Source organism: Bacillus sp. RHFS10 (assembly GCF_016757475.1).
GTDB lineage: Bacteria > Bacillota > Bacilli > Bacillales > Bacillaceae > Bacillus > Bacillus subtilis_G.
In genome coordinates this window covers 688,505-919,190 of sequence record NZ_JAESPO010000001.1, presented here as the reverse complement: position 1 = coordinate 919,190, position 230,686 = coordinate 688,505, and the positions used below count along the sequence as shown (strand labels likewise).

216 protein-coding genes, 1 tRNA gene, 2 other RNA genes, 21 pseudogenes and 2 riboswitches (2 of these 242 cut by a window edge) are annotated in these 230,686 nt (G+C 42.4%); of the genes and pseudogenes, 74 read left to right on the top strand and 166 right to left on the bottom strand.

Going from position 1 to position 230,686, the window contains the following annotated elements; translation table 11 throughout:
- The 7 genes from JMN17_RS04790 to JMN17_RS04760 form a co-directional block, all read right to left on the bottom strand.
- Positions 1-5,491: the 5' portion of a non-ribosomal peptide synthetase gene (locus tag JMN17_RS04790; RefSeq protein ID WP_202327577.1), read on the bottom strand. Its footprint begins 5,336 nt before the window's first position; only the first 5,491 of its 10,827 coding nucleotides appear in the window; it begins with the start codon at positions 5,489-5,491; its stop codon lies beyond the left edge, outside the window.
- Between the two features lie 25 nt (positions 5,492-5,516).
- On the bottom strand, positions 5,517-13,184 hold the full coding sequence (locus JMN17_RS04785; RefSeq protein ID WP_202327570.1) for a non-ribosomal peptide synthetase: 7,668 nt from the start codon (positions 13,182-13,184) through the stop codon (positions 5,517-5,519).
- A gap of 19 nt (positions 13,185-13,203) precedes the next feature.
- The gene (locus JMN17_RS04780) at positions 13,204-20,886 is read right to left on the bottom strand and encodes a non-ribosomal peptide synthetase (RefSeq protein ID WP_202327561.1); all 7,683 of its coding nucleotides are present in this window, start codon (positions 20,884-20,886) and stop codon (positions 13,204-13,206) included.
- A 24-nt stretch (positions 20,887-20,910) separates the two neighbouring features.
- Positions 20,911-28,599 (bottom strand): non-ribosomal peptide synthetase, encoded by a 7,689-nt coding sequence (locus JMN17_RS04775; protein ID WP_202327559.1) that lies wholly within the window; start codon positions 28,597-28,599, stop codon positions 20,911-20,913.
- A 317-nt stretch (positions 28,600-28,916) separates the two neighbouring features.
- On the bottom strand, positions 28,917-30,392 hold the full coding sequence (dacB, locus tag JMN17_RS04770) for a D-alanyl-D-alanine carboxypeptidase/D-alanyl-D-alanine endopeptidase (RefSeq protein WP_087991915.1): 1,476 nt from the start codon (positions 30,390-30,392) through the stop codon (positions 28,917-28,919).
- A gap of 33 nt (positions 30,393-30,425) precedes the next feature.
- Positions 30,426-31,403 (bottom strand): aldose 1-epimerase, encoded by a 978-nt coding sequence (gene galM / locus JMN17_RS04765; RefSeq protein WP_087991914.1) that lies wholly within the window; start codon positions 31,401-31,403, stop codon positions 30,426-30,428.
- A 131-nt stretch (positions 31,404-31,534) separates the two neighbouring features.
- Complete coding sequence (locus JMN17_RS04760) at positions 31,535-32,926, bottom strand: MATE family efflux transporter (RefSeq protein WP_087991913.1); 1,392 nt, start codon at positions 32,924-32,926, stop codon at positions 31,535-31,537.
- A 287-nt stretch (positions 32,927-33,213) separates the two neighbouring features.
- Here JMN17_RS04760 and iseA point away from each other — a divergent pair, with 287 nt between their 5' ends.
- Positions 33,214-33,759: a DL-endopeptidase inhibitor IseA gene (iseA, locus tag JMN17_RS04755; RefSeq protein ID WP_202327551.1), complete on the top strand. Its 546-nt coding sequence runs from the start codon at positions 33,214-33,216 to the stop codon at positions 33,757-33,759.
- A gap of 86 nt (positions 33,760-33,845) precedes the next feature.
- Here the strand turns inward: iseA and JMN17_RS04750 are convergent.
- From JMN17_RS04750 to JMN17_RS04725, 6 genes and pseudogenes are all read right to left on the bottom strand, one after another.
- Positions 33,846-33,918, bottom strand: a tRNA-Arg gene (locus tag JMN17_RS04750).
- 51 nt (positions 33,919-33,969) lie between these two features.
- The gene (locus tag JMN17_RS04745; protein ID WP_087991911.1) at positions 33,970-34,515 is read right to left on the bottom strand and encodes a site-specific integrase; all 546 of its coding nucleotides are present in this window, start codon (positions 34,513-34,515) and stop codon (positions 33,970-33,972) included.
- Between the two features lie 316 nt (positions 34,516-34,831).
- A complete protein-coding gene (locus JMN17_RS04740; protein ID WP_087991910.1) occupies positions 34,832-35,062 on the bottom strand; it encodes an excisionase family DNA-binding protein in 231 nt (76 codons plus the stop codon).
- A 132-nt stretch (positions 35,063-35,194) separates the two neighbouring features.
- A pseudogene (locus tag JMN17_RS04735) lies at positions 35,195-35,436 on the bottom strand (IS6 family transposase); the annotation flags it as partial.
- A gap of 161 nt (positions 35,437-35,597) precedes the next feature.
- A complete protein-coding gene (locus JMN17_RS04730) occupies positions 35,598-36,134 on the bottom strand; it encodes a methylated-DNA--[protein]-cysteine S-methyltransferase (protein WP_087991909.1) in 537 nt (178 codons plus the stop codon).
- A gap of 15 nt (positions 36,135-36,149) precedes the next feature.
- Entirely contained in the window at positions 36,150-36,773 is a 624-nt protein-coding gene (locus JMN17_RS04725) for a bifunctional transcriptional activator/DNA repair enzyme AdaA (RefSeq protein ID WP_087991908.1), read from the bottom strand.
- A 203-nt stretch (positions 36,774-36,976) separates the two neighbouring features.
- Between JMN17_RS04725 and JMN17_RS22095 the strand changes: the two are divergent.
- Both JMN17_RS22095 and ggt read left to right on the top strand, forming a co-directional pair.
- Positions 36,977-37,242 (top strand): annotated as a pseudogene (locus JMN17_RS22095) (Tn3 family transposase); the annotation flags it as partial.
- 185 nt (positions 37,243-37,427) lie between these two features.
- Positions 37,428-39,191, top strand: a complete 1,764-nt coding sequence (gene ggt / locus JMN17_RS04720) for a gamma-glutamyltransferase (protein ID WP_087991907.1) — start codon at positions 37,428-37,430, stop codon at positions 39,189-39,191.
- A gap of 164 nt (positions 39,192-39,355) precedes the next feature.
- Here ggt and JMN17_RS04715 read toward each other — a convergent pair whose 3' ends face one another.
- Complete coding sequence (locus JMN17_RS04715; RefSeq protein ID WP_202327543.1) at positions 39,356-40,201, bottom strand: LysR family transcriptional regulator; 846 nt, start codon at positions 40,199-40,201, stop codon at positions 39,356-39,358.
- A gap of 128 nt (positions 40,202-40,329) precedes the next feature.
- Between JMN17_RS04715 and JMN17_RS04710 the strand changes: the two genes are divergently transcribed.
- Positions 40,330-41,319: a zinc-binding dehydrogenase gene (locus JMN17_RS04710; protein WP_202327541.1), complete on the top strand. Its 990-nt coding sequence runs from the start codon at positions 40,330-40,332 to the stop codon at positions 41,317-41,319.
- Between the two features lie 56 nt (positions 41,320-41,375).
- Here JMN17_RS04710 and gltD read toward each other — a convergent pair whose 3' ends face one another.
- Together gltD and gltB are read right to left on the bottom strand one after the other, a co-directional pair.
- Positions 41,376-42,857, bottom strand: a complete 1,482-nt coding sequence (gene gltD, locus JMN17_RS04705; RefSeq protein ID WP_087991904.1) for a glutamate synthase small subunit — start codon at positions 42,855-42,857, stop codon at positions 41,376-41,378.
- A gap of 16 nt (positions 42,858-42,873) precedes the next feature.
- The gene (gltB, locus tag JMN17_RS04700) at positions 42,874-47,436 is read right to left on the bottom strand and encodes a glutamate synthase large subunit (RefSeq protein ID WP_087991903.1); all 4,563 of its coding nucleotides are present in this window, start codon (positions 47,434-47,436) and stop codon (positions 42,874-42,876) included.
- 145 nt (positions 47,437-47,581) lie between these two features.
- On the opposite strand from gltB, the gene gltC reads away from it, so the two are divergent.
- On the top strand, positions 47,582-48,484 hold the full coding sequence (gene gltC, locus JMN17_RS04695) for a glutamate biosynthesis transcriptional regulator GltC (RefSeq protein ID WP_087991902.1): 903 nt from the start codon (positions 47,582-47,584) through the stop codon (positions 48,482-48,484).
- Positions 48,485-48,546: 62 nt separating this feature from the next.
- Here the strand turns inward: gltC and proB are convergent, their stop codons facing one another.
- The 4 genes from proB to JMN17_RS04675 form a co-directional block, all read right to left on the bottom strand.
- Positions 48,547-49,662, bottom strand: coding sequence for a glutamate 5-kinase (gene proB / locus JMN17_RS04690; RefSeq protein WP_148961669.1), 1,116 nt, complete (start codon positions 49,660-49,662; stop codon positions 48,547-48,549).
- Positions 49,659-50,552 (bottom strand): pyrroline-5-carboxylate reductase, encoded by an 894-nt coding sequence (gene proC, locus JMN17_RS04685; RefSeq protein WP_202327539.1) that lies wholly within the window; start codon positions 50,550-50,552, stop codon positions 49,659-49,661. Before proC ends, proB begins: the two co-directional genes overlap by 4 nt.
- 146 nt (positions 50,553-50,698) lie before the next feature.
- Positions 50,699-51,067 (bottom strand): replication termination protein, encoded by a 369-nt coding sequence (gene rtp, locus JMN17_RS04680; RefSeq protein WP_003220337.1) that lies wholly within the window; start codon positions 51,065-51,067, stop codon positions 50,699-50,701.
- A 300-nt stretch (positions 51,068-51,367) separates the two neighbouring features.
- Positions 51,368-52,084, bottom strand: a complete 717-nt coding sequence (locus JMN17_RS04675; protein WP_202327537.1) for a 3-ketoacyl-ACP reductase — start codon at positions 52,082-52,084, stop codon at positions 51,368-51,370.
- Positions 52,085-52,234: 150 nt separating this feature from the next.
- Here JMN17_RS04675 and JMN17_RS04670 point away from each other — a divergent pair, with 150 nt between their 5' ends.
- From JMN17_RS04670 to JMN17_RS04665, 3 genes and pseudogenes are all read left to right on the top strand, one after another.
- Positions 52,235-52,540 carry a DUF948 domain-containing protein gene (locus JMN17_RS04670; protein WP_087991898.1) on the top strand — a complete coding sequence of 102 codons (306 nt, stop codon included), beginning with the start codon at positions 52,235-52,237 and terminating at the stop codon, positions 52,538-52,540.
- 149 nt (positions 52,541-52,689) lie between these two features.
- Positions 52,690-52,873: pseudogene (locus JMN17_RS21660) on the top strand (hypothetical protein); the annotation flags it as partial.
- A gap of 85 nt (positions 52,874-52,958) precedes the next feature.
- Positions 52,959-53,450 (top strand): GNAT family N-acetyltransferase, encoded by a 492-nt coding sequence (locus JMN17_RS04665; protein ID WP_250621891.1) that lies wholly within the window; start codon positions 52,959-52,961, stop codon positions 53,448-53,450.
- Positions 53,451-53,612: 162 nt separating this feature from the next.
- On the opposite strand, the gene JMN17_RS04660 is transcribed toward JMN17_RS04665, so the two are convergent.
- The 5 genes and pseudogenes from JMN17_RS04660 to JMN17_RS21655 form a co-directional block, all read right to left on the bottom strand.
- Entirely contained in the window at positions 53,613-54,605 is a 993-nt protein-coding gene (locus JMN17_RS04660) for an ABC transporter permease (RefSeq protein ID WP_087991897.1), read from the bottom strand.
- The gene (locus tag JMN17_RS04655) at positions 54,599-55,345 is read right to left on the bottom strand and encodes an ABC transporter permease (protein ID WP_087991896.1); all 747 of its coding nucleotides are present in this window, start codon (positions 55,343-55,345) and stop codon (positions 54,599-54,601) included. The genes JMN17_RS04660 and JMN17_RS04655 overlap by 7 nt, the downstream gene beginning before the upstream one ends.
- Positions 55,346-55,354: 9 nt before the next feature.
- A pseudogene (locus JMN17_RS04650) lies at positions 55,355-56,292 on the bottom strand (ATP-binding cassette domain-containing protein).
- A 13-nt stretch (positions 56,293-56,305) separates the two neighbouring features.
- Positions 56,306-56,857 (bottom strand): MarR family winged helix-turn-helix transcriptional regulator, encoded by a 552-nt coding sequence (locus JMN17_RS04645; RefSeq protein ID WP_087991894.1) that lies wholly within the window; start codon positions 56,855-56,857, stop codon positions 56,306-56,308.
- A gap of 192 nt (positions 56,858-57,049) precedes the next feature.
- Positions 57,050-57,118 (bottom strand): annotated as a pseudogene (locus tag JMN17_RS21655) (hypothetical protein); the annotation flags it as partial.
- A 152-nt stretch (positions 57,119-57,270) separates the two neighbouring features.
- Positions 57,271-57,362, bottom strand: a riboswitch (SAM riboswitch).
- Positions 57,363-57,505: 143 nt separating this feature from the next.
- On the opposite strand from JMN17_RS21655, the gene JMN17_RS04640 reads away from it, so the two are divergent.
- Together JMN17_RS04640 and JMN17_RS04635 are read left to right on the top strand one after the other, a co-directional pair.
- Positions 57,506-59,548: a molybdopterin oxidoreductase family protein gene (locus tag JMN17_RS04640; protein ID WP_087991893.1), complete on the top strand. Its 2,043-nt coding sequence runs from the start codon at positions 57,506-57,508 to the stop codon at positions 59,546-59,548.
- Between the two features lie 103 nt (positions 59,549-59,651).
- Complete coding sequence (locus tag JMN17_RS04635) at positions 59,652-59,945, top strand: hypothetical protein (protein ID WP_087991892.1); 294 nt, start codon at positions 59,652-59,654, stop codon at positions 59,943-59,945.
- 240 nt (positions 59,946-60,185) lie between these two features.
- Here JMN17_RS04635 and JMN17_RS22090 read toward each other — a convergent pair whose 3' ends face one another.
- Positions 60,186-60,386, bottom strand: a complete 201-nt coding sequence (locus JMN17_RS22090) for a UPF0715 family protein (RefSeq protein ID WP_445291674.1) — start codon at positions 60,384-60,386, stop codon at positions 60,186-60,188.
- A 261-nt stretch (positions 60,387-60,647) separates the two neighbouring features.
- Here JMN17_RS22090 and JMN17_RS04630 point away from each other — a divergent pair, with 261 nt between their 5' ends.
- Both JMN17_RS04630 and JMN17_RS04625 read left to right on the top strand, forming a co-directional pair.
- Entirely contained in the window at positions 60,648-60,770 is a 123-nt protein-coding gene (locus JMN17_RS04630; RefSeq protein ID WP_087991891.1) for a biofilm-forming protein, read from the top strand.
- 57 nt (positions 60,771-60,827) lie between these two features.
- Positions 60,828-61,121: a YozQ family protein gene (locus JMN17_RS04625; protein WP_087991890.1), complete on the top strand. Its 294-nt coding sequence runs from the start codon at positions 60,828-60,830 to the stop codon at positions 61,119-61,121.
- A 143-nt stretch (positions 61,122-61,264) separates the two neighbouring features.
- On the opposite strand, the gene JMN17_RS04620 is transcribed toward JMN17_RS04625, so the two are convergent.
- Positions 61,265-62,950: a methyl-accepting chemotaxis protein gene (locus JMN17_RS04620; protein ID WP_087991889.1), complete on the bottom strand. Its 1,686-nt coding sequence runs from the start codon at positions 62,948-62,950 to the stop codon at positions 61,265-61,267.
- A 325-nt stretch (positions 62,951-63,275) separates the two neighbouring features.
- On the opposite strand from JMN17_RS04620, the gene hpaB reads away from it, so the two are divergent.
- Positions 63,276-64,727, top strand: coding sequence for a 4-hydroxyphenylacetate 3-monooxygenase, oxygenase component (gene hpaB, locus JMN17_RS04615; RefSeq protein WP_087991888.1), 1,452 nt, complete (start codon positions 63,276-63,278; stop codon positions 64,725-64,727).
- Positions 64,728-64,785: 58 nt separating this feature from the next.
- Here hpaB and exlX read toward each other — a convergent pair whose 3' ends face one another.
- A complete protein-coding gene (gene exlX, locus JMN17_RS04610; protein ID WP_087991887.1) occupies positions 64,786-65,484 on the bottom strand; it encodes an expansin ExlX in 699 nt (232 codons plus the stop codon).
- 270 nt (positions 65,485-65,754) lie between these two features.
- Positions 65,755-66,432, bottom strand: coding sequence for a YoaK family protein (locus tag JMN17_RS04605; RefSeq protein ID WP_087991886.1), 678 nt, complete (start codon positions 66,430-66,432; stop codon positions 65,755-65,757).
- A 171-nt stretch (positions 66,433-66,603) separates the two neighbouring features.
- Between JMN17_RS04605 and JMN17_RS04600 the strand changes: the two genes are divergently transcribed.
- A complete protein-coding gene (locus JMN17_RS04600) occupies positions 66,604-67,641 on the top strand; it encodes a polysaccharide lyase family 1 protein (protein ID WP_087991916.1) in 1,038 nt (345 codons plus the stop codon).
- Between the two features lie 245 nt (positions 67,642-67,886).
- Here JMN17_RS04600 and JMN17_RS04595 read toward each other — a convergent pair whose 3' ends face one another.
- From JMN17_RS04595 to JMN17_RS04585, 4 genes are all read right to left on the bottom strand, one after another.
- Positions 67,887-68,660 carry an acetoin reductase gene (locus JMN17_RS04595; RefSeq protein ID WP_087991885.1) on the bottom strand — a complete coding sequence of 258 codons (774 nt, stop codon included), beginning with the start codon at positions 68,658-68,660 and terminating at the stop codon, positions 67,887-67,889.
- A gap of 553 nt (positions 68,661-69,213) precedes the next feature.
- Positions 69,214-69,933: an NPP1 family protein gene (locus JMN17_RS04590; protein ID WP_202327535.1), complete on the bottom strand. Its 720-nt coding sequence runs from the start codon at positions 69,931-69,933 to the stop codon at positions 69,214-69,216.
- A gap of 721 nt (positions 69,934-70,654) precedes the next feature.
- A complete protein-coding gene (locus tag JMN17_RS21990; protein ID WP_313886378.1) occupies positions 70,655-70,927 on the bottom strand; it encodes a hypothetical protein in 273 nt (90 codons plus the stop codon).
- A 193-nt stretch (positions 70,928-71,120) separates the two neighbouring features.
- Entirely contained in the window at positions 71,121-71,594 is a 474-nt protein-coding gene (locus JMN17_RS04585; RefSeq protein WP_202327533.1) for a DUF4944 domain-containing protein, read from the bottom strand.
- A gap of 242 nt (positions 71,595-71,836) precedes the next feature.
- On the opposite strand from JMN17_RS04585, the pseudogene JMN17_RS04580 reads away from it, so the two are divergent.
- From JMN17_RS04580 to JMN17_RS04570, 3 genes and pseudogenes are all read left to right on the top strand, one after another.
- Positions 71,837-71,977: pseudogene (locus JMN17_RS04580) on the top strand (aspartate phosphatase); the annotation flags it as partial.
- On the top strand, positions 71,974-72,096 hold the full coding sequence (locus JMN17_RS04575) for a PhrK family phosphatase-inhibitory pheromone (RefSeq protein ID WP_202327531.1): 123 nt from the start codon (positions 71,974-71,976) through the stop codon (positions 72,094-72,096). The pseudogene JMN17_RS04580 and the gene JMN17_RS04575, both read left to right, overlap by 4 nt.
- 248 nt (positions 72,097-72,344) lie before the next feature.
- Positions 72,345-72,707, top strand: a complete 363-nt coding sequence (locus tag JMN17_RS04570; protein ID WP_087993938.1) for a hypothetical protein — start codon at positions 72,345-72,347, stop codon at positions 72,705-72,707.
- A 106-nt stretch (positions 72,708-72,813) separates the two neighbouring features.
- On the opposite strand, the pseudogene JMN17_RS22085 reads toward JMN17_RS04570, so the two are convergent.
- The 3 genes and pseudogenes from JMN17_RS22085 to JMN17_RS04555 all read right to left on the bottom strand — a co-directional run.
- Positions 72,814-73,009 (bottom strand): annotated as a pseudogene (locus tag JMN17_RS22085) (hypothetical protein); the annotation flags it as partial.
- A 158-nt stretch (positions 73,010-73,167) separates the two neighbouring features.
- Positions 73,168-73,662 carry a hypothetical protein gene (locus tag JMN17_RS04560; RefSeq protein WP_202327529.1) on the bottom strand — a complete coding sequence of 165 codons (495 nt, stop codon included), beginning with the start codon at positions 73,660-73,662 and terminating at the stop codon, positions 73,168-73,170.
- Positions 73,663-73,701: 39 nt separating this feature from the next.
- A complete protein-coding gene (locus JMN17_RS04555) occupies positions 73,702-74,616 on the bottom strand; it encodes a VanW family protein (RefSeq protein ID WP_202327527.1) in 915 nt (304 codons plus the stop codon).
- Positions 74,617-74,915: 299 nt separating this feature from the next.
- On the opposite strand from JMN17_RS04555, the gene JMN17_RS04550 reads away from it, so the two are divergent.
- The 3 genes from JMN17_RS04550 to JMN17_RS04540 all read left to right on the top strand — a co-directional run bounded on the left by JMN17_RS04550 (position 74,916) and on the right by JMN17_RS04540 (position 76,520).
- Positions 74,916-75,398 carry a DUF2975 domain-containing protein gene (locus JMN17_RS04550; protein WP_087993941.1) on the top strand — a complete coding sequence of 161 codons (483 nt, stop codon included), beginning with the start codon at positions 74,916-74,918 and terminating at the stop codon, positions 75,396-75,398.
- Positions 75,399-75,408: 10 nt separating this feature from the next.
- Positions 75,409-75,633, top strand: a complete 225-nt coding sequence (locus JMN17_RS04545; RefSeq protein ID WP_003220412.1) for a helix-turn-helix domain-containing protein — start codon at positions 75,409-75,411, stop codon at positions 75,631-75,633.
- 89 nt (positions 75,634-75,722) lie between these two features.
- Positions 75,723-76,520 (top strand): DUF817 domain-containing protein, encoded by a 798-nt coding sequence (locus tag JMN17_RS04540; RefSeq protein WP_087993942.1) that lies wholly within the window; start codon positions 75,723-75,725, stop codon positions 76,518-76,520.
- 255 nt (positions 76,521-76,775) lie between these two features.
- Here JMN17_RS04540 and JMN17_RS04535 read toward each other — a convergent pair whose 3' ends face one another.
- A complete protein-coding gene (locus JMN17_RS04535) occupies positions 76,776-77,648 on the bottom strand; it encodes a LysR family transcriptional regulator (RefSeq protein WP_087993945.1) in 873 nt (290 codons plus the stop codon).
- A 100-nt stretch (positions 77,649-77,748) separates the two neighbouring features.
- On the opposite strand from JMN17_RS04535, the gene JMN17_RS04530 reads away from it, so the two are divergent.
- Positions 77,749-78,627: a DMT family transporter gene (locus JMN17_RS04530; protein ID WP_087993943.1), complete on the top strand. Its 879-nt coding sequence runs from the start codon at positions 77,749-77,751 to the stop codon at positions 78,625-78,627.
- A 300-nt stretch (positions 78,628-78,927) separates the two neighbouring features.
- Here JMN17_RS04530 and JMN17_RS04525 read toward each other — a convergent pair whose 3' ends face one another.
- From JMN17_RS04525 to JMN17_RS04515, 3 genes are all read right to left on the bottom strand, one after another.
- Positions 78,928-79,092 (bottom strand): hypothetical protein, encoded by a 165-nt coding sequence (locus JMN17_RS04525; protein ID WP_087993944.1) that lies wholly within the window; start codon positions 79,090-79,092, stop codon positions 78,928-78,930.
- 71 nt (positions 79,093-79,163) lie between these two features.
- The gene (locus JMN17_RS04520; protein WP_202327518.1) at positions 79,164-79,631 is read right to left on the bottom strand and encodes a hypothetical protein; all 468 of its coding nucleotides are present in this window, start codon (positions 79,629-79,631) and stop codon (positions 79,164-79,166) included.
- A 40-nt stretch (positions 79,632-79,671) separates the two neighbouring features.
- Entirely contained in the window at positions 79,672-79,851 is a 180-nt protein-coding gene (locus JMN17_RS04515; RefSeq protein ID WP_242519854.1) for a permease, read from the bottom strand.
- A gap of 524 nt (positions 79,852-80,375) precedes the next feature.
- Between JMN17_RS04515 and JMN17_RS21645 the strand changes: the two genes are divergently transcribed.
- On the top strand, positions 80,376-80,606 hold the full coding sequence (locus JMN17_RS21645) for a hypothetical protein (protein ID WP_087993962.1): 231 nt from the start codon (positions 80,376-80,378) through the stop codon (positions 80,604-80,606).
- A 682-nt stretch (positions 80,607-81,288) separates the two neighbouring features.
- Here the strand turns inward: JMN17_RS21645 and JMN17_RS04510 are convergent.
- Positions 81,289-82,179, bottom strand: a complete 891-nt coding sequence (locus tag JMN17_RS04510) for a CPBP family intramembrane glutamic endopeptidase (protein ID WP_087993964.1) — start codon at positions 82,177-82,179, stop codon at positions 81,289-81,291.
- 196 nt (positions 82,180-82,375) lie between these two features.
- Positions 82,376-83,005 (bottom strand): type 1 glutamine amidotransferase family protein, encoded by a 630-nt coding sequence (locus JMN17_RS04505; protein ID WP_202327516.1) that lies wholly within the window; start codon positions 83,003-83,005, stop codon positions 82,376-82,378.
- A gap of 265 nt (positions 83,006-83,270) precedes the next feature.
- On the opposite strand from JMN17_RS04505, the pseudogene JMN17_RS04500 reads away from it, so the two are divergent.
- Positions 83,271-83,910 (top strand): annotated as a pseudogene (locus tag JMN17_RS04500) (serine hydrolase); the annotation flags it as partial.
- Here JMN17_RS04500 and JMN17_RS04495 read toward each other — a convergent pair.
- Together JMN17_RS04495 and JMN17_RS04490 are read right to left on the bottom strand one after the other, a co-directional pair.
- A pseudogene (locus tag JMN17_RS04495) lies at positions 83,896-84,228 on the bottom strand (SMI1/KNR4 family protein); the annotation flags it as partial. The pseudogenes JMN17_RS04500 and JMN17_RS04495 sit on opposite strands and share 15 nt — an antisense overlap.
- A 433-nt stretch (positions 84,229-84,661) precedes the next feature.
- Positions 84,662-85,282, bottom strand: coding sequence for a lytic polysaccharide monooxygenase auxiliary activity family 9 protein (locus JMN17_RS04490; RefSeq protein WP_087993967.1), 621 nt, complete (start codon positions 85,280-85,282; stop codon positions 84,662-84,664).
- Between the two features lie 718 nt (positions 85,283-86,000).
- Here JMN17_RS04490 and JMN17_RS04485 point away from each other — a divergent pair.
- Positions 86,001-86,504, top strand: coding sequence for a DinB family protein (locus JMN17_RS04485; protein ID WP_202327514.1), 504 nt, complete (start codon positions 86,001-86,003; stop codon positions 86,502-86,504).
- A 695-nt stretch (positions 86,505-87,199) separates the two neighbouring features.
- Here JMN17_RS04485 and JMN17_RS04480 read toward each other — a convergent pair.
- Both JMN17_RS04480 and JMN17_RS21640 read right to left on the bottom strand, forming a co-directional pair.
- Positions 87,200-87,712, bottom strand: a complete 513-nt coding sequence (locus JMN17_RS04480) for a GNAT family N-acetyltransferase (RefSeq protein WP_202327513.1) — start codon at positions 87,710-87,712, stop codon at positions 87,200-87,202.
- A gap of 226 nt (positions 87,713-87,938) precedes the next feature.
- Positions 87,939-88,152 (bottom strand): annotated as a pseudogene (locus JMN17_RS21640) (UV damage repair protein UvrX); the annotation flags it as partial.
- A 582-nt stretch (positions 88,153-88,734) separates the two neighbouring features.
- Between JMN17_RS21640 and JMN17_RS04475 the strand changes: the two are divergent.
- A pseudogene (locus JMN17_RS04475) lies at positions 88,735-90,170 on the top strand (flavin monoamine oxidase family protein).
- Positions 90,171-90,619: 449 nt separating this feature from the next.
- Here JMN17_RS04475 and xynA read toward each other — a convergent pair.
- Both xynA and JMN17_RS22080 read right to left on the bottom strand, forming a co-directional pair.
- Positions 90,620-91,261 (bottom strand): endo-1,4-beta-xylanase XynA, encoded by a 642-nt coding sequence (xynA, locus tag JMN17_RS04470; protein ID WP_087993973.1) that lies wholly within the window; start codon positions 91,259-91,261, stop codon positions 90,620-90,622.
- A 208-nt stretch (positions 91,262-91,469) separates the two neighbouring features.
- Positions 91,470-91,541 (bottom strand): annotated as a pseudogene (locus JMN17_RS22080) (hypothetical protein); the annotation flags it as partial.
- Between the two features lie 24 nt (positions 91,542-91,565).
- On the opposite strand from JMN17_RS22080, the pseudogene JMN17_RS22075 reads away from it, so the two are divergent.
- Positions 91,566-91,718 (top strand): annotated as a pseudogene (locus tag JMN17_RS22075) (ATP-dependent DNA ligase); the annotation flags it as partial.
- An 18-nt stretch (positions 91,719-91,736) separates the two neighbouring features.
- Positions 91,737-91,886: pseudogene (locus tag JMN17_RS22070) on the top strand (ATP-dependent DNA ligase); the annotation flags it as partial.
- 243 nt (positions 91,887-92,129) lie between these two features.
- On the opposite strand, the gene JMN17_RS04460 reads toward JMN17_RS22070, so the two are convergent.
- Complete coding sequence (locus tag JMN17_RS04460; RefSeq protein ID WP_087993972.1) at positions 92,130-92,492, bottom strand: hypothetical protein; 363 nt, start codon at positions 92,490-92,492, stop codon at positions 92,130-92,132.
- Positions 92,493-92,641: 149 nt separating this feature from the next.
- Between JMN17_RS04460 and JMN17_RS04455 the strand changes: the two genes are divergently transcribed.
- On the top strand, positions 92,642-92,725 hold the full coding sequence (locus JMN17_RS04455) for a putative holin-like toxin (RefSeq protein ID WP_082786706.1): 84 nt from the start codon (positions 92,642-92,644) through the stop codon (positions 92,723-92,725).
- A gap of 629 nt (positions 92,726-93,354) precedes the next feature.
- Here the strand turns inward: JMN17_RS04455 and JMN17_RS04450 are convergent.
- A complete protein-coding gene (locus JMN17_RS04450) occupies positions 93,355-93,813 on the bottom strand; it encodes an SMI1/KNR4 family protein (RefSeq protein WP_087993970.1) in 459 nt (152 codons plus the stop codon).
- A gap of 9 nt (positions 93,814-93,822) precedes the next feature.
- On the bottom strand, positions 93,823-95,625 hold the full coding sequence (gene yobL, locus JMN17_RS04445; protein ID WP_202327511.1) for an LXG family T7SS effector ribonuclease toxin YobL: 1,803 nt from the start codon (positions 95,623-95,625) through the stop codon (positions 93,823-93,825).
- Between the two features lie 251 nt (positions 95,626-95,876).
- On the opposite strand from yobL, the gene JMN17_RS04440 reads away from it, so the two are divergent.
- Positions 95,877-96,650, top strand: a complete 774-nt coding sequence (locus tag JMN17_RS04440; RefSeq protein ID WP_242519853.1) for a hypothetical protein — start codon at positions 95,877-95,879, stop codon at positions 96,648-96,650.
- A 228-nt stretch (positions 96,651-96,878) separates the two neighbouring features.
- Here the strand turns inward: JMN17_RS04440 and JMN17_RS04435 are convergent, their stop codons facing one another.
- Positions 96,879-97,430, bottom strand: a complete 552-nt coding sequence (locus JMN17_RS04435; RefSeq protein ID WP_202327509.1) for an SMI1/KNR4 family protein — start codon at positions 97,428-97,430, stop codon at positions 96,879-96,881.
- Positions 97,431-97,515: 85 nt separating this feature from the next.
- Positions 97,516-97,767, bottom strand: coding sequence for a SunI/YnzG family protein (locus JMN17_RS04430; RefSeq protein ID WP_202327508.1), 252 nt, complete (start codon positions 97,765-97,767; stop codon positions 97,516-97,518).
- 88 nt (positions 97,768-97,855) lie between these two features.
- On the opposite strand from JMN17_RS04430, the pseudogene JMN17_RS21635 reads away from it, so the two are divergent.
- A pseudogene (locus JMN17_RS21635) lies at positions 97,856-97,954 on the top strand (hypothetical protein); the annotation flags it as partial.
- Between the two features lie 448 nt (positions 97,955-98,402).
- On the opposite strand, the gene csaA reads toward JMN17_RS21635, so the two are convergent.
- The 7 genes and pseudogenes from csaA to JMN17_RS04395 form a co-directional block, all read right to left on the bottom strand.
- Entirely contained in the window at positions 98,403-98,735 is a 333-nt protein-coding gene (gene csaA, locus JMN17_RS04425) for a chaperone CsaA (protein ID WP_087993868.1), read from the bottom strand.
- Positions 98,736-98,799: 64 nt separating this feature from the next.
- Positions 98,800-99,525, bottom strand: a complete 726-nt coding sequence (locus tag JMN17_RS04420; protein ID WP_202327726.1) for an AraC family transcriptional regulator — start codon at positions 99,523-99,525, stop codon at positions 98,800-98,802.
- Between the two features lie 13 nt (positions 99,526-99,538).
- Positions 99,539-100,154 (bottom strand): annotated as a pseudogene (locus tag JMN17_RS04415) (GNAT family N-acetyltransferase).
- A 119-nt stretch (positions 100,155-100,273) separates the two neighbouring features.
- A complete protein-coding gene (locus tag JMN17_RS04410; RefSeq protein ID WP_202327506.1) occupies positions 100,274-100,849 on the bottom strand; it encodes a TetR/AcrR family transcriptional regulator in 576 nt (191 codons plus the stop codon).
- Positions 100,850-100,854: 5 nt separating this feature from the next.
- Positions 100,855-101,556 carry an MBL fold metallo-hydrolase gene (locus tag JMN17_RS04405; protein WP_202327504.1) on the bottom strand — a complete coding sequence of 234 codons (702 nt, stop codon included), beginning with the start codon at positions 101,554-101,556 and terminating at the stop codon, positions 100,855-100,857.
- 74 nt (positions 101,557-101,630) lie between these two features.
- On the bottom strand, positions 101,631-102,113 hold the full coding sequence (locus tag JMN17_RS04400) for a GyrI-like domain-containing protein (RefSeq protein WP_202327502.1): 483 nt from the start codon (positions 102,111-102,113) through the stop codon (positions 101,631-101,633).
- 53 nt (positions 102,114-102,166) lie between these two features.
- The gene (locus tag JMN17_RS04395; protein WP_202327500.1) at positions 102,167-103,105 is read right to left on the bottom strand and encodes a helix-turn-helix transcriptional regulator; all 939 of its coding nucleotides are present in this window, start codon (positions 103,103-103,105) and stop codon (positions 102,167-102,169) included.
- A gap of 207 nt (positions 103,106-103,312) precedes the next feature.
- Between JMN17_RS04395 and csk22 the strand changes: the two genes are divergently transcribed.
- Positions 103,313-103,858: a mother cell-specific sporulation protein Csk22 gene (gene csk22, locus JMN17_RS04390; RefSeq protein ID WP_087993874.1), complete on the top strand. Its 546-nt coding sequence runs from the start codon at positions 103,313-103,315 to the stop codon at positions 103,856-103,858.
- A gap of 25 nt (positions 103,859-103,883) precedes the next feature.
- On the opposite strand, the gene czrA is transcribed toward csk22, so the two are convergent.
- Positions 103,884-104,207: a Zn(II)-responsive metalloregulatory transcriptional repressor CzrA gene (czrA, locus tag JMN17_RS04385; protein WP_014114065.1), complete on the bottom strand. Its 324-nt coding sequence runs from the start codon at positions 104,205-104,207 to the stop codon at positions 103,884-103,886.
- 192 nt (positions 104,208-104,399) lie between these two features.
- On the opposite strand from czrA, the gene JMN17_RS04380 reads away from it, so the two are divergent.
- On the top strand, positions 104,400-105,077 hold the full coding sequence (locus JMN17_RS04380; RefSeq protein ID WP_087993875.1) for a lysozyme family protein: 678 nt from the start codon (positions 104,400-104,402) through the stop codon (positions 105,075-105,077).
- Positions 105,078-105,165: 88 nt separating this feature from the next.
- Here the strand turns inward: JMN17_RS04380 and JMN17_RS04375 are convergent, their stop codons facing one another.
- Both JMN17_RS04375 and JMN17_RS04370 read right to left on the bottom strand, forming a co-directional pair.
- Positions 105,166-105,702, bottom strand: coding sequence for a DUF420 domain-containing protein (locus JMN17_RS04375; protein WP_087993876.1), 537 nt, complete (start codon positions 105,700-105,702; stop codon positions 105,166-105,168).
- Positions 105,703-105,838: 136 nt separating this feature from the next.
- Positions 105,839-106,621 carry a VLRF1 family aeRF1-type release factor gene (locus JMN17_RS04370; RefSeq protein ID WP_087993877.1) on the bottom strand — a complete coding sequence of 261 codons (783 nt, stop codon included), beginning with the start codon at positions 106,619-106,621 and terminating at the stop codon, positions 105,839-105,841.
- Positions 106,622-106,791: 170 nt separating this feature from the next.
- Here JMN17_RS04370 and JMN17_RS04365 point away from each other — a divergent pair, with 170 nt between their 5' ends.
- The 5 genes from JMN17_RS04365 (at position 106,792) to desR (ending at position 111,403) form a co-directional block, all read left to right on the top strand.
- Entirely contained in the window at positions 106,792-107,289 is a 498-nt protein-coding gene (locus tag JMN17_RS04365; RefSeq protein WP_087993878.1) for a hypothetical protein, read from the top strand.
- A gap of 63 nt (positions 107,290-107,352) precedes the next feature.
- A complete protein-coding gene (locus JMN17_RS04360) occupies positions 107,353-108,330 on the top strand; it encodes a S66 family peptidase (protein ID WP_202327498.1) in 978 nt (325 codons plus the stop codon).
- Positions 108,331-108,494: 164 nt separating this feature from the next.
- A complete protein-coding gene (gene desE / locus JMN17_RS04355) occupies positions 108,495-109,550 on the top strand; it encodes a fatty acid desaturase DesE (RefSeq protein ID WP_202327496.1) in 1,056 nt (351 codons plus the stop codon).
- Positions 109,551-109,671: 121 nt separating this feature from the next.
- Complete coding sequence (locus JMN17_RS04350) at positions 109,672-110,784, top strand: sensor histidine kinase (protein ID WP_087993834.1); 1,113 nt, start codon at positions 109,672-109,674, stop codon at positions 110,782-110,784.
- Positions 110,785-110,803: 19 nt separating this feature from the next.
- On the top strand, positions 110,804-111,403 hold the full coding sequence (gene desR, locus JMN17_RS04345) for a two-component system response regulator DesR (protein WP_087993835.1): 600 nt from the start codon (positions 110,804-110,806) through the stop codon (positions 111,401-111,403).
- Between the two features lie 33 nt (positions 111,404-111,436).
- On the opposite strand, the gene JMN17_RS04340 is transcribed toward desR, so the two are convergent.
- From JMN17_RS04340 to JMN17_RS04305, 8 genes are all read right to left on the bottom strand, one after another.
- The gene (locus tag JMN17_RS04340) at positions 111,437-113,026 is read right to left on the bottom strand and encodes a solute:sodium symporter family transporter (RefSeq protein WP_087993836.1); all 1,590 of its coding nucleotides are present in this window, start codon (positions 113,024-113,026) and stop codon (positions 111,437-111,439) included.
- A gap of 182 nt (positions 113,027-113,208) precedes the next feature.
- Entirely contained in the window at positions 113,209-114,072 is an 864-nt protein-coding gene (locus JMN17_RS04335) for a LysM peptidoglycan-binding and 3D domain-containing protein (protein WP_087993837.1), read from the bottom strand.
- A gap of 247 nt (positions 114,073-114,319) precedes the next feature.
- The gene (gene recQ, locus JMN17_RS04330; protein WP_087993838.1) at positions 114,320-116,095 is read right to left on the bottom strand and encodes a DNA helicase RecQ; all 1,776 of its coding nucleotides are present in this window, start codon (positions 116,093-116,095) and stop codon (positions 114,320-114,322) included.
- A 141-nt stretch (positions 116,096-116,236) separates the two neighbouring features.
- Positions 116,237-116,422, bottom strand: a non-coding RNA gene (ssrS, locus tag JMN17_RS04325) — 6S RNA.
- 229 nt (positions 116,423-116,651) lie between these two features.
- Entirely contained in the window at positions 116,652-117,278 is a 627-nt protein-coding gene (gene azoJ / locus JMN17_RS04320; protein ID WP_087993839.1) for an FMN-dependent NADH-azoreductase AzoJ, read from the bottom strand.
- A 150-nt stretch (positions 117,279-117,428) separates the two neighbouring features.
- Complete coding sequence (locus tag JMN17_RS04315; RefSeq protein ID WP_087993840.1) at positions 117,429-117,920, bottom strand: TraR/DksA family transcriptional regulator; 492 nt, start codon at positions 117,918-117,920, stop codon at positions 117,429-117,431.
- 218 nt (positions 117,921-118,138) lie between these two features.
- The gene (locus JMN17_RS04310; protein ID WP_003220141.1) at positions 118,139-118,483 is read right to left on the bottom strand and encodes a PH domain-containing protein; all 345 of its coding nucleotides are present in this window, start codon (positions 118,481-118,483) and stop codon (positions 118,139-118,141) included.
- A 351-nt stretch (positions 118,484-118,834) separates the two neighbouring features.
- On the bottom strand, positions 118,835-119,038 hold the full coding sequence (locus tag JMN17_RS04305) for a DUF6501 family protein (RefSeq protein ID WP_003241656.1): 204 nt from the start codon (positions 119,036-119,038) through the stop codon (positions 118,835-118,837).
- 230 nt (positions 119,039-119,268) lie between these two features.
- Between JMN17_RS04305 and dhaS the strand changes: the two genes are divergently transcribed.
- The 3 genes from dhaS to JMN17_RS04290 all read left to right on the top strand — a co-directional run bounded on the left by dhaS (position 119,269) and on the right by JMN17_RS04290 (position 123,591).
- A complete protein-coding gene (dhaS, locus tag JMN17_RS04300; RefSeq protein ID WP_087993842.1) occupies positions 119,269-120,756 on the top strand; it encodes an aldehyde dehydrogenase DhaS in 1,488 nt (495 codons plus the stop codon).
- 101 nt (positions 120,757-120,857) lie between these two features.
- Positions 120,858-122,756: a terpene cyclase/mutase family protein gene (locus tag JMN17_RS04295; protein ID WP_202327490.1), complete on the top strand. Its 1,899-nt coding sequence runs from the start codon at positions 120,858-120,860 to the stop codon at positions 122,754-122,756.
- Positions 122,746-123,591: a superoxide dismutase gene (locus tag JMN17_RS04290; RefSeq protein WP_087993844.1), complete on the top strand. Its 846-nt coding sequence runs from the start codon at positions 122,746-122,748 to the stop codon at positions 123,589-123,591. Before JMN17_RS04295 ends, JMN17_RS04290 begins: the two co-directional genes overlap by 11 nt.
- A gap of 32 nt (positions 123,592-123,623) precedes the next feature.
- Here JMN17_RS04290 and JMN17_RS04285 read toward each other — a convergent pair whose 3' ends face one another.
- A complete protein-coding gene (locus JMN17_RS04285; protein WP_202327489.1) occupies positions 123,624-124,961 on the bottom strand; it encodes a sodium-dependent transporter in 1,338 nt (445 codons plus the stop codon).
- Positions 124,962-125,193: 232 nt separating this feature from the next.
- Between JMN17_RS04285 and JMN17_RS04280 the strand changes: the two genes are divergently transcribed.
- Positions 125,194-126,156, top strand: coding sequence for a bile acid:sodium symporter family transporter (locus JMN17_RS04280; RefSeq protein WP_202327487.1), 963 nt, complete (start codon positions 125,194-125,196; stop codon positions 126,154-126,156).
- Positions 126,157-126,205: 49 nt separating this feature from the next.
- On the opposite strand, the gene odhB is transcribed toward JMN17_RS04280, so the two are convergent.
- From odhB to cdaS, 8 genes are all read right to left on the bottom strand, one after another.
- On the bottom strand, positions 126,206-127,450 hold the full coding sequence (gene odhB, locus JMN17_RS04275) for a 2-oxoglutarate dehydrogenase complex dihydrolipoyllysine-residue succinyltransferase (RefSeq protein WP_087993847.1): 1,245 nt from the start codon (positions 127,448-127,450) through the stop codon (positions 126,206-126,208).
- A 15-nt stretch (positions 127,451-127,465) separates the two neighbouring features.
- Entirely contained in the window at positions 127,466-130,300 is a 2,835-nt protein-coding gene (gene sucA / locus JMN17_RS04270) for a 2-oxoglutarate dehydrogenase E1 component (RefSeq protein ID WP_087993848.1), read from the bottom strand.
- Between the two features lie 228 nt (positions 130,301-130,528).
- Positions 130,529-132,445: a vWA domain-containing protein gene (locus JMN17_RS04265; RefSeq protein ID WP_202327486.1), complete on the bottom strand. Its 1,917-nt coding sequence runs from the start codon at positions 132,443-132,445 to the stop codon at positions 130,529-130,531.
- A 10-nt stretch (positions 132,446-132,455) separates the two neighbouring features.
- Positions 132,456-133,370, bottom strand: a complete 915-nt coding sequence (locus JMN17_RS04260) for an AAA family ATPase (protein ID WP_087993850.1) — start codon at positions 133,368-133,370, stop codon at positions 132,456-132,458.
- Between the two features lie 63 nt (positions 133,371-133,433).
- Positions 133,434-134,024, bottom strand: coding sequence for a superoxide dismutase family protein (locus tag JMN17_RS04255; RefSeq protein WP_087993851.1), 591 nt, complete (start codon positions 134,022-134,024; stop codon positions 133,434-133,436).
- Between the two features lie 93 nt (positions 134,025-134,117).
- Positions 134,118-135,353 (bottom strand): C40 family peptidase, encoded by a 1,236-nt coding sequence (locus JMN17_RS04250; RefSeq protein ID WP_087993852.1) that lies wholly within the window; start codon positions 135,351-135,353, stop codon positions 134,118-134,120.
- A 382-nt stretch (positions 135,354-135,735) separates the two neighbouring features.
- Positions 135,736-136,953 carry a macrolide family glycosyltransferase gene (locus tag JMN17_RS04245; protein ID WP_087990417.1) on the bottom strand — a complete coding sequence of 406 codons (1,218 nt, stop codon included), beginning with the start codon at positions 136,951-136,953 and terminating at the stop codon, positions 135,736-135,738.
- Positions 136,954-137,187: 234 nt separating this feature from the next.
- Positions 137,188-137,802, bottom strand: coding sequence for a sporulation-specific diadenylate cyclase CdaS (gene cdaS / locus JMN17_RS04240; protein ID WP_087990418.1), 615 nt, complete (start codon positions 137,800-137,802; stop codon positions 137,188-137,190).
- Between the two features lie 275 nt (positions 137,803-138,077).
- On the opposite strand from cdaS, the gene JMN17_RS04235 reads away from it, so the two are divergent.
- Both JMN17_RS04235 and JMN17_RS04230 read left to right on the top strand, forming a co-directional pair.
- A complete protein-coding gene (locus JMN17_RS04235; protein ID WP_202327484.1) occupies positions 138,078-139,436 on the top strand; it encodes an MATE family efflux transporter in 1,359 nt (452 codons plus the stop codon).
- A gap of 15 nt (positions 139,437-139,451) precedes the next feature.
- The gene (locus JMN17_RS04230) at positions 139,452-140,300 is read left to right on the top strand and encodes an STAS domain-containing protein (RefSeq protein WP_202327482.1); all 849 of its coding nucleotides are present in this window, start codon (positions 139,452-139,454) and stop codon (positions 140,298-140,300) included.
- Positions 140,301-140,325: 25 nt separating this feature from the next.
- Here the strand turns inward: JMN17_RS04230 and bshB2 are convergent, their stop codons facing one another.
- The 4 genes from bshB2 to rarD form a co-directional block, all read right to left on the bottom strand.
- Entirely contained in the window at positions 140,326-140,991 is a 666-nt protein-coding gene (gene bshB2, locus JMN17_RS04225; RefSeq protein WP_087990421.1) for a bacillithiol biosynthesis deacetylase BshB2, read from the bottom strand.
- A gap of 18 nt (positions 140,992-141,009) precedes the next feature.
- Positions 141,010-141,360, bottom strand: a complete 351-nt coding sequence (locus JMN17_RS04220) for a YojF family protein (protein ID WP_148961582.1) — start codon at positions 141,358-141,360, stop codon at positions 141,010-141,012.
- Positions 141,357-141,635: a hypothetical protein gene (locus JMN17_RS04215; RefSeq protein WP_202327480.1), complete on the bottom strand. Its 279-nt coding sequence runs from the start codon at positions 141,633-141,635 to the stop codon at positions 141,357-141,359. Before JMN17_RS04215 ends, JMN17_RS04220 begins: the two co-directional genes overlap by 4 nt.
- A 75-nt stretch (positions 141,636-141,710) precedes the next feature.
- Positions 141,711-142,607 (bottom strand): EamA family transporter RarD, encoded by an 897-nt coding sequence (gene rarD / locus JMN17_RS04210; RefSeq protein WP_087990424.1) that lies wholly within the window; start codon positions 142,605-142,607, stop codon positions 141,711-141,713.
- Positions 142,608-142,705: 98 nt separating this feature from the next.
- On the opposite strand from rarD, the gene JMN17_RS04205 reads away from it, so the two are divergent.
- Positions 142,706-143,167: an Hsp20/alpha crystallin family protein gene (locus tag JMN17_RS04205; RefSeq protein ID WP_202327479.1), complete on the top strand. Its 462-nt coding sequence runs from the start codon at positions 142,706-142,708 to the stop codon at positions 143,165-143,167.
- Positions 143,168-143,199: 32 nt separating this feature from the next.
- Here the strand turns inward: JMN17_RS04205 and JMN17_RS04200 are convergent, their stop codons facing one another.
- Together JMN17_RS04200 and JMN17_RS21985 are read right to left on the bottom strand one after the other, a co-directional pair.
- A complete protein-coding gene (locus tag JMN17_RS04200) occupies positions 143,200-143,433 on the bottom strand; it encodes a hypothetical protein (protein WP_087990426.1) in 234 nt (77 codons plus the stop codon).
- Between the two features lie 86 nt (positions 143,434-143,519).
- Positions 143,520-143,730: pseudogene (locus tag JMN17_RS21985) on the bottom strand (GntT/GntP/DsdX family permease); the annotation flags it as partial.
- Between the two features lie 434 nt (positions 143,731-144,164).
- Here JMN17_RS21985 and JMN17_RS04195 point away from each other — a divergent pair.
- Positions 144,165-144,554, top strand: a complete 390-nt coding sequence (locus JMN17_RS04195; RefSeq protein WP_087990427.1) for a tautomerase family protein — start codon at positions 144,165-144,167, stop codon at positions 144,552-144,554.
- Positions 144,555-145,058: 504 nt separating this feature from the next.
- On the opposite strand, the gene yodB is transcribed toward JMN17_RS04195, so the two are convergent.
- Complete coding sequence (yodB, locus tag JMN17_RS04190) at positions 145,059-145,397, bottom strand: transcriptional regulator YodB (protein WP_003220087.1); 339 nt, start codon at positions 145,395-145,397, stop codon at positions 145,059-145,061.
- A 129-nt stretch (positions 145,398-145,526) separates the two neighbouring features.
- Here yodB and JMN17_RS04185 point away from each other — a divergent pair, with 129 nt between their 5' ends.
- Entirely contained in the window at positions 145,527-146,135 is a 609-nt protein-coding gene (locus JMN17_RS04185; protein ID WP_087990428.1) for a nitroreductase family protein, read from the top strand.
- Between the two features lie 42 nt (positions 146,136-146,177).
- On the opposite strand, the gene JMN17_RS04180 is transcribed toward JMN17_RS04185, so the two are convergent.
- Complete coding sequence (locus tag JMN17_RS04180) at positions 146,178-146,780, bottom strand: alpha/beta hydrolase (protein WP_202327477.1); 603 nt, start codon at positions 146,778-146,780, stop codon at positions 146,178-146,180.
- Positions 146,781-146,795: 15 nt separating this feature from the next.
- Positions 146,796-146,993: pseudogene (locus JMN17_RS04175) on the bottom strand (ring-cleaving dioxygenase); the annotation flags it as partial.
- 216 nt (positions 146,994-147,209) lie between these two features.
- Between JMN17_RS04175 and JMN17_RS04170 the strand changes: the two are divergent.
- Positions 147,210-147,410, top strand: coding sequence for a DUF3311 domain-containing protein (locus tag JMN17_RS04170; protein ID WP_087990430.1), 201 nt, complete (start codon positions 147,210-147,212; stop codon positions 147,408-147,410).
- Entirely contained in the window at positions 147,410-148,900 is a 1,491-nt protein-coding gene (locus tag JMN17_RS04165) for a sodium:solute symporter family protein (protein WP_087990431.1), read from the top strand. The genes JMN17_RS04170 and JMN17_RS04165 overlap by 1 nt, the downstream gene beginning before the upstream one ends.
- A 35-nt stretch (positions 148,901-148,935) precedes the next feature.
- Here JMN17_RS04165 and ctpA read toward each other — a convergent pair whose 3' ends face one another.
- Positions 148,936-150,336: a carboxy-terminal processing protease CtpA gene (ctpA, locus tag JMN17_RS04160; RefSeq protein ID WP_087990432.1), complete on the bottom strand. Its 1,401-nt coding sequence runs from the start codon at positions 150,334-150,336 to the stop codon at positions 148,936-148,938.
- A 152-nt stretch (positions 150,337-150,488) separates the two neighbouring features.
- On the opposite strand from ctpA, the gene JMN17_RS04155 reads away from it, so the two are divergent.
- Entirely contained in the window at positions 150,489-151,190 is a 702-nt protein-coding gene (locus JMN17_RS04155; protein WP_087990433.1) for a class I SAM-dependent methyltransferase, read from the top strand.
- Positions 151,191-151,277: 87 nt separating this feature from the next.
- The gene (locus tag JMN17_RS04150; protein ID WP_087990434.1) at positions 151,278-151,532 is read left to right on the top strand and encodes a hypothetical protein; all 255 of its coding nucleotides are present in this window, start codon (positions 151,278-151,280) and stop codon (positions 151,530-151,532) included.
- Positions 151,533-151,614: 82 nt separating this feature from the next.
- Here the strand turns inward: JMN17_RS04150 and ldcB are convergent, their stop codons facing one another.
- The gene (ldcB, locus tag JMN17_RS04145) at positions 151,615-152,436 is read right to left on the bottom strand and encodes an LD-carboxypeptidase LdcB (RefSeq protein WP_087990435.1); all 822 of its coding nucleotides are present in this window, start codon (positions 152,434-152,436) and stop codon (positions 151,615-151,617) included.
- 81 nt (positions 152,437-152,517) lie between these two features.
- Positions 152,518-153,219, bottom strand: coding sequence for a purine-nucleoside phosphorylase (gene deoD, locus JMN17_RS04140; RefSeq protein ID WP_087990436.1), 702 nt, complete (start codon positions 153,217-153,219; stop codon positions 152,518-152,520).
- A gap of 200 nt (positions 153,220-153,419) precedes the next feature.
- Between deoD and JMN17_RS04135 the strand changes: the two genes are divergently transcribed.
- On the top strand, positions 153,420-153,545 hold the full coding sequence (locus tag JMN17_RS04135) for a hypothetical protein (RefSeq protein ID WP_003241588.1): 126 nt from the start codon (positions 153,420-153,422) through the stop codon (positions 153,543-153,545).
- Between the two features lie 38 nt (positions 153,546-153,583).
- Here the strand turns inward: JMN17_RS04135 and yodL are convergent, their stop codons facing one another.
- The 3 genes from yodL to JMN17_RS04120 form a co-directional block, all read right to left on the bottom strand.
- Positions 153,584-153,898: a shape determination protein YodL gene (yodL, locus tag JMN17_RS04130; protein WP_087990437.1), complete on the bottom strand. Its 315-nt coding sequence runs from the start codon at positions 153,896-153,898 to the stop codon at positions 153,584-153,586.
- Between the two features lie 60 nt (positions 153,899-153,958).
- The gene (locus JMN17_RS04125; protein WP_202327475.1) at positions 153,959-154,570 is read right to left on the bottom strand and encodes a phosphatase PAP2 family protein; all 612 of its coding nucleotides are present in this window, start codon (positions 154,568-154,570) and stop codon (positions 153,959-153,961) included.
- Between the two features lie 79 nt (positions 154,571-154,649).
- A complete protein-coding gene (locus JMN17_RS04120) occupies positions 154,650-154,826 on the bottom strand; it encodes a YozD family protein (protein ID WP_003241581.1) in 177 nt (58 codons plus the stop codon).
- A 121-nt stretch (positions 154,827-154,947) separates the two neighbouring features.
- Between JMN17_RS04120 and JMN17_RS04115 the strand changes: the two genes are divergently transcribed.
- A complete protein-coding gene (locus JMN17_RS04115; protein WP_202327473.1) occupies positions 154,948-155,091 on the top strand; it encodes a hypothetical protein in 144 nt (47 codons plus the stop codon).
- Here the strand turns inward: JMN17_RS04115 and JMN17_RS04110 are convergent.
- The 13 genes and pseudogenes from JMN17_RS04110 to cgeC all read right to left on the bottom strand — a co-directional run bounded on the left by JMN17_RS04110 (position 155,088) and on the right by cgeC (position 165,484).
- Positions 155,088-155,768, bottom strand: a complete 681-nt coding sequence (locus JMN17_RS04110) for a hypothetical protein (protein WP_087990439.1) — start codon at positions 155,766-155,768, stop codon at positions 155,088-155,090. The two genes, JMN17_RS04115 and JMN17_RS04110, sit on opposite strands and share 4 nt — an antisense overlap.
- Positions 155,769-155,918: 150 nt before the next feature.
- Positions 155,919-156,143, bottom strand: coding sequence for a YozE family protein (locus tag JMN17_RS04105; RefSeq protein ID WP_087990440.1), 225 nt, complete (start codon positions 156,141-156,143; stop codon positions 155,919-155,921).
- A gap of 86 nt (positions 156,144-156,229) precedes the next feature.
- Complete coding sequence (locus JMN17_RS04100) at positions 156,230-156,508, bottom strand: YokU family protein (RefSeq protein WP_087990441.1); 279 nt, start codon at positions 156,506-156,508, stop codon at positions 156,230-156,232.
- On the bottom strand, positions 156,505-157,920 hold the full coding sequence (gene ablA / locus JMN17_RS04095) for a lysine 2,3-aminomutase (RefSeq protein WP_087990442.1): 1,416 nt from the start codon (positions 157,918-157,920) through the stop codon (positions 156,505-156,507). Before ablA ends, JMN17_RS04100 begins: the two co-directional genes overlap by 4 nt.
- A 28-nt stretch (positions 157,921-157,948) precedes the next feature.
- On the bottom strand, positions 157,949-158,776 hold the full coding sequence (ablB, locus tag JMN17_RS04090; protein ID WP_087990443.1) for a putative beta-lysine N-acetyltransferase: 828 nt from the start codon (positions 158,774-158,776) through the stop codon (positions 157,949-157,951).
- Entirely contained in the window at positions 158,754-160,070 is a 1,317-nt protein-coding gene (locus JMN17_RS04085) for a peptidase (RefSeq protein WP_087990444.1), read from the bottom strand. The genes ablB and JMN17_RS04085 overlap by 23 nt, the downstream gene beginning before the upstream one ends.
- A 7-nt stretch (positions 160,071-160,077) precedes the next feature.
- Entirely contained in the window at positions 160,078-160,731 is a 654-nt protein-coding gene (locus JMN17_RS04080) for a 3-oxoacid CoA-transferase subunit B (RefSeq protein WP_087990445.1), read from the bottom strand.
- Complete coding sequence (locus tag JMN17_RS04075; protein ID WP_087990446.1) at positions 160,716-161,405, bottom strand: CoA transferase subunit A; 690 nt, start codon at positions 161,403-161,405, stop codon at positions 160,716-160,718. Before JMN17_RS04075 ends, JMN17_RS04080 begins: the two co-directional genes overlap by 16 nt.
- 6 nt (positions 161,406-161,411) lie before the next feature.
- Positions 161,412-162,746: an aspartate aminotransferase family protein gene (locus JMN17_RS04070; RefSeq protein WP_202327472.1), complete on the bottom strand. Its 1,335-nt coding sequence runs from the start codon at positions 162,744-162,746 to the stop codon at positions 161,412-161,414.
- A gap of 130 nt (positions 162,747-162,876) precedes the next feature.
- Positions 162,877-163,110, bottom strand: coding sequence for a YjcZ family sporulation protein (locus JMN17_RS22065; RefSeq protein ID WP_141113370.1), 234 nt, complete (start codon positions 163,108-163,110; stop codon positions 162,877-162,879).
- The gene (cgeE, locus tag JMN17_RS04060) at positions 163,070-163,852 is read right to left on the bottom strand and encodes a spore maturation N-acetyltransferase CgeE (RefSeq protein WP_087990448.1); all 783 of its coding nucleotides are present in this window, start codon (positions 163,850-163,852) and stop codon (positions 163,070-163,072) included. Before cgeE ends, JMN17_RS22065 begins: the two co-directional genes overlap by 41 nt.
- A gap of 28 nt (positions 163,853-163,880) precedes the next feature.
- Entirely contained in the window at positions 163,881-165,161 is a 1,281-nt protein-coding gene (locus JMN17_RS04055) for a glycosyltransferase family 2 protein (RefSeq protein ID WP_202327470.1), read from the bottom strand.
- Positions 165,162-165,223: 62 nt separating this feature from the next.
- A pseudogene (gene cgeC, locus JMN17_RS04050) lies at positions 165,224-165,484 on the bottom strand (spore maturation protein CgeC).
- A 235-nt stretch (positions 165,485-165,719) separates the two neighbouring features.
- On the opposite strand from cgeC, the gene cgeA reads away from it, so the two are divergent.
- Together cgeA and JMN17_RS04040 are read left to right on the top strand one after the other, a co-directional pair.
- Positions 165,720-166,106: a spore crust protein CgeA gene (gene cgeA, locus JMN17_RS04045; RefSeq protein WP_087990450.1), complete on the top strand. Its 387-nt coding sequence runs from the start codon at positions 165,720-165,722 to the stop codon at positions 166,104-166,106.
- Between the two features lie 6 nt (positions 166,107-166,112).
- Positions 166,113-167,066 (top strand): CgeB family protein, encoded by a 954-nt coding sequence (locus JMN17_RS04040; RefSeq protein ID WP_087990451.1) that lies wholly within the window; start codon positions 166,113-166,115, stop codon positions 167,064-167,066.
- Positions 167,067-167,133: 67 nt separating this feature from the next.
- On the opposite strand, the gene JMN17_RS04035 is transcribed toward JMN17_RS04040, so the two are convergent.
- Positions 167,134-168,282: a phytase gene (locus tag JMN17_RS04035; protein WP_087990452.1), complete on the bottom strand. Its 1,149-nt coding sequence runs from the start codon at positions 168,280-168,282 to the stop codon at positions 167,134-167,136.
- Between the two features lie 370 nt (positions 168,283-168,652).
- On the opposite strand from JMN17_RS04035, the gene JMN17_RS04030 reads away from it, so the two are divergent.
- Positions 168,653-169,678 carry an SDR family NAD(P)-dependent oxidoreductase gene (locus tag JMN17_RS04030; protein ID WP_202327468.1) on the top strand — a complete coding sequence of 342 codons (1,026 nt, stop codon included), beginning with the start codon at positions 168,653-168,655 and terminating at the stop codon, positions 169,676-169,678.
- 42 nt (positions 169,679-169,720) lie between these two features.
- On the opposite strand, the gene msrB is transcribed toward JMN17_RS04030, so the two are convergent.
- On the bottom strand, positions 169,721-170,155 hold the full coding sequence (gene msrB, locus JMN17_RS04025) for a peptide-methionine (R)-S-oxide reductase MsrB (protein ID WP_087990454.1): 435 nt from the start codon (positions 170,153-170,155) through the stop codon (positions 169,721-169,723).
- Complete coding sequence (msrA, locus tag JMN17_RS04020) at positions 170,155-170,688, bottom strand: peptide-methionine (S)-S-oxide reductase MsrA (protein WP_087990455.1); 534 nt, start codon at positions 170,686-170,688, stop codon at positions 170,155-170,157. The genes msrB and msrA overlap by 1 nt, the downstream gene beginning before the upstream one ends.
- A 130-nt stretch (positions 170,689-170,818) precedes the next feature.
- Here msrA and JMN17_RS04015 point away from each other — a divergent pair, with 130 nt between their 5' ends.
- Complete coding sequence (locus JMN17_RS04015) at positions 170,819-171,244, top strand: MarR family transcriptional regulator (RefSeq protein WP_039074221.1); 426 nt, start codon at positions 170,819-170,821, stop codon at positions 171,242-171,244.
- Between the two features lie 51 nt (positions 171,245-171,295).
- Here JMN17_RS04015 and JMN17_RS04010 read toward each other — a convergent pair whose 3' ends face one another.
- The 7 genes from JMN17_RS04010 to ilvA form a co-directional block, all read right to left on the bottom strand.
- Positions 171,296-172,633, bottom strand: coding sequence for an MATE family efflux transporter (locus JMN17_RS04010; protein WP_202327465.1), 1,338 nt, complete (start codon positions 172,631-172,633; stop codon positions 171,296-171,298).
- A 71-nt stretch (positions 172,634-172,704) separates the two neighbouring features.
- On the bottom strand, positions 172,705-172,899 hold the full coding sequence (ypmT, locus tag JMN17_RS04005) for a protein YpmT (RefSeq protein WP_087990457.1): 195 nt from the start codon (positions 172,897-172,899) through the stop codon (positions 172,705-172,707).
- 12 nt (positions 172,900-172,911) lie between these two features.
- A complete protein-coding gene (locus tag JMN17_RS04000) occupies positions 172,912-173,475 on the bottom strand; it encodes a YpmS family protein (protein ID WP_087990458.1) in 564 nt (187 codons plus the stop codon).
- 9 nt (positions 173,476-173,484) lie between these two features.
- On the bottom strand, positions 173,485-174,252 hold the full coding sequence (locus JMN17_RS03995; protein WP_202327464.1) for an SGNH/GDSL hydrolase family protein: 768 nt from the start codon (positions 174,250-174,252) through the stop codon (positions 173,485-173,487).
- A gap of 77 nt (positions 174,253-174,329) precedes the next feature.
- On the bottom strand, positions 174,330-174,911 hold the full coding sequence (gene scuA, locus JMN17_RS03990) for a cytochrome c oxidase assembly accessory protein ScuA (RefSeq protein ID WP_087990799.1): 582 nt from the start codon (positions 174,909-174,911) through the stop codon (positions 174,330-174,332).
- A gap of 156 nt (positions 174,912-175,067) precedes the next feature.
- Positions 175,068-175,319 (bottom strand): DUF2535 family protein, encoded by a 252-nt coding sequence (locus tag JMN17_RS03985; protein WP_087990460.1) that lies wholly within the window; start codon positions 175,317-175,319, stop codon positions 175,068-175,070.
- Between the two features lie 86 nt (positions 175,320-175,405).
- Positions 175,406-176,674, bottom strand: a complete 1,269-nt coding sequence (ilvA, locus tag JMN17_RS03980) for a threonine ammonia-lyase IlvA (RefSeq protein ID WP_202327463.1) — start codon at positions 176,672-176,674, stop codon at positions 175,406-175,408.
- A 246-nt stretch (positions 176,675-176,920) separates the two neighbouring features.
- On the opposite strand from ilvA, the gene JMN17_RS03975 reads away from it, so the two are divergent.
- Both JMN17_RS03975 and trhA read left to right on the top strand, forming a co-directional pair.
- Positions 176,921-177,916: a sigma 54-interacting transcriptional regulator gene (locus JMN17_RS03975; RefSeq protein WP_087990462.1), complete on the top strand. Its 996-nt coding sequence runs from the start codon at positions 176,921-176,923 to the stop codon at positions 177,914-177,916.
- Between the two features lie 20 nt (positions 177,917-177,936).
- The gene (gene trhA, locus JMN17_RS03970) at positions 177,937-178,578 is read left to right on the top strand and encodes a PAQR family membrane homeostasis protein TrhA (protein WP_087990463.1); all 642 of its coding nucleotides are present in this window, start codon (positions 177,937-177,939) and stop codon (positions 178,576-178,578) included.
- A 32-nt stretch (positions 178,579-178,610) separates the two neighbouring features.
- On the opposite strand, the gene JMN17_RS03965 is transcribed toward trhA, so the two are convergent.
- From JMN17_RS03965 to JMN17_RS03915, 11 genes and pseudogenes are all read right to left on the bottom strand, one after another.
- The gene (locus JMN17_RS03965) at positions 178,611-179,231 is read right to left on the bottom strand and encodes a hypothetical protein (protein ID WP_087990464.1); all 621 of its coding nucleotides are present in this window, start codon (positions 179,229-179,231) and stop codon (positions 178,611-178,613) included.
- Positions 179,232-179,738 carry a dihydrofolate reductase DfrA gene (gene dfrA / locus JMN17_RS03960; protein ID WP_087990465.1) on the bottom strand — a complete coding sequence of 169 codons (507 nt, stop codon included), beginning with the start codon at positions 179,736-179,738 and terminating at the stop codon, positions 179,232-179,234.
- Complete coding sequence (locus tag JMN17_RS03955) at positions 179,735-180,529, bottom strand: thymidylate synthase (protein WP_087990466.1); 795 nt, start codon at positions 180,527-180,529, stop codon at positions 179,735-179,737. The genes dfrA and JMN17_RS03955 overlap by 4 nt, the downstream gene beginning before the upstream one ends.
- Before the next feature lie 84 nt (positions 180,530-180,613).
- On the bottom strand, positions 180,614-181,147 hold the full coding sequence (locus JMN17_RS03950; RefSeq protein ID WP_087990467.1) for a phosphatidylglycerophosphatase A family protein: 534 nt from the start codon (positions 181,145-181,147) through the stop codon (positions 180,614-180,616).
- Positions 181,148-181,164: 17 nt separating this feature from the next.
- Entirely contained in the window at positions 181,165-181,776 is a 612-nt protein-coding gene (locus JMN17_RS03945) for a YpjP family protein (protein ID WP_087990468.1), read from the bottom strand.
- 258 nt (positions 181,777-182,034) lie between these two features.
- The gene (locus JMN17_RS03940) at positions 182,035-182,820 is read right to left on the bottom strand and encodes a class I SAM-dependent methyltransferase (protein WP_202327461.1); all 786 of its coding nucleotides are present in this window, start codon (positions 182,818-182,820) and stop codon (positions 182,035-182,037) included.
- Between the two features lie 41 nt (positions 182,821-182,861).
- On the bottom strand, positions 182,862-183,296 hold the full coding sequence (gene brxA / locus JMN17_RS03935; RefSeq protein WP_148961540.1) for a bacilliredoxin BrxA: 435 nt from the start codon (positions 183,294-183,296) through the stop codon (positions 182,862-182,864).
- Between the two features lie 106 nt (positions 183,297-183,402).
- Positions 183,403-185,079, bottom strand: a complete 1,677-nt coding sequence (gene ilvD, locus JMN17_RS03930) for a dihydroxy-acid dehydratase (RefSeq protein WP_087990471.1) — start codon at positions 185,077-185,079, stop codon at positions 183,403-183,405.
- A gap of 289 nt (positions 185,080-185,368) precedes the next feature.
- Complete coding sequence (locus JMN17_RS03925; protein ID WP_202327459.1) at positions 185,369-186,502, bottom strand: conserved virulence factor C family protein; 1,134 nt, start codon at positions 186,500-186,502, stop codon at positions 185,369-185,371.
- A 59-nt stretch (positions 186,503-186,561) separates the two neighbouring features.
- A pseudogene (locus JMN17_RS03920) lies at positions 186,562-187,178 on the bottom strand (HD domain-containing protein).
- 13 nt (positions 187,179-187,191) lie between these two features.
- Positions 187,192-187,674, bottom strand: coding sequence for a glutathione peroxidase (locus JMN17_RS03915; protein ID WP_148961536.1), 483 nt, complete (start codon positions 187,672-187,674; stop codon positions 187,192-187,194).
- A 394-nt stretch (positions 187,675-188,068) separates the two neighbouring features.
- Here JMN17_RS03915 and metA point away from each other — a divergent pair, with 394 nt between their 5' ends.
- The 4 genes and pseudogenes from metA to cspD all read left to right on the top strand — a co-directional run bounded on the left by metA (position 188,069) and on the right by cspD (position 190,799).
- On the top strand, positions 188,069-188,974 hold the full coding sequence (gene metA / locus JMN17_RS03910; protein ID WP_202327457.1) for a homoserine O-acetyltransferase MetA: 906 nt from the start codon (positions 188,069-188,071) through the stop codon (positions 188,972-188,974).
- Between the two features lie 229 nt (positions 188,975-189,203).
- Positions 189,204-190,355, top strand: coding sequence for a diglucosyl diacylglycerol synthase (locus JMN17_RS03905; protein WP_087990476.1), 1,152 nt, complete (start codon positions 189,204-189,206; stop codon positions 190,353-190,355).
- An 80-nt stretch (positions 190,356-190,435) separates the two neighbouring features.
- Positions 190,436-190,583 (top strand): annotated as a pseudogene (locus JMN17_RS03900) (hypothetical protein).
- A 15-nt stretch (positions 190,584-190,598) separates the two neighbouring features.
- Positions 190,599-190,799, top strand: a complete 201-nt coding sequence (gene cspD / locus JMN17_RS03895; RefSeq protein ID WP_003230776.1) for a cold-shock protein CspD — start codon at positions 190,599-190,601, stop codon at positions 190,797-190,799.
- 43 nt (positions 190,800-190,842) lie between these two features.
- Here the strand turns inward: cspD and degR are convergent, their stop codons facing one another.
- Positions 190,843-191,025 (bottom strand): transcriptional regulator DegR, encoded by a 183-nt coding sequence (gene degR / locus JMN17_RS03890; RefSeq protein WP_010327956.1) that lies wholly within the window; start codon positions 191,023-191,025, stop codon positions 190,843-190,845.
- Between the two features lie 156 nt (positions 191,026-191,181).
- On the opposite strand from degR, the gene JMN17_RS03885 reads away from it, so the two are divergent.
- Entirely contained in the window at positions 191,182-191,451 is a 270-nt protein-coding gene (locus JMN17_RS03885; protein ID WP_087990477.1) for a DUF2564 family protein, read from the top strand.
- Between the two features lie 28 nt (positions 191,452-191,479).
- On the opposite strand, the gene JMN17_RS03880 is transcribed toward JMN17_RS03885, so the two are convergent.
- Both JMN17_RS03880 and JMN17_RS03875 read right to left on the bottom strand, forming a co-directional pair.
- Complete coding sequence (locus JMN17_RS03880; protein WP_087990478.1) at positions 191,480-191,662, bottom strand: zinc-finger domain-containing protein; 183 nt, start codon at positions 191,660-191,662, stop codon at positions 191,480-191,482.
- Positions 191,655-192,335 (bottom strand): ribonuclease H family protein, encoded by a 681-nt coding sequence (locus JMN17_RS03875; RefSeq protein ID WP_087990479.1) that lies wholly within the window; start codon positions 192,333-192,335, stop codon positions 191,655-191,657. The genes JMN17_RS03880 and JMN17_RS03875 overlap by 8 nt, the downstream gene beginning before the upstream one ends.
- Before the next feature lie 82 nt (positions 192,336-192,417).
- On the opposite strand from JMN17_RS03875, the gene JMN17_RS03870 reads away from it, so the two are divergent.
- Genes JMN17_RS03870 through sspL form a run of 3 tightly spaced genes read left to right on the top strand, consistent with a single transcriptional unit; the run spans position 192,418 to position 193,675 of the window.
- Positions 192,418-193,107: a queuosine precursor transporter gene (locus JMN17_RS03870; protein ID WP_087990480.1), complete on the top strand. Its 690-nt coding sequence runs from the start codon at positions 192,418-192,420 to the stop codon at positions 193,105-193,107.
- On the top strand, positions 193,107-193,505 hold the full coding sequence (locus JMN17_RS03865; RefSeq protein ID WP_202327455.1) for a reverse transcriptase-like protein: 399 nt from the start codon (positions 193,107-193,109) through the stop codon (positions 193,503-193,505). The genes JMN17_RS03870 and JMN17_RS03865 overlap by 1 nt, the downstream gene beginning before the upstream one ends.
- Positions 193,506-193,546: 41 nt before the next feature.
- Complete coding sequence (sspL, locus tag JMN17_RS03860) at positions 193,547-193,675, top strand: small, acid-soluble spore protein L (RefSeq protein WP_010327950.1); 129 nt, start codon at positions 193,547-193,549, stop codon at positions 193,673-193,675.
- 7 nt (positions 193,676-193,682) lie between these two features.
- Here the strand turns inward: sspL and exnP are convergent, their stop codons facing one another.
- The 14 genes from exnP to kdgR all read right to left on the bottom strand — a co-directional run bounded on the left by exnP (position 193,683) and on the right by kdgR (position 208,308).
- Positions 193,683-194,573: a 5'-3' exonuclease ExnP gene (exnP, locus tag JMN17_RS03855; protein WP_202327453.1), complete on the bottom strand. Its 891-nt coding sequence runs from the start codon at positions 194,571-194,573 to the stop codon at positions 193,683-193,685.
- A gap of 98 nt (positions 194,574-194,671) precedes the next feature.
- Positions 194,672-194,818: a hypothetical protein gene (locus JMN17_RS03850; protein WP_003230761.1), complete on the bottom strand. Its 147-nt coding sequence runs from the start codon at positions 194,816-194,818 to the stop codon at positions 194,672-194,674.
- Between the two features lie 73 nt (positions 194,819-194,891).
- A complete protein-coding gene (locus JMN17_RS03845; protein ID WP_087990483.1) occupies positions 194,892-195,149 on the bottom strand; it encodes a YpbS family protein in 258 nt (85 codons plus the stop codon).
- 64 nt (positions 195,150-195,213) lie between these two features.
- The gene (locus tag JMN17_RS03840; RefSeq protein ID WP_202327445.1) at positions 195,214-198,792 is read right to left on the bottom strand and encodes a dynamin family protein; all 3,579 of its coding nucleotides are present in this window, start codon (positions 198,790-198,792) and stop codon (positions 195,214-195,216) included.
- A gap of 172 nt (positions 198,793-198,964) precedes the next feature.
- Complete coding sequence (gene fbpC / locus JMN17_RS03835; protein WP_141113371.1) at positions 198,965-199,054, bottom strand: Fur-regulated basic protein FbpC; 90 nt, start codon at positions 199,052-199,054, stop codon at positions 198,965-198,967.
- 70 nt (positions 199,055-199,124) lie between these two features.
- Complete coding sequence (locus JMN17_RS03830) at positions 199,125-199,631, bottom strand: isoprenylcysteine carboxyl methyltransferase family protein (protein WP_202327436.1); 507 nt, start codon at positions 199,629-199,631, stop codon at positions 199,125-199,127.
- 3 nt (positions 199,632-199,634) lie between these two features.
- Positions 199,635-200,732, bottom strand: coding sequence for a type III polyketide synthase (locus JMN17_RS03825; RefSeq protein WP_242519852.1), 1,098 nt, complete (start codon positions 200,730-200,732; stop codon positions 199,635-199,637).
- A gap of 72 nt (positions 200,733-200,804) precedes the next feature.
- Entirely contained in the window at positions 200,805-202,121 is a 1,317-nt protein-coding gene (gene pbuX / locus JMN17_RS03820; protein WP_087990486.1) for a xanthine permease PbuX, read from the bottom strand.
- Positions 202,118-202,702: a xanthine phosphoribosyltransferase gene (gene xpt, locus JMN17_RS03815; protein WP_087990487.1), complete on the bottom strand. Its 585-nt coding sequence runs from the start codon at positions 202,700-202,702 to the stop codon at positions 202,118-202,120. The genes pbuX and xpt overlap by 4 nt, the downstream gene beginning before the upstream one ends.
- 90 nt (positions 202,703-202,792) lie before the next feature.
- Positions 202,793-202,892, bottom strand: a riboswitch (purine riboswitch).
- A 140-nt stretch (positions 202,893-203,032) separates the two neighbouring features.
- A complete protein-coding gene (gene ypwA / locus JMN17_RS03810) occupies positions 203,033-204,538 on the bottom strand; it encodes a carboxypeptidase (protein WP_087990488.1) in 1,506 nt (501 codons plus the stop codon).
- Positions 204,539-204,650: 112 nt separating this feature from the next.
- Positions 204,651-205,643 (bottom strand): 2-keto-3-deoxygluconate transporter, encoded by a 993-nt coding sequence (kdgT, locus tag JMN17_RS03805; protein WP_202327435.1) that lies wholly within the window; start codon positions 205,641-205,643, stop codon positions 204,651-204,653.
- Between the two features lie 41 nt (positions 205,644-205,684).
- The gene (gene eda, locus JMN17_RS03800; RefSeq protein ID WP_202327433.1) at positions 205,685-206,275 is read right to left on the bottom strand and encodes a bifunctional 4-hydroxy-2-oxoglutarate aldolase/2-dehydro-3-deoxy-phosphogluconate aldolase; all 591 of its coding nucleotides are present in this window, start codon (positions 206,273-206,275) and stop codon (positions 205,685-205,687) included.
- A 1-nt stretch (position 206,276) separates the two neighbouring features.
- Entirely contained in the window at positions 206,277-207,251 is a 975-nt protein-coding gene (kdgK, locus tag JMN17_RS03795) for a 2-dehydro-3-deoxygluconokinase (RefSeq protein ID WP_087990491.1), read from the bottom strand.
- A 37-nt stretch (positions 207,252-207,288) separates the two neighbouring features.
- Entirely contained in the window at positions 207,289-208,308 is a 1,020-nt protein-coding gene (gene kdgR, locus JMN17_RS03790; protein ID WP_087990492.1) for a pectin utilization transcriptional regulator KdgR, read from the bottom strand.
- Positions 208,309-208,530: 222 nt separating this feature from the next.
- On the opposite strand from kdgR, the gene kduI reads away from it, so the two are divergent.
- Both kduI and kduD read left to right on the top strand, forming a co-directional pair.
- Entirely contained in the window at positions 208,531-209,358 is an 828-nt protein-coding gene (gene kduI / locus JMN17_RS03785; RefSeq protein ID WP_087990493.1) for a 5-dehydro-4-deoxy-D-glucuronate isomerase, read from the top strand.
- 1 nt (position 209,359) lies between these two features.
- Positions 209,360-210,124, top strand: a complete 765-nt coding sequence (kduD, locus tag JMN17_RS03780; RefSeq protein WP_087990494.1) for a 2-dehydro-3-deoxy-D-gluconate 5-dehydrogenase KduD — start codon at positions 209,360-209,362, stop codon at positions 210,122-210,124.
- A gap of 43 nt (positions 210,125-210,167) precedes the next feature.
- On the opposite strand, the gene JMN17_RS03775 is transcribed toward kduD, so the two are convergent.
- Positions 210,168-212,093, bottom strand: a complete 1,926-nt coding sequence (locus JMN17_RS03775) for an ATP-dependent DNA helicase (protein WP_087990495.1) — start codon at positions 212,091-212,093, stop codon at positions 210,168-210,170.
- Between the two features lie 103 nt (positions 212,094-212,196).
- On the bottom strand, positions 212,197-212,388 hold the full coding sequence (locus JMN17_RS03770) for a hypothetical protein (protein WP_087990800.1): 192 nt from the start codon (positions 212,386-212,388) through the stop codon (positions 212,197-212,199).
- A 163-nt stretch (positions 212,389-212,551) separates the two neighbouring features.
- On the opposite strand from JMN17_RS03770, the gene JMN17_RS03765 reads away from it, so the two are divergent.
- On the top strand, positions 212,552-212,704 hold the full coding sequence (locus JMN17_RS03765) for a YpzG family protein (protein WP_010327933.1): 153 nt from the start codon (positions 212,552-212,554) through the stop codon (positions 212,702-212,704).
- A 52-nt stretch (positions 212,705-212,756) separates the two neighbouring features.
- Here JMN17_RS03765 and JMN17_RS03760 read toward each other — a convergent pair whose 3' ends face one another.
- The 9 genes from JMN17_RS03760 to JMN17_RS03720 form a co-directional block, all read right to left on the bottom strand.
- On the bottom strand, positions 212,757-213,914 hold the full coding sequence (locus tag JMN17_RS03760; protein ID WP_087990496.1) for a THUMP domain-containing class I SAM-dependent RNA methyltransferase: 1,158 nt from the start codon (positions 213,912-213,914) through the stop codon (positions 212,757-212,759).
- A 100-nt stretch (positions 213,915-214,014) separates the two neighbouring features.
- An RNA gene (rnpB, locus tag JMN17_RS03755) (RNase P RNA component class B) lies at positions 214,015-214,397 on the bottom strand.
- Between the two features lie 65 nt (positions 214,398-214,462).
- Positions 214,463-214,759, bottom strand: coding sequence for a cell division regulator GpsB (gpsB, locus tag JMN17_RS03750; RefSeq protein WP_003225629.1), 297 nt, complete (start codon positions 214,757-214,759; stop codon positions 214,463-214,465).
- A gap of 77 nt (positions 214,760-214,836) precedes the next feature.
- Positions 214,837-215,382, bottom strand: a complete 546-nt coding sequence (locus tag JMN17_RS03745) for a DUF1273 domain-containing protein (protein WP_087990801.1) — start codon at positions 215,380-215,382, stop codon at positions 214,837-214,839.
- An 88-nt stretch (positions 215,383-215,470) separates the two neighbouring features.
- Entirely contained in the window at positions 215,471-215,695 is a 225-nt protein-coding gene (cotD, locus tag JMN17_RS03740) for a spore coat protein CotD (protein ID WP_087990497.1), read from the bottom strand.
- An 83-nt stretch (positions 215,696-215,778) separates the two neighbouring features.
- Positions 215,779-215,907, bottom strand: coding sequence for a hypothetical protein (locus JMN17_RS03735; RefSeq protein ID WP_003230707.1), 129 nt, complete (start codon positions 215,905-215,907; stop codon positions 215,779-215,781).
- A 100-nt stretch (positions 215,908-216,007) separates the two neighbouring features.
- Complete coding sequence (locus tag JMN17_RS03730) at positions 216,008-217,261, bottom strand: ribonuclease H-like domain-containing protein (protein WP_087990498.1); 1,254 nt, start codon at positions 217,259-217,261, stop codon at positions 216,008-216,010.
- A gap of 15 nt (positions 217,262-217,276) precedes the next feature.
- Positions 217,277-219,526 carry an ATP-dependent helicase MrfA gene (mrfA, locus tag JMN17_RS03725; RefSeq protein WP_202327431.1) on the bottom strand — a complete coding sequence of 750 codons (2,250 nt, stop codon included), beginning with the start codon at positions 219,524-219,526 and terminating at the stop codon, positions 217,277-217,279.
- 102 nt (positions 219,527-219,628) lie between these two features.
- On the bottom strand, positions 219,629-220,135 hold the full coding sequence (locus JMN17_RS03720; protein ID WP_087990802.1) for a PTS sugar transporter subunit IIA: 507 nt from the start codon (positions 220,133-220,135) through the stop codon (positions 219,629-219,631).
- 137 nt (positions 220,136-220,272) lie between these two features.
- Between JMN17_RS03720 and JMN17_RS03715 the strand changes: the two genes are divergently transcribed.
- Positions 220,273-220,692 (top strand): Hsp20/alpha crystallin family protein, encoded by a 420-nt coding sequence (locus tag JMN17_RS03715; protein WP_087990500.1) that lies wholly within the window; start codon positions 220,273-220,275, stop codon positions 220,690-220,692.
- Between the two features lie 20 nt (positions 220,693-220,712).
- On the opposite strand, the gene JMN17_RS03710 is transcribed toward JMN17_RS03715, so the two are convergent.
- Positions 220,713-221,081 carry a YppG family protein gene (locus tag JMN17_RS03710; protein ID WP_087990501.1) on the bottom strand — a complete coding sequence of 123 codons (369 nt, stop codon included), beginning with the start codon at positions 221,079-221,081 and terminating at the stop codon, positions 220,713-220,715.
- Between the two features lie 186 nt (positions 221,082-221,267).
- On the opposite strand from JMN17_RS03710, the gene JMN17_RS03705 reads away from it, so the two are divergent.
- A complete protein-coding gene (locus JMN17_RS03705; RefSeq protein WP_003225611.1) occupies positions 221,268-221,456 on the top strand; it encodes a YppF family protein in 189 nt (62 codons plus the stop codon).
- A gap of 39 nt (positions 221,457-221,495) precedes the next feature.
- On the opposite strand, the gene JMN17_RS03700 is transcribed toward JMN17_RS03705, so the two are convergent.
- Together JMN17_RS03700 and JMN17_RS03695 are read right to left on the bottom strand one after the other, a co-directional pair.
- Positions 221,496-221,867: a YppE family protein gene (locus JMN17_RS03700; RefSeq protein WP_087990803.1), complete on the bottom strand. Its 372-nt coding sequence runs from the start codon at positions 221,865-221,867 to the stop codon at positions 221,496-221,498.
- A 45-nt stretch (positions 221,868-221,912) separates the two neighbouring features.
- Positions 221,913-222,158, bottom strand: a complete 246-nt coding sequence (locus JMN17_RS03695) for a DUF5446 family protein (RefSeq protein ID WP_087990502.1) — start codon at positions 222,156-222,158, stop codon at positions 221,913-221,915.
- A 198-nt stretch (positions 222,159-222,356) separates the two neighbouring features.
- Between JMN17_RS03695 and sspM the strand changes: the two genes are divergently transcribed.
- Positions 222,357-222,461: an acid-soluble spore protein SspM gene (gene sspM, locus JMN17_RS03690; RefSeq protein WP_003225606.1), complete on the top strand. Its 105-nt coding sequence runs from the start codon at positions 222,357-222,359 to the stop codon at positions 222,459-222,461.
- 24 nt (positions 222,462-222,485) lie between these two features.
- On the opposite strand, the gene JMN17_RS03685 is transcribed toward sspM, so the two are convergent.
- Complete coding sequence (locus JMN17_RS03685; protein ID WP_087990503.1) at positions 222,486-223,448, bottom strand: DUF2515 domain-containing protein; 963 nt, start codon at positions 223,446-223,448, stop codon at positions 222,486-222,488.
- Positions 223,449-223,488: 40 nt separating this feature from the next.
- On the opposite strand from JMN17_RS03685, the gene recU reads away from it, so the two are divergent.
- Both recU and JMN17_RS03675 read left to right on the top strand, forming a co-directional pair.
- The gene (recU, locus tag JMN17_RS03680; RefSeq protein ID WP_087990504.1) at positions 223,489-224,109 is read left to right on the top strand and encodes a Holliday junction resolvase RecU; all 621 of its coding nucleotides are present in this window, start codon (positions 223,489-223,491) and stop codon (positions 224,107-224,109) included.
- 21 nt (positions 224,110-224,130) lie between these two features.
- Complete coding sequence (locus JMN17_RS03675; protein WP_202327425.1) at positions 224,131-226,872, top strand: PBP1A family penicillin-binding protein; 2,742 nt, start codon at positions 224,131-224,133, stop codon at positions 226,870-226,872.
- Between the two features lie 73 nt (positions 226,873-226,945).
- On the opposite strand, the gene JMN17_RS03670 is transcribed toward JMN17_RS03675, so the two are convergent.
- The 5 genes from JMN17_RS03670 to aspB form a co-directional block, all read right to left on the bottom strand.
- Positions 226,946-227,440, bottom strand: coding sequence for a YpoC family protein (locus tag JMN17_RS03670; RefSeq protein ID WP_087990506.1), 495 nt, complete (start codon positions 227,438-227,440; stop codon positions 226,946-226,948).
- Positions 227,437-228,096 (bottom strand): endonuclease III, encoded by a 660-nt coding sequence (nth, locus tag JMN17_RS03665; protein WP_087990507.1) that lies wholly within the window; start codon positions 228,094-228,096, stop codon positions 227,437-227,439. The genes JMN17_RS03670 and nth overlap by 4 nt, the downstream gene beginning before the upstream one ends.
- 18 nt (positions 228,097-228,114) lie before the next feature.
- On the bottom strand, positions 228,115-228,813 hold the full coding sequence (gene dnaD / locus JMN17_RS03660; RefSeq protein ID WP_087990508.1) for a DNA replication protein DnaD: 699 nt from the start codon (positions 228,811-228,813) through the stop codon (positions 228,115-228,117).
- Between the two features lie 94 nt (positions 228,814-228,907).
- A complete protein-coding gene (gene asnS, locus JMN17_RS03655) occupies positions 228,908-230,200 on the bottom strand; it encodes an asparagine--tRNA ligase (RefSeq protein ID WP_148961503.1) in 1,293 nt (430 codons plus the stop codon).
- A 143-nt stretch (positions 230,201-230,343) separates the two neighbouring features.
- On the bottom strand, positions 230,344-230,686 hold the final stretch of the coding sequence (gene aspB, locus JMN17_RS03650; RefSeq protein ID WP_202327423.1) for an aspartate transaminase AspB. It continues 839 nt past the right edge of the window; the window shows 343 of its 1,182 coding nt (coding positions 840-1,182); its start codon lies beyond the right edge, outside the window — the gene reads right to left on this strand; its stop codon occupies positions 230,344-230,346.

Sequence of the window (230,686 nt, the reverse complement as noted above, 5' to 3'; positions counted from 1 at the left end):
GCATCCGCTGCTTTTGATTGAGGATATACAATCTGACATGATGAACAGGTTTTCCAATTGGAATCCGTTCAAGTTTTTCATACAGCGGACAATCAAAGAATGAAGCTTCTACAGTTGCCTCCGTTGGTCCGTAGGAATTGGTTAATGCAACATTTGGAAGCAACTCGCAAAATCGGGAGACGAGATGGGTTCCCAGCTGCTCTCCCCCGGAAAACACCCGATTGAGTTCCTTTGTCTTAATTGGTACAGGGCGATATTTGATATGTTCTAAAAATGCATGAAGCATTGAAGGCACAAAATGCATAGCTGTGATCTTTTGTTCTTCTATAGCCTGCGCGATCACTTCAGGTTCTTTTTCGCCTCCCTGAGGAAGCAGATAAACAGAAGCACCGGCATAAGGCCACCAAAACAGTTCCCATATTGAAGCGTCAAATGAATAAGATGTTTTATGCATAATCACATCTGATTGGTTCAGTTGATAACGGGACTGAAGGGAATTCAAAAAATTCACCGCTGATCGATGTTCAACTTCAACACCCTTAGGCCTCCCGGTAGAGCCGGATGTATAGATGACATATGCTAAAGATTGCGGGAGAACGTCCGCATTCGGATTGGACAAACGATGTTTCAGCCCGCTATTTGTCTGATTGAGATAGACAATCTCCCCTGCAAATGCTGGAACACGCAGGCCGGCAGACTGAAGCAGGAGAATGTTTGTACCACTGTCCTCCAGCAGAAAGCTGATTCGTTCTTCCGGATAATCCGGGTCAATGGGCAGATAAGCGCCGCCAGCTTTAAGAATGCCATAAATGCCAATCAGCATTTCAGGCGAACGCCTTCCCATAATGGCAACTATTGTTTCAGATTTCACTCCTCGTTCGATCAGCTCCCAGGCGATACGGTTAGCCTGTTCATTCAATTCTTTGTAGGTCATCGCTCCATCTTCAAAAACAACAGCCGTCTGATCAGGCGTTTTTGCTGCCTGCATTTCGAGTGCATAGTGGAGCGTTTGATTCATCGGATAGCCCGTCCCCTGAACCGGATGGCACGCTTCAATGAACTCTCTCTCTTCTTCTATTGTTAAGATTGGAATGTTGTCCAATTCTATTTCAGGACTGACAGCTGTTTGTTCCACAAGGGTGGTGAAAAGGCCGGCCCACCTTTGGATGGTCGCTTTTTCAAACAAAGCTGTACTGTATTCAAACTGACACAAAAGTTCGGCATCGTGTTCTGTTACATACAGGGAAATATCAAATTTCGATATTGGATGATGCAAGTCGCTCCATTGAAGCTCTACATCTTTCATTTTCAGCTTTTGCTGTTCCATATTTTGAAGGACCAGCGTTGTGTCAAACAATGGATTCCGGCTCATTTCCCGCTGTACGCCGAGTTTATCCACAAGCTCTTCAAACGGATAATCCTGATGCTCATACGCTTCCAGTGCCGTCTGTCTGACTTCTTTCAGAAATTCTTCAAATGTCTTATTGCCGTCCGGGCGTGTCCGGAGAGCCAATGTATTAACGAACATCCCAAGAACAGCTTCAAGGTCGGCGTGGGGCCGTCCGGCGATAGGTGAACCAATCACGATATCATCCTGACCGCTTAACCTTGATAAAAAAGCTGAATACAAAGCGAGCAGTGTCATGTAAAGTGTGCTGCTGTTTTTATGGGCGAGCCGTTTTATCCGGGACGTGAGCTCTTTATCCATTTGAAAGGTTACTTTTCCGCCTGCGAATTGCCGTTCTGCCGGTCGGCGTTTATCTGTCGGAAGCTCTAGTACAGGAAGGTCCCCGCTAAACTGCTGTCGCCAGTAAATCTCCTGCTTTTGATACGAGTCCCCCTTTTTAAATTGCTGCTGCCAAACGGCGTAATCTTTATACTGGATCCGCAACGGCTTAAGCTGGCGATTTGCATAAAGATCGGTGAACTCTCGGATTAGGAGCTGAACGGATACGCCATCTGAAATGATATGGTGCATATCCACCAGCAATACATGCTTCTCGTTCGCCACCTTTATAAGGCCCGCTCTAAATAATGGCGCCTGGCTGAGATCAAAGGGACGGACAAATTCCTCGATAGCTGTCTCTGTACTTAATGTAAACGGCACTTCGGTATGGATACGCTGAACCGGCTCGCCCTCTGCCCCGGATACAAAGGAAGTTCGAAGAGGCTCATGCCGTCTGATTAGTTCTTTACATACAGCCGACATTTTAGCGACATCCAATGCCCCTTCCAGTTCTAAGACCGCAGGCATATTGTAGGCGACACCCTCATCAAGCTGCTGAAGCACATATATCCGTTTTTGAGCTGAAGACACAGGATATGTCTCTCTTTCTTCTGCTGGTTCAATTGCTGCATACTGATTTTCCTCTGCACCTCGAATGATTGAAGCCAATTCTTCTACAGTCGGATGGGCAAAGATGTCCTTAAGCGGAACTTGCACATGAAACTCCTTAGCAATCCTCGACATAAGCACTGTTGCTTTTAACGAATGGCCGCCATGGTCAAAAAAGTTGTCTTGGACGCCTATATGACCATTTTTCAGCACATCTTCAAATATTTGCGAAAGCTTTGCCTCTAACAGATTACGAGGGGCAGTATATGGAATCCCGCTGATTGAATCATCTGATTCAGGAAGTGCTGATTGATCTACTTTTCCGTTTGGGGTAAGAGGTATGTTGTCAACCCATACCCATTTCACCGGGATCATGTATTCTGGGAGCTCACTAGCCATATAGCGGCGTAAATCTATTGCATCCAGCTTTTGTACACTGCAATAGTAAGCGCATAATTCATGTTCACCGCTTCGGTCTTGCCTGATGAGAATGGCGGCTTCCTTAATGTCCGGGTGGTTCATCAATGTGACTTCGATTTCTTGCGGCTCGATTCGATAGCCTCTGATTTTCACTTGATTGTCTGCCCGTCCGATATATTCGATGTTGCCGTCTTCAAGCCGTCTGGCCAAATCACCTGTACGGTACATGATCGCACCAGGCCTGAATGGGTCAGATGAAAATTTGTCGCGTGTCAGTTTCTCGTGATTGACATAACCTCTGGCAACACTTGCACCGGAAATATAGAGTTCACCAGGTACGCCGCAGGGCTGCAGCTGTTTTTGATGATTCAAAATATATAGATCAGTACAGCCTATCGGTTTACCGACTGGCGGAAACTCAGGAATACGGTCCCCCGGATGAATGGTATACGTAGATACCACATGAGTTTCTGAAGGTCCGTAATGATTGTGCAGATGCAGGCCGCGCTCACGCAATACGTCCTGAAAAAGCTCTGAAATGATTAATTGTTCTCCGGCTGCAATCAGATGTTTCACGCCATAAGGAAACGAGTTCGCAAATTGCGGTTCGCTGAAGATCATTTTGATAAAAGCAGTTGGGAGAAACACAATATTTGTCTGGTGCTTGTTTATAAATGCAAACAGCTGCGGCACATCTCTTTTTATGGCTTCTGGCACGATGTGCAGTGTGCCGCCTTTCAGAAGCGCAGAAAATATTTCTTGATAGCAGACGTCGAAGGAAGGTGTCGCAAATTGCAGAACATCTGCTTCAAAGTCAATGCCGGAGTGAGTATATTCGAACTTCAGCAAGTTAGCCATGTTTCGATGTTCAAATTGAACACCCTTTGGTTTACCTGTTGTGCCTGATGTGTAAATCATATACAGAAGATCGTCCGCATTGTTGACTGACTGTAGGTTACTGCCGTCTTCTTGGCTTTCGATATCTTCTGCATGAGTGATAAAGTAATTGTTTTCAAGCGATGAGGAAAGATGCGCTTGTGAAACAACATGCGAACAGCCGCAGTCATTTAGAATATAATGGATTCTGTCAGCCGGATAATACGGATCAATCGGAACAATGGCACCGCCTGCCTTTAAGATTCCAAGAACACCGGTGATAATCGCCGCAGAGCGTTCCATCATGATCGCAACAGGCTCCTGTCTCGCAACACCTTTCATTCGCAATTGCCGTGCTAATCTGTTAGCCGATTTGTTCAGTTCTCTGTATGTTAACGAGCAGGCTTGATCAATTACAGCATAAGCGTCCGGTGTCTTTTCCGCTTGTGCTTCAAACATAGCATGGATGGTTTCGTAAACTGGTGCATGATCTGCGATTTTTCCAATCATCTGCTGCTTTTCATGGTCTGTTGTAATATCAATTTCTGAGGGTGGAAGATTCGGATTATTTAAGATTTGTGATACGGCATTCAGAAGATGCCCCTTGACAGAAAGCACAAAAGACCGATCATACTGCTCAGCATCATAGCTCATTTTGATATGGATTTCTTCACCTGGCGCCACCATAAGATAAAAGCTGTAGTTGGTTTCATCTGCCACAGTGAAGTTATGAATCTGAAAAAGATCAGAAGCATGTTCCTGTTTATTCAGCATCTGAATCTCTTGCTGAACCGGATAGTTTTCAAATACGAGAATATGATCAATTAACCCTTGCTTAACCGCTGAACGGGCTTGAATTTCATATAAAGGGTGGTAGCTGTATGCTTCAGCGGCAAGACGGTCTTTTTGCATATCTTTTATGAGCTGTAGAAATGGCGTTTTTTCTCCCTGCACCCGAACCGGTATCGTGTTAATGAAAAGGCCTACCATCTGTTCAATGCCTTCGATTTCGGCGGGCCTTCCTGACATGACAGAACCGAATACGGCGTCATCGTTATTATTATATTTTTGAAGCAGAATGCCCCAAATGGTATGGAAAATTGTACTAAGTGTTACTTCTTCTCTTGCGGCAAGCTCCGAAAGCCTGCTGCTTTCTCCCTTAGAGAATGAAAACGCAACGTGTTCCTGCCTGCTTCTCCCCTTTGTTTTTTTCTGCTTCGGGAGCATGGTTTGCTGTTCATGGCCGGAAAGATAATGTTCCCAATATGAAACTGCCTGTTCTTTGTCTTGCTCCATCAGCCATTTAATATACGTTCCGTATGGCTGGACCGGCTCCAATGAGATAGGGGAGCCATATACATAAGATGCGTAAATATGGAGAAATTCTTTTAGCACAATGCTAAGACACCAGCCATCCATCATGATGTGATGAAAGGTCCAAATACAAGTGTATTGGCCCTCTCCTGTTTGAATCAGAGTAATGCGCATGAGCATATCTTTTTGCAACTGAAACCCTTGAGCCCGGTCCTCTTCTTTCAATTGCTTGATAAACTGTGACTGCTTCTCTTCATTTAAATGCGTAATGTCTTTTTCCTGTACGATGACATTCCGTTCTCTCAGGACAACCTGCTGGGGAGATGAAACATTTTGACTGATAAAAATCGTTCTGAAAATATCGTGTCTGGCTACAAGAGCATTGATGCTGTTTTGAAAACACTGCGGGTTGACTGCCCCTTCTATTGTAAAAGAAGCTTGCTCGACATATGCTTGTGAATCTTTTTGCAGGAGGGAATGGAAAAGCATCCCTTCCTGCATGTAAGACAGCGGATAAATATCCTGAATTGAATTCGCTTTTGTCATGTTCATGTCTCCCTGTCATAATTTTCTACAATTCTTCCACCAAGCTGGATATACTGTCCAAATCCTCTGTCGTTAATGATTGACTGCTAAAATCGCTCAGTGTCTTTTCTGCTTTCTGTTTACCGGCGCAGTGTTTCATAATGTCCAGCAAAAAGTGTTCGATCCTGTTGATAAGCTGCTCCATTGTGTTTCGATGAAAGCGGGCTGGCGGATAACTAAGATTGAAATGAAGCTTTTTGTCTGCTGCCATAGCACTTATCTCAATGATTTGCTCACGCTTCCATGTAAGAGTGATATCCGTTCCGCTTCCAAGACTTGATGGGCGGAAACTGCCCTGTCTTTCTATGTCATTGAACTGACCCAAATAGTTAAAGCTGATTTCAGGTATTTTTGAAAACGTAATGCTTTTGTTTTTAGGGTGTGTGAGGTATTTCAGCATACCGTAACCCACCCCTTTGTTTGGTATCCGGCCCAGTGTATCTTTTACGGTTTTTACTGCCGTCCCGAGCTCATTCCTATGATTTTCAAAGCTTATGAGGGCCGGGTACATGGATGTAAACCAGCCGACCGTCCGGCTGATATCTAACTCCGGCATAATGTGTTCTCTTCCGTGTCCTTCCATAGCGATTCGGAGCTTGCTTGCGCCTGCCCATTCACAAATCGCCAAGGAAGCCGCGGTTAACAGAATATCTTGTGTATCTGTACCATAGGCGTGATTGACGTTTTGCAGCAAAACGTCAGTGTCTGCTTCAGAGAGTGAAAAGCTTACCGAGTCCCTCTTGCAGTAACCGATGTTCTCTTGAAGCGGCATTTCATATGGCAGTTCCGCAGCTTGCTGTTCTTCTGCACTTCGCCAATACGCCTCTTCGCGAATCAGCTTGCTGCTTTGGGCATATTCCTGAATCCGTCTGGCGTATTCTTGATAGGAATCAGTTTTAGGCGGAAGCTGAATCGCCTGGCCAGAAGCCGCTTGTTGGTACCCTGCTGACAAATCCTCCAGCAAAATCCGCCATGCCACACCATCAACAACAAGATGATGGATTGCAAGGAACAAGTAATCTCCGGTCAATGTTTTAAACCACACGGCATGTAACAATGGTCCTTCCTGCAAATTGATGCTTTGCTGAAGATCTGCAACTTCTTGTTTGATTTGTGTTTCCCAATCGCCTTCTGTCTGTGAAAGATCAGATATTCTTAAACTATATAGCTGTGATTCATGTATGCTTTGGTTGATTTGAGTCCACCGCCCGTCATCGTTGCGATAAACCATCCGAAGCGCATCATGATGCTCCGCCAGTTTTTTTAAGGATGCTCTAAGAGCGTCTTCAGACAAACGGTCAGAATGAAAAAGCATGACAGACTGATTGAAATGGTGTCGTTCTTCAATATCTTGTGAAAGAAACCATTGCTGAACAGGCGTCCATGGAACATCTCCTTCAACGTGTCCTTGCTCTATGATTCTTTCTGTCTTACGGATAAATGGTGATACGTCTTCTATCTTTGGATGACGGAATAAATCACTTACCTGCAGGCTTAACCCGTGGCGTCCGAGGCGTGCAGAAACTTGAAGGGCCTTGATTGAATCTCCGCCCAATTCAAAGAAAGAATCCTCTATTCCGATCCTCTGGATGCCTAGAACCTCCTGCCAGATCAATGCCAGCTGCTCTTCAAGTTCGTTGCGTGGCGGGACGTACGTTTGTTTAGATGCAAAATCTGGTTCAGGCAGTGCTTTCCGGTTCAATTTGCCGTTTGATGTGAGCGGAAGCGTATCCATTTCAATGATGTACGCCGGAATCATATAATTTGGCAGTGAACGCGCGAGAAGAGAACGCACTTGTTCAGCATTCGCGCCTGCTTTCACACTGATGTAGCCAAACAGCTCTTTGCTCCCTGTCTGTCCTGTACGTGCCAAAACAGCTGCTTCTTTGACCCCCTCTATTTGGCGAAGTGCTGATTCGATCTCACCCAGCTCCACCCGGTAGCCTCTGACTTTTACTTGATCATCAATACGGCCAACGTACTCAATTGCGCCATCGGGAAGCCAGCGCGCCAGATCACCTGTGCGGTACAGTCGATCGCCAGACGCAAATGGGTTTGGGATAAATTTCTCTCTCGTTAAATCAGGACGGCCCAAATATCCTCTGGCGACGCCATCTCCGCCGACACAAAGTTCGCCAACAGCTCCGATCGGCTGCAGCATTCCCCATTTATTTAAGATATAAGCGGTGGAATTACCAATCGGCCGCCCGATCGGAATGGAAAGTTCATATGTTTTTTGAATGTGAAAGCACGTCGAAAAAGTTGTATTTTCGGTTGGCCCATATCCGTTCCATATCGATACTTCCGGGCAGACATTTTTAATTCGATTGATGTGGCTCACCGACAAAGCTTCTCCGCCAATAATCAGATGGTTCAGCTGTGAAAATGTTGTCTCATTTTGCTCTGTCAAATGATTGAATAGAGAAGATGTCAGCCACATCGTTGTGATCCCGTGATGTTCTATGTATCTCTTAAGCTGATGGGGATCGAGAAATGCCTGTTTCTCGGACAGGTGCAAAGCTGCCCCATTTAGCAGCGGTCCAAATATTTCAAATGTCACACCATCAAAACCGATAGATGATGTCATGAGAAGACGGTCTGCAGGTGTAAATGCAATATAATTGCTGTTTTTAACAAGGCAAATGACACTTCGCTGCTCAATCATGACACCCTTTGGTTTACCGGTTGATCCAGAGGTATAAATGATATAAGCGAGCGAATGCGGCCCTGCAGACGATTCAATATTCGTCGTTTCTCCCTGCTTTTGAATGTCTTCGATTATGATTTGTTCACATTCAATGTCTAATAGCCGTTTGTCGACTTTTTCAGATTGAAGAAGGAATGTCGCTCCGCTGTCTGACAGGATGTAAGCTATTCGCTCAACAGGCAGATCAGAAGCGATAGGCAAATAGGCTCCCCCCGCTTTTAGAATACCCAGCATTCCGGCTATGAGTTCTGGCGTTCGTCCTGCCAACAAGGCTACGACTCGATCAGGCCCGACTCCCTTTCTCTGTAAAAGTGAAGCAATTTGATTTGCCCAGCTGTTCAGATCCGCGTAAGTTAACTCTTGTGTATCGCTGACAATTGCTATGGCATTAGGCGTTTGTTCCGCCTGCATTTCAAAGAGCCTGCTGATGGTTTCATTTCTTGGATATTCTATTTTTGTACGATTGAGCTCATGGATAAGGTAATGGGTCTCATCCTCATTCAGTATATTTATTGTTCCGAGAGCGGCTTTGCTGTCTTGGATGATGGAGAGTAACATATTGATGAAGTATTGAAGCCACTTTTCTATCGTTTTTTTCTTATATAAGTCCGTACTAAATTCCATTTGGAACGTCAGCAAACCCCGGGGCTGTTCGTGAGCATACAGGGTTAAATCAAATTTTGACGTTTGATGCCCATTGTTTGCTGCAGGTTTTAGATGCAGTTTATCCAAATGAATCGATTCCTGATCCATATTTTGAAGAACAAACATCACGTCAAACAGCGGATTCCGGCTCATATCCCGCGTCACTCCAAGCTTGTCGACAAGCTCTTCGAACGGATAATCCTGATGTTCATACGCTTCCAATGCAGTGTCACGTACTTCCTGCAAATACTGCACAAACGGCTTCCCGCCCTCCGGGCGTGTCCGAAGCGCCAACGTATTCACAAACATGCCGAGTATCGGCTCAAGGTCCTTGTGCGGCCGGCCGGCAATTGGCGATCCGACGATGATCTCTTCCTGTCCGCTTAAACGTGATAATAACGCTGTGTAAGCCGCCAGGAGCACCATGTACAGTGTGCTTCCATTCTCCCGTGCCAGTGTATGAAGACCTGATGCGGCCTCTTGATCCAGCGTAAACGAGACCTTGTCACCGGCGAAGCTCCGCACCGGCGGGCGGGTATGATCAGCCGGGAGATCCAGCACCGGCAGCTCGCCCTCGAGCTGCTTCAGCCAGTACGCCTCCTGCGTCTGGTACGCGTCTCCTTTTTTATATCCTTCCTGCCATACGGCGTAGTCTTTATATTGAATGTGAAGCGCCGGGAGTTTCCGGTTGTTGTAAAGCGCCCCGAATTCCCGAATCAGAATGTTGACGGAAACACCGTCTGAAATAATGTGATGCATATCAACCAGCAACAGGTGCCGCTCATCTGATACCTGTACGACTTGGGCACGGAACAGCGGCGCTTGGCTGAGGTCAAACGGCTGGATAAACGCGGCTGCGGCTTCCTGTTCGGTTTGTTCGCCGAGGACTGCTGTCTGTAATGTAAACGGCACCTCGCCATGGATGCGCTGCACCGGCTCGCCGCCTTCGTCCTGTTCGAAGGATGTCCGAAGCGACTCGTGGCGCTTGATCAGCTCTTGGAAAGCCCTGTCCAGCCTTTCGGGGTTCAGCTTCCCTTCCAGCTCTAACACAGCCGGCATATTGTAGCCTGTCCCTCCGTCCTCCAGCTGTTGAAGGACATAAATCCGCTTTTGGGCGGAGGAAACCGGATAGGTCTCCCGCTGTTCCGCCGGCTTCATCGCTTCATAGGGACTGTCCGTTCCTTCACGGATAACGGAAGCGAGCCCTTCCACCGTCGGATGGGCAAATACATCTTTCAGCGGCACCTGTACATCGAATTCTTTGGCGATCCGGGACACAAGCGCGGTGGCTTTTAAGGAATGTCCTCCGCGGTCAAAAAAGTTGTCGCGAATCCCGACAGGTCCGTTTTTCAGCACGTCTTCCCACAGCTGGGCAAGCTTCATCTCTGTCACATTTCTCGGCGCCGTGTAGGTCTCTTCATCTGCCGCTCCGTCAGGAGCTGGCAGGGCGTTTCGGTCAAGCTTTCCGCTTGGCGTAACCGGCCATTGTTCCATCTCTATCATATGAGATGGGATCATGTAGCCGGGCAGAAGCGTTTCAAGCTGCGCCCGCACCTCATTTCTTCCGAGTCCTTCTGCATAGGCGCATAATTCTGGCTCGCCGCTGTCTGTCCGTACGGTAACGGCTGCCTCCCTTACGCCTTCTATGCTTCTAAGTGTTGCTTCAATTTCTCCGGGCTCAATCCGGTAGCCTCTGATTTTGACCTGATCATCCAACCGGCCGAGGAATTCAATATTCCCGTCAGGGAGCCAGCGCGCCACATCCCCGGTTTTGTACATGCGTTCACCCGGGTAAAACGGGTCCTCGAGAAAACGCTCCTCCGTTAATACCGGCCGATTTAAATAGCCTCTGGCAACACCCGCTCCGGCGATGTACAGTTCGCCGGCGACACCGCAAGGCTGTACGGCTAAATGCGGATCTAAAACATATAAACGCGCACCGGGTACAGGCTTCCCGATCGGAATCCGCAAGCGATCCCTGTCTCGCTCTGGGTCCAATACGTAAAATGCCGCGTCTACCGTTGCTTCTGTCGGCCCGTAGCCATGGATCAGCGAAACCTGCGGCAATAAAGAAGCAAAACGGGCTGCCGTATGGGGCGCAAGCGGTTCACCTCCGGCGAATACACGCTTCAGGCTTGTCCCGTCACCCAACGATTCCATTTCCGCTTGATCCAGAAAGCTGTTCAGCATAGCCGGAATAAAATGAACCGTCGTCACTTTTTCCCGATGAATGGATTTTACGATCAATGCCGGGTCTTTCTCCCAGCCGGGCGGAAGCAGATAAGCCGAAGCGCCGGAAAGCGCCCACCAAAACAGCTGCCAGACAGATGCATCAAAGGAAAAAGAGGTTTTCACCAGGACAATGTCCTCTTCCTGAAGTGGAAACTGGCGCTGCATGCCGGTCAAAAAAGAAACGGCATTGCGGTGCTCAACGGCTACCCCTTTTGGCTGTCCAGTGGAGCCTGACGTATAGATGACATAGGCGAGAGAACCGCTGTCAGCGCGAGCAAACATATGACTTTCTGCTTTTTCGTTCGCAAGAGATGCCATGTCAACTTCAAGTGTCTCTCCGGAGAAGTTCGGTGCGGAACATCCCGGCTGCGTCAGCAAGAGAGCTGCGCCGCTGTCTTTCAGCATGTAGCTCAGCCGCTCCTCTGGATATGCGGGATCAAGCGGCAAATACGCCCCGCCTGCTTTCAATACGGCAAGTACAGCTATCAGCATGTCAGGTGACCGCTCAGACAGGACACCGACGATGCTTTCCTTCGTGACACCGCGTGCCGCGAGGCGCGCGGACAGCCGGCTGGCATACATGTCAAGCTCAGCGTATGTCAGCGAACCGCCGGAAAAGCGGATGGCTGGCCGCTCCGGTGTGCAAGCCGCCTGTCGTTCAAACAGTCCGTGCAGGGTTGGGGCTTTAGGCGAAACGGATACAGACCTGTTATTTTGAGAAACGATTTTCCTTGTTTTGTTCTCATCCAGCAATGTCATCTTTGACACGGAAAGAGTTGGATCAGAGATGATGTCAGAGATCATGTGCTGTAAATAATCTTTTATCTCAGACATCATATTTGATTGATAAGCGCCAGTATGAAAATGAATCCGAACGTACAAGGTACGGCCTGGGATCACTTTGACACTGCATCTATAGTTGGTCTCCTCTGCCATCTCAAAATCTTTAACGGAGAAATCAAATGATCCAGCCTGATTCAGCCCTTCAATCTCTTGCTGGGTAGGTGTATTTTCAAAGACGATAATATGATCGATAAGCTCTTGTTTAAGAGCACTCTGTGCCTGAATGTCATATAAAGGGAAGTAACTATACGCTTCTGCTTCAGTCATATCCTTTTGCATCCTGCTGACTAGGTCAGAAAAAGAAAGGGAATCACTTTGGACTCGAATAGGAATGGTATTGATAAAAAGGCCGACCATGTTTTCCACATCTTTTAGCTCAGAAGGTCTGCCTGATATAACTGATCCGAACACAACATCGCCGCAGCGATTGAACTTTTGGAGCATGATTCCCCATAAAGCTTGGAAAACAGTGTTTAGCGTCGCACCAGTCGCTGTTGCGATTTTCTGTAATTCGGAGGTTTCTTTTTCAGAAATAGTGAACGTGATCTGCTGTAATGTCCCATCTGGCATTTGATCTGTTCTTTTGGGCAGAGGCGTCGCTTTTTCGAAATGCAGAAGCCTCTTTTTCCAATACTCAGCTGCTTCTTCTCGGTCTAGCTGCATCAGCCATTTAATATACGTCCCGTACGGCTGTACGGGAGGCAAATCAGGAACCTGTCCTTTTCCGAGCGCTTGATAAATGTGGAGAAAGTCTTTAATAACAATGCCTAAACACCAGCCATCCATTAAAATATGATGATGGCTCCAGATACAGATATAACGATCAGGCCCCCATTTCAAAATAGTTATTCTCATCAGTACATCCGTTTGGAGATCGAAGCCTCTGGATTTATCCTGTTCTTTGAATGCCTCGGTGCAATGTTCTTTATCTCTTTCATTGAGATGGGAAATATCTTCAAAATGAACATGGCAAGGACGATGCTTGAGCACGACCTGGCGAGGTTTGGCTACATTTTTATAGATGAACGCTGTTCGGAAGATTTCGTATCTGTCAAAAACACCATCCATACTTTTTTGGAAACGCTCCAAGTCAAGCTGTCCATGTATCGTAAAAGAAGCCTGTTCAAAATAAGCTCTTGACTGTTCATCATACAGTGAGTGAAAAAGCATCCCTTCCTGCATAAATGACAAAGGGTATATATCCTTTATTTCGGGTTGCTGCGGCATCAGTATGAATCTCCTCTCCCTATAGTTTGTTGACGACTCCCATAATCTCACTCAATTCATCAAGCGTTAAATCTTCATCGGTGAAATCAGATGCGCTCCACTCTCGGTTTTCTTTGCCCGTACAATGCTCAATGATGTTTTCCAGAGTCTGTTTAAAATGCCCGGCAAATGTTTGGATTGTTTTATTCCCAAATTGAAGCCTGTTATAAATCATGTGCATGTTTAGGCACCCCGAAGAAACAGCTCCGCTGATATCCAGAGCATAAGGCCGCGCCCAGTTCGGGCTGATCTCATTTTCTGGTTTGATGTCAGAAACCTCAAAGGCTTTTGATTGAATATCCTGATCAAACTGGCCTAAATAATTAAAGCTGATTTCCGGGGTGTTTTTCTCAGAGCCCCATCTTTTGCTGATATATTTCAGCACACCGTAGCCTGCGCCTTTATTCGGTATACGATGCAGCATATCTTTTGTCTGTTTAATGAGATGGCCCAGCCGTTCATCTTTGTTCTTATGATCAGAATCGCTCATATCAAGCCACACAGGATAAATCGAGGTGAACCAGCCGACAGTTCTGCTCATATCAATATCCCCAAGATATGATTCCCTTCCATGGCCCTCCATGCTGATTTTAAACTGGTCAGAGCCCGTCCATTGTTGTAGAGCAAGACCTAAAGCTGTCAGAAGGATATCATTCATCTCCGTGCTGTATGCTTTATTTGAAGCAGTTAACAATAATTCGGTGTGATGGCGGGACAGCTCAAATTCAATCACTTCTGTATCTTTGAATAGGTTAGGCGCTGCGTCATTGTCTTTAGGAATAGGTTGAATGTGACGGTTCTCGCGCTCTTCCCAATACGCTGCTTCGCGCTGCATCTGGCGGCTTTTAGAGTAGTCAGCTATTCTTTGTGAATACGTTAAATATGAATCTGTTTTTTGCGGCAGTTTAATAGATTCTCCTGAGACTGCCTGTTTGTAAGCTGTTGAAAAATCCTCGAACAAAATGCGCCATGAAACCGCATCAATAACCAAGTGATGAATCGTCAGAAACAAATGGTCACTATTTTCGGTTCTAAACAATCCAGCGTGAAGCAAGGGGCCGGTTTCCAAACGAATATGCTCCTGCATCTGGCTGGCGACTTCCTTAATCCTGTTATGTGCTTCTGTTAAGTTACCCTTTACATCAAACAGTTCAAGAGAATATAGCTCCTTATCTGGCAGATCTATCCCTTTATTTATCTGAACCGGCCTGCCATTTTCATACCGGCATACGATTCTCAGTGCGTCATGATGAGTCACCAGGCTTCTTAGCACCTTTCTAAGCGCAATTTCATCAAATCGTTCAGTCCGGTTGAGCATAACGGACTGATTAAAATGATGCATCTCCAGAGATTGCGAGAAAAACCATTGCTGGACAGGTGTCCAAGTGATTTCGCCTTCTACCGGACCTTGGTCAATGACGTGTACGGCTTTTCGAACATGAGCGGACAGTTCACCCAGAGTCTGATGTTCAAACATCTCACGTACTGTCGTTTCGAATCCGCGTTGCTTCAGTCTGGCGCAAACTTGCAGCGCTTTAATAGAATCTCCGCCAAGTTCAAAGAAATTGGCGCTTATGCCCAGCTCATTCACATCAAGAAGCTCCTCCCAAATATCAGCCATTACCTTTTCGATCTCATTTCTAGGGCTGATATCATCAGCAGGATAAGCGTGTTTTTCGGGTTCCGGCAGTGCTTTCTGATCGAGCTTTCCATTAACAGTCAGCGGGATGTTGTCAATCTGTATTAAACGAGCGGGCAGCATAAAGTCAGGCAGCATGGTTTTTAGAGAAGCACGGATGTCTGATGTACTCGCCGCCTGTCTATCTTTTGTCACCAAATAAGCATAAACAGCTGTTTGCCCTTGCTCATCTTTTCTTGTGATGACAGCCGCCTCTTTAATAATCGGAAGCTGAAGAAGCGCCGCTTGGATTTCGCCTAACTCGATACGATGCCCTCTGACTTTAACCTGACCATCAATGCGGCTTACGTATTCCAGCTCGCCAGTTGACAGGCGTTTAGCAAGATCTCCCGTTCGGTATAATCTGTCCCCCGGAAGATACGGATTGGGTACAAAACGGTCAGCGGTCAGCTCATCTCTGTTGAAATATCCCCGTGCTACGCCTTCACCGCCTATATAAAGCTCCCCTGGAACTCCGATCGGCTGCAGATTCATATGAGCATCCATTACATAAGCCTGCAGAGTTGAAAGAGGCCGTCCGATATTGCTGTTATTTTTTGCAATGTCTGCTGCGGACAATTTTTTGAATGTTACATGCACTGTTGTTTCTGTAATACCGTACATATTGATTAGTTCAGTATGAGGATATTTACCATTCCAGCTTTGAAGCATGCCGGGCTGTAAAGCTTCGCCGCCAAAAATGACGTACCGGATGTTTAATCGATCCGGATGGTTTTGATCTTCATGCATCAGGCCGTAAAAAGCAGTCGGAGTCTGATTGAGTACAGTGACGCGTTCTTTTTTTAACAATAATCGGAATGCATGGGGGTCACGGGCTGTTTCTTTAGAGACCACGACTAGTGTACTTCCGTTCAATAACGCACCGAACATTTCCCATACAGAGAAATCAAAGCAATATGAATGAAAGAACGTCCAGACGTCTTCATGGCCAAATTCAAAAGGCAGGTTTTGATGCTTTAAAAGACTGATCACATTGCGGTGCTCGACCATGACGCCCTTTGGCTTGCCCGTCGTTCCGGATGTATATATCACGTATGCCAGCTGATCCGCCAGAGTTTCTTGGCTTTTTAAATCAGACGGAATTGAATCATTTTTAGCTTCATCGATATACAACATTTCCCCGCTGTAGTCTGCAGGTTTATTTTGTCCGCGCTCTGTCAGCAACAGTTCTGTCCCGCTGTCATTGAGCATAAAGCTGATACGGTCCTGAGGATATTCAGGATCAATCGGCAAGTAGGCCCCTCCCGCTTTTAAAATTGATAAAATGCCAATGATCATATCAGGTGACCGATCGAGCATCAGACCGACGATGTCCCCAGTGCCGACCCCTTGTTTGATGAGCATAGCAGCTGTCCGGTCTGCTTTTTCTTTCAGGTCTCGATAAGTAAGCTGAGAGTGGCCGCACACCACTGCGATATGATCAGGATGTTCAGCCGCTTGCTTTTCAAATAAGCTTACAATGTTTTCATTTCTCGGATAAGCTGCATACTGTCCCATTTTTTCAAGGAGCAGTTCTCGCTCTGCAGCAGGTAGCAATTGCATTTCCGAAATTCTCATCTCGTTATTCGCTATTACATTTTTCATCAGTTCAATAAAATAGGATGCCCATCGCGCAATGGTCTCTTCTTCAAAAAGAGCGGTGCTGTATTCAAAACGGCAGCGAATTCCGTCTGAATGCTCCTCAGCGTGTAATGTCAAATCGAATTTGGATATATCGTGTTTTGGAGTGACAGACAAAATCGATAGACCAGGCACTTCAAACTGGAAATCTTCACTGCTTTGAAGCACGAGCATCGCATCGAACAGCGGGTTGCGATTTACCTCTCGATGTGTATCGAGCTTATCTGCCAGCTCTTCAAAAGGATAATTCTGATGTTCATAAGCTGTCAGAGCCAGACGGCGAATATCCTGCAAATACGAGCTGAACGTTTTGTCGCCCTCCGGCTGGCTGCGCATCGCTAATGTATTTACGAACATCCCGATGACGCGCTCCAGATCAGCGTGCGGTCTTCCTGCAGCGGGCGAGCCGACAACAATATCCTCTTGCCCGCTAAGCTTGGATAGCAAAATAGAATAGACAGCCAGAAGGATCATATACAACGTTGTTCCCGTTTCAGCCATTAAACGGTGCAGCTCATTTGCGGTGTCTTGATCAATGTTTACTTCAATTGTTCCGCCGCTGAAATCAGGGAGACGCGGTCTTGTTTTATCAAGCGGTAAATCTAATACAGGAAGACTCCCGCCAAGCTGGTCAAGCCAGTAGGCCTCCTGTTTTCTGTATAGGTCTTTCGGGAACTTCTCTTGCTGCCAAACAGCAAAATCCTTATAATGCAGATTTAAAGCTGGCAGTTCCTTTCCGCAATATAAGTCAGTAAATTCTTGGACAAGCGTGCTCATCGAGACACCGTCGGCAATGATATGGTGCATATCGAGCAGCAAAAATCCGTGGTTATTGCCCATTGAAATGACACATGCTCTAAAGAGCGGACCGGCCGATAGATCAAACGGTTTGATAAAGGACTCGATTGCAGACTCAAGCATTTGTTTTGATTCCATTTCAAGCTCTTTCAGGTCAAAAGCCATCTCTGGATAAATGATTTGCACGGGCTCTCCACTGTCAAGCACAAAAACAGTCCGCAATGTTTCATGCCGATTCACAAGTTCTGCGAGAACTCTTCTCAACCGCTGGCGATCTAGATTTCCGCACAATTCAAGTACAGCGGGCATGTTATAGCCTGTGCTGTCACCCGCCAGCTGATGAAGAGCATATAATCGTTTTTGCGAGAAAGACAGCGGATAGACCTCTCTTTGCTCCGCAGGCTCAATCTGTGTAAAAGCATGTTCTTTTAAGCTCATCAATTTGACTGCCATGCTTTCAATTGTCGGGTAAGAGAAAACCTCACTGAGCGGCAGCTCGACATGAAGCTTTTTATGTATTCTTGATACGAGTGCGGCCGCTTTTAAGGACTGTCCGCCTAGTTGAAAGAAATCATCACGAATGCCGATTTTCTGTTTATGCAACACATCTTCCCAAATCTGTGCGAGATCAGCTTCGATTAAGGTTCGGGGCGGCATATATGTGAGAGCCGCATTGTTTTTTGGTTCAGGAAGTGCTGAACGGTCAAGTTTCCCGCTGGATGTTAATGGCATTTTGCCGATGTTGATAATACTTGCGGGAATCATATAGGACGGCAATGTCCCAGCAAGATGGCGATGCAAATCCGGAAGACTGCTTCCCTTTTCCGGAACGATATAAGCAATAAGCTCCTTGTCCTCAGCAGAAACATCACGAGCCAATACCGCTGCTTCCTTCACCCCCGGTGCCTGTCGAAGAACTGTTTCGATCTCTCTCAGTTCAATGCGGTAACCCCTCATTTTTACTTGATCATCAAAACGTCCAATATATTCAATCGTTCCATCCGGCAAAAAACGGCCTGCGTCACCTGTTCGGTATACACACTCCCCTTCAAGAAACGGGTGATCGGAAAAGGCTTTCTCTGTCAGCTTCGGCTGTTTGTAGTATCCTCTGGCAAGACCTGCGCCGGAAATACACAGTTCGCCCGCCGCGCCGATCGGCTGCATTTGATTTCCGTGTAAAACAAATACTTTCGTGTTTGCAATCGGGTGTCCGATTGTGATCCTCTCTTTTTCGTTCAATTGACGCAAAATGGTTGTTGCCACACTGTTTTCTGTGGGTCCGTATTCATTTGCCAATTCTGCAGAAGGACAAATCTTTTCACTCATCTCAAGCAGATCAGGCGTGACCGCTTCACCTGCAAATGTCACAATACGAAGACTTTTTGCATCTTCAGCAGTCATCACCTCCAATAACACCCGGTACAGAGAAGGAACAATGATCATGTGACTGACCTTATAGCGTTCTATCTTTCTCTTGAGGGCTAGCACATCCTTTGCTTCGTCATCCGTTGTCAGCAGTACGCACGAACCGGATAAAAGCGGGGTAAACAAGCTCGTCACACAGCCGTCAAACACATATGAAAACAAATGGAGGGATATATCCTGTTCGGCCATGCCATACTCTTCCCGTCTCCATTGCAGTGTATTGGCAATACCTTGATGATCAACGAGAACACCTTTTGGCCGCCCTGTCGTTCCCGACGTATAGATTAAGTAGGCAAGATCACCAGGCGGCACATCTGGAGCCGCTGTTTGGTGCCTTTCTGTACGTTCTATCGGTATCATTTCCCCTTCATAGTGCGGCGGGATGAATGTCATAAGGTCTTCTTCTATCAGCAATTGAGCCGCTTGACTGTCCTTCAGCAGGAAAGAAAGACGTTCTTCTGGGAAATTTGGATCAAGCGGCATATAAGCGCCCCCTGCTTTCCAAATCCCGAGCAAAGCTGCAGGCATTTCCATTGACCGCCCCATCATCACAGCGACGATATCTCCAGATCCAACGCCTTTTTCTATCAGGGCGTGCGCAATCTGATTAGCTCTTTCATTTAATTGGCGATAGGTCCAGTATTCATCACCCATTTTCAATGCGGCAGCTTCAGGCGTTTTGTGAGCTTGTTCCTCGAACAATTGAGATATTGTTTTGTTCGCATAAGAATGCTTTGTTTCGTTAAACAATTGGATAAGCTTTTGTTCCTCCGGCGGCACGATATTAATGTCGCTGACGGCAATATCGGGATGTGTGACAATGCAATCCAGCGCTTGCTTTAGATGGCCTTGAATCCGCAGCATCTCTTCACGTTCGTAAACGGCTGCGTTGTAGCTGAATTTAATATAAAATGATTCTCCCGGTACGATAACGATATTAAAGTCGTAATTGGTTTGCTCTGACATTGAAATGTCACCCAGCTTCAGCGCATTTTCCTCATTTTCGCTCTCAATGCGTAATGCCTGATCAAGCTGTACAGGATAATTTTCAAAGACAAAAATATGATCGATCAAACCTTGCTTTAATGGACTATGGTTTTGAATGTCATAAAGCGGGTAATACCCATGCTGTTCAGATGATAAAATATCCTCCTGCACGGCTTTGACCAGCGAAGAAAACGTCATGCCCTCCGCAGATCGAATTCGCACTGGGACCGTATTAATAAACAAGCCGACCATTGATTCAATCCCATCAATCGCTGACGGGCGTCCTGAAATAACGGAACCAAAAACTGCATCATCAGCTGCGTTATATCGGTGCAGAAGCACGCCCCAAATACTCATAAACAACGTGTTTAGTGTAACTCCCCAATTCTGCGCGGCCTCAGTCAGTTTCTTAACCATTTCCGGCGCTAAAGAAAAGCTGATCTGAGCAGCTTTATAATCCCCGTTCGTTGGGCGGCGCTTTATCCGGGGAATAGAAGCGGTATTGCCGTATTCCTTCAAATATCCGCTCCAGTAAGCGGCAGTCTCTTCTTGATCTTGTTCTCCAAGCCATTCAATATAACGGCTGTACGGTACCGTGCTTCCAAGCTGCACAGGCCTGTTATTGCTGAGTGAATCATACATGCTGAAAAACTCTTTAAGAATAATGCCGAGGCACCAGCCATCCATGATGATATGGTGATGTGTCCATACACACGTATATTTGCTATCGCCTCTATCAAAAAGGGCAAGACGCATTAAAGGATCTTTTTGCAAATTAAATCCTTTTTCCCGATCCTTGGTCATAAATTCATCGATCAGGGCCTGCTGTTCATGATCAGCCAAGTAAGAAAAATCTTCTCTATACACTGTCAATTCGCGGTTTGATAAGACTACCTGCTGCGGCCCTGTAAGATCTGGTACTTCTTTAATAAAAATCGTTCTGAAAATATCATATCGGGAGACAAGAAGGTTTAAGCTCTTTTGAAACGAGTCGATACATAGACTCCCCGTAATCGTAAACGAGGTCTGTTCCACATAGGCTTTTGAGCTGAAATCCATCAGTGAATGAAACAGCATTCCTTCCTGCATGTGTGATAACGGATAAATATCTTGAATTTGTGCCGATTGTGCCATCAATTCCACACACCTTTTCAAAAGTTAAAGATCTTTCACAAGATTTTCGATGCTAGATAATGCAGACAAAGTTAATTCCTTATTGCTGAAATCACTCAGTGTTTTTTCGCGTGCTTTTTTCGTCGAACAATGCTCAATCGTCTCGATAAGATGCCTGTGAAAACGATCCATAAAACACTCAATTGTGTGTTTGCTGAATACTGGGGTGTATACCGCTTTTACTTGAAGCCGTCCGTCTGTAATGAGAGCATTGATGTCCAGCTCATATTCTCGTTCTCTCTCACCCGCTATTTCGTAACGAGGCTGGTAATATGATAATTGAAATGTTTCACCTTCCTTCTCTTCGCTAAATTGGCCGAGATAATTAAAGCTGACCTCAGGCTCTTTATGCGGCGGCAGTTCTCCTATGTGTGTTAACAATCCGTAGCCAGTTCCTTTGTTCGGCACTCTTCTCAGCATATCTTTTGTCGTCTTAATTCGGTAAGCGAGCTGATCTTCGAAAGGCTCGGGAATACTCATGTCCAGCAGAATAGGATAAATGGAAGTAAACCAGCCAACTGTACGTGAAATATCAATATTTGGCAGATGCCCTTCTCTTCCGTGTCCCTCAGTGCTGATCACGATTTGATCGTGCCCTGTCCATTCAGAAAGCGCCAATCCTAAAGCCGTAAGCAAAAGCTCGTTGGCATCAGTGCCATAGGCTTTCTGAGTTTCAAACAGCAGTTTTTCAGTCCAGTCCCCGGATAGTGCAAACATCGAGCTATCACTGTTCAATTGCAGTCTGTCCGGCATATTTTTCGTGTCCTTAGGCAAAATAGCATTGTGAGCGTCCAAAATCGTTTGCCAATACGGTTTTTCTGCAAGCAATTGTTTATTCTCAGCTATGTGTGCAAGACCACTGGCGTAGGACAAATAAGAATCGGTTTTTGGCGGCAGTTGGATCTCTTGTTTTTCTAAAGCCTGCTGGTATGCTGCCGCTAAATCCTCAAGCAGAATTCTCCAAGAAACGCCATCTATCACAAGATGGTGAAGCGCAATCAGAAGATGATCCCCTCCTGCCGTTTTAAACAAACCTGCTTGCAGCAGAGGCCCTTTTTGTACATTCATTTTCCTTTGAATGACGGTTTCCTCAGCGGATAGTTTTTCATCAAGATGAGTTCTTTCCAGCAATTCTGTTGTCCAATCTGCGATGTGAAGCCCGAACAGTTCATGATCTTTGTGATTCATTCCGCGATTATACTGAACGACATGGCCGTTTTGGTCTTGTTGAAAAACCATGCGAATTGCATCATGATGCTCGGTTATTTTACGCAGCGCTAGACGAAGCGCGTTAGCATTAAATCCTTTTTCACTGAAAAGCATGACGGACTGGTTGTAATGATCGTGAAAAGCATGAGCCTGTCCGAAAAATCTTCGCTGAATCGGGGTGAGGTTAGCTTCACCTTCCGCAGGCCCCTGATCCGCTTGAGATGCCAATGGTGTGATATGTCCGCTTAGTTCCTGAATTGTTGGATAACGGAATAAGTCGCGTATAGTCATGCTCCAGCCTTCAGCTGCCAGACGTGCTGCCACTTGTAATGCTTTAATTGAGTCTCCGCCAAGCTCAAAAAAGGAATCGTGAATGCCGACTCGTGACATGCTCAGTACATCTTCCCATATATACGCCATCGTTTTTTGTATGTCGTTAACTGGTGCGGTATATGGGCGCGAGAACACATTATCTGGAGCCGGCAAGGCATTTCTGTCCAGCTTTCCGTTTAGGGTCAGCGGCATGTTTTCTAAAGCAATTAGATGCGCAGGAATCATATACGCCGGCAGTTCCTTTGTTAAAGCAGTACGAAGCGCATTCGTGTTGACGTCTGAAGGCACGATATATGCTGATAAACCAGCCTGTCCATTCTTATCATGCTGAACGGCAACTGCAGCTTCTCTGACAAGCCCCGTTTGAAGCAGAACACTTTCAATTTCTTCTGTTTCAATTCTGTATCCATTTATCTTCACTTGATAATCCATTCGGCCAAGAAGCCGGATCGTTCCGTTTGGAAGAAAGCAGGCTCGATCACCGGTTCTGTACAGTCTTTCTCCTGAGACAAATGGATTTTCTGTAAATTTCATGCGTGTTAAGTCAGGTTTATTATGATAGCCTTTCGCAACACCTGCCCCGCCGATGCACAATTCGCCGGCAGCGCCAATTGGCTGAATTTGGTCAGTCTGGCTGAGTACGTACATGCGTACATTTGGAAGCGGGCTGCCGATTGGCACGTTATCTCCCGTCCACTCTTCTCCCATACTTGTTTCATAAAAGCTCGAATCAATCGTTGCCTCTGTGACACCATAGCTATTGATGATGCGCATGCTTTGGCCAAATCGTTCTGTTAATGTTTTGAAATCTTGAGCTTTCACCATGTCAGAACCAAGAATCAGTATGTCTAAGTCAGGAAGCTTGAGCTGGTTACGGTATATATATTCCATCACCGGAATAATGAGAGCAGGTGTGGACTCCATCATTGTGATTCTCTTAGAGCTCATGATTTTATATATTTCAGCAGGTTCCAGCCGCTTTTCATCCGAGCAAACGATGAGAGTCCCGCCGTTGGTCAATGTTCTTGCCAAATCTCCTGAGAAGACATCGAATGAAAAGCTCGCGATTTGAAGCAGTCTGACAGGCTTCCGATCCAGTTCATAAATTTGACGCCACGCAAGAGCAGCATGAGTAAAGTTACGATAGGTGACAATAACACCTTTAGGCGCACCTGTAGTTCCTGACGTATAAATGATATATGCTGCATCTTCAGGAGCGGGTGATAGGTTAAGGTTACAGCTATTTTCTTCATATGAGACTTCATCATCAAGGCAGATGTGGGACATCTCAGATTCAGATGCATTTGAAATCAAATGCTTCAATTCCTGTTGTAAAAGAAGAATATCTGCTCCGCTATCACGAAGAATGTATTCAATGCGAGCTTTTGGGTAGTGTGAATCGATTGGGATATACACTCCGCCAGCTTTCATCACTGCTAGGATTCCAACAATTGCATCAATGGATCGCTTGGCTAAAACAGCCACAGTTGGCCTCGTTCCTTTTCTTTTTTGCAATGTCCGTGCCAGGCGATTGGCTTTTTCGTTTAAAATCCGATAGCTAATCTGTGTTTCGTCATCAATAACAGCTATATGTTCTGGTGTTTCTTCAGCTCTCGCTTCAAATATGCGATGAAAAGGAACATCTTTTTGAGAAAATTCAACTTGAGTTTTGTTGAATTCAAAGGCTATTTTTTGTTTTTCTTTTTCACTAAGTATATTTATTTGTGAAAGGTTTGTTTCAGGTTTAGAAAGTGCCGCATGCAGAAATTCGCTGAAATGAGCTGCCCAGCGTTCAACCGTGGCTTTCAGGAATACCTCTGTACTGAATTCCATTTCACAGCAAATGGCTCCATCTGTTTCCGTTGCTATAAACGTCATATCGAATAAAGAAATGTGATGCGGGAAATTGGCTGGCCGGACTTTTATTTCTTCCAGTTCTATGTCCTGCTTTTCTGTATTTTGAAGGATAAACATCGCATCAAACACTGGATTCCGGCTCATATCCCGCGTCACTCCAAGCTTGTCGACAAGCTCTTCGAACGGATAATCCTGATGTTCATAGGCTTCCAATGCAGTGGCGCGCACTTCCTGCAAATACTGTCCAAACGGCTTCCCGCCCTCCGGGCGTGTCCGAAGCGCCAGCGTGTTCACAAACATGCCGAGTATCGGCTCAAGGTCCTTGTGCGGCCGGCCGGCAATTGGCGATCCAACGATGATCTCTTCCTGTCCGCTTAAGCGTGATAATACCGCTGTGTAAGCCGCCAGGAGCACCATGTACAGTGTGCTTCCATTCTCCCGTGCCAGTGTATGAAGGCCTGATGCGGCTTCTTGATCAAGCGTAAATGAGACCTTGTCACCGGCGAAGCTCCGCACCGGCGGACGGGTATGATCAGCCGGGAGATCCAGCACCGGCAGCTCGCCCTCGAACTGCTTCAGCCAGTACGCCTCCTGCGTCTGGTACGCGTCTCCTTTTTTATATCCTTCCTGCCATACGGCGTAGTCTTTATATTGAATGTGAAGCGCCGGGAGTTTCCGGTTGTTGTAAAGCGCCCCGAATTCCCGAATCAGAATGTTGACGGAAACACCGTCTGAAATCATGTGATGCATATCAACCAGCAACAGGTGCCGCTCATCTGATACCTGTACGATTTGGGCACGGAACAGCGGCGCTTGGCTGAGGTCAAACGGCTGGATAAACGCGGCTGCGGCTTCCTGTTCGGTTTGTTCGCCGAGGACTGCTGTCTGTAATGTAAACGGCACCTCGCCATGGATGCGCTGCACCGGCTCGCCGCCTTCGTCCTGTTCGAAGGATGTCCGAAGCGACTCGTGGCGCTTGATCAGCTCTTGGAAAGCCCTGTCCAGCCTTTCGGTGTCCAGCTTCCCTTCCAGCTCTAACACAGCCGGCATATTGTAGCCTGTGCCTCCATCCTCCAGCTGCTGAAGGACATAAATCCGCTTTTGGGCGGAGGAAACCGGATAGGTCTCCCGCTGTTCCGCCGGCTTCATCGCTTCATAGGGACTATCCGTTCCTTCACGGATAACGGAAGCGAGCCCTTCCACCGTCGGATGGGCAAATACATCTTTCAGCGGCACCTGTACATCGAATTCTTTGGCGATCCGGGACACAAGCGCGGTGGCTTTTAAGGAATGTCCTCCACGGTCAAAAAAGTTGTCGCGAATCCCGACAGGTCCGTTTTTCAGCACGTCTTCCCACAGATGGGCAAGCTTCATCTCTGTCACATTTCTCGGCGCCGTGTAGGTCTCTTCATCTGCCGCTCCGTCAGGAGCTGGCAGGGCCTTTCGGTCAAGCTTTCCACTTGGCGTAACCGGCCATTGTTCCATCTCTATCATATGGGCTGGGATCATGTAGCCAGGCAGAAGCGTTTCAAGCTGCGCCCGCACCTCATTTCTTCCGAGTCCTTCTATATAAGCGCATAATTCTGGCTCGCCGCTGTCTGTCCGTACGGTAACGGCCGCCTCCCTTACACCTTCTATGCTTCTAAGTGTTGCTTCAATTTCTCCGGGCTCAATCCGGTAGCCTCTGATTTTGACCTGATCATCCAACCGGCCGAGGAATTCAATATTCCCGTCAGGGAGCCAGCGCGCCACATCCCCGGTTTTGTACATGCGTTCACCCGGGTAAAACGGGTCCTCAAGAAAACGCTCCTTCGTTAATGCCGGCCGATTCAAATAGCCTCTGGCAACACCCGCTCCGGCGATGTACAGTTCGCCGGCGACACCGCAAGGCTGTACGGCTAAATGCGGATCTAAAACATATAAACGCGCACCGGGTACAGGCTTCCCGATCGGAATCCGCAAGCGATCCCTGTCTCGCTCTGGGTCCAATACGTAAAATGCCGCGTCTACCGTTGCTTCTGTCGGCCCGTAGCCATGGATCAGCGAAACCTGCGGCAATAAAGAAGCAAAACGGGCTGCCGTATGGGGCGCAAGCGGTTCACCTCCGGCGAATACACGCTTCAGGCTTGTCCCGTCACCCAACGATTCCATTTCCGCTTGACCCAGAAAGCTGTTCAGCATAGCCGGAATAAAATGAACCGTCGTCACTTTTTCCCGATGAATGGATTTGACGATCAATGCCGGGTCTTTCTCCCAGCCGGGCGGAAGCAGATAAGCCGAAGCGCCGGAAAGCGCCCACCAAAACAGCTGCCAGACAGATGCATCAAAGGAAAAAGAGGTTTTCACCATGACAATGTCCTCTTCCTGAAGCGGAAATTGATGCTGCATACCGGTCAGAAAGGAAACAGCCTGGCGGTGCTCAACGGCTACTCCTTTTGGCTGTCCGGTGGAGCCTGACGTATAGATGACATAGGCGAGAGAACCGCTGTCAGCGGGAGCAAACATATGACTTTCTGCTTTTTCGTTCGCAAGAGATGCTATGTTAACTTCAAGTGTCTCTCCGGAGAAGTTCGGTGCGGAACATCTCGGCTGCGTCAGCAAGAGAGCTGCGCCGCTGTCTTTCAGCATGTAGCTCAGCCGCTCCTCTGGATATGCAGGATCAAGCGGCAAATACGCCCCGCCTGCTTTCAATACGGCAAGTACAGCTATCAGCATGTCAGGTGACCGCTCAGACAGGACACCGACGATGCTTTCCTTGGTGACGCCGCGTGCCGCGAGGCGCGCGGACAGCCGGCTGGCATACATGTCAAGCTCAGCATATGTCAGCGAACCGCCGGAAAAACGGATGGCTGGCCGCTCCGGTGTGCAAGCCGCCTGTCGTTCAAACAGCCCGTGAAGGGTTGGGGCTTTAGGCACAATAGCTTCTGTCTTGTTAAACTCATTCAATAATTTTTGTTTTTCTCTTACATTGGTCATATCTAATTCTTTTATGAAACTGTGCGGATGTTGAAGGGCGTTTTCCAGCAACGTAAGCAGATGGTGCTGTATTCGTTTAATATCTTCAAGAGAAAATAAGATATTTTGATAGTCGAAATTTAAATGTATGGTTCCGTTGTCTATCCGTTCCTGTATTTGAACAGAAAGCTCGTTCGCGGTGGATCCGCTGAAATAAAGCGCCGTTTCATAGTCAAAACCGTCTGCTTTGTGCCATTGGAGCGGCTGATACTGCATAGATATACCGATAAGGTTGTGTAATTCTTTCCGGTCTTTTCTTAATTCATTCACCAGCAAATTATAAGGAAACCGTTGATGACGCATAACGGAAAGCTGTTCCCTGCCTACTCTGTGGACAAAGGAAAGAAAATCTTCATCAGGATCAACCGTTATTCTGATGGGAAGAGAACTGACAAACATGCCGAGCATTTCTTTTTCAGCCTTTGACCCTCTGTTGCCATAGTAGGTGCCAATGGCAAGATCTGTTTTAGAGGTGATCCGGCTGATGCATATGTAAAATGAAGCCATAAATAAGGAAATGATATTGATCTTTTGTTCTTCGCAAAAGATTCGAATCGTTTGCCCTAGATGAGGTGAAAGTGTGATGGTATCTCTGGATGCGGATGTGCTCTGTTTTTGTAAGGACGTCTGGCCGGCTAACGAATGGTATTCCGGCGGCTGCTGAAAGGTTTGACTCCAAAATAAACGGTCCTTTGCAAAACGTGAAGATTGTAGATATTGACTCTCTTTTTCGATGTAGCTCAAGTAAGAAGGTTGAGGCTGATCGGGTAAAGGATCTTGCTTTTTTATTTTTTGATAAAGGTCTATAATTTGATTTCCCATCACATTTAAGGAGATGCCGTCCATTATAATATGATGGAATTTCGCAAACAGCCAAACCTCATGAGTGTGGATTCTTAGGAGATGAAATTGATAAAGGGGCGAGTTGAACAGTTTAAATGGGATTCTCGCTTGATCTTGTATCCATTGCTCTATTTCTATCATTTCAACATTTGAAAAATCTATTATTCCAAGTGAAGTATATTGATATTCAGTAAGATACAGGCGCGGTTCAAGCTCCTCTCCTTCTAGCAGTTGAAACCTAATGGCGTCATTGCGGGAGATGGAATGATTCAACGCTTCCTCTAGGTCATCAAGATCAATATTGCCTCTGAATTTCACACAGGCCGTGAGATTGCAAATGCCGGTGCCTGGCTCCAGCAATTCGGTAAACCACACTCTCCTTTGGGCATGGGTTAAAGAATAAGTATGTTCGCTCAACGGATTCCCTCCAGTTCTTTATAATAAGAGGATAAGAAAAAAGCAGAAAAATGACGATAAAAGTAATTATATGACTATATAATCCTTATATGGACTATATTAACGGATTTTTTTTAAAGTACAATGAAAAATATTAAATTTTTATAACATTTTTTTGAATATAGTATTATTTCTTTAGGTTAATTTTCTTTTTTTATCATTTTTTTGAACATTAAGTGATAAAAGTACCGTTTTATGTCAGGTCTTACATACTGTTTTTGATCATTTATGGGAGACATAAAAAACCTGTTTTCGCTTGGAAAACAGGTCTGCCGCTATTATTGATTTGCTAAGATGACAGCGATTTGATCCTCAATATCTTTTCCATCCTCGTCATCAATCAATCCGTTTAGAAGAATAGAGAAAACAAGGGTTTTTCCGCTCTTGGTTTCTGCGTACCCGGATAGAGAGCTGACCGTACTTAGCGATCCGGTTTTTGCCCTTATTTTTCCTTGTGCAGGAGTGTCGTTCATGCGGTTTCTCAGCGTTCCGCCTATCATTCTGTCACTATTGCCCGCAACAGGCAGAGAATTTAGATACGCTGAGAACCATTTTTCATCTTGAATGTCATATAACAGCTTTGAGATTTGGTCGGAGGATACAGCATTAATATGAGAGACTCCTGATCCGTCTCTTAAGACCAGTGATTTGGAATCAACACCACATTCCAGAAGCGTACTGTTTAATACTTCGAGCCCCTTTTCCCAGCTCCCTTCTCCTTTTTCCGCTTTCCCCATCTCTTTTACGAGCACTTCGGCATGTCCATTATTGCTTAGTTTCAAAAACGGAACAAATAGTTTTGACAAAGGCATTGAACGATGAGAGATTAACACGTCTGAGGAACCGGTCGTATTGCCCCTCATGACGTTCCCTTTTACAGTAATCCCTTGTTTTTTTAGTGCTTGCTTAAATAAATCTAAAGCATATCCAGACGGCTCCCAGACAGCAATCCATTCCTTTGTCTTGCTTGCGTCAACCGGTACGCTACCCTCAATTGTGATCGTGTTTGTCCCATGCTTTCTTTCGATCGTGAGGTCCTTCTTTTGACCATCCGCAGCCGTTTCAGCATTGTTCTTAATCGTTACATAATCCGTTTTCGGAGATACAGAAACGGCAGGCTTTTCCCCTTCTTTTTTACCCGGGGTGACCTCTACAATCACAGTGCCTGCATCATAGTCTTCATTTGGAGACACTGTTAAAGCGGAAATTTGAGCGCCGTAATACGTGTATTCATCACTCCACGGTAAATCAGGTGATAATCGCTTGTCATTATACCACGTATCATCACCAATCAGATTGCCTTTAATCACTTTCACGCCGGACTGTTTCAATTGCTCAGCCATTTCTTCAAAATCAGCTGGTAAAAGTGTCGGATCCCCCTTCCCTTTCAAATAAAGGTTTCCATTCAGTTTTTTTCCTTTGAGGATGCCGTCTGTCCGGACCTCGGTTGTAAAGGAATAGTCCTCGCCAAGAACAGTAAGTGCCGCGGCCGCAGTCAAAAGCTTCAGAGAAGAGGCGGGCCTCATTCGGACGTCTCCTGAATGCTCATATAGAACAGCGCCTGTATCTGCAGAGCGAACGGTGATGCCGGCCATTGCGCCTTCGAGTGCAGGATGATCAGCTAAAACCTTATCGATCTGCCCGGCAAGTGCATCGTGTTTATCAGCCGCTTGCGCAGCCTGATGCATATAAGGCACCGAAGCAACGACGAATAGCAGCAAAATAGCAACATATAGCTTTATGCTTTTTTTCATTATTTACCCCGCCTCTCTGCGCCTCATCATAGGTTATTGATGATTCAGTTCAATGGTGATACTGCTTTTGGCTGTCGTTTTTTCTCCCGGCTCCAGCACTTGTAAACCAGTGAGCGATGAAGGCAAATCAAGATTCACTGCGTTTGTCACCCATGTGTAAGGTTCAGGGCATAAATACCCTTGTTTTGCGTCCGCATTGTATACAACCCAATGTTTAAATTGTTCATCTGCCTGATATATAATGCTTAGATGTGCATGCTGATGATAAATGACTGCCTGATTTTCTCCGCCTCTTTTCTGATAAGCAGATAAAAAGACATCATCCAACTGCTTGTGGCGCAAATCCATCCCTTCATGCAAGTCTTCTTTATTCGGTACATCCATCAGCTTCCCAGTCGGCAGCAGGCGTTCATTCAACGACCATTGCTGATCGGCTGTCAGGGAGAATAACGAGCTTTCTTCCGGAAAAACAAATGTAGTATGATAACCGATCCCCCAAGGAAACGCTTCCTTTCCTTTGTTCATGACCGTTGCATGTTTAAATAGAGTATTCCCCTTTAGCGTATATGTCATCCGAACGACGGTATGATGAGGAAATTGCTTATATACATGGGGAAGCTCTGAAAGATCAATTTCCGTTTCAACGATCACTTCTTCATCAGTTTGCTTCATGGTCACTACGTTCCACTTTTCCTGATAAAGAAACCCGTGAAGATGGTTGTGTTTATCTTTTTCGTTGATATCAAGATGATACGTTCTGCCCCGGAAACTGAATGTGCCGTCACTTATCCGGTTAGGCGGAAACAGGATCGGAATTCCATACAATGTTGGTGTGTGGCGGAAGTTTTCTGCTGTTTCTGGTTCTCGCAAAAGCTGGATCTTTGTTGTTTTGTCCACGAGAGAAATGACGTTGCTCCCCCACTCGGGAACAACAATTATTTCTATATGCTCGTTGCCCGCTTTGATGGCAGGTGTTGCTAAATACGTAATCTTCTCAATGTAGTTTGACATGTAACTCAACCTCTCCTTGATTCATTGCTTGTATAAGAATTCAATGTACTGTGCCATATTTCCTCCATTTGATGTTCTCTCGATCAAATAAAAACACACCGTTCAACATTTGAACGGTGTGTTTCGTGAGTCTATTGGATGAGACGTGTAATTTGTTTCTTTTTCCACACGAATTGATAATACCCATAAATCAACAACAAGCTGACAGCAAACGCAGCCGGATAGCCAACCCAGACGCCGAGTATCTCGAGTTTTGTGTAGTGGGAAAGTACGAATGCAACAGGCACCTCTACTCCCCAGATGGCGAAAATACTAATAACGGTCGGCCATAAAACCGTTCCGCTTGCGCGCATCGCCGCAGAAAAAATTTGGGCATTTCCAAACAGCAAATAGCTCCACAATGTAATCATCAAGAGACGATGCGCGATGTAAAGTGTGTCTTTCTCGGTTAAAAATAACGCTAAAATCTGCTGTGAAAACACATAGATCAGAATGATCAATACGCCGCCAATAATATAATTCAGCCAAATTCCGACGCGAATGACCTGCTTCAAGCGGTCAAACTCGTTCGCTCCGATCGATTGCGCGGCGAAAATAGACACCGCAATGCCGAGGCTGACGGCCGGCATTTGCACGTAGCTGGCTACCTGGTTGACCACGCCATATGCAGCTGTCGCATCAGAGCCGTAGTGGTTGACGAATGAAATAACCGCTATCTCTGATAATGAGACGAGAATCATATTGATGCTTGATGGAATCCCAAGGCGCAGCAGGAGAGCCAGCAGTTCCTTATCCATTTTCAAATAGCGCCGCACCGTTTTATCAAATTGCAGCGGATGGTTTCGTTTTCGCAAATACACCATTAAAACGAGAAATGTCGCAATCGTGGAGATGACGGTAGCATATGCGGATCCGTATATGCCCAGTTTCGGAAAACCGAACATACCAAGGATTAAGACGGGCAAAAGCGCTATGTTGATGACCGTGCTCACAATCAGCGTATAAAACGGTGTCTTAGAATCCCCTGTTCCGCGCAAAAATGTTGTATACGCAAAATATAAAAACATAAACGGCATAGCGTAAAATAAAATACGTGCATAGCTGGCGCTGACATGAATAACATTTTCAGGTGTACCCATTAAACGAAGAATATCCAAGGTAAAGATACTGCCGATGACGGCTAACACAACCCCTAATAAAAACGTAAACGTGAGCGTCGTTCCGACAACAGCCTTTAACCGTTCCTCATTCTTCGCCCCGTAGGCTTGTCCGATCAGGATCGAACTTCCTGAACCGATTCCAATTGTAAATGAGATTAAAAGAAAAAATAACGGGAAAAAGGATGATACAGCTGCAACCGCATCAACACCAAGCCATCTGCCTACAGCCATCATCCCGACTAACTGGCCTATTGATTGCAGCACGTTGCTTAGCAGAAGCGGCACTAAAAAGAGTGACATAGACCGCCAGACAGATGGATTGCTTTTCTTCTGGGTTACAAGTTGTTCTTGTGATGTTTCCATATTGAAGGACTCCTTTATTTGAATTCGTTTGTAAACATGTCCCCATTCCTTTGACAAAAACAGGATATGCAACATGTTATTATTCATCACTGTCCATATGAAACCCTTCCCGTTTCTTCTAATTTTACACATCTTTTTAGCTTATGAAGAATAAACTAGCAAGTAACAGTCTATTTCTTTGTGAGTAAAAGAACAAAAAATAATTTATGCAAAAGTATTGTAATCTATCCGTAATTATTGTAACATTTGTAATATAAGAGAAAGAGATTTTGAAGGAGTGGACCACAATGAAAAAATGTCTTCTATTTCTAACAACGATTGCACTTATTCTGTCATTAAGCACAAATGCATTTGCGAAACATACATCAGGCGATTTATCACAAAAACAAGCTCTGGAGCTGGCATTATCAGCAAGAGAACACTTTTGGAACACAATGAGCGGGCACAATCCAAAAGCAAAAAAAGCAGTTTGCCCATCAGGCACATTCGAGTATCAAAATCTTCAATATGTGTACATGTGCAGTGATCTAGGCACTAAAGCAAAAGCAGTGAATTACTTAACTCCTATTTTTACAAAAACAGCAATCGAAAAAGGCTTTAAAGATTATCATTTCACTGTTTCTAAAGGAAAACTTGCGGTTCCAATCGGCGATGGAGATAATCTTTTGAACTGGAAAAAATCAACTGCTAAACTGATCTCTAAAAAAGGCGGCGCAGTCACATACGAATTTACTGTTCCTGCTTTAGATGGGTCACCTGCAGCGAAACGAAAAGTGACATTTGTAAAAGAAAATAAAAAATGGAAAGTTACTCAATTTGACGCAGTAATATAAGAAAAACGCCCGGCATAAGCGGGCGTTTTTTATTTGAAATAAAGAAAGACAACAGACGAGTAGTCCATTGTCTTATTGTCATATAACGCTCTAGGAGAGATTCGAACTCCCGACCTGCAGTTTAGGAAACTGCTGCACTATCCGCTGTGCTACTAGAGCTTTTGTATTTATATAGTAGCTCTGATGATCAATATTTTCAAGCCGTTTGTATTAAAGCCCTCCAAAAACCTTATACGCGGCCCTTGTCGTATCTTCATCTATACCGATATACCGCATTGTAATCGAGGGTGATGAATGATTCAGTATTCTCTGCAGCTCGGCGATATCTTTTGTCCGCTGATAAAAATGATAGCCAAACGTTTTCCGGAGCGTATGCGTCCCTATCTCCTCAAGTCCGCATGCCGCGGCGGCCTCTCTTAAAATTCTGTAGGCCTGAATCCGGGAAATCGGCTTTCTGGTTCGGACAGATTTAAAAAGATATTCGTTTTCCTTCATATCTTTCGTATACTCGTATATTTCCTGTTTCAGCGATTCTAAAATAAGAATCTTTCTTTTCTTTTTCGTTTTGCTTTCAGTCGCCCATAAATGATCCTTATTTTTAACGTCCTTCACTTGCAACGGCAGAATATCAGAAATACGGAGCGCGCTGTTGATGCCGAAAATAAACAGAAAGTAATCCCGCTTGTTTTTGTTGAGCAGATACCGTTTTACATCTTGAATTTTTTCTAAACTGCGAATCGGCTGTACAATATGCATCAAAAAAACTCCTTAAAAACAGTTATGTAACGTTTTGAGGTCTATGTTACTATTATAGCTGAAAAATGTTGAATGTCAAAGTGCGGCGGCATTTATGTAACATAATATACATAGTGTTACATAAGCAGGTAAGGAAACTTTCAAACTCCCCCTTCCTATAAAACAGCATTTAAATCCTCATATAAAGCTTTCAACCTCTTCGATACTTATCACTCTAGGTGTTGTCAAAAAACCTCTTAAAACAAAATCTGACGCTTCTGTTTTTCTGACTCACCCAAAAAAATATACAAAAAAAGACACAATATGAAATTGCGTCCTAATCCTCATCCTTTACATCAATATCTTCCGGGATCGGTTCATTTAATATTTCCAGCACGAGTGCTTTGTAATTCTCCAGCTGTTCAAGATGCGTTTTGAACTGTCCCTTATAAATCAAAAATTGCTCACCGTCATGAACGGCCCTGATGTTTCCTTCGAGCACCAAACTTTTAATATAATCCTCTGAAAGATTTGCATATTCAGCTGTTTCTTTAATCGTTAAATACATATAGCAGTCCTTTCTTAATCCGTATACTGATTCTAATATAGCACATGGCTCATAACAATTTAAGAGTATATAGGGTTCTTGGTGCAAAATTAAAAGAGAATAAAGCACATAGATTTCTAACAAAATCGTAACTTATGCTGCAAGTCGAAATAATTGATGGATGAATTCTTTTGTATAGCTTCTACTCCAGAAAGGATGGATCTAAGCTGCGCAAAACATTTGAACCCTAGCATAGAACGGATTCGCGCCTTTATAAAGCGATAATCGTTATTCAAGTACTTTTTGTTGTCTAAGTTGCATATCCCCAGGTTGCTTTTTTCTTTCTGTTCAATTGCCGTAGGATAAGCAGAGTTCTTATCGACTGTTATCAAACGTGAAAGACCGCCGTATGATGCCAACCTGTGGGAGTATGATCATATTTGTACTCCCCGATTCCACTAAACCATATCGTTTCATGTCGATGGTCTTGTGATATAGGGAATCGTCTTCAAACCTTTGATGTAGTTGAGTTCGGCTAAAGATGCTATATGTCTGATCAGACAAGTTGTATGTTTGCGAAGCCTCGTTCAAGTTCCAGCAGTCGCGTTTTCATTTCCATTCCGCCGCGATAGCCCGTCAGCGATCCATTTTTGCCGATAACACGATGGCATGGAACAGTAATGAGGATCGGATTCGTTCCAATGGCCCTCCCAACGGCCCGAACCGCAGTCGGTTTTTGAATTTGTTGAGCAATATCCGAGTAGGAGCAAGTTTGACCGTACGGAATATCACATAGTGCCTTCCATACGGCTTCCTGAAAAGGTGTGCCGCGATAAAAGATTGGAATGGTGAACCGATTGAGCTTGCCTTGAAAATAATGAACAAGCTCATCTGCAAAAGATTGCAATTTTTCGTCATCTCGAATCAGGTCGTTTCCAGGCAAATAATGATTTGCCCATTTCACCAATTCTTCGAATGGCTGATTTTGTGATCCGACAAAACATAGACCATCATTTGTTGCGGCAATGTACATCTTCCAGTTTTCATAAGAAAACAAGGACCAATAGAGAGAACTGCTTTTTTTAGCTCCCATTCGAAAAAGCCTCCTTCAGTGTTGTTTTTGCCGTCTACGGTAAGCTTCCGGCGTTTGTCCGGTTTTCCTCTTAAACAGCGTGATAAAATATGATGTATTGGAAAGTCCGATAGACTCACCAACTTTAGAAACTGGGGCATCACACGTAGTCAATAACATTTTCGCCTTTTCTATTCGAACATGCTGGATGTAGTCCACTGGGGTCATGCCTTTGAGTTTTTTAAAGGTTCTATGCAAGTGATAAGGGGTACCATGACTCAGAAACGCAAGGACTTCGAGCGTCAACTTTTCATCACAGTGGCTATCCACATATTCGGTTATGAAAGCAATCCACTCCTCATCGGGCAATCTTTGCCCTGTTGGCTTGCACCGTTTACAAGGACGAAAATGTGCGGCTAGTGCCTGATCAGCAGTTTCAAAAAAGCCAATGTTTTCTCTTTTGGGTACTCTTGATTTGCAAGAAGGGCGACAAAAAATCCCTGTTGTTTTCACTGCATAAAAAAATCGGCCGTCATAAGAAGCATTATTATCAACAACAGCCTGCCATTGTTCATCAGAAACAGGGGCAGGTAGAATTGGACTGTCACATTCTGGTTGTTGATTAGTTCGGTTTGAATTCGTTTTCCAATCGTATGTCATTTTGAATCACCTCTAGCTTCAGTATAAACCCGGAAACCCTCAAAGCAACTTATTGAAAGCATTTTAGAATGTAACAGCAAGATAACGAAATGACAATGACGAGTTGTTATGTAATCATACATAGTCTGATTCATATAATTGGAGAGGTTCAAAAATCTGTGGAGCCCAGGTATCAGGTCTGAGGTTTGAATTCACCTCGTCACCGGAGCCATATTTTTTGGAAGAGTGGAAAGTGTAGAGAGCGAGCCCTTCAAGATCAATTGCTGCGAACCAATGCTTCATATTATAATTAATGCTATAAGATGTGAAATATAGTCTATATGAAAAAGCTGAACGAAGGTGAATTTCGAGAGGGCTAATGCCGTATATATGGCCTTTAAGTTGGGAACACATCAATTTCTTAGGAGAATACAAGTTTGAGGGATTACATTCAACAAGTTTATATCCCTTACGTCCTTTAAGTAAATAAAGAGCCGAATTTGCTTAGCGTGGGTTTTTCTGAAATGCTGGCGGCATGGCTCATAACAATATAATCATTTTCGCACAGAAAAACGGGTGAATGTTCTATATAATATACCATTTGTCACTTGTGAAAACGCTGTAAGTTTTTTACGCTAAGATTGTAACATAATAGCTTGATATAGGAGGGAGAACATGAAAAGAACGTGGAACGTCTGTTTAACAGCTTTGCTTAGTGTTCTGTTAGTCGCCGGAAGTGCCCCTTTTCACGCGGAAGCTAAAAAGCCGCCCAAAAGCTACGATGAGTACAAACAAGTAGATGTAGGGAAAGACGGCATGGTTGCCACCGCGCATCCTCTCGCTTCGGAAATCGGTGCTGATGTGCTGAAAAAAGGAGGAAATGCCATTGACGCAGCGGTCGCCATTCAATTTGCACTCAATGTAACAGAGCCGATGATGTCAGGTATTGGCGGCGGCGGTTTTATGATGGTGTATGACGGAAAAACTAAGGATACAACGATCATTGACAGCCGCGAACGTGCTCCAGCAGGCGCAACGCCCGAAATGTTTCTCGATGAAGACGGGAAAGCGATTCCTTTCTCTGAACGTGTGACAAAAGGTACTGCCGTCGGTGTTCCGGGTACGCTGAAAGGGCTGGAAGAAGCTCTGGATAAATGGGGAACCCGTTCAATGAAGAAATTAATTTCCCCTTCTATTAAACTCGCTGAAAAAGGCTTTCCGATTGATTCTGTGTTAGCAGATGCCATTTCCAATTATCAGGAAAAGCTAGAGCGTACTGCCGCAAAAGATGTATTTTTGCCAAATGGCGAGCCGCTTAAAGAAGGCGATACATTGATTCAAAAGGATTTGGCAAAAACGTTTAAGCTCATTCGCTCAAAAGGCACTAACGCTTTTTATAAAGGAAAATTTGCCAAAGCACTTTCTGACACAGTGCAGGATTTCGGCGGATCAATGACGGAAAAAGATTTAGAAAATTACGACATTACAATCGATGAACCCATTTGGGGAGACTATCAAGGCTATCAAATCGCCACTACCCCTCCTCCAAGCTCTGGCGGTATTTTCTTATTGCAAATGCTGAACATACTTGATGATTTTAACCTTTCACAATACGATGTCCGCTCATGGGAAAAATATCAACTACTTGCTGAAACGATGCATTTGTCTTATGCGGACCGTGCATCTTACGCAGGTGATCCCGAATTTGTAAATGTTCCCCTTAAAGGCCTGCTTCACCCCGATTATATTAAAGAACGCCAGCAACTTATCAGCCTAGACCAAGTGAATAAAAAACCGAAAGCCGGTGACCCTTGGAAATACCAAGAAGGATCCGCAAACTATAAGCAAGTCGAACAGCCAGAAGACAAAGTAGACGGCCAAACAACACACTTTACAGTTGCCGACCGTTGGGGAAATGTTGTTTCCTATACAACGACAATTGAGCAGCTATTCGGAACGGGTATTATGGTCCCTGATTACGGCGTCATTTTAAACAATGAACTAACGGATTTTGATGCGGTTCCAGGCGGAGCTAACGAAGTTCAGCCGAACAAACGGCCTTTAAGCAGCATGACCCCGACGATTTTATTTAAGGATGACAAACCTGTCCTCACCGTCGGATCTCCTGGCGGGGCCACCATTATTTCATCCGTATTGCAAACCATCCTCTATCACATTGAATACGGCATGGAATTAAAAGCAGCTGTTGAAGAGCCGAGAATTTATACAAACAAGATGAGTTCCTACCGTTACGAAGACGGAGTTCCTGAAGAAGTCCTCAGCAAACTAAACGGCATGGGCCACAAATTCGGCAAAAGCCCGGTAGACATCGGAAACGTACAAAGCATTTCTATTGACCATGAAAACGGCACCTTTAAAGGCGTAGCTGATTCAAGCAGAAACGGCGCGGCGATCGGCATTAATTTAAAATGTAAATAAAAAGAAAAAACTGTACTCGTTTTAAACGGGTACAGTTTTTTTGTCTGCAGACTTTATATAATACGCTTCAGTGATACCTGATAAAAATCTCGAAATGCCAAAAGGATGCCGACTTTCTCGGAAATTGCCTGTGCTCTATGTTCAGCTTATGGAGGTAACAGACTTCATCTTTTCATTTCGATTACCTCATCAATAAATCTCTGAAACGCACTCGTCATAAAAAAGTCTTTTCTGTATATAAATACGATCTCTAAATCTTGATACGCTTCGGGAAGCTGACGAGTATATACATTCGTACGATCAACAGCTGATTTCGGAAGCAGGGCCGTTCCCAACCCGGCGGATACTCCTCTTATAATGGCTTCCAATGTGCCAAACTCTATGATTTTTTGATTTTGAATGCCTGCTTCCTCCAGCAATCTTTTGACCCTGTCACGATGAGAACAGCCAGCTCCAAAAAAGAGCATCGGCTGCCGAAGCATGTCTTCTGCCGTCCCTTCCCGTGATGAAATCAAAACCAATTCATCACGGGAAACAGGGATTTGTCTGACGTCTGAGTGCTCAACCGGTCCGTATACAAAAGCGCCATCAACTGTATGATCAAGAACCTGTTGAATCAAATTGTGCGTATCAGCTGTATTGACTGATAAATCAACTTCAGGAAAACGATTGAGGAAGCAGGCCGCATGCTCAGGCAGATGTGTTACAGCTGTTGTTTCCAACGAACCGATCCGCAAAGGTCCTTTTGGATGCAGGCTCATCTGTGCCGATTTTTCAGCTTCGTCTAACAGTGCTAATACTTGATCAGCATATTGCAAAAGATTTTCTCCGGCAGCGGTCAGCTTCATCCCCCGATTCGTTCGATGAAACAGCCTGGTATTCAAATCTTCCTCAAGGTTATGTATTCTGGCTGTCACATTCGATTGAACATAATTCAGTTTCTGGGCTGCCTTCGTTATGCTTCCTTCGCGGGCAACAGCCCGAAAAATCTTTAAATCTCTGCTTTCCATAGGAATTCACCTTCTAGCTATGATAAAAAGTGATATCGGCTATCATTTTTGTTCATTTTACTTGAAGAAAACCGCTATGTAAAATAGGTGAAGATATGAAAATACAATTCAATGAGGAGGCAGACAGCATGAAGGCTGTAATTCACAACGGAAAAGCCGGACTTCTGGGGGTATCGTTTCAAGACGTTCCATCAAAACAGCCCGGATACGGCGAGGTAAAGGTAAAATTAAAATCTGCAGGTCTAAACCATCGCGACCTGTTTCTTATGAAAAACAACTCTGAACAAGATCCTCATGTGACACTGGGGTCTGACGGCGCGGGTATCATTGAAGAGGTCGGTGAAGGCGTGAAAAACGTTGCAGTTCAAACTGAAGTGATTATTTTCCCGACACTGAACTGGAATTTGACAGAAAATGTACCGTCTGTTCCGGAGATTCTGGGAGGCCCTTCTGACGGAACACTTGCTGAATATGTGATCATCCCTTCACAAAACGCGATCAAAAAACCTTCTTATTTATCCTGGGAAGAAGCAGGCGTTTTACCTTTATCTGCTTTAACCGCTTATCGGGCCCTTTTCACAAAAGCCCAATTGAAAAAAGGCGAGCATCTATTGATACCTGGCATCGGCAGCGGTGTTGCAACCTATGCGCTCTTCATGGCTAAAGCGATCGGGGCGACAGTAAGCGTGACCTCCCGCAGTGAGAAGAAAAGAAAAAAAGCGCTGCAATTAGGTGCTGATTACGCATTTGATAGCTACAGCAATTGGGATGAACATTTGCATGGAGAAAAGGTTGATGTGGTTCTTGACAGTATAGGCCCCGCCCTCTTTTCGGAATATTTCCGCCATGTAAAACCGAACGGCCGTATTGTCAGCTTTGGGGCAAGTTCAGGTGATGTTCTCAGTTTTCCGATGCGTTCTTTATTCTTTCCTCAGATCAATGTATTGGGAACCTCGATGGGAAGCTGTGAAGAATTTCACGATATGCTCACTTTCATTGAAAAACACCAGCTGCGTCCTGTACTTGACAGCACATATCCTTTAGAAAGAGCATGTGAAGCATATACCAGAATGCAGGAAGGCAGACAGTTTGGGAATATCGGAATCGTAATGAAATAAAAAAGAAACCGGCTGTTCAAACAGACCGGTTTCTCTTATATGATAATCCCCTTTATTTACGGAAGAACTGAACTCCCCATCAAATATCGATCCACTTCGCGCGCCACTTCACGGCCCTCATTAATCGCCCATACGATTAAGCTTTGACCTCTTCTTGCATCCCCTGCGGCAAATACGCCATCGATATTTGTTTGATAATCCCCATATGTTGCGCTGATTTTGTTATTTACAGAATCAACACCAAACTGTTTTAACAGCGGCTGTTCTGTACCTTCAAAGCCGATAGCAATGAAAACAAGCTGAGCAGGCCACACTTTTTCCGTTCCAGGCAGCTCGCGGAACTCGTATTTTCCATGCTCATTTTTCACTTTTTCCATTTGAATGGTATGCAGTTCTTTCAACTTGCCATTTTTATCCGCAACCAATTTTTTCGTTTGAATCGAGTATTCTCTCGGATCTCTTCCGAATTTTGCTTCCGCTTCTTCATACGCGTATTCGAGTGTAAAAACGTGCGGCTGTTCAGGCCACATATTGTCATTCGTGCGGGCTGGCGGAAGTTTCGGGTGTTTGCCGAATTGGTGCACGCTTTTGGCTTTTTGCCGCAGAGCAGTGGCCACACAGTCAGCTCCTGTATCTCCGCCTCCGATTACAATGACATCTTTCCCTTTGGCATCAATGAATTGCTTGTCTTTAAAGTTAGAATCTAAATAGCTTTTTGTTGCTAGTGTCAGGTAGTCCATCGCGTAATGGACTCCTTTTGAGTCGCGTCCTTCAATTAATAGATCCCGCTGTTTTTGAGCGCCTGTGCACAGAATCACAGCATCAAATTGCTCCTTCAGCTCATCAGCTGTAATGTCAACGCCGATTTCTGTGTTCGTGACAAAATCAATTCCTTCTTGCGTCAGCAATTTAACCCGGCGTTCTACAATGCCCTTCTCAAGCTTCATGTTCGGAATACCGTATGTTAAAAGACCGCCCGCTCTGTCTGAGCGTTCAAAAACAGTGACGGAATGTCCCGCTTGATTCAGCTGGTCAGCACTCGCCAGTCCGGCTGGGCCCGACCCGACAACGGCCACTTTTTTGCCTGTTCGTTTTTTAGGAATTTTAGGCTGAATCCAGCCGTTCTCAAATCCTTTGTCGATTATGGACCGCTCTATGTTTTTAATTGATACCGCCGGGTCAGAAATCGCTAATGTACATGATCCTTCACAAGGAGCGGGACATACCCGCCCTGTGAATTCAGGAAAGTTGTTTGTTTTCAAAAGACGCTCCAATGCTTCTTTCCATCTGCCCCGGTAGACAAGATCATTCCACTCAGGAATCAAGTTGTAAATCGGACAGCCGGATGTAAATCCGTTAATGTCCGCACCGATCTGGCAAAACGGTGTGCCGCAATCCATACACCGCGCCCCTTGCCGTTTCGATGCTTCTTCTGAAAAAGGAGCAGAATATTCTTTCCAATCCTTTAAGCGAGTGAGAGGGTCCCGCTCAGCAGGTTTTTCTCGTTTGATTTCCATAAATCCAGTTGGCTTCCCCATATTCCTCTCCCCTTTCTTACTGTACTACCGCTTGTTTTTGTCCCGCTGACGCTGTATTCTGCTTTGGTTTCGTGTTGGCTTCAAATGCATACATGACAGCTTCTTCATCTGATAAACCTGCAGCTTTTTGCTCTTCGATGCTTGCGAGCATTTGTTTATAGTTTTTCGGAATGACTTTGACGAATTTGTTCACGCTGTCTTCCCATTGGTCTAACAGGTCTGCCGCTTTTTTGCTGTTTGTATAAGCAGTATGTTTTTCAAGCATTGCTTTGACTTGCTGGATTTCTTTCTCATTCACTAATGATTCAAATAAAATCATCTCGAGGTTGCATTTGCGTTTAAACGCTTTTGCATCTTCGGCCAATACATAAGCGATTCCGCCGGACATACCTGCCGCGAAGTTTTTGCCTACATCACCGAGAACGACAACACTGCCGCCAGTCATGTATTCACAGCCATGATCGCCGATACCTTCTACAACCACGTTCACACCGCTGTTCCGAACAGCAAAGCGTTCACCAGCACGTCCGTTAATATAAGCTTCCCCGCTTGTCGCGCCGTAGAACGCCACGTTGCCGATAATGACATTGTCATCTGACGCGGAATTGAATTCTTCCGGTGACTTGACGATGATTTTTCCGCCAGAAAGCCCTTTTCCGACATAATCATTTGAGTCTCCGTCCAAATAAAGCGTCATCCCTTTAGGAACAAAGGCTCCAAAGCTTTGTCCGGCTGATCCGGTAAACTGCAGCTTGATCGTATCTTCCCGAAGCCCTTCTTCTCCATAACGTTTCGAAATTTCACTGCCTGTGATCGTTCCGGCTACACGGTTTGTATTGTTAATTTCGAGAGAAACATCCGCTTCTTTTCCAGACTCGATAGCTTCTTGGACGGCCGGGAGAATCGCTGTAATATCTAGTGATTCATCAATTTTATGATTTTGCGGCGATTGGAACGTCCGTACGCCTTCAGGCTGATAAAGCAGGGTAGACAAATCAAGTTGGCTTGCCTTCCAATGCCTCTTCGCCCGTTCACTCACATTGAGTACGTCAGTGCGGCCAATCATTTCATCAAATGTCTTGAAGCCTAACGCAGCCATATACTCACGAACTTCTTCAGCAATGAACAGCATATAGTTCACAATATGATCAGGATCTCCCATGAACTTTTTACGAAGTTCTGGATTTTGTGTCGCTACCCCGACAGGACATGTATCCAAGTGGCAGGCACGCATCATGACACAACCGAGTACAACTAGCGGAGCCGTTGCGAAACCGAATTCCTCGGCACCAAGCAAAGCAGCCATAATAACATCACGGCCCGTCATGAGCTTTCCGTCTGTTTCTAATACAACACGTTCACGAAGTCCGTTCAGCATTAATGTTTGATGTGCTTCTGCGAGGCCAAGCTCCCACGGAAGCCCTGTATGTTTAATACTGGTTTTCGGAGAGGCGCCTGTACCACCGTCGTAACCGCTGATTACAATGACATCGGCAGTCGCTTTGGCGACACCTGCAGCGATTGTCCCTACGCCTGCCTTTGATACCAGCTTCACGCTGATTCTTGCGTCTCGGTTGGCATTTTTCAAATCGTGAATCAACTGGGCTAAATCCTCAATCGAATAAATGTCATGGTGCGGCGGAGGTGAGATTAATCCGACACCAGGCGTTGACCCGCGGACATCGGCAACCCAAGGATAGACCTTGTTGCCAGGCAGCTGTCCGCCTTCACCCGGTTTAGCACCCTGCGCCATTTTAATTTGCAGCTCATCTGCATTGACAAGGTAATGACTCTTGACACCGAAACGTCCGGATGCAATTTGTTTGATCGCGCTTCTTCTGTCATCGCCGTTTTCATCTGGAACAAAACGTTTTGGATCTTCTCCGCCTTCACCGCTGTTGCTTTTTCCGCCAAGACGGTTCATTGCGATCGCTAAAGCTTCGTGCGCTTCCTTACTCAAGGATCCAAATGACATCGCACCCGTTTTAAAGCGTTTGACAATCGATTCAGCGGATTCGACTTCCTCCAATTTCAGCGGCTTGCCGTTTCCCCCAAATGCGAACAAGTTCCGTAAAAATCCGATGCGTTCTTCATCTGCCGCTTTTGTATACTGCTTAAACAAATTGTAATCATTTCTGCGGCACGCCCATTGTAAGGTGTGAATCGTTTTCGGGTTAAACGCGTGATGCTCTCCGCCGTTTCTCCATTGGAAGTCACTTCCCGGTTCAAGCGTATTGCTGTAATCATCCTGATACGCTTCCCGGTGGCGGCGCTGCGCCTCTTCGGCAATTGTTTTCAAGTCGATGCCGCCGAGCTGTGATGCTGTTCCTGTGAAATAGCGGTCAATCACATCATGGCTGATACCTACCGCCTCAAAGATTTGGGCGCCTCTGTAGCTTTGTACAGTTGAAATCCCCATCTTGGACATGACTTTGACGACACCTTCAGTAATGCTTTTTCCATATTTGCTGACCGCTTCTTCATAGCTGATATCCAAACGGCCTTCATCAATTTCCTGCTTGTAGGTCGCATAAGCGAGATAAGGGTTTATCGCATCCGCACCATAACCGATTAGTGATGCGAAGTGATGCACTTCACGCGCTTCTCCTGATTCCACAATAATGCTGACTTTCGTACGCAGCCCTTTGCGGATTAAATGCTGATGCAGCGCGCTGACTGCCAGAAGCGGCGGAATGGGTGTCAGGCGTTCGTTCATCTTTTTATCTGATAAAATTAATAGACTTACGCCTTGGCTGATAGCTTTCTCAGCCTGTGTGAACATGTCCTTTAATCCGCGTTCAAGATCCTCTGAAAACAGCACGTCGATTTTTTGGCTTTTTAAATCAGGATGAACGATCGTTTTCAATGCGTAAAATTGTTCATTAGATAAAACAGGTGTATACAATTTAATCCGGCGAACGTTTCGTTCACTCGGGTGAAGAAGATCGCCTTCTGCGCCGAGCCAAGTCATTGTAGAAGTTACAAGCTGCTCACGAATCGCGTCGATTGGCGGGTTCGTTACTTGTGCAAACAGCTGCTTAAAGTAGTTAAACAGTGATTGCGCGCGGTCTGACAGGACAGCAAGCGGCGAGTCATTCCCCATTGAACCGAGAGGATCTTTGCCTTCTTTAATGACAGGAATTAAATATTTTTGGATATCTTCATATGTGTATCCGAATGCCTTCTGACGAGTAAGAAGATCTGTAAACTGTTCTTCCTCTCTTGTTTCCGGATCAGGGTTCACTTGGACAAGCTCTTCTTCAAGCCACTTTTGGTACGGGTACTCAGTTGCAATTTCTGTTTTGACTTCTTCATCAGAGATAATACGGCCTTCTTCCAGGTCGATTAAAAGCATTTTTCCAGGTTCAAGGCGATTTTTATATAAAACGTTTTCCTGTTCTACTTCAATAACGCCTACTTCAGATGAGAAAATAATATAATCATCTTTGGTTACATAATAACGCGCCGGACGGAGACCATTCCGGTCAAGGACCGCACCGATTTGTTTACCGTCAGTAAATGAAATGGCTGTCGGTCCGTCCCAAGGCTCCATCAAAGAACTATGATACTCATAAAACGCTCTTTTTTCCTTAGACATATGCGTATTTTCCGTCCACGGCTCAGGAATGAGCATCATTGCTGTATGCGCCGGTTTGCGTCCAGCCATCACAAAAAATTCAAATGCGTTATCCAAAATGGAAGAGTCACTGCCGTCAGCATTCAAAATCGGCAGAATCTTGTTCAAGTCCTCTCCAAAGTTTTCAGACACAAATTGCTGCTCACGCGCTCGCATCCAGTTGATGTTTCCGCGAAGGGTGTTGATTTCACCGTTGTGAACCAGATAGCGGTTTGGATGCGCTCTTTCCCATGTAGGGAATGTGTTGGTGCTGAAGCGTGAATGAACAAGCGAAAAAGCAGAAACGAACGCTTCATCTTGCAAATCAGAATAAAACGCATCAACTTGTTCAGGTGTTAAAAGGCCTTTGTAAACAATGGTCTGGCTTGAAAGACTGGCAAAATAAAAATCAAGACCTTCCGTTATTCCCCAGTTTTCAGCCTGTTTACGAATGACATACAATTTTCGTTCAAAAGACAAGTTATCCTTCAGATCAGAACTTGCACCGATAAATACCTGACGGACAAACGGACAGCTTTTTTGCGCTACTGTTCCGATTTTTCCGACATTTACAGGTACAGTTCTCCATCCAAGAACGGCTTGGCCTTCTTGTTCAATCAGTGCATTGATCTGCTTTTCGATTTTTTTTCTTTCTTCTTCCTTCTGTGAGAAAAAGACCATTCCTACCCCGTAACGCCCTTTTTCCGGCAGATTGATGTCTTTGCACTCTTTTCTAAAGAAAGCATCAGGGATTTGAACCAGTAAGCCGGCACCGTCTCCTGTATCCGGATCACTGCCTTGGCCTCCTCTGTGGTCTAGCTGACAAAGCATCTTAAGCCCTTGTTTGACGATGTCATGAGTCGCTTTGCCCTTTAAGTGCGCGTATAGTCCGATTCCGCATGCATCATGTTCAAATTCAGGACGGTAGAGACCTTGAGCTTTCGGCATTTGATTGTACGTCATAATTCCTCTCCCCCGATCAATTTCCGATAATACCGGTCATAAAATCTAACACTCTATAATCATTGTAGGTTTTCAAAACGATATAAACAATATATAATTTAGATCAAAAGAATCTCAAAATGAGATAGATGGATGTGAGATAAACATGGAGCTGCGCCAACTGCGTTATTTTACGGAGGTGGCTGAAAGAGAACACGTTTCAGAAGCCGCCGATCATTTGCATGTGGCCCAATCAGCAATCAGCAGACAAATTGCAAATCTTGAAGAAGAATTAAATGTGACTTTATTTGAGCGTGAAGGGAGAAATATCAAACTCACGCCAATCGGGAAAGAATTTTTGATTCATGTGAAAACGGCGATGAAAGCCATCGAATATGCGAAAGAACAAATTGATGAGTATCTCGACCCGCATCGCGGAACGGTAAAGATTGGTTTTCCTACAAGCCTCGCAAGCCAGCTTTTGCCGACTGTCATTTCAGCATTTAAAGAAGAATATCCGCACGTCGAATTTTTGCTGCGCCAAGGCTCCTATAAGTTTCTGATTGAAGCTGTCAGAAACCGCGATATTGATTTGGCCTTATTAGGGCCGGTGCCGACGAATTTTCCTGACATAACAGGAAACATTTTATTCACAGAAAAAATTTACGCGCTTGTTCCATTAAATCATCCGCTTGCCAAACAAAAAACGGTTCAGTTAATCGATTTACGAAACGACCAATTTGTATTGTTCCCGGAAGGATTTGTGCTTAGAAAAATGGCAATTGATGCTTGCAAACAAGCCGGCTTTGCTCCTCTTGTTTCTACGGAGGGTGAGGATTTGGATGCTATCAAGGGATTGGTTTCCGCTGGAATGGGCGTTACTCTCCTGCCGGAAAGCACATTTGCTGAAACGACACCTCGTTTTACTGTGAAGATTCCAATTGAGTTCCCTCAAGTGAAACGGACTGTCGGAATTATTAAACCGAAAAACAGAGAACTTGCGCCGTCTGCGAATGACTTTTATGAGTTTGTTATTCAATTCTTCTCTAAGCTGGAGCAGTATCAATAAAAAATCAACCCGAGCTTCGATAAAGAAGCTTCGGGTTTTTTTGCTTTGGTAAATGTTTTTAATTAATAGACAGGTAAAGATAAATCAACATGGCACACAAATGCTTCCTGATCAATGACCGCTTTGTTCATCAGCTCTTTTTTCTTGTCGGGTTCTTGAAGCTGTACAGAAGAATAATTGACGATTCCGAGCCCGATTTCTGCCCCTTGCGAATCCATCAGCCTGACAACTGATCCGTTTTTGAATTTTCCTTTAATCTCCTGTACACCGTCCAGATATAAACTCGATTGCCCGTTTGTTATTTTTCGTGAATAATCATCTGATAAAATCATTTCACCTTCAGGACCGGAATTAAAAGCGATCCACTGCTCCTTACGATTCAACGGAAGCGTTCCCTCAGCTTCAAAATAAGTGCCTTCCGCCTCTTCATGAACGGCTTGATATAAAATATCATCAGCATCTGCCTGACCAAGAAATCCTTTAATGCCGGATGCCATTACAATTTTAAACGCATCAAGCTTGGAGCGCATGCCGCCGGTACCGACGTCGCTTCCAGTGTCACCTGCGCATGCTTCGATATCGGGCGTTATCTCATTCACCAGCTTCATCCTTTTCGCTTCTGGATTTGTGCGCGGATTGCCGTCATATAATCCGTCGATATCTGATAAAATCACAAGCATATCCGCATCGATTAATCCCGCGACTTTTGCTGCAAGCGTATCATTGTCGCCAAACTTGAGCCGATTGACGGTAACTGTATCATTTTCGTTTATAATCGGGATGATGCCGCGTTCAAGCAGTACATTCATTGTATTCCGGACATTATTATATCGATATTCATCAGAAAAATCGCTTCTCGTAATTAAAATTTGGGATGCAACATAACCATGCGCCAAAAACAGCTTTGAATATGCTTCCATCAGCAGGCCCTGCCCGATTGAAGCCGATGCTTGTTTTTCGGGAAGCTTCTCGGGTCTTTGGATAAATCCGAGTTTTCGATATCCCGCCGCCACTGCTCCTGACGAAACCAAAATGACTTCATAGCCGGCGTCTTTTAATTTGACGACCTGGTCGACCAATGCTTCTAATTTCCGAATGCTGATTTCTCCATGAAGACTTGTTAATGAACTGCTTCCAATCTTCACAACGACTCTTTTCATGTTTATATCAGCCGTCACTTTACCACTCCTGACAGCGGGGCCGCTGTTTTTTCGATATTGTCGCTGATTTCCTTTGATCGCTCAGCCGCATGTTTAATCGCTTGAGAAATCGCTTCTCCTCCGCCGCTCTGTTTCAAGGCTTGCAGCCCGGCAGCTGTCGTTCCGTTCGGCGACGTGATATTGTCTCTTAAGACCTCAGGCTGTTCTCCTGTTTCCATGAGCATTTTTGCGGCACCCAAAAGCGTCTGTGCGCCGATGCTCCGTGACAACTGTTTATCAAGGCCCGCTTCCTCGCCTGCCTTCTCAATGAATTCCATTAAATAATAAAAATACGCGGGGCCGCTGCCGGCAATTCCGGTGAATATGTCCATTTGATCTTCTTCGATTGTATAGACTTCACCCATGTATCCGAGCAATGCTTCGGCCAGAATTTTCAGGTCTCCTGTCACATGCTCACCAAGTGCAAGGGCCGTTGCAGAAGCGCCGATCATACTGGATGTATTGGGCATCACTCTGACAACCGGCTGTTGATTAAGCAATGATTGTTCAATAAAAGAGGTGGTTATGCCGGCAAGGACCGACAATATTAATTGATGGGGTTGAATACGTGATTTTAGTGATGACAGAGCGCTTTCGGCGTCTTTTGGCTTCATTGCCAACACGAGCACATCCATGTCTTCAATACATAATTCATTCGGTGCAGCGCCTTTGATTCCATATTGAAGTTCAAGTTCAGCTAATCGCTCTGTATTGCTGCGGTTTGTAACGCAGATGTTCTGTTTCGGGATTTTGTTGGCACGAACGATACCTGATATCATTCCTTCCGCCATAGATCCTGCTCCTATAAAGGCTACTTTTTTTTGATCAAAGATCGGTAACATCTCCTTTGTTCGCTTTTTTGTTCGCATTTTCACACGTTTAAAATGTTACCACGTGAGGAAATGTTGTCAAGTAAGAAGGTCATCATTGATTTGTATTGTTTCTTTTCGACAAATATGTATACTGTAAAGCAAAAACACCCAATGGACACTGCTTAGCCGGGTGTTTGTTTATCTTAAAAGTTATCTGAGAGCGCTTTTTCAATCAATTTTTTACAGCGATCCAGCTCAACCTTCAGCTGTTTTTTATATAGTTTGGCAGCTTCGTAATCTTTAAATTGATAGAGGACGACTTCTTGGAGCTTAGCCCCTTCTTTTTTTACTTTGATCTGCTTTAATATCCCGTCATCAAGAAGCTCGTGCAAAGACCGGTAAACTTCTGTATGATTTGGCTTAAAACCAATCTCTTTAAATTCAGACCGAAGCACTTCAAGCAGCTTTAAGCCGTAAAGTCTCTCTTGCTCTGTCATTGTGATCATATATAGTTTCAAAAATGCGCGCTGTTTGACTAAAAAGCCAGTTGAGCTCCTTTTTTCCTCTTTCATCATAGGCACTCCCTTCTTCTGTCACTGAAAATACGATGTACTAAATATTCAATTTATTCTTTTGTTTTCCTTCTTTATATTAAAGACTGATATTGCAGAAATCTTATATATAGTGTTTATAAGTGGAGCGGACTAACAAATTTATATGAATATTTAGTACATAGTTTTTTTAGTTCTATTATAACAGATTTTCACTGTTATCATCAAATTAAAATGAATAAAACGATTTTGCTGTTAACCATTTATTAACGCGGATGATATCAAACAAAAAAAGCCTGTCGAAAGACAAGCTTCACATTTTTACGGATTAGTTGACCATAATCCTGCTGTTTTAATAAAAATTCGCGGATCTAATTTCAATTGTGCCACCATGTATTCAGCAAGATCCTCTGGCTGCATCACCTTTTCAGGATTACCGTCTGTTAAATTCAATTCAATAGACATATCACTAGCGACAGTGCTTGGTGTTAACGCGCTCACTCTGATATTATGCTTTCTCACTTCTTGCATAAGAGACTCTGTTAATCCGAGAACCGCAAATTTAGAAGCGCTGTAAGCACTTGTCACAGCTGCTCCTCTTTGGCCCGCTGTAGACGAAATATTAATGATGTCTCCGGCTTTGCGTTCGATCATTTCCGGAAGCACCGCGCGAGTGACATGGTACACACCCATCAGGTTGACTTGTATAATATTTTCCCACTCATCAGCTGACAAATCTAAGAAGCCGCCAAATTTGCTGATTCCAGCGTTATTAATGAGGATATCGACATCACCGATCTGTTCCTTCACTTGAGCTACAGCATGGCTAACCTGCTCTGCATCTTTTACATCCGCAGCGGCAAATGCAGCTTTTACACCAAGCTCTTTGACTTCTTCTGCCACTTTTTCAACATTTTCGGCAGTCCGGCCGATTAACCCGATATTCACGCCTTCTTTCGCAAGCGCAAGAGCTGTAGCGCGGCCGATTCCTCTGCCTCCGCCCGTGATAAGAGCAGTTTTATTTTGTAAACTTTGCAATTGAAGCACCCTTTCTTTGTTTACATATGTACGATACCACATTATAAGTACAAAAGATCCAATACGCAAATCAAACGTACTGAGCAAATATGATGTCTTTTGATTAAAAAAGCGAAATTAGGGTAATGACATAAGAAAAGGAGTGAACATATGGTTATTGTTTATATCAGTCTCGCAGTATTAGCTATTTCTATCATTTTCTTAGGGATTAATGTGATTCAAAACAAGAAAAAAATAGATCCTGCACTAAAGGAGCTCACCTCTGTTACGCACGCTATGCAAAGACAAGTCAATGGATTAAAAATCGAGGCGCAGCTGCTGACACAAAAACAAAAGAAGATTCAGCAGGATGTCCAAATGAAAAAAAACGCCTTTCAGCAGACAGCAGCTGAAGTGAAAGAAGTTCCTCAAGCAGTCAAAGAGGTGTGGCAGGCACGACATTTTAATAACAGATAAAGATGAATGGTATCCCGTTGTTACGATCAGAATGGACAATGGGATATCATTTTTTTGAGGAGGCTTACACATGATTGTAAACCGCAGCTGCTTAGAAGCGTTCACAGAGAAACTCCATACTCTTCCTCCTTCTCTTACAAAGTCCGATTGACTTACTGCTCACCCAGCACAGCCTCCGGAACTTTTTATTTTCTGCCTTCATGGCTTCTCCCATCCATCAGGCGTGAACGGCCATCGTTTGAAACAGTTTAGCAAAAACAAAGAGCAATTAAAAAGACAAATTCATTCCTTTGCTTCCTCAGTTTTGAATTCATTATAGAAAAGAGGAAATAAAAGGGATATGATAAACAAAAACACAAACTTGGGGAGTGGTTGAATGTTTCCTGTGTTAGAAACGGATCGGCTTACACTTAGGTAAATCACAGATCAAGATGCAAAAGCTATTTTTGCTTGTTTTTCAATCCATGGAGTGACACGCTATTACGGACTTGAAAACATGGAATCTATAGAAGAGGCTACTTCAATGGTTCAAACGTTTGCCGCTCTTTATCAAGAAAAACGCGGTATACGGTGGGGAATGGAAAGAAGAGACACCAAAGAATTAATCGGAACAATCGGCTTTCACGCTTTGGCTATAAAGCACAGGCGTGCAGAGATCGGTTATGAAATCATCCCGGCGCATTGGCGAAACGGATTTGCATCAGAAGCCATTTCAGAGGCTGTATCCTACGGGTTTGCTTGCCTTGGCCTGACGCGTATTAGCGCAGTTGTATTTACCCAAAATGAAGCATCAAATCGGCTGCTCATAAAAATGGGATTCGAAAAAGAAGGCGTCTTAAGACAGTACATGTATCAAAATGGAATCCCTTATGATACAAATGTATATTCTATTTTAAAATCAAGCGAATGAACGAACATTCTCTTGATCTGTATGTACATTCTCTTCTCTTTAAAATGTCCGATTCATGACCTGCACAAGTTATGACACCTTAATTCTCGATCACCACCTTCCGGATTTTAACAAAAAACAAAGAGATGCATAGCTTCCTATGCATCTCTTGTTCTTTCTCCCCTATTCATAAATTCCTTTATTGACCCTTTTTCTTGTAATAAAACCTCCAAGGAAACAAAACACAGCTGACCACATCAAAATATAGACAACCAGAGTTTTATATTCCCACACTGTATGCCCCATTTCTACCCCGTGAATGAAAGTCATATACGCTTTTTGCGGCAGTATCGCACAAAGGCCATTCAATAATGGATGATGCGGAGCAAACGAAATAAAACAGCCTGACAATACACACGTGACCACACTGATACCGCTTGCCATCAAACTGATGTTTCGCTCCATCACTGAAGCCATAAAGATAGCGAATGCTGTTGCAAGCACTGTAAGAATACCCAGTAACCCAGCAAGAATATCCAAACGGAAACCAATTTCAGCATGAAAAAGTACATTTGTAATCACGATGGCCAAGTAAGTGGGTATGTATAAACATAAAAACGTAAAGATAAACTGAACAAGCAAATATTTCCCCACATGTACGGGAGACACTAAAATCCTTCTGAAGGTTTTGAGCATCCGATCTTCTGGATATAACGAAGCTAATGCCACACCTTGCATCAAGACAAGCATTACGGTAAAGCCTAATATATTCGTTCCTGTTCCCCGTTCAGTCCTTAAATCATCCTCTCCCCGGTAGCTGCCTGGCATTTTGCCAGTCTCAAAAAATTGCTGAATCATTTTTTGATCCGCTTTGCTTTTCAAAGTGGTCACTTTGTATTCGCGTTGATTTTTTTCAACGATAGCCGCATATTTCCCTAACACCAGATCAGAAAACTTCGGCTTCTGATGCACCGCCACCACTCTAAATGCAGAATCACTCGGCATATACTGGACGTCGCCCTGCTCTGTTACAAAAGCGATTGTTTCTTTGAAAACCGGCTTACCGGAAAACATAATCGCAACGCCAATCATCAGAGGGATGATGATCACTGCAAGGATGATAATGGCTTTTTTGGTGAGGATTCGCTCCCACCTGTTTTGAAATAAACTCAGCATACATATCCCTCCGGCTTAAATACAACATGCGAAACGGCAATACAAATGATTGAAGCAAATAATAATCCTGACAAAACAGGCAGCAGCATACTGAAATCGTGATCATAAATGAGGCGAAATGAACATTCTGTTACCCATTTAACCGGAGAAAAAAGTGATATGTTATTGACTGTATCTCCAAATCTGTGAATCCCGAAAAATACACCGCCAAAGAAAACAAAAAAAGCTATCGGAATTTGCATGATCCCGTTCGCCTGTTCTTCATTTTTGAACAAACAGCAAAACATTGTACCAAAACAGCAGCCAAAAAATAAAAATACATACAATAAGAGCATGAAATACGACAGGTACTGTCCTCCAAAGTTCAAATCGAAAATTGTTTGGGCAATCAACACATTCACACTGTACACGATGACACTGAATATCCAGGTTGAGAGTAATTTAGAAAAATAAATACTAGTTGTCGAAACTGGCGCATACACAATGCGAATATTCGCTTTCTTCACCTTTTCCTCCATAAACGTATTAGAGGCCGTCATCGCGATCAAAGCCGCGGCGAAAATCACCATATTCACTCCGTAATAATCGTACGAACTGACACCGTCGGCTCCAAAGCTGTTTTTCGTCACAAAGCCCATGACCATAATGAGAACGAAAGGAAAAGCCGTATTGGCAATCACAAGAACCGGATTCCTTACAATATTCATAAAATCGAATGTTATCAATTTTAACAAACTCATTTTGCTCACCTAATCTCTTAAATTTCTTCCCGTCAGCTCTAAAAATACTGTTTCTAACGACGCCTCTTGTTTGTTCATGCTTAGGATGCTACAGCCTTGGGCACTCAATTCTGCTATGATCTCACTCAGGTGATCCTGGTTTTGCTGAACGGTCACTTTTAGTTGATGGTCAGAGAAATCCACTTCTGTCACTCCTTTGATTTCCCTAATTGAGTTTTTATTTAATGGCTGAACATGCGCCAACTGAAAAGCATATATTATTTCTTTATTCACTTCTCTGTATAACTCTTCTTTTGTTCCATTGGCTATGATTTTCCCTTCATTCATGATGATAATGCGATCTGAAATGGCCTCGACTTCTTCCATATAGTGTGTCGAGTAAATAATGCTCGCACCTCTTGTTCTCAGCTCTTTTATTGATTCTAAAATGTGATGCCGGGATTGCGGATCGATTCCTACGGTGGGCTCATCCATGATAATCAATTTCGGCTGATGGGCAATGGCACACGCAATGTTTAATCTTCTTTTCATCCCGCCCGAAAACGTCTTAGGCTTGTCATCTTTCCGGTCATATAGCTGTACGAGCTCCAAAGCCTCTTTTACCCGGGCTTTCAGTTCTTCTCCTTTAAGAGAATAAAGACTCGCAAAAAAACGAACATTCTTCTCTGCGGAAATCTCCTCATAAATCGCGATATCTTGAGGAACAATTCCGATGCCTTTCTTCATTTCCTTTGACCTTTTTTTACATTATGGCCCAATATCGTAACGTTTCCGGAACTGGCCGACAATACCCCGGATAATATATGAATGGCAGTGCTTTTTCCTGCACCATTTGGACCTAGTAAGCCGAGAACTTCCCCCTCTCTCACTTCAAACGAAATCCCATCTACCGCCGTTTTGTTTCCATACTGCATTTTCAACTCTTTTACTGCCGCCACGTTGTTCATACATTTCTCCTTTTTACTTTCTCCGTTTTGCGAATTCCTGCAATAAATTTGTTTTCAAATGATCCCGGTTTTGTTCAATGTCAAAATCAGCAACGTCTTCTTCAAAACCATCCTGTTCTTCTCCATCAAAACTGTATAGCTTCTTCAATAAAATCCATAATGTTTCCAGCTCTTCTGTAGAAAACCCTTTAAATAGATCTGCCATAAAGTACACCGCTTTTTCACCGCATGCCTCTGTGACACGTTTTCCTGAATCGGTAATCTTCACATTAACAGCTCGCTTGTCGCGTTTACTTGGCACAGTGGTGACATAACCTTTTTTTTCAATACCGCTGACAAGCCTGTTGATGTTTTGTTTTGAAGTGCCTAATTTTTTTGCAATGTTGTTGAATGTCGTTTCCTCTTCTGGTAAATGCATGATGGCAACCATCGTCATAAATTGTCTTGACGTTAAGCTCTCATAATAATCATCCCCGCTTGATTGAATTTTGTTTAAAACAGAAAAAAGTGTAGCGTAAGACTGCTGCATTAAAAATAAATCTTTCAATTCTTTAGAATAATCCACGATGCCCCTCCTAAAAAGACATTATATTGTCTTTAACACCATAACATTTCTCTGTATATTGTCAACATGTTGTCTAATATTTTTCAGTGAAGTTCTACATCTCTCTCGACAATTCAGAAGCATTTCGTATCGGTGATCCTTGCATTACCGAACAAATGACGAAAAGCGCCCCTGTAACAGGGCGCTTTCTGATTAAGAAGCATATTGAGGAGACGTTTCCTCCTGCACTGCTTTTTCCTCAGGTATATGAATGCATTTCGTCCTTCTTCGTTGTACGGAACTGTAACCAAAACAGTCAAGGTGCAAAACATCCTTTTCATCAATTTTCCCCATAAAAAAATCTCTTTCCGAAGATGGAAAGAGATTCATATAGGCACGCCCTGTTACAGTCAGACGCCGGTATAAACCTTGCTTTCTTATACTTCAAGCTGACGCTTGCTGGAATTGGCACAATAATGTGACCGAGGTTTCATAGGGCCAGTCCCTCCGCCTCTCTGGATAGAAAATGTAGAGTATGTCATTTTCAGAATGAAGAATTCGTGTATCATAAAGAAGTCTCAGATTGGATGTCAATCACATTTTTCAGAATTGACGTTATCATCCAAAATGTTATAATTCTTACAAAATATCTAAGAGAGGAACTGGGCCATGAAATCTTTCGCCACACAACAAAACGGCATTTTCAAATCGGTTTGCTCGCTGGACTGCCCGGATCAGTGCGGATTGTTAATACATAAAAAAGACGGAAAAATTGTGAAAGTGCAAGGTGATCCCGATCATCCTGTGACCGCCGGAAACATATGCAACAAAGTTCGAAACATGACGGAGCGCATCTATGATGAAAAGCGGCTGACGACACCGCTCAAACGAACAGGTGCGAAAGGCGGGGCAACATTTGAACCGATTTCTTGGGAGGAGGCGATCGATACCATCACCTCACGCTGGAAACAGCTGATTGATAAAGAGGGAGCTGAAAGCATACTTCCTTACAGCTTTTACGGAAATATGGGCAAATTAACAGCTGAAGGAATGGACCGCCGCTTCTTTTATCGTCTGGGCTCAAGCCAGCTTGAACGGACGATTTGCAGCAAAGCGGGATCTGAGGGCTATAAATATACAATGGGTATAAGTGCGGGAACCGATCCCGAGGAAACCATTCATACGAAACTATTTATTTTTTGGGGAATCAACGCGGTCAGCACAAACATGCACCAAATCACAATTGCCCAAAAAGCTCGAAAACAAGGGGCCAAAATTGTCGTGATTGATGTGCATAAAAATCAAACAGGGCGTCTCGCAGATTGGTTTATTCCTATAAAACCCGGAACCGACAGCGCACTGGCCCTTGGCATTATGCACATTTTATTTAAAGAGAATTTTCATGATGAAGCATTTCTGTCTAAATACACGGTCGGCTATGAAGAGCTCCGTGAACACGTGAAACAGTATGATCCGGAAAAGGTATCGCTGATCACCGGTGTCAGCATCGACGATATATACCAGCTGTCAAGAATGTACGGCGAAACCTCCCCTTCTTTTATCAGAATCGGAAACGGACTCCAGCATCATGATAACGGCGGGATGATTGTACGGACGATTGCCTGTCTTCCGGCGATCACCGGCCAATGGCTCCACACAGGGGGCGGCGCAATAAAACATAACAGCGGCATTTTAGAATATAACACGAATGCCTTGCAGCGGCCTGATTTACTGAAAGGGCGCACGTCGAGATCGTTTAATATGAATCAGCTTGGCAAAGTGCTTTTGGAACCAGATCCGCCTATTCGCTCTCTTTTTATTTACGGGACGAATCCTGCCGTTGTCGCGCCAGAAGCGAACAAAGTCAGGCAGGGCTTACTACGGGAAGACTTGTTTACTGTGGTTCATGATTTGTTTTTGACGGAAACGGCTGCATATGCGGACATTGTACTGCCTGCGACATCAGCTTTTGAAAATACTGATTTTTATACTTCCTACTGGCATCATTACATTCAGCTTCAGCAGCCGGTGATTGAGAGATATGGAGAAAGCAAATCAAACACTGAGGTATTCCGATTACTGGCTGAAGCAATGGGATTCACAGACCAGGAGCTCAAAGATTCAGATGAAGAATTAATCCGTCAGGCGCTTGACCATCCAGATAATCCGTATTTGGCGGAGATTGATTACGATTCACTAAGTAAGCATTCATTTATGAAAGCGAAACGCGAAAAGCCGCTGTTTCCATCCGAACTTCCGACTCCAAGCGGAAAAATAGAATTATATTCAGAAAAAATGATGCAAGACGGTTTCCCGGCTTTACCGACACATACGCCTCTTGCAAGCGATGACGAACATCCGTTTATGTATGTTCCGGGGCCAAACCATAATTTCTTAAACTCAACGTTTTCCAACAATGCAAAGCACATTAAGCTTGAAAAGACGCCAAAGCTCTTTATTAACATAACTGATGCTGAAAAATACGGAATCGTTGATGGAGACCCTGTACGAATTTGGAACAGCCGGGGAGAATGTGAACTGGCCGCTGCAGTCGGAGAACAAGTGCTGCCAGGTGTCGTAGTCAGCCAAGGATTATGGGCGGATGAACCGGGAAAAAAACAACTCGTCAACGCGCTTACCCCAGACCGCTTATCCGATATGGGCGGCGGCGCAACCTTTTTTTCAGGCCGCGTGCAAATAGAAAAGGCTTAAAAGAAACCGTCAGAGCACATTCTGGCGGTTTTTTGGTTAAAAAATGAAACCTGGCGTATGCTCAGCTCGTATAACCTAACATCGACATAATGGAGGCATGCATATGGACGTTTTTTTAGGAATAGGTATTGCTTTGGCTGGATATTTTATCGGTGAAGGTTTAAAGCAAATGAATCATCCAAAAGCATATGAAAAAAGTGATACCTTGCTTATAAAAGAACGAGATATTTACTATTACATCGGATATTTTTTAGGAATCACGACAGCAGAGGCAAAACAGTTAGCCGGAGACACGAAAGACCTTCCTTACATTGAAGTAAACGGAAAAAGGTATGTACAAAAACATTTGTTAAAAGATTGGACATTCACATTAGTTGAGAAACATCAGGGTGAATAAAACAAAACTTGAGGAGAGCGAGATTCATTAGACACGCTCTTCTCAGTTCAGCTGTATAGACAGCTTTCTCTCATTTCATACATCTTTCATCATATTTATCTTCAATTTCTCCTCTTATGATAAGTAAGAATGCCACTCATCAAAACATTTATTTAGGCATTGATATCATTTTTTACACAGTGTCTCTCCTTTTTAAAATTTGAACCTGATTCACTTTAGACACCGATGAGCTGTACACGTTTATAAAGGATCATAGAATCCCAAAACCAGTAAATTACTGCAGATGCATACAGCGATAAAAGCAAAAATCCCAAACAGAAAAAAATCATATAATAAAGCAAGTGCTCCTGTGAATAAGGTAATCATCGGCATGCGATAACTGATGAAAAAATAAAATCCGAAAAACAAACTAAAGGAAAGGCTAGATAGCCATAATGTCACAAAATAATATGATGCGTTTTTGTTCTTTTTTTCCCCTTCTATTACTCAGCAGTTCCCCACCTTTATACAGCCTATTCATATACAGTACTAACGAAAGGCTTCAAAAATGACCTTTGCCTATATTAAAAAATACGACTGGCATGAAATTGACTCTCTTGCCTAAATGAGAAAGAGTCAACGAAAAAAAGCGAATGAATACCTGCCTAACTGACAGAATAAGAAGAGTTGATATTCAACACTTTTCGTAAAGGAGTGAAACCTATGAGTAAAAAAGGAATTCAAAATTCAAGTATTGAACAAATAAGAAATGACCATGAGACTGAGACAGCTTTTAAAGCAGATGATCCTAAAAAACATGGTTCTGATCCTAAAAGAACAAGATAAGTTTTTGCATGAATCCCGTATGACACGATAAAATTTCAACAATCTGGAGTGAGTAAAGTGACGCAAAAAAATGGAGCAGACAGACCGGATGACTACAAAAGATATTCTTCATTAGACAAGGAGTATGATTTTCAGCAGTCTTTAAACGCAGGTGATAAGACAGAGAATGTAAAAACTGAAAACCACACTCATAATAAAGAAAACATAAATGACACCACGGAAGTTGCTGGAAGATTTTTCGAACCTTCCGATTATAAAGGAACCACGCAATTGGAAAAAGGATTGGCTGAAACTCATGAACAAGTCAGTGATGACTATTTTGAAGGAACGATTGATCAAAATTTGGACTAGTCATTCAAACGGAGCTAACTTTAAAAAGCAAGTCAGCTCCGTTTGAAGAAACAATCACAATGAAAATGACGATCCCCAAATCAGCTCCCTCATAAACATAAAACCCCACCGAATAAGATGGGGTTTAAAGAAATGCAACCTAATTAATATTTAAAACGATTAATGACGGTTTGAAGTTCTTCCGCCAACTGGGATAGAGATTCAGCAGCATAGGAGATTTCCTCCATTGAATTGAGCTGTTCCTGTGATGACTTCGCAACCGCTTCTGTATTTGCTGACGTTTCCTTTGTGCCAGCGGCCAATGTATGAACTGTATGCTGAATCACTTCAACGCCGGATGTAAGCTGTTGAGTTGCCGCTGCCACTTCTTGTATTTGTGAAGCGACTTGTTCCACAAGGTTCAATATTTCATTGAAATTCCCTGTTGTCTCTTGAGAAAGAACAATACCTGAGCTTACATTTTCTTGAACAACTTTGATATTATTCACCGTTTCAACTGATTCATTTTGGATGGTTGTTACCACCGATTGGATGTGATTGGCAGATTTATTTGTTTCATCGGCCAATTTCCGAACTTCTTCGGCCACCACAGCAAAACCTTTTCCTTGCTCTCCGGCTCTGGCCGCCTCGATCGCTGCATTCAAGGCCAACAAATTTGTCTGCTCGGATATATTTGTGATAAGCGAAGAAATATCACTGATTTCTGCTGTGCTTGATACCAATGCCTGCAAACCATTGCCGGCTGAATCTACAGATGTATCAATGAACTTCATCTGCTCTAACATTTTGTTAACGGATTTAGACCCTATTTCAGCTTTATCTCTCATCGAAGAAGAAAGATCCGCTATGTTACCTGTATTTGAAGCAACAGATGAGAGACTGTCTAATAATTCACTAATGGATTCCGCACTTTTTTCTGTCATTGAGCTTTGTTTTACATTGCTGTCTGCAGCCATCTGCATGGCTCCGGAAATATGCTCAGAAGTTGATTTTGATTCTTCCGCGCTTGCCGATAATTCTTCGGAAGATGCGGCAACTTGTTCAGATGAACTGCTGATCTGCTTCACAATTTGTGTTAATGATTGGGTAAAAGAATTGAAAGATTGAGCAAGCTGACCAAATTCGTCTTTATTTTTCACAATGACTTTTTTAGTTAAATCAGCGTCTCCGTGGGCAATTTCCTCCAGCTGCTTATTCATGCTTCTCAATGGCACCATAATAGACTTTAACAGCAATAAACTTAAAACAATGCCTAACATAATTGATATCCCTGTGACAATGCCGATGAACCATTGACTCATTTCCCCATTGGCGCGTATTTCACCTTTTAGATCCTCGACCTCTTGATCCAGATGGTCAGAAAGCTTATCGACAGCCGGATCTAGGACTTCTTTTCTTAACGTTCTTTCTTCTCCAAAATGGATGGTTTCTGCTTTTTTAGGATCCGAAGAGTAGGCTTTTACCACTTGCTGATTTAAAGCTCTATACTGAGTGAAACTTGTCTTAATGTCTTCAATATTTGATTGATCATTCTCTTCATCAACCAAGTCATTGACCCGATCAAGGCTATTTAAGACATCGTCTGCTTTTTCCTTCATTCCCTCGTCATATTCTTTGTCTCCGGTAATCAGAAAGCCTCTTTCATCATTTGATAAACCGGTCAATCGATATTGGATGTGTTTCATTTCTTTTTGGAATTCCATTTTGTCTTTAAGTTCTTCATTCTTTTTCACAGTAGAAGAAATCATAAAAACTGAGGAGCCTCCAATTCCAATGATTGAAATAACTAATATTGATATAATCCCCAGCAATTTTGTTTTCACTTTCATGTGTCGATTCCCTTTCTGCACTATGTAATGTTCGAGCATTTAAGTGTAATTCACTTACACCCATGTCAATAATATCGACAGGTTTAATAAAGTTTATAGTGCTATCAGCATGATGAACAATCCAATTTTTTGCATATCTGGACATGGCAGAAAAACCGCGCGAGACATCTGCTGCCTTGTCTACTTAGGTATTTCAAATTGTTCTTTTTCACTGCTTTTATTAAGGCATACTAAAAAAGGCTTTTCCGATTTCAAATAGACTGAACAGGCTGTTCTTTCGAAAATATAATGACAATACACAGCTATTTGAAGGAGGAAACGTCAAATGGGGATCATCAATGGAAAAGAATTCATTGACCGATTGAATAAACTAGAAAACGAAGTATGGTATGATGGCGAAAAAATAGCGGGGCATATTTCCGATCATCCTGCATTTAAAGGGATCATCAGAACGAAAAGCTCGCTTTATGATTTGCAAACGAAGGATGAGGTCATGAATGAAATGACTTATTGCCTTCCTGGAGAACATGATCCTATCGGTCTCTCTTACCTTCAGCCTAAAACCAAGAGTGATTTGAGAAAAAGAAGGAACATGATTGAACATTGGGCCAGACATACTCACGGGATGATGGGGAGAAGTCCTGATTACATGAATACAGTTATGATGAGCTTTGCATCTTCAGCAGAGCTTTTAAGAGGTAAAGAGAATTGCTTTCCGGAACATATACTAGACGTGTATAAGCAAGCTGCTAAGCATGATCTTTCCTTTACCCATACTTTCATTACGCCCCAAGTGAACCGGTCACAGTCTTATTTAGAGATCAGCGAAAAACCGATATCTGCTAAAGTTATCGATAGAACTGAAAAAGGCTTAATTATACAAGGCGCACGTCTTCTTGCAACCCAAGGCGGGTTAACAGATGAAATTCTGGTTTTTTCGGCACCTAAATTTTTCTTTGAAACAGATGAAGCTTATGCTTTTTCGATACCCTCTAATACAAAAGGCCTCAAATTCATCACACGAGAATCATTTGTAGTAAGCGAATCTGCCTTTAATCATCCCTTAAGCTCAAGATATGAAGAAATGGATTCAATCGTTGTTTTTGATCACGTGTTAGTGCCATGGGATCGTGTGTTTTTTTATGATAATGTGGAAGCAGCTAAAGATTTTATGACAAAAAGCTCCTTTCATGCCTTTACCTTTCACCAGGTCGCCATTAGGCAAATGATCAAAATTGAATTTCTATTAGGAGTCGGGCAGATGCTGATCGAGACGATTAATGTTTCTGAATATCAGCATATACAAGAAAAACTCTCTGAAATCATTGTGGGATTGGAAACCATTAAAGCACTCATTGACAAATCAGAAAATGACGCTCAGTTAGATGAGTGCGGGTATATGCGTCCCAGTTTGATCCCGCTTCAAGTCGTCAGTACGGTCATTTCTACTCTATATCCCCGATTAACGGAAATCATTCAATTAATTGGGGCTAGCGGAATGGTGACGCTGCCGACAGAAAATGCGTTTAACTCAGAGATACGGGAAGATCTTGACCAATACCTCCAAGCAAACAATGCAAATGCTGAAGAGCGTGTGAGAATTTTCCGTTTGGCGTGGGATTTAACCATGAGTTCATTCGGAACAAGGCAAACTCACTACGAAAGATACTTTTTCGGAGATCCGATTCGGATTTCAAGCAGACTGTATACCAGTTATCCAATGCAGCAGCAAGTAAACATGATTAAAAAATTTTTATATGCAGATGCTGAGGATTGATAACTATTTATATTAAAAATGAAAAAACAGCGGGAAAAGGTCCGCTGTTTCGTATTTTTCATTCAGGAAACTGTACATGGCCCGGTACTGTATATGCATTGGACGTTCCGCTTTCAGGCAGCTTCGGAATGGTGTCTTTCACAACCTTTCCGCGGATGTCCGTCATTCTGACTTTGAGAGAGCCTGTCCCTACATTGGTACTGACAAAATGGTTATAGTCCATTTTTTCCATGTTGACCCACTTTCCATCTTTAGCATATTCCATTTTCATAACAGGATACTTGTGATTTCTGACTTGGATTGCAGCCCACCACCTGCTGCTTCCTTCTTTGATCCTGTACGTGAAATTCCCTGTGATTGGGGCTTTGACAACACGCCATTTGATATTGATTTTTCCATCTTTCATATTGCCGATTTTACGGAAAGCATTAGGTGACAGATCAAGAGCTCCCTGAGCGCCTTCAGGATACAGATCGGTAACGTAGACCATTGTTTTTCCTTTTGGCCCCTCGACTTCCAAATAAGAGCCTGCGAGTGCCGCTTTCACTCCCCCGTAATTGAGATCTGCCGGATTGATTGCAGCAATCTCCATATCGGAAGGAATGGGATCCAGCAGGAAAGCTCCTCCTGAATAACCCGACCCTGTATACGTTGCATAGCCTTCATGCAGGTCGTCATATGCCGCCGAAGCTTGCGGGGAAAAACAAAGGATCATCAACAAAACCACGCTAACAAATGCACTGATTTTCTTTTTCATACATGACCTCCTCAATCCAGACTTTAAATGAGAATCATTATCATTATAAGACTCAATTCATCTGGTTTGAAAGAGGAAATAGATTCATAGATGGTTTTCATACATAATCACTATCATTCCTATATCAAAGGAAGCGTTTTATGAAAAAACCAATACGAATGAATGAGTATGCACATCAGCCGAATTTCTTATTTTATTTACTGAGCAAAATTCGCATAGCAAAAAAGGACATGAAACGCGTTTTTGGCCCGATAACAGTATGAGGAAAAGTTATTTTTCCCCGCTCAGTTTCAACTTAGCTGTCATCATGATGCCAAATATCAGCACGATCGGAACCCAAATAATGATGTCATAAAAATCAGGCTCAGCGAAAGCCACAATAATAGCCCCCACACAATATAAGATAATAGCCAGCGCTCTTAACACAGCATCTCTTAAAAATGTCTTCTTCTGCTTCTTAAAAAACAAACGGCCGGACAAATCCTCTAAAAGAGAAGCCAGTGTTCCCGTCAACACAGTTGAAGAAATACCTGCGATCCCCAGCTTTTTAGCTGCTATTGTTTGAATCCCCATCGATATGCTCATGAGAATAATAAGGATGTATACAGGAACAAAAGCCGAATAAAAAGAAAGACAAGCAAAGACAAACAAAATGAATGCTTCAAGCGCAAGCGCTTTTGTCACCGCAGTAGGCCACAGGGTATTTTCTGCCTTTCCGACCATCAGTGTTGAAATAATCACGCCACATATAAATCCGATTAGCGCGGTCAAAGAATTAAAAACTGTGACCTCAAGGGATTTGCCGATCGCTAACCCCAACAATACAATATTTCCAGTCATATTCGCTGTAAACACATGCCCCAGACTTAAATATCCGATTACATCCACGATTCCAGCTGTTAAACATAAAAGTGAAAGCAAGGTGTTTCGATAAGCTGCTGCAGTCAACGATGTATCAATCCCTTCTTCTATTTCAATTAATAGTATGTCTTTTAACGAAATCTGTTTATTTTGAAATAACCCGGCTTTAATTAGGAAGATAGAACCTATTATTCCATTCCATTAACTGTAATAATAATCTCCGCAAGGAAATTTATTAATTGAAAGGGGCAAATTATGCTGAAACGATTTTGTTTATGGTTCGCCGTGTTTAGTTTGTTTTTGGTTCTCTTGCCTGGAAAAGCGTTTGGAGCTGTCGATTTTCCAAACACCTCAACGAATGGCCTTTTAGGATTTGCCGGAAATGCTAAAAATGAAAAAGGCATTTCTAAAGCGAGCACAACGGGCGGAAAAAACGGCCAGATTGTTTACATTCAAAACGTTAATGATTTAAAAAACCATCTAGGAGGATCAACTCCGAAAATTTTAGTTCTTCAGAATGATCTTTCCGCATCTTCGAAAACAACAGTCACCATTGGCTCAAATAAAACACTCGTAGGCTCTTACGCGAAAAAAACGCTGAAAAATATTTATTTAACAACTTCATCTGCTTCTGGAAACGTCATTTTTCAAAATCTGACGTTTGAACACAGTCCGCAGATTAACGGAAATAATGATATCCAGCTTTATTTAGATTCCGGCATCAACTATTGGATTGACCACGTCACATTTTCGGGCCACAGCTATAGCGCAAGCGGAAGTGATTTGGACAAGCTCCTGTATATCGGAAAATCAGCAGATTATATCACAATCAGCAACTCAAAATTCGCGAATCATAAATACGGTTTGATTTTGGGATACCCTGACGATTCACAGCATCAATATGACGGCTATCCCCACATGACAATCGCCAATAATTATTTTGAGAATTTGTATGTAAGAGGCCCGGGCCTCATGAGATACGGATACTTTCATGTTAAAAACAATTACAGCAACAACTTTAACCAAGCGATTACCATTGCCACAAAAGCAAAAATATATTCCGAATATAACTACTTTGGGAAAGGCAGTGAAAAAGGCGGAATCCTCGATGACAAGGGCACTGGCTATTTCAAGGATACAGGCAGCTACCCGTCTTTAAACAAGCAAACCTCTCCGCTTACTTCCTGGAATCCCGGATCTAACTATAGCTACCGTGTCCAAACGCCGCAGTATACAAAAGAATTTGTCACGAAATATGCCGGATCACAGAGCACAACACTGGTATTTGGCTACTGACACAAAAGAGGCCTGCGAAAAAAACGCCGAGCCTCTTTTTTACTTATAGGCCGATCTTGTTGCACTTCAATCAAGCCCAGAGCCGGTCAAACCATTCTTATCAAAAAGTGTATTGTCTTTTTCACAATCACTTCTCAATCAATTTTCTTATTATACCAGTTTATCGCAAGTAAAAAGAATAAATCGAATCGGATCATACTAAGTTTCAAAATCGGTTTTCTATTTACATATCATTTAGTTTTTTATCATCTATAAACTAGACCGCCATCAGTTAATATGGCTTGACCGGTAATGTAATCAGAGGCATCTGAAGCTAAGAATGACACTAGATTAGCAACATCCTCGGGGGTTTGATATCTTTTCAGGGCTATTTCCGAAGAAAATTTTTCAAAAGCTTCCCCTGGCTGCAGGTCATCACTGTGTTTTACCATTTCTTCATCAATTCTGTCCCACATTTTTGTTTTTGCGACTCCGGGGCAATAAGCATTCACCGTTATTTTATACTTTGCCAGCTCTTTAGCAGCTGTATGTGTAAAAGACTTCACCGCATGCTTCGTCGCTGAATATGTGCCCAGCATTTCAAATGACTCGTGACCAGCTATACTGCATGCGTTAATGATTTTCCCCTTTGTTTTTTGTTTCATGAACTGATCAGCGGCTGCTTGAGTGCCAAAGACAACTCCATTCACGTTAACCTGAAACAATCTATTCAGTTGTTCTTCTGTGATTTCCAAAAATGGAGAAACAGCTTCAATACCCGCATTGTTTACAAAAACATCTAAGCGGCCAAACTGATCTGCTGCTTCTTTAACCAAATTGAATTGGTCTTCACGCTTCGATACATCCCCTCTAACCCCAATCACATGAAAGTGTTTCTCTTTGAAATCTGAAACCGTTTCATTCAGCAGTGCTCCATTGATATCATGCAGCACTACACGAAAACCATCTTTACATAGTCTTTCTGCGATGCCTCTCCCTAATCCGCCTGCTGAACCTGTAACTATCGCTGTCTTGGACATAAACATTCCCCTTTCGCAATAAGTTAACATGACTATATCTTTATTTTAACAAATCAATAACTCTCCGCATCATTTAAAAGGCTGATACAAAAAAACAGTTTCTATATGTAGAAATTGCTGTTATAATTTCTAACCCACATTGCTTTCTGATTTGGTTCCGGTTGTCCATACCAGAGACGCTTTCTTATTTGCTTGTTCATTGTATTCTTGAGACTCCAACTCATTACAAAAAGGCCAAGTTTTAAACCGCCCTTTACATTCAATCTTTTATTAGAATTCGTACAACTCATCAACTGATAACCGTATAAATCTTTAACTTTCCCATCCCCACAATCCTGACCTTTCGTTAACTCTAAAACATTTTTGTACGGCAGCACATTTGCTTGATCCTTCACGTGAAAAGTTATTTCACTAAGATTTCCTCAAACATTTCAACATACCAAAATTTTCACCAATATAAGATTTACAATAAGTCTTTATAATCTATTCCTGCATCTTGTTATGAAAATGCCGTATTTATCTACTGACTAATCCAGCATGATACATTATGAATTTATCTAAACCATGCCTTTTCTAAATGATTCATGAAATTAGGATCATTAAAAGGGACATTCGCTTTACCGAAATCCGTTGTATTCAAAGCATTCCTCGCTGCCGGTGTTAAGTTTTCCCACCCAATTAATGGCTGAGTGTCCCCTACTTGATCACTAATATGCAATTCATGGTTTAAGGGCCATGTGCTGTCGTATGCAATTAACGGATGTGTATCCTCCATATTTCTTTCATTTGGCTGAACATTCGTGAATTTTCCGTGCCAGGAGTATGCGATAGATAAAACTTTTGGATTTTGATTAGACGGATTGTCAACCCAAACTACAATTCCTTCCCAGTCATGTCTATGCCCCAACCTTGGAGAAGCCTCATCCTTTGGAAAATACCAAGAATACATGATTGCCCACACGCCATTGTACCAAGTTGAACGTGAATAAACTTGTCCGGTATGTTTGCTGCAATCTCCTTCAGGCGCTCCCGTCGGCTGTAACCCGCCACCTGTATTGCCTTGTGCATCATCTACTGCCGGAAAGGGTACACAGCCGCTATAAACCTTCAAATACGGCTGGAACTTTTTTTCGGCTTTTTGAGAAATAGTAGTTGGGGCAACTTCATCGAAACCTACTACTTTGTCATGATCAATGACAGCAGCATCAACTGTTGGAACTAAGCTGATAAAAACGAGAAATGACATCAAAACAGCAAACGCAATTTTTTTCATTTCACTTTCCTCCTTATCGCATTAGTTATGTAAAACCCAAACTGCCAAGTCATTATACAATGGTGAAATCCCCATTCAATCAAATTTACAGAATCGATACGATTATTCATCATTCTTTACCTTCAAAGCAGCCTGAAGAACAATTTTGGTTTTTATTTTCATGTATCCAGCCCAGTTTTCATCATTAGTAAACTCACCTAAAAATCATTCACTTGAGCTTCTTGAAGCACAGAATAATGTAGTGTAAGCTTCTATAATAGGATTTTGTGAAGGAGTTTCATCACTTAGTGCCAATGTATTTTTATTATAATGAAAATTTAGTACATAGATTAGTTAGTACATTTTATAGGATCAAAAAACACCCCTTCATATCATAGGTCAGAGGTGTTGAATAAAACTTATTTCGTTTTAACATTTCTCAGAAAAACACTTCTGTTCTCTGTGACAGTTGTCAGCATCGTGGCATTTTCATTAAGCCGTCGAACTAATGCTTCTTTAGCTTTTCCTTCATTTAAGTTAGTAGACCGAATAACAAAAGTTCCGACGTAACATTTACTGCTAGTTGATTGTGTTAAGTAAACTCCTTTATCATTTTTCAGATTTGTCAGAAAAATAACCGAACCACATTAAACTAATGACGCCGGCAGCACCTAAGATTGTCATTATAATATAAGCCCATGTGGGTAAATCCATACACTTCCCCTCCTAAAAATTAAATAAATCAATTAAGGTCTTCTTCTTTCTTTTTCTTGTCCAGTTTAATACTTATAAAAATGTTGATGATTGCAGCTGAGAGATATAAAAACCCTACTCCCAGAGTGCCTATTGTACTTACAATTATGATGTAACTTTTTGTCATCACTTGACTGTCAATCAAAATAAGAAGTGTAATTAATCCAGCTAAAACACCTGCAAACCAAGCATTGCCAACAGCATAAGAATCATCAAGAACTCCTATCCATTGGCCAAAGATTGAGATTCCAACAGCAGTCAAACTGGATAGAAAAAGTTAATGATTTCATTTTCCCCCTCCTTAAACAGCTATTCTCATTTTATGTATTTGAACAGCTATTGAATATATAAAAGATTGAATTGAACCACGTCTTTCGGTAAACAAGCCACTTCCAAAGTGATTCAAGGATTGGAACATTGAGAATTGCTGCTCGTCTTCATCAAGTCGGCTATCTTTAATACCATGATTTCTTATGTAATTTCATTTCTTCTGTTTGTTTTTTCTCCCCGGTCTTCCACTCCACTTTAACTACTAGATCATGTCCTATTACTTCCTCTTCAGGCATAAAATCAAAGGTAGCGATGTGGTCTTCCATACAAACTCCATCTGGCATTTCTTCACCTGTATACTCTGATAAATCATAATCTTCTCTGTCATCATATTTTTTACCATCTATGTATAAAGTGATTTTTTCAACAACAGTTCTTTTTTCGTCCTTCTTACTTCCCTGCCAGTACAAATTCAAAAAGCAATTAGGACCAATTGAAGTTTTATCTGATTTTTCAAGGTTAGAAACCCATATTCCGCTTTTTCCGCTGCCCTCATATTTTACTTTGTTTTCTGACATTATTACAAAGATTGATACGATGCAGATCACCAAAAATACAGTCATCAGCAATAGCCATTTTTTATTGTTCTTTTTTCTCATGTTTTTCCTCACTTCCCTCATTCTTTTAGTAGAAAATGCGATCAAAATGTTACAGATAATTAAAAAGAGCAAGTGAGCCAACAGAGGGTTGCTCTAAACTTTTTAAACTTCAATTAAAGGAAAGTTAAAACTTATAACATGCTTTAAATGCATGTTTTGTTTCATTAAGTCAATAACCTTCAAAATTATTACATTAATCCCTAAGATTATGATAATATCTTTATGAGATATTTTCGAATTTTGAGAGTGAAAGTGTTGATGAATTAGCTTACTTAGCCGCAAAAAGTTTTGAAACAATAGGTGCTTTTGAAGAGGCTGCAAGCTTTTTCAATGAAAAGATTTGGGCTGAACAGAAAATGAATCAGGTGGAGGGAATCTTATGAAAAAAATAGTGCTTTGCGTGTCTATTTTAACTGTGATTTTAAGTGGAGTAGCTTTAACGCAATTGAGTACAGATTCACCATCTAGCATCCAAGTTGCTGAAAGGCTGGTCGGAGGTTAAGGAGAAGAGCATTCTATATAGCCCGCCTCATGAGAGTGGGCTTATTATTTTTCCATTACTCCAACACCTTAAGGCACCCTTAAGTTCGCTAACAATAGCTTGTTGAATAATTTTTATACTTATTTTATCCTTATGATTCAATGATAAGTACCTATTAGTATATAATTAGATCAATGAATTCTTATCAGCAGAACCACAAAATAGTAAGGTAATACCATTAATTTCCAACAGATAAAAGAGGGACTAATTTGAGAGAAAAATTATATTCATGTTTAATTTGCGGATATAAAGGATTAAGTCAAAGTCCTTTGTATAAAGGCGAGTATCAAAAAACGTTTGACATTTGTCCATGTTGCGATTTTGAGTTTGGCTACAGTGAGGACCATGATGTAAGATTAGGCTTTATTGTCACTCCGGATCATTTAATTGAGGCTGCATTTCAATTGTATCGCAAACAATGGATTGAGTCCGGGATGAAAATTGCTCATCCTGAAGATATTCCAGAAGATTTAAAAAATGGTGGTTGTTTAAAATTTGAAGTTCTGTTGAAACAACTGAAAAACCTAAATCTTGACATAGAGAATTTTGAAATTAACGGCTTTCATGATTAACTGAGGTGCTTTTTTGGTTTTTCAAAGGTGTAACAGTCTTTATCTTTACAATGTCAAGCTAAAATGTGCAGGAAGTGATTCAACTGCTTGTTCATTTCAATACTTTTCTATTCGTATTCAATAAAGACTTTGTGATCGCCAACAAACATTTCACTTCCATCAGATAAGTGTATCCAAAAAGCCTCCTCTGCTTCTTCTCTATAGTCAAAAATTGCAGTAACTTTGATGTTTGACTCATCTTTGATTGGTTTTCCAACTGTTATTTTCGTTTTTTCCTCTGGCAAAGTAATGGATTTAATCATCAAAACCTTCCCATCTTATCAGTTTTACTCTCCCTCTTCCCTTTCCTTTCCTTTCTCCGCAGTATGCTTAATGCTGATTCATCTCATCTATATAAGAAAAGAAATATGAATATTCTATTTCAATGACTGACAAATTTTATAATAAGATGCTTTAACGCCTAATTAACGCCATCTTCAGTGAATTTAAAGGTCTGTTTTAAATTGCGTCCTTCTTGCCCTTTTTGCGTCCAGATTATAACAATTTCTAATTCAGAGGCTTTATCTGCCAGCATAAAATGCTTGAACCTCAACGGCGATCCATCGTTTAAACTTTCAGCTAACGTTTTAGCATCATCTATTTGTTTTACACAATTTTCATCGGGGCATCCAAAAAGTGAAAACCTTGTGATTGAATCAGGATCATTTCTATACAATTGCACATCCACCGTAGCTGCTTCTTTCCCAATATTGTTGACTTCCAAGGAATAAACATTATATTTCCCTTTCTTAGGTGCCGCAAATTCCTTTGCATTTTTTGCTTCACTTACTTCTACTGACCACTGTTCCGTTTTTTGTGTAATCGGCAACACCGTAAAAGTAAGAGCGTGCGCATTTGATTGAACAAAAGTAAACGCAAATAATATTACATATAAGAAAAATAATACCTTCTTCACTTCATTTATCCCTCCATTCGCTTGTCCAATAATAGTATCCTATTGCCGCTCGGCATTTATTTCTTTCGGTATTTGAGATGGCGCTTTAGGGACTTTTCTCAGTTTGTTATTGATCATATCAGAAGAGTACAACGTAACAATCATACTCCCTCCATACCGTTTTGCCCGAATTAATATTGGCTGGTTATATTGGTTTTTAAAGAGAAAGTCTGGACCTCCCCAGCTTACTGTCGCATCACGTCCGGACGGAACATATGGTACGCTTCTTGAATGAGAATAGCGCTGAACGATTCGCATCCCCGCACGATCGACTGCATTAAATAGTGTTGAAGATACCTGGCAAATTCCTCCGCCTACACCTTCAGACAACTCACCTTTAACGATAATGGGCGCACTCTTGTATCCTTTGTCTTGAGTTCTCATCCCAACAACTTGATTAAACGAAAACGTCTCATTAGGGAAAACAACATGATTGTTAATCGCTTTTGCAGAAAGAGAAATATTGTGTGAACGGCTTTTATTGTTCGAATTAAAATACGTTACGTACTGACCGAGCTGATGTGTACTGATGTGAGCAAGCAGCTCGCTGTCAACTTTCGGATATATGTTCAATTCCGGCACTTCTACCTTGGAGGGGCCATGGCCATAGAAATAGGCATAAAACTTTTCCTTAAACGCCTGTTGATAAAGTCTGTAACCAACCCTGCCCGGGACAATGCTTCCCTGTTCGTTAAGCACAGCATTAGCCGGCTCCCGGTAAATTTCCTGATCCAGCTGTTCGATCAATTTACGGTATTTTTCATGGTCAATCATTGGAGTACCAGGAAGAGGCATTGTAAAGTTTTCACGGGTAACAGTAGCTATCGTCCGCCCTTGCTGTGTGACCGTTAAGCTGTCAGGCGGCTCGCTCGGTTGAGCCAATAATAAAAGACCAGTGATCCAAATTTGTATCATAAGTCGTTTACCTCCCGACCATTAGTATGGGCATCAGCTTATTCTTTGATGTATTTCTTCCTATCGCTTGTTTGAATATTTAGATGTTGATTCGCTTATTTTTGAGTAATAGAAAAACCACATAAATGAGCTATAACTTTAATTGTTCTCTGGTTCAATTCGCTGCCAAGTTAAAAAAAGACTAAAATGATAAAGATGTAATAACAACAATAAAATAATCTATCTTAATATTTTTTTATTGTAAAACGATAAATATCGTGTTAAATTCAAAGTGACAACAAATCAGTGAGGTGCTTTTTATGAATCGAGTCTCAACACTCTTTTTAAAGATTGCCGTAATTCTTATCGGACTCCCGATTCTTGCTTTGTGCATTTTTGCGGTGCCGAAGATAGCCAATTATGCAGCGGAATTAGTTCCAAATATCGCTTATATCAAATATCTCGTTTTCATCTATTTGTATGTAACGGCGATTCCTTTTTACTTTGCTCTTTATCAAGCGTTCAAACTTTTAAGCTATATTGACAAGAACAAAGCTTTCTCAAACATTTCTGTAAGATCTTTAAAGAATATAAAATACTGTGCGGTCACAATCAGTATCTTGTATGCAGCAGGCATGCCGATCTTTTATCTGATGGCCGAGATAGACGACGCCCCGGGTATCATAGTCATCGGATTGGTCATTATTTTTGCTTCAATGGTGATTGCAGTCTTTGCTGCTGTTCTTCAAAAACTGTTAAAAGAAGCGATTGATATAAAATCAGAAAATGACTTAACGGTCTGAGGTGATGAACATGGCAATTATTATCAATATTGATGTGATGCTTGCTAAAAGGAAAATGAGCGTAACAGAGCTTTCGGAGAGAGTCGGCATCACGATGGCTAATCTTTCGATATTGAAAAACGGAAAAGCAAAGGCCATTCGATTATCAACTTTAGAAGCGATTTGTAAGGCTTTAGAATGCCAGCCCGGAGATATTTTGGAATACCGAAGTGATGAAGATACACAAGATTCATAAAGAGGACACGGTGACACTATGGACGTAACGCTATATCCATCTATGCGTGCCTTACATATAATCAGAAAAAAAGTTTGGAGGCACATATCATGAGAGCGTTAAAACAACTCTTTCATTTTGGCTGGGAACAGGCCCTTTCGTGTTTGTTTCCTGTCGTTATTTTTGCCTCTTTGGCTATCACACAAATCATCCCTCTTCCCTTCTTGCCGCGGTATGATTGGCTGCTCATCATTTGCGTTTTCATGCAGGGGCTGATGGTGCGTTCCGGGCTTGAAACACGAGATGAATTAAAAGTAATCACCTTGTTCCACCTTATTGGGCTTGTTCTTGAACTTTTCAAAGTCCATATGGGCTCCTGGTCTTATCCAGAAGAAGGATATTCCAAAATGTTCGGGGTGCCTTTGTATAGCGGCTTTATGTACGCAAGTGTGGCCAGTTATCTTTGCCAGGCGTGGAGAAGGCTTAAGGTTGAACTGGTGAAGTGGCCGCCGTTTTTTGCAGTTGTCCCGCTTGCCGCTGCGATTTATTTGAATTTTTTTACCCACCATTATTCAATTGACATACGCTGGTGGTTATCTGGACTTGTCATCATTGTCTTTTGGAAAACATGGGTCATATACGAGGTGAATGGAACTCATTACCGTATGCCGCTTGCACTTTCTTTTGTGCTCATTGGATTTTTTATATGGATAGCGGAAAATATCGCAACGTTTTTTGGGGCTTGGACATATCCAAACCAAACCGAGGCATGGAGTCTTGTTCACCTAGGAAAGGTGAGTTCATGGCTTTTGTTAGTGATTGTTAGCTTTCTTATCGTAGCGACGTTAAAACAAGTTAAGGAACAGAATCCCACAAAGACAGAGATTGATGAACCTTTTTTAGGTTGAAGTTCTCCTAGCGTATAAAGTACCAAATAAAATGAAAAAGCAACGTTCGAATTGTTGCTTTTTTCTTTTTTTAAACTCTACCGATGAGTATTCATTTTCCTCTAGGGTTAGATCATAGAATAATTGTGGAGAAATCGTCTTTGGCCATCCTTTAAGAACATCAATAAAGTCTTCGAACACTTTTTATAAAACGTCTTAAACTAAGAGTTTTTATGCTCCTCTTCTAGACTAGAATCACTTATTACGTCTGCGGATTCAGATGACGACTGTTTTCAATATCTTGATAAACTCATGCGCCGCCGGCGTTATTTCATCAAATGAGTGCGCGATGACGCCAATATCACGGGTAATCCGGGGAATGATGTCTTTTTTGATCAATTGATGCGGAACAGATGAAAGTGTAAAGTTTGAAATAATGCCTATGCCCAAGTTATTTTTGACCATATTGATCAAGGTTTCGGCATTTTGCACAGTCAAGTTTTCCTTTAATTCAATATGGTGCTGCTGAAACGTATTTGACATTGCAATTTCATGACCGCCTTTGCAAAAAATAAGGTCATCTTGATATGTGTTGAGGTCGACATGCTTTTCCTGTTTTAATTCATCATCTTGCGGAGGGATGACCGCCACCATATAGTCGTTACGTAATAGTTGATAGTCAAACGGGTCAAATGGAGATGCCGCGATCCCAATATCAACCGTCCGATCCTCGACCCACCCTTTGATTTGATCAGAGGTCCCCTCGACCAATTCTATGCGGATCAGCGGGTAGTTTGATCTGAATGCCGCAATCGCCTGCGGCATGATATTTGTTGAAACAGCAGGAAATGAACCGATTTTCACCTTCCCGCTTAACAGCTTGTTTTCCCTGTTGGCTACTTGATATATTTTGCTTTCAATCCCCTTCATTTGCCTCGCCAGCAGCAAAATTTCCTTTCCGACGTCAGTCAGCATTAAACCATGATGTTTATCCCTGATCAATAATTTGAGCTGGAGCGAGTTTTCGAGGTTTTTTATCGCTTTGCTTACCGCCGGCTGAGAGATGAACAATTCTTTTGCCGCTTCTGTAATGTTCAATTTCTCCCCGACTTTTATAAATATGTGAAGATGGTTCATATTCATAACTATTTGGTTATACCCCCAATAATAAAAATGTATTTCAGTTATATACAAATGTAACATATGATAGAAACCAGCACGATATTTAAACAAGAAAGGCGGCTTATTAATGGTAAAAGTCATGCTGGGAATCATATCTGTCACACTTATTTGGGGCTATACTTGGGTTGCGATGAAAGTAGGAATTCATGACATTCCCCCGCTTTTATTTTCAGCATTACGTCTGTTCATCGGGGCGGTTCCTTTATTTCTCATTCTCTTCATTCAAAGAAAAAAACTTTCAATTGGAAAACAATATGTCAAAAGCTATATCGTCATGAGCCTGCTGATGGGCCTGGGCTATATGGGGATCTTAACGTATGGAATGCAGTTTGTCGATTCAGGGAAAACCTCTGTTTTGGTGTATACGATGCCTATATTTGTTACGGTGATCAGCCATTTTACATTAAACGAGAAAATGAATGTATATAAAACGATCGGGCTGATAAGCGGCTTCTCCGGACTTTTATTCATTTTTGGAAAAGAAATGCTAAATGTCGATCAAAGTGCTTTATTTGGAGAACTGTGCGTCCTTGCGGCAGCGCTTAGCTGGGGAATTGCGAATGTGTTTAGCAAGCTTCAATTCAAGCATATCGATATCATTCATATGAATGCCTGGCATCTACTGATGGGAGCCGTCATGTTGTTGATGTTTTCCTTTATATTGGAGCCGGTCCATTCAGCCGAGTGGTCATATCAGGCGGTTTGGTCATTGCTGTTTAATGGTTTGCTTTCTACAGGCTTTACATTTGTCGTATGGTTTTGGGTGCTCAATCAAATCGAAGCGTCAAAAGCATCCATGGCATTAATGTTCGTCCCAGTTTTGGCTCTATTCTTTGGATGGTTGCAATTGCACGAACAGATCACCATGTACATCATCATCGGCGCACTGCTGATATGCTGCGGCATTTTTATGAACACATTTAAATTATCACGACAGAAAGTGTGATTTTTGTTGACCTCGTATGATAGGAGACGGCTGTTATGAGTGCGTCTTCTAGAATCCTGACTGCAGTCTATTAAACAATGAAAAAAGCTAATGTCTGCATGTGAGACATTAGCTTTAATGGCTGGCGTTTAGGTTGGTGAGCAAGCCACTTGCAGGCAGCTTTACTTGTAAAACCGGGTTGCTTTTTGTAATACAATTGCATAGTGCTTATACTTCGGCAGAATTCAAATAATAATTGCTTATGTATGAACAATTTTCCCACCTTGAATTTTTCCAGCTAGCGAAAAAGGATTTTTTTATCTAAAAAGCCTTAAATACTGAATTAAAGAAAAACATCAAGATAATGATGGCTAGTACAATAACAATCTCAAAAGTATGTGAACTGCTATCTTCCTTTTCTTGTTCAGTCTTCTCCCTCATTTGTTCCCTATATGTTCTTTGTATTTCATCCTTTTTCTTATCCATCTTACTCGACCCCCTTCAAAGTAAAGCCAAGCAATTCTGAATTAATAAAAATCAATTATCATCTTTCAACTTCATTTTTTTTGTGAAAGGTAATTGAAATCACTGTTGCTAATATTGTTAAGCTTGATGTCTTTGTTTATCTCTAGTGCATATGGTTTAATGAAGTCCACAATAGGTGTCATATCAAAAGGAAAATCAAAGTCCAGCAACTCAGAATTGGTTTTATATACGTGTTCTTTAATAAAGAAGTGACAATCTGGTTTCATGTTTAACAGGCCATCTATAAAAGAAAAGGTATCAGCTGTAAAGTCATCAAGATATCTTTCTTCAGTGAATGCAATGACCTGAAGAAAGTTGGAGGAACCCTCGTATTCATTTTCATCCTCTATACCAATTAAAACTGGATTATCACACAGCTTTTCTTTTCTTTTTGAATCAACAATTAAGATATAACCGTAAATGTTTGAAGTTTTTTTTTGTAGTACCTGAAAAAACTCGACTTCATTTGTTCTAAAAAGCCTGTAAAATTTTAAATCCATATAAACCTCACTCTTCATATGATGATTTCATTTCTACTCTCTAACCCTGCTCATTCGTTTTTTCTTCTTTTACCTTCTTGTTTAACTTGAAGCCAATCAAGACATTGATAATCGCAGCTGGAAAATATAACATTCCCGCACCCATTATTCCTAACGCAGTACTCGAGCCGACGATAAACGACTGCACTTCTGTACTTCTCGACTTTAGACTAAGTAACACAAGAATTCCCGCTAAGATACATATAAACCGAGCAACACCTGTATGAAGAAATCGGTTAAAATTCCAAAAAATTGTCCCATGGCCGATAACAGGATTCCCAGAATACTGGAAATTACAACTAGTTTTTTTATGACTTGTCACCCCTTTTTTAAATCCTTTTCTTTTCAACAAATCCTTCAACACAATACTTTTCAGTTCACCATCTCTTTCTATACAATACAATTCAACACCTTTTTAATGGCCACATTTGATTTTCCCTTTCTTACTTCACTTGTACATTACACTTCGGTTTAAGCTCACTTCCTGCTATTATCATCTTCTAAGCGCCATGAAGGTAGTTAGTCAAATAAGGTGAACTCTTGCGTGAGCGCCGGCGATTCGGGATTAAAAACAACATTTTTAAATTCATGGTCTTTTTGTTTTACATTTTTTAAAATACTTCTTTTATCTTGATTCCTTAGTCTCTCCAAGGACAGTGCATAACGTGTTAAGCTTTTAATAAAAACTTTGCAAGGAGTGGTTCTTTGCTTAAAGCTTCAAAATTTTTCATTTCATGTGTAGCTTTAATACTGTGCGTGTATTCATTATATAATCAAAGTGTTTTCCTCTTAACCTCTCTCCAAGTACTAGTTGCACTTCTCTTTGTTTTAATGGGGGTGGAGGCACTTTTAAAAAAACAAACGAGTTCTGCGTATTTTTTGTTCGGATCAGCGGCCATTATACTTGTTGTGAACGTAGTTAAATACATGATTTAACTTAGAATGTTCTAATTCCGCAGAAATATAGAGCCCCTGAATCAATAATGAAGGCAGCTACAATGCTCTTTATGTAATACTTTGCTCGCTTTTAATTTTTTCTTAAAATAGTTGAGTATGCCCTAGTTTACTCCTCCAATATTTAAAATTAAAACCGGTTTTATTTGTTTCCATTTTTCGGAAACGTTATTATCAAAGGCATAATACGTTTGAAACTTCCCATTAGTGATAATTGTTGCATGTATTTCAAAGAAAAAATGATGTATTTAAAAAATTTAAGATTTTCATGACGATCCCTCCGTTCTGTTTAGCTTTATGATATTGTGAAGTTGTTTTAAATTGGGAATGTTGTTTTATACTCAAAAACTTCAGCTGCAAGCAGATGCATCGTGTACCCAGCATTCTTTTGAAAGTCCATGCGAATAAACCTAATACAGTTAACACTAAGATGATCTCAACAATTGTTAAAATAGACATTTTTACTCCTTACTGTTTACCTCGACACTTGCCGTCCAAACACTTGCGCTCTAAAATTAGACGAATAATATTAACAACGAATGAGCAAGAAATAAGAATAGAATGGAAAACTCATTTTACATATCCATATTCTCATTAATAAAGGTTAACATTTTCACAGTAAACATTTATATCCTATTGTGTATAAACTGTATTTTTGTTTCTATTAAACACCTTCGCCGTTTCTCTTATTCTTACGCCAACAGCGAGCTATTACTGCTGGTATTAATAGCAGAGTACCGACAAAAAGCAACATACAAAAGATGACAAACAGTGCTCCTGTACCCGGCATAATTTCTTCGTAGGTTATAAAGCGTTCCTCCCCCTGCAGGACGAAAAACCGAGAATTTTCGAGAAAAGCTAGATGAAAGGCGATAGATGTCCATAAACTTCCTGTTACAATACGCAAAAGTTGAAGGATGAATCCAAAAGATAACAATAAAATGATGTAATCTAATGTGATAGCTGGTGATTCAATTCCTGCTATATATTGCAAACCACCTACAGTTATAGGTGCAAGCACAAATAGGATCGGCTGCAGGAATAAAGCTATAAAACAGTTAAACCGCCTGTTTAGAGCGTAGTACACCGCACCTCGAAAAGTTAATTCCTCTGGAAAAGCTTCATAAAAGAAAGCGATTATCATATTTAAGAGCAATACTGTAACCAAATGACCAGAGAAGTGAAATCGTGTAATGTTGATCCACCCTAATAAATGAGCGATAGCAAATCCAGATCCAGAAAGAATAATCACATACATTGCTCCCATAATGGCTTTCGGAATGGCTTGCCGCCACCCAGACAGTCCGAGAGAGCAGAATGGTCTACTAGAAAACCGTTTAAGAATAATGTAGAGCAACGGGACAGTAACTAGTGTCACTAAGCCTGCTTGGATACCTTGCTGCAAGAGCTTGGAAGCTCCTGCCTGGCGTGCCATTGAACCGACAAAAGTTGCAAAAAACAGCGCAAAAACGAACGTTCCCCAGCTGAAAAAAACAGCCGCCAGCCATTTAAGATGATTGTTTTGTTTTCCGTTTTGGATTTGATGAAATTGCATTTTCATCCCCCTTTCACAGCATGAACAGCATCAAACAAGAAAGCAAATTGAGCAGTCGATCATTAGCTTTCTTATTACAATACGTTCCAGATGCTGTTATTGTTTCAAATATTTGAATCACCCTGCTTCCATTGTATCGCTTTCTTCCATCATAAAAAAATGCCCCATCATTTCTGGAGCATTGGTACTGATTCTATCAATCTATTGTATTCATTAACTCGAAGAAGTGTTCTGGTTTTTGGGTCTTATTTAACTCATACCATGAATGCAATGTTTCTGGTGCAAATACATCTAATTTTTTCAGTACTTCCATCGCAAATTCCAGGGGAGCTATTCCTGATGCGGTGACCAAATTCTCATCAGATACTGCAGGTCCCATCTCATAAAATGCTTCTCCTTTATAATGAGGACAGACCATTTTCAAATACGATAAATCATTGCTTGTATGCTTTCTAGAGTCTAAGTATCCATAATTCGCGAGGCCCTCGGTTGCACCACAAATGGCAGCAACAATCGTGCCAAGTTGTAAAGCTTCGCCAACTTTTTTTAAGATCGGTTGATGAATATCTTCTCCCCAAGTATTCCCTCCGGGTAAAATCAGAAGATCTTCACTCTCAAACGTACACTTATCAAGGATAATATCTGGTTTTATGCTCAGCCCTCCCATCGTCTTTATCATTTCTTTATGAGCCCCTACTGTAACTACTTTTAGAGGTGCTACATCTTTTTTAAAGTATCTCCCTGAGTTTAGTTCAGCAATTAAATAGCCATATTCCCAGTCTGACATTGTATGAAATACATAGAGATAAACTTTTTTCGTTTGCATCTATTACACTCCCATCACAGTTGATCAAGCCCATGTAGATGACTTTCGTGCCATCCTTTTAAATAATGCCCTATGGTGGAAATATATGCAATTATAAAAATCTGCTACGCTTGCCCTATGATCAATGATGTAACATTTCACATAAGGCTCACCTTTAAAATAGGTGTTTTTCTATTTTGTTCCCCCTTCTGCCCTCAATGCCTTCTTAACTTATAAAAAAACAGAAAACAAGATGAATGAAAAGGGTTTTGTTAAACTAACAGTCATGGGGAACATTTCATTGGAAATATATCGATTTTACTCTTATTTTGAAATATGTATTGGACTTTATGTTTAAGCCTTACTGGTTTTAAACCCTCTTACGGATCAACGCATGCTGAAGCAAAAGCTATAGGAGAAACAAAAATGCCAAGCCGTATAACTACTATAAAATTTGTTCAGCTTGAGAAATGATTTGATGCTATGCTTGGCGTTGTAATTGACACAGGTATAAACAAGGCTATCGCCTATCGGCCAAATGAACGGTTTGCTTAAGCATCAACCTATAAAGTTCTAGCCGCAGCTGCTGCCCTGAAGAAAAACTTAATTGACAAAGACGATCTTGTTACATATTCTCCACTCACAGAAAAACACGTGGATACAGGCAGCTGCTATTCGTTACAGCGATAATACTGCTGGGAACATATTGTTGCAACAACTTGGCGGCCCTAAAGGTTTCGAAAAGTCACTGAAGCAGATTGGGATCATGTAACCAAGGCAAATCGATTCGAGACGGATCTAAATCTGCAGTTCCTGGGGATATTCGTGATACAAGCACCGCAAAAGTACTAGCAACCGACCTTAAAACTTTCACAGTGGGACAACAATCTCACGACTGACAAGCCCTGACCTTAACTGATTGGATGCTTCGAACTCGATTCCCAATATTTCGTCCCGTTAAAAGACACTAACATGTCAAACCATATCTCAAAATTGGAATCTAAGTTAACTGCATCTTCAATATTATCAATTGAATCTAGATATAACATATAATCTAATCCTTTTCTTGATCTGTTTGTGTCAATGACATATCTCCCATCATAATGATATCCAATTAAGACGTATCCCTCGGGGAAATTTTGGACTTCATTGTAATCAATAATTCCTTCTGTGCAAAGTAATTAAATACCGTCAAACATTTCCATCCCATTATGTTGTAACAAAAACTCTTTATAATCATTAGGGTTTTTAAATAGACTTTTCGAGTACACTTCTATTAAGGTAAAAAAATATCGGCAGATGCACGAACATCTAACCGATCTGAATAGAATAACTCCTTAAAAGCCTCACAGCATCCCATTTGATTCTGGAACTTCCATACTCAAACACTTTGTATTCTCTCGGTTCCGTTACATCTTCAGTCGTTGTTACAGTCAACACTTTACTAACTAGTAATGGCTTACCTGATACACTAATCGCTTTTCCCGTATAGCTATATCTATTGTTAGCTATTAAAACCGTATCGGTATACACTGTACTAGATGCATTGGCAAATTTTCTCATTATCTCTGTAAACCTCATATTCTTGTCCACTATCAACTGGATCTGACCACATTAATTCAATAGTATTTGCCGTTACTTTTGAGGCATTAAGATTTGTTGGATGGAGGTTCAACATCATCGTGTGAGGTTTACATCAATTACGTTATAAAAGGCATTAGAGGTGTCCGCAACATCCCACACCCCTAGAATGACATGATAACCACTGCGATCAGTTGGTACATAAATCTTATGAGATAGATTCGTATCGGCCCTTGAACCATCGTGATCAACAGTACCAATTAATTCAAACTCATCTCTTGTTAAAGGTTTGTTTGGATTCCAATCTTTCTTGGTTATATAATAGTGCCACTTTGTTGTTGCGTGAGGAGCAGTATAGTGCCAAGTAAAGGTGTTTAGACCCCCACGTATGTTTTGTTTTACCCAATGATCTGCAGTCTGCCTGTCTAACCCAAAATCAATTTGACCCGATCCTCCATTTGCTGATGCAATTTTCCCATCTGGTGGACCCGCTGATGGAAACCCTTTTGGTCCTTCTACCGATTGAGGATTATCAACTACGGAACCATATTTTTGAGTAGCTGCAGTCCAACCAATTATTTGTTTTTCTAATGATCCCATGTACGCTCGACTAGCAGGTTCTTTTATATACCCGTGTGCAGATACATCCCCTGCAAATAAAGTAGCACCAATACCTAGAACAGCAGTTAGAACAGCACCTTTAATAAAACTCTTCATTATTAACTCATTCCTCCCTTTGTTGTAAAATTTTTCTCTTTCCTACTATAATAATTCATTACATGTGAGGTAATCTCCTTCTTTATTTTTGATCACGTGAAATTTAAAGAACTTCATGTTCCCTCAGCTCCTTTGTTCTTCAGCTTATTGACAAACACTCTTTTCATACAGCTTCCATTTTAGTTACAGATACCGAAACACTTTATCAATCTCTTTTTGATCTTTTTAGCAACGCTATAAAACACATATCATCTCAATATCATTTAACCTGCCGCTCAATATTGGTTCTGTATATTTTCAAAGTAATCTTGTATTGAATTTTTAATAAAACAATGCAACTTGAATCAAAAACTGCAGCTGGCTTCTTTACTTTGTTATGTTCTTTCTCCTGAATCGTCTCTAATTAAAAACAAGACATGTTCCCCTTGCTTTTTAAAACACTTGTTCAGAATCCTTGTAAAAAAAGAATCCATTCTGCAATTCAACATCAAGCAAATTTCGTTCGGCTTCATTGTCATTTAGTTTGATTTTGATTTTGATTTCATGTATTTTAAATGTAAATTTGAAATACAGTCTTGACGTTTATTTAAGAATGTTTCGATGCCTTTTTTCATTGGATCATTCTTGCCTAAAATTTTGTTCTGTTTAACTAAACATGGCACTATAATTGAACTATAGGTTCATAGAAAGAAAACAAAATATTATAAGGAGGATTTTTGTGTTTCAAACCTTAAATCATTTTTTAAAATCTTGGGAGTTCGAAGCCGGTGCAACACAGAAAATACTAAATAGTCTAACTGATGAATCACTTAAACAGGAAATAACTTCAGAAAGTTGGACTTTAGGCCGTATTGCTTGGCATACTGTTGCTGCCATTCGCATCATTACCTCAAACACAGACTTAACGTTTCATGCCCCAGCTGAAGATTATCCTGTTCCTACTTCGGCTCAGTTTATAGCAGACAGTTATCATCAAGCCAGTAATGCATTTGTAGAGGCATTAAAAACCCAATGGACTGACTATACACTCCAAGAACGTATCAACTTTATTGGGCAACAATTGCCGAATGGTTCACTTTTGATGTTTTTAATTCAACATCAAAATCACCATCGAGGACAAATGACTGTTCTTATGAGACAAGCAGGGTTAAGTGTTCCAGGTATTTATGGTCCAGCAAAAGAGGAATGGACAAAATTTGGTTTGGAACCCCCGCAAATGTAATATAAAGAAATTAACCAAGCATGTTTTGATCAATCTTATTTCAAAACATGTTCTTTTCTTTTGTTCATTTATCAATGTTGTTATTAACATAAATTTGATTAATTTTTATTCCAAAACTAGACTAAAATAATATTGCCTGCGTGATCAGGATTATTCGACTTCATCCATTTTTGCTTAAGATCAGCTTTTCCCATTGTTTACACTTTATTTGACCTCACATTATTTTATCCATACTTTTCACATCTCTTTTCTGATTAAAATTATTGTTTTATTGAGATTCCTCATTAAAAAAAGCGCTCTGCTTTCTGCTGCAAGTGCGCTTCATCTCTCAATATATGGACATATATCATCATTCCAGATTATTTGGACTTCATAACTCTATCTTATAGTTGCTGAATCTTTCTTAAAAGCTTCTACCTGATCAACCTTTAAAAACTAAGACGGTATGCCGCCAATATAATTACAACATTAACTAAGAAATTCCTATAACATTGTTCTTCGGGTTTGCATATGAAGAACGCTAATTTAGTCCTCAAGCGAATCCTACAAAGAATGATCTCCCCGGCATATAACTTATCCCGTCATAAGCGAATTGTAGTGGTTATAGGAGGTATATTTTGTTTGTATCACCAATGTTGCTGCATTTAATAAAAGAACTTTTGTTAAAGAGGTAAGACTTAAAAATTATTAATAGTTTATTTCCACTCTTCTTCTAAAATAGCGTAATAATATTCATCCCACCATTCATTGCCTTTGGGAATACATTTTTTAAAAAAGCCTTCTCTTCTCATTCCGATTTTCTCCATAACTCGGTATGATGGAATATTCTCAGGCTGACACGTAGCTATAATCCTATGTAAGTTCATTTCTTTAAATCCATATTCCAAGATAGCTTGTGCTGCTTCAGAAGCGTACCCTCTATTTTGATAATTTGGATTAAACACCCACCCAATCTCATATGTATGTTCACCAAAATACTTATAAAAAACAATATGACCTATAAGATAATCTTCATCTATTAGCACTACAGGAAATTTTTCAGCGTTATCACCTTTGTTTTTATTTACAAATTCTTTAGCATCTTCTTCAGTAAAAACCCCTTCTGGTATATACTTCATAACATGAATATCTGATGTATACTCATATACAGCTTGCCAATCATTTAATTCAAATTCACGTATCAATAACCTTTTTGTTGTTATATGCATTAAAGTGACTCCCATCAAAAGTACTTAAACTTAATGTTTATTTCGATATTAAGACAACAATAACCTCTTTAAATACTATTCTTATTCAACAACTCAAGAAATTTCTGACCAGTGAACAGGCCATGGGATATGATTCATCACAATAAAAGCCCCGCTCGAGCTATCAGTAAGCCTTATCGGCTTATGAGGGACTTAAATCATTCACGTAAATTCATTAAACATCTTAAGAATTAACACATTTTTCAGGAACAAATCTGTAAAAAGGAATCAACCGGAACTGATGAAAAGCTTTTTTATTTAGAGATTTACGAGATGTATTCTTGGATCTTCAGCTATCATAAAAAGTACCGATCCTGTTTTGATTCAGAAATCTTTTTTAAGTTCAGAGATGCAGCTAACACTACACTTCCCTGTCTCTCCGTATTCCCTACAACAGCAAGTTCATAAATAAAAAATAGACCTCCCTTGAGTTAGGAATCTTCAAGGGTTAGGCCTACACAGATTGACCATTGAGCAAGCTCTTTGATGGGTAGCTTTTTGTACAAAGCCGGGGTATTGCCGTCCCTCGGCCTTTTTATTTTGTGCATCTCCAACAATTGTTTTGCTTACTGGGATTACCTTTATCCTATTTATCCTTGTCGATCATCAAAAGGTAACCTTCCAATTAGCAGTCAACCGGAATACTATTGATGTGTTCTTCAGACAAATCCTCATATTTCAGTTCCTCTTCAAGTTCTTCATGGCTAAATAAATGAATTCCTCTACCTCTAGGTGTTTAATTTGATACTTCGCTTCGAAGTTTTGAAGTTCCTTAAGAGTTGCTTTGTTCATCTAAGAGACTTTTTGAAATATTTACAGTCTTATAACAAAATTAGTCAATATATGTCTCCCCATTTTGTTCTTTTAATGAGAATAAATGTTCGTTTTGGCGTTCCAATTCCAAAAGATATGAACAGAACGTGATAGGCGTCCTTTTCACTGAATATAATGCCATAAATTCAAAAAAGAGGTGCCTCCGAAAAATGAATTCTCTCACGAATGATGACATGGTGAAGATTATTAGAAACGGACTTAGCGCATCACATCATCCAAAGCATATTATTGTTGTGGGAGCCGGATTGGCCGGGCTTGTATCAGCATCTTTGCTGAAAAATGCCGGTCACAGAGTAACGATTCTTGAAGCGAGCGGAAGAGCAGGCGGCCGTGTCTGCACGTTGAGATCTCCCTTTAGTGATGGTTTGTACTTTAATGTTGGTCCGATGCGCATTCCGAATATCCATATGTTAACCTTAGAATATATAAAAAAATTCAGGCTGCCAACAAATGTATTTATCAACAAAAGCCAAATGGACATCATTTACACGAACGGAATTAAAACACGTCTCCATCTTTTTGAACGAAATCCTCAGATATTAAGATACCCCGTTGCACCAAACGAACAAGGGAAAACCGCGGAAGAGCTGATGCTTTCTGTATTGCAGCCTATTCTGCATTTTATTAATCAAAATCCAGAGAGAAATTGGCGGATTGTTGAAGAACAATACAAAAATGACTCGTTAAGCTCTTTTTTAAACACATATTTTTCATATGGCGCGATCGATATGATAGGAATCCTTTTGGATATGGAAGCGTATATGGGTATGTCCCTTGTTGAAGTGTTACGGGAATCCATCTTTTTCACTTCACCAACTCACTTCTATGAAAAAACAGGCAGAATGGATCGGCTTCCTCACGCGTTTCTTCCTCAACTAAAAACAGATATTCTATACCATCAAAAAATGATGAAAATTTCTCAAAATGAGCACAGCGTTACGGTCCATTGTCAGCATCAACAAACAGCAGAGCATGTAGCGTTCACAGCTGATCTTGCTATTGTAACCATTCCTTTTTCAACATTGCGATTTGTCAAAGTCGAACCATACCATTCTTTTTCCTACTATAAACGGCGGGCAATCCGCGAACTGAACTATATAAGCGCAACCAAAATCGGCATAGAGTTTAAAAGCGATTTTGGGAAAAAGCCGGGCAGCGCGGCGGGCAATCTATTACTGATCTTCCGATTCGATTTTCGTATTATCCAAGCACTGGTATTGGAGCAAATAGACATGCTGTTGTTCTGGCGAGTTATACATGGGCAGATGAGGCACTGATGTGGGACAGTCTTTCAGAAAGAGAGCGTATTCAGTATACTTTACTGAATTTATCAGAGATATATGGCGATATTGTATGGTCTGAATTTGTGTCCGGCGCTTCTTTTAGCTGGAGTCAGAATCCTTATTCTGCGGGGGCCTTTACAGCTATGGAACCCGGACAAGAATTAGAACTGTACCCCTATATCCCTGTTCCTGAGGGAAGAACCCATTTCGCTGGCGAACATGCCTCACTCACTCATGCGTGGATGCAAGGCGCAATTGAGTCTGGAATCCGTGCCGCTTATGAAGTTAATCGTTTATCTTAGATCCTGCTCTGTGCTAAATCTTGTTGTCTATAACAAAGTAACCCTTGCATTCCTTCACCTGCCATGCTATTTCATATAGCGATGAGCTGAATTGTGTAAGCCGATGTACATGCCCTTTGCGGCGCACACGAATGTGGCGTGTCAAAAGAGGTACTACAAAGCTTTACACAGCGAAGTTCATCGCTTTTTTTATTTGGTCAGGTCACAGGTGAGGTCACGCATTTAACAATAAATCCATCTTATCTGCTGCTTCTAATTGCATTGATTGAAGTGCGTGACTATATATTCCTAATGTTTGTTTAATAATTATTTACCATATCCGAGGCATATATTGGGATTCCAACTAAAAGACCGTCGATTATTAGTAACTCACAATAATAACAATGATTATAAAAATTCTTAAGGAACGATCAGCAGCCCGTTAGCTACCCCTGATTAAAGATGATCTGTTACCACACTGTTACGTTAGAACTTCCACTACTTTGATATCCCTCTGTCGCTAAGACTTGGTAAGACCAATTACTACCCAGATTCATTCCATGACTCTTCCATGCGTTAACATGATTGCTGAAAGTGATTGTAGCGTTGCTTCCAGTTGGTCTCTTCGACTGGCGAACACTCCAATACTGTGTAAAAGTAGTGTTTTCGCCATCAATGGAAGGAGCATTATAACGTGTCGTTGTATATATGTCATATACACCCCCATCACTGTATACCGTACCTTTATACGTTCCAGTAGGTCTATAAGTACCCCATGAATCCACTACATAATATTCTATGAGAGGTGATCGCGTCCAACCATATAAAGTCAAATATCCATTGCCTTTCGGCGCCCAAACGCCAGCGTTATAGTTTATTGTCCTAAATGGAGAACCTGTAGTCCAACCTTTACCAACAACAAAATTACCGGTATTAGACCAATTCACACTGTAATTCCCGCCAGACCCATTGACAGCGTTTACTATTCCGCCCCCATCCGTCCAATTTTGCCAGTAGTCTGTGCTAGCTGCGGAGGCGGTTGCCGAAAACAAGCTTATACTCATTAAAGCTGCCGTTAATCCAACTAAGAAATTCTTTTTAAACTTAAACATATGTTACCTCCTATAATATTTTTTCTGACTTTGACATGAGGTAGCACTCGTATATATTTAAAACATTCTTAATTACTAACGCCAAAGCTTTTGATCGTTCCCTTCAATATAATACCATGAATTCACGAGTGAATATTATGACTATTTGTAATTTAATTACAAAGGACTAAAATTACATTATAGGTAGTCTTGTTCCACCATAGCCTTATCATTTTTCGTAGAATCGCAATTCTTGTTTCTAATCTGATGGAATAATATCTGTAATTAATCCCCATTCGAACCATTTATCACAAAGAAAATAAACATTAGAGATTGTGAAGTCATTGTAGCTTCTCCAGATGGTGCTCCTGACTTTGAAGCTGTAATGGAACGTTTTATGTCCAAAAAATCAGCCCATAAGATTGTTTACTCTGTCTTCGATGTTATCTTCAAAGACGGTCAGTTAATTGCCTCTAAGTCGTTCATTTGCCTTGGCCAAAGAAAAAACTTAGAGGCAATCGTACTCAATAAAGCTGACTCCCCTTATGAAATTAATAAACGTTCTCATAATTGGCTGAAAGTGATCAATTATGATTATACTGAAGTTCTCATAACCAGCTACAATGGAGCTGCAGCTGGGTTTATGTAATTCATTCCACATGAAGAACGAAGTAAGTCCACTCTATGAAACAAGTAAAGTCTGAATTGTAGAATTTTTCCGTTTTTACACATATTAAATATCGACAATCATTCAAATGATTTAATAATTGAATGGCTCTGTTAAATTTTAATGTTGATAAATACGCAAAAATAAAAGGAAGCCCTAGTAAACAGAGTTTCCTTCAATCTTGTTTATGTAACGCACCCGATTCCGGAACAGTTTACTGTCTTATATAAGACGGTTCTCTAAGGATTCGATTGCCTGTTTTAATGCAGTTAAGCGACGCTCATTTAATGTTTTTTGAGAACTGCCTTCTTTTGCTTTTGCTAATTGTTTTTCAATAGATGGAATGATATCTTGTAGAACTTCTTTAGAAGTCAATATGATTTCTTGCTCATAGCAAAAATCTTCACCATTCCAAGTACCTTTTAGGCTTTCTAAACCAATTTTTACTGCGCTTAGTCTCTTTTTGACAAGGGTTGTGTTTGAACCTTTTTCTGTCGTGCTTTTATAAGCATTTGAAAGTTTACTAAAAGTTGACCTCAAGGATTCAATAGATAAATCTTGGATTTCTTGGCTAACAGTCTTCATATTCAACCCTCACTTTTCGTTTTGCTCGTTATCAATATATTGTGAATTTTTAACGACAAGGGGATTTATGTATAGTATAATATTTCCTGTACATTAAGTTTGCTCACTCTAGGGAGTCTTGCTCATCCCCTATGAAAGGGGGTGAGGCTATGTCAACATTCCAGGCATTAATGCTAATGCTTGCATTCGGGTCATTTATAATTGCCCTGTTGACGTATATAAATAAAAAATAGACCTCCCTTGAGCTTAGACACCTGAAGGGCTAGGTCTATCTAGAACGACATCTGAGCAAGCCCTTTGATGGGCAGCTTTTTGTACATGCCGGGGTGTTGGCGCACCTCGGTCTTTTTATTTTATGCATTTCCTTAAATCAAAATACAAAAAATAATTATATAATTGTATCATTACCCTAATTATAACCATATAGAAATGGTATTTGCAATACTATTGCTTTATGGTTAAAACCATTATTTTATTTAGATTGAGGATATAGGTTCGACAAGCAACAATACTTTGGTATTGTGTTAATCGTATCATCAGCCCTATCTTCACTAAGCCCACAGTACAGCTACTCAGGGACAACAACTTTCAAAAAGTGAGATTAAGCAAACAGTTATTTTAAGTCAAAAGCGAGCCTCCATCAAACCTAGCGCATCTTTATGAGTTTCCAAAGTATATAAGCACCAAGAGATAATAAGCCAACACCTAGCAAAAAAGTTAAAATCAAAGCACCAAAGAAATAAAATCCTCCCATGAATCTCACTCCTTTTTCAGTATCATGCCATCAATGACCTTGATACCTTAATGTATATCATATGAGCTCAGATTCAATAAGTTTCGGCCTTATTTGTAATACTTTTGCTTAATCTTCCCAGTCTTCATCCTCATCCCAGCCATCTTTCGCTTCCTGAATCTTATTATAAAAAAATTCAATAAAGCTGTCTGCAACAGTATCTTGATAACCAATTACCCTATCCCATTCAACTACAGGGCATTCTCCGTCTTTCATTTTATTCGTATCTAGACAGTAAGCAAAATAATCAACATCTTCAATAACTACAAGTCCATCAGTAAGGCCATAGTGTTCTCTATATTCCTTAGTTTTATTTACAACTGATGCATGATCAAAGTTGTAGCCTAAAACTAGAACACCGAATAAACCCCCTGCACCGTATTTTTCTAAAAACCATTTATAGCTATTGGGAAGATCGCTTTGTAGAGTTTCTTCAATGCGAACAATGTTTCCATGACTTGTGCCATCTGTAAATATAGCATTTTGTTTATTTTCATTAATAAAGTTTTCAACCTTCGAATAAATCATTTAAACACCTCAATTCCCATTCTCAAATTGTTTCGCTCTCCACTTCCAATATCTCTTTCTAAAGCTTTCGTATTGGGCCTTTAAAACCTTATCATTTCTAAAACTTTTACCATCAGACTTAAGCTTATGAATGACATCACTATATTTTGTATGTAAACTGTTCGGGATTTCAAGCATTGGGCCAGGTTCTTCTTGAATCAAGTGATGTAAATTAATCTGTGTGCCATCTTTTGCATAAGGGGCATTCCCGTTTTTCATTAGTTGAAGATTTGTAACGCCGAATTCCGTTTTTTGATTAATATCTATATCTTTCATAGTATACACTCTTCGGCTTACATCTTTAACTTCCCCCTTCGCCTTTACCTTCCCCTTTATTTCATACGCTTCATACTTTTCTTTATTTAACCATGGTGGATTAATCTTTTGTCCAGTAAACGGCTTTCTTGTTCCATCTGGTAATTTCTTCGCATTAGTCAAAAGTTCATTCTTAAGGTTTTGGCTATCAACCACATTGTATGGTACGTTATCTGCTAGAGCAAGCTTATACTTAGGATTGTAAGGTAGTAAATCTGGAATCTTAACGTCCTTCATTTTCTTCCCTGCTTGGCTTGCTTTGTTTATTACTTTGCCCGCTGCATCTGCTTTGTTAATGGCTCCTGCACCTTTGGTTCCAAAAACAGCTACAGCCACTGAACCAATTGCATACGTCACCCATCTGGATCTAGAATAGGCATCTCCATTCACCATATCTTTTTGATACGATTCTTCAATTGCTGCTGAAACAGCATCATATGTTTTCACTGGGTGAATAACTGCATTGCCTAGTGCTAACAAGGTTTCTCCTGGATCGGTGATGAAGTCCCATATGCCGGTTACAGTGTCTTTACCAACATCATATAAACCTACTCCTACACCTTTTACGATATCCCAGGTGATTTCTCCTGCCCCTTCTAGCTGCTTTGCTTGTTCGATTTGCACCGCAAGCTGAACTTGAGCTGGCTCAAGATTCTCGTAGCCTACTTTCTTAGCGATCTCTAAATACTCATCAGGATCAGACACACCATCATTAAGTTTTTTCTTTAATTCTTTGATTTCTCGTTCTTTTGCTTCTTCTTTTTTCACGCTTAAATAAGATTCAGAATGCTTCTCAATATCGCCTTTTTTCTTATGTATGTCACTTTCTCTATACGCTTTGGCGTTATATTGAATCGGGGTGGCGTTTCTCCCTTTGCCTGTTGATTCCTGCAGCTTTTTAAAATCTTGCTGAATGAATTGTTCGTTAGGCTCTGTTTCAGCGTATTCTGTTTTTAAATCCTCATCAAGCTTGTTTAGCTTATCAATTGTTTTTTCACGTTTGTCATCTGCAGAAGAAAGTTTGTCTTTGAAGTCTTCTGTTGAGAATATTTCAAGGGGAAGAATATCATTGATGTCGTTTAAGATGTCTTTCATCGCTTTCTTTTGTTCAGACATAATGGATTTTGATTTTGTATAAGCGTTCACCAGCTCATGTTCTAGGAAGGATTCTTCTATGTAAGCATCAGACATCTTAGCTTCTTCAAGTTTTGCAGAAACGCTGCTTAAAAAAGCAATTTTCATATCAATTAAATCAATCCATTGATCGGTAACACCGACATGATCATGATAAAATGCTTTAATGTTGTTAGCACCCTTACCTGAAAACTCGCTGTCATCTAAGTCAGCTACGGACTTAAACGCTTTTTTGAGCTTCACCATTTGTGACCTTAGTTCCTTGAACTCTTTGGTTCTTTTATCCGCTTCAGAGAGTAATGAATCAGCTTCAAAAACCTTCATATCATTCTCCTTTCACGCTTACTCCATATAAATTTTACCACAAATCCCCATGTTAGCACCTAACACACAACCAATTAACCTAGGAATTTAGAACTTTAAATGTTTCTTAACTCTCTAAAAATCAATTGTAATTTTTTAGGTTATTTGATACGATCCTGTCTGTAGGTGGGATATATGTAATTATTTGTAACGATTTAACACTCGTTAATTGTTCATTTGTTATGTAACACAGAAAAAGGAGATGATTGTTTATGAAAAAGTTGTTAAAATGCTTTGGATTAACCGCTCTAACTGTTGTGTTACTTCTTTCTGGACTCTTCACACATGAAAAGAAAGTAGCTGCAAGTGAATCATCTAACAAAACAAGCATCCAAGGAATCGACCTTACCCAACGTATTTCTTCAGTTAATGGAATAAAGCAAAAAACTGAAGGATCAAAACAACCCATTTCAGACGCTTCTAATAAGCTAACTCAAATAGCAAAAAAAGAAGGACTTGAAGTTGAAAACTCATACCAAACTTATATTGCATATGGTAAAAAAGATGGCAAAATTTCAACTGGACAAGTCACTTCTGACAGTCAGCGTATAGGAATACAGAAAAGCTCAAAAAGTGTTGTTTACCTAAGCCATACTTTTTTAGGTGGGAAAGTGAACAAAGTTATTCATGGAGTAGAGATTTCAAAAGTCGTTGGGGTTCGGCCTGCCACACTTGAAGTTCAACAAGCACTATGTGAAAGTGGCTACTATAACAAGCAATTTACGTGTCCACATGTTATTAGAAAAACCTTTGTTGGGGGACAGATTAAGAAAGGGGCAGAAGTACATCAGCTTCTTAACGTTGACTATACTTCTTTTTGGAAATATTCAGGTAGTGCCATTGCAACATGGGCAGGAAAACCTCCTACGCTTCGAACTCTAACATGGACTGAAGGTTTGTACTTAACCAATAAAAAAGGTACTTTCTTTCCTGTTTATACAGATAAACAATCAGGCTTAGACTTGCTTGCACCTGCGAACGTTTAAGAAAGTTAAGAAAAAAGTTGACTGGGGAAATAAAGAAAGAAAAGCATACCGAGCATGGTATGAGAAAAAATATGGGAAAAAGACTTGGGCAAAGTTTGAAATACACCATCAATTACCTAGAGAATATGGTGGCGGTAACTCCACTAGCAATTTAATTCCATTAGATAGCGCATTTCATAGAAGTGAAGTTAATCCTTGGTGGAGAGCGTATTAATAAACAAGAGACTCCTAATCATAGGGAGTCTCTTCTAAATCCATATTTTCATAATACAGCTTAACATCTTTGTTTATTTCCCAATATTTAAATCCATTAGAGCTTACCAACCGGTCTAACCAAATTTCAAAATTTGGAGCAACCTCGATAGCTTCATCGAAATGATCAATCGCATCCAAATAAAACATAAAGTCAAGACCCTTTTCATACTGTTTAGTATCAATTAGATAACGGCCATCAAAATGATACCCAATTAAAAAACAATTTTCAGGAAGATCTTCTGTTTCATTGTATTCCAAAACATCTTCAATACTAAGTATTTCAACCCCATCAAAAAACTTCATTCCATTATGTAGAGCTAAGAATTCTTCATAATCCTTGGGTAGACTTACATTGAAATGTGATTTTAGTTTTCTAATTTCTTCTTCTGTTGCAGGTTCATTAAATTCAAATGTGGCGTCTTCTAATACGAAACCACCTGGTTGAATCATTGGAAAAATGCCGTACTTAGAAACAGCTTCTTTAATACCAGCAAGTGTCATATGAATAAGTTTGCCTTCTTCCATATCCTATCCCCCTAACAACAATTAACTAGATTTCACCATGTTATGATACACAAGGAAAGCATTACTATAGGACATTAATTGGTTATTAGGAAACAATTTTACTCATAATTGAAGCAGCATTAGTCGTGAACAAAATGTAAGTGTTATTTGCTGTTTTAATCACTACCCTATCCGTAGAGCCATAAGGAAAACCTATCCTTACTGCGCTTTTTCCCTCTCCCCCATAGCTTGGATCAAGAAAAACATCATTGATTTCTCTGATTGGAATTTCGATTTTGGATAGCTGCCAATTGATAATTAAGTTTTCATTTGTTTTTTCAACGTTGATTCCCAGCATAAAACATTCCCCTTTTGACTATGAATTCAGTAAAATTTTAACATACGCCAGAAAGTCTTAAAGAGAAATGCAATGATATTAAGGAAAAATTAAATTCACAATAACCGCATTCACTTTGAGCCTATCGTTGGCAGCTTGTAGCTCAAATGATGCTGAAAAAGTACGCACAGAAAAAGAAATTCAACAAGTCTGGAGAAATTTCCATTCAAGCTGTGCCACCATCAACAAAATAAAAGGTTGTAGATCGTTTTAGAGGGAACCCTAAGAACATAGACACAGCAGCTGAATTATAGCAAGAATTTCTATAGGTTTACCTAGTCTTAAATATTCCTGGGCTGGTATATTCGCTCAAGCTGTTTTTGGAACATCCTATCACAAAAAAACAACTCGTTATTACTCAATACTAATATGAATATGTACTATCTACAATGACAGTAAATATAGCAAAATAAGATACGAATAAAAAATTACAAAGTTACCCTTGCATTCCTTCACCCGCTATGCTATATTCATATAGCGATGAGCTGAATTGTGTAAGCCGATGTACATGCCCTTTGCGGCGCACACGAATGTGGCGTGTGGTGCATCGCCTCAATACGCAAAGACGTTTGCCTTAGGCAAACGTCTTTTTTATGTTATCCGATTTTTGTGCCGTTTGGGACAGGCTGATCCGGCTTCAGCAGGACGACGTCACTCTGGCCGGGAATCCCGCCAAGGACCAGCACTTCCGATTTAAATCCGGCAATCCGGCGCGGCGGAAAGTTGATGACTGCTATGATTTGCTTGTTGATGAGATCTTCCGGGTGGTAACGCTTCGTAATTTGCGCACTCGATTGTTTCATGCCGATGTCTGCTCCAAAATCAATCACAAGCTTAATCGCCGGGACTCTTGCTTCAGGAAATTCTTCCGCTTTTACAATAGTGCCTGTTCTGATATCCAATTTCTCAAAGTCCTCAATGACTGCCATATCAATAACTCCTTTTTCTCCTATTATAAAAGAGCTTTCTAAGGCTCGTTTAACCATAGAGCCATCATTTTTTATCCAAATATAAGGTGCATCGATACAGCCGGGGCGGCATGCCTGTACTTTTTGTAAACCACCTTGTGAATGAAGAGAGATTTTGAAAGCCCAGCGCTTCGCTCACGACAGTAAGGGTTTCCTTTTTCTCCATCAGCATTCGTTTCGCTTCCTCGAGACGAAGATTGGCAATATAGGTCTGCGGAGACTGCCCCGTCTGCTTCTTGAACCAGCTTGAATAGTAAGCTGGGTGGTAATGCTCGATTTCTGCCAGCTTCTTAATCGTCAGCCGCTCAGATAAATGGTTGTGAATGTAGGCAATTGAGGCGTATATATGGGATTGCAGCTTTTCTTTTATGTATTGAACAAGCATATGCAGTGAGTTCGTGGTGCCGGCCTTTTCTTCCTCAGTAAGCAAGTACCTGATCGAAGACCAGAATGGATCGAGCGCAGCTTCAATTCCCGATCCTGCACGATACTCGTTAATTTTCATCGTATGAAGCGGAACATCCAGTACAAGACATTCATTTCTGCCGATTGACCGGAAACGATGCTCGCACTCAGGCGGGATATATAAAAAATGATCCGGCTTTAATTTCACCTCGCGTCCCTCTGTCTCAAGATCAATACACCCTTCAAGCGGAAAAAGCAATTGGCTATATTTATGCTGATGTGAATGATAAAGGCGTGTATATGTCCGTTTTTCGCAAATTATGTCTTGAAGCAAGTCCATCAGCAATCCCCTCCTTTGATCATCTTTTGATCCGGTAATGGTGTTCTGATATAGGAAAAAATCCGATTTTTTCATATAAAGAAACTGCCGCCAGACTTTCTTTCAGCACTTGCAAATAGATGTGCTTGGCTCCGTTATTGATTGCCCATTCAGTCAATGCCTGATCACTTGAACTCCTGCCCCTTTTTACTCTTTGCTCCTTGGCTACAACGATGTTACTGAGTCCCCCGTAGCCATCAATAAAAGAAGCCGTTCCAAGCGCTGTCAGGTTCCCTTGGTCATACATCGTGAAAAAGGTTTTACACCGCGGCATGCGCGAAAATATGTGTATATCCTTGGTGCCGCTCCGGCGAAAATCCTTCTAATTGAATAAATGTATCAATCCAAACGGGGGACGGCTTTTGAAAGCACTCTTCTGCCTTTTCATACCCGCTGTCTGCCAATGCATCATCAAGCCCTTTCGGAGATGCATGGCTGATTTGAAAACAAACGGGCAAGCCTAAGCATTTATAAAAATGCTCGGCTGCTTACCGGAAATCTCCTTCAGGCATTTCCGCTGATGTCCACACGCTGTTCGCCCTTTTGGTTACGCCAAAGTTCGCTCTGAGGAGCCATTGTCCCATGCTTTTCTGAATTTAAGACCGCCATGATGCTGCCGCTAACTGCTCAATTTTGTGAATGTCCTGTCTCTCCCCTATGTATACTCCTATGATATTATACAATATTCAGAAATATAAGACATCTATTAAATAGTTTACATAATGTTTTTATTGTTCATTAATAATCCTGACAAAAATGTCCGAATTGAAAATGACAGGCTTTCTGAAATATCCTCTTCACGTTCAAATGCTTCTTTTGCGATCAAAGCCGTAAAGCCATGCAACAGGCTTCTTAGCCCCCTTGTCGCGTGAATCGCAGTCTTTTCGTTTGCATAGCCGTTTTCATTGAGCAGCTTCGAGACAAGCTGGACAATATGATCTGAGACAATTTCCATCCTTTTGTCCTGAACCTTGAGCAAAGCTGCTTCATAATATCCGGGATTTTCAACTGCAAAATCCACATATGCATGAGCTAAAGAAAGCATAGCGGAATCACCCTTTTGTTCTGTTACGGAGTCTGCCATATGATCTAAAAGCTTCGTCAGCCCGCTGACAGCGAGCTCTGTTCTGATCGCTTGCAGCCCGTTGATATGATTATACAGCGACGGAGGGCGTACATTCATTTTTTTAGACAGTGCGGCAAGTGTGACACTATTCAAGCCCTCTTGATCGGCAATCTCCGCTGCGGCGTCTACAATCATTTTTTGGCTCAATCCAATTCTCGGTGACATGTTCATCATCCTTTCTTTGCTTTTTGGATCGCCTGGCGCATCCGTTCTGCGGGTGACCTAAGGAAATTCCCATGTCCGACAGCGAGACAGGAAGGCGACTTGTCGGCGAGCGATTGAGCGCTTTTAATGGCTTCCTCCTTATTCCATGTGGCGAAAGCGGGAAAAGGAAACGCCCATTTCATCTGGCCTGATACAGCGATTCCTCCGCGCAATTGGAACGCATCTCCAGCTATGATAGTGCCGTTTCTCGTATCAAGAAATGACATGCTGCCCGGTGTATGGCCTGGTGTAGGAATAGCGAGCAGTGAACCTATTGTTTCACCGCCTGTCAGCAGATGGTGAGGCTTTGTTTGCACGTGTTTCGGAATACCTCCTTTTATAGGTGTCTGCGGCTCATCATGACGCAGCGATGTGTCGCCTTGCATCAGGAAAGAATCCCGTTCTGAGATCATCACCTTTGCGTGAGGAAATGCTTGTGTCAATGCATCCAGTGATCCGACATGATCACCATGGGCATGGGTCAGTAAAATATGCTGAAGCGGTTTTCCCAGCTGATTTACAGCTTGAATGATTCCTTTATAGCTGCCCGGCAGTGCGGCATCAATCAGGGTGACTTCGTTTTCTTCCTCTACTAAATAGCAATTGACCGGAAATAATCTCGGAAAAAAAGTCAGCTGCCAAACCGTTTGGTACTGAGTAACTCTCATCTTTTCATTCCCCCTAATAAAACTAATGGTGTTAGTTTTATTATTAACTAACACCATTAGTTTATCAAGAGTTATTATTTATTTATGGCTACATAAATATTAACCTGCGCTCGGTGAGGTACTGCTGCACTTTGATCATACACCTCAAAGTCACCTGTAAATGTACGCAAATAACGCTTATCCCAAGCCCAAATCTCCTTCCACGTTTCAAGCACAACCTCTTCAATAGGGCCGATTCTGGAAGTGAATACAGCATAAGCGGAAGCCGGCAGATCAATGTTTTCATATGGTTCTGGAAGAGTGCGGCTGTCCTCCTGAAACGTTCCGACTGAAAACGTGTAAAACCCATTCGTCTCCTGCTCGTAATTGGAATATAAGGCGATAATGCTTTGATCTTTTTCAGCCTCTGAGAAAAGAATGCTCATATCCTGCTGCCAGAATTGATCCCACAGTGCCGGGATCCGCCCTTCTTCCGTCATTTCCAATGCATTGCTTGTCTGCCGTGAAAGTCCGGCAAACCGTTTCTGTTTTAAGTGTGTCATATGTGAAAAACTCATACGATCCCTCCTTTTTACTTAGATTATAAAAAAAGAAACCTGACAGCAGTATGTCAGGTTTCATATACTTTTTGCATCTGATTAAGGGTATCTTTTACTTTTTCCCGTATATGAAGAGGTTCCAGAATCTCAATATCCTTTCCAAACTGCAGCAAAAAACCGATCAGCCATTGATCTTCAGGAAGAGAAATCACGGCCCGGCAGTTCTCAACTTCATCACAATGAAGAACATCATATCCGAACCATTCACGTATGCGCTGACGTGCTGCCGGCTGAACAAGAATGACCAGTTCAGTTAAACGGTCCTTTTGGTACCAGTTCTTATCCCACGGCAAGGTCTCAAGCTGAATGTCTTTTCTGATAAAGGACTGATGTGAGATGGTCAGATCTTTCATTCGGTTCAGTTTAAAAAAGCGAAAATCGTTTCTAACTAGACAATAGGCATATAAATACCAGTGCCCCGCCTTGCAAACCAAAGTGTAAGGTTCCGTTTCACGAAGAAGTGTTTCCCCGCTTGCGTTTGTATATGTAAATGATACCGTCGACAATCGATCAATGGCGGCACTGATTTTCTCACGAAGCGCCTTTTGATCCTCAGTTCGGCCCCAAGCCGTCATGTCAATAAACCATTTTTCTGTTTGGTGCTTAAATGCTTCAGCAGATTGCTCCGGTATGAGGTGCTTGATTTTTTGATAAGCTGTGCTGTGAGAAACAGGTTCGTACATAGATGAGACACTCTGCAAAGCAGAAGCAATCGCAAATAGTTCCTCCTCTTTCAGCCACTCTCTCTCAAGCCGATACGTTTCCATAATGCCAATTCCGCCCCCGGAGCCCTGTGAGGTCACAATCGGAATACCAGCCCTATTGATCGTATCAATATCACGGTAAATTGTTCTGACGGATACTTCAAACATCTCAGCAAGTTCAGCGGCCTGCACTTGTTTTTTGCTGATTAATAACACAACAATTGCTAACAAACGTTCCAGTTTCATTTTGTGCACCTTTTCTTCTATTGTTTTCCAGAGAAATTAATCATAACATTTTTATAACGCTTGGGCATATCTATTATGCGGCCCAAAGAACCTCCGCATATGTTATGAAAACAGGGGTTTCCCCTTCTTTTTTGTGTTCAGTATTGTTTTCAGCTACTATTTTGAACCGGATAAGCATACACTTCTCAACGGAGGGGATTTCACATCATGCATCTTACACTTCAGAGCATTTATCCTGCCATGATTATTATCTTTTTTCTGTATAAAAAAATTAAAAGGTCTATTGGATATCAGCCGCTGAAGCCTCGCTGGCTGTTTACCCGTATGATTCTTTTCTCACTGTTTGCTTTTGGTCTTTCGATCTTCAGCGTCATTCACCCTTTTTTATATGGATATCTCATTTTCGGCATTCTTGGCGGCTGGCTCCTTGTCTTTTTCGCCAAGAAAAATATCTCCTTTGAAAAACGCAGAGGAAAAATCTATTTTCGCACTCATATTTGGGTAGAAATGATTCTTTTAACCTTATTTCTATCAAGATTTCTTTATCGAGTGACAGAGCTCTATCTTACCTCGCCTGATCTAAACAGCCTTGAATCGTACAGTCAGTCAATCGGAACAGATCCTCTGACAATTGGCGTCTTTTTTCTGATAGCTGTTTATTATATCGGGTTTTCCTCTTTTGTCATTAAGCTCAGCAGAAACGAACTCGATCAGAACAGACGCAATAAAGAAAAAGACATCCTTGCCCGCTAGCAGCGATTAAGCAAGGATATCTTTTTTAATCATGTTGTGTATGATGGATCATTTGCTGAAGAACATCTAAAACGTGTTCATCCTCCGGAGAGTAGTAAATGGATGTTCCTTCTCTGCGCGATTTGACAAGCCGGAGATTTTTTAAGAATCTGAGCTGGTGGGAGACAGTAGATTGCAGTAAATTCAGCTTTTCCGCAATTCCGTTTACAGCATGTTCACCCTGGGATAATAAATGGAGAATCCTGATTCTGGTAGGATCAGAAAGCGCTTTGAATGTTTGTGCGACTAGAAACAGCGTTTCCTCGTCCAGATCAGCAGCTGTCCGGTCCGTTTCTCTAAATTCAGTCATCTGTATCACCTTTCTTTATTCGTAGTTTTATCTTATAACAAATGTGCTTGGGTGCAAACCAGTCCACTTGTATTCCAATTCAATCTCATAGTTTAAATTTATGTTTCAAATCAGGTTTTTACTTGGTCTGATATACCGTTCTGTGTCATAATAAAAAGGTCATATTGCTTCAAACATTAAGGGTGAAACACAGTGAAGAAAAAGAGAAAAGGCTGTTTCGCTGCTGCGGGTTTTATAATGATTTTTGTCTTTGTCACCGCCTCTTTTTTGTTGATGTTGCTTTTTTTCAACCGGGATTTAATCAAAAAACTTCCGATCGATACAAAAACGATTGTTTTGGAACGTTTAACCGATTATAAACCGCTGGTGGAAGACGAGCTTGAAAATCAAGGACTCTCTCATTATACATCACTCATACTTGGCATGATGTATCAGGAGTCAAAAGGAAAAGGCAATGATCCCATGCAGTCCTCTGAATCTCTGGGGTTAAAACGCAATGAGATAACAGACCCTCAACTCAGTGTTAAACAAGGCATCAAGCAATTTACCCTCATGTACAAGACCGGCAAGGAAAAAGATGTAGATTTGGATACCATTATTCAAAGCTATAACATGGGGGCAGGTTACATTGATTTTGTAGCTGATCATGGAGGCGCGCATACTGAGGAATTGGCAAAACAATACTCCGAGCAGCAAGTCAAAAAAAATCCCGATTTGTATACTTGCGGGGGAAATGTGAATAATTTCCGCTATCCGTATTGCTACGGTGATTACACGTATGCAGAAAAAGTAAAAGAAAAAACAAAAACTGTTGAAGAATCTTTACAGGTTGCAACACTTGAAACTATGGAATCAAAGGCTCATGAATAGGAGTCTATCAATTTATTGGCAAAAGCCCAACTGATTTGGGCTTTTGCCATATTTACAAGCGCAAAAAAAGCCATACTCAGTATGGCTTTTAATAATACGGTGATATCATCAGATATACTACAACGCCTGTAAGGCTTACATACAGCCACAGAGGCATTGTCCATCTGGCTATTTTTTTATGGCGCTCCACCTGCATGCTGAAGCCTCTGATTAGTGTAAATAGCGCAAGCGGCACAATGATTGCAGAAAGGAAGATATGCGTAATTAAGATAAAGAAGTAAATCGAACGCATAATACCTTCTCCGCCATACAGCGTATTCTCTGCAATCGAATGGTAAACAACATAACAAATCAAAAATAGTAATGTTGTTGTGAAAGCGGCTAAAATAAAGCGTTTATGAGCTTTAATATTTTTCTGTTTAATCATAATCAGCGCGGCCAATAAGAAGATAAACGTAAAGCTGTTGAATATCGCATTCAGCATAGGCAAAATGTGAATATTCGCATGGCTGAACTGATCTAATTTAGGCATAAAAAACAGCACTGCGATTAAACCGTTAATCAGAACTGTCAGCGTAAGGACAATCCCCGTATAATTTTTCGGTTTATTTTCTGTTTGATTCATTTGATGACCTCTCCTATTTGTACTGGCTATCCAAATCGTATGCAAATTCGAAGAGGTTGTCAACGTTTTCGTATGCTTCGTCAGAAATTAGACACACTTCAAAGGCCGGCGGCTTGTAGCCCCGGCCCTGTTCGGTTCACGCCTCTTTGATTAAATGCTCAATGGCCTTATGTTCATTTTCATTCAGAAGGTTCTTTTGAATTTTCGAATGAATCGGTTTATTCATATGCTGATCCAAAATATCCGCTGTTTCTTTATCACCGGCGATGACCATTCGTTCCCATCTTTTCGCGGCCGCTTTTTGATCAAGGTTGGCAGCCAGCCGCTTATACAGTCTTGTCTGGTTCTCTGTTACATGTTCCCTCATTCGGTCCTCTTCAAACGGTACCGCTTTTTTTGCAGAGGAATGGCGATTCTCCCACGACTCATTGATGATATCATACTCATAATGCTCAACCGCCTCAATTTCACCTAATACTGTTTCAATAATTTTCACTTCATGCTGCTGAGTTAAAATAAACGCCGTACTTGGGTACGTTTGGCGTAACCCTTTTAGCTGGTCCAGAACAGCTGTTTCTTCCCAGTAAAATCTTGTTTCTACAGGGATTTGAAGCTTAATTGGTTCCCATATACCGCTATCGGAAACAAAAAACACGAGACTGCGGGGCATGTCTTTACCCATTTCATTGAGGTGTTGCTCAATTTTCGTTCTGATACCTTGCAGACACTTCTCTTCCTCTGGATCACTTGCTGCCAAATACTCTTTTAATCGGCCGAATCCTGACTTTAGGGCAATCTTCCATTCTCCCCCCTGCTGCTCTGGATCTCTCATGTCTGTATTAAGATATAGGGAGAGAATTTTATCGGGCGGTTCCAATTGGACATACTTTAATTTCTTAATCAATGAATCAATCGCCATTCCGATTCCTCCTTTTTCACAGGTTAGTTTTCTTTTTCCTCTCTTAAAAACGATCAAACCTTACTTTGCGCTAATTTCTAGTAATATTCGTTTTATTATTTACAATGCTCCTTTCATCTAATACAATTGGTAACTGTGTTTCTAAGCTGATTTCTGAAAGGAGTTTGATCTTGTTTACTGTTAAAGAAAAAAATCGCGAAGAACTTGAAGAAGAACTGAATGATTTAGAATTTCAAATTTACCGCATGCAGGAGAATATGAAGGATCTATCTAAAGATGCCAAAGTGCTTGGTATTGATCAATCGAAACATGAAGAGTGGTTGATTGTTTCCTCGATTGATGATGGCCAAACATGCAAAATTATGCTTACTGATTGTAAAACGGCTTACAGAGGAAAAGGCAATTTTTCACTTGTAGCGTCTTACAAGGATGATGCCATTCATATCGGGGACATAAAAGGCCCTCCGAATCACGGGTTTGGTTCCATTTGCATGAAATATTTAAAAGATATCGCCAGAGACCACAATATTCCGAAAGTCACAGGCGACATTGCCAAGCGTGATTGGAATCATGTAGACCGGCTGATTCATTTTTATGAAAAACATCAATTCCAAGTATGCGTCGATCATGATACACAATCAGGCAGCATTAAGTGGGTCGATTTGTAAAGAAGTCTGGAAGAATGAGCCAAGATATGCTGTAATGGTATAAAACCATTAATGGAGGGTGCTATGATCGCCGCAAAGTTGAAAAAGGGAGACGAAATCCGGATCGTGTCTCCCGCGACCAGCATGTCTAAATTATCAAATGAAGCAAAAATTCAAGCAAAAACCACATTAGAACGCTTAGGTTATCGAGTAACCATCGCTGAACACGCAAATGAATGTAACGAATTTGATTCATCCTCTATCGAATCAAGAGTTCATGATCTGCACGCTGCCTTTTTCGATCCAGGTGTCAAAGCGATTTTAACAACACTTGGAGGTTTCAATTCAAATCAGCTGCTGCGCTATCTTGATTTCGAAAAAATCAAACAGCATCCAAAAATTCTGTGCGGCTATTCCGATATAACGGCCCTCGGCAACGCCATTTATCAAAAAACGGGTCTTGTTACGTATTCAGGTCCCCATTTTTCAACATTCGCAATGAAAAAAGGACTCGAATATACAAAAGAGTATTTTCTTTCTTGCTGCGCTTCGGACGACCCGTTTCAGATTCATCCTTCGAGCGAATGGAGCGATGACCGCTGGTATTTGGATCAAGAAAACAGGCACTTTTATCCTCATAACGGCCCTGTTGTGATCCAAGAGGGATCTGCGGAAGGCACCTTGATTGGCGGAAACCTTTGCACACTTAATTTGCTGCAAGGAACGGAGTATTTTCCTGAAACAGAAAATACGATTTTATTGATTGAAGATGATGATATGTCAGACATCCACATGTTTGACCGCGATCTGCAATCCCTCATCCACCTCCCCGCTTTTTCTCATGTGAAGGCGGTTTTGATCGGCAGATTTCAAAAAGCATCAAATGTATCAATCGAGCAGGTAACAGCCATGATTAAAACAAAAAAAGAATTATCCGGCCTCCCAATCATCGCAAATATAAATGCCGGACACACCTCACCAATTGCCACGTTTCCTATAGGGGGAACATGCAGGGTTGAAGCTGTTGCGGGTACATCACGAATATGGATCGACAAACATTAATCAGCTTGTAAATTTTTTTACAAGCTTTTTTAGTGCAAACAGTTATGCAAGCCGCACGAGGAGCCATGACAAATGTCATATATGATGCATGATGTGTGCTACTACAAAACCCTTCTCTGATTAGCGTATACTTAACCGAGACACACAATGAGAGGATACTTACTATGACTGAACAAACCATTGCACATAAACAAAAACAGCTGACAAAGCAAGTCGCTGCTTTTGCTAAACCCGAAACAAAAAACAGCCTGATTCAGCTTTTGAACACGTTTATCCCTTTCTTCGGACTGTGGTTTCTTGCTTATTTCAGCCTCAATGTCTCCTATCTCCTTACGATAGCATTAACAGTAATTGCCGCAGGATTTTTGACGAGAATTTTTATCATATTCCATGACTGCTGCCATCAATCATTTTTCAAACAAAAGCGCTTTAACCATATTCTCGGTTTTGTGACCGGTGTCCTGACTTTATTTCCTTATCTTCAATGGCAGCATAGCCATTCGATTCATCATGCGACAAGCAGCAATCTGGATAAACGCGGGACAGGAGACATCTGGATGTTAACAGTAAACGAATATAAAGCTGCATCTACACGAACAAAGCTTGCATATAGGCTTTATAGAAATCCGTTTATCATGTTTATTCTCGGACCGATTTATGTTTTTCTGATTACTAACCGTTTTAACAAAAAAGGCGCAAGACGTAAAGAACGTGTAAACACATATCTTACGAATGTGGCAATTGTAGCGTTGGCTGCTGCTTGCTGTCTGATCTTTGGCTGGCAATCGTTTTTACTGGTGCAGGGCCCTATTTTTCTGATTTCAGGTTCAATCGGGGTTTGGCTGTTTTATGTGCAGCATACCTTTGAAGATTCTTATTTTGAAGCAGATGAAAACTGGAGCTATGTCCAGGCAGCTGTGGAAGGCAGTTCATTTTATCAACTCCCGAAACTGCTTCAATGGCTCACAGGCAATATCGGGTACCACCATGTTCACCATTTGAGTCCAAAGGTGCCTAACTATAAGCTTGAAGTTGCTCATAAACATCACGAACCATTGAAAAACGTACCGACAATTACCTTAAAAACAAGTCTGCAGTCACTTGGATTCCGCCTTTGGGATGAAGATAAAAAACAATTTGTATCATTTCGGGATATCAAACATATCCCTTCCAGCCTTCCGCCCGATTCAACAGAAAAACAGAAACTGCGGAACGCCTGATGATGAAGGAGGTCTTCTCTTATACACAAGAAGGCTTCCTTTTTATTGTTCAAGGGTGCATTCTGGCTTTCGCAATGATAAAGTTACATATAAGATGAAAAGCTGAAAATGAGGGAATATCATGATTAAAAAACATTTTACATTTCAAAAACTAAGCGGGATTACGCCTTATATATGGACGATATTTTTCATCCTTCCCTTCTACTTTATATGGCAATCATCATCTACATTTGTTATCATCATCGGCATCATTTTGACGCTTTTATTTTTTTCGATATATAGATTTGCTTTTGTCTCAAAAGGCTGGGCCATTTATTTGTGGGCGTTTTTATTAATCGGCATTTCAACAGCCTCCATTACGCTGTTCAGTTATATTTATTTTGCTTTTTTTATCGCTTATTTTATTGGAAACATAAAAGAACGTGTCCCTTTTCATATTTTATATTACGTCCATTTAATAAGCGCTGCCGTCGCAGCCAATTTCAGCCTCGTATTAAAAAAAGAATTCTTTCTGACTCAAATTCCTTTTGTCGTCATTACCCTCATCAGCGCGATTTTATTGCCGTTCAGTATTAGAAGCCGCAAAGAACGCGAACGACTCGAAGAAAAACTCGAGAATGCAAATGAACGGATTGCTGACCTGGTGAAATTAGAAGAGCGGCAGCGAATTGCCCGTGACCTCCACGATACACTTGGGCAAAAGCTTTCTCTAATCGGTTTAAAAAGCGACTTGGCGAGAAAATTGATATACAAAGACCCTGAACAAGCAACACGTGAACTAAAAAGCGTTCAGCAAACTGCGAGAACTTCTTTAAATGAAGTCAGAAAAATCGTATCTTCCATGAAAGGCATCCGGCTAAAGGATGAAATCATAAACATCAAACAAATTCTTGAAGCAGCCGGCATTACGTTTATCTACGAGGAAGATCAATTGCCGGATAATATCTCATTGCTTAATGAAAACATATTAAGCATGTGCTTAAAGGAAGCTGTCACTAATGTCGTCAAACACAGTCAGGCTAAGACCTGCCGAGTCGACATTCAACAGCTCTGGAAGGAAGTTGTCATTACAGTGACTGACGATGGAACGTTTCAAGGTGAAGAGAAGTACTTTTCAAAAGGACATGGCCTGCTTGGCATGAGAGAACGGCTTGAATTTGCAAACGGGAGCCTACACATTGATACAAAAAACGGCACCAAGCTTACCATGTCAATTCCTAATAACTCAAAATAAACAAAAAAGGATGGCTTACATGATTAGTATATTTATTGCGGAAGATCAGCAAATGCTCTTGGGCGCTTTAGGATCACTTCTGAATTTAGAAGACGATATGGAAGTTGTCGGCAAAGGTACAAACGGTCAAGATGCTGTTGATTTTGTCAAAAAACATCAGCCTGATGTATGCATTATGGACATTGAAATGCCCGGAAAAACGGGGCTTGAAGCTGCTGAGGAGTTAAAGGACACAGGCTGTAACATTATTATCCTAACCACTTTTACCAGACCCGGCTACTTTCAGAGAGCCATTAAAGCCGGCGTTAAGGGCTATTTGTTAAAAGACAGTCCGAGCGAAGAGCTCGCGAGCGCCATCCGAAGCGTCATGAACGGAAAACGCATCTATGCACCTGAGCTGATGGAGGACATATACAGCGAGGCTAACCCTCTTACAGACAGAGAAAAAGAAGTGCTCGAACTTGTGGCTGACGGTAAAAACACAAAAGAAATCGCTCAGGAACTCAGCATCAAAAGCGGGACGGTGCGAAATTATATCTCAATGATTCTAGACAAACTTGAAGTGAAAAACCGAATAGAAGCCATTACCCGGTCAAAGGAAAAAGGCTGGTTTAAATAAAAAGGATCTTGGCAGGTGCCAAGATCCTTTTTGCTAACCCGCAATTCCCCATGGTGAAAACACAAGGTACGTCGCCGCAACTAAAATCAGAATGATACAGGACGCCAGCTTTACGTGCTTCCAAGGTGTTATATCCACTTGCGGGTTGTGATCGAGCTTATAGTCCGTTTCCCTGGGATACAGCTTTCCTGTCAGAAGCATCACAGCCACTGAAAATGGAAAGAGTACGGCAAGGATGTATAGAAAATGAATGTGCCCTAAATAGATTTTTGATAAGCCATATAAAACAATATGGGCTGGTATTGCTATTTTCACAGCTAAAGCCGGCACTTTTTTTGTAAAGAAGCCAATGACGATCGCTGCTAATATCGGAACATTAAAAAATCCGAACATCTCTTGAAGATAGTTGTACAGCCCTGATGGCGCATATAAAATAAAGGGTGCGATGACAATCGATACCAGCCCGAGAACCGCGACAAAAATCCGCCCTGTTTTGACCAGCTCAGCTTCATTTGCATGAGGCTTAAAGACCGGTTTGTATATGTCCAGAGTAAACAACGTAATGGTACTGTTTAGAGAGCCGTTAAACGAGCTTAAAATCGCTCCGAATAAAATAGCGGCGAATACACCGGTAAGCGATGCCGGCAATAAATCGACGATCAGACGGGGATATACACTGTCAGCATTTTTAATGCCGCCTCCATATAAATGAAAGGCAATCACTCCGGGGACGACTAAATAAAACACACCAATAAGTTTAAAGAAACCTGCTAAAAGAGCGCCCTTTTGTCCTTCAGCTAGATTTTTCGCTCCTAATGTCCGCTGAACAATCGCTTGGTTAACAGCCCAATAAAAGAGATTATTCACTAATAGTCCTGTTAAAATCGTCGGCCACGGCACATCTGCCGAATTGCTGATATCAATTGAATTGAGTTTGTCTGTATGTAAAGCCGTCAGCTGTGCAACTCCGCCCCCAAAGCTGCCTTGTCCGACTGCAAGAACTCCTAATATCACAATAAAAAAACCGCCTAAAATTAATCCGATTCCGTATATGGCATCTGCTGATGCAGCAGCTTTCAATCCGCCAAAAAAGATATAACAGCAGCTCGTTACGCCAATGATTAAGGATATCAGCAAAACAGCCATAAATGTGCTGATGCCAAATGTATCTGTAATGCGGAAGACTTGATTTAACACGAGAGCGCCTGAATACAGTACTGTCGGCAGGAATGAAACAGCGTAGCCGATGATAAGCAGCACCGAAACGATCTGTCTTGTTCTTTGATCAAACCGCTTCTCTAGAAAATCAGGTATGGTAGTAATTCCTGTTTTTAAATAACGAGGCAAAAAGACAAGCGCCAGAAAAATTAACGCAAGCGGCGCACTCGCTTCCCATGACATCGCTGTCATAGACCCTGCATAGCTTTGTCCATTTAACCCAACCATCTGCTCTGTTGATAAATTGGTTAACAGCAGCGAGCTTCCGATATATAACGCAGTCAGACTTCTTCCTCCGAGAAAATATCCATCGGACGATTGCAAGTTAACCTCCTTTGTTCTCCGCCATGAAAATAGAAATATCCCGATATTGATAACCAGAAAAGATACAATAATCCAAAGCAACAGTCAGCAACTCCTTCTGCAAAATAGTTAGATGATAGGGACATATACCATCTACCCATTTTTCACACGCGAAAAACATCAGGACCGCTTTTCTTTTATCAGCATAAGATAGAAACATCTTTACACAGAACGAAAAAAAGACACAAGCCAAAAGCTCGCGTCTTTTATCACAATCTATATGATTAGTTTAAGATTTTTACACTTACAGTTTTGACGCCCCAATTGGATGCATCACTTTTATTTGGTACAAATACATCGATTTTGTTACCTTTAATAGCGCCGCCAGTATCTCCTGCTGTTGCTTCACCGTAGCCTTCAACATAGACTTTAGAACCTAGAGGAATCACATTAGGATCAACCGCGATAACTTTCGCGTTCGGGTTCTTATTTAAGTCAATGCCTGTTGCTGTAACGCCGGAAATGCCGCCGTCGTTAGCAGTGTAAGCAGTAGCAGTAACTGTTAGTTCTTTTGAAGCTTCTTGATGATTTGTATTTGATTGAACAGCCTTTTCTTCTGTAGGAACAGAAGTTTCTGCTGCAGCCTTTGTTTCTTGTTTTGGTTGTTGTTGAACTGTTTCTTGTTTAGGTTGCTCTTTTTGCACAGCTTCTTGTTTTGTTTGAGTTTGAGGTGCGCTTGTTTGCGTATTCTCAGTAACTGCGTTTGCTGCTGTTGCCTGACCTTTTACTGAAAGTGTTGATCCAGCATAGATCATGTCAGAGCTTAGGTTATTCCAAACTTTCAGGTTGTTGACTGTCGTTCCGAATTGTTGAGCAATCTTTGTCAGCGTGTCTCCCGCTTTAATTGTATATTGCCCAGTAGTGGTTGTTTCTTCTGAAGAAATGGTCAGTTTTTCTCCTGTAATGATTTTATCAGAAGTTAACTTGTTCCATTCTTTTAAGTCCTTTAGGTTCACTCCGTTTTTCTGAGAGATTCCCCAGAGCGTATCACCCTTTTGCACCGTGATTTCTTTTGCAGAAGCGTGAGCTCCGAATGCAGTTGATGAAAGTGCAGCAACTGCTACAAAGGACATAATCGTCTTCTTCATAAGTAAATCCTCCCTTGTTAGCTTTTTATTGGCGGCTAACAGGTGCTATCGTAACACACGTAAATGTCAAATCAATAACAAAAAGATATGATTTAGATTACAGTTCCTTTACATGAAGGATTTCTCTCGGCTGGAAAGACTTGCTGAACCCCTGATATAATAGGCTTCGCAAGTCTTTTTAATCTGAGGCAAAATAGAGAAAATAAAATGAGTTTTTTATATAAAAAAATATTGATTTTCTGTTTTTTTAGTCTGTCACCCTTGCATAAGCTTGTATTTCTTGTAAAAAAAGCCGGCCGTATTTTGCTCTTTTTTGTTCTCCGACTCCTTTTATAGACAAAAGTTCCTCGTCATTTACGGGCTGTTTGCCCGACATTTCTTTTAACGTTTGGTCAGAGAAAACAACAAAAGGCGGAACACCCTGCTCTGCCGCAATATCTTTGCGAACCATGCGCAGACGCTCAAACAGCTCATCATTTTCAGTAATCGCTGCCGCTTTTAATGCTTCTTTTCTTGTGACTGATAATTCCCCTCTCAGTACATTCCTTCCTTTACTGCTGACTAAAAGAGTCGGAAACGTTCCGTCTGACATCCTAATGAAATCGTCAGAAATAAGAAATTCGATAAAGTCACTGATTTCCCCTACTGATTGGTGTTTTAATATCCCGTATGTTGAGAGATCGGTAAAGCCGTTTTCAAGAACTTTTTTATTTCTAGATCCGGCCAGCACCTGTGCAACCATCGTCTTGCCAAACCGTTCTTTCATGCGAATGATACACGATAAGACCATTTGCGCCTCTCGTGTCACGTCATGGGCCGTTCTAGTATCAGTACAGTTTCCGCACTGTCCACACGCATCAGGCTCCTTTTCTCCAAAATACATAAGGATAAAACGCTGCAGACAATCTTCCGTGTGACAATAGTCGACCATTTGTCTCAGCTTTTTCAAATCCTGCTTTTGTTTCTCTTCATGCTCTGATTGTTCTATTAAAAAACGCTGTACCATAATATCCTGCGGTGAAAACAGGAGAACACATTCACTTTCAAGACCGTCCCGCCCAGCTCGTCCAGCCTCTTGATAATAGCTTTCCATATCTTTCGGAATTTGGGCATGCAGCACAAATCTAATATTGGATTTATCAATGCCCATTCCAAAAGCAGAGGTTGCCACCATAACCTGCAGCTCATCATTAAGAAATCTTTCCTGCTGCTCTTTTCTCACATCGTCAGCCAAGCCCCCGTGATACCGCCCTGCACTGATCTGATTTCGTTTCAGTTTCTCATAAATCCGATCAGCTTCTTTTCTGGTCGCTGTATAGACAATGCCTGCTTCATGTTTGTTGTTTTGCACATATTCATCAATAAAACGATCTTTATTTTCTCCTTTTGCTACTTTAAACGTTAAATTGTCTCGAGAAAATCCGGTATATACCGTATGATCTTTTTGAATATGCAGCTGTTTGCAGATATCCTCATGAACTTCGGGTGTGGCCGTTGCTGTTAATGCTATGATGACAGGTTTGTCATGTAATTCTCGGAATAATATTTCAATATTTCTGTAGCTTGGCCTGAAATCGTGTCCCCATTGAGAAATACAGTGAGCCTCATCTATTGCGACTAAAGGAACATCAATGCCCTGCAAAATCCGAATAAACTCTGTAGATGTTAATCGCTCCGGTGTAATGTAAAAAAGCTTATAAGCCCCTTCTTTGAGCCCGTTCAGCCTCTCATATATTTCCTGATTAGATTGTGTGCTGTTAATGTAGGCAGCATTAATTCCCGCTTCTTCTAACGCATCGACTTGATCCTTCATCAAGGAAATCAACGGCGAAATGACGATCGTTGTCCCTTCAAACATCAGGGCCGGAATTTGATAGCAAATCGATTTGCCTCCTCCCGTCGGCATAATGCAGGCCGTGTTTTGCCTCGCTTCCGTCACCGAGCGGATCGCTTCCTCTTGGCCGCTGCGAAGCTTTTCATAGCCAAAATAATGGGCCAGAAGGGATTGGGCTCTATGTAACATAACGTGTAAACCTCGCTTTTTCTTGAATTTCTCCCATCATATCATAAAAAAGTGCTCTTCATTTCTTTCAAACAGAAACTGAATTTTCACGATATCAAGCTTTTTTAGATAAAATAAAAAGCCATTTCCAAAAAGGAAATGGCTTTCGCTACGTCTTGCCGTATGCAAGTAAGAAAGTTTTAAACCACCACTCCTCAAAGTGGGTGTTTGCAGAAGCGTTCCTGTCGTCCTCTACATGGAGGCGTGACATTCCGGCTTCGATATAAAACTCCCTATTACAGCTTAAAGGTTAAAACTTAATTAACAATACGCACAAAGTAGCTTCTTTTATATAGTACACCATCAGCTGATTTTTATCAAGGGGCCAGAACAATTGTTCAGAAAAACTTTTTCCAGCGATTAAAACTGCTTTTTCGCTATTATATATGACAATTTGACAAACACAAAATATATTACAATAAAAAAACAGCCTTTTTCGCTAAGAGGAATGATCACTTTCTTCTATATAATATGTAAACAAAAAACTCCTATCACAACGATAGGAGTTTTGGCATAATTAGAATTTTGCAGCAAGATCTTTTGCTTCTTGTAAACCTTTTTCAACGATTTCTTGTGCTTGATCAGGCGCTGCGTTATGTCCTTCGATGACAACTGTGTGCAAGTCTTGAACACCCCAGAAACCAAGAACTGTTTTCATGAAGTTTAATGACATTTCAAGTGCAGCCATTGGTCCTTCAGAATAAACACCGCCGCGCGCGTTAAGAAGCGCAACTTTTTTGCCGCCCATTAAACCAACTGGCCCTTCTTGTGTGTATTTGAATGTAACGCCTGCACGAGACAGGTAATCAACATAAGTATGAAGCACTGCCGGCACTGTGAAGTTCCAAAGTGGGAATGCGAAAACAACTTTGTCAGCTTTTACAAACTGATTCAGATATTTGTCAGCAATTGCTGCTTGTTTTTTCTCTTCTTCTGTCATTTCCATTCCTTGACCTGCTTTAAATGTTCCGTTAATCATATCTCTTCCAAGGTAAGGAAGGTTTTCTTTATGAAGATCTAATTCAACCACTTCATCCGCAGGGTTGTTTTCTTTATAAGCACCTAAGAAAGCTTCGTAAAGTTTAGTTGAAACGCCTTCTTCAGCTGTACGGTCGCTTGTTTTTACAAATAATACTGTAGACATTTGTATTCCTCCCGGTAAACTTTTTATATTTACTTACTAATAGTATGTTACTTTCTTTTTCACTAGAAGTCAAACACTTTATTTTAAATATGAGATTTCTCCCCAAAAAAAAGCAAGTACATCTACTATCGGTGTACTTGCTTGCCATTTTCACTTCGAATCTTGTTCCCGATCCAAAATTTCATACGTCTGAGAGCTTTTTTGATCAACTGTTTCTTCATTGGATAGATCTTTTATCTGTTCGTGAAACTCTCTTTCAAATGACGGAGCATCTGTCTCCAAATCATCCTCCGCATCAGCTTGAGCTTCAACTGTCATTCTTGCATAGGGAACAGCTTCAAGCCTTTCATAAGGAATGTCTTGGCCAGTTTTTTCACATACTCCGTACGTTCCGTCTTTCATTTTTTGTAACGCATGGTTGACCTCTTCCAACAGCTCCCGGTCAATTTCTCTCACCGTTTGGTCTGTCATCCGATCTGTGACGAGCGTGCCGTGATCTCCCATATGGTTGTCAATTCCATTGGAAAGCTCCCCCACTTCTTCCGTCATTGATTTTGTTTCCTTTTTTTCGCCAGACATTTCTTTTTGCATATCGAGCAATTTATGGTAGAGATGCTGTGTTTGTTCTTTTGTCAGTGCCATGTGTATCCTCTCCTTTCTATCCTGATTCCCGTTTTGCCGCCTGTCAAACATGGGAACTTTGATAGAAAGTTGAGCTGCTGCTTTTTTGAACAAATCGTAATCGCAGGCGGTAATGATATTTCAGGTATTCTCTTTTTGCGGTACACAGTATGTGCACTCTGCTCTGTTTTTATATAAAAAAAGCCTAACCATTTTTGAACGGCTGGCTCATCAAATATTCAGCTGCACAAGTGCTTTGTCAGCACCGCTTGAACTTCGCTTAAATCGGTGTCTTTTGCAAATTCTAATTCAAAGGTTTTGCTTCTTGTCATCAACAATAATCCAGTGTCGGGATCAAACATGCCCGCTTCTTGGATCGCAAAGCTTTCAATTGTTTTATATGGGAGAAATACACGAACCTTCTTTTTAGAAAACATCTTATTGTCAAAGAAAATGATCCGTTTATTTGTAAAGCAAATTTGATCAACTCGGAGCTTATAAATCGATTCTATTCTTTCCCCTTCAACAAGCAAAGCTTCAAGCTTCTTTGCGTCTGTTGATCTGCTAACAGAAAAAATACCCAATGAAGAACCCCTCTTTCTGCATTTATCTAATTGTTTTAACATTCATTACATAAAAATAAGTCCTTTATCCCTATATAAGAATACGACATAGAAGACATTTAAACCATTACGAACAGATTACATTTTTCAAATTTTTGATTTGTTTTCCGTCTTTTAAGCTGTTGCATCAAGTAATACGCACGTACAAAGAAAAAAGTTTCAATATTCAGCAGTATTTTTTGAAAAATTGGTTTTTTACGTTTTCTTGAATTTTGTTTTATTTTTCCTGTTTTAACCATAAAAAAAAACCGCAGCCCAACTGCGGTTTTATATTTCATTAAATTTTCTGCTCATATTTTAAGGATTCAGGCATTAAACCTCTTCGAAGTATTCTTTATAATAGCCGCCGACTTTATTCGTATTGTCGATCACAAACAGAAACTCCTCTGTTTCATTTTTCACTTCATATTCTTTTCCCGGAGTTAAAACGCGGTTCACGATATATTTTTTTGCGTTTGTCTGCACACATTTCACCTTTTTGATTGTTTCTTTTTCAAGCCAATTGTTATGAATCATAAATGAAATCTCCTTTACTGATCTATAAGCTTATTGTAGCTTTTTTCTTTTATAAATTGCAATATCGGTTATTCATTGATTTTGACTTGTTTTCTATTATAGAATGTTTGTATACGCTTACTCTTACAGCAAATGTCATATCTTCTTTCTGCTATTGAATCAAGGAATCCATGTGCTATCACCAAGAATCTCAAAACAGACCATAAAAAATGACTGGAGGTTTGTTACGAATGAGTTCTTTAACGATGCAAGTGACGAAAAGGCTGGAGACATTTTTACAGGGAACAAAGAAGCTTTATATTGACGGAAAGTTTGTTCCGAGTGCCTCAGGGGCAACCTTTGACACTCCCAACCCGGCGACCGGCGAAACCTTGATGACGCTGTATGAAGCCCAGGCTGCGGATGTAGACAAAGCGGTTAAAGCTGCCCGCAAAGCCTTTGACCAAGGCGAATGGAGAACCATGTCTCCAGCTTCAAGAAGCAGACTGATGTATAAGCTGGCAGACTTAATGGAAGAACATAAAACTGAGCTTGCTCAGCTTGAAACGCTTGATAACGGGAAACCGATAAATGAAACGACGAATGGAGATATTCCGCTGGCTATTGAGCATATGCGCTATTACGCCGGCTGGTGTACAAAAATAACAGGACAGACGATCCCGGTTTCCGGCGCCTATTTTAATTATACGCGCCATGATCCTGTCGGCGTCGTCGGCCAGATCATTCCATGGAATTTCCCGCTCCTGATGGCGATGTGGAAAATGGGTGCGGCTCTTGCGACAGGCTGTACAATCGTGCTCAAACCGGCTGAACAGACACCGCTTTCAGCTCTTTATTTGGCAGAATTAATTGACAAAGCCGGCTTCCCGGACGGTGTCATTAATATCATTCCGGGATTCGGTGAAGATGCGGGAGAAACGCTGACGAACCATGAGGCGGTTGATAAAATTGCCTTTACCGGTTCCACTGAAATCGGAAAGAAAATTATGGCCACCGCTGCGAAAAGCATTAAGCGGGTTACATTGGAGCTGGGCGGAAAATCACCTAATATTCTTCTGCCGGATGCCAATTTGAAAAAAGCCATCCCAGGCGCTTTAAACGGTGTGATGTTTAACCAAGGCCAAGTCTGCTGTGCGGGGTCGCGTGTGTTCATTCATAAAGACCAATATGATGAAGTTATTGATGAGATGGTGTCCTATGCTGAATCACTCCGCCAAGGAGCGGGACTTCATAAGGATACACAAATCGGGCCTCTCGTGAGCAAGGAACAGCACGAACGGGTTCTTTCCTACATTCAAAAAGGAAAAGACGAAGGAGCAAAAGCAGTGACTGGCGGAAGCTGTCCTTTTGAAGAAGGGTATTTTGTCGCACCGACAGTGTTTGCGAATGTTGAAGACGAGATGACGATCGCAAAAGAAGAAATTTTCGGACCGGTGCTGACTGCGATTCCGTATGAAACAGTCGATGAAGTCATTGACCGAGCGAATCATTCAGAATATGGACTTGCGGCCGGACTGTGGACAGAGAATGTCAAGCATGCCCACTATATCGCGGACCGTCTTCAAGCGGGAACCGTCTGGGTGAACTGCTATAATGTGTTTGACGCGGCGTCTCCGTTTGGCGGTTATAAACAGTCAGGGCTCGGACGAGAAATGGGATCATATGCCTTAGATAACTACACAGAAGTCAAAAGCGTATGGATTAATCTCGAAGACTAACATGCATGTCAAAAAAACTGCTGCCAGCCAGCAGTTTTTTTTCTTTCTGTAATGGCGGCAAAAGACGCTGAATATATATGCTTCTGAAGGAGTTGAGCGTGATGAGCACACTTCAGAAGAAAGTGAGGCGTTTTCAAAATAAAACCGTTTCAGAGTTAAAAGACAGGCAAAATGCTGATGGTTCGTGGACATTTTGCTTTGAAGGACCAATCATGACAAATTCCTTTTTTATTTTGCTCCTCACCTCACTTGATGATGGTGACCATGAAAAAGAACTGATATCAGCGCTTGCAGCCGGCATTCGTGAAAAACAGCAACCCGACGGCACATTCATCCATTATCCCGATGAAACGAACGGAAATCTAACGGCTACAGTCCAAGGATATGTCGGAATGCTGGCTTCAGGATGTTTTCACAGATCTGACCCGCACATGAGAAAAGCAGAACAATTTATCATCGCCCATGGCGGACTGAGGCAGGTTCATTTCATGACAAAATGGATGCTTGCCGCCAACGGGCTCTATCCTTGGCCTGTGTTGTATTTACCATTATCGCTCATGGCGCTTCCCCCAACATTACCGGTTCATTTCTATCAATTCAGCGCCTATGCCCGAATTCATTTTGCTCCTATGGCTGTAACACTTAATCAGCGATTTGTTCTTAAAAACCGCAATATCCCATCTCTTCGCCATCTCGATCCGCACATGACAAAAAACCCTTTCACTTGGCTTCGATCTGATGCTTTTGAAGAAAGAGATCTCACATCTATTTCGTCACATTGGAAACGTATTTTTCATGCACCCTTTGCTTTTCAGCAGCTAGGCTTACAGACGGCTAAAACATATATGCTGGACCGAATCGAAAAAGACGGAACATTATACAGCTATGCGAGCGCAACCATATTTATGGTTTACAGCCTTCTGTCGCTTGGTATGTCGCGCCACTCTCATGTCATCAGAAAGGCATTGAAAGGCCTTAAATCGCTAGTGACAGAGTGCAGCGGGATTCCTTATCTGGAAAACTCTACTTCCACTGTTTGGGACACTGCTCTGATCAGCTATGCCCTTCAAAAAAACGGCGTGGCCGAAACAGACGGCCCTATTACAAAAGCAGCTGCCTTTTTGCTAGACCGCCAACATACCAAAGTAGCGGATTGGTCTGTCAAAAATCCGGATGCAAATCCCGGCGGCTGGGGATTTTCAAACATCAATACAAACAACCCTGACTGTGACGACACTGCAGCCGCATTAAAAGCGATTCCCCGCAGTTATTCCCCTTCAGCTTGGGAGCGAGGAGTGTCTTGGCTTTTATCGATGCAAAACAATGACGGCGGATTTTCAGCTTTTGAGAAAAATGTGAACCATCCTCTGATCCGCCTTCTCCCGCTTGAATCCGCTGAGGACGCGGCAGTTGACCCTTCAACCGCCGACCTTACCGGACGTGTGCTGCACTTTTTAGGCGAGAAAGCAGGCTTCACAGAAAAACATCAACATATTCAGCGCGCAGTGAACTGGCTTTTCGAACATCAAGAACAAAATGGGTCATGGTACGGGAGATGGGGTGTTTGCTACATATACGGCACATGGGCTGCTCTTACGGGTCTGCATGCCTGCGGGATTGACCGGAAGCACCCTGCTATACAAAAGGCCCTGCGCTGGCTCAAATCCATACAGCTAGATGACGGCAGCTGGGGAGAATCCTGCAAAAGCGCCGAAGTCAAAACGTACGTCCCGCGTAATAGAGGAACCATTGTACAGACAGCCTGGGCTTTAGACGCTTTGCTCACATCCGAAAACCCCGAACACCCATCTGTGGTGAAAGGTATGCAATATCTTACTGACAGCAGTTCTCATGGCGCCGATAACCTGGTGTATCCAACAGGGATCGGATTACCAAAGCAATTTTATATCCGCTATCACAGTTATCCATATGTATTCTCTTTGCTGGCTGTCGGGAAATATTTGAATTCTATTGAAAAGGAGACAATAAATGAAACGTGAATCTTATCAAACAGAGATGTTCAATTGGTGTGAAGCCCTTAAGGACCAGATTCAAAAGCGAGGAGAGCTTGATCAGTTTGAAGATCAAATCGACAAGATGATAGCAGCACTGGAAGATGACCAAACAACAGAAGAAGATTGGTATAAGCAGGCTGCTGCTCTTTATCGGGATATTACAGAATCAGCGGATGCAAGTGAAAGACGCGCATATGTCCCTATAGGGAAACATGTGCTTCCAAAGCTTCCGTACAAATATTCCGCCTTAGAACCTTATATTTCACGCGACATTATGTTCCTTCATCATACGAAGCATCACCAAAGCTATGTTGACGGTCTGAATAAAGCAGAAACAGAACTTAAAAAAGCAAGAGCGACAAAGAATTATGACTTGATCACTCATTGGGAAAGAGAGCTTGCATTCCATGGAGCAGGCCATTATTTACACAGTATTTTCTGGTTTTCGATGCATCCAAACGGAAAACGGCGTCCTACAGGAGCATTGTTCCAAATGATTGATCTTTCATTTGGAAGCTATTCCGCTTTTAAAGAACATTTTACTCAGGCCGCAAAAAAAGTGGAGGGTGTCGGCTGGGCCATCCTGGTCTGGGCGCCTCGATCGGGACGGCTGGAGATTTTAACGGCAGAAAAGCACCAGCTCTTCAGCCAATGGGATGTGATTCCTCTTTTAGCGCTTGACGTATGGGAACATGCCTACTATTTGCAATATAAAAATGACCGGGCGAGCTATGTCGACCACTGGTGGAATGTCATGGATTGGCGTGAGGCAGAAAAACGTTTTGAACAGGCAAAAGAAGTCGTTTGGAAACTCTATTAAAAAAAGCCCCCTTTTCCTGGGGGCTTCGTGTTTTAAAAAATGCCTAACACATGCAAAAATACGATGATGATGGCAACAGGAGATAGATAACGAATGAGCAGCAGCCAAACTGCAAACCACTTTCGTTTAAGGTTGGAACCGCTTTTCAGCTCGTCAAACAAATCCTGTTTCGGTATTTTTAACGGGACAAATATAGAAATCAATAACGCGCCTAACGGCATTAAAATATTGCTCACAAGATAGTCGGCAGCATCAAAAATGGACAAGTGAAAAATAGTAACGTCACTTAATACACCGTATGATAGTGCAGACGGCACACCGACAATAAAAATGGCAATTCCGCCTAACCAAGCGAATCGTTTTCTCTTATTGACATCGCCTTTAGAAAGCACTGCGACTAAAATTTCCAACATTGAAAAAGCGGATGTCAGTGCCGCGAATAAAAATAGAATTAAAAATGCTAATAAAAAGATAATTCCGAACGGCATTTGATTAAACACAGTCGGCAGCACGTTAAATAACAAAACCGGCCCTTGGTCTGGTTTGAGGCCGAATGAAAATACAGCTGGAAAAATCGCAATTCCGGCCATTACAGCAACAAGCATGTTCAATACCGTTACTGATACAGCAGATTGCACAAGATTTTCCTGTTTCTCTAAATAAGAGCTATACGTTACCATGACAGATACGCCGACACTTAATAAGAAAAAGGATTGGCCCATCGCATATAAAATCGTATTAGCGTCAATTGCTGTTATGTCGGGCATCAAGAAAAACTTGAGCCCTTCCATGGCGCCATCAAGTGTAACGGAGCGCACCATTAATATGACAAATAATATAAAAAGCGCCGGCATTAACACTTGGCTGGCTTTTTCAATTCCGCTGCTTACCCCTTTGGCAACAACTAAAATGGTGATCACCATAAAGAGCAGCTGACCTCCTACAGCTAAATAAGGATTTGAAATTGTACTTGCAAATATCGTATCAAAACCAGATGTTTGCGATAATCCGCCAGTGAAGCCTTTTGTAATATAAATTAAAATCCACCCGCCGACGACGCTGTAGAAAGATAAAAGAATAAAACACGTCGCCATGCCTAAATAACCGATCCAATGCCACTTCGTTCCCGGAGCAAGTGTTTTATAGGATTGAACGGCATCTTTCTGTGTTTTTCTGCCTATGATGAATTCACCAAACAATAAAGGCAGTCCGATTAAAACCGTAAATAAAATAAAAATAAGTAAAAATGCGCCTCCTCCGCCGGTTCCCGCTACATATGGAAATTTCCATATCGCGCCAAGCCCGATAGCTGATCCTGCCGCGGCCAAAATAAAGCCGAGCTTCGAAGACCATTGATTCGCTTCCTTCACCCTATCACTCCTAATTTTATCAAACCATTATAAAGATTCATTGTAAGAATATCTTCCTATATAGTCAAGAACATTTTCGTTAGTTTACATAATATATTTATCGTCATCTATAAAAAGACATTTCAACTACTGATATTGAATTATTCAGAAAATTAATTATAATAAGAGGATGCTTGAAAATCCGTCCAGAATTTTTGCTGAATTTCTTGATCAATATGTTAGGAGTGTTTTTATGGGTATTATTAGAAAAGTAAGTCATTTCGCGGGACAAACCTTTGGCATATGGGTCATTGTTTTTGCCGTGCTGGGATTTTCTTTCCCGTCTTTTTTTACATGGATCAGTTCTTATATTACGATTCTTCTTGGCATTATCATGTTTGGAATGGGACTTACACTGCAAGCCGATGATTTCAAAGAGCTGCTCAGAAAACCTTGGCATGTCATGGTTGGGGTGGTTATACAGTATACCATCATGCCGCTTATTGCTTTCGGCCTGGCAGTTGGACTGCATCTTCCAGCAGAAATCGCAGTGGGTGTTATTCTTGTTGGCTGCTGTCCTGGCGGCACAGCCTCTAATGTCATGACTTTTTTAGCAAAAGGAAATACGGCTCTTTCTGTTGCTGTTACAACAATTTCTACCTTGTTGGCACCTGTTTTAACACCGGTTTTGATTATGCTGTTTGCCAAGGAGTGGCTTCCTGTCTCACCGGGGTCTTTATTTATTTCAATCTTGCAGGCTGTTTTATTTCCAATCATTGCAGGCGTGATCGTCAAAATGTTTTTCAGAAAACAGGTGTCAAAAGCTGTACATGCCCTTCCACTGGTTTCTGTTATTGGCATTGTTGCGATTGTCTCTGCTGTCGTCAGCGGCAACCGGGAACATCTGCTTCAATCAGGGCTGCTCATTTTTTCTGTTGTCATTCTGCATAACGGTATCGGTTATGTACTGGGATTTCTTTGCGCAAAGCTTTTCAAAATGGATTATCCATCTCAAAAAGCGATTGCAATCGAAGTCGGCATGCAAAATTCAGGACTTGGGGCCGCACTTGCCACGGCTCATTTCGCACCGCTATCAGCCGTACCTAGCGCGATGTTCAGTGTGTGGCATAACCTTTCAGGCTCCATGCTTGCAACCTACTGGTCCAAAAAAGCGAAAAAGAAACAAACAGCATCTAGCAGCAATCTGTCTCTTTAAATACAGATCAAAAAAGGTACATCACGATGAAGTGATGTACCTTCTTTTATTATCCCTCTAATAAAAGCTGTTCAGGATCTTCCAGTAGATTTTTAATTGTCACTAGGAAACCAACCGCTTCTTTACCGTCTACAATCCGGTGATCGTAAGATAAAGCGATATACATCATCGGACGGTTTTCGAAACGCTCTTCATCAATTGCGACAGGTCGCAGCTGAATCTTATGCATGCCCAGTATACCGACTTGAGGGCTGTTTAAAATCGGAGTCGACATCAGTGAACCGAAAGTACCTCCGTTTGTAATGGTGAAAGAGCCTCCCTGAAGCTCGCTAAGGGTTAGTTTATTATTTCTTGCTTTTTTCGCAAGCTCGCCGATTTCTTTCTCGATTCCTGCAAATGTCAGGCGGTCCGCATCCCGTACAACCGGAACGACAAGGCCTTCATTAGCCGCAACAGCAATACCGATATCATAGAACTTCTTAACGATCAGCTCATCGCCTTGAATTTCCGCGTTCAGCAGCGGATATTTTTTCAGCGCAGCGACAACCGCTTTGGTGAAGAAAGACATAAAGCCGAGTTTCACTTCATTTTGCTCAAAGAATTGATCTTTGCGGCGTTTTCTGAGATTCATGACAGCCGTCATGTCTACTTCATTAAATGTAGTCAGCATTGCTGATGTTTGCTGTACCTCTACAAGGCGTTTTGCAATCGTTTGTCTGCGGCGTGACATTTTTTGCACATCGACAGGTTTGTCAAAGCTTTGCTGTGCTTTTTGAGCCTGAGGCTGCTGTTTTTGCTGAGAAGCCGGTTTTGATGCCGGTTTTTCGTACGCTTCGACATCCTGCTTGCGCACTCTTCCAAGCGGATCTCCCGTTGGGACCTGAGACAGGTCAATGCCTTTTTCTCTTGCCAGCTTACGGGCTGAAGGAGAAGCGATCGTTCTTGACTTTGCTTCGGTTTGCGCTTCCTCGCTCACCTCTTGCGCCGCTGGTTCAGCCTGCTTCTCTTCTTCCTTGCTTTCAGCTTTCTCTGAAGGAGCAGGGGCAGAACTTTCACCCGCGCCTTCTGAAATCGTACCGATAATTTCTCCGACCTGGACGGTATCACCCGAATCTTTCAATACCTCTTGAAGTACACCCGATTCTTCTGCTGTCAATTCAACATTTACTTTATCCGTTTCTAGTTCAAGCAGATATTCACCCTGTTCTACATAATCACCAGGCTGCTTTAACCATTGGGCTATTGTTCCTTCTGAGATTGATTCTGCTAATTCAGGTACCTTAATTTCCGCCATTTTTTCATTTCCCCCTTAGTTTTTGCGAGTCAAGCTATCAGATACAATACGTTCCTGTTCTTTTTTATGAACTGTCGGATCTCCCTCTGCAGGGCTGGATCGTCTTCTTCGTCCAATATATTGAACGCTTACTCCCTTTGGTGCAATTTCTGTCAAATACGGGCTGATATAACTCCAAGCCCCCATGTTCTGCGGTTCTTCCTGCACCCAAACGATTTCTTTCAGGTTCGGAAGTTTTGCAAGTAATTCTTTGACTCCTTTTGCCGGGAATGGATACAGCTGTTCAATTCTCGCAATGTGAAGCCATTCTTTACCGTCTTCTAACTTATTAAAATGGTCGCTGATGTCTATGGACACTTTACCGCTGGATAATACAAGTCTGGTTACTTTTTCATAGTCATGAGAAAGTCCGGACTGTTCGTAAACAGGCTGGAAGCGGCTTTCGCTCAGCTCCTGCACTTCGGAAACTGTATTCGGATTACGAAGAAGGCTTTTCGGCGTCATAATAACGAGCGGTCTGATTTCTTCACGAAGCAGCATTTTAGCCTGTCTTCTAAGTATATGGAAATATTGTCCGGCGCTTGTCAGGTTGGCAACCGTCCAGTTGTTTTCCGCGGCAAGCTGCAGGAACCGTTCGATTCTTCCGCTTGAGTGCTCAGGCCCCTGTCCTTCGTAACCGTGCGGAAGCAGCATGACTAATCCGGATTTTTGACCCCATTTCGCGCGGCCGGCCGAAATGAATTGGTCAAAATACACTTGAGCAGCGTTGGCAAAATCTCCATACTGCGCTTCCCATAATACAAGCGTCTCCGGTGAATGCACGTTATAGCCGTATTCAAAACCGAGAACCGATCCTTCAGACAGCGGGCTGTTATGAACTGCAAAAGATGTACCACAGTCTGATAAGTTATGAAGCGGCACAAACTCTTCACCCGTCTCACTGTCATGAAGCACTAGGTTTCTTTGGGCAAACGTTCCTCGCTCGGAATCCTGCCCTGTTAAACGAATCGGTGTTCCGTCTTTCAAAATTGAAGCAAACGCGAGTGATTCAGCCAAAGACCATTCCACTTTTCTGTCATCATCGAACGCCTTGGCGCGTCTTTCTAAAATGCGCTTAAGCTTGCCGAAAACGTTAAATGACTCCGGCCAGTTGACCAATTCGCCATTCAGCTTGCGGAGCACATCAAAATCAATGGATGTGTCCACATCAGGAAAACCGTTTGAAACAGGCTCTGGAAGTTCAATCTCACAGGCGGTTTGTTCCTTTTTAGCCGGCACTTTCTGATAAGCATCCTCAATACGCTTCGTTACTGATTTTTCGATGTTTTGTACAACATCATTGTCAAGCACGCCTTCATTCACAAGCTTTTCGGCGAAAATTTGTTTGGCAGTCGGATGTTTTCTGACAGCATCATACAGCATCGGCTGAGTAGTTGATGGCTCATCCATTTCGTTGTGCCCATAACGTCTGTACCCGATCAAGTCAATCAGAAAGTCCTTGTTGAATGTTTTTCGGTATTCCACCGCAAACTTAACAGCTGAAAGACAGGCTTCAGGATCGTCCGCATTAACGTGGACAATTGGGATTTCATAGCCCTTCGCCAGGTCACTGGCATATTTTGTTGATCTTGATTCAGCGCTTTCTGTCGTGAATCCGATCATGTTATTGGCGATAATATGAATCGCACCGCCTACTTGATACCCTTTTAAAGAGCTTAAATTCAATGTTTCAGCGACAATTCCTTCCCCAGGGAATGCTGCGTCTCCATGAATTAAAATGGCAAGCGATTTTGTTTCGTCCTGAACCGGGTATCCGCTTTGTGTTCTCGTTTCCTGTGCCGCTCTTGTGCTGCCTTCAACAATCGGATTGATAAATTCCAAGTGGCTCGGGTTGTTTGCTAACGTAATGCGCGCTGATTTTGTTGCAGCGTCTTGAAGCTCCCGATTCGCCCCCAGATGGTATTTGACATCGCCTGTCCATCCGTAGCTGATTCCGATTGAGCCCTCAGACGGGACAAGATCTTTGTTCGGCGCATGCTGGAATTCGGAGAAAATAATTTCATACGGTTTTCCGAGCACATGTGCCAAGACATTCAGGCGCCCCCTGTGCGCCATCCCAATGTTGACACTCGTCGTTCCTGATTTGACAGATTGTGCAATAATGTCATCCAACACTGGAACAAGAGCGTCCAAACCCTCAATGGAAAAGCGCTTCTGTCCGACGAATGTGCGGTGCAAAAACTGCTCGAAACCCTCTACTTCTGTCAGTCTTTCCAGCACAGCCGACAGCTTTTCAGCTGAGTTCTTCTGGAACAGCTCACCGGATTCAATCATCTTTGTCAGCCACTCGCGCTCTTTGAAGTCATGCACATGGTCAAATTCAAATGAGATGGTTCTTTTATACGTATTTCGTAAATACTGAATGGCTTCTAAACCGTTCGTAATGTTTTTAGGAGCGTCTTTGCAAATCACTGACGCAGGTATTGCTTTTATTTCCTCTTCTGTTAGCCCGTAATCGGATAATGGAAAGAGTTCACTCTTTTTCCCATCCTTTCTGAGCGGATTGACGGAAGCGTTTAAATGGCCATAGGTTCGGATATCTTCTGCAAGTCTGACTGCGGCTGCGATCTTTTGAATCAGATCGGCTGTAACACGTCCCTTTTCTTCTGTTCCCGAGGCCTCTTTTATATCGTTTGGCGGAGCACCAAGCTCGTCGAACATTTCCTTTAGATCCGGATCAATGCTGTTCGGATCCTGGGTATACTGATCGTAAAGCTCCAGCGCATAGCCGAGGTTCGGACCGTAAAAATCTTCCCAATTCATTCGTTGTTTCATACTATTTTGAAACATTTGAATATTACCCCCAACTTAGATAATCAAGTGATTGATTCACTATCTTAAAATAACTTTCGAACGCTGTGTCCAAAATTATGTAATAAAAACGCTTCCAACGATATTTTACCACTGTTTGCAATTTGATTCTACCTTGATTGTTCACAAAATAGTAAAAATCCTTTATAAAAAACCAAAAATTTAATCATTTGAAAAAAGAAACACCAAAAAACATAGGATCAAGAGCTATCCTATGCTTTTATGGAGCAGTTTTTTCAGCAGCGGATACAGAACATCCGGGAGCTGATCGACATCCGGGACAAATATACTGAATTTTCCGTACATATCCTGAATGGTCTTCATTTGTGATTCTTCTATTTCTGTGTTGGAGAGAAAAACATTTATGACTTCTATCCCTCTTTTTCGCGCTTCAATCACCGCTTCACTAGTATCGACAATTCCGTTTTGTTCATAGCCAAACGCGGCCGGCTCTCCATCTGAGAAAACAATCAAGAACTTTTGAGACTCGCTGCGCTGCAGCATTTTTTTCGTCATCTGCCGGATCGCATAGCCGTCACGGTTATCTTCTTCAGGCTCAAGCTGCAAAATTGCCGGCCCCGCCTCTTGTCTTAATGATGTTTGAAACGGAATAACCGTATTGAAATAGTTTGGCTGGCTTGTTTCAGACGCATCATTTGTGTCCTCCCAAAAACCGACAATCTGATGCGGAACCGCTACGGATTTTAACGCTTCGTGAAACAGCACGATTCCCCGCTTTGTCTCGTCCATTTTGTCGAACATGCTGGCTGAACAGTCGACCAGCAACGTGAAAACTGCGTCAATTTCTGAAGAAGGTTCCTGCTTTTTGTAGAAAAGACGCGGATTTCGCTCAGTAAAGTAACGGAGAAGCTTATTGTTCAGCCTTCCGGCATGAAGGTCTGTTCTCGGCAATGTTTTTTTATGCTCCAGCGTTTTTTGAATCATTTGTTTCAAACGCTTTTGATACGATTCAATCGTTTTTGCCTGCTGTTTATAAGAAATCCCTTCTTCACTGGTTGCCGGCTGCGGTTCTTTGTAAATCGGAAATGCGTATTTATTTTCTTTGCCGTCAGCCATGCCCGCTCCGTTCGGCTGGTCTTTCTGGGACTCCAGCGCTTCCAGCTGGGAATAGTCTTTCCGTTTTGTTTGTCTGGCTGATCCTTGGACAGAGCCAAGGGCTTGATCTCCATCATCGCCTTCTCTTGAAGCATCTTTTCCTAAATCTGATTTAGCGCCATGTTCAATATCAAATTGAAGGAAGCTTTTAGACGGGGCTTCTGTTTCTCGGTGCCACGTCGGCATTTCTTCTTCATGAATATCCTCATCACCGTTTGACTTTTTCGGAAGCGTGAGGTCATCACTCAGCTTAGGCGCTTTTTTCTCTTCCTCAAATAACGGTTGTTCTGCAGCTATTGCGTAATCAAGCTCAGGCAAAAAGAAGTAGGTGTTCAGCATGTCTTTATCGAGCACCTCTTCAAGCCCGTCCATGAGGTTTTCAACAATTTTCAGAACCTGCCGTGTCGAATCTGCTTCATACACGCGCAGGAGCTGCTGTTCAATAAACGGGCGCATCAGATCGATATCTTCACGCATGGACGGAAGGGTTTCGAGCGGTGATTTCGCTGTTAGCTTGACATAGATCGCGCAAAAGAGGGCATCCGTAAAAATGCTTCGTTCCAAATTCAAGGTCAGCTGGGTGGAGAAGTGTTTTCTGTACATATCTTTTCGCTTTGCAAATACATGTTTCGTACCCGGACGCTCGTGCTTGATGCATTCTTCAATTCTGATGTCTTCAAGCAGCATAAACAGCTGCTTAGCAAAGCTTTTGAACGTCAGATGCTGATGAATATCATCCAAAAAGTTCGCAAACTCTTGCAGCGAGCTATATCTCGTTCCGACCGAACGCAGGTAGACGTCGCTTTTCAGACCCGCTTCCATGTCCTCAGCTGCCCTGTCTTTCCAAAAATGACTCATATAAATTTTCTTTTCAAATGGATTGTAATACGACTGGACGCCATACTCCACTTCTACCGCTTCACTCTTGGTGAGTGTTTTGGCCAAATCAGTGAGCATCATAAATAAAAACGAATCAATTGTGCTGTCGTTAAATTTGATAAATTTCATCGCAGCTCCCTCATTCAAACAGAGTTTCTGCGATATTTCGGACGGCCGCCTTTTCCCGGTCATCATCAAGCTTCTCTACAATTCCCCGTTCAATGGCGCGACGCGGCGGAATATAAGCGGCTAAATCACATGTATCAATTAACGCTCTGATGGATGCAGCTTCTTCAGATACCTGTCCGTTATTGGCCTGGACGATCAGGTCAGAGGAAAGCGTGATAAACCGGTCAATAAGCTTCTCATCTTTCAGGGCTGACTGAGACGTGAGCACTTGTTTCAGTAGCTCGCCTTTGATATAAGGAACGTCAATGATGACAAAACGGTTTTTCAAAGCTTCATTCAGCGGAACAGTTCCAACATAGCCTTCATTGATGGCTGCAATGACTCCGAAGCCGCCTTTAGCCCGTATGACCTCGCCCGTAAACGGATTTGTCATCATTTTTCTGTAATCTAATACACCGTTTAATATGGGAAGTGTTTCGGGCTTTGCCATATTGATTTCATCTATATAAAGAAAATGGCCTTCTTTCATGGCTTTTGTGACAGGCCCAGAAACAAACTCGATCGTTGCCTGGCCAGATTGATTTTCAATCGTTTTATACCCGACTAAGGCTTCAGCATCCAAGTCCACTGAACAGTTGACACTGTGCATCGGTTTATGAAAATAGCTGGACAATGTTTCTGCCAGCTTTGTTTTCCCTGAGCCTGTAGGCCCTTTCAGCAAGACATTTTTCCCCATGGCTAATGCAATGATGGCGTCGAATAAAATGGCTTCATCCTCCGCCTCATAGCCTGACGTCCCGATGAGCGACTGAAACTCTGGGGAAATCGGCTGGTCTTTATATAATAAAAGCTTTTTTTGTATCTCTTCCGGCAATGTTAAGTGCTGTAATTGAGTTGTCATAGTCAGGTTCCCTTTCCTATTCATATTCCATTAACGAGTATACTAAAAAAGCCCCTGTATGCTCAATACAAAAGGGCTTGGATGATTTTACTGTTTCTCGTTATGGCCGGAAAGGGCTCCGCAGACAATACGCGCACCTGAATTTCCGCTTGGATTCGTCAAATAATCGTCGGCATGTTCATGAATAATAAACGCACTCCCATCATGATCGAGAATATTTAGCTTACTTCCTTTTTTCAGTGAGGTGTCCGGCGCATTCATAATGACATCTACTTTTCCATCGGCACCGACTTCAAGGTTCGGCAGATCTCCGGCATGATACCCCATCGGATTGTTGAAGCCGTGTTCTTTGTTCAGCGGATTAAAGTGTCCTCCCGCTGATTCAAAATCCGGCCTGACACATGAACCTTTCTCATGAATATGAAAACCGAGTGAAGCGCCGGGCCGCAGGCTGTTTGCGGAAATGTGAATATCGAGTCCTTCGTCATCTGATTCTTTGATTTCTATAAAACCGACTGCTTTGCCTTCTCGATTAACCAGCTGGACATGATGACCAAACGCTGACGTTTCAATCACTTCTTTTTCCGGCACCCGCTTAGGAGGGTCCTGAGGGTTTTTTTGTCCGCATCCCGCAAATCCCAGTGCCGTCAGCATCATAAACAGCAAGAGACGGTGCATACTGTCTCCCCCTTGTTTTTTCTAACAGTGTGGTCAATCATTGTCTGATCTAAACAAAAAAGCCTATAAAAAGGCTTTTTGTCATACTCATTTTTAAAAATAGCTTCTTGCGCCCAAGTAGCGCTGTTTCCAATATGAATTGCTGAGATTGGAAATGTCGACGCCCGATGAGCTTGCATGAATAAAGTCTCCGCCGCCCAGGTAAATCCCCATATGAGAAGGACCGGATTTATATGTGGTAAAGAAGACAAAATCGCCTACTGACGGCTGGCTGACTTGTTGCATCACATTCCAATACCCTGCCGTACTTAATCTTGACACCGATGATACTTTATTAATGAGGTAATAAATATAACCGCTGCAATCAAAACCGGCAGGCGTGTTTCCGCCCCATCGGTATGGCACCCCGACATATTTTTTCGCTTCTGTTATCATTCTGTCAATCTTCGACCCTATTTGAATGTTTGATCCCGAGTTGTCTTTTGGCGCGGTATGATTTGAATTGTTAGATTTTGATGTCCCCGAAATCGTCAGAACCTGTCCGATTTGCAAGACATCAGATGATAAATGGTTTTTTTCACGGATGCTTTGCACCGTAACTCCGTGCTGATTCGCGATTTTCCACAGCGAATCGCCTGCTTTCACCTTGTATGTAGCTGTTTTTGAAGAATTGGAATTTGACGGTTTCTTGGAACCGCTGTTTCCGCTCTTGGACGAGCTGCTCCCTTTTATTTTGAGTACCTGTTTAGGGTACAGCGTATCTGATGTTAAGCCATTTAATGTTTTCAATTCAGCTACTGTCATATGTAAGCTGTTAGCGATTTTCCACAGTGAGTCACCAAGCTTAACTGTATATGTACTTTTTGACGAGCCTGAAGAATTGGAACCGCTGTTTTTTTTCGATCCGTTTGAGCCGCTTGAACTGCTTGTCCCTCTGATCTTAAGCTTTTGTCCGGGGCGAATCAGGTCACTTGTCAGGCTGTTTACACTTTTAAGCTCAGAAACACTCATTTTATGATTTTTAGCGATCATCCATAACGAATCACCATATGCAACTGTGTATGTTGACGTTTTGCTTGAGTTTGATGGGGATGTCGCGCTTTTCTTGCTGCTCTTAGGAATCTTAAGGCTTTGTCCGGCATAAATCACCGTTGATTTCAATTTGTTTTCGGATTTCAGAGCTGATATTGTCGTATCGTACTGGCGGGAAAGTTTCCAAAGAGAGTCACCGTTTTTCACTTTAATCGTTTTTGCTTCCGCGGGTGCTGCGGCCATCGATGACCCAACAACTGCGGAAACAGCCAAGCCGGCTACAATCTTCTTTTTCATTCATTCAACCTCCTAAACTGTTTATGCGCAAAAAACAGCTAGTATTTTCTTTCCAAAAATGGCATGCATCAGTTTTATCGTCACTTTTTCAGCAAGTTAAACCCTTTTCAAACAATTGGCAGCAATTTCAGCATCGTTCGACCTTTACACTTTCAAACAAACACCTAATATTTTACTTTAGTTGCATCTGCTTTTCGAAAGTCTAAGGAACTATTTAAGCGAGGGGTATAAATGATGGTTTTCTATTGGTGAATGGAGCAGATTTTCCTCCTTTCTTGTCTGTTTTTCCTATCAATTCTCTATCGGCTTGTCAAATCCCTTCCTCTGCATTCTCAGGAAAAAATAAAAAGCCTGTTCTTTGAATAAGAACAGGCTTTTTATACTATGCGTTAGCTGATTGCGTTTTGTGTTTCACAAATTCAAGAATACTGTCGGCCGCTTTTTTAGAACCGCCTGCCGCTTTGAGTGATTGTCCAATTTCTTTTGCCTTTTCAGCATACACAGGATTATTCATCACTTCTTGAATCGTTTCTTTCAGAAGGCTTTCAGATAATTGTTCTTTTTTCAGCACTTTTCCTGCGCCGACTTTTTCCACTTGATTTGCGACGATAGGCTGGTCTCCTCCCATCGGAATAACAACGAGCGGGGTTTCAAAATACAAACCTTCACTTGTGCTGTTCATTCCGCCGTGAGTCACAAATAAACTGGCTCTTTTCAGGATCTCAAGCTGAGGGACATACGGGCGTACAATGAAATTCTTCGGAATGTCGTTTAACTCACTTGTTTTCATATGCTTGCCGATGGAAAGCACGACTTTACCCTCAAAGTCTTTACATACCTCAAGGCATTGATTAAAAAACTGCTTTTGATTGTTAAAAATGGTTCCCATTGAAATTAACAGCACGTTTTCATTGTCAATCTGATCAAATGGGAAATCATTGTTTCCGGCTCTTTCCGTAATTGAAGGACCGACAAATACATAACGATCGCCAAATTGCTCAGCCAGTGGCTGAAATTCCGTTGATGTGAAGACAATTGTCAAGTCCCCATCTGCTAAAAAAACGTCAAATGGCTTCTTGATCTCTGCTTGAAAATCAGCATTTAATGTTTCTGCAAGCTGCTGATAAGATTCATAATGAGGAGAATCTTCAAGTGACTCTTTCATGTACGCTCCCATCATTTGCTTAGCAAATTCCTCATTCATTGCAAAGGTTGTACACAATGAAAATTTTGGCAGCTTCAGCAAGTCTGCAATGATTTTACCGGCGAGAAGATGGTGATCATATATGACATAGTCATACGATTCGTGTTTGACTTCATCATAAATATGAGTGACGATATCAATACTGCCTTTCAAAAAGGCGCAGGTCATTTCTGTGAAATCTCTTTCTTCATCTCCGGTTGCGTTTTTTCCGAAGTAATCTTCCCGAAAATCAAGGTACTCACGAAACTCAACATCAAGCGCCGCAATTTTTTCTTTGTATTCCTTCACTGCATAGTAAGTGATATGTTCTCCCCGGGATTTCAGCTCCTTCATTACACCGATAGAAGGATTTATATGCCCTTCACCGGGAAAACCGATCATCAATACATTAGCCATGCGGCAACACCCTTCCTTTAAAATGTATGTCATATTTTTTATACGATACTACAAATACAAAATCAGGTAAAGTGTTTAACCTAATTAATATTAATCATATATAACTTTTCTACCAGTTTATATTTTCTACCTTCAAGAAAAAAGCATTCAGCTTGAAGTGAATGCTTTAAAAAAGGTCCGAATTCAGTCATATTGACTCACGATAGGATGCATCATCAGGCCCTTTTATTTATTTTACGTTCTTGGCGAAATTAACGGATATAATACACCGTCTTTGGCAAACGACATCTTCCCTGTCTCTTCTGAAACAACGAGCACAAGCGCATCCGTATACCCCGACATTCCAAGAGCCGCGCGGTGCCTGGTTCCCAGATGGACATCCACTTCCTTTGTTGTCAGCGGGAGCACATTAGCTGCTGACACAAGTTTGTTTTCCCTCACTAATAAAGCGCCGTCATGAAGAGGATTTCCGGGATAAAAGATACTCTCAATTAATGAAGCGCTGATCTCTGCATAAAGGGAAGTTCCTTTTTGAATAAAATGTTCAACCGGGTCCGCTCTTTCAATGACAATTAAAGCACCGTGCTTATGTTCCGATAAGGCTTTAATCGCCTTGGCCAGCTCGATAAATGCCGGCGTAAATTGCTCAATGTATGATTGCAAATAAAAGGATGATGCGATGCCCTGCATATCCTGAAAAATGTGTCCCAATTCATCCAATTCACAAAGAAGGCACTGATCTTTTTCGTGAAGTGTTTTTAAAATGAGCGACGCATCAACTAATATTTCCTCTAAGTATACTTGTATTTTTCCCTTAAATGCATTTTCCGGCATGTGTTCATAACGCATAGTCCTTCATCTCCTTTTCAAATTTCCACCTTTTCACGCATGCTTATCTTATTGATGCACATTCTATTGGTAAAGGAGGGATGTAAAGAATGGAAATCGAAAGAATCATTCAGTATATTTGCACCTTTTTAGGCGTGATTTCGCTTTCTTTTATTTATGCCCAAATGTTTAGAAAAACGAAGCCGACAAAAAAAGAATAGGTCCGGCGTTCATTGCTTTTTATACATAAAATGTTATAATTTCTCTCGTTATGAAAAAGAAACGGAGATCAATGTATGAAAGAAACTCTAAACGCCCGGCAAAAGACCAAACAGCTTTTGCACATTTTCATTCCGATATTCATTACCCAGGCGGGGCTTTCTCTTATGACTTTTTTAGATACGGTGATGTCAGGGAAAGTCAGCCCCGCTGATTTAGCCGGCGTCGCCATTGGCTCAAGTTTTTGGACCCCTGTTTATACAGGACTTGCAGGTATTTTAATGGCGGTCACTCCGATTGTCGCTCAGTTATTAGGCGCTGAAAAAAAACAGAAGATTCCTTTTACTGTTTTACAGGCTGTATATGTGGCTGCGCTTCTTAGCATCGCCGTTTTAGCGATTGGGTATGCTGCAGTTGACCTTATTCTTGGCCGATTACACCTTGAGGCTCAAGTGCATGAGGTTGCTAAACATTTTTTAGGCTTTTTATCGCTGGGAATTCTCCCTTTATTTGTTTACACCGTTTTGAGATCATTCATTGACTCATTAGGGAAAACAAGAGTCACAATGATGATTACACTCAGTTCTCTTCCGATCAATTTTGTATTGAATTACATATTCATCTTCGGGAAATTTGGGCTGCCGGCACTTGGCGGCGCCGGCGCCGGACTAGCGTCCGCGCTTACATATTGGTGTATCTGCATCATCAGCTTCTTCATTATTCATAAAACCGCGCCGTTTTCCGAATATGGAGTTTTCCTTACTATGTATACATTCTCTTGGAAAGCATGCAAAAATCTGCTCAAAATCGGTCTGCCTATTGGATTCGCCGTGTTTTTTGAAACAAGCATTTTCGCAGCTGTCACGCTTCTGATGAGCCATTTCCATACAGTGACCATCGCGTCCCACCAGGCAGCCATGAACTTTGCTTCGCTTTTATATATGCTGCCGCTCAGCGTGTCCATGGCTTTAACGATTGTTGTGGGCTTTGAAGCCGGTGCAGCCCGTTTTAAGGATGCACGCTCATATAGCTTGATCGGCATCATGATGGCGATCGGCTTTTCTTTATTGACTGCAGCCTGTATCCTTTTATTCAGAGAGCAAATTGCCGGCTTGTACACGTCTGACCCCGATGTACTCCGGCTGACACAGCACTTTTTAATTTATGCGCTGTTTTTTCAGCTTTCCGATGCTGTTGCCGCACCGATCCAGGGGGCGCTCAGGGGGTATAAAGATGTGAACTATACGCTTGCGGCCGCTTTTGTTTCTTACTGGGTCATTGGCCTACCTGTCGGTTATACTGTCGGTACGTTTACAAGCCTTGGCGCATTCGGCTATTGGATCGGATTAATTGCAGGACTCGCCGCCGGAGCAGTTGGACTGTTTTTCAGGCTGGTTAACCTGCAAAAACGTTATTCGCAAAAACAATACATTTAAAAGAGGTGATCATACATGGCAAAAAACATGAAATTATACGAATATCTTTCTCAGCATGCGGAAACCATCAGTTCAATGTGGTATGAAACCGTTGAGGAGACTGATCCAAACTCCATATATGCATCAGCAGACCCTGATGTCATTCAGAATTTAAAGAGCCAGAATCTTGCCTTCAACTATAAGATAAACCGTATTTTTGTAGATGATGAAGAGGTGTACCTGCCTATACTGAAAGAATGGACTTTTGAAGTAACACAGGATCAAGAACATTTAAAGACTCCTATCCACTATATTATCCGAGAGTTTGTCAGAGTGAGAGATTTATATGTTTCCTATGTGAAAGAATTTGTCCATATCAATCAGGACACTGTGAAAGGCGAAGAGGCCGAAGAACTGTATCACTCCCTAATAAAAGCGTTCGATCTTGTCATTCATATTTTTATAGAAGAAATGTACAAAAACACAAGCCTCCAGCTTCAGGCTCAAAAAGACATGATTACTGAATTGAGCGCGCCGGTCATCGTGCTGTTTCACAGCGTCGGGCTCCTGCCTTTAATCGGAGATATTGATACTGTCCGCGCAAAACTGATTATGGAAAACACCCTGCATCAATGTGCGGAGAAAAAGGTGACGCAGCTGTATATTGATTTATCGGGGGTAGCTGTTATTGATACAATGGTTGCCCACCAGCTGTTCAGTCTGATTGAGGCGCTGCGCTTAATCGGCGTTTCATCAACTTTGTCGGGAATCCGTCCGGAAATTGCGCAAACCGCGGTTCAGCTAGGTTTGTCTTTCGAAGATATTTCTTTGAGATCAACCCTCGCTTCAGCGATTGCATCGGACTTAAAACTCAAAAAGGTATAAGGCTTAAGGCCTTATACCTTTTTGATTAATCATTCCATTGATACGTCCAATATACTTCTTCTTCAAACCATGTTGCCATAACAGGTTCATTGTTTTTTAATTTTTCTTCAAGCTCTCTGAGCATGCCTTCTGTTTGAGTGCGGTGAGCTCTTAACGCATTCAATTTAATATCAGCTACTTCTTTGATATCAAGTACGACATCAGCTTCGCCGAGAACTTCTTCTCTATTGCGTGTAATCGCCATGCAGAGTGTGCGCGGACGGTCTTCTTTCTTTTTGCGGTACAACGCACGAATGACCGCTTCCCCGCATGCATCATGGTCAGGGTGCACACCGTGTTCAGGATAAAAAGTGACAATTAAACTTGGTTTTACATCATCTATGATCCCTTCCATGATATCAGCTAAATACTCATCGTCCTCAAATTCGAGCGTTTTGTCACGGAGCCCAAGCATCCGAAGGTCATTGATATCCATTTCTTTGCAAGCGTTAATGAGCTCTTGTTTTCTTAGCAACGGCAACGTCTCCCGATTCGCGAAAAATGGATCGCCCATATTTCTGCCCATTTCACCTAAAGTGGCGCACGCGTACGTAACGGGAATATCTTTTTTTCTGTTTAAGGCAATCAGGCCTGCCACTCCGTATGATTCGTCATCAGGGTGAGGCAGGATTACAAGTACGTGTTCTTTCATTATTTTTCACCCTTTTCTTTAAACTGTGAACGGTTTTTCACTGATTTGCAGAGAAATAGCCAGTTTACCGCCCGGCAGGTGTCCCGCCATTAATAAGCGGTTTTCTTCATCCACAGTGTATTCAGTCAAGCCTTCAGCATAAATCCAGCCTTCTTCTGTTTTTAAGCCAATACGGTAAGGTCCGCTGCCTTTGATTTTTGCCTGATGATAGGTGACTTTTGCATTGCGGATGTATGCAACAACCGTCATGTTTTTTTCATTTAAGTGCGCTGAATAAGAACCGGTTGTGGTTTCTAAATGGATATATACAGGGCGGTCCGCATATCGTTCTAAAGATGCTTGCACATCTTCTTTTATGATTGCTTTCATGATTGCTCCCCTCTTTCTTCTTTTAAATGCTCTGCACGTTCTGTATGTAATTTGATCAGCTGATATTTCACAGCCGGTTCGAGCTGTGAATTCACAATGCGGTGGATCGCAACATAAAATTTTTCGAGCATCGGTTTCCGGAGTCTCGGATGTGTCCGTTTATCCAAGAGCTCTAGGTCAATCGCCTCTGCTACAGCTTCTGGGTCATCACTTGCGAGAGATCGGTTGTTCCAAAGTGAAGCGTAGGCTTTCACTATCTCTTTATCATTGTCCATCGTCTCGCTCCTTTATGTCTTACATACATGAAATGATTATACATAATATATGCTTCAGCTGAAAAGCCAAAGGCCTCAATGGCTTTTTGATGCCCGTTTCCAATTTATTTGTGAAAACGTAAACAAGAGCAAAGCAGCCCATATACAGCTGAATGTAAAAGCCTTCGAAATTGAAAACGGCTCATGATAAACAAACAGCCCGATCAGCAAGGTAATGGTCGGTGCGATATATTGTAAGATGCCGACATGGTACAGCGGCAGCCGTTTAGCTCCTTCCGCAAACAATAATAGCGGCAAAGCCGTCAACACACCGGCAAAAAAGAGAAGCATCCAAGTCCCGCCGCTTCCCGCACCCGCGGGATGGATATGGCCGCTCAGCAGCAAATACCCCAAAGCAATCGGCATAATCATGAATGTTTCCAGCGTTAAACCAATAGCGCTTGACAGGCTTGTTCTTTTTTTGCTGAACCCGTACAGCCCGAAGCTGAATGCGAGCAGAAGCGCAACATAAGGAATGGAGCCGTATTGGAATGCTGAGATGATAACGCCGGCCGCCGCAATCGAAACCGCCATCAGTTGCAGGCGATTCAGCTTTTCCTTTAAAAATAAAATACCGAGGAGCACGGATACAAGCGGATTAATGTAATAGCCAAGACTAGCCTCAAGCAAAAAGCCATGGTTGACGGCCCATATGTATACAAACCAGTTAATCGAAATCAGGATGGAAGCGAGAAGTAAAGAAAGGATGCCGCCCTTGTTTTTCAAAGTGCGCAGCTCCTGCCACCCCGTTTTCCATTGACGCAGGAAAAAAAGCACGATACACATAAAAACAAAAGACCATATGATACGGTGAGCCAAAATATCAAGTGCCGGCAGCTGTTCGAGAAGCTTCCAATAAAGCGGAAACAGCCCCCACATGATAAAGGAAACGGCTGTGAAGAGAACACCTTTTTTAGTTTCTGAATATTGCATTGATATCCCTGCCTTTCTTTAGAGCATCTTAGATTATATCACGTGAAAGATCGGGTGGGCATATACTATTTTGTCCGTGAAGAAAGGGTGTGACGACGATGTTTGAGTGGAACAAGTACTTTCCTTTCCACAATCAATTTTCCAAGGAAGCATTAAAAAAAGCAGATCCAAAAGAAGTTGAAACATATGTAAATCGTGTAATGGAAAGTGTGTTCGGCAGTGATCATGCGGCGCAATTTCCTTTCCGCGATCCTCTCCCCAAAAAAGACCAGCCCGCCAAGTCTGACGCTAAACCTGATATCGATCTATTTGAAACAACAGACCATGTGTTTGTAAAGGTGCCAATCAGTGAAAGCCAGCTGGAACAGGTGAAAATTAAACACACTTCTCACGCATTAATGATAGAAAATTTCCCGAATCTGGACCATCCCAAAAAGATAAACCTGCCTTGTTTAGTCAAACGCAAAGGAACAAAAGCCGTCTATAAGGACGGCCTTCTGGAAGTGATGTTTCAGAAGCAGCATGACTACAATATGTCCGAGGTAGAAATCATTCGATAAAAAACGGCCTGCACCGATGCAGGCCGTTTTTGTTAATAGAAACCGGGGTATCCGCCGTATGGCACGCCGGCACCAAAACCGTACGGTGCGCCTCCGTAACCGTAAGGGCCAGGTGGATAAGCATAGGGACGAGGATAGTTAAACAGAGCACTCCCGAGAAAGCCGCCTAATAAACCGCCGACTAAAGGAGCGCCAAACAAGAAAGGACTTCGCGCCGGGTATCCGGCTGGACCTGGATTCCCGCGATAATAGGAATGAGGGTACATGATTTTTCCTCCTTTATGTCTGCCTATATGTAAGATATTCAACAAAGAAGAAAAACGATTGGGCTAAGACCTGAATCTAGGTATTGTTACATCACAAGCTCTGCCAATAACACACAGCCAAGCCCTGTTACTGAGAGAACTGTTGTAAGCAGCGGTCAAGCTTGAAATTTCTTTCATGCTCAAACCGAAAAATCCCTTCACCTCCAAAATCCAGCATCTTTTACATGACATGCGATGACATCCCGCTCCTGTTTGCAGTGCCATTAATGCCGGATTTACACTGCCCGCCCCCATAAGCTGCCATTCCCGCTTCAATTGAAAGAACGATTGTATTGATATCCATCCCAAGTCCGATGGCTACTAAAAATAAAACTACAATAAGTGAGACAAACGGATTTCATTTTACTTTCATAATGAGAAATAACAGAATCAGCACTCCAGGAAGAAAGCGCTTTCACTAATAACTAAAAAAATGTTTTGGCGATATGATTATTATCTTTTGGTTAAATGACATATTCAAACTAATCTCCTAATCTATGTTTTGTCAATCATACTATGAGTTTTCCTCAATCCCCTTTCACCTATCCAAATGATTTTTAGTTATATGTTGATTAACTTTTGGTTATATGTTATGTTTTTTTCAAGTTAGCCCAGTCTTTATATCTACTCATTGTCTGGAAGCAAACATGTGAAAACAGACAGACACAACTTCACAAGAGGAGGAAATTCACATGCCATTATTACGTTTTGATTTAATTGAAGGCCGTGATGAAAAAGCATTGCAATTGTTATTAGATACTGCTCACCAAGCGATGGTCGAAGCGTTCGGTGTTCCGGAAAGAGACCGTTATCAAATTGTCCATCAGCATCCGGCAAACGAGCTTATCATCCAGGACACAGGATTAGGATTTCAAAGAAGCAAGGATCTGGTCATTATCAGTATGACAAGCAAAACAAGAACAGAAAGCCAAAAGGAAAAATTGTATGCCCTGCTGGCTGAAAAGCTAGAAGCAGAATGCGGCATTTCCCCAGAAGATTTAATGGTTTCAATTACCGAAAATGGTGACGCCGACTGGAGTTTCGGTCTTGGTGAGGCGCAATTTTCGAATGGAAAACTATAAGATAATGAAAATGGCATAAAGTTTGCATGTAACAACCGGCTGCTCCATAGCAAAAAAGAGAGAGTTTCATCAGATACTCTCTCTTTTATTCACTCATTTCTTTTTTATAAAAGCGGAAATCACCAAGAAGAGGTATAGCGAAGTAATCCAAATGTGGTTGATGGAGCCTGGCTTCCCTTTTTTAAAATCCAGTTTCGATCCCAATGTAATTCCAATGGAAGCTGGTTGGGTTTTGAGCGTAAATATAAAATTCAGGCAGATAGAGTTCCGCTTTACTGATGTGCAAAACGAGATAAAACATCATCCCCATTAATCATAGGTTAGCTGCTAATAACTTTGTCACGCAATGATCATTTCCTATTTTTGTATATCATCTTCATATTAACCTTTTGCAAATCTGCAAAAGCTTATTCTAACGAATATAAAAAGTCATGTAAACGGCACGAACCGCCCCTCATATGACTTTTTCATTGAACATAGGGTCTTTCCTGGATGCCTCTTTCCTTATTTCTCTTCTTCGCACACTGTTTCACCGGGCTCGCAAAATTGATCGGCCCACGCCTGCATCTCTTGGAATACAGCTTGAAGCGCTGTTCCTTTTTCAGTCAGCGTATAAATGACTTTGACTGGCGTTTCAGGAAGAACCTGCCGTTCGACAATCTCGTTTTGTTCAAGCTCCTTAAGGCGCTCCGCCAGCATTTTTTGGCTGATCATCGGTATTGTTTCCGTTATCTCTTTAAAGCGTTTCGGCCCATCCATTAGCACATGGATGATCAGACCGTTCCATCTTTTTCCCAGCAATGAGAAAGCAGATTCCATTTTAGGGCACATAGTATTTCCCACAAGTCCTCATCCCTTCATCTATTGTTTGACATGTATTCGATGATCCATTACAATAATCTTTCAAGTTACATTTAGTAAGTTTCTAACTTTTCTATTATCATACCACGTTTATCCGAAGGAGGAAACACTATGACGAATACTCTGGATGTTTTAAAAGCACGTGCATCCGTAAAGGAATATGATACAAATGCCCCTATCTCTAAAGAGGAGCTGACTGAGCTATTGGACCTTGCCATTAAAGCGCCTTCAGCTTGGAACCTTCAGCATTGGCATTTCACAGTATTCCACAGCGATGAAGCAAAAGCGGCGCTTCTTCCTGTAGCCTATAATCAAAAACAAATCGTTGAGTCTTCTGCTGTTGTTGCCATTTTAGGCGATTTAAAGGCAAATGAAAACGGTGAAGAAGTATACGCTGAATTGGCAAACCAAGGCTATATTTCAGATGAAATCAAACAAACATTGCTCGGCCAAATTAACGGTGCCTACCAAAACGAGCAATTCGCTCGTGATTCCGCTTTCTTAAATGCTTCTTTAGCCGCTATGCAGCTTATGATTGCCGCAAAAGCAAAAGGTTATGATACTTGCGCAATCGGCGGATTTAACAAAGAGCAGTTCCAAAAGCAATTTGATATCAGTGAGCGCTTTGTTCCGGTTATGCTTATTTCAATCGGCAAAGCAGTAAAACCTGCCCATCAAAGCAACCGCTTGCCGCTTTCAAAAGTGTCAACTTGGCTGTAAGGATATGAAAAACCTTAGTCCGAATGACGGACTAAGGTTTTTTTATACAATCGCATCTTTGTACCATTCGCGAGCCTGTTCAGCTTCATGCTGCGTCAGCTGATGACCCCCACCCTGCCAGAAAACGGAGGCTGATGCCCCGCTGTCACGTAAATAGCGGTGAAGCTCTTCTGATTCTTCCTTCGTGCAGAGAGGGTCGTATTTCCCGGCACCGATAAAAACAGGGAGTCCCGTCATATCAGGCAGCTCGATACCGCGAATCGGAACCATCGGATGATGGAGAATGGCCCCTTTTAAGACATCTTTATAATGGAAAAGCAGGCTTGCCGCAATATTTGCGCCGTTTGAATAACCGACCGCAATCACTCGGCCGCGATCAAATTGATGCGTTTCTGCAGCCTCGTCGATAAAATCTTTCAATTCTCTTGTCCGCTCCACGAGGTCCTTTTCATCAAAGACACCTTCACTCAGACGTTTGAAAAATCGCGGCATTCCATTTTCAAGCACAGATCCTCTGACACCAAGCAAATGGGCATGAGGGTCTATAAACCGTCCCAATGAAAGCAGATCGTGCTCATTTCCGCCGGTGCCATGCAGCAGCAGCAGTACGTTGTCAGATGTCCCTTTTTCATAAATATGCTTCATCGTAAATTCCCCCTTTTAAAGTTCAGGCAACATGTCTGTTAACTGTTGTCTATGTTTCTCCAGCCATTCAGGCAGTTTCAATGAGGTCCCCAGCTCAGCAAACGTTTCATCTGTCATAAAACCCGGTTCATCTGTGGCGATTTCAAATAAGATACCGCCTTTCTCCCTGAAATAAACGGATGTAAAGTATTCTCTGTCAAGGATTTCTGACGAATGCTGTGACGTGATGCAATCCTTCTGTTTTTATTTTCCCACTCCTATTTATCTCGATTTCGAGATATTTATTATTTTAAACCTTTATTAAGCAGGATGCAAATGATGTGTATTGATTAAATAATTCAAAAAATCATTTTTTTCTAATAATTTCTTGTGATCTTTTCTTACAACTGCTATTATAGTGAGAATTATCATGTTTCAGGAGGAAAGTAAATGGTTAAAAAAGCACTTATTGTTATTCTCATTCTTTTGCCATTCGTTCAGCTTGCGCTATTGCCGCTTGTGAATCGAATTGAACCGATTATGTTCGGCCTTCCGTTTTTCCACCTTTGGCTGCTATTGTGGATTATCATTACGCCGTTATGCTCGTTTGGCATTTACCAAATGCAAAAAAAAGATGGAGGGCTTGAATAATGCAAGGGAATCTCACTGCACTTCTCATTACAGCTGTTATCGTTTTATCCGTTGTCTGTATCGGATTTCTCGCCGGAAGAGACAAATCCTCACGCGCCTCGGTGGAAGAATGGTCTGTCGGAGGCAGACGCTTCGGCGGCCTTCTCGTCTGGTTTTTAGTAGGCGCCGACCTTTATACGGCATATACTTTCTTAGGGTTAACCAGTACGGCATTTACGGGTGGAAGTGTTGCGTTTTTCGCCATTCCTTATTCTGTTTTGGCCTACTTTATCGCCTACTTCTTCCTGCCGAAACTTTGGAAAGTTGCGAAAACTCATAAATTAACAACACTGGCGGATTACGCCCGGGAACGGTTTGACAGTAAGCTTTTGGCAAGCCTTGTTGCCATTGTCGGTGTGCTTATGCTTATTCCGTACATATGCCTTCAGCTGAGCGGCATTCAAGATACACTTCAGGTTGCCGGCACCGGATTTATTAACGTAAAATTCGTTGTGATCATCTCATTTATTCTTGTTGCTCTTTACACATTCTTCAGCGGGATTAAAGGGCCTACATTTACAGCCATCATTAAAGACATTCTAGTGTGGGTCATTATGCTGTTTATGGTAGTGTCTCTCCCTCTCATTCATTTCAACGGCTGGACGCCGATGATTGACACGTTAGTGAAGGAAGCGCCGCAAATGCTGACGATACCGGCAGAAGGGCCAAAAGGCATTCCTTGGTTTATCACAGCGTCTATTGTTTCCGCCCTGGCACTTTTTATGTGGGCACATGCAGCAACAGGTGTTTTTACAGCGAAAAGCGCCGATGCAGTAAGAAAAAACAGCATGTTTTTGCCGCTTTATAATATTGTGTTAATTTTGGTCATTTTTCTTGGCTTTATCGCCTTCCTTGTCCTGCCGGAAGATACAGATCCAAGACTGGCGCTCCTGCATTTGATTCAAACATCTTACGGCGGGGTGGCACAAGGTTTTGCATATGCCACTATTGCTCTTGCTTCATTGATTCCTTGTTCCATCATGGCAATCGGGGCATCAAATTTATTTGCCAATAACCTATATCGGGATTTGATTCATCCGAATGTGTCCCAAAGCAAGCTCACCCTTGTCACACGTTCAATGGTGTTTGTTGTTATCGGCCTTGCACTTCTGTTTGGAATGCTGTTCCCGACTGCCCTAGTGACACTCCAGCTGTTAGGCGTATCCGGCATGGTGCAAATCTTCCCGGCGATTGCTGTCAGTCTATTCTGGAAACAACAAACGAAAGAAGCGACGGTTATCGGATTATTAGCCGGTCTTGCGGTAACGTTTATTGTGTATACCACTCAATCTGCACATGGCATTTATGAAGGATTCTGGGGATTAGCAGCCAATATCATCGCTGTGGTGATTCTCAATCCGCTGTTCGCCAAAAAGGCAGGGTCCAATCCTGTTATTGAGGGGTTATTTGGTAAAAAACAAGCGCCTAATCCAAATCAGAGGGGCGCATAAAAAACCCCCTGCGCGGCAGCCGTGCAGGGGGTTTTTTACATTTCTTTTTTCAGAGTTTCAATTGCTTTCTCCATTTGCGTATCATTATTTGACAGCTTCTTTTGAAGTTCTGTCATTAATTTCGTTGTTGTATCGCCAGTCAATACGCCTGTTTCTTTTAGCTTCTCTTTTTGCTGGAACTGTTTGACGACAGATACAAAATCCTGATTATACGTACTGTTAACCTTTACCTTGTAGCCAAGTGCTTTGAACATTTGCTGAGCCACTTTGACGTTTGTGCCTGAATCACCGGATTTATACGTTTTATCCGCGTCCAAATACGGGAGCTTCGCGTAAACAGGCAGCTCTGCTTTCATCTGGGGCTTGATCCCCTTTTTGTGAATCCATTCACCGTCAGCAGTCAGCCATTTGGCGACTGTCAGTTTGACGGTAGAGCCATCATCATATTCTTTTGCTGTCTGTACCGTGCCTTTGCCAAAGGTCGTTTCCCCGATTAACGGTATGCCTGACGATTCATGAAGGGCAGCGGCCATAATTTCCGCGGCGCTGGCTGTGCCGTCATTTATTAAAACGACGGTAGGCTTGGTCACTGTTCGTTCTTTTTCGGCCTTCATCACTTCTTTAGAACCGTTTTTATATTGAACCTGCATGATGTTTTTTCCTTTATCAATGAACAGGTTGCTCATTGTAATCGCCTGCTCCATTAAACCACCCGGGTTGCCCCTCAAGTCTAAAATAAAGCCTTTGGCGCCTTTTTTCTCTAAACTATCAATGGCATTTGTCAGCTCTTTAGCAGTTGTTTCAGAGAAAGAAGTAATTTGGATTTCGCCGATTTTGTTGTCTTTCATCTCGGAATAGACGGTCTCTACAGGAATGGTATCGCGCTTAATGGAAAGATCGATATGTCCGACTCCCGCTCTATTAAGCTCAAGCTTCACTTTTGTGCCCTTTTTTCCGCGGATTAAAGCGACGGCTTCATTTACATTCATGCCTTTGACGCTTTTTCCGTTCACCTTAAGGATTTGGTCCTTCGGTTTGATTCCGGCTTTTTCAGCAGGTGAACCTTTAATTGGCGACACAATAAGGATTTCACCGTCTTTCTCCTCTACTTGTGCACCAATCCCTTCAAAGGATGCAGAAATTGTTTCGTCGAATGATTTTGCTTCCTCTTGATCCATATATGTGGAATACGGATCATCCAGAGATTCAATCATTCCTTTAATTGCTCCGTCTACTAATTTTTCATCATCTGTCTTTTGGTAGTAATCACTTTTGATTTGCTCATACGCTTTATTTAACTTGTCGAACTGGCTGTCTCCCGCGCTAATTGATTTCTGGCCCAGGATACTGGAATTGCCCGTAATAAATAAAGTAAGCGCCGAAGCGACAACCGTAGTGATCAGCACAATAAAAAACAGTTTAAATTGCCGTTTCAATTAAACACCACCTTTTTCTTCTTACATTATTATCATGGACGAATTCTTATTCGTCAACTCGGAGCAAAAATGAAAGAGAAACGCCCTTCTTTCGCTTTTCATAAACCTATGTCTTTATACGACATATGATAAAGAAAAAGGAGGATTCGAGATTGAGCCGATATTTAGAAATGCTGTCCTTATTCGGTGTCGCAGGAGCTCATCCAGGCGGGCTGGCTTTTTCAAAAGCGGTCTTGCAAAAAGCTGCGCCCTCCCCCGATCAGCCGATTCTTGATGCCGGATGCGGAACAGGACAAACAGCGGCTTATTTAGGACATTTGCTGTATCCTGTAACAGTTGTTGATAAAGACCCTATCATGCTTGAGAAAGCGAAAAAAAGATTTGCAAATGAAGGGCTTGCCATCCCTTCATATCAGGCGGAGTTGGAACACCTCCCGTTTTCTTCCGAGTCCTTTTCATGCGTTTTGTCAGAGTCAGTCCTCAGTTTTTCCCATCTGTCATCCTCTCTTCAGGAGATTTCAAGAGTATTGAAGCCCGGCGGGATGCTGATTGGTATTGAAGCAGCTTTAAAAAAACCGATGCCACCTGCAGAAAAAAAGCGAATGATGGATTTCTACGGTTTTACTGACTTACATGAAGAAGCCAAGTGGCATAAACTCCTAAGGAGTTATGGCTTTCAAAAAACGGAAGCGATGTCACTTCTTCCCGACGACATGGAATTTGAACCAACCACTGAAATGGATTTATCGCAAACGATTGCTCCTATCTATTACGATACGCTTCAAACACATTATGAACTTATGCAGATCTATAGTGAGTACATGGGTCATTGTATCTTTATCGCGTATAAGTAAAACGGCGTATCACCCCCTGTTTTCGTCCAACCTTTTTATCCTATCTATCATATGCTGATAGAAAGTCAGTATAGGAGGGAAACAATATTGGAGAGATATTACCATCTTTGCAGAAACCATCAAGGTAAAGACGTCAGAATTACAGAGAGAGGCGGGAGAGTTCACGTCGGCAGAATTACCCGTGTAACAAGAGACAGAGTTTATATCGCTCCTCCTGTCGGTGCAGGGCCTAGAGGTTTCGGTTACGGCTATTGGGGCGGCTATTGGGGATACGGAGCAGCTTACGGTATTTCGCTCGGTTTAATTACAGGAGTGGCTCTGGCTGGTTTATTCTTCTGGTAAGCATAGAATCATTGTCTGACCAAATGCTAGATTCACCAGACACAATGAAGCCCGCTTACCAATTGTAAGCGGGCTTTCTCTTTTAGATTTTCTTCACTTTTTCAAAGTACTCTTCCAGCGTTAAATCATTGTCGTGGATGTCCTTTGCGGCCTTTTTGCCTACATAACGCAGATGCCATGGCTCATATTCATATTTTGTGATATCTTCTTTATTTTTAGGATAGCGAATGATAAAACCATATTTATAAGCATTGTCTTGCACCCATTTTCCGTCGGACGTGCTTCCGAACGCTTCATTTATCTGAAAGCCATTACTCCGGCTCGAGATGTCCATCGCCAGGCCTGTTTGGTGCTCGCTTTCACCCGGGTAAGCGACCGCTTCTCTTGCCTTCTTTTCCCCTTTTAGGTTTACTTCATTGTTAAAAATGACTTTCTGTCTGTCATACGCACGGTACCCCGAGACAGCTGCCAGTTCATAGCCTTCCTTTTTCGCAGCATCGAACATCGTTTTTAATGCGTCGGCCGCTTCCTTTCTGATGTAACGTTTTTGAATCTTTTCTTCAAAAGAAAACTCTACATCAGGTATAACAAGATCGCTAGGTTCATAGTTTTCAGGCAATGCGTATTGTTTATTGACAAGGGCGAGGATGTTTTCTGGATTTTGAATGGTTTCCAAACCGTCTACTTGTTTAATATCATTGAAATATTTGCTTTCCAATGAAAACTCACTGTCCTGAGTGTTTGCTTTTTTGCTGTCAGCTGTTTTTTGTTCTGTTTGCTTCGTTTCTGCTGTGGTTTTCGTATCCTTTTGAGCATCTCCGTTCGATATGCTGCAGCCGGCTCCGACGATTGCCGTTACACTCAGAGCGGCAGCCAGTGAGAACCATTTACCGGACTTTTTCATTTACATTACCTTCCTTTTATTAATCGTTTCCGCATTCATAAAGAAGAGGCTGCCGGCACCCAGCACGCCTCTTGATTTATTTTACTGTGATACGGAATGTAAAGCCACTTCTATCATATCATGAAATGTGGTTTGACGCTCTTCCGCTGTCGTTTCTTCTCCTGTTAATACGTGATCACTCACGGTGAGAATTGACAGCGCTTTTCTTCCGTGCTTCGCTGCTAATGTATACAATGCAGTCGTTTCCATCTCTACGCCCAGCACACCGTATTTTGCAAGCTTTTCGATTTGCGAATCGTCGTTGTAGAACTGGTCAGCTGTAAATACGCTTCCTACACTCACCGGCACGCCTTTATCCTTTGCGGCATCATAAGCCTTTTTTAAAAGTTCGAAATCGGCGCAAGGCGCATAATCGATGCTTCCGAAAGCGACTCTGTTCATTTGTGAATCAGTGGAGGAGGTCATAGCCAAAATGACGTCCCGCACTTTGACATCTTTACGGATAGCGCCGCAAGAACCTACTCTTATTAGATTTTGCACATCGTAGCTTTGCATTAATTCATTCACATAAATTGAAATAGACGGAACGCCCATTCCCGTTCCCTGCACGGAGATTTTTTTGCCTTTATATGTACCTGTAAATCCATACATGCCTCTGACTTCATTGTAGCATTCTACATTTTCAAGATACGTTTCAGCAATAAATTTTGCTCTGAGAGGATCTCCCGGCAAAAGCACTGTATCCGCAATCTGTCCTTTTTCAGCACCTATATGTACACTCATCTCATATCCTCCTAAATCTAAATTATCATCCAGTCCGTTCATTTTACAACGAATGTCATGATGAAACAAACTTCAGCATTGATTATAAAGGAATATGGCGCAAAAAGAAATGTTCCGAGACCGTTTGGGCACTTCCTGAGAAAAACGGGATAATCGAGGTGTTTATTTGAAAACCTAACCGCAGGAAGGAGGGATGAGACATGGGTAAAAAACAGCGCAATCGGATCACCGGCCAAAAAAAGAACAATCACATACCTGCAAAAGATGTCATTGCAGCTGAAGAGGCGCACGAGAAAGAGTATTCCGCTGCCAAACGCAAGCCTTAAACTGCAGAAAACTGCGGGTTTCCGCAGTTTTCTTTTTGTTATGTCGTCTGCACAATCAGACGATTGATTTTCCTCCATCCGGCGGGAAGCAGTTTGTAATATGTTTTCCCTTTTCTGCCTTCATCAATCAGAATCACGTCTCCTGTGGCCACAAATCTCGCGTCATAATCACTTGGAACGGTGTCAAATACATTAAACAAAGAGAATGCTCTTTTCAGCACGTCTTGATGATCGCTCCCGTTCAGTTCAGTTCGATAGACGGCTCTGTAGCCCTTTTTTTCGCCAAACCGGGGTGTTTGAAATATTGTCACGTCATAGGAACAAGACTTCTTTTTGAACACGGATAACATCATCAAGATCCCCTCCCTTTTATTTCTTTAACATATTGGCGTTTTTGCCCGGTTTTCCTTTCTCTATTTTTGTCGAAACCGCTTAATCTTTTCGTCAAAACCTTTTACTAGGAAAAACAGAAGCAGGCCGAGACTAAAGCCTCCTAACACGTCAGAGACAAAATGCACCCCCAGATAGACTCTGCTTATGCCGACCAAAACAGTGATCACGCCTGCTATGGTATATACCATTTTTTTATGTTTGGACAAAAACGGGAGGTGCTTCACTAAAAAATAGGCAATGACAGGATAAACATAGGCAGCATTCATGGAGTGGCCGCTCGGAAAGCTGAAGGATGATTCATGAACCAGCGGTGCAAAATCAGGCCTCACTCGTTCAATCCATTCTTTTATGACTTTATTTAACAGCCGATCTGCACCGAATACCAAGAACATCAATAGGCCGTCCCATGTTTTTCTGTAAAAAAACAGGCCCGCTCCAATGATCAGGATAAGAGGGAGGAGAAAAGAAGAAGCACCAAGGTGCGTGATCCCTGTCATGACCTCATTAAGCCATGGCTGGCGGATCAAAATAGCCGCCCTGCTTATCGCTTCATCTGCAGATTGAACAGCATTTGTATGAATGGCCGCAGCTAAAAAAAGAAAAATAAGAAACAAGCTAACAGGCTTGTACAACATTTTAACCACCTCGATTTTCACAGAAGTCATAGAACATGAATAATAAAACCGGAGCTGACCACTCCGGTTTTAAGCCTCAATCATCTTCATCCAGCTCTTCATCTATCATACATTTTTCTATCAAATAATCAAAGGTAATGTCAGCGATTTCAAACAGCTCATCCTCACTAGGTATGTAGCCCCGCCGCGCAAGCTCTCTGTAAAAAAATTCAGCGATTTCTTCCGTATCAATCACAAGATCTATTTCTTTCATCTCCGTACCGCCTCCTTTTTTATGTTTTATGAAAAAACAGGCTGAATTATACCCAGTGTTCTAAACAATTCTTTCAGTCATATACATTGAATAAAAAAACAAGCCATGGGAGGCTGACACTATGATCTCTAAAATGATGGAAGCACTGGACGGAGACAGATTTGATATCTTAATGGAAAAAACGCTCAAAGGAATGACGCATGTGATGATTTGGGGCTGTCTGCCTTATTTTTTATATGTCTTAATCCGTATGTTCTCAAACTAACTGAAATGCTCTTTTAAACTTTCCAGAACAAACATCATCATATCTTTATATTCTTCATCTCGAAACATTTCGTACAGAATCTTGTAGTCATTATAAATATCCAGAAGCTCATCAACAATTGATACAGCAAGGATGTGAAGGGTATCTTGATCTTCATCATCGCCTTCAAACTGAAGAAGAGCAGACGATGCGATATCTTCGCCGATCTCATGGCCAGTTTCTCCGACATAGTGGACAAACAACATCTGGTGTACAAACTGGTCCATTTCATATTTTCTCAGCACCAGTGTGAGATCCTCTTCCTCCGTTTCAAGCCACTCTCCATCCTTTAAACGGGTCAGCTCATAAATGATATCTTCCCAGCCATCTTCTAAATATCTCCAAATTTCTGTTCTGTGACCGATAATGCGAAAGAGTTCTTTTCCATAATCTTTCACATAAACGACGTCCCCAATAAGGAATTCATACTCAATATCAAGCTTTTCCATGTCGACAATGACACCCTCATAATCTTTGTACAGCTGAATGGACGATTCAAAGTATAAGACTTCATTATGATTGACTTCATAAAGATAGTGTTTATCAATTTGGTGTACTTTAGTGACGGTGCCGACTGTTCCATACATAATAACGACTACGATATCCCCTACTTGGAATTTCGGTTTATTTTGCTTCATGGTGTCTCCCCCTCGCCGCAACATTTCTCATACGCTATCGTATGCCGGGTGACGCCAATTCGCATGGGCATGAAAACCAAAGGAAATATCCAATTATGGTGTGGATGAGGACATAAAAAAAATCCGCAATGATCTGCGGATAAACAGCTGCTATCTGCCGTGCACTTCAGCCTCGTATTGATCCCAAGCTTCATCAAACGTTGCCATCGTGTGCAGGTAATCAGCGCTTAGCTCCAAATATGAACTGATCTCATGATAATCGGTTGAGGTTTTCGGAAAGCTGTGATCCTCATACGCCTGATTGGCAAATTCACTGATGCTGTCCTGCGGCTTCGGCTGTCTGTATTTTAATAAATAGTGATAAAAGGATTTCATGGGTTTCCCCTCCTGATGTCTGTCTTTTGTTGTTCTATTATACAGTTCAAGTGTAAAATTACAACAAAAGAATACCGAAACATCGTTTAGGAGAAGTCAAAATAGTTGCGTTTCAGAATCCTTTCTGTCTCCATGAGCTGCTGATACGCCAGACTTCCAGGCAGGTTTTTGGTTTGAATCAAAAGCAGCTGATCCTCAATCTCCTTTATTGTGGTTTCCTCCTGATAGGTCATCCCGCAGGAAGCACACACCATGGCTGGTGTGTCAGTCAGCTCTATGGCTCTTGTTCCGTCAGGGAGCTCCCAGTACACCGTGTTCCTGCCGGGTACTGCTTCAAGCTCTCCGCACCAATCGCATGTTTTCATGAAGAATCCCCTCCGTTTTCAGCCTCTTTCTGTTTTTTCTGCTGCGCCAAAAATTTCTTTTCTTTTAGCTGATCTCTTTTCTCACGCCTATCTTTTAACGTTTCATGCTCCGGATTCGCTGTGAACGTCTCTCTCCTCTTGATTCTGGCCACGTTTTCCGGTGTAAATGAAACCTCTTTGTCAGCAAAAATAGCACTCAGCCCGATCGGCTCCTTTTTGTCAGCGGTTTCAGGGAAAACGGACTCAAAATAAGCGTCAGCCTGGTTAGGGATATAATTCTCCGGTTCTGGATATGACGTAATCACACCTTCAAAATTTCTTAAGATGACTTTGTCAGGGCTTTGCGACAATACATAGTTTGGCTGCAGGGCGATTTTACCTCCGCCGCCTGGTGCGTCAACGACAAAGGTCGGAACCGCATAGCCTGAGGTATGGCCTCTCAGCCCTTCAATGATCTCCAAACCTTTGGAAACGGGAGCTCTGAAATGCCCGATGCCCTCTGATAGATCACATTGATAAATATAATAAGGACGGACTCTGATTTTCACCAAGTCGTGCATGAGCTTTTTCATAATTGGAACCGAGTCATTAATACCGGCTAGCACCACAGCCTGATTTCCGACCGGCACGCCTGCGTTCACCAGCTTTTCACAGGCCTCAACGGATTCCTCTGTCATCTCGATGCTTGTGTTAAAATGGGTGTTCAGCCAGACTGGATGATATTTTTTCAATATCTCGCACAGATGATCGGTAATGCGCTGCGGAAAGACGACCGGCGCCCTTGTTCCGATTCTAATTACTTCCAGATGCGGGATGCTGCGCAGCTCCTTTAAAATGTATTCTAAAATTTGGTCATTGATCAAAAGCCCGTCACCGCCAGAAATTAAACAATCGCGGATTTCAGGTGTTTCCCTGATATAAGCAATCGCAGCATCTAGCTGTTTTTTAGGAACTCCCATTCCGATTTGTCCGGAAAAACGCCTTCTTGTGCAGTAGCGGCAGTACATGGAACATTGATTCGTGACAAGAAACAGCACACGATCGGGATAGCGGTGTGTCAGACCGGGTACCGGTGAATCTTCATCCTCATGGAGCGGATCTTCCAGATCGTATTTTGTTTTGTGCATTTCTTCAGAAAGCGGTACAGACTGCATACGGACCGGGCATCTCGGATTATCGGGGTCCATTAAAGAAGCATAGTAAGGTGTAATATTTAAGGGGATCGTTTTGGTAGAAATTCTGACGCCTTCCTCTTCATCCTCGGTCAAGTTAATCACTTTTTTTAAATCATCTACTGTTCTTACCGTATGTGTCAGCTGCCAAAGCCAATCGTTCCATTTCTCTTCCGGAACGTCCTTCCATAACTCGATCTCCTTCCAATGCCGTTTCGGTTTATACCATTTGCTTGCCAAATGAATTCCTCCTCGTGCATTATTTGTCTTACAGGTGCTTGCTCCAAATATTCATGTTTTCAAGACCTTCGGCTATATAGCAATTATTGATCAGCCTTCCGCCATACTGATAACCAGAATGGTACAACACAGCATTCATCCCAAAAGACGCAGCACGGGCGAGAGAAAATACGTGAAAGATTTCCTTCTCGGCCATTTCTTTTTCTAATTCCTCGATTAATAAACTTGTCAGCGAATGGCCCCGATATTCCGGAAGCACAGCGCAGTCGGTCATTTCTGCATGCCCAAGCTCTGGATTCATGTCTGCGCTTGCTGCGCTGATCAGGCGGTCATGATCAAACATGACATAATACATCGTATTTTCATTCATCGTCTTTTCAATATATGCGGGATCAAAAACCGGGGTCGGGTACGTACGAAATACTTTTTTATACAGCATCGAAAGCTGGTACATGTCATTTGTTTCTGCTTTTCTCATTGTAAAGGATGGCCTGTTTTCAGTGCGGGGGTGAGGTGCTGTGCGATATAAGGCTTCGATCATCTCCTGTTCCTTTATATAAGAATCTGTTTGACTCCGTTTTTCTGTGAGGTAACGGACCATGACACAAGCCGGATGGCCGAGATAATAGCCCTTTAAATAACCCTCCGGCGCAAATAATTGTTTGGCAAGCACAGCCACATCATGCTGTTTCGTATAGATGATAATTTTTTCCGCGTCCTCTTCTTTTGCCGCCGCCACGATATCAGGCAGGGCCTTCTCTATGGCTCCGTCATAACGAACGACTCTCATTCGTTTATTAAAGCTGTCATGGTCCAGAACTGCTGTGACACCGTTACTCTTTATCGACTTGAGCATCCTCATTCTCCCCCTCCCCGCCTGTATAAAGCCCGCACCAATCCATAACAAAAAGTGCAATAATTTTAGCAGATTCTAGCATGGCTTCAATCTCAATGTATTCATTTGCCTGATGAGCTGTTTTTGTTTCCCCAGGCCCGAAGACAATCACTGGCGTATCGCCTGCATGGTATAAAAGCCCTCCGTCCGTTCCCCATGGCGAGGCTTCGATGATGGGCTCTGTCTGTTTCATTTTTTGATAAGCTGATTGCAGTACTGAAATTAAAGGGTGATCATCAGGTAAATCATTCGGGAGCCATTGAGCGCCGAACCACTCTACTGTAATCGGATGGCGTTTAAACCATTCATCACGGTAATCTAAATCCTTCAGCCAGTTTTCCAATTCAAGTTTAACTGCTTCTGGTTTTTCATAGGGCGCAATTCCGCATCTCCCTTCTATGACGACACGGTCTGCAACTGAAGATGGCCATGCGCCGCCTGAGATGGTGCCGATATTCACCGGTACCGGTATTGGGACATGATCATACAGCGGATCTGAGATTCTCGCATTGCGGACTTTTTCCAGCTCCTGTATGGCTGTGATCACATGCATGCTTTTTTCAATCGCACTTACCCCTTCATAGCGTGTGCCTCCATGTGCCGCTAATCCCTTCACTGTGATCCGAAACCACATCGACCCCTGCTGCTTGATAAAAAGTTTCATATTCGTCGGTTCCGGAATCAGCGCCCCGTCAGCCCGATACCCTCTCATGATGGCAGACAGTGTTCCCGCGCCGCCGCACTCTTCATCTACAACGCTTTGAAACAATACATCTCCCTTCAATTTAACATTGCAGGCGTGCAGGGCTTCTAAAGCAAAAAGAAGGGCTGTATTGCCGCCCTTCATATCCGTTGAGCCGCGGCCGTATATTTTACCGTTTTCTTCGACAGCTTGAAACGGTTCATACTTCCAATCCTTCACGCTTCCTTCAGGCACAACATCGATATGACCGTTTAAAATCAGCGACCGGCCCCCGCCCGCTCCCGTTTTTTTTGCAACGATATTCGGACTCTCGTCAAAATCGGAACGGTCTGATTTAAAATAGGGATGCTGTTTTAATTGCTTTAGGCTTGGCTCCCACACGTCAATGTCCATTTGAAATTGCCGCAGCTTCTCAAGCACAACAGCTTGGGCGTTAAATTCTGAGCCCAATGTGCTTTTTTCTCCAATCAGCCTTTTGAGAAGACGAATGGCTTTGGCCGAATGCTGATCGAGCCACCCGATTACTTTTCTCTCAATGTCTTGCATCCTCATTCCCCCTTTAAGAAAAAGGCATATCTATTTTGATTTCAGCTTCAGTCAGCCTCGTCACCTCGTCGATTGTCGAGCCATTCATCAGCTCTTTTAATATGAAATGATGGGCTCCGACTTCAAGAACCGCTTTTTCAGTAATGATCAAATTTACACAGCCTGCTGCAGTTAACGGAAGCGTGCATGTTTCTGTTAATTTAGGCCTTCCCTTTTGATCTGTATGACTCATGACGACAACCACTTTTTTCGCTTTTTGGGCCAGTTCCATCGCTCCGCCCATGCCCGGCACCTTTTTTCCCGGGACAAGCCAATTAGCCAAATCGCCTGACTGGCTCACCTGCAGGGCGCCTAAAATCGTAATGTCAATTTTGCCTCTTCTGATCATCGCAAAAGACATCGTTGTATCAAAATAAGAAGCACCTTTTACAGCTCGGACAGGAAATCCCGCTGCGTTGCATAAATGTTCATCCTCTTTTCCCTTTTCAGGGCTGTCACCAATGCCAAGCACACCGTTTTCAGCCTGCAGCATGACCTGCATGTCAGGCGGCAAAAAGTTCGGCACCAAGGATGGGATGCCGATACCGAGATTTACAATCATGCCCGGCTTGATTTCAGAAGCGGCCCGTTTTGCGATTTGTTCTCGCTCTGCTATTCCCAAGCCCATTTCCACTTCACTCCTTCGCTTCTCACAACCCCCTCGACAAAAACCCCCGGTGTGACAATCATTTCTTCTGAAATCTCCCCCATCGGGACGATACGCTCAGCTTCGACAAAGGTTCTACTTGCGGCCATTGCCATAAGCGGATTCATGTTCCGCGCTGTTTTGTCATACGTTAAATTGCCGAATTCATCCGCAATGTGCGCATTGATAAATGCAAAATCTGCCGTCAGCGCCTCTTCAACCAAATATCGCTTTCCAGCCACAGACACAATGTCCTTTTTTTCATAAACCATTTGATTCGCAATCCCGATGTCAGTTAAAATCCCGCCGAGTCCCGCTCCGCCGGCGCGAATTCGTTCTGCAAGCGTTCCTTGGGGTGAAAATTGAACCTCTAACGTCCCGTCTGTCATCTGTTTTCCCGCTATAGGATTAGAACCAATATGCGATGCAATCAGGGTTTTGACTCGCTGATTGACTATAAGCGGGCCGATCCCTATTTTCGGAAAGCCGGCATCATTGCAAATGACAGTTAAATCCGTTACACCGCTGTCCAATATAGCTTCAATCAATGAAGGAGGCGAGCCGACTCCGCCAAAACCGCCAAACATTAGGACCGACCCGTCCTGAACACCTGAAATTGCTGTTTCGACGCTGATTGTTTTTTGAAATGGCGTCATTTAATTTCAATCCCTTTTCAGTTTTTTTTCGACCGCTGCAACTGTTTCTGAAAAAATTGATATGAGCTCTTCAGCCTCGCCGTCTGACATGGTAAAAGGCGGAGCAATAATGACAGCATCTCCTTCCCCGCTGTCAATTCCCGCTTTGGCAGGATAAACAATTAGTCCGCGTTTTTTCGCTTCGCCGACAATACGCTGGGTAACCGCCTGCTCTGGCGAAAAAACGTTCTTCGTGTTCTTGTCTGCTACAAATTCAACGCCTAATAGCAGTCCTTTTCCGCGAACATCACCAATGATGCCGCTTTGAGACGCTGCCTCAACAAGCTTCTTTTTCAGTACAGCTCCCTTTTTTTCTGATTGCTTGATCAAGCCGCGCTTTAATACATACCGCAAAACTTCCAGAGCGGCTTTGGCTGAATAGGGATGTGCACTGTATGTGTGGCCGCTCATAATCACACCTGAACCTTGTTTTATCGTTTCAATAATAGAATCAGATACAACAGCAGCGGCAATAGGCGCATACCCCGCACCTAGCCCCTTCCCCAGTACAGCAATATCAGGAACGGTGCGCCAATGCTCTGTCGCGAGCATCCTTCCTGTTCTTCCAAGCCCTGTCATCACTTCGTCTGCAATAAAGAGCACTTCGTGTGTGCGGCATACCTCACTTAATCTCTCATAATATCCCGGAGGCGGGGTGATCGCTGCACCTGCGGCACCAATAATAGGCTCAGCCACAAAGCCGGCGATAAATTGGCTTCCGATTCTTTTAATCGCAGTTTCCAGTTCATCAGCGGCAGTCTGAACAAAGTCTTCATCCGTTCCATGATTCCGCCGATACACATGAGGAGCTGAAATAGCGGGATAGCGTTCAATGAGATGGGTGAACCGGTATCTCCTTTCATAAAAACCAGACAATGAAAGCGCTCCCAAAGTTATTCCGTGGTAACTGCTCCACCGAGACAAAAAGATGGATTTTTGTGTTTGCTTTTTTTCCTGCCAATATTGAATGGCGATTTTCATCGCTGTTTCTATGGCTTCTGATCCGCTGTTGACAAAAAAAGACCAATTCACATCTCCCGGCAGCTCCTGCGCCAAGAGAGCGGCTAATTGCTCGGCAGGCTCGCTTGTAAACTGTGAGCGGTAAGCAAAAGACACTTGATCAAGCTGTTCTTTCAGTCTCTCAGTCACATCACGAACCCCGTGGCCGATATTGCATGTCACCGCACCTGATGAGCCGTCAAGATATCTTTTTCCGGTCTGATCATAAACATATGAACCCTTCGCATAACTGACAACCGGATAGGCCGAACTAAGCTCCGGCTTAATCAAATAACTGCTCATGCTCCCACCTCAACAAACCTTTTAACATATTATATGAGTGTCCAAATTGCGGCATGACGTCCCCGCAAAAACTTTTCACACAAAAAAGAGCCTTCCTTAATATAGAAAGGCTCTTTTGGAATTTCGCCCTCTAGCAAATAAAAGCGGCTCCGACAATAATTAATAAAATGAACAAGACAACAATCAATACAAACGTATTTGTCCCGCAGCCAAATCCGTAACCGTATCCAGGGTATCTATGCATGCTGTTTTCATCCTTTCTTATCACGATATACGGCATTTTATGCGGGCCAAGTCCCAAATGGTTTGTGCAAACGCCTATTTCATGTAAGGAAATAATGAAAAACAGTATGCACCCGCTCATATTTTTTAAACGTCAGCTTTTCGTAAAAACGGGTTGCACCGTCAGTGCTTGTAGCCACTAAATAGGCTGCTTCCATTCCTAGTGATTTGGCAATGGACAGCATTTCTTTCACTAAGATACTGCCATAGCCCTTTCTTTGAAACTGATCCAAAATGGCGACTTCTTCAATTTTAGCCGTTTTTTCTTGCGGATGAATGAACAGCTCTCCGCATCCAATGGGAATCTTCTGTGATCGGTCGCTGTAACAAACAACAAGGATGATCGTCCCCGCTTCATAAAAGGGATATTTTCTTTTTAATTTTTGTTCAGCGATCGCTTCCCCAATATAAATGGAATCATAAATTTTCATGATAGAAGATCCATCGCTGAGGCTTTTTGCCGTTCCCCATGCCGTTAACGGATGTCCCATCTGCCCTTTCCAGTCACTAAGCTTCATGTCATACAACAGCTCATCCTCGACAACAAACCCGCTTTTGACAAGCGATTGCTTCAAACCGAGCGGAAAAACATGCTGAGGCGACGCTTTTAAATGGAGATAATTCGCATTAAGCAGCTTTGGTACGGATGGCAAAAAGTCCAGTAACCGCCGCTCTAACGGAAACGTATCATGAAGCTGAACAAAGTTATGAGAAAAAATTTGCGGAAGCTTCGGATCTTTATATACGCTGTAATGATCAAACGATGCCGATTCAGACGTTAACAATATATATTGCTGTTCCGTTTTTGAATAATGTCCTGTCATGAACGTCTCCTTTTTATGACCTATGCTTTTACTCAATTGCAATATTCAAATTCTTTATAATCTCATCGTACACTGGATAAAACGGCTTTCCAATTGGAAATTGCTGAATATTTCGGAAAGAAGCGGAGATTGGCTTATGATGTAAAAAGAATTTCCTTACTACTTGTTCACGAATCGGATGAAAAACGCCGTTAAGAAACAAAAACGGCTCGCGTTCTATGAAATAAAGCCTTCGGCCAGGCGGATTTTCGATCAAACCAGATCGTTCCCGCGTAATTGGCAGCCCTTCCGGCAGCGCCTCCAGTTCTTCTTTTTCAATGGTCAATATTTCTTTTCTTTTAAATTGATAAAACTGAAAAGCATACTGACCCAAAATGCGTCTTTTTTTTCCGGCTTCGATATAGAATATTGCAGGATGACCAGCTTCCTTTACTAAAATATAATTCGGAATCTTTAAAATGTTTCCAATTTTATATTGGAATAAATACGGGTCTGGAACGGCCACAGTCCGATTTAGATACAACGAATCCCACCTTTCCCCGACAGGATGCCTCACACCCTGATCAATAAAATATACGTTTTGACCTGAACCCTTTACAAAAGATCCGTCAATCAAATCGGCGGGCAGAAACCGATACGCATTTTGAAATGAATCGGGGGTTTTATAGGTTGTATCTAATACTTCATTTATCGGCAGAAATGGAGCAAAGTTGTTGATTCTGTCCCAAAAAATTGAGTCGCCATGATTCCAATGCTTCATATCATCGTCCCAATAGCTTCCATATATATGGTGAATACGATCAAGTAATGAACGGCGATGCATAACTGAGCAATGATCGACTTGAAAAGCGGCCTGATGAAGCACTTCATTGGCATTTCTATAGAAATGGGAGATTTCCTCTCCCCTTTCGTTTACTTGTACAACTTTTTGTTTTGAATAAACAGCCTGCGCCTCAGGATTATGTGAAAACATCTGCACCATACGGCTCAGCCGCTCAGGATGATACACAGTGTCATCAGTGAGATAGGAAATGTAATCGCCGCTGGTAAATGGGAGCGCGGTGTTAATTAATGTGGCATAACGGGTTGTTTTAAATCGAGCTGCGGGATCTACGAAACTGTTTTCATAACGAATGCGAGGGTCATGAAGGTACTTGTGAACCACCGCAGTTATTTCTTCATTAGAATGATCATCCATGATAAAAAGCTCCCAGAGATCATACGTTTGCTTTATGACGCTTTCGATCGCTTTTTGCAGATAAGCAGGTTTGTTATAACTCGTTAAAATAATGGACACTTTCTCTCCCATCTATACAGCCCCCTGTTGCAAACATAAAAACGGCTCCGCACAAGCAGAGCCTCTGTCATCATTTAAAAAGCATCCCAGCTTACAATACTTGAGAGCGCGACATGAGATCTCGTATGATTTAACGGGTTTTGAAAATAACCAAATCAGTCAGAACCTCTTTTACGATGACGTTTTGAAGCGTATCTCCATTCAACAGATGAAATGTTGATACCGGTACGCCAAGCTCTTTTACAAATACGAGCTGGCGTACTGAGATCAGATGGATTTGCTTCAGTAGCCGATTGACGAATGAGCAAAATCAGCAAAAGCGAAATAAAATGCAGTTCATCTTGATTCGCGTGTTTCTCTCAATCTAAACAATCGCTGACCTTTATACTCTCTGTTTCACAATATGAACTGACTTCGATTTATGGTATAGGCTATATCCACTCTTTTAAAAAATCAGCATTTTGCTTAAATATATGAAAAATAGGTCAGGTACGGCGTTCGACTCATACCAAATGGCAGCCATAAGAATATGATTAACGTGAGTTCACTATTGAATAGGAGGTGTATGTGATGAGCTCTGAAAATGCCCAATTAAAAAAGGATTTGATTAAGAGCCTTTTAAGCCCTTTATTCTCAACAGAAGGAGGAGTAAACGTGGATAATAATCTTAAAGAATTGCTTGAAGCTGCGATCGATCAAAAAGTAGATCAAAGTGAAATGATTACGGCTGAATCTACTTCCCTTCCGGCAAGATGGATTTTTGCCAGAATTACGCCAGGCACTACGATCAGCATTGTGACTGATTCGGGTGATATGATCGGTCCGGTTGTCTTCGTTGCTTTCGACCAAATTCACGGTATCGTATTTGTAACACAGGAAAGCTCCGTTACCCCGGAAGGCCAAGCTACAACATTAATTGATGTAGACAAAGTAGAAAGTGTTACGTTCTTTTCATAAGATCTGATGAAAGTTTTGTATATCCAGTCGGGATACGGAGGAATATACAGATATTTTGACCGTTGGGCTGAAGAATGTTTTCTGAATACTCATACAGAGTACATGTCTGCAGATACACTGGAAGCAGAATCTCTAATAAAGGCTGAAAAGTTCCAGCCGGACTTCGCACTCATGATGGTCGGAGACCGTGTTCCTCACGACTGGCTGACCTGGTTAAAGGATAAGGGTATTCCTGTGTTTGTTTGGCTGACCGAAGACCCATTTTATATTGATATCAGCCTTCGGGTGATAAAGCACGCTGACGCCATATTAACGATTGAACAAAATGCCGCTCTTTATTATCGGGAGCTCGGCTGCCAGAACGTCTACTATGTTCCGATTCCAGTTAATCATCGGCTGTTTAAAAAAATGGACACAGAACATTCTTTTCATTCAAATCTGCTTATCATCGGCTATCCTTATCCTAATCGGGTTCAGCTTATGAAAGAAGCGGTACATCTGCCTTTCACCGTTCGGGTAATCGGAAAGGAATGGAGAAAATACCTGCCTAAAAAAGTGCTCAAACAGCCGCATATTGATATCGTCAGCACATGGGTTCCACCCGAACAGGCCGTTCATTATTATAACGGGGCAGATATCGTGATCAATGCGCATCGCCCCTATCATTTTGCTTTCAATAAAAATAATATCCGCATCAAAAACGCCAGTTTTAATAACCGGACGTTTGATATCGCTGCATGCGAAGCATTTCAATTAACAGATTTACCCGCGGCACATCCTTTTTCATCCTTTATTTCTTATCACAGCACCAACGACTTTAAGGAAAAAGCCGCTTTCTATATCAACCATCCTGAGGAACGGCAAAAAGCTGCAGCATCCAATTACAAAGAGACCGTACCCGCCCTTACGTTTGATGAGCTTCCTGCAAAACTAAAGGCGATTCATCTGGCGCTTACTTGAAAAATCGTTCATTGTTATGAACGATTTTTTCATTCACAGAAAAAAGCAGCTGAATGAGCTGCTTTTTTTAGCCGTCAGAACGGTCCCTCATCTTCCTCGGATTCACCTGTTTATGAAGGTCAGGCTTTTCGCCTAGATGCTTTGCTATCTGTTTCCACGACACCATTTTGAAATTTTGATTGACGGCTTGTCCATTGTCAATATTTTCACCGTCCTGAGCGACAAAAATCCCGTACGGATATTTTGGGCCAAGTCCGAAACCGAGAACATCAATACCGTCCGTATCACTAGTACCGTCTATCTTTTCGCCATCTGCAATGTCAAAGTTGGCTACATAGCGATTGCTTCCCTGCCGTTCATACATTGCATAGCTGTTATTCCCTTGACTTGAGGCCATGAGATATCCTTTGCCGTCTGGCGCATAATAGATCGTCAGTCCTTCAATATCAGCTGTCAAACGTTCTCCTGTCGCACGGTCGACAACCTGCCCCTTTGATCCTCCGTCTGGCTCAGCATTAAATTTCCAGATGGCTTCGTTTTCCTCTGCTATATACAGGTTCCCGTACTCATCATCCGCAACAAGGCCTTCAGTCTGAGAATTCAATTTAAATTCACGCACTTTTTTCCCTGTTACATAACCCTTTCCATTGTCAACAATTTCATACTGCTCAAATTCTCCTTGTTTGCCTGTCACTAATGCGTAAAATGCTCCTGTTTTCTGGCTGTGATACAGGCTGAAGCCGTATACCTCAGAAATATCAGTTGAAATCGGATGGTTTGGGTCTGTAATGCTTTTCAACTTTCCTTTATCCCCGTCAATTTCATATACTTCGATTGTATTTTTTCCTTTAGACCGGTTTGAGGCGGCAGCAATATCAATTTTTTCTCCGTTCAATGGAAATTGATAACGCAGATCGACATTATTGAGCTTGCCAAACTCGTAAGATTTGAGCTGTTTGCCGTTTAAATCATACACGACTAGTCCTGACTTCTTATTTGTCGTGATCAACTTGCTTTTTTCCGGATGCTTTTCATGAACCCAAATGGCCGGGTCATCTGCTGCGTCCTCGCCAGTAGCGACAGGATCTGTCTCCGTTTGCGCCGTCACTTTAAAATGATGTTCCGCTTTCACGTGATGAGCCGACACCGAGTTAGTTGTCAGGCTAAGCAATAAACCCGCAGCAGTGCTTAGCAGCATTGTTTTTGAAACCTTCAATTTGGTCCCCTCCTTTTAATCACTATCAATCCTTATTGTAAAATATATACAGTCGTTTAATAGAGAGGAAAATGAACCTTTTTTTATAGTATTTCTGACTCATAAATCACTTTCCCCCTAAGAAGTACGTGAAATGGCTCCTCAAATTTACTTTTGAGGTGCGAAATAAAACCAAAGTGAATATTTAGTACATTGTTTATATAGTTTTATATTTTGTCTGTTACGTCTATCTTTCCATTTTCTATTAAAAAAGAACACTTTGTGACATGATCATTCCCCTAAATTTTGTTTTATTGGTTGCTTTCATTAACTCGATTACAAAGTTGAACATATGATGCATGGTAGAGAAACGAGAGTTGGAGGATAAGCCATGCCTAAACAGCAAACAGCAGAACTAGAACCGTTTTTCCATAACAAAACAGTTTTAGTCACTGGCGGAACAGGTTCAATCGGGAGTCAAATTGTCAAACGCCTTTTGCTGCTAACACCGAAACAGGTGATTGTATTCAGCAAAGACGACAGTAAACAGTATGTCATGAGTCAAAAGTATGCGGGGGATAAGCGGCTTTCATTTGTGCTCGGAGATGTGCGCGATCACAGAAGGGTGAATCAGGTGATGAAAGGCGTGGATATCGTCTTCCACGCAGCTGCGCTGAAACAGGTTCCGACATGTGAAGACCATCCATTTGAAGCGATCCAGACCAATCTCATCGGGGGACAGAATGTGGTGGAGGCCGCCCTATTACACCGGGTCCAGCATGTCATTAATATCAGTACCGATAAAGCTGTATCTCCTGTGAACACAATGGGTGCCACCAAGCTGTTATCTGAAAAGCTGTTTCATCAAGCAAACCGCCACGTTCAAAACAGAGGAACCGTGTTTTGTTCAGTCCGCTTCGGAAATGTTCTCGGCTCAAGGGGTTCGGTCATTCCAATTTTATTTGAACAGATGATGGAGGGTGAACCGCTAACCATCACTGACAAAAATATGACCAGGTTTTTCATGTCAATAGACGATGCAGCTACACTGACATTGCAATCAGCTGCTATTACAAAAGGCGGAGAAACTTTTATTTTTAAAATGGAATCACTGAAACTTGAAGAACTGATCCATGGGTTTGAAGAATATGCATCGCAGCACGGGCTCCCGCAGCCGTCTGCGGTAGAAGTCGGCAAGCGTTCAGGTGAAAAGCTTCACGAAGAATTAACATCCCCTCATGAAATTGATTCTCTGTATGAATGGGGCAATCTTTATGCGATTCTTCCAGAACCTGAAAAACATCCTGATTTTCGCAAAGTCCATCTGCCTGGATATCAATCAGATCAAGCTCCACTCATCACAAAAGACAGAATTGCCCAGATTATTGAGAAATTGCACCAAGAAAAAAAGGCATAAAAACAAGCCTGTCTATCCATTAGGCAGGCCTGTTTTTTGTGTTTATTTATCAAAAAGATGCAGATAGCTTTCGTATCCTTCTTCTTTCAGCTTATCCTTCGGCACAAACCGCATTGCCGCTGAGTTTATGCAGTATCGAAGCCCGCTTGGACCCGGTCCGTCATTAAATACATGACCAAGATGAGAATCGGCAGTACGGCTTCTCACTTCTGTTCGAATCATGCCGTGGCTCGTGTCTAGTTTTTCTTCTACTTCTTCTTCTTCAATCGGCTTTGTAAAGCTTGGCCAGCCGCAGTGGGAATCAAATTTATCCTTGGATGTAAACAATGGCTTGCCTGACACAATGTCTACATACAGCCCTTCTTCCTGATGATCCCAATATTCATTTTGAAAAGGCGGCTCCGTGCCGTTATTTTGCGTCACTTCATATTGCATGCGGTTTAGTGACTTGATTTTTTCTTCTTTATTGTGCCCCATTATTTCGCCCCCCAATGCTCGCTGATAAATCCGGCTCGTCCAGACCCCGCCTGGTAGCGCTGGTAATGTCCTGGATTCTTTTTATAAAAATGCTGATGGTAGCCCTCCGCTTCATAGAAAGGCTCAGCTTTTAATATGTCCGTTACAATCGGATCTTTAAAGATGCCGCTTTCCGCCAGACGCTGCTTGGAAGCTTCCGCAAGCTCCTTTTGTTTATCATTATGATAAAAAATGGCTGCACGGTAGGAGCTGCCGCGATCCGCAAACTGGCCGCCGGCATCTGTCGGGTCGATTTGCTGCCAAAACAATTCAAGCAGCTTTTCATAAGGATACACATCAGGATGAAACGTGATTTGAACGGCTTCACGATGTCCTGTCGTTTCACTGCACACCTCTTCATACGTAGGGTTTTCAGTATGGCCGCCTGTATACCCGGACACCACTTTTTCAATTCCCGGCTGTTCGTCAAAAGGTTTGACCATACACCAAAAACAGCCTCCTGCAAATGTGGCGATTTCTTTTTTTTCAGACATACTGGTGCCTCCTTTGTTCATACGTGGTATTATTATATTATAGCATGTAATAATAGAATGAAAATGATTCTGCTTTTCATAAAAACTATAGGTTTTAAGCAATATGCTTATGTAATGGAGGTTCACAAATTTGAAAGTAAGAACACAGATGATGTACGATATGGAGAATTTACTCCGTAAAGTCTTTAAACAAATACGCAACGAAATCAATGAAATTCTTGATAAAGAGCTGTCACGGAATGAATTTACCATTCTGCGGATCCTCAGTGAACAAGGGCCTAAAAAAGTCACCGAATTTGCGCCTATTTTAGAGGTATCAGCAAGCCACATTACAGCTGTGACTGATGCGCTGGTGGAAAAGGAATGGATTACAAGAATCAGATCGAAGGAAGACAGGCGTATCATCCGCATTCATATCACCGAAGCGGGCGAAAAAGTCCTTCAGCATTTCAACGAGAAAAAAACGGAATATTTCTTTAAACGCTTTGACTGCTACACTGATGCCGAACTGGCCTCATTAATCGAGCTTTTCAGCAAACTTGATAAAAAACGATGAAAAAAAGCACATACCGCTATACATGGGTATGTGCTTTTTGCAGCCCTTCATTTATTTTTCAGCGAACAGTTTCATTGTTTTCCATCTTCCGTATCTGTAATACAAAAACGCCGCACAGCTGCTTAATAAAAAACTCATTCCGATTCCGAGCCCGATTCCTTTCTGGCCAAACCATGCTGAAAATAGAGCCGTGAAAGGATATCTCAAAACCCAAAACGATATCAAATTTAAAACCAGCACCTGCAGCATCGCTCCCGCAGCCCTGACGATTCCGTTCAGCACGAAATTAATCCCGATAAAAGGGTAGAAAAACGCGATCCAACGCAAATATTGTTCACCAAACGCAACCGCATCAGGCTCGCTGATAAATAGTCTCATAAGGTATTTGCCAAATACCCAAATGATAACGGCAATCATCAGCATGCAAGAAATTACAACTATAACACCTAGCCTCGCAATTGTTCCCACTCTTTTATCGTTTCCGATTCCGATATTTTGCCCTGCCATACTGTTGACCGCCGTACCGGCAGCCATAGCGGGAAGCGTGATGATGCTGTCGAGCCGCTGCACCGCGCCGAAGCCTGACACCACATGCTCCCCGTAGGAGTTGACAACACTCATAATCGCCATCATTCCGCCTGTAATCACCATCATCTGCAGACCGGCAGGAATCCCAAGTTTCAAAACCAGCGCGGACTCTTCCCACTTGGGAACTCGCGGAATAGAGAACGGTACAAGCTTGTGTCTGATGACATAAAACAACCCGTACAGAAACGCAATGCCCTGTGACAAAATTGTCGAATAAGCTGCTCCCGCTATTCCCATGTGCAGCACAGAAATAAAGAACGGCGCCAACACTGTATTCAGCACAACTGCAAACGCAATAAACCGGAGAGGTGTCTTGCTGTCACCGAGCGCCCGAAGCACCGTACTGATAAAGTTATAACCAAACAAAAATAAAATGCCAATAAATTGAATTTGCAAATAGGTCTCGGCAAGCGGTATCATCGACTCCGGCGTTTTCAAAAGACGAAGCAAAAGCTCTGACAGAAAAAAACCGGCCGCGCCGAATCCGACACTTAGGCCTGTTAATAAAACGACAAAAGCGTTTATATACGACGCCATTCCTTTTTCATCATCTTTACCCTTTTGCTGTGACAAAATAGTTAATGTCGCATTGTTAAGGCCCAAAATAAAAGACAGCACGGTTAAAGCAATCGTGCTTGATACCGCGGCTGCCCCAAGGGCCTTCGCCCCCAGTAAATTGCCGATCCACAAACTGTCTATAAATTGAAAGGAAACCTGCAATGCGTTTCCGAGCATAATCGGCATTGAAAACAGCACAAGCTGTTTCAGCACGTTCCCCTGTGTAAAATCGTATGCTTTCATTTTTTCTCCTTGTGGTCTTAAATTTTCACCGGATCACACGAAAAAAGAGACGTTGTTTCATGTCTCTTTTTTCATGACTTATCGGTTTTTTTTCGGTCTCTCATACCGAATGTTAGCACCATCACACTTAAGAACAAGGCACAATAGGAAATGTTCAAATACATTTGGTCCATATCTTCAGCGGCCAGATGATGATAAGCAAGCCAGCCGAAATACAGGGAAAATGTAAAGGATAATAAACTGAAATACTGGTAAATCCGTTTCATTTTCAGTCACCTCTATTGTTTAGGATGGTAATAGGAAAACTCAATTTCATCTTTTTCTAAATTTATTTTATCCGCTTTGACATACATTCCATTCGTTAAAGGCATTTCTGACAGACGCACTTCAATGCTTTTGTCGCCGGGATGAACGTGGACAAATGACGGCAATTCGTAAAAGCTGTCCATATAATTTAACACAAAGCTAATCGGGATACTTAATTTCCCTAACGAAAATTTCGTTACATTCAGCTCCACATCGCCATTTTTTTTCACAGTCGGCTCAAAAGCGACAAGCGCATCAATGGACGTGGAAAATGCCTTGATTTTCCCCGCGACATGAACATCATCATCGATCTCTACTTTATAATCAAGCTGGTTGGATGCTTTGTCTTTTAAATATGAGTTCACAAACGCAGCTAAAGATTCTTTTGTGCTTGTCACTTGAAATCCATACTCGCTCTCAGATGAATCCTTTACCTGAGCTTGTTTTCCCGGCAGCATGACTAGTGTCACAAACCCAGCGGCGAGAATCAGATTGATGGCAAGCAATATAAAAAACAGTCGTTTCCACTTATTCATGATGTCACCCTACTCTTTCGGTAATCCTTGTTTTTCAATGGCTTGATAGACGCGCTTCGCGATAAGGGAATAACCCGTACCATTAGGATGAAAATCATCATCCTCAGAAATTCTGCTGCTGTCGCTTTTTTGATTGAATAAATCTTCAATATAAATGATTTTCGCAAACTTATCTTTTTTCAGCTCTTTTTCAGCTACTTGGTTCCAATCAGTAACCACACCGTTTATTTCATTTAATTCAGATAACGTAAATGTAAACGGATTATACATGCTGACATAAATCAGCTCAGCGTGATCATTCAGTTCCCTAATTTCAGAAATGATTTTTTTAAAACGCTTTTCATACGGTTTTTCCGCTTCCTGAAATGGTTCCATTGTTAATTGCAGAAAGTTTTGGCGAAGGACTTTCATCAAATCGTTGCCGCCAATTGTAAAAAAGACATAATCAGCGTCCTTTATGCCTTTTTGAACCTTTTTATCTTTTAATTTCTCTAATAGATCATCAGAACGGTTCCCTTTCACGGCATAATTTTTTACGTCTACCGTTTTGACTTGTTTATCTGACCGGATAGAATCCGCAACCATGCCGACATATCCCTTACCGGCGGGATCTCCGACACCTTCTGTCAGCGAATCTCCGACAGCCGCAATGACAATGTGCTCTTTCGTTTTCGGTTCATGATCTTTTTGTTTCCCCTCAGATGCTGTACGTATGCTCGTACAAGCAGCAAGAAGCAAAATCAAACTGGCCATGAGTGAAAAAATGCGCAGCTTCAATCTTGTTGCTCCTTCCCATTCTACTAGTGGAAAGTGTATCATGTTTTAGAAGATTTGCAAATGCCTAGTCTCCTAGTTTACTTGAGTGTACTGGCTGATTTCACATCAGCGATAATATCATCGTACGGTGTATTTTCCACTCCATTGTAATCTTTCAGCACCTTACCGTCCGGACCCACCAAATAAAATGAAGATTGATGAATGACTTGGTCTTTTCCCTCCGGTTTCTTCACAATCGCTTTGAAGCTCTTAAGCGCGAACGCCTCAATGTCACGCTGGCTGTATCCCGTGAGGAAATCCCAGTTATCAAAAGATAGCGGATAATTCGCCGCAAATTTCTTCAGCTGTTTTGGCTTATCGTTTTCTGGGTCAACACTAAAGGAGACGATCCGGACATCTATATTCTCGGCTTTTAGTTTTTTTTGCAAATCGGTCATATGAGCAGTCATCGGCGGACATACAGTCTCGCAATTCGTAAAAATAAAATCCGCCAGCCATACTTCTCCTTTTAAACTCTTTAATGAAACATTCTTGCCGTCTTGGTTTTGAAATGTAAAAGGCTCCACCTCATAATTGAGCGGATCTTTAATTTGTTGTCCTCCGCAGGCACACAAAAGCAGAAAAAACAGCCCTGCCGCTAAACCCTTGATCACCTTCATGACATTCACCCTTTCCAGCCGGTAAAAGCGCATTCTAAAACCGTCCTTGCCTGCTATATCCTCTATTTTATATTTATATTCGGTACCGGCAAAAAAAATCCTGCATGCCTCCCAACCAACGGTTACAAAGGGAGACACACAGGTAAAAACGGCATATTACGCGTTGTACTTTAACACCTCTTGATGAAAAACAGCCTGATAATCTGCCCATTTCATCCGGCGCTTCATATAATGTCGGAAAGAATACACTTTTGCCCTGCTGTTTGATGAAAACACTTCTTTTAAGTAGAACTGCAAATGGTGATGTAACATAAAGAAATAGTGCTCATCTTCCTTTAATACAGGTATTTCTGTCACTTTCACCTGAATCCCGTCACTGCGTTTGAACTCTAGGCTTTTGAGTAACAAGCTATCAATCCTCTTTTTTTGTTTTTCTTCTATTATATACAATGTCAGCCGGACTGTCTGTCATTTTACGCGGTTGTGCGAAAAAATTAAATCAGCAAATGGAACAAGTCCTCATCCTTATTCACTTCTACATAATGAAACGCTTTTTTGTCCATTCGTTCAATCAGCGGCCCATAGTCAGCCTTGTCCTGCAGCTCGATGCCGACAAGAGCAGGTCCGTTGCTTTTATTATTTTTCTTCGTATACTCAAACCTTGTAATGTCATCATTCGGCCCGAGGACTTCGTCAAGAAATTCGCGGAGTGCCCCCGCTCTTTGCGGAAAATTGACGATAAAATAATGCTGAAGTCCTTCAAAAATCAAGGATCGCTCCTTCATTTCCTGCATCCTTCCGATATCATTATTGCCTCCGCTGACTACGCAAACCACATTTTTGCCTTTTATTTCATTCTTGTACAAATCAAGCGCTGCGACAGATAGAGCACCAGCCGGTTCAGCAACAATCGCACATTCGTTATATAATTCAAGAATGGCTGTACATACTTTCCCTTCAGGAACAAGGAGAATGTCATCCACGACTGATTGCAGTGTCTGGAACGTTTCCTCCCCAATTTTTTTAACAGCCGCTCCATCTACAAATTTATCAATTTTATCCAGCGTGACGACATTCCCGGCTTTGTTTGATTCAAAATAGGATGCCGCCCCTTCCGGCTCAACAGCAATGACCTTTGTTTCAGGAGATACATTTTTTAAATAAGTGCCTACCCCTGAGAGAAGGCCGCCTCCTCCGACACTTGCAAAAAGAAAATGCGGTTCTGTATCAATATCGTTTAAAATTTCGACCGCCAGCGTTCCCTGCCCAGCCATCACATCCGGATCATCAAACGGATGAATAAACGTTCGTGATTCCGCCTCACAGCATTCAACGGCGCTTTTATACGCATCGTCAAACGTATCACCTATCAAAATAATATCGATAAACCCTTTTCCGAACAGTTCAACTTGAGAGACTTTTTGTCTCGGTGTTGTAGACGGCATAAAAATTTTCCCGTGAATGCCAAGATGTTTACATGAGAACGCCACACCTTGAGCGTGGTTTCCGGCACTGGCACATACAATTCCGTTCTCAGTCTGCTCGCTGGAAAGCTGTTTCATTTTATGATAAGCCCCTCTGAGCTTAAAAGATCTGACAACTTGCAAGTCTTCACGTTTCAAATAGATATTGCATTCATATCTCTCAGAAAGTCTGTCATTCCTTTGCAAAGGTGTGTGAATCACAACGTCCTTTACGTTTTGATGAGCCTTCAAAATGTCTTTCACTTGGATGAGAGAATTTTCTTTAAGCAACGGTTTCATGTACAGATTCCTTTCTTGTTTTAAATCCCTATTTAATATGCCATTATAACACGAATATTCAAAAAATAAGACAATTATTTTTATTAAATATTTAAAAAATACAGACCGCGTTCATAATATGCCCTGATAACACCTGCGTCACCAGCATTCAGCAGACCTAAGAAAAAAGATGCTCATAAATAAAAGGTGTTTTGAGGTAAAAGGCATGATATAATAAAACCAATTAGAACCAAAAGGAGCCAATTGATGAATAGCGCACCAATACTCAACACGTTTCATAACCTGATCGGAGAACATCAAACATTCCTGGACGCGAAACGAATCGCCAAGCAGTTCTCATTATCGGAGCTTCCTGTCCTAATAACAGGAAAAATCGGAGCAGGAAAAGATCATTTTGCACAAGCGATACACCAGGAATCCTCGAGAAACAGCGAACCTTTTATTAGCGTCAATTGCAGCATCCATTCAGAAGAAAGCCTTATGCTTGAGCTTTTTGGCCATGACGGTAACACAGGTGCGTTTAAAAAAACGGCACAAGGGACCCTTTTTCTTGATGAAGTTTGGCGCATGCCTGCTTCTGTACAAGCTCAGCTGCTAAAAGCGCTTGATTCAGACACGGAAAAACCGCGAATCATCTGTGCTTCTGCAGGCGAATGCGCGGAACATACATTCAGGCAAGACTTATTTTACAGACTGAATATTTTAACACTCACACTGCCCGAATTGTCTGAACGAAAGAGCGATATACCACTTTTGACACAGTATTTTCTCTCAAACTCCGGCCAGCAATTGTTCATTGATCCCTCAGTCTTTTCGATGCTTGAGCAGCACACATTCGAAGGCAATGTCAGGGAATTAAAAAACGCCGCAGATTATATGGCCGCAGTGTCAAGCGGAGGAACGATTCATTTATATGATGTGCCGCCATACATTAGGGGCCCAATAGACGGAAAAGCATTGAAGAAAAAAGCAAAGCTGCTGACTTTAATGGAAAAAGCTGAGTTTTTGTTTATTTTGGAAACAATAAAAGCGTTAAACGAAAAAGGAGAACCGGCCAGCAGACGGATCATTTCGGAACACAGTAAAAACACCCAAACCTCGTTAACCCCGCAGCAGGTCAGAAGCCGTCTCGATTATTTGGAGAAAAAAGATTATGTCACAAAAAGCCGCGGACGCGCCGGCACTAAAATTACTTTAGAGGGTTTGAGCTTTCTGGAAACGCTGAAAAATCAAATGATCTAGCGATCGAAAGGAGAATGCACTTGTTTACAATCAAAGAAGAGATCGCCAATGCGATAACACACGGCATCGGTGTACTCTTATCCATACCAGCATTAGTATTTCTGATCCTATTTGCGGCTAATTACGGGTCTGCATGGGACATTGTCAGCTTTACAATATTCGGTGTCTCTATGCTGCTGTTATATTTAAGCTCCACACTGCTTCACAGCATCACACATAAAAAGACGAAGGATATTTTGGAGATTATTGATCATAGCGCCATTTATGTACTGATCGCCGGAACCTATACGCCTTTTTTGCTGGGGCCGCTGAAAGGCACACTTGGCTTCACCCTGCTGGTTATCGTATGGTCTCTTGCATTAGGCGGAATCGTTTTTAAAATTTTCTTCGTGAAACGCTTTATACTATTGTCAACCTTCGTGTATTTGATTATGGGATGGCTGATGGTTATAGCGGTTAAACCTTTATACGCTTCGCTGAGCGGAGCGGGATTCAGCCTCCTTTTTCTCGGCGGCATTTTATACTCGGTCGGAACCATCTTTTATATTTGGAAAAAGATCCCCTTCCATCACGCCATATGGCATAGCTTTGTATTAGGCGGAAGCGCTGCGATGTTTTTCTGTGTGCTGTTTTATTGTGTGAAGGTGCCGTTTATTTCGTAACAGAAAAGCGCAGTCTTTGGGACTGCGCTTTTTTATGCACGTAATTGTTTTTCATTTGCTGGTATATAAGCTTTTGAAAATGACAATTCAATGTCTGCTGGTTTTAAGCGTTTAAAAAACGATCCCTTTTGCAGGTCATCTGTTCCTTTCGTTTCCACCATCACCAATGGAAGATGATAGCAGGCCGCAAGTTCAACAGGATCTATAGAACCATCTAATGAAAGAATCAGGCTTTGTCCTTTTTCCAACTGTTTCGTTACATCTTCATATACCTTTTCTGAGTCGCCGTCTGAAATCACATCCATCCGATCTAGCCATTGACCTATTAAAGGAAAGCGAAATCCTTTTGGATTGGCAATAAAGCCGGCCGGTTCCTCAATATACCCAGCAATTAAGGCCAGTTCAGCCAAACGCAAACGGGGATGCACATACAAAACAGGACCGTGCGGTATTGGCTCAGGCTGATGGATCGTCACAATTGAACCGGTGATGCCGACACAGCCTTCCAAAAACGCCTTTGGCTGCTCGTAGACAAGAGTCATCTGTTTTTTGTATGACAGACGGGGGTCAAGCATCCTTTGATTAAATAATTGTTTCATATTTTTTAACAGCATATACACGATATAAATCACTAGCAAGCTGTAGCGAACCAATTAAAATCCTCCCGCTTCAGAAGAATTCTTTTTTTCATACATCAGAAATTCGTAATCGTACGGGTTTTTTTCGTCCTTGATCCCCCGCTCAGAAGAAACCAGCTTCCAATTGGTTTCATCAAATTCGGGGAAGTGGCGGTCACCCTCAAACTTATGATGAATTTTCGTCATATACAGTCTGTCCGCATAAGGAAACAGCGCTGTATAGAGCTGAGCTCCTCCGATCACAAAGCATTCCTCAGAGCCTGAACAAATGTCCAGCACATCCTTTAACGAACTGACAACCGTACATCCCGGAAATTCTGAAGCCGTCGCTGATGTGACGACAATATTTTTCCGGTTTGGAAGCGGACGTCCAATCGATTCAAATGTTTTCCGGCCCATAATGATGGAATGGCCAGAGGTTACTTTTTTAAAGTATGCAAGGTCATTGGGCAAATGCCACGGCAAATCATTGTCTTTGCCGATCAGCCTGTTGGCATCCATCGCAAAAATGAACGAAATCATACGCTGACCGCTCCTTTAATATGAGGATGCGGATCATAATCCTCGATGATAAAGTCCTCAAACGCAAAGTTGAAAATAGAATCAACCTCTCTGGCGAAACGAAGCTTCGGAAGCGGGCGAACATCCCTCGTCAGCTGCAAATTGACCTGTTCAATATGGTTCTGATAAATATGGACATCGCCAAATGTATGAATAAACTCTCCCGGTTCAAGCCCAGTCACATGAGCAATCATCATAGTTAACAGGGCATAAGAACCAATATTAAACGGCACACCAAGAAAAACATCAGCAGAGCGCTGATACAGCTGGCAGGACAGCTTGCCGTCAGACACGTAGAATTGGAACAGACAATGGCACGGCGGCAATGCCATTTTATCAATTTCACCGACATTCCAGGCGCTGACGATTAAGCGTCTGGAGTTCGGATTTGTCTTAATATCTTCAATAAGGCGGGAAATTTGATCAACGGTTTCTCCGTCAGCTCCCCGCCAAGAACGCCATTGGGAACCGTATACAGGTCCGAGTTCACCGTTTTCATCAGCCCACTCATTCCAGATCCGCACTCCGTTTTCCTGCAAATAGCGTACATTGGTATCCCCTTTTAAAAACCAAAGCAACTCATGCGCAATCGATTTAAAGTGGAGTTTTTTTGTTGTCAGCATCGGAAAACCTTCCTGTAAATTAAATCTCATTTGATATCCGAAGGTGCTGACTGTACCGGTCCCTGTCCGGTCTCCCTTTTTTTCGCCATGCTCTAACACATGTCTGCATAAATCCTTGTACTGTTTCATCTTTTCCATCCTTTAAAAGTAGTCTTCTAGTAGTGTAACACAATAAAAAATCATTTCTGAACCCAGAAATGATTTTTTTATCAGTCATCTGACGACAGGCTTTTCGTCCTGTTCTTTTTCTTCATCTTGCAGATCCTGATGCGTATGGGCAATTCTGCTCGCAGCGGCTGCTGCAAGTGCTGCCACGATATCATCCAAAAAGGTATGAATACCGTCCGGGCTTTCATCAAGTTCTTTAATGATTCCAATCTTCTCTTTATCCAAATAACCGAAGTTGGTCAGGCCGATCGACCCGTATACATTAACGATTGAAAGAGGGATAATTTCATCTATGCCGTAAAGCGGTTCATCCGTTTCAACAAGGTGCTGCAGCGGTTCCGGAAGAAGTTTCTGCTCAGCGAGCTGATCAAGCGCAAGGCCTGTTAAAACAGCATGAATAATTTCACGTTTGTTCAGCACTTTTTCTACATTCTCCATACATACACTGAGTGGCAAATTTGGATTGTATTTTTCCTGAAGTTTTTGAACAATCCGCGCAATATCTTCGATCATAACGCCCCGTTTGTTCAGCATATCTTTTGTTATATCGACCATTTCATTCATTGTGTACTTTTTCATGTCTAATGGCATCTCCTTTACGCACTCATCCAGTTGGGAGGCGTGTTGCGGTCCCAGTATATGCTTCCAAGCTCATGATGTGATTGAAATCCATCTTCTGCTGTATGATAATGAAAATTAAACCAGTAGCCGTCATGAGGCGGGTGGTCTCTGCGCACATGAAATCTGATGAGATCTTTTCCAGTCGTCCGATTGTAAACGTTGAAAATTTTTTCCGTTTTGCCCGCTGAAGGCATGCTTGAGATCACAACATCTTGATACGCCTCATCCTCTTGCAATGTCGCCAAATAATCACTAATCACATTTTCGATTTTCGGCATGATCTCTTTCCGATAGTCATCCTCAATGACCGGAGCGATTTTGCTGCCGAATTTCACAAAGGACTGATCCTCAGCGCTGTCAAGGAGCTGTTCCTTGTACGTTTGAAAAAGCAGTTCAGGATTTCGCCTGTCTTCCGACTCATCATCGTACAGGTCATGCCCATCATAAAAAGCGGTGTAATCATTCTGCTCAAGACTGCTCGGCTGTCCGGAGGGCTTGTCCGCCATAAGAGCAGCCGGAGGAGATACGAGCCCGAACGTTACGATGGTAAATAAAACCACAAGGGTCTTTCTCATCCACATTTTCATGATTGCTTATTCCTCTCTATTTTTTTGTTATGTTTCTCTTATTTTAGCACATCCGAAACATGCAAGTCATGTACGATATGAAACTGATATGCAAATTAGGAGATTCGTAACTTTGCGGTTTGTGTATAAAACGCTTACAATATTCTGTGAAAGGAGGCTTTCCACATGATTGACGCTCTGTTTGCCACAGTTTCACTCTTAACATTGTTATACTTTGTCGTCATGGAAGTCACCGATTAACAGAAAGCCCGTGATTCGTCACGGGCTTGTTTTACTTGCGGCTTGAATGACACCATAATGGAACAGCGCTGTTTTTCTTTTGGTGACGTTAAAACCAAACTGTTCAAATCGCGGGCTTTTCCAGTGGTCTTTCAGTACAACGCTTTTTCTGGCAGCGCGCACCGCTTCTTTGATACACCCTTCATTCAAAGCTGAATCCTCCGCAAAGTTCCGTAAAGGCGCGATGCCGTCAGACGTCTCTACAGGCTCATGAAACATTGGATCGAAATATATCACATCAAAAGAGTTGTCAGGAAGCTGCTTGATGTATTCATAGCAATCCCCATTCTTTACTTGGATTCTGCTCATTGCAGCTTGAAGCTCTTCTATGCCCGTTTGCCATGATTGCAGCCCCGTCCTCACCAAAACGGACACGAGATGGTTTTTTTCAATTCCAATCACAGAACCCGTTTCGCCTACTGCCATACTTGCGATAATGGCATCCGAACCCAGCCCGAGTGTGCAATCTAAAAACGTATCTCCTTCCGATAAACCAGCTGCCCGAAGCATCGGTTCCCGCTCGTCCCGTAGGAAGCGTTTAGCTCTGAACATCGCTGTATTCGGATGAAAAAAGAATTTAGCCCCTTGTTTCGTATAAAGTTCAAACCGTTCTTTGCCGACCACAAGCAAATCACGTTCAGCTGACTTCAGCAGGTTTTCAACCGTTTGTTTATTTCGGCCGCAATATGGCATATCAAGCTCTTTAGAAAGCAGTTTTGCGGTTTTCACGGTGTGTTCAGACGGTCTATAGCTTGTTGTTATCATCTTCAGTACTCCCAAAAAGAAAATGCCCGGAAAACGGGCATTTAGCAGTGTGCATCAAAGGCAGCGGTCAAATTTTTCATGATCTCTTCCATATCATGACCTTCGATTTCATGACGCGGAATAAAATGGACGACTTCCTTGCCTTTCAAAAGAGCCATTGACGGTGAAGAAGGCTCCTGTCCAGTAAAATACTCACGCATTTTTACAGTAGCTTCTTTATCTTGGCCCGCAAATACAGTCACTGTATTGTCAGGTGTTTTGTCATGCTGGAGGACTGCCTGTGTTGCCGCAGGACGCGCAAGGCCTGCCGCGCAGCCGCAGACAGAGTTAACGACAACAAGAGTTGTGCCCTCTGCCTTTTCCATAAAGTTTTCTACTTCTTCCGCTGTTGTTAATTCTTCAAAACCTGCTCCAGTCAGCTCGCGGCGCATCGGTACAACAAGCTGGCGCATGTATTCTTCGTAAGCCATTGACATAAAAAAAGCCCCCTCTATTATCCTTCATCTGAAGTAAAGGATACTATAGAGAGGGCCGGATTTCAAATATTCACGCCTTAAAATAGGAGAAAGCGTTCCCCGCTGTCTAGATTTTCATGATACCGCCGGTGTTGGCGCTTGTCACAAGTTTAGAATAACGGGCCAAGTAGCCGGTTTTCACCTTTGGTTCAAAACCTTTCCAATTTGCTTTCCGTTTTTCCCATTCTTCCTCCGGCACTTGTACATCCAAGATGCGTTTTTCAATATCAACAATGATATGGTCTCCGTTTTCAACAAAGGCAAGCGGTCCTCCCTCTGCCGCCTCTGGTGATACGTGGCCAATCGAGAGGCCTCGGGAGGCTCCGGAAAAACGTCCGTCCGTAATTAATGCCACTTTTGGTCCGAGCCCCATTCCAACGATCTGAGATGTAGGGGCAAGCATTTCCGGCATACCAGGTCCGCCTTTTGGCCCTTCGTATCTGATAATGACCACGTCGCCTTCTTTTACTTTACGATTGATAATGCCGTTAAGCGCCTCATCCTGAGACTCAAATACGACAGCCGGCCCTTCGTGTCTCGTAATGCCGTTCTGTACGCCGCCTGTTTTAATGATCGCGCCGTCCGGAGCCAGATTACCGAATAAAACAGCGAGGCCGCCCTTTTCAGTGAATGGTTGATCCAGGGGATGGATGACGTCATAATCCTTTACTTCATGTCCGGCAATGGTTTCTCCGAGTGTTTTCCCTGTAACAGTCAGCGCGTCTAAATGAAGCGCCCCTTCTTTCTTGGAAAGCTCATTCAACGCCGCAGACACACCGCCGGCTTCATGAAGATCTTCAATATACACATCTGATGCTGGCGCCAGTTTGGACAAGTGCGGTACACGCTCGGCAACTTCGTTAATGCGTTCTAAAGAGTATTCCACGCCGGCTTCGTTTGCGATGGCAAGTGTATGGAGAACGGTGTTTGTTGAACCGCCGAGCGCCATATCGAGCGCAAACGCGTTATCAATCGCTTTTTCTGTCACGATATCACGCGGTTTGATATCTTTGCGAATCGTTTCCATTAATTGAGCAGCTGATTTTCTGACAAACTCTTTGCGTTCCGGTGATGTCGCAAGAATGGTTCCGTTACCCGGCAAAGCAAGGCCGAGTGCTTCGGACAGGCAGTTCATTGAATTCGCCGTAAACATGCCTGAGCAAGATCCACACGTCGGGCATCCGAACTGTTCTAATTCTTGAAGTTCGTTTTCGTTGATTTTTCCGGCTTGGAAAGCGCCTACTCCTTCGAAAACTGAGGAAAGAGAGATTTTTTTTCCGTCACTTGTTCTTCCTGCCGCCATCGGCCCGCCGCTGACAAAAATCGTTGGAATGTTGATGCGCATTGCCGCCATAAGCATTCCCGGCGTGATTTTGTCACAGTTCGGAATACAGACCATACCGTCAAACCAGTGCGCGGATACGACCGTTTCCACAGAGTCTGCGATAATTTCACGGCTCGGCAGCGAATACCTCATCCCGATATGCCCCATCGCGATGCCGTCATCTACTCCGATTGTATTAAACTCAAACGGTACGCCCCCAGCTTCTCTGATTGCTTCTTTTACGATTTTCCCAAACTCCTGCAAGTGAACATGACCGGGAACGATATCAATGTATGAATTACAAACCGCAATAAACGGTTTGCCAAAATCCTCTTCTTTTACACCTGCTGCACGGAGCAAACTGCGGTGCGGAGCTCTATCGATTCCTTGTGTGATCATGTTACTGCGTAATTCTGCCATGGTGATCCTCCTAAATACTTTTAATTGTTAGACTGGATTTTATTTTAACAATTTTCAGTTTATTTTCGGGCTGTTTTTGCAAACAGATGACATTCAGGCCGCCCTTGCCTTGATTGTTTCCTTCATGTTTTTATATTTATATAGCTTTCTGTCGATGTAAACCCTCCAACTATTAATATTGTTACTTACTATAAATAGTTTTCGGATATTTTTCAACAATATTCGAAATAATTTTTATAAAAAGTGAATTCACAAAAAAAGATGCAGGATCTGCACCTTTTTCATTCTTTTATTCGCCCTTTTTTCTGCTCTCTGTCATTTGTTTCCAAACAGAACCTTTTGCTTCTTCTCCATGCTCAATACGTTCAAGCGCCATTTTCACTTGAAGGCTGACCTCAAATTCGGGATCATTTTCGGCAGTGCGTAAAGCTTCAATGGCACTTTCATCGCCGACTTCGTACAGGAACATAGCCGCACGCCAGCGGACAAGCTTGCTGGAGTCGCTTAACGACTTGATCATAGCAGGAATGGCTTGAGAGTCGCCGATATCTGACAGGCAGTCTCCTGCCGTTCTTCTGACTGAGACAGCTTTGTCCTCAAGTGCTTTGTATAATAAAGGAAGAACATCGGATGTTTCAATCATTCCTAAATATACGACAGCCTGTCTTCTGATAGACACCTTGGGATCATCCAATGCCTTCTGTAAAACCGGGATATCCTCCTCTTTCGGATCCATCTGCTCCAAATGCGCATAACGCTTTTTCCAGTCCTCATCATCCAGCATGTCAAGCGTTACTTTATACGCTTTGCGCTGTACAGCTTGTTTTGCTTCGCCTTTTCCTTGAACGGCTGCTTCTGTCAGCCGTTTCAGCCGCTCATCACTGTAAGCGGCCTGAATCTCTTCTGTCACGTCATGACCGATTTCATTAAAATCACCGAATCTGACGCCTTGTTCTTTCCAGGTCCGCTCAAACACAACATTTGAAGCTTCAGATCTGAGTTTTAAGATCGCCTGCTGAAAGCGTTCCGGTAACCCGAAGCGCTCTTCCCGCTCCCCATCAGTTAATTTAACCTGCATAGGAATGCCGCTGAACATCTGCACAAAAACTTTCACCTCTCCAAAAGACTCTTGTTCAGAGCGATTTCCCTCTGTATTTTCAGCACTTTCCATCCCAAATGCAGAGCGGACTTGCGGTAAAATGTCTTTCCAATCGTATCTCGCGTTCCGTTCAACAGCCAGAAAATCAGCGACATGATATACGCCTTTAACGCCTTCTATTTTAAGGATTTCCGCTATAACAGGCGGTGCGCCTTCTGCTTGATCCGGTTTATAGTTATTGCTTTTGCCCGCCGGAAGCTCTTCCGTTAAGATGACCTTCATTGTATTGGGACTTGGCGTAGGTTCAATTGATTTTATCTTCATGATCGTCCTCCTATAACATATCTGTGACTTATTCTATCATAGTCGTTCCAAGCCTTCTATTACGACGTTTCGGCATTAATCCCGGGTACGTCTTTTTCTAATTGGCGGACAAACTGAAGCATAAAATCATGTCTTTCTTCTGCCAGTTTCCGTGCGGTGTCTGTATTCATCATATCTTTCAGCCGGAGCAGCTTATGGAAAAAATGAGCGTAGGCGCTTTGATCATTTCCATAAAGGCTGTGCCCTTTTGCGCCCGCAAACATAAAAGCTCTGGCAATCCCTACAGCACCGATGGCATCAAGCCTGTCAGCATCCTGTACGGCTTTTCCCTCAATTGAGTGCGGCTCTATCGCCAGCTTATCCCTATCCCGAAAGGACATTCTTGTGATGATGTGAATCACTATGTCAGCATCCTCTTTTCCAACTCCGAAAAAAACGAGCTGATCATATACTTCGCTCACTGAAAACCTAAACGCGTCAGGCATCTTGACATCAATTAAATCATGAACCAAAGCCGTGATTTCAACTATGAACAATCCGCATTTTCCTTTTCTCCAATATACAAAGCAAGATCTGCAACTCTTGATACATGATGCCAATCGTGTCCAGAGCTTTCGCCGGTCAGCACAGACTGGACCCATGCCCTGATTTGCTCTATCCGCTTCAATTCCTTCACAAAAACACCCTCTTTATTGCCCTAACAGCTTCACGATAACGTCTTCCAGCTCTTTCGGATTTGTATTCGGAGAATAGCGGCCAATGATTTCTCCGTTTCTGTCCACTATAAACTTCGTGAAATTCCACTTGATTGCCTTAGTTCCCAGCATCCCTTTCGCATGCTCTGTCAAATACACAAACAGCGGGTGGGCGTTTTTTCCGTTTACTTCTACTTTTGAAAACATAGGAAACGTAACACCGTAATTTGTTTCGCAAAATTCTTGTATATCTGCCTCATCACCAGGCTCCTGGCTCATAAATTGATTGCAGGGGAACCCTAAGATCTCCAGTCCCTCCTGCCGATATGTATCATATAACTCCTGAAGCTGTTTCAATTGCGGCGAAAAGCCGCATTTGCTCGCTGTATTCACGATCATCAATACCTTTCCGGCAAAAGGCTGAAGTGTCATCTCTTTTCCTGTTATTGTACGTACCTTCATATGATATATAGACATGTAAGTCCCTCCTATGTCACTGCTGCTGATTATTTTACCGTTTTTATATCTCAATTCAAAATAAACATCTTTTATCAGAACTTATAAGAGCAAAGTCAAATAAACCTGATATGCCGACTGTATATTGCAAAGGAGTGGCTTGTGTTCAAAATAATGTTATATACACATGCGTGCTGCTTTTGTTATCTTAACCATTTCTATAAAACATGACAGTTCCCTTCTGGGATAAATAATCGAAAAAGCATTTTCCAGTGAAACCAAAAGGCGTATCTATGCGTTTTATTTAAAGAGTTTTCTGTTGTTTCCCCCTCAAACACTAATAGATAGATTGAAAATTGGCGTGAAAATTCCTATAATGAAGAAAATTAAACGGGGAAATAATGGAGGTGGCACGTTGCCTATTAATATACCAACACACCTGCCGGCAAAACAGGTGCTTGAGAGTGAACATATATTTGTAATGGATGAAAGCAGAGCATTTCACCAGGATATCCGGCCGCAAAAAATTATCATATTGAATTTGATGCCGAAAAAAATCCAAACAGAGACACAACTTCTCAGATTGCTTGGAAATTCGCCTTTACAGGTTCATTTTACATTCTTAATCCCAAGCACACACACGCCGAAAAATACTGCAAGAGAACATCTTGACGAATTTTATACGACTTTTTCCAATATCCGTCACAAGAAGTTTGACGGCATGATTATCACCGGTGCGCCGATCGAGCATTTGGCGTTTGAAGATGTTTCATATTGGGAAGAGCTCAAAGAGATCATGGAGTGGAGCAAAACGAATGTCACTTCAACCTTGCATATATGCTGGGGCGCTCAAGCAGGTTTATATTACCATTATGGTGTGAAAAAAATTGAAATGCCGAAAAAAATCTTCGGTGTGTTCGAACATACAGTACTTTCAAAACATGAAAGATTGGTAAGAGGTTTTGACGAGCTATACTACGTGCCGCATTCCCGGCATACAGATATAAATATGGAACAGCTTCAAGCAGTGACTGAGTTGAATATTCTTGCCGCATCTAAGGAAGCTGGGGTGTGCTTAATTGTGTCAAAAGACGAAAAACAAGTCTTTTTAACAGGGCACCCTGAATATGATACAAATACGCTTCTTCAAGAATATGAAAGAGATCTGGAACGCAACCTTTCTGGTGTCGAGGCGCCTAAACATTATTTCGCTGAAGACAGCAAAGAGCCCGTGAATCGCTGGAAAGCGCATGCGACACTATTGTTTATGAACTGGCTGAATTATTACGTTTACCAAGAAACTCCTTATGAATGGGACTAATTTTTCTATTTTAGTGATACGCTGAGCAAAAAATATGATAAAATACATCTGATTCAGTCTGCGTATAACAAAAATTAAAAATACTGGAATCCAAATCTTTTAAAATTAGCTTAATTTTTTCACTGCATTAATAATTCGATTATGTATTTGTGTTATGTTTATGTATAGACAATAACTCCTTACGATGCATGAAGCTTGCTTGTTGTTGATTACATTGAGGTGAATTTACTTGAATACCAATAAAAGAGTATTAATTTTGACTGCAAATTACGGAAATGGGCATGTGCAGGTAGCCAAAACGCTTTATGAGCAATGTGTTCGGCTCGGCTTTCAGCATGTAACCGTTTCTAATTTGTACCAAGAGTCAAATCCGATTGTTTCAGAGGTAACTCAGTACCTTTATTTAAAAAGCTTCTCAATCGGGAAACAGTTTTATCGTTTGTTTTATTACGGAGTTGACAAAATCTATAATAAACGTAAATTTAATATTTACTTTAAAATGGGGAATAAACGATTGGGCGAACTTGTCGATGAACATCAGCCCGATATTATTATTAATACATTTCCGATGATCGTCGTACCGGAATACAGACGCCGAACAGGAAGAGTCATTCCTACCTTCAACGTGATGACTGATTTTTGCCTTCATAAAATTTGGGTTCATGAAAACGTGGATAAATATTATGTGGCGACAGATTATGTGAAGGAAAAACTGCTGGAGATCGGCACTCATCCAAGCAACGTAAAAATCACTGGAATTCCAATCAGGCCGCAATTTGAAGAATCCCTGCCGGCGGAGCCGTTATATCAAAAGTACAATCTTTCACCAAACAAAAAAGTGCTTCTGATCATGGCAGGCGCACACGGTGTATTAAAAAACGTAAAAGAGCTGTGCGAAAACCTTGTCAAAGATGACCATGTGCAAGTGGTTGTCGTGTGCGGGAAAAATACGGCTTTAAAAGAATCTTTAAGTACGCTTGAAGCAGAAAACGGTGACAAATTAAAAGTTCTTGGCTATGTGGAGCGCATTGATGAGCTGTTCCGGATCACAGATTGCATGATTACAAAACCTGGCGGCATTACTTTGACAGAAGCAACTGCCATCGGTGTGCCTGTCATTCTGTACAAACCCGTGCCCGGCCAGGAAAAAGAAAATGCGAACTACTTTGAAGATCGCGGAGCTGCCATCGTCGTGAACCGTCACGAAGAGATTCTCGAGTCAGTCACTTCCCTTCTCGCAGATGAAGATACCTTACAGCGCATGAAGAAAAACATTAAGGACCTTCATTTAACAAACTCCTCTGAAGTGATTTTAGAGGATATCCTGAAGGAATCAGAAATGATGATGACAGCTAAACAAAGAGCCAAAGCGCTATCGTAATGATGTTCATAGAGAGCACGCGAAAATCGCGTGCTCTTTTTATTTTATTCACCTATTTATAAGAGCGGTTACATTTTTTTGTGAAACTTTCCCTTCTTTTTAAAAATAAGCAGTTTCGGAACTTGACGGGGTGCTCCCAGATGGTGTATAGTTGAACCATCATTTAACAATGAATCAAAGTTAAATGGTGACAAAATTTTTTTTAGCACACGGGTGCTACAGTACTAGGAGGAATTAAGCAATATGCAAAACGGTAAAGTAAAATGGTTCAACAACGAAAAAGGATTCGGCTTCATTGAAGTTGAAGGCGGAGACGATGTATTTGTTCACTTCACAGCTATCGAAGGAGACGGATACAAATCATTAGAAGAAGGACAAGAAGTTTCTTTTGAAATTGTCGAAGGTAATCGTGGACCTCAAGCTTCTAATGTTGTAAAACTCTAAACTCAATACATGATGACAAATAGAGGAGAGGCAAATGCCTCTCCTATTTGATTTTCATCTGAATTTCAATGGCCAAAATATTTTGTTTGCACCTCTGTTCAATCTCTTCGACATGTTTTTCCATTGACGGCTTCCCTTTTTTCGCGATATCCGCGAGTTCTTCTAAATCACTGTATATTTCTATAAATGTTTTGTGAAGGATCGACCTCAAGTCTTTATCATCCATAGCTTCGTTCCCCTTCTCTGCCAAGATACCTCAAATAGTAAAACAGTCCTATTTATTCTGGTTCAATAGTTATATCGGCTTATTTTTCATTTTATTTTCTATTTTGGTACATAAATTTCAAAAAACCTCTGCAAAATAATTGCGGAGGTGTTTTTTATGACATCAGAATTTCATGAAGAGGAGCAGACTGGCTTTACGGATAAGCGGCAGCTGGAACTAGCGGTGGAAACAGCTCAGAAAACGACAGGAGCTGCGACGAGAGGCCAAAGTAAAACATTAGTCGATTCCGCATACCAAGCCATTGAGGATGCAAGAGAACTATCACAATCTGAAGAACTGGCAGCTCTCGATGATCCTGAATTTGTAGAGCAGCAACAGCAGCTGCTGGATGATAGCCAGCATCAGCTGGATGAATTCAAAGAATAAAAACCGCAGCTTCTGCGGTTTTTATTCTTTAGTGATTGGTTAAGACATCGCCGTATGCTTTCAGCTTTTCACCTACTGTACATTTATTAATACAAAATGAATGTGCATAAGTTTTGCCAAAATCTTTACGAAACTGTTTCTTAATAAAACAGTCCTTGCAATATTCATCTTGCAGTTCTGTCAGTTCTTTAAAGATCATTTTCTTATCCAATATCGTCATCTCCGTTACGGTCTAATTTCGTATGGCTTTCTACGAATTGATGGGATAGAATTTTTTTAGCGAGTCCGTCAGCTTCCTGGTTGTCTTTCCGCTGTATGGTTTCGTAAGTTGGAGTGAGCTTCAGCGATTCAAGGAGTGCTTCTATTTTGTCCAGCCATTCATTATGAGACGGATCATAGCAAGGCCAGCTGCCGTCAAGCTGATTCAGCACAACAAGCGAGTCCCCTTTGATTGTAATTGAATTTCTGCTAGCCCCAATCTCTCTTACTTCTCTTATTGCTTCATAAAGCGCCGCGTATTCAGCTTCATTATTGGTTTTCAGCCGGAAGCTTTTATTTTTTCTCAAGCGATGCCGGCTTCCTCCCAATGAATAATAAATGACGATTCCGAGTCCTGCCAGTTCGCTTTCCTTATCGAAACTGCCGTCAAAATAAACAGTAATGTCATCAGGCTCTTGAGCAAGCTCCTCTGTCAGCTTTTCCAATTCCTTCAGCGTCCAGCTGCCGCCTTTCTCGTCTTCGAACTCGAGCTCTTTCATATATGGAAAACGGCCTAGTTCTCTGGCGAGCATACGTGCCTGTTGAGCAGTCAGCCAGTCTTCGCCTAAAAATGAGACGGATCCCGTCCCTTTTGCTTCTATCTTCATCTGCGGTCTGAGCTTCATTATGATCACCTTACCATTCATTAGTTGCCGGGCATGTGCTATAATCAAACCAATCTTATCCCGGAAAGGAAGCTTTTTCATTTTGTTTAACAATTCATTTTGGATCATTTTTGCGATCATTCATTTTATCATTGTTCTTTTATTTTATAAAGGATTTGGCAAAATGGGACTGTTTGTTTGGATTGGTTTTGCGACAGTTTGTGCCAACCTTCAAGTCGTCAAAACAGTCGAACTGTTTGGCTTAACAGCAACGCTCGGGAATGTGATGTACGGCACAATCTTTTTTGCGACAGATGTGCTGAATGAGAAATACGGTCCGGCGGAAGCCAGAAAAGCGGTATGGCTCGGATTCTCAACGCTCCTGACGCTGACATTTGTCATGCAGGGCGTGCTGCTTTTCGAACCGGCTTCCAGCGACATATCGCAAACAGCGCTGGAAACGATTTTCGGATTCCTTCCGCGAGTCGCGTTAGGAAGTCTGCTTGCCTTTATCTTCAGCCAAACGCTGGATGTTTATGTATATTCGTCAATTAGAAGGATATTTCCTTCTGATCGGCTTTTATGGCTCAGAAATGGCGGCAGTACAGCAGTCAGCCAGCTGTTTGATACATTGATATTTACTGGTGTCGCTTTTTTCGGCGTTTATCCGGCAGGAATTTGGCTTCATATTTTCATTTCCACATATTTGATTAAGTTTGCGGTATCTTTGATTTCACTGCCTTATGCTTATGCAGCAAAAAGAATGGTACCGAATGATGAGAGGAGTTCATAATGCCTACAGAAATTTATGTAGACGGTGCAAGCGCCGGTAATCCCGGACCATCCGGCATCGGCATTTTTATCAAACATGAAGGACAAGCAGAGTTTTTCTCTATTCCAATCGGAATGCATACAAATCAGGAAGCGGAATTTCTTGCTTTAATTGAAGGGATGAAGCTTTGTGTAAAGCGCGGGTATCAATCTGTTTCCTTTCGCACCGATTCAGATATTGTGGAACGAGCCGCTGAGCTTGAAAAGGTTAAAAATAAAACGTTTCACCCGTATGTGGAAGAAATCATCCGATTAAAAGCGGCCTTCCCTCTTTTTTTCATCAAATGGATACCGGGAAAGCAAAACCAAAAAGCCGATCAGCTGGCAAAAGAAGCGATTCGGCTGAATGATAAGAATTAAAACTCGATCATTTGTTCATCCTAATGTGGAGGTGAACAAACATGAAAAAGAAAGATAAAGGCCGGCTGACCGGCGGTGTAACTCCTCAAGGCGACCTGGAAGGCAATACACATACTGACCCTAAAACAGAGCTTGAGGAAAGAGCCAAAAAAAGCAATACAAAACGCTAGAGAAGATCTACACGATCTCTCTAGCGTTCAGCTTTTCAAGCATACGTTCAATTCCTTTGATTTGGTGGCGGCGAAGCATGCCAGCCGCCTGCTCCATTTGCAGTGTAAATAGAGCGTCTTTCAGCGTGCAGGCCAGCGGCACCGAGCAATGAATTTCCGCAAGCTTCCTGGACATCTCTAAATCGCTCAAACCTTGCTGAATTTTCCCCTGCTGCCCCTTGGGAAGAAGAGAAAGATTTTCTAATAAACGGTCAATCGTTTCGTATTCACGAATCAGTTTATAGGCTGTTTTTTCTCCAATCCCTTTAACGCCAGGATAGTTATCACTAGAATCACCCATAAGCGCTTTAATATCAATCAAAGCTTTCGGAAGAACGCCTGTTTCTTCATAAAAAGTCTCTTTTGTATAAACTTTATAATTTCCGATTCCTTTTTGGAGCAGGGCCACACTCACTTCATCCGTTAACAGCTGAAGTAAATCTCTGTCTCCTGTTACGATCGTAATGTCAGCTTCATTTGCATACAAAGCGGCAAGTGTTCCGATACAATCATCTGCTTCATAACCGGCAAAGCCGATATTCATGATACCAAGCTCAGCGGCCGCTTCCTTTGCCAAATCAAACTGCGGGATCAGCTCCACAGGCGGTGCGTTGCGGTTCGCCTTATAATCTTGGAACAAGTCATTTCGGTACGTTTTGCTTCCCATGTCCCAACAGCAGACGACGTGTGTCGGCTGGAATGTTTCCACCGCTGTAATCAAGTGCTTTAAAAATCCGTTGACACCGTTCGTTGGCACCCCGCTGTCATTTATCATAAAGTTGCGGTGCACGGCCGTGGCAAAAAACGCTCGAAATAACAGAGCCATGCCGTCAACAAGCAATAGTTTATTATGATTCATAAGATAACTCCCTTTTCTTTCATTCCTTCTATATTACCATAAAGCAGTGCAAATAAAAAACAGCATCTCTTCGATTAGAGATACTGTTTTGTGTATCATCAGTCGTTGTGTCTTTTGTTGCTGGCGATCAGCTTTTCAGCTTCGCGTCCTGCGTAAGAGTCAAAATGGGTTTGAAATCCATTTTTCTTTTTGGCATTGTTATTCGCCTGTGCGTTTCTGTTTCCCAGCTTTGTTCTGCCCAACATGAATCCCCCTTTACGTCGGATACATATAGTATATGCTTTTGCAGGGTATTCACTCGCGACAGGATCATCCAGCTTACATACGGCTTACGTATTCTCCGACCATTTCTTTAGATACAAGGCGTCTTGTCGGCACGATGCCCTGTTTGGCAAGCTGATTCATTTGCTCGGTAACTTCATTAATCGCGTCTGTAGTAAAAGGCTCATCGTTTTTGCATTTTGAAACCGCTTCTTCAATGGCCATTTCACGCATGTTTTCAAGACGCATAAATGTTTTGATATGCTCGTGCTGTTTTGATGAATGTGCTGAAATTGCTTTATGTACCTCTGACATGAATCCTTCATCTCGCTTTTTTCTATTTAGTCTATCATGACTTGAAATACAATCCAACTAAATTTTACATTTTTATTGTATGGTCTGATCTTTGCCAAGAGATGCACGCTTGGTATGCCTTTTCAATCTCTTTCGCATGTTCCCCTTCCGCATATCCTTCTACATACGTATCTTTTTGATCCTTTATTTGTTCCATTGCTTTTACAGCCATTTCTTCCTGTAAGCGACTGAGATGATCTGTGTAATGAGTGATAAGGCTTTCTTCTTCATTTCTCACCCAAGCCTCTGTGATTTTCGTGAGTTTCATCCGTACAGCTTCGATGAAGGCCGCTTTTCCTTTCTGTTCAAAAAACTGCTTCGGTGATTTGACTTCTTTTTGTTCCTGCTCGAAGGCGCGTTCATCTAAATCCGGTTCAACCTCCATCAGCTGTATACTGTTGGAATGCTGATCACCCGCATAAATGGAAAAATAACCGTCTTTATTTAATGTTTTTTGAAAGCTTTCCAGCCATTCTTCGGCAATATGCCGCTCGATGAAACCGCTCATGCGAACATCAAGCGTTTTAATTTCCTGAACATATTCAAACTGATATTCATGTAAGGCGGTTTTCATCGCCTTAGCGACGTTCTTTTTCCAATCTCCATTCTGAAGCCCGGGATGAAATGTCGATTTTAATAGATCATTGGCAAAAAAGGATAATCGCTGTGTAATGTGATAAAGCTGCTCTTTGGTGTCTTTTTTTACTTTCTCAATGATGGTTTCCGAGTTCCTCCGTTTCTCGATCTCAGCTGCAGTCCGCTCAAATGACAGCATAAGGCGCTGTTTCTGCGCTTCCTTTTTTTCCTTGGATTGATGCTGGGACTGGTGAAGCTGGAAAACAGTTTCGCATAATTTGTCTGCTTCCGAACTGAGCTGTGCAGCTGACGTTTTTTTCACATCAACTTCGATAAACCAGTCTAAATGTTTTCTGACGTTTGGGAACTGGTTATAAAATGATTCCGGTTTTCCGAGCAGTTCCTCCTTGCTTGATACGGTAAAGAGCTGCGGATCATGAATCCCTTCTTTTACAAGCTCTGCGCTGACATAATCGGTCACTGTTTCAAGCTCTGTTTTATCTTTCGCAAGGTCTGCTGCATTAATAATGAAAAACATTTTATCCATACTGAGCGATTCTTTTACCAGTCCAAGTTTTCGCAAAAATGAACGGTCTCCTTTCGAGAAGGAGTGTTGATAATAGGTCATATAAAAAAATGCATCGGCATCTTTAATATATTGGAACGCCAGCTCTGTATGCCGTTTATTCATGCTGCTTGCGCCGGGCGTATCAACGATTGTAATCCCTTTTTCAGTGAGCGGGCACGTATAATAAACCGTTACCTCTTTCACAGCGCAGGCCGTTGTCTCCTCTGCCACATACGGCTTTAATTCAGACAGCGGAACCGTTAACTTCTTTTGTTCCTGTATATATGGCTGATACTGTTCGTAGGCAAGCAAGAAGTGATTGATCAATTTGATGTGTTCTTCCTGCAGACGGCTTTTTTTGGCTGCCTTTTCCCACTTCTCTGTAAAAGAACTGCCTGTTGGCTCTTTTTGTATTCCGGTAAGCTGCAAAATGTCTGACGTTATGTCAGCCTCCGTCTTAAAGACCACATCCGCTGTTTTATTGATGTTGCCATTGGTTGGTTTTGTGATTTTGTTAATTGTGGCTGTGGTTGGCGTTGGTGAGGACGGAAGCACCCTTTCGCCGACAAGCGCATTTGCAAATGATGATTTCCCAGAGCTGAATCCTCCAAAAAGCGCAAGTGTAAATTTCTGTTCCTCAAGCCTTTTAATCCTTTCCCGAAAGTCTGAGTTTTGCTTTGACAGCATGCTAATTTCACCTAAAAGGTCAGACAATATGTGAAAGCGTTTGATCTGGTCATGAAGCGGCAGTTCTTGCTCCATTATTTCTGGTTTTACATTTCGCTGCCGTGTCTGTTGACTTTGGTTTCGTTTCTGTTCCGGAGCCGCCACTGTTTTTTTCTTCGTTTTAAACCAGTCGGTGTTTATGTGCATTGGACATGCGGATTCCTCTTCCCAAATGGCCCGCATGCGATCGGCTTTCTCGCGGGCATTATTCTCTAAACGGGCCTGTTCTTGAAGAATGGCAAGTTTTTCTGATTCATGAATGAGCCGGTCATTGATCGTTTCCAAGTCTTTAGAAACACTCTCTTTCACCATCGCAGTAAGCGCCTTTATGATGTCTGCCGCTTCTCTTTTCGCTTCTTTGCGGATGAGCTCTGCCAAATCTTTTGTATATTGCAATACATATTCAGAAGAAAAAGCTGCACCATGCTTAACCGCGCGTTCTATGATGTCAGCTTCCAGCGGCGTGCAATAGGCCTGTATCAGCTTTTCACTTTCAGCTGTATGAACATGAAATGCCTTGGCGAGTTGATGGAACGTGTCTATTATGTGCCAATCCGCTTCGGCCTCTGTTCGTTTTGACACATCAGAGAAAAAAACATTTCTTCTTCTATCTCTTTCCTGTGCAGTTTTTGCTTTCGAAAAGAAAAAACCGGTTTTAAAGGAAGGCTCTCGTGATTCTAAAAATGCAGCTGCGAGTTCACGCATTTCAAAAGGCGTCAGGTTGGCGTTCTTTAAAATGCGGTTGACTTCTTCCAGCATCCTGTTTTCTGCCTCGGGCGCTTGCTTTGCCGTCTCATCCAATTGATCACGCAGCGATTGGACCAGTTCAGCTTGTGTGTTAAGCTGTTCAGTAAAGCTGGGACCATCTGTTTCGTCTTTTAAAAGCATCTCCGTATGTTCGTTCAGCAGATTGCGGACTTTTTGTTCTGTTAAAGGCTGGAGGTTGCTTTTTGATTGCTGTTCTATTCTTTTTAATTCTTCTCTCAGAGCCCCAATCTGATTGAACGGATGGTTTGGTTCTGTCACTGACGTAAAATAGAGCGCGTCCTTTGAAATGCCTTCATTGCAAAGCATCTCCTCTACCTGCGCTTTATAATCTTCAAAACGCGTTTCCGCCTCATCATGGCGGTCAATTTGATTTACGATAAAATACACATTGGGAATGCTTTCTCTTATCGACCTGAGAAACTTTACATTTTCCTCAGCGTGCACGTGATTATAGTGAACGACGTAAAACAGCGCATCCGCCTGATGGAGAATAGACGCCGCCGACAGAAAATGCGCATCATCTGTTGAGTCAATCCCAGGGGTATCAATATACGCAACCCCGGCATCGATGTCAGTATATCGATCAAAAATTTCAACGCTTTCAATCTGCTCCCCATCTTTGCAATATTGCTGCACCTTGTCTTTCCGATAAGCCCCCTCCAGCTCAGCACATGCTCCGTCTGTTGTATGAAGCCGCACACGCTTTTCCCCGTTTCTGATCACAACAAGGTTAGCGCTTGTCGGAATCGGGCTTGTGGGCAATATATTCTCCATTAACAAGCAGTTCAGCAGTGAGGATTTACCTGCCGAATAGTGCCCGGTAAACGCGATATAAACCTCTTCATCAGCCGCTTTGTTCATGACCGCAGCCAGTTTAGCAGCTCTTTGTTCATCTTGATTCTCGATAAATCGCTTATAAAGTTCCCCAGTTTTGTGCAAAAGCTCTTCTCTGTTATATTCTGTCATAATTCTGAACCCCTTTGTGCCATTTCACTTGTGAATCTTTCGAAAGATCTGAATACATTCCCTTTCATTTTACACAAAAATGAGCCGAATTTCTTTAAGAGAATAGAAAAAAGCCGCCATTACGGCAGCTTCTATAAAAGAAAATCTGCAACTTTGACAAGTTCCAGATTCATTAAACAGATCTATTAGAGATTCCTTTTAATACAAAACCAATTAATACACTATATGTACAAACCGCCCCAAGCAAAAACAGCATTGTCATTTGCTTCACCATCCTGATTGAGAATCTTTTTCAAATTCATTCTAACACGGGTGAGAATGATTTTCAATCTCTATTTTATACTGAATTCCTCTAATGCTTTGTCTTCTGCACGAATTCTGACGGTTAACAACACGGCATTAACAATGGAAAACAGACACATGGTGACGTACGCTTGATACAGCAGCGGAATCAATAAAATTTCTAGTAAAACAACGGTATAGTTGGGATGCTTCATCCATTTGTAAGGGCCTTTTTTTACAAGCTCAGCACCTGGAACGACAAGGATTTTCGTATTCCAATATGCTCCTAAGGAACAAAGGGCCCAATACCGTACTGCCTGCACGCTTAAAATAGCCGCAGCGATACCGATCCACCAGCTTGACGGCTGTTTGTTCATCAGCAGCACTTCTGCAGTTAAAGACAGGAAAAAAAGGATATGCATGATGATGATATACGGATAGTGGCTCTCACCGAATTCGATCGCCCCTTGTTTCTTTACCTTTTGTTCATTTTGTCTGGCTACAGCCATTTCAGCTGCTCTTTGAGTAATGAGAATAGCGATCAACAACCAAAACATGAGTCAAGCCCCCTTTTCCCAGCTGAATAACAGCAGCTCTGATGAAAATCCCGGCCCTAATGCGCCAATCAGTCCCCGTTCTGCTTCGTTTTTATGCCCGTTCAACAGATGCTCTTTAATCACATACAATATTGTGGCTGAAGACATATTTCCGTGCTTTTGCAATACGCTTTGCGCAGATAAAAGCTTTTCTGCTGACAGTTCAAGACTTTCGATGTATGCATCAATCACCTTTTTTCCGCCAGGATGTGCTAAAAAAACACTGATATCACTGAATAAAAGCTGATGTTTGTCCAAAAAAATTTGCACATTTGTTTTGAGCCACTTTTCCACCAAAGTCGGAATATCTCTTGAGAAAATGACTTTGAAACCTCGATCAGTAAAGTCCCAGCCCATGACATCTTCTGATTGTTTCATCAAAACGGATTGGGAATCCGTTATCCTCGGCACCAGTTTTAGTTTCGACATCGTGCGGTCCGCCTTCTCTCCGCATAATAATGCTGACGCAATGCCGTCCCCAAAAAGTGAGGTGCCGATCAGATTGCTTTTCGTTTTATCTTCCGGCTGGAATGTCAGGCTGCACAGCTCAGCAGCAATGACAAGCACAAAAGCCTCAGGATACGCTTTGCAGTATTCGGCTGCGCGCGCTAGTCCGCTGGCTCCTCCTGCACAGCCGAGACCCCAGAGCGGAATTCGCTTCGTATATGGAGAAAACGGAAGTTCATTCATGAGCCGCGCCTCGATGCTCGGTGTGGAAAGACCCGTGCTGGAGACGAAAAAAACAGCATCCACCTTCTCATAAGGAATGGCGCCTTGAATAAATGCAGGATGGGAGAGGCACTCTCTCACCGCTTCTCTGCTGTGCTTAAGTGTTTCTTCTATGTATATTTGATTTTTTTCTTCGAAGCTGTGGCCTTCTTTATACCATTCAATCGTCTTGACAAATTGTCTCGATTGAATTTGCCCGTTTTTAAAGGAGGTTAACAGCCGGTCAATATCTTTAAAGGAATGCTGAAACATGTAGCGGGCGAACTCAGCCGCTTTCTCTTGGTTTACATCGTACGCAGGAAGACTTGTTCCGACGGATAAAATAAACGCCATGTGATCACCTCTTTGCATACATTGTGCCGCAACGATCTTTTTTATATGCAAAAAACTCCGCCGCGGCGGAGTTTAGACTGCTGTTTTTTGTTCAGTGATATCAGCTTTTTGTTCTGTTTTTTTGGCTTTAGAAAATACGTTATATATAATATTCAAGATTACTGCAGTAAAGCTGCCGGCGACAATGCCGTTTGTTGTAAGAAGCGTTAAGGCACTCGGAAGCTGTTTAAAAATATCCGGCACAACGGTCACACCAAGACCCAGACCCACTGAGCAGGCAACAATCAGCAGATTTTCTTGTTTTGCAAAATCAATGCGGCTGAGCATTTTGATTCCGTAAGCGATCACCATTCCAAACATCGCCACCATTGCCCCGCCCAGAACAGCAGATGGAATGATGGTCGTGAAAGCAGCGATCTTCGGAAACAGCCCGAATGCCATTAAGATCACACCCGTGACAACAATTACGGCATTTTTCTTGATTCCTGTAAGCTGCACAAGTCCGACATTTTGAGAGAACGCCGTGTAAGGAAAAGCGTTAAAAATACCGCCCAGCAGCACAGCCAGTCCTTCAGCGCGATAGCCTTTAGACAAATCTTTCTCTGTCAGACTGCGGTTCGTCAAGTCACCTAAGGCAAAGTAAACACCAGTTGATTCTACAAGGCTGACAATCGCCACGATGGTCATCGTAATGATAGGCGCTGTGTGAAAAGACGGCGCTCCGAAGTAAAACGGCTGAATCATTTGAACAACTGCCGCGTCCGATACGTTATCGAATTGAACTTTTCCCATAAAATAAGCGATGAAAGTCCCGATCAAAATACCGATCAAAATCGAGATGGATTTGATAAAGCCTTTCGTAAAACGGTATAAAAGCACAATGACACCCAAAACGATAAAGGCGAGTGCAAGATTGGAAAGATCTCCGAAATCTGCACTTCCTTCTCCCCCGGCCATGTTATTCATGGCTACCGGCATAAGGGTAATACCGATAATCGTAACAACTGAGCCTGTCACGACCGGCGGAAAAAACGATACCAGCTTTCCGAAGAAAAATGAAATCAGAATGACAAGAATACCTGAAGCGATAATACTTCCGTAAACCGCGGAAACCCCGTATTCAGATCCAATTGCAATCATCGGCGATACAGCCGTAAATGTACAGCCAAGCACAACCGGAAGCCCGATTCCGAAAAATCGGTTCCTCCACACTTGCAAAAGTGTAGCCACACCGCACATAAAAATATCAATCGATACTAAGTAGGTCAACTGTTCAACAGTCAGCCCCATTGCTTTTCCGACAATCAGCGGAACAACAATGGCACCGGCATACATGGCGAGCACATGCTGTATTCCTAAAGACAGCGTTTTGCCGAATCCGTTTTTCATGAATGAACCTCCTGTACGAAGGACACTTTTCCTTCTTCTAAAGATTGAATTCTTGCCAAAGATTCCACTCTGTAGCCAAGGTTCACTAGTTCTACTCTCCCTGGTTGAAATGATTTTTCAATGACAATGCCAAGCCCCCCAATAGAAGCTCCCGCCTGCTTCACAATCGACACGAGCCCGTGCGCCGCTTGTCCATTTGCCAGAAAATCATCGATAATCAGCACATGATCCTGATCCGACAGGTGGGTTCCTGACACTGCGATTTGGCTTTCTGTTTGCTTCGTAAAGGAATAAACAGACGCTGTCAGCAAGTGATCAGTGAGTGTTAAAGATTGATGCTTTCTGGCGAAGACAACCGGCACACCCAGCTGCAAGCCCGTCATCACAGCGGGAGCGATTCCGGATGACTCGATTGTCACAATTTTAGTAATACCGTCTTTTGCAAATCTCGCTGCAAATTCGTCACCGATTTTCTGCATAAGCAGCGGGTCAATTTGGTGATTCAAAAAAGAATCCACTTTCAATACTTGATCAGATAATACGACGCCTTCTTCCTCTATTTTCCGTTTCAGTGCTTCCATCCTGTCTTACCTCCGTTATGAGAATAAAAAAAGCATTGCCCGCTCAAAAAAAGAGCAAGCAATGCTGATATAACAAAAAACCGTACACATGCGGTCTCATTGCTCACTCATAGTCGGACATTTATGGTGCCCGGTAGAAACTTGCGTGCCATATCCACGCGATTATATGAGTGTTCCTATGATATTGTCATAAATTATATCAAGATTCTAATCTCTTGCATAGACAAAAAAGCGAAATTCCCGAACTTTATTTTTATTTTCTATTTAATCATTCGTCTTTTAAGTTTTTTGATCGTAAAAAGCCTGACGGCCACGCCGCCAGGCTTTTAATTACGACAGATAGAGATTTGAATATTTGTTTGACAAATAGTCAATCAAATAGCGTACATTCAATTCTTCCCCAGTTGCATCTTTAATAATCTCTAACGGCTTTTTCCGTTTTCCGTGAATGTGCACCTTTTCCGTCAGCCATTGTTTAATCGGATGGAATTCCCCTCTTTCCAAAAGGGTGTCAAATTCAGGAAGATCCTCAAGCATTTTTTGTTTCAGCTGGGCCGCATACATGTAGCCGAGCGCATAGGATGGGAAGTAGCCAAAATCTCCTCCTGCCCAATGGACATCCTGTAAAATCCCCTCTGCGTCCGTCTGCGGTGTAATCCCTAAATAATCTTGGTATTTTTGATTCCAAAGCGATGGCAGTTCTTCCACAGACACTTCATTGCTGAAAATCGCTTTTTCAATTTCATAACGGATGATAATATGAAGAGGATACGTCAATTCATCCGCTTCAACCCTGATGAATGAAGGCTTTGATTCGTTGATTGCCCGGACAAAATCATCCAGAGAAATGTCCTTGAACTGTTCAGGTGATGCTTCTTGAATCTTCTTGTAGTACGGTGTCCAAAAATGCTTGTTTCGGCCAATAAAATTCTCGTAAAATAATGATTGAGATTCATGGATTCCCATTGATGCGCCATCTGACAAGTTCGTGCCGCTCAGTGCTTCGTCAATATTTTGCTCGTATATGGCGTGACCGCACTCATGAATGGTGCCAAAGATCGCCGTACGGAAATCTTTTTCATCATATCTCGTCGTGACCCGGACATCTCCGCGGTTCATCGTGGTCGCAAACGGATGAACCGTTTCATCAAGCCGTCCCCCATCAAAATCGTAGCCAAGCTCCTGCAAAAAATACAAGCTGAGCTCTTTTTGCTTTTCTTTAGGGAACGCTTTTGTAATAAAGCTTGTATCCGGTTTATTTCCGGAAGCTGTCACTTGTTTAACAAGCGGAATGATCGCTTCTTTGAGCTCAGCAAACAGCTGATCAAGCACCTTTACCGTGACACCCGGCTCAAACAAATCAAGCAATGCATCATAAGGATGCTCTTGATAACCCCAATATGTAATAAAATGTTTATTGAATTCAATCAGCTGTTCTAAATAAGGGGAAAATAAGCTGAAATCAGATTTTCCTTTCGCTTCTTCCCACGCGGTTTCTGCCTTTGAACACAGAATGACGTATTCCTTGTATTCAGCCTCAGGGATTTTTTTATTCTCTTCATACTCTTTGTTCGCCAGCTCCACTGCCTTTTTCGTATCTTCAGACAAGTCATCAAATCGTTCATACAGGGCATCGATAAGCGCCTTCATCCGATCTGATGTCTGGATATTAAATATATCTGTTGAAAGCTGGCCGATACTTTCGGCACGGTCTTCTGAACCGTTTTTGGGCGCACCTGTTCTGGAGTCCCAGTGCATTAACGCAACTGCTTCGCTGTAGTGTGAGATTCTTTTTAGAAGATCAAAAAATTCCTTTTCATATGTATGTATCTCCATATCCATTCCCTCCCTATTCTAGCCGTTCCATTACAGGCTAATGGAAGGGTGTATGAAAGTCAAATTGTTTGGATAAGAGGCTGCCGGTATTCTTGGCGGCAGCCTTCTTTATTCAGTTGATCGTCATTTGATTTTTTGGAGGCGGTGTTTTCCGCTTTTTTTTATTGATTTTTTTATCCACCCACACTGTTGCCAGCGGGGTTAGCAGTGAGGTGACAATCACGCTTGTCGCTATGATTGCAGTTGCTGATTCGGCAACTGGCGCAAACGAAGAGTTGGCTTCCGCTAATGCGTACGGCACGGCCACTGCCGCACCCGCCGTAGAAGAAGCGGCCACGCCCGCGACACCGTCTCCCCGCGCGACAAAACGATCAAGCAAAAACAAGGAGCTGCCCGATAAAATGACGACCGAAACACCGATAAATATCCCAAGCAGTCCTGATTGGATCAGCATTCCAAAATTCAAGGTATTGCCGAGCGAAAAAGCAAAAAACGGGATAATTGCCGGCACAACCTTGCTGAATAAGTCTCTGAGATCATGATCAAGATTTCCAAGTATACAGCCGAGTAAAAACGGGATGACCGTCGCTGCCAGCGTTTCCCACGGGAATGCCGCAAGCCCCGTTACACCAAACGTCACCATGGTCATAAAAGGCCCTGATTCTGTACTGATAAACGCGAAAGCCCCCGCATCCTCTTTTCTTCCCAAATGGTTCATGAGCGCCAAATACAGGCCGCCGTTCGTTTCATTCATCACCGCAACAATTGCTAAAACAGAAAGACCTGCAAAAAAACCGGATTGTATGCCATTATCAGGAATAAATTGTGCTGCGATCACGCCGAGAAGCGCCGCAAATCCGATCTTCCCCAATAATAATGTGATTCCTTTCCTTGCGATATAGCCTGAAGAATGAAAATCAATCGTCGCCCCTACACAAAAGATAAAAACACCCAGTATCGGCAGCGTTCCGGTAATCAAAGCACCCGTAAACCCTCCAAAGAACTCCGCTGTTCCAGGCGCAAACGTATTGAGTGCCGCTCCCAGAAAAAGCGGAATAATCATCATGCCTCCAGGTACCCGTTCAATTGTCGCTTTGATTTTCATATGTGGATTCTCCCATCTCCGGTTATGAAAAAACAATACCCTTACACTTGGAAAACAGCCTGCAAATCCTCTTTTGAACAGCTGTCCAGCTGGCTGCCGACACCAACGGCGCCTGCTCCGGCCTTGAGCCAATCCGGCACTTCAGACGGATGTATCCCGCCTGTCGGAATAAAGGTCACCTGCGGGAAAGGGCCTGCTAAATTTTTCATAAACGGGATGCCAAACACACCGCTTGGGAACAGCTTTAATGTAGTAAAACCACATGTCAGCGCTTCCATAATTTCGCTTGGTGTCAATACACCGGGGATATAATATGTCTTCAAAAACGAAAGATGTTCAGCGAGGTCAGGTGAAAAACCCGGACTGACAATAAATTGCGCACCAGCCTCGGCAGCTTCTCCCGCTTGCTGCGCAGTGATGACTGTGCCCGCGCCGATTAAGATATCTTCTCTATTACGGAATGATTCGATAATTTCCGATGCCCCGGGCGTCGTATAAGTCACTTCAACTGCACGAACCCCTTTATCTAGTAAGCTCTCAATCTGCTGACAGGCCTCCTGTTTATCTTTGGATCGAATGACTGCAATCAGCCTTGCTTCATTCAGACGGTTTTCAACGTTTTTGGATTCCATATTAATAATCCCCTTTCTTTTGGTAAACCGTTCTTTGAGCAGATAAAAACGCAGCTAATTTCTCCCTGGTCGGCAGGCCGTCCATATCCCCCGGTGCCTGCACTTGCAAAGCGCCAATCGCATTTCCTCTTTGAACCGCATCCTTGTACGACAAACCGTCAAGGATGCCGCTAATCACACCGACTGCAAATCCGTCTCCGGCACCGACCGTATCAACCACCTGTTCAACCCGGAAGCCTTCTACAAACCCTTCACTTTCCCTTGTTTTAAAGTAAGCGCCTTCTTTCCCGAGTTTAATAGCAACAAAGCTGACACCTTTTTTCAGATAATAATCAGCAATACCTTCAGGTGTTTTTTCTCCGGTCAACAGCTCCCCCTCTGCGACCCCCGGGAAAAACCAATCTGCAAGCCTCGCCAGATCATTGATCGTCTGGGCCATCGTTGCTTGATCAGGCCAAAGCGAAGGCCTTAAATTGGGATCTAACGATACCGTTTTCCCAGCATGTTTCAAATCCTTCATCACGTGGTAGGAAAAGTCTTTCATTTCAGCAGATAAGGCTGGGGGAATACCTGTCACATGCAAATGGCCCGCGCATTGAAAATAATCTCTCGGATATTCAGCAGACGTTAGTGTGCTTGCAGCTGAGTGTTTCCTGTAATAGGAAACTTGCGGATCGCCTTCTTTCACTTTTGACTTCAGCAGCAGGCCGGTGGGATTTCCGTCCTGCGAGCGGATTACGCGGGACACATCCACTCCCTCTTTTTTAAGCTCCTGTAAAATAAATGTTCCGAGCTGATCATTGCCGACCTTGCTCATCCATCCCACCTGAAATCCAAGTCTGGCCAGGCCGCAAGCGACATTGCTTTCTGCTCCGGCCAGCCCTTTAGAAAAAGTGGATACTTCATGAAGGCCTCCGTACTCATTTGCATAAAACATGGCCATCGATTCCCCAAATGTCACCGCATCAAGCTTCATCTCTCCCAACCTCCTCTTCAGTTGAGGGCATCTAGGATTAAAGTGACTGTCTCATGATGACTTCCGCCTCTAATTCAATGGTTTGAGGCGCTCCCTTGTCACCTTCAATCCTTTTTAATACACGTTCCATCGCCGTCCTGCCCATATCATGTGACGGCTGGGCAATCGTTGTAATGCCCGGACCGATCAGTTTATACCATTCCGTATCATCGAACCCTGCAATCCCTATATCTTGAGGGATGAGCAGGCCGAGCTCTTCCATACAGCTGATGATTTTCAGCATAATTAGGCCGTTCAAGGCCAGAATCGCTTTTTTTTGCTCCGGCATTTCCTTGTGAAAAGAAAGAAGCGCCGCCTTAAGCTGCTCCTTGTTTTTTACGTCAATTTCATACATTCTGACAAGCCCGTTCGCATTTTGAGCCGAAGCCATTTCCTGGTACACAGCTGCTCTTTCTGCACGAGGGCTGATAGATGAAATCGGTTCGCTAAACAGTGCGACATCAGTGTATCCTTTGCTGTAAATCTTCTGAAGTATCTCTTTTGTGATCCTTCTATTGTCAGTTGTTACCGTATCCAGTTTCAGATCCGGAAGTTTCCGGTCAATTAATATCGTGGGAATTTGCTGTTCTGCAAAGGTGTGCAGTACATCCTTGTTTTCTCCCGTTGCGTTTAAAATCAGCCCTTCAACCGAATGGGCTTCAAGCTTTAGGAGCATTTCCCGCTCTTTTTCAGGACTGTTATCTGTGTTGCACACCATAATACTGTAGCCATATTGATCACAAATCTCTTCGACTCCTCTGAAAGCCGCGACTGAGAAAGGATTTGTAATGTCAGCTACAACAAATCCGATTAATTTGCTTTTTTTTATTTTTAAACCTTGTGCCATTTTACTTGGCCGATAATTCAATTCTGCGATTGCCTTTTTAATGCTTTTCACTTTTTCAGGAGAAATCGCATCAATTTTTCCGTTGATATAACGGGAAACTGTCGATTTCGAAACTCCTGCACATTCTGCTACATCTTTGATCGTCGTATGGCTTGTTGTTTTCTTTTTCATTCAAGTGCTCCTGTATCATCTTATATTTGAAACCGATCCCAAAACCGTTACAACACAAGAATACCATATTTTTAAAATTCGAAAAGAGTTTTTTCAAAAATGTGCCTATTAATAATTTTAACATTGACTCTTTTCACTATTTATCCTAAAATTTTCTTTGAAACCGTTACCAAAATGTTTTCATTCAAGTGGTGCCGAAATCTTAACTAAGGGGGAAACACAATGGAAAATCGTTATTCTGTACACCCTGAACAAGTAAAGCGCTTTACAACTGAGGAGCTGCGCAGTCATTTTTTAATGGAACCTTTATTTAAGGAAAACAAACTTTCAATGTATTACTCACATGAAGACCGAGTTGTCATCGGCGGCGCGGCTCCGGGACAAAGTGAACTGAAGCTTGATGCCGGAGATTTCCTTAAAACAGACTTCTTTTTGGAACGGCGTGAAATCGGGATTATTAATGTTGGCCAGCCTGGCGCTGTCAGGGTTGGTGATGATGAATATGCGCTTCAAACAAAGGATTTTCTTTATATCGGAATGGGCAATCAGGATGTAACGTTTACAAACCTGAACGGAGGCAAAGCTAAGTTTTACTTCGTCTCCGCTTGTGCTCATCAAAGCTATCCGACACAAAAAGCCGCTCTTTCCGAACTGACACCGGACCGCCTTGGCGATGAGGCAGCCTCTAATGTCAGAAGCCTGTACAAAGTCATTCATCAAGAAGGCATTAAAAGTTGTCAGCTAATGATGGGAATTACGATGCTAGATCAAAACAACAACTGGAATACCATGCCGGCTCACGTCCATGACCGCCGGATGGAGGCTTACCTTTACCTTGATCTTGAGAAAGATTCAAAGGTGTTTCACTTCATGGGCCAGCCGAATGAAACGCGCCATCTTGTTGTCGGAAATGACCAGGCTGTCCTTTCTCCTGCCTGGTCTATTCACTCTGGCGCAGGAACTTCGAACTACAGCTTTGTGTGGGCGATGGCTGGAGAAAATTACACATTTACGGACATGGATGCCGTCCCGATGGATGGGCTGAAATAAGATGAGTTATCTACATGATACCTTTTCATTAGAAGGAAAAACAGCGCTGGTGACAGGCCCGGGAACAGGAATCGGTCAAGGAATTGCCAAAGCGCTGGCGGGGGCTGGCGCCGATATTATCGGCACATCACATAAAAGCAGCCTGACTGAAACACAACAGCTTGTGGAACAGGAAGGCCGTACCTTTACATCTTTTACATTGGACATGAGCAAGCCGGAAGCAATAAAGGATTCTGCAGCTGAACTGTTTGAAAGCCGCCAAATCGACATCCTTATCAATAATGCCGGCATTATTCACCGGGAAAAAGCAGAACATTTCGCAGAAGAGAACTGGCATCACGTACTGAATGTCAATCTAAACAGCTTGTTTATTCTGACACAGCTGGCAGGCAGACACATGCTGAACAGAGGTTATGGAAAGGTTATTAACATCGCCTCCCTTCTGTCTTTTCAAGGCGGTATTCTCGTTCCCGCATATACAGCGAGCAAACACGCGGTTGCCGGTTTGACTAAATCATTTGCTAATGAGTGGGCAGCGTCCGGTGTTCAGGTCAACGCCATCGCCCCTGGTTATATTTCTACCGCCAATACACAGCCTATACGCGATGATGAAAAACGAAATGAGGACATTTTAAAGAGAATCCCCGCCGGCCGCTGGGGCAAAGCGGATGATATCGGCGGGACAGCAGTCTTTCTGGCATCCCGCGCTTCAGATTATGTAAATGGGCATATTTTAGCCACTGACGGCGGTTGGCTGGCCCGCTGACAAAATAAAAAAGCTGACGAATACGATCGTCAGCTTTTTTCTATTACATCATTTTCGGTTCAACAGGCAAGACCTTTTTGACTTCATCAATGATGCGTTCATTTTCTCCGCCGGCGTAAATGTGGATCGAGCCGCTGTCTTGATTCGAACGGATCAGACGCCCGATGCCCTGCCGCACGCGTAATAACATATATGGCAGATCAACTTCTTCAAACGGATCTTTTTTTGCCCCGTTGCGTTTCGCTGTAAATACAGGATCATGAGGCGGGAATGGCAATGACCAAATGGTCACATTTTTTAATGCGTCACCGGGAATATCAAGTCCTTCCCATAAGTGAACCGAACATAGTACGGTTTCCTCTTTCTCTTGGAATTTCTCCACTAAGCCGCTGATTTCCTCATCGCCTTCAAAGTAAATCGGATACGGCAGCTCCCAAGCCGCTGACAGCTGCTTAAACTCGTTTAATTCCTCAAAAGAAGGGAAAAGCATCAGCGTTCTGCCTTTATAACGCTTGATCGTTTCAATCGTTTCAGCCGTTTTTTGTTCGGAAGTCATATCTGTTTTCGCATATAGATTAACGGTCATTTGCTCGTCATAATCATATGGAGAATCAACAGTTAACGACAAATAATCATGAATCCCGAGGCTGTCGGCAATATAATCAAACGATCCGCCTTCTGACAGCGTAGCAGAAGAAAAGATATGAGGAATTTTCTTGGAAAACACTTTTTCACCCAGCACTTCTGCTACCGTTCTCGGCATGACAACAAAAGTTGATTCTTCTTCTTTTTTCTCCAGCCAGCTGATCGCATCCTTTTGATATAGGGATAATGAATACGCCATTTGTTCTACATATTCTTCCACAACTGACAATTCGTATTGATCAATTGTGTACATCTCAGACTCAAACACGAGAGCCTCACCGATTTTATCGAGCAAACGGCAAAGCTCGTCCGCCGCCTTTTTGACACGCTGGTCATTTTTTATTTCTAAACGGTGTGAACCGGCTACTTCTTTAGCTTCTTCAGAAAGAACATAGAAAAATTCGTCGTTTGCAGCAAGGGCATCTTCAATCAGTTCGGCAAACTCTTCTCTGATGTCATTTTGAAGCAAGCGCTCTAAAAACAATTCAAGAGTAGACTGCTTCACTCTGTAGGTTAACGCTTTTTGTGCGGCAAACTCTAACAAATGCCCTTCGTCAAATACAACCGCGCTATGATCAGGCAAGAGTGGCAGCTGTCCCTCTCGTTTACGGGATTCTTCCGTCCACACATGCTCCATATAAAAATCATGGGAACAAACGATCAAGTCTGTTGACTTGCGGTAGTGATCTCTGGAAAGCGTCAAACCGCATCTGTGCCTCATATCACAAGTCAGACAATCCTGAAACGAATCATAGCTTACTTCAGACCATTCTTCATTTGACAGATTGGCATACTGCTTACGGTCGCCATACGGATAAAAGCGCTGCATCGCCTGTGATTCATGAACAAATGACGGTAACGACTCATAAAGATCCAGCCATCTATCATCATCAGAGCGTTGCATTGTTTTTTCCAGTTTCTTTAAGCATAAATATTGCTCATGTGATTTTGACAGTCTTGTATCAATTTTCAGATCCAAATGCTCAGCCAACTTCGAAATATCGCCCTCTTTTTTCACTAGCTGTTCGATTAATGTTTCATCAGCACAAGCGATAATGGCGGGTTTGCCGACATATCTTGCATAGCTGATCGCAAAAAGAAGATAAACCAGTGTTTTCCCCGTTCCCACTCCAGCTTCGGCAAACATGACTTTTTTCTCTTTAAACGCTCGCTCCAGCTGAAAAGCCATAAATACTTGCTCATCCCGAAGATCAAACCCTTTTTCGGGAAGGATATCGTAAAACACGTCACCAATCCAATTGTTCAATTCTTCATAAAAATTCTTTGTTTTCGTTAAAGAAAAAGGCAAACGTGATGTTGTCACCTAGTTCCAACCCCCAACTATTCGACATTCAGACCATCAATAATATCATTTCCCACTGATGAATACAATAAAAAAACCTGGCATTGCCAAGTTTTTTTACAGCTTACTTTCGATTGATCACATGCGAAGATAAAAAAGGATGGTCTGTTGAATAAATATGTTCCACCGCTTTTTCTAAATCGATTTGCGCATGGGAAATCACGGACGGAGACAAATCAACTCCGAGCTCGTTCAGCTCGTTTGCTGTTGCGTCAAGCGCCCTTTGAATAAGATTAAAATGTTCACTGTTCAGCATGAGATCACCTCTGATGGAAATAATCATCATTGTATGCGAACTTTTCATTTTATATACATGCTTCCCGCATGTTATCACCGAAACATGCGCAAACTACAATTGATATTCCGGTATCCGGATTATCCGTCTTATCAACAATATTCTATCAGGGAGTGATGTTGACATGAGTTATAGAAATCGATTAGATCAGCATTCTGAGCTGTTTCATCACAATTGGACGCGGCCTAAACGTTCTAAGTCTCAAGTAAACGGTCACACTGAAATGTCCCAAACCAACATTATATTGAGAAGCAACGCGAAAGCGCACCGTTGGTAACGATAGAATATAGCTGAAAGACGAAAGAAGACGCATGCAAAGCGTCTTCTTTTTATTCGTTTTCTGTTTTCGTGCGCTGCGGTCTTACTTTTGACCAGTATTGATAATAATCCGTTTTAATAAATCCGTTAAAGAGCTTTCGTTTCTTCGTCGCTTTTCTGCCGTATGCTTCCTCAAAATCCTCATTTGATGTCAGCATATACACAGACCAGCTATCAAGCGGTTCGAATGCCTGTCCCATTTCTTTGTACATCTGCTCAACAGCTTTTTTCTCGCCGAGACGCTCTCCGTATGGCGGGTTTCCGACAATTACCCCAAACTCCAGATTTGTCGTGAAGTCTTTGACCTGCATCTGCTTAAATTCGATTAAATCTCCCAAGCCTGCTTCTTCTGCATTCTCTTTTGCGATTTGAACCATGCGGTGGTCTATGTCGCTTCCGAAAATCGTAAGCGGCTGGTCATAGTTCGCTTTTTCTTCAACTTCAAGGCGCGCTTTGTCCCACTGCTCTTTACCGATCCATTCCCAATCCTCCGAGACAAAATCACGGTTAAAACCCGGGGCGATGTTTTGGCCGATTAACGCGGCTTCAATCGCGATCGTTCCAGAACCGCAGAAAGGATCAACAAACGGACGGTCCGGGGTCCAATTTGTTAGTTGAACTAAAGCGGCAGCAAGTGTTTCTTTAATCGGCGCGCCGCCCTGATCGACACGGTATCCTCGTTTGTGGAGGCCTGTCCCTGAGGAATCGAGCGTTATAACCGCCTGATCTTTCAATAAAGAAATTTCAACCTTATACTCGGCACCTGTTTCTTCAATCCAGTCATTGGCTTTGCCGGACTGAAGCTTGAGCTTTTCGACAATTGCTTTTTTGACGATCCGCTGACAGTCAGGAACGCTTGCAAGTGTCGATTTCACTGATTTCCCAATGACAGGGAATTTCCCGTTTTCAGGTATAAATGAGCGCCAGTTAATCGCTTTCGTTTTTTCAAACAGTTCATCAAATGTTTTCGCTTTAAAAGAAGCAACCTGAACCTTTATGCGGTCGGCTGTTCTAAGCCAAAGGTTTGCACGGCAAATGGCAAGCGCATCACCTTCAAAAATAATTTTTCCGTTATCAACCTTGCATTCGTATCCTAAGTCTCGTACTTCCTTTGCGACAACAGCTTCAATGCCCATCGGCGCCGTTGCAATTAGTGTATACTTCTTCATCGTATCACCCTGTCTTTTAAAACTTTTCTCTTTTCAAGATAAAAGCTCTCCTTATACGGGAGAGCTTGTTTTCATCATTTTAAATGTAAGTGGTCTAACGTTCTGTAAGCCATGTTTTGTTTCCGTCGTACTGCAAGCGGCTCATCACCTCGTACTCAGGCGGCAATCATCTATCTACAGAAAGTATTCTGTCCTTCTCTCCGTTGAATTCCGTTAAGAAGGTTCCCCTACCAAAATTTGGGTTTCTCGCTCGAGGGGTTTACCGCGTTCCACTCTCACCATTTCTAGTGAGACTTCGTCACTGTGGCACTTTCAAGGATACTCAGCCATATCCAAAGGACGTAGGCTTTTTTCCTGCCGTCAGCCTATCAAGGCTGCCCTAGCTTATGACTTCGCTAGGCACGAACACTACGGGCATCTCAGCACCGTGCGAGCATGGACTTTCCTCTACAGATTCAAGATCTGCAGCGATTACCCGAACGTTAAGAACATGAATTATTATATAACAACTGATTGCAATTTACAAGTGCCATTTTTTTCAAGCACGATCAATCATAAAGCTTGCTGCCAAAAACGTGTTTTTCTAAGTTAGACAGCCGTTTTAAAATATCAAAGTTCGTTGTGTTAGATTGCACCGGCTGTTTTTTGCTGGCTTCTTCAAGCTGTTTTTTCAGCTGCAGATTTTCCTGCTGCAGTTCTTCAATTTCTTGATGGAAGGTTTCATAATCCTTAATAATCATATCTAAAAATTTGTCAACGTCTTCTTGCTTGTAGCCTCTAACGCCTGTTTTAAATTCTTTTTCCAAAATTTCTTTCGCAGAAAGCTTTACTTTATCAGCAAGCATCTTTTTCACCTCGTATCGTGAATCATCAACTATATTTTTTCAGAAATCTGTACGGTTGTCAAATTTCTCTTTCTTTGTTATGAGTAGCTGTCTTCCTCTACTGTCACTCTCAAGTCATCCATTGTAATAAAGTAAATGGGGTAGCCGTCCTGTTCGCGTCGCTTTTCCGCTGTCTCAAGCATATACTTTGGAGAGCCTTCCATTTCCGAATCATATAAAAGCATAAGCGCATCTGATTTCTCAATGAAGAACTGATTTTTTTGTTTAAACTGAAGCGGGCTTTCATATGGCCTGTGAGTCAGGCTTTCTTCATAGTCAGCCTGTGCCAGAACAGCTTCATAAAGCTCTTTATTAGGTTCTTTCCAGTTCTTTTCCTGATCGTAAAAAGGGGTAATCACAGCTACCTTTAAATCAGGGTATTCCTCCTGCAGATCATAGGCAGCTTCAGCCGCCCAGAGTTCGGCTCCGAGCTGGCCCGAAATTAAAATCCATTCCAGTCCTTCATCTAAAAAAGCAATCAGCCGGTTCTTAATGGCTTTTTTTATGTAATACAACGCTTTGTCATCTTGTTTAAAAATCCCGAGTTCAAATGGCTTGTATCCTGTTACTGCCAATACTTTCATTATTTCACCTGCTTTAAAAAATGGGGCTCCCCATTGGGCCCCATTTTGATGTGCTGTTGTTTCAACCATCAAGCTGCACGTTTCCATACTAGTCGAAGAAAGGTCTTCTCGCTTGAAAATGTTGATGCGTAGCCGTATCAACGTTTGAGAAAGTGTGTGGAAAGTAGTGAACGTGCTGAAAATGCTGGTGATTTACGTTTGTTGTGTGCTGTGGGTGAATATGCGGCACGATAGTATTTGAAAACGTATGGTTTTCACAGCAATGAGTAGGATGGACAATCGGCGCCATCATGTGCGGTCTGCAGTGATGCATGATTAAATCCCCTTTCCATAAACTTTATTACAATACTAAGTTATGAAAAATAGGGGGTACATGTTCTGATGCAATGACCTATTTTAAAAGTGTGCAATTAAGCTGTCTTTAAAGTTTGAAAATACGAAAGCAATCAAAAAAACAACGACAAAGAACAAATAAAAAACACCCTTATACATACCAACTCTCCCTTTAAAAATAACTAACGTCATTTTACAGGATTCGCCGGTATTCTACAACAAAATCGATGTGAATCCAGCAAAAAAAATTCTTGGCGAAAGAAGTCGTCTTTTGCGCTTTCCCGGGGAATATTCAAGAGGAATATTTCCTCTTCAGCCGCGCAATTCTTACATGCAGATTTTCAACTTCTTTTTCTGATAAAAACGCCTCATCGCTAAGTAATTGTTCTGCTATACGCAGGGCTTTTCCGAACTCTTTTTTCTTATGCTCAAAAAATTTCGCAAGCTCTATCACAGCGGTGTATCTGCACTTCTGATTTTGGGAACGGGACAGCTTTTCCCAAAGCGGCACTGCCTCCTCCAACCGGTTTTGTTTTTTGTACAGTAGTGATAAATCCAGCCGGGCCCTATCCTGACCCTCAAACGGCTTTTCTTTAAGCCTTTCCAGCTGTTTGACCGCTTGATCCGTTTCTTTATGGGCCATAAACCATTTCGCCATCGCATAAGCTTCACTGTGCTCTTTTGGCGCATGTGATTCAGAGAGAATTTTTTTAGACATATGAATGTACAATGAAATGAGCGATAGCACATCCATTTCATTATGATGCAGAACACCTTTTAGAAGATCCGGCTCTTGCGCCTTGATAAAATGAAAGTAAAGCATTGGCGCCAAGTAGCCCGGTGTATCTTCTTGCCTGCGGATGCCGAGCTCCTCTTTTTCAACCGTGCCAAGCGATACGCGGTCCATTTTGTGTTTCCACAAGCGTCTTGCTCCGTGCAGCAGGTCAAAGTGGCCGAACTCCGGGAGATTCGGAAGTCTGTCGCGGATCAATGTGTGCCTTGTTTTCACCTGCGGCCAATCAAAGGCTTTACCGTTGTAGGTCACGAGTGATGTAATGTCAACCTCGCTTAAAAAGCTTTGATACAAGGCGACTTCATTTCCCGGCTTGGGCAAAAGATGCTGTTTGACTGACACTCGGTCTTCATATACTCTCGCATGCCCAAGCAAAAAAATGGTATTTCCGGCGCCGCCTCCAAGACCGGTTGTTTCCGTATCAAAGAAAAAGAGACTGTTTTTGTTATACCCTTTTGCTGACAAAGTATGCGCCAGGCAGCTTTGATTCCACAATGCAATCACTTCATCAAGTTCAGAAAAACGGTATAACCCATGCCGGTGAGAAAGCGGATATTCTACTTCTCTAATGAGGCAGTACTCATCTTCGAAGAAAAAAGGCTTCATACCAAAAGCCTCCCACTCTTCTAAAAATGGAATCTCAGCATGGTTCTCAATGAGTTTGTTTTCTTGTTCGCCTTTTTCTATTTTATATTCCCCTTCATCAAGCACCATATGCTTTTTCATTCGCTGGAGTTTCCCTTTTAATGACATATCTGACCTCCCTCCTTACGACATTTGATCCAGCAGCTGCAAAATTCTTTCCTTTGCTTTTATCCCTTCTATTTCGGTACCTATACAAGACGGACAGCCGTCATGACAAGGACATTGTTTAATAAGCTGTTTCGCCGCTTCGTTTATGTCTGAAAAACGTTTGTAGACTTCCTCCGCCAAACCAATACCGCCCGGATAATGATCGTACAAAAAGATGGTCGGCAATCCGGTATGGGCCGCTTTAATTTGAGAAACGACATGCACATCGTTTCGATCACACATGATATACACAGGGACAATATGCTGCAGCACATTCGAGATGCCAAGAAGGAGCTGTTCCAGCGTCTTTTCCCCGATATCTTCGTCTGCTGTTTTGATTTCGAGCCAAGCTGCACTTGTATGCAGCTCTTCTTCCGGCAAATGAATAGGGCCTGAGCCAATATTTTCAAAGGTGGTCATTTTAATTTTTTTAAAAATGGTCGGCAGGGCATTGACAGTGACGTCACCATAGTGCAATGACATACTGCTTTTTTCGTTCGTTTTATCAACTTCTAATACTTTCAGCTGAACTGCCAGGTTGGCATCCGTGTAATACTCGACATCGACGTTTCTGACATAAGCCTTTTTATGGTCCCAATCAAGCTTCTCTACTTGATATTGCACCCCTTCATGCAAATAAATCGCTTCATCATGCAAAAGCGTCATCGCGCTAAAACGATCCATTTCACCGATAATCCGCACATTTGCAATATCTGACTGATCAACAATGACGACATTTTCTTGTGAAGCGGAACGTAAACTGATATTTGATGCGGGGAACGATTCACTTGCCCAATGATACCGTTCGCCGTTGCGGTGAAGAACGGCCTCTTCCTGAAGGTACTCAAGAATATCACTTACATCCATCGGCCCAAACTCTTCATCAGCTCTAAAAGGAAGCTCATAAGCCGCACACTTTAAATGGTCTACTAAAATAATCAAATTCTCCGGATTGATTCTTGCAGATTCCGGCGAACGGTTAAAGAAGTATTCGGGGTGCCGCACAATATATTGGTCAATCGGCGTTGAATTGGCGACCATGATAATCAAAGACTCACCGTGCCTTCTGCCGGCTCGTCCCGCCTGCTGCCATGCACTTGCCACACTTCCAGGATAACCCGTCATCACACACACTTGCAGCTGGCCGATATCAACACCAAGCTCTAAGGCATTCGTACTGACCACTCCTAAAATCTCGCCTTCTCTCAGACCTCTTTCGATTTCTCTCCGCTCTTTTGGAAGATAGCCTCCCCGATAGCCTCTGATTGACTTTGTCCCAATCTCTTTTTTCACAAGCTCCTGAATATGGCTTAAAATAATTTCCACCCGGACTCTGCTTCTGGCAAAAACAATGGTCTGCACTTTGTTTTTCAGGAACTCTTTCGCCAGTTCATTCACTTCTGCTGTTGCGCTTTTTCTAATATTCAGCGGTTTGTTCACAATTGGCGGATTATAAAACACAAAGTGTTTCCGTCCGCTCGGGGCTCCGTTGTCATCAACCAGCCGCATCGGTTTTCCCGTCAGCTGCTCCCCCAATTCCTGCGGGTTGGCAATCGTTGCGGAAGTACAAATAAAAACCGGATCACTTCCGTAAAACCGGCAGATTCGCTTCAGCCGCCGGATCACATTCGCCACATGGCTCCCGAACACACCGCGATACGTATGAAGCTCGTCGATGACGATATACTTAAGGTTTTCAAACAAACTGACCCATTTCGTATGATGCGGAAGAATGGCAGAATGAAGCATATCGGGGTTTGTAATGACAATATGGCCTGCTTTTCTCACCTTTTGCCTAATTGCCGGAGACGTATCCCCGTCATATGTAAAGCTTTTAATATCAATGCCCATTTCATCAATGATTTCATTTAGCTCGCTCTTTTGGTCTTGCGCCAGCGCCTTAGTCGGAAATAAATATAGCGCCCGATTTGTTTCGTCGCGGGCGATGGACTGCAACACTGGGAGGTTATAGCATAATGTTTTTCCTGATGCGGTTGGCGTTACGGTAACGATGCTTTCTCCTTTTTGCACATATTGAAAAGCGGAATATTGGTGGGTATATAGTTCATTAATGCCCCTTTTCGAAAGGGCTGCTTTTATTCTTTCATCTATACTTTCAGGCATCGGCCTTGTTCTTGCTTCACGAGGCTCAATTTCATGCCAATTCACAACGTTTTCATTTCCTTTTAACTCAGAAATGAGCTCAGTCAGTGATTTCCTTTTCATTCTTTACACCTCTTTGTCAAATACAGTTTACCGAATATTTGTTTGCATGGCTAGGTGCAAATTTTATACAATCGAATAAAAAAAGCAAGGCATGCGCCCTGCTTATTTCGCTTTTATTGTGAGAAGCTTTGTTTCGCCTTTGAGGGCAGCGTTTTCTCCTGCCGGCACAATTGATCCTACAGCCTCACCATTCATGATAACGATCGGGATGACCGTGCTGCTCGCTTTTTCTTTAATTAATTCCAAGTCACACGTAATCAACGGATCACCGACTTTCACTTTATCCCCTTCTTTCATGTGGGCAGTAAACCCTTCTCCGTTCATATTGACTGTTTCCAGCCCGACATGAATTAAAAGTTCAATTCCCGAGCGAGTTCGAATGCCCACGGCGTGTTTGGTGTGGAAAATCTGAATCACTTCACCTTCAACAGGTGAAACGATTTCACCGTTTGATGGTTCCACCGCTATTCCTTCCCCCATCATTTTCTGTGAAAAAACAGGGTCCGGCACATCAGTCAGGTCCATTACCGTACCATCTGCCGGAGAATAAATAACCTCTTCTGCCACTTTTTCCTGAGTTTTGCCCATTCCGAATAATTTTTTCAGCAATGTGTTTTCTCCCTTCTCATTCGCCTCAACCATTATCCCTTCAATCACCACTATTTAACCACACTTTCAATTTTGCTTCAATTTATAACAACATCTGGCACAGGCGCATAATCTGGTTAAAAAAGGCGGTGGCAAATTTGGAATTCAATCATGACAAAAAAAACGAACTGCAAAAGAAAGAAGAAATCATCGCGGAGGCAATGGACCATCTTTTTCAATCCTCAGCATTCGGCAACCTATTAAACGGATTTCAGAACTTGATCAACTCGAGTTTAAAAGATGTACAGACGACCATACATGTCAGAGAAAGAGATACCGGGCTGTATGTCGATATCACGATTCCGGAGACGTTTCGAGATGGCGAGATCATCGTTGATATTAAATCGAGGTATTTGCATGTAACTCTCCAAGAGAAACAAAAACAGCAAAATGAGGCCACTTTTACAAGCATGACCAGAACGGTTCAGCTGCCTTATGAAGTACACCAAGAAGATATGGAAACATCTTGGAACGAGCAGACAATGACGCTTTTCTTCCCAAAAAATAAGCATGAATGAGTGATTCATTCATGCTTCTATCATTTAAAAAAGCTGGTAAATCCCTTTATTAAAGATCCGACCTGATTCATTGCACTCATCACTTGACCTGTCGTATCCATCATTTTATTAAAATCAAACTGCCCGTTGGCTTTTTTGAACTGCGACATGATACTTTGAAATTGTGAGGGCTGCTGCTGGTTAGGCCTTGGGATTGGATAAGGGTTGGAGAATACTGGAGGCTGCGTAGGCATCGGCTGGAGCGGAGAATGCGGCTGATAAAAATCCGGCTGTCCATAATGCTGCTGCGGCCAGTATTGTCCATGTGCTGCCTGCTGATAATATCCTTGCATTTGCTGAGGATAATAATAGTCCATTTGCCGAGGATAGATTTGAGAACTCCTGTTCATTGCGATTCCCCCTAAACTCAACATGTTTCTCTTCTATATATGTATGAATGAAGTCTATTGGTTGTGTCACAGGTTCTGATTCGCGTTTGTCAAATTGTGTCGAAAGTTTAAATTTTTTAAAAACAGAAAAAAGTCGAATCATTATGGTACCATATTTTCAATACAGATGAGAGGGGATGCACCATAATGAACGTATCATACTTAAGCAAACGTTTTGCAGAAATGAAGAAATATGAAACAGACTGTATGAATAAACTGATGGACTTTGCCAAGTTCCTCTATATTCAAGGACATCTCAGCACAACTGAGTTTCGTAACAGTATGAAGGTTCTCGAAGCAAATGGAGCAGAAAGCCCGGCATATGAGTTGAATTAACGTCCGGCCCCCTACAACAAACTTAAAAGAAGACAGCCTTTACCGGCTGTCTTTTCTTGCAATTTCATCCTTTACTGCGTGCAATGTATAAAGGACTGACTCAGTGATGTCCTTGAATCGTTTTTTATGAATATGATGAACATATGATTGAAGGACCAATTCCAGGAAATTGTCCTTTACGGTCTCAATTTGCTCTCTATGCACATATTTCGGACGGCGGGCTTTTACCAATTCAAGCGCCCCTTGCGCCCAGCGAGCCGCCAGATCATCATTCTCTTCAACTGCAGGCTTTATCGTCTCAAAAAAATCATATGAAAGATTCTTGTCTTTTCCTTCCTGGTATCGATCAGCGCCATTTTCAGCAGTTTCAATCATTTGCTCGGTCATTTCCAGCAATGTTTGTGATTGCAACATCCTTCACCTCAATGACTATCGTACCAAATTTCGCCCGCAAATTCAGCCGATGCGGTATACCTTTTCAAATGCATACCTGTGTTCAGGTGATTGATGCAGCTCATTTATACAAATATGAAGGTCCATGATTTCTTCTTCCAGCACACTCAGGCGATCGTTTTCCTTTTCCCGCATCTCAGCCTCCCATGCGTTTAAGGAATGGTTCAGGCTTTGGTCGGCTCGGGTTAATTCATCTTCTATATCAGAAAGCATACGGAGAATATCTGTCTTGCTTACGTAACCGGACATTCGTGTACCTCCCTTTCCTCGTCTCTCCCGGTTAAGATTCTTTGCTCTTCAGTCTCTTTCCTTCCTCATGACAAAACTAGAAGCAAATCGCCAAACAAACAGGTTTTCCACGGAAAGCTGAAGTTTTCGACAAAAACAACCGCAAAAATTGTATGATCCTCCCCCTTAATGCAAACGATACTTGTGAGGAGGTGCCGTATGAAAACCAGACCGAAAAAAGCCGGCCAGCAAAAAAAGACTGAATCAAAAGCAATCGATTCTTTAGATAAAAAATTAGGCGGCCCGAACCGCCCTTCTACGTAAGAAGCAAGGAAATTCCTTGCTTCTTTATTTTTTCAGCCAATGCTCGACTGCAAAAAGCGCATGAAGCTGGCGTTTTTTATGCAGATACCAGTCTGTCAATTCAATCTGCTTCGGCAATTCCTCACGTCTAAAGAACGCTTTCTTGATCTTTCCATGAAACCAATCCGTTTTCTTTCCGTCTAATGAGTGGATGAACTCAGGGTAGCATGTCCTTAACATAGGAGATGTTCTTTTTGTGATCCCGATCATTTTTTCCATATCAAAACGGGAGCCTGTGTGCGGCACTGTGTGCAAAAAGTGATAAAAAGAGGAGAATAATTCGGGGCTGAACAGCAATTGAGACAGCTGCTTTCCCAGCCTTATCCTTTCCTCTGTCTTTGAAAAGCGTTTCACTGAAATGCCGTAAAGAAACCCGTCTGAAGAAGGAAAAATAACGGTGTTAAAATGAAACCAGTCACTTAAATAAAAAGGAATCGTGTCAAAAACGTTCTTTTTAAACGAAGGATTTTGTATAATAGGTGTTTGGATAGTGTTTTGTTCATTTACAATGAGGGCATACATCAGCCGCTCGGTGTTTCGCTCATGCCAAAAACGGGCCCATTCTTCCGTCATAAATTGCGAGACGCCAAACACATGGAGATGATGGAACAGCGGTTTCCCGATTTTTTTTGACCAGTGGTACAAAAGAAGCTGCGGATAGGCATCCGAAAAAATAAGCCAGTTCGCTCTTTCATAGGCTAAAAAGAACCACTTTTGCTGTCTCTCACGGAGTCCAAGCTGAAACAGACTGCCTTTTAAGTCAGTCATTGACCAGCCGGCATTGCGAGAAACAAAAGATGCTAAGAGCGACCATTTGATTTCCGGATGACAGTCATAAAATGCTTTATATGCGTTCGTTCTTGAAATGTTATCTGCGTTTTTTGCTTTTGTCTGCCGTTCAATCCGGCTAAGAAGCTTTCTGATGGCCTGTTGTTCTTGCACGTACATTCACTTCCGTCACGAATAGTTTAATAAGGAGGATGAGAAAGTGATTCGGTATCCTAACGGAAAAACGTTTCAGCCGAAACATTCGGTTTCATCCCAAAACAGTCAGAAAAGGGCCCCGTCCTACAGTAATCGCGGAATGACCCTCGAAGATGACTTAAACGAAACGAATAAGTATTATCTGACAAACCAAATTGCCGTTATACACAAAAAGCCGACACCTGTTCAAATTGTAAATGTCCATTATCCAAAAAGAAGCGCCGCGGTGATTAAAGAAGCTTACTTTAAACAATCATCGACAACAGATTATAACGGGATTTACAAAGGGCGGTATATTGATTTTGAGGCGAAAGAAACGAAAAACAAGACCTCTTTCCCCCTGCAGAATTTTCATGACCATCAAATCGAGCATATGAAGCAGGTAATGGCTCAAGACGGCATTTGTTTTGTTATTATATCCGCTTTCGACCAGGTTTATTTTTTGGAAGCCGATAAACTGTTGGATTTCTGGGACAGAAAAGAAAAAAACGGCAGAAAATCAATTCGAAAAGATGAATTAGAGGAAGCGGCTTATCCGATTTCTCTTGGATACGCACCTAGAATTGATTATATTAGTATTATTGAACAGCTTTATTTTTCGCCGTCATCTAGTGCGAAAGGTTGATTAACGAAAGGTTGAGATGTTATGTCAGATCAATTTAACAGCCGTGAAGCTCGACGAAAAGCGAACAGCAAATCGAGTCCTTCACCGAAAAAAGGCAAGAAACGAAAAAAAGGCGGATGGTTTAAAAAGACTCTTTTTACCTTACTCATTCTGTTTGTTTTAGGTGTAGTTGGCGGTGCCGTCACATTTGCTGTCATGGTTTCCGATGCGCCAAAACTTGACGAAAACAAATTAAAGACGCCTTATTCTTCGACAATATATGATAGAAATGGAGAAGAAATTGCTGAATACGGCTCCGAAAAGCGAACCTACGTCTCAATAGATGAAATTCCTGATACTGTAAAAGAAGCTTTTATTGCGACAGAGGACGCCCGTTTTTATGAACACCATGGGATTGACCCTGTCCGTATCGGAGGCGCCGTAGTCGCCAACTTTACAGACGGTTTCGGAGCTGAAGGCGGAAGTACGATCACCCAGCAGGTTGTCAAGAACTCCCTTCTTTCTCATCAGAAGACGCTGAAACGGAAGGTGCAGGAAGTGTGGCTTTCGATTCAGCTGGAGCGCAATTACTCTAAAGACGAAATTTTAGAAATGTATTTAAATCGGATTTATTTTTCTCCTAGAGCATATGGAATCGGAAAAGCGGCGGAGGAATTTTTCGGCGTCACAGATTTAAGCAAATTGACTGTGGAACAGGCGGCAACACTTGCGGGCATGCCGCAAAGCCCGACAGCGTACAATCCCGTTAAAAACCCGGATAAAGCGGAAAAAAGACGGAACATCGTACTCAGTCTGATGAAAAAGCAAGGATTTATTTCTGATTCTGAATTTAATAAAGCCAAAAATGTGGCGATGAAAGACGAAGGCGTTGTGTCACAAAAGGAATATGAAAAAAACAATTCAAACAAATACAGCGCGTTTGTTGAAGAAGTCATGAAAGAAATTGAAGAAAAATCTGATGTCAATCCAGGAACTGACGGATTAAAAATTTATACGACATTAGATACAAAAGCACAAGACAAACTAGATGAATTAATGGACGGAGACACCGTCGGATTTACTGAAGGCATGCAGGGCGGCGTTACCCTTCTCGATACAAAAAACGGAGAAGTCCGCGCGATTGGTGCTGGGCGCAATCAGCCTGTCGGAGGCTTTAACTATGCAACTCAAACTAAGGCACAGCCTGGTTCGACCATAAAGCCGATTTTAGACTACGGTCCAGTTATTGAAAACAAAAAATGGTCTACGTATGAACAAATTGATGACTCAGCTTACACTTATTCTAACGGAAAACCAATCCGTGATTGGGACCGTAAATATCTAGGGCCTATCTCTATGCGTTATGCACTTGCACAATCTAGAAATATACCAGCCTTAAAAGCATTCCAGGCAGCTGGTAAAGATACTGCTGTAGACTTTGCAAATGGACTTGGACTGGGATTAACAAAGGATAATGTACCAGAGGCCTACTCAATTGGCGGTTTTGGTGGAGACGATGGTGTTTCTCCTCTGACAATGGCAGGCGCATACAGTGCGTTTGGAAATAACGGAACATATAATGAACCGCATTTTGTAAAATCCATCGAATTCAACGATGGTACGAAGCTTGATTTAACACCGAAATCAAAGTCAGCAATGAGTGACTATACTGCGTTTATGATTACAGATATGCTGAAAACAGCTGTTAAGACAGGTACAGGACAGCTCGCTCAAGTACCTGGGATAGAAGTAGCCGGTAAAACCGGGACTACAAACTTTGATGAAAGTGAAGTCCAAAGGTACAATATCGCAAGCGGCGGTGCTCGAGATTCTTGGTTCGTCGGTTACACACCGCAATATACAGCAGCCGTCTGGACGGGTATGGAAGAAAACGATGCTGGAAAGAAATCACTTTCTGCTGAAGAGCAAAAAGTCGCAAAACGAATCTTCGCCCAGCTCATTGCCGATGTCGATGACGGAAGCGGATCGTTTGAGAAGCCTGACAGCGTAGTTGAAGCCACTGTAGAAAAAGGCTCTAATCCGGCAAAACTGGCAGGGCCGAATACGCCAAGCGATAAAAAGCTCACGGAGTACTTTGTCAAAGGCACTGCCCCTTCCACTGTTTCTAAAACGTATGAAAAAGAAGAAACAGATAAACCGACTGGCTTAAACGTGAAATATGATAAAGACAATCAATCTCTGACATTAAGCTGGAAATATGACGGTGATGCCACCTTCGAAGTGAAGCAGTCTGTCGATGGCGGCAGCTACTCAGAGATTCAGAACAGTTCTGCAAAAGAAGCCGTCATATCCGGTGTGCAGCCTGGGTCTGTGTATAAATTCCAAGTAACAGCCATCAGCGACGATGTCCGCAGCGATACAGCCGCCACTTCGTATGAAGTGCCGAAGGCTGAGGATGAAGAAGATAAAGACGACGAAGAGAAAACCGATGATGAAAAGCAAGATGAAGATAAATCTCAGGATGATACACAGACTGATGATTCGCAAACAGATGACAGTCAGACAGATCAAGATCAGACAGATGATTCAACGAACGATCAAGACAAAAAACAAGACAACACGAACACCAATCCGTCCGACAACAGCAATCAAGACCAAACCAACGATAACAGCAACAATAACAACAGCAACAATCAGGGTACGTCGGATGATGATTCGAACTCAGATACAAATGATTCATCAGGCTCTGATACAAATAAAAACAAAACAAATACATCTGACAAAACACAAACGAATTCATCATCAACTGAAAAAGCAAATTAAACAAAAAGCCGTCACTCTATTGGGTGATGGCTTTTTCTTCATCATAAAAAACCTCCCCTTTTAAGGGGAGGTTTTAGCGATTCATCGCATGGTATTTATAAAAATGCTTTTTCATTTCAGCAAATAGCTCATCAAGCTGAATAAAGCAATGGTATTGAGTCGGCTTTAGAAGAATAAATTCTACTCGTTCAGGCCAATTGATTGGCTTCACGGGAAATGATTTTTCCGTTAGTTCTGGCCAATCGAGCGATTTTACCCGCTCACCCGCTGTCCAGTGGAACGAAGCGAGCAAACATACAATGCCCTTCAGCATGTCATTTTGGTCACATCTCGATTTTCGTGTTTGAAAGACTGGGAGAAGTGATTCTTTAATGTCTTCCCACACTTCAAATAAAAGCGGAACGTACTTGCCGCTGTCTTCCCATGGCAAAACACCTTGAGATTCCAAACAGAGGTCAACATACACAGGGTTGATTCTCAAGGCTTCTGATATATCCAGGGAGTTCATCTGGCCAAGACTGCTTAAGTACTGCTCATAGGAAGCCAACACGTCTTTCGCTTGCGTCATCGTTTCACCAGTCCTTTTTTATCTCTCTTCTGCCCTTCTCTGCACAAAGACAGCAGCGGACATTCCGCACAGCGCGGAGACTGGGCCTTACAGTGATATCTGCCGAAGAAAATAAGCCGGTGATGGGTAACAGACCAGTCTTCTTTTGGCACCTTGCGCATCAGCGTCTTTTCCACTTCCAGCACCGAGTCTTTCCACCGGCAGATTCCCAAACGTTTGCTGACTCTCTCCACATGGGTGTCTACAGCAATGGCCGGCACGCCAAAGGCAACAGATACTACGACGTTGGCGGTCTTTCTTCCGACACCAGGCAGTTTGACAAGCTCATCGCGGTCTTTCGGCACTTCTCCGCCGTAATCTTCAATAATCATTTTACTCAATTTTTGGATGTTATTTGCCTTATTACGATACAAACCGATTGATTTAATATCCTGCTGAAGTTCTTCCAGCGAAACAGCCAGATAGTCTTCCGGCTGTTTATATTTTTGAAATAATGTTTTGGTCACCCTGTTTACAAGTGCATCTGTACATTGCGCAGATAAAGCGACTGCCACCACTAATTCAAAAGGATTGGAATGAACCAGTTCACACTCTGCGTGGGGAAACATGTCGCCTATCTTGTCCAAACAGAATTCAATTTGTTTTAGATTTAACACGATTGTCACCTTTTCACTTTATTGTTCAAGCCAATTGTAAAAAGGAACTTGCCTTTTATACTCTTTTTGCGGTTCAGTCTGCTTGGTTTGTACCCGCCGGAATTTCTGGCTGTGGATTTTTGCCTGCTCCACAGTTTTCAGCCCGTTTTTCTTCCACTCAAACAAAATCCGGTCAATGTAGCGGAAACTGAGTTTCCCTGACAGTACCGCCTCTTTTAAGGCGTGTTTGATCAGCTGTGCGTCATGCTGATCTTGATCCTGCCAAATGGCCAGTGTTTCACACTCCAAAGGTGATAACGGCCTTGCGAACTCTTCCTCAAAAATGGTATAAAGGCTTTTTTGTTCCCCTTCTGCTTTTCTTTCCTGCGTTTGATTCTGTGCAAGCTGTATATACTCGTACAGATTGCCCCATAAAGGCTGAAGAGAATATTTCTCAAATTTGATACCGTTTTGGTCCTCACATTCTTCAATAAACAGAAAACCTTTTTGAATAAACATCCTCAATCTGTTTGTGCATTCTTCAACAGAAATTGACATCCCTTCTTGCAGCTGATTCGGTGTAGGAAAATAAGATCCTTTTTCTAAATGCATTTTAATTTTTAAGAGCAGAATAAGTTCTGTTTCGTTAAGCCCGAGCTGTTTATAATGCGTAAGCAGAAGATTAGGGATTGTTGACGTTCCCTGTTCATGCATATCAATAAATTGCTGTTTTTTCATCGTCACACCTCTTACTGTAAAGGATCATGTTTTCCCCTTTACTGTAAAAAGTCTCCCTTGCAGGAGACTCTTTTTCTTGTTTCATTTGAATGTATTATGGATATAGACGGTTTAACAGTCTTGGGAACGGAATGGTTTCACGAACGTGAGGCGCTCCGCTGATCCAAGCTACTGTCCGCTCTAATCCAAGGCCGAAGCCTGAATGAGGAACTGATCCATATTTTCTAAGTTCAGCATACCATTTATATGCGTCAGAATCCAGTCCATGTTCTTTAAGACGCGCTTCCAAAAGCTCCATATCGTGAATCCGTTCAGATCCGCCGATGATTTCTCCATATCCTTCCGGCGCAATCAGGTCAGCGCAGAGCACGACATCCTCGCGGTCAGAAGCCGGCTGCATATAGAATGGTTTTAAGGACGTCGGGTAGCGAGTGATGAAAACCGGTTTGTCATAGTGTTCCGCAATCGCTGTTTCATGAGGCGCCCCGAAGTCGTCTCCCCACTCGATATCGTCAAAGCCTTTTTCTTTCAGAAAATCAAGCGCTTCATCATACGTGATTCTTGGGAACGGAGCTTTGATTTGCTCAAGTTTTGATGTGTCTCTTCCTAATGTGTTTAATTCAATTTTGCAATTCTTAAGTACGGATTGCACAATGAAAGAAACGTAATTTTCCTGCACTTGAAGGTTTTCTTCAAATTGTACAAACGCCATTTCCGGTTCGATCATCCAGAATTCGATCAAGTGGCGTTTTGTTTTAGATTTTTCCGCTCTGAATGTCGGCCCGAAGGAAAATACTTTTCCTAAAGCCATTGCCGCAGCTTCCATGTAGAGCTGGCCGCTTTGAGACAGGTAAGCATCTTCCTCAAAGTACTTTGTCGCAAAGAGCTCTGTTGTTCCTTCAGGCGCGCTTCCAGTCAGAATGGGCGGATCCACTTTTACGAAGCCTTCGTTATTAAAAAATTCATAAGTCGCGCGAATGATTTCATTACGAATTTTCATGGTGGCATGCTGGCGTTTTGAACGAAGCCATAAATGTCTGTGATCCATCAAGAATTCTGTGCCGTGTTCTTTTGGCGTAATTGGATAATCAGTCGCTTCGTGAATGACTTCAATACCTGTCACAGCTAGCTCATAACCTAGCGGAGAACGCTCGTCCTCTTTGACAATCCCTTTTATATAGAGTGACGTTTCCTGCGTCACTGATTTAGCTGTTTGGAAAATGCTTTCTTCCACTTCCGCTTTGACTACGACACCTTGAATAAAGCCGGTGCCGTCCCGCAGCTGCAAAAACGCGATTTTCCCGCTTGAACGCTTATTAGCGACCCAAGCTCCGATCGTTACTTCCTCACCTACGTGTTTGTACACTTGGTTGATTGTTGTTTTCAACATATTTCCCTCCAAAACAAGAAAGACATTCGGAAGCCCATTGCCCCGCGAACTCTTTTATCATCACTTTATTATACCCGCTCTTAACTAGCCGGGTCAATGCAGATAAAAAGCGGCTTTTCTGTCAGCCGCTTTTTGATCTGTTAGCTATGTTTTTCTACAAAACGTTTGATTCTCTCAACCGCTTTTTCAAGAAGTTCTAACGATGTTGCGTAAGAAAGGCGTACATTATCAGGAGAGCCAAATCCGGAGCCAGGAACAATCGCAACTTTTTCCTCCTCAAGAAGCGCTTTAACAAATTCGTCTACATCTTTGAAACCGCAAGTTTGAGCTGCTTCTTTTGCATTCGGGAACAAGTAAAAAGCACCTTCCGGCTTCACACAGCTAAACCCGGGGATCTCTAAAAGCTTTGCGTAGATCGTGTTTAATCTATGTTCAAACGCTTCTCTCATTTCTTCCAGCGGCTCAGAAGGCCCGTTATAAGCA

What these genes read in the sequence shown, in the direction of transcription:
- JMN17_RS04785 (WP_202327570.1), bottom strand. Translation starts at nt 13,184, where the DNA reads ATGCCGCAGCAACCCGAAATAAAGGATATATACCCTTTGTCATTTATG.
- JMN17_RS04780 (WP_202327561.1), bottom strand. Translation starts at nt 20,886, where the DNA reads ATGGCACAATCGGCACAAATTCAAGATATTTATCCGTTATCACACATG.
- dacB (WP_087991915.1), bottom strand. Translation starts at nt 30,392, where the DNA reads ATGAAAAAAAGCATAAAGCTATATGTTGCTATTTTGCTGCTATTCGTC.
- galM (WP_087991914.1), bottom strand. Translation starts at nt 31,403, where the DNA reads ATGTCAAACTACATTGAGAAGATTACGTATTTAGCAACACCTGCCATC.
- JMN17_RS04760 (WP_087991913.1), bottom strand. Translation starts at nt 32,926, where the DNA reads ATGGAAACATCACAAGAACAACTTGTAACCCAGAAGAAAAGCAATCCA.
- iseA (WP_202327551.1), top strand. Translation starts at nt 33,214, where the DNA reads ATGAAAAAATGTCTTCTATTTCTAACAACGATTGCACTTATTCTGTCA.
- JMN17_RS04745 (WP_087991911.1), bottom strand. Translation starts at nt 34,515, where the DNA reads ATGCATATTGTACAGCCGATTCGCAGTTTAGAAAAAATTCAAGATGTA.
- JMN17_RS04740 (WP_087991910.1), bottom strand. Translation starts at nt 35,062, where the DNA reads ATGTATTTAACGATTAAAGAAACAGCTGAATATGCAAATCTTTCAGAG.
- JMN17_RS04730 (WP_087991909.1), bottom strand. Translation starts at nt 36,134, where the DNA reads ATGGGAGCTAAAAAAAGCAGTTCTCTCTATTGGTCCTTGTTTTCTTAT.
- JMN17_RS04725 (WP_087991908.1), bottom strand. Translation starts at nt 36,773, where the DNA reads ATGACATACGATTGGAAAACGAATTCAAACCGAACTAATCAACAACCA.
- ggt (WP_087991907.1), top strand. Translation starts at nt 37,428, where the DNA reads ATGAAAAGAACGTGGAACGTCTGTTTAACAGCTTTGCTTAGTGTTCTG.
- JMN17_RS04715 (WP_202327543.1), bottom strand. Translation starts at nt 40,201, where the DNA reads ATGGAAAGCAGAGATTTAAAGATTTTTCGGGCTGTTGCCCGCGAAGGA.
- JMN17_RS04710 (WP_202327541.1), top strand. Translation starts at nt 40,330, where the DNA reads ATGAAGGCTGTAATTCACAACGGAAAAGCCGGACTTCTGGGGGTATCG.
- gltD (WP_087991904.1), bottom strand. Translation starts at nt 42,857, where the DNA reads ATGGGGAAGCCAACTGGATTTATGGAAATCAAACGAGAAAAACCTGCT.
- gltB (WP_087991903.1), bottom strand. Translation starts at nt 47,436, where the DNA reads ATGACGTACAATCAAATGCCGAAAGCTCAAGGTCTCTACCGTCCTGAA.
- gltC (WP_087991902.1), top strand. Translation starts at nt 47,582, where the DNA reads ATGGAGCTGCGCCAACTGCGTTATTTTACGGAGGTGGCTGAAAGAGAA.
- proC (WP_202327539.1), bottom strand. Translation starts at nt 50,552, where the DNA reads ATGCGAACAAAAAAGCGAACAAAGGAGATGTTACCGATCTTTGATCAA.
- rtp (WP_003220337.1), bottom strand. Translation starts at nt 51,067, where the DNA reads ATGAAAGAGGAAAAAAGGAGCTCAACTGGCTTTTTAGTCAAACAGCGC.
- JMN17_RS04670 (WP_087991898.1), top strand. Translation starts at nt 52,235, where the DNA reads ATGGTTATTGTTTATATCAGTCTCGCAGTATTAGCTATTTCTATCATT.
- JMN17_RS04660 (WP_087991897.1), bottom strand. Translation starts at nt 54,605, where the DNA reads ATGCTGAGTTTATTTCAAAACAGGTGGGAGCGAATCCTCACCAAAAAA.
- JMN17_RS04655 (WP_087991896.1), bottom strand. Translation starts at nt 55,345, where the DNA reads ATGAGTTTGTTAAAATTGATAACATTCGATTTTATGAATATTGTAAGG.
- JMN17_RS04640 (WP_087991893.1), top strand. Translation starts at nt 57,506, where the DNA reads ATGAAATCTTTCGCCACACAACAAAACGGCATTTTCAAATCGGTTTGC.
- JMN17_RS04635 (WP_087991892.1), top strand. Translation starts at nt 59,652, where the DNA reads ATGGACGTTTTTTTAGGAATAGGTATTGCTTTGGCTGGATATTTTATC.
- JMN17_RS04630 (WP_087991891.1), top strand. Translation starts at nt 60,648, where the DNA reads ATGAGTAAAAAAGGAATTCAAAATTCAAGTATTGAACAAATAAGAAAT.
- JMN17_RS04620 (WP_087991889.1), bottom strand. Translation starts at nt 62,950, where the DNA reads ATGAAAGTGAAAACAAAATTGCTGGGGATTATATCAATATTAGTTATT.
- hpaB (WP_087991888.1), top strand. Translation starts at nt 63,276, where the DNA reads ATGGGGATCATCAATGGAAAAGAATTCATTGACCGATTGAATAAACTA.
- exlX (WP_087991887.1), bottom strand. Translation starts at nt 65,484, where the DNA reads ATGAAAAAGAAAATCAGTGCATTTGTTAGCGTGGTTTTGTTGATGATC.
- JMN17_RS04595 (WP_087991885.1), bottom strand. Translation starts at nt 68,660, where the DNA reads ATGTCCAAGACAGCGATAGTTACAGGTTCAGCAGGCGGATTAGGGAGA.
- JMN17_RS04590 (WP_202327535.1), bottom strand. Translation starts at nt 69,933, where the DNA reads ATGAAAAAAATTGCGTTTGCTGTTTTGATGTCATTTCTCGTTTTTATC.
- JMN17_RS04585 (WP_202327533.1), bottom strand. Translation starts at nt 71,594, where the DNA reads ATGAGAAAAAAGAACAATAAAAAATGGCTATTGCTGATGACTGTATTT.
- JMN17_RS04575 (WP_202327531.1), top strand. Translation starts at nt 71,974, where the DNA reads ATGAAAAAAATAGTGCTTTGCGTGTCTATTTTAACTGTGATTTTAAGT.
- JMN17_RS04555 (WP_202327527.1), bottom strand. Translation starts at nt 74,616, where the DNA reads ATGATACAAATTTGGATCACTGGTCTTTTATTATTGGCTCAACCGAGC.
- JMN17_RS04550 (WP_087993941.1), top strand. Translation starts at nt 74,916, where the DNA reads ATGAATCGAGTCTCAACACTCTTTTTAAAGATTGCCGTAATTCTTATC.
- JMN17_RS04545 (WP_003220412.1), top strand. Translation starts at nt 75,409, where the DNA reads ATGGCAATTATTATCAATATTGATGTGATGCTTGCTAAAAGGAAAATG.
- JMN17_RS04540 (WP_087993942.1), top strand. Translation starts at nt 75,723, where the DNA reads ATGAGAGCGTTAAAACAACTCTTTCATTTTGGCTGGGAACAGGCCCTT.
- JMN17_RS04530 (WP_087993943.1), top strand. Translation starts at nt 77,749, where the DNA reads ATGGTAAAAGTCATGCTGGGAATCATATCTGTCACACTTATTTGGGGC.
- JMN17_RS04525 (WP_087993944.1), bottom strand. Translation starts at nt 79,092, where the DNA reads ATGGATAAGAAAAAGGATGAAATACAAAGAACATATAGGGAACAAATG.
- JMN17_RS04520 (WP_202327518.1), bottom strand. Translation starts at nt 79,631, where the DNA reads ATGGATTTAAAATTTTACAGGCTTTTTAGAACAAATGAAGTCGAGTTT.
- JMN17_RS04510 (WP_087993964.1), bottom strand. Translation starts at nt 82,179, where the DNA reads ATGCAATTTCATCAAATCCAAAACGGAAAACAAAACAATCATCTTAAA.
- JMN17_RS04505 (WP_202327516.1), bottom strand. Translation starts at nt 83,005, where the DNA reads ATGCAAACGAAAAAAGTTTATCTCTATGTATTTCATACAATGTCAGAC.
- JMN17_RS04490 (WP_087993967.1), bottom strand. Translation starts at nt 85,282, where the DNA reads ATGAAGAGTTTTATTAAAGGTGCTGTTCTAACTGCTGTTCTAGGTATT.
- JMN17_RS04480 (WP_202327513.1), bottom strand. Translation starts at nt 87,712, where the DNA reads ATGCATATAACAACAAAAAGGTTATTGATACGTGAATTTGAATTAAAT.
- xynA (WP_087993973.1), bottom strand. Translation starts at nt 91,261, where the DNA reads ATGTTTAAGTTTAAAAAGAATTTCTTAGTTGGATTAACGGCAGCTTTA.
- JMN17_RS04460 (WP_087993972.1), bottom strand. Translation starts at nt 92,492, where the DNA reads ATGAAGACTGTTAGCCAAGAAATCCAAGATTTATCTATTGAATCCTTG.
- JMN17_RS04455 (WP_082786706.1), top strand. Translation starts at nt 92,642, where the DNA reads ATGTCAACATTCCAGGCATTAATGCTAATGCTTGCATTCGGGTCATTT.
- JMN17_RS04450 (WP_087993970.1), bottom strand. Translation starts at nt 93,813, where the DNA reads ATGATTTATTCGAAGGTTGAAAACTTTATTAATGAAAATAAACAAAAT.
- yobL (WP_202327511.1), bottom strand. Translation starts at nt 95,625, where the DNA reads ATGAAGGTTTTTGAAGCTGATTCATTACTCTCTGAAGCGGATAAAAGA.
- JMN17_RS04440 (WP_242519853.1), top strand. Translation starts at nt 95,877, where the DNA reads ATGAAAAAGTTGTTAAAATGCTTTGGATTAACCGCTCTAACTGTTGTG.
- JMN17_RS04435 (WP_202327509.1), bottom strand. Translation starts at nt 97,430, where the DNA reads ATGGAAGAAGGCAAACTTATTCATATGACACTTGCTGGTATTAAAGAA.
- JMN17_RS04430 (WP_202327508.1), bottom strand. Translation starts at nt 97,767, where the DNA reads ATGCTGGGAATCAACGTTGAAAAAACAAATGAAAACTTAATTATCAAT.
- csaA (WP_087993868.1), bottom strand. Translation starts at nt 98,735, where the DNA reads ATGGCAGTCATTGAGGACTTTGAGAAATTGGATATCAGAACAGGCACT.
- JMN17_RS04410 (WP_202327506.1), bottom strand. Translation starts at nt 100,849, where the DNA reads ATGTCACCGAGAATTGGATTGAGCCAAAAAATGATTGTAGACGCCGCA.
- JMN17_RS04405 (WP_202327504.1), bottom strand. Translation starts at nt 101,556, where the DNA reads ATGAGAGTTACTCAGTACCAAACGGTTTGGCAGCTGACTTTTTTTCCG.
- JMN17_RS04400 (WP_202327502.1), bottom strand. Translation starts at nt 102,113, where the DNA reads ATGAGTTTTTCACATATGACACACTTAAAACAGAAACGGTTTGCCGGA.
- JMN17_RS04395 (WP_202327500.1), bottom strand. Translation starts at nt 103,105, where the DNA reads ATGAAACTGGAACGTTTGTTAGCAATTGTTGTGTTATTAATCAGCAAA.
- csk22 (WP_087993874.1), top strand. Translation starts at nt 103,313, where the DNA reads ATGCATCTTACACTTCAGAGCATTTATCCTGCCATGATTATTATCTTT.
- czrA (WP_014114065.1), bottom strand. Translation starts at nt 104,207, where the DNA reads ATGACTGAATTTAGAGAAACGGACCGGACAGCTGCTGATCTGGACGAG.
- JMN17_RS04375 (WP_087993876.1), bottom strand. Translation starts at nt 105,702, where the DNA reads ATGAATCAAACAGAAAATAAACCGAAAAATTATACGGGGATTGTCCTT.
- JMN17_RS04370 (WP_087993877.1), bottom strand. Translation starts at nt 106,621, where the DNA reads ATGGCGATTGATTCATTGATTAAGAAATTAAAGTATGTCCAATTGGAA.
- JMN17_RS04360 (WP_202327498.1), top strand. Translation starts at nt 107,353, where the DNA reads ATGATCGCCGCAAAGTTGAAAAAGGGAGACGAAATCCGGATCGTGTCT.
- desE (WP_202327496.1), top strand. Translation starts at nt 108,495, where the DNA reads ATGACTGAACAAACCATTGCACATAAACAAAAACAGCTGACAAAGCAA.
- JMN17_RS04350 (WP_087993834.1), top strand. Translation starts at nt 109,672, where the DNA reads ATGATTAAAAAACATTTTACATTTCAAAAACTAAGCGGGATTACGCCT.
- desR (WP_087993835.1), top strand. Translation starts at nt 110,804, where the DNA reads ATGATTAGTATATTTATTGCGGAAGATCAGCAAATGCTCTTGGGCGCT.
- JMN17_RS04335 (WP_087993837.1), bottom strand. Translation starts at nt 114,072, where the DNA reads ATGAAGAAGACGATTATGTCCTTTGTAGCAGTTGCTGCACTTTCATCA.
- recQ (WP_087993838.1), bottom strand. Translation starts at nt 116,095, where the DNA reads ATGTTACATAGAGCCCAATCCCTTCTGGCCCATTATTTTGGCTATGAA.
- azoJ (WP_087993839.1), bottom strand. Translation starts at nt 117,278, where the DNA reads ATGTCTACAGTATTATTTGTAAAAACAAGCGACCGTACAGCTGAAGAA.
- JMN17_RS04315 (WP_087993840.1), bottom strand. Translation starts at nt 117,920, where the DNA reads ATGGCACTGACAAAAGAACAAACACAGCATCTCTACCATAAATTGCTC.
- JMN17_RS04305 (WP_003241656.1), bottom strand. Translation starts at nt 119,038, where the DNA reads ATGATTCATAACAATTGGCTTGAAAAAGAAACAATCAAAAAGGTGAAA.
- dhaS (WP_087993842.1), top strand. Translation starts at nt 119,269, where the DNA reads ATGAGTTCTTTAACGATGCAAGTGACGAAAAGGCTGGAGACATTTTTA.
- JMN17_RS04295 (WP_202327490.1), top strand. Translation starts at nt 120,858, where the DNA reads ATGAGCACACTTCAGAAGAAAGTGAGGCGTTTTCAAAATAAAACCGTT.
- JMN17_RS04290 (WP_087993844.1), top strand. Translation starts at nt 122,746, where the DNA reads ATGAAACGTGAATCTTATCAAACAGAGATGTTCAATTGGTGTGAAGCC.
- JMN17_RS04280 (WP_202327487.1), top strand. Translation starts at nt 125,194, where the DNA reads ATGGGTATTATTAGAAAAGTAAGTCATTTCGCGGGACAAACCTTTGGC.
- odhB (WP_087993847.1), bottom strand. Translation starts at nt 127,450, where the DNA reads ATGGCGGAAATTAAGGTACCTGAATTAGCAGAATCAATCTCAGAAGGA.
- sucA (WP_087993848.1), bottom strand. Translation starts at nt 130,300, where the DNA reads ATGTTTCAAAATAGTATGAAACAACGAATGAATTGGGAAGATTTTTAC.
- JMN17_RS04265 (WP_202327486.1), bottom strand. Translation starts at nt 132,445, where the DNA reads ATGAAATTTATCAAATTTAACGACAGCACAATTGATTCGTTTTTATTT.
- JMN17_RS04260 (WP_087993850.1), bottom strand. Translation starts at nt 133,370, where the DNA reads ATGAATAGGAAAGGGAACCTGACTATGACAACTCAATTACAGCACTTA.
- JMN17_RS04255 (WP_087993851.1), bottom strand. Translation starts at nt 134,024, where the DNA reads ATGCACCGTCTCTTGCTGTTTATGATGCTGACGGCACTGGGATTTGCG.
- JMN17_RS04250 (WP_087993852.1), bottom strand. Translation starts at nt 135,353, where the DNA reads ATGAAAAAGAAGATTGTAGCCGGCTTGGCTGTTTCCGCAGTTGTTGGG.
- JMN17_RS04245 (WP_087990417.1), bottom strand. Translation starts at nt 136,953, where the DNA reads ATGGCTAATGTATTGATGATCGGTTTTCCCGGTGAAGGGCATATAAAT.
- cdaS (WP_087990418.1), bottom strand. Translation starts at nt 137,802, where the DNA reads ATGCGTTATGAACACATGCCGGAAAATGCATTTAAGGGAAAAATACAA.
- JMN17_RS04235 (WP_202327484.1), top strand. Translation starts at nt 138,078, where the DNA reads ATGAAAGAAACTCTAAACGCCCGGCAAAAGACCAAACAGCTTTTGCAC.
- JMN17_RS04230 (WP_202327482.1), top strand. Translation starts at nt 139,452, where the DNA reads ATGGCAAAAAACATGAAATTATACGAATATCTTTCTCAGCATGCGGAA.
- bshB2 (WP_087990421.1), bottom strand. Translation starts at nt 140,991, where the DNA reads ATGAAAGAACACGTACTTGTAATCCTGCCTCACCCTGATGACGAATCA.
- JMN17_RS04220 (WP_148961582.1), bottom strand. Translation starts at nt 141,360, where the DNA reads ATGAAAGCAATCATAAAAGAAGATGTGCAAGCATCTTTAGAACGATAT.
- JMN17_RS04215 (WP_202327480.1), bottom strand. Translation starts at nt 141,635, where the DNA reads ATGGACAATGATAAAGAGATAGTGAAAGCCTACGCTTCACTTTGGAAC.
- rarD (WP_087990424.1), bottom strand. Translation starts at nt 142,607, where the DNA reads ATGCAATATTCAGAAACTAAAAAAGGTGTTCTCTTCACAGCCGTTTCC.
- JMN17_RS04205 (WP_202327479.1), top strand. Translation starts at nt 142,706, where the DNA reads ATGTTTGAGTGGAACAAGTACTTTCCTTTCCACAATCAATTTTCCAAG.
- JMN17_RS04200 (WP_087990426.1), bottom strand. Translation starts at nt 143,433, where the DNA reads ATGTACCCTCATTCCTATTATCGCGGGAATCCAGGTCCAGCCGGATAC.
- JMN17_RS04195 (WP_087990427.1), top strand. Translation starts at nt 144,165, where the DNA reads ATGCCATTATTACGTTTTGATTTAATTGAAGGCCGTGATGAAAAAGCA.
- JMN17_RS04185 (WP_087990428.1), top strand. Translation starts at nt 145,527, where the DNA reads ATGACGAATACTCTGGATGTTTTAAAAGCACGTGCATCCGTAAAGGAA.
- JMN17_RS04180 (WP_202327477.1), bottom strand. Translation starts at nt 146,780, where the DNA reads ATGAAGCATATTTATGAAAAAGGGACATCTGACAACGTACTGCTGCTG.
- JMN17_RS04170 (WP_087990430.1), top strand. Translation starts at nt 147,210, where the DNA reads ATGGTTAAAAAAGCACTTATTGTTATTCTCATTCTTTTGCCATTCGTT.
- JMN17_RS04165 (WP_087990431.1), top strand. Translation starts at nt 147,410, where the DNA reads ATGCAAGGGAATCTCACTGCACTTCTCATTACAGCTGTTATCGTTTTA.
- ldcB (WP_087990435.1), bottom strand. Translation starts at nt 152,436, where the DNA reads ATGAAAAAGTCCGGTAAATGGTTCTCACTGGCTGCCGCTCTGAGTGTA.
- deoD (WP_087990436.1), bottom strand. Translation starts at nt 153,219, where the DNA reads ATGAGTGTACATATAGGTGCTGAAAAAGGACAGATTGCGGATACAGTG.
- JMN17_RS04135 (WP_003241588.1), top strand. Translation starts at nt 153,420, where the DNA reads ATGGGTAAAAAACAGCGCAATCGGATCACCGGCCAAAAAAAGAACAAT.
- yodL (WP_087990437.1), bottom strand. Translation starts at nt 153,898, where the DNA reads ATGATGTTATCCGTGTTCAAAAAGAAGTCTTGTTCCTATGACGTGACA.
- JMN17_RS04120 (WP_003241581.1), bottom strand. Translation starts at nt 154,826, where the DNA reads ATGAAAGAAATAGATCTTGTGATTGATACGGAAGAAATCGCTGAATTT.
- JMN17_RS04115 (WP_202327473.1), top strand. Translation starts at nt 154,948, where the DNA reads ATGATCTCTAAAATGATGGAAGCACTGGACGGAGACAGATTTGATATC.
- JMN17_RS04110 (WP_087990439.1), bottom strand. Translation starts at nt 155,768, where the DNA reads ATGAAGCAAAATAAACCGAAATTCCAAGTAGGGGATATCGTAGTCGTT.
- JMN17_RS04105 (WP_087990440.1), bottom strand. Translation starts at nt 156,143, where the DNA reads ATGAAATCCTTTTATCACTATTTATTAAAATACAGACAGCCGAAGCCG.
- JMN17_RS04100 (WP_087990441.1), bottom strand. Translation starts at nt 156,508, where the DNA reads ATGAAAACATGCGATTGGTGCGGAGAGCTTGAAGCAGTACCCGGCAGG.
- ablB (WP_087990443.1), bottom strand. Translation starts at nt 158,776, where the DNA reads ATGCTCAAGTCGATAAAGAGTAACGGTGTCACAGCAGTTCTGGACCAT.
- JMN17_RS04085 (WP_087990444.1), bottom strand. Translation starts at nt 160,070, where the DNA reads ATGAGGATGCAAGACATTGAGAGAAAAGTAATCGGGTGGCTCGATCAG.
- JMN17_RS04080 (WP_087990445.1), bottom strand. Translation starts at nt 160,731, where the DNA reads ATGGGCTTGGGAATAGCAGAGCGAGAACAAATCGCAAAACGGGCCGCT.
- JMN17_RS04075 (WP_087990446.1), bottom strand. Translation starts at nt 161,405, where the DNA reads ATGACGCCATTTCAAAAAACAATCAGCGTCGAAACAGCAATTTCAGGT.
- JMN17_RS04070 (WP_202327472.1), bottom strand. Translation starts at nt 162,746, where the DNA reads ATGAGCAGTTATTTGATTAAGCCGGAGCTTAGTTCGGCCTATCCGGTT.
- JMN17_RS22065 (WP_141113370.1), bottom strand. Translation starts at nt 163,110, where the DNA reads ATGAGCGGGTGCATACTGTTTTTCATTATTTCCTTACATGAAATAGGC.
- cgeE (WP_087990448.1), bottom strand. Translation starts at nt 163,852, where the DNA reads ATGACAGGACATTATTCAAAAACGGAACAGCAATATATATTGTTAACG.
- JMN17_RS04055 (WP_202327470.1), bottom strand. Translation starts at nt 165,161, where the DNA reads ATGGGAGAGAAAGTGTCCATTATTTTAACGAGTTATAACAAACCTGCT.
- cgeA (WP_087990450.1), top strand. Translation starts at nt 165,720, where the DNA reads ATGAGCTCTGAAAATGCCCAATTAAAAAAGGATTTGATTAAGAGCCTT.
- JMN17_RS04040 (WP_087990451.1), top strand. Translation starts at nt 166,113, where the DNA reads ATGAAAGTTTTGTATATCCAGTCGGGATACGGAGGAATATACAGATAT.
- JMN17_RS04030 (WP_202327468.1), top strand. Translation starts at nt 168,653, where the DNA reads ATGCCTAAACAGCAAACAGCAGAACTAGAACCGTTTTTCCATAACAAA.
- msrB (WP_087990454.1), bottom strand. Translation starts at nt 170,155, where the DNA reads ATGGGGCACAATAAAGAAGAAAAAATCAAGTCACTAAACCGCATGCAA.
- msrA (WP_087990455.1), bottom strand. Translation starts at nt 170,688, where the DNA reads ATGTCTGAAAAAAAAGAAATCGCCACATTTGCAGGAGGCTGTTTTTGG.
- JMN17_RS04010 (WP_202327465.1), bottom strand. Translation starts at nt 172,633, where the DNA reads ATGAAAGCATACGATTTTACACAGGGGAACGTGCTGAAACAGCTTGTG.
- ypmT (WP_087990457.1), bottom strand. Translation starts at nt 172,899, where the DNA reads ATGAAACGGATTTACCAGTATTTCAGTTTATTATCCTTTACATTTTCC.
- JMN17_RS04000 (WP_087990458.1), bottom strand. Translation starts at nt 173,475, where the DNA reads ATGAATAAGTGGAAACGACTGTTTTTTATATTGCTTGCCATCAATCTG.
- scuA (WP_087990799.1), bottom strand. Translation starts at nt 174,911, where the DNA reads ATGAAGGTGATCAAGGGTTTAGCGGCAGGGCTGTTTTTTCTGCTTTTG.
- ilvA (WP_202327463.1), bottom strand. Translation starts at nt 176,674, where the DNA reads ATGAAACCGTTGCTTAAAGAAAATTCTCTCATCCAAGTGAAAGACATT.
- JMN17_RS03975 (WP_087990462.1), top strand. Translation starts at nt 176,921, where the DNA reads ATGAATAGCGCACCAATACTCAACACGTTTCATAACCTGATCGGAGAA.
- dfrA (WP_087990465.1), bottom strand. Translation starts at nt 179,738, where the DNA reads ATGATTTCGTTCATTTTTGCGATGGATGCCAACAGGCTGATCGGCAAA.
- JMN17_RS03955 (WP_087990466.1), bottom strand. Translation starts at nt 180,529, where the DNA reads ATGAAACAGTACAAGGATTTATGCAGACATGTGTTAGAGCATGGCGAA.
- JMN17_RS03950 (WP_087990467.1), bottom strand. Translation starts at nt 181,147, where the DNA reads ATGAAAAAGTACACAATGAATGAAATGGTCGATATAACAAAAGATATG.
- JMN17_RS03945 (WP_087990468.1), bottom strand. Translation starts at nt 181,776, where the DNA reads ATGAAAATGTGGATGAGAAAGACCCTTGTGGTTTTATTTACCATCGTA.
- JMN17_RS03940 (WP_202327461.1), bottom strand. Translation starts at nt 182,820, where the DNA reads ATGATAACAACAAGCTATAGACCGTCTGAACACACCGTGAAAACCGCA.
- brxA (WP_148961540.1), bottom strand. Translation starts at nt 183,296, where the DNA reads ATGTCAATGGCTTACGAAGAATACATGCGCCAGCTTGTTGTACCGATG.
- ilvD (WP_087990471.1), bottom strand. Translation starts at nt 185,079, where the DNA reads ATGGCAGAATTACGCAGTAACATGATCACACAAGGAATCGATAGAGCT.
- JMN17_RS03925 (WP_202327459.1), bottom strand. Translation starts at nt 186,502, where the DNA reads ATGAAGATAAAATCAATTGAACCTACGCCAAGTCCCAATACAATGAAG.
- JMN17_RS03915 (WP_148961536.1), bottom strand. Translation starts at nt 187,674, where the DNA reads ATGTCTATATATCATATGAAGGTACGTACAATAACAGGAAAAGAGATG.
- cspD (WP_003230776.1), top strand. Translation starts at nt 190,599, where the DNA reads ATGCAAAACGGTAAAGTAAAATGGTTCAACAACGAAAAAGGATTCGGC.
- degR (WP_010327956.1), bottom strand. Translation starts at nt 191,025, where the DNA reads ATGGATGATAAAGACTTGAGGTCGATCCTTCACAAAACATTTATAGAA.
- JMN17_RS03885 (WP_087990477.1), top strand. Translation starts at nt 191,182, where the DNA reads ATGACATCAGAATTTCATGAAGAGGAGCAGACTGGCTTTACGGATAAG.
- JMN17_RS03875 (WP_087990479.1), bottom strand. Translation starts at nt 192,335, where the DNA reads ATGAAGCTCAGACCGCAGATGAAGATAGAAGCAAAAGGGACGGGATCC.
- JMN17_RS03865 (WP_202327455.1), top strand. Translation starts at nt 193,107, where the DNA reads ATGCCTACAGAAATTTATGTAGACGGTGCAAGCGCCGGTAATCCCGGA.
- sspL (WP_010327950.1), top strand. Translation starts at nt 193,547, where the DNA reads ATGAAAAAGAAAGATAAAGGCCGGCTGACCGGCGGTGTAACTCCTCAA.
- exnP (WP_202327453.1), bottom strand. Translation starts at nt 194,573, where the DNA reads ATGAATCATAATAAACTATTGCTTGTTGACGGCATGGCTCTGTTATTT.
- JMN17_RS03850 (WP_003230761.1), bottom strand. Translation starts at nt 194,818, where the DNA reads ATGTTGGGCAGAACAAAGCTGGGAAACAGAAACGCACAGGCGAATAAC.
- JMN17_RS03845 (WP_087990483.1), bottom strand. Translation starts at nt 195,149, where the DNA reads ATGTCAGAGGTACATAAAGCAATTTCAGCACATTCATCAAAACAGCAC.
- JMN17_RS03840 (WP_202327445.1), bottom strand. Translation starts at nt 198,792, where the DNA reads ATGACAGAATATAACAGAGAAGAGCTTTTGCACAAAACTGGGGAACTT.
- fbpC (WP_141113371.1), bottom strand. Translation starts at nt 199,054, where the DNA reads ATGACAATGCTGTTTTTGCTTGGGGCGGTTTGTACATATAGTGTATTA.
- JMN17_RS03830 (WP_202327436.1), bottom strand. Translation starts at nt 199,631, where the DNA reads ATGTTTTGGTTGTTGATCGCTATTCTCATTACTCAAAGAGCAGCTGAA.
- JMN17_RS03825 (WP_242519852.1), bottom strand. Translation starts at nt 200,732, where the DNA reads ATGGCGTTTATTTTATCCGTCGGAACAAGTCTTCCTGCGTACGATGTA.
- pbuX (WP_087990486.1), bottom strand. Translation starts at nt 202,121, where the DNA reads ATGAAAAACGGATTCGGCAAAACGCTGTCTTTAGGAATACAGCATGTG.
- xpt (WP_087990487.1), bottom strand. Translation starts at nt 202,702, where the DNA reads ATGGAAGCACTGAAACGGAAAATAGAGGAAGAAGGCGTCGTATTATCT.
- ypwA (WP_087990488.1), bottom strand. Translation starts at nt 204,538, where the DNA reads ATGGAGATACATACATATGAAAAGGAATTTTTTGATCTTCTAAAAAGA.
- kdgT (WP_202327435.1), bottom strand. Translation starts at nt 205,643, where the DNA reads ATGAAAATCAAAGCGACAATTGAACGGGTACCTGGAGGCATGATGATT.
- eda (WP_202327433.1), bottom strand. Translation starts at nt 206,275, where the DNA reads ATGGAATCCAAAAACGTTGAAAACCGTCTGAATGAAGCAAGGCTGATT.
- kdgK (WP_087990491.1), bottom strand. Translation starts at nt 207,251, where the DNA reads ATGAAGCTTGATGCGGTGACATTTGGGGAATCGATGGCCATGTTTTAT.
- kdgR (WP_087990492.1), bottom strand. Translation starts at nt 208,308, where the DNA reads ATGAAAAAGAAAACAACAAGCCATACGACGATCAAAGATGTAGCAGAA.
- kduI (WP_087990493.1), top strand. Translation starts at nt 208,531, where the DNA reads ATGGAAAATCGTTATTCTGTACACCCTGAACAAGTAAAGCGCTTTACA.
- kduD (WP_087990494.1), top strand. Translation starts at nt 209,360, where the DNA reads ATGAGTTATCTACATGATACCTTTTCATTAGAAGGAAAAACAGCGCTG.
- JMN17_RS03770 (WP_087990800.1), bottom strand. Translation starts at nt 212,388, where the DNA reads ATGCTGAACAGTGAACATTTTAATCTTATTCAAAGGGCGCTTGACGCA.
- JMN17_RS03765 (WP_010327933.1), top strand. Translation starts at nt 212,552, where the DNA reads ATGAGTTATAGAAATCGATTAGATCAGCATTCTGAGCTGTTTCATCAC.
- JMN17_RS03760 (WP_087990496.1), bottom strand. Translation starts at nt 213,914, where the DNA reads ATGAAGAAGTATACACTAATTGCAACGGCGCCGATGGGCATTGAAGCT.
- gpsB (WP_003225629.1), bottom strand. Translation starts at nt 214,759, where the DNA reads ATGCTTGCTGATAAAGTAAAGCTTTCTGCGAAAGAAATTTTGGAAAAA.
- JMN17_RS03745 (WP_087990801.1), bottom strand. Translation starts at nt 215,382, where the DNA reads ATGAAAGTATTGGCAGTAACAGGATACAAGCCATTTGAACTCGGGATT.
- cotD (WP_087990497.1), bottom strand. Translation starts at nt 215,695, where the DNA reads ATGCATCACTGCAGACCGCACATGATGGCGCCGATTGTCCATCCTACT.
- JMN17_RS03735 (WP_003230707.1), bottom strand. Translation starts at nt 215,907, where the DNA reads ATGACGTTAGTTATTTTTAAAGGGAGAGTTGGTATGTATAAGGGTGTT.
- JMN17_RS03730 (WP_087990498.1), bottom strand. Translation starts at nt 217,261, where the DNA reads ATGTCATTAAAAGGGAAACTCCAGCGAATGAAAAAGCATATGGTGCTT.
- mrfA (WP_202327431.1), bottom strand. Translation starts at nt 219,526, where the DNA reads ATGAAAAGGAAATCACTGACTGAGCTCATTTCTGAGTTAAAAGGAAAT.
- JMN17_RS03710 (WP_087990501.1), bottom strand. Translation starts at nt 221,081, where the DNA reads ATGAACAGGAGTTCTCAAATCTATCCTCGGCAAATGGACTATTATTAT.
- JMN17_RS03705 (WP_003225611.1), top strand. Translation starts at nt 221,268, where the DNA reads ATGAACGTATCATACTTAAGCAAACGTTTTGCAGAAATGAAGAAATAT.
- JMN17_RS03695 (WP_087990502.1), bottom strand. Translation starts at nt 222,158, where the DNA reads ATGTCCGGTTACGTAAGCAAGACAGATATTCTCCGTATGCTTTCTGAT.
- sspM (WP_003225606.1), top strand. Translation starts at nt 222,357, where the DNA reads ATGAAAACCAGACCGAAAAAAGCCGGCCAGCAAAAAAAGACTGAATCA.
- JMN17_RS03685 (WP_087990503.1), bottom strand. Translation starts at nt 223,448, where the DNA reads ATGTACGTGCAAGAACAACAGGCCATCAGAAAGCTTCTTAGCCGGATT.
- JMN17_RS03675 (WP_202327425.1), top strand. Translation starts at nt 224,131, where the DNA reads ATGTCAGATCAATTTAACAGCCGTGAAGCTCGACGAAAAGCGAACAGC.
- JMN17_RS03670 (WP_087990506.1), bottom strand. Translation starts at nt 227,440, where the DNA reads ATGACGCAAGCGAAAGACGTGTTGGCTTCCTATGAGCAGTACTTAAGC.
- dnaD (WP_087990508.1), bottom strand. Translation starts at nt 228,813, where the DNA reads ATGAAAAAACAGCAATTTATTGATATGCATGAACAGGGAACGTCAACA.